We start from the raw sequence: 226,516 nt of genomic DNA on the forward strand, positions 1-226,516 counted from the left end.
GGTCCTGGTCCTGAGGCTGCGCGACGAGGGCCTGCTCGACCTCGACGACGCGCTGGAGACGCACCTGCCCGGCACGACGGTCGGCGACCGCACCGTGCTGCAGCTGCTCAGCCACACCGCCGGCATCGCCTCGGAGACCCCGACGCCGTGGTGGGAGCGCACCGACGGCGCGCTGCGGCCGCAGGTCGCCGACGTGCTCGGGCCCGAGCCGCGCATCCTGCGCCGAGGCCGGCACTTCCACTACTCCAACCCCGGCTTCGCGCTCCTCGGGGCGCTGGTCGCGCGGCGCCGTGGCCGGTCCTTCGGCGAGGTGCTCGCCGCGGAGGTCCTCGAGCCGCTCGGGCTGCGGCGGACCACGCTCATGCCGGCCGCGCCGCACGCGCAGGGCTTCGCCGTGCACCCGTGGGCGGACCTGCTGCTGCCCGAACCCGCCCACGACTCGGGCTGGATGGCCCCGGCGGGGCAGCTCTGGTCGACCGTCGAGGACCTCTCGCGCTTCGCCTCGTTCCTCCTCGACGGCGACGACCGCGTGCTGCCGCTCGACTCGCTGCGGGAGATGCGCGAGCCCGTCGCCGGCACGGAGGCGGAGTCCGGCGGTTACGGGCTCGGGATGCAGGCGTCGGGCGGGCCCCACCCGCTGGTGGGCCACGGCGGCTCGATGCCCGGCTTCCTCGCCGGGCTCGACCTCGCGGTCGACGACGGGCTCGCCTTCGTGGCGTTCGCGAACGTCACGGCGGGTCCCGACCTCGGCGGGCTCATCGAGGACCTGGCCGAGGTGGTGCGGACGGCCGAGCCGCGCTTCCCGCAGGCCTGGAAGCCGCTCCCCGAGGCGGATCCGGAGCTCCTCGCGCTGACCGGGCCCTGGTACTGGGGCGCGACGCCGTACGCCGTCAAGCTGCAGGCCGACCGGCACCTCGAGCTCGTGACCCTCGCCGCGCGCGGACGGGAGTCGCGCTTCGGGCCCGAGGGGGAGGGGACCTGGACCGGGCTGGACGGCTACTACCGCGGCGAGACGTTGACGGTGGTCCGCGACGCGGCGGGCGCCGTGACCCACCTCGACCTCGGCTCGTTCGTGCTCACCCGCGCGCCATATGCCCCGACCGGCGTGGTTCCGGGTGGGGTCGACCCCGCGGGCTGGACGGGCGACCCCGAGGGGACCCCCGATCCCCCCGCCGAGCGGTAGGTTGCCGCGCCCGAATCGCCCTCCGGAGCGCCGCAACCTACCGCTCGACCGGACGTCGGCGTGGTCGCTGAGCGCCGGGGGTCAGTCGTCGGCGGGCAGCTGCGGCTGGGTGGTCGAGGCAAGCACGCGGCGGGCGCGGCGCCCGAGGTCGCTGAGGTCGACGCGACCGGCGTCGGCGGCCGCGGCCAGCCGGGCGGCGAGGTCGAGGGCCTCGTCGAGCACCGGGACGTCGGCCGCCGCCTCCTCGCCCATGTCGCGCAGGATCGTCACCTCGGTGCGGGAGGCGACGATCGGCTCGGGGACGCCCTCGATCCACACCCGCGTACGCCGGCCCTCACCACGCTGGTCGCCGACCAGACGTTCCAGGGCGAACACCTTGTCCGAGCGCACGTACTTCCCGAACCCCAGGGCGATCATGCGCGCTTCCGGCATGCCGATCATGATCGCAGGCCTGAGCGCGCTCCGTCAGCAAGCAGGCGACCGAAGCCGGATCTCGCGCCTCCGCCTGGACGACCGAGCGGTGACGACACGCTTTTCGTCGTCACCGGGAGGGAGGAAGGCGGAGGGTCGGAGCGGGATCCGCGTCCGAGCGGAGCGAGGACAGAAAATGCGGAGCGAGGACAGAAGTCACGGGTGGCGGAACGTCACCGTGCAGCCTCCGTCCACCGGGACGATCGCGCCGGTCATGAACGACGACTCGTCGCTGGCCAGGAAGACGGCGACGGTCGCGATCTCCTCCGCGTGCGCCTGGCGCCCGATGGGTTGCAGCGCCGCGGCGGCGTCGCGCCGGGCGTTGGCGGCGGCGGCACCCTCGGGCCCGAGGCTGGCGCGGTAGCCGCCCATGTCGGTGTCGATGTAGCCGGGCAGGATCGCGTTCACGCGGACGCCCAGCGGGGAGTAGTCGACGGCGAGCTGGCGCGTCAGGTTCACGACGCCGCCCTTGGTCGCGCAGTAGGCGGGCGCCCCCGGCGCGCCGACGATGCCGTACGTCGAGGCGATGTTGATCACCCGGCCGCGACCGGAGGCGAGCAGGTGCGGCATCGCCGCCCGCACGCACAGGAACGGTCCGGTGAGGTTCACCGCGACGCAACGCAGCCAGGTCTCCACGTCGAGCTCGTGCGCCGGGCCGGAACCGCCCGAGATACCCGCGTCGTTGACGAGGACGTCGAGCGACCCGTACGCCTCGACCGTCGCCGCCACGGCGGCGTCGACCTGGGCGGGGTCGGCCACGTCGCAGGTGACGGCGAGCGCCTGCCCGCCCGCCGCCTCGATCTCGCCGACCGTCCGCGCGCCGTCCTGGACGTCGGCGACGACGACGCGCGCGCCCTCCGCGGCCATGCCCCGCGCGATGGCCGCGCCGATGCCGCCGGCCGCGCCGGTGACGAGCGCGACCCGCCCCTCGAGCCGGGTGCTGGTCCCGGTGGTCACGGCGCTCATTCGACGATCGCCCGGGTCAGCAGGACCGTGGTGATGAACGTCCGGAAGAGCCGGATCGGGTCGTCGTCGCTCATCGTCACCGTGCGGGCGTCCACGCGCTGGACGCCGTTGATCCACGTCGCCATCTCGGCCATGTCGCCGGTCAGGAACAGCACCTCGAGCGTCGCCGGCAGCGTGATCTGCGGCAGCGCCGCCGAACCCACCCCCTCCATCGCCCGGCGGGCCGCGTCCTCGATGAGGGCCTTGGCCTCCTCCGGGTGCAGCGACTCGGCGGCGAAGCGGCTCACCGAGTGCTTGACCACCGCGGGGACGATCGCGGGGCTGATCCGCGCGGCCTCCTCCGCCGTGGTGTCGTCGCCGGTCACGAGCACGACCGGCACGCCGTGGCCGAGCGCGACGAGCATGTTGATGCCCGACTCGCCGACCTCGATGCCGTTGAGCCGGACGCGGGCGATGGCGCGCGGGTTGTAGGTGTGCGACAGCGTCGACGCCTCGCTGGCCATCGAGCCGTGGTAGCTGACGAAGAACACGGCGTCGAACGAGGGGTCGAGGCCCTGCATCATGTACATCGGCTTGTGCCGGCCGGACAGGTAGCGCGCCCGCCCGTGCAGGGCGTCGGGCCGCAGGTTCTGCATCGTCGAGTGCGAGTCGTTGACGAGCACCTCGGTCGCACCGCCGGCCATCGCGCCGTCGATGGCGGCGTTGACCTCGTCCTGCAGCAGGCCCCGGTAGTACTGGTACTCCGGCTGGGGCGCCAGGCACTGGCTCCAGTCGACGACACCGGCGGTGCCCTCCATGTCGGAGGACAGGAAGACCTTCACAGCACGCTCCTCTTGCGGATCTCGGGTTGGTCGTGGTCGGGCGTCATCAGCGCGTAGGTGGCGTCGGCGGAACCCGCCGCCCCGCCGTGGCGCCCGTCGGGGGTGAGGGCCAGCACGCGCAGCTCGGAGCGGAACGTGTCCGGCAGGGTCGCGGCGTCGGCGAGCGCCTCGCGGCAGGCCTGCTCGACGTCCTCGCCGCGGCGCAGGGCCTCGACGACCGTACGGGCGGTGCCGGCCCGCATGCTCAGCTCGCCGCGGCCGGTGCAGGCCGCGCCGCCGCCGCGGACGTCGGCCCAGGTGCCGGCCCCGGGCAGCGGGGTGTCGCCGAGCCGACCCGGGTACTTCCAGGGGTAGCCGCTGGTGGAGACGCCGACGACGAGCTCGCCGGAGGCGTCGAGCGCGAGCACGTTGATCGTGCCCCAGGGCCCGTCGTGCGGGGCGAAGCGGCGCACCAGGTCGAGCGCGGCCTGCCGGTACGCCCGGTCGCCCTCGCTGCCCTCGGCCCGCTCGCCCTCGACGTTCGAGCCCGCCTCGGCCTCGCCGAGCGCCTCGGCGAACATCCGCCGCGACTCCTCGGTCGTCAGGTCGGCGGTGGCGAAGCCGCACTCGGCGGCGAACGTCGCCGCGCCCTCGCCCACGAGCAGGCAGTGCTGCGGGAGGCGCTCCATGACCGCGCGGGCCACGGAGATCGGGTTCGGGTAGCCCTGCAGCGCGCCGACCGCGCCGAAGGCCCGGCTCGAGCCGACCATGACCGACGCGTCGAGCTCGACGACGCCGCGGGCGTTCGGGAGGCCGGACGTGCCCACGTAGTGGTCGGCGAGGTTGTCCTCGCAGACCCGCAGCGCCGCCTCGACGGCGTCGAGGGCGGAGCCGCCGGAGCGCAGCACCGCTGCCGCCGCGGGCAGCCCGATCTCGCTGCGCTCCGAGCCGATGACGGTGGGGGTGACGCTCACCGCAGACCCCGCTCCGTCGCCGCCCCGGCGGTCGCCGGCGCCGGGGCGCCGCCGATCCGGGGGACCGACGCGAGCAGCAGCCGCGTGTAGTCGTCGTGGGGGTGCTCGAACACCTCGGACGTGTCTCCTTCTTCGACCACCACGCCGTCGTGCATGACGGCGATCCGGTCGCTGATCTGGCGGACGACCGCCATGTTGTGGGAGACGAAGAGCATCGAGAGCCCCAGCGTCTCCTTGAGGTCCAGCAGCAGGTTGATGATCGTGGCCTGCACCGACACGTCGAGCGCGGAGACCGGCTCGTCGGCGATGAGCACCTGCGGCTCGAGCGCGAGCGCCCGGGCGATGCCGATGCGCTGGCGCTGGCCGCCCGAGAACGAGCGCGGCAGCTGGTCCGCCGCGCGCGTCGGCAAGCCGACCAGGTCGATCAGCTCGCCGACCCGCGCCCGCACCTGCGCCCGCGGCACGAGGCGGTGGTAGGTCAGGATCTCCGACAGCGTCTGGCCCACGGTCATCCGCGGGTTCAGCGAGCTGTACGGGTCCTGGAACACCATCTGCACCAGCCGGCGCTGCGCCCGGTCCGGCGCCCCGTGCAGGGGCTGCCTGGCGTAGCGCACGACGCCGGCGGTCGGGGTGTAGAGCCCCGCCGCGCAGCGGCTGAGGGTGGACTTGCCGCAGCCGGACTCACCGACCAGGCCGAGCGTCTCGCCGCGGTGCAGGACGAGGTCGACGCCGTCGACCGCCTTGACCACCTTCGGCGGCCGGCCACGCAGCCGTCCCCAGGCGCTGCCGCGCCCACGGAAGTGCTGCACCAGGCCCTCGACCGCGAGCACCTCCTCACCGACGCTCCCCGAAGCCGTCGAGACGCTCCCCGAGCCGATGGAGACGCTCCCTGAGCCCGTCGAAGGGCTGGTGCCGCTCATCGGAGCACTCCTTCCAGGGCGGCTTCCCCGACCGCGCCCGGCCACCGCTCCGGTTCGTGCGCCCGCCAGCAGGCGCTGGCGTGGGGACCGCCCAGCGACGCCAGCGGCGGCCGCTCGGTGCGGCACCGGTCGACCACGGCCGGGCAGCGCGGCGCGAACGCGCAGCCCTCGATCGGCTGGAGCAGGTCAGGCGGCGCCCCGGGGATCGTCAGCAGCCGGTGGACCGGTGCGTCGGGGTCGGGCACGGAGCGCAGCAGGGCCGCCGTGTACGGGTGGCGCGGCGCCGACAGGAGCACCTCGGTCAGGCCCTCCTCGACGACGCGGCCGCCGTACATGACGTCGAGCTCGGAGCAGGTGCTGCTCACCACGGCGAGGTCGTGCGTCACGAGCACGAGGCCGACCCCGTCGTCGCGTCGCAGCCGCCCGAGCACGTCGAGCACCTGCTTCTGGATCGTCACGTCGAGCGCCGTGGTCGGCTCGTCGGCCAGGATCAGCCCGGGCTCCGCCGACAGCGCGATGGCGATGCAGACGCGCTGCCGCATCCCGCCCGACAGCTCGTGGGGGAAGGCGCGGTAGCGCTGCTCGGGGTCGCGGATCCCGACCTGCACGAGCAGGTCGAGCGCCCGCGCCCGGGCGGCCGACCGGCTCATGCCGAGCCGCTGCCGGGGCACCTCGGCGACCTGGTCGCCGATGCGCATCGTGGGGTTCAGCGCGGTGAGGGCGTCCTGGAAGATCATCGCCATCGCCGACGAGATGTGCTCGCGCCGCTGCGCCGGCCGCATGCCGGTCACGTCGGTGCCGGCGACCACGACGCTGCCGCCGGTGATCACGGCCGGCGACGGCAGCAGGTCCATCGCCGCGCGCAGGGTCAGGCTCTTGCCCGAGCCCGACTCGCCGACCAGGCCGAGCGCCTGGCCCGCGTACGCGGTCAGCGAGACCCCGCGCACGGCGTGCAGCCGGCCGTGCGGCAGCGGGATCTCCACGTCGACGTCGTGCAGCTCGAGCAGCGGCGTCCCCGTGACCGGGGTGCTGCGGGGCTGCCGCAGCGGACCGTCCACCAGGGTGCTCATCGGCGCCCGCTGCGCTGGACCACGCCGTCGGCGACGAGCGCGAGGGCCAGGCCGGTGACGACGACCGCGAGGCCGGGCACCGCGGTCAGGTACCACTTGGTGAACACGAAGTTCTGCCCCTCGGAGATCATCGAGCCCCAGTCGGGGGTGGGTGGCGGCACGCCGAGGCCGAGGTAGCCCAGCGTGACGATGGCGAGGATCGAGAGCACGACGTCGCTCATCGCGAAGACGAAGGCCTGCAGCAGCACGTTCGGCAGCAGGTGGCGCAGCAGGATCCGCCAGGTCGGCAGCCCGCTCGCCCGCGCCGCGAGCGCGTACTCCTGCTCCTTGGCGACGAGCACCTCGCCGCGCACGATGCGGGCGTACGCGACCCAGCCGACGAGCGTGATGGCGATGTAGATGCTCGCCGTGCCCTGACCGAGCGCGAAGACCAGGGCGATGATCAGCACGAACGACGGGAAGGCGACGACCATGTCGACCACGCGCATGAGCACGAGGTCGAACCAGCCGCCGAACCACCCGGCCAGCAGCCCCAGCGTCGTTCCGATGATGAAGGGGAACAGCACCGCCAGAGCGCCGACGCGCAGGTCGACGCGGGCGGCGTAGAGCAGCCGGGTGAAGACGTCGCGCCCGAGCTGGTCGGTGCCGAGCAGGTGCCCGTTGCCGGGCGGCTGCAGCGACGCGGTCAGGTCCTGCGCCACCGGGTCCCACGGGCTCAGCACGGGCGCGAGCACACCGGCCAGCACGATCACGACCAGCAGCGACAGCCCGATGACCAACGTCGGGTTGAGCCGCAGCACGCCCTCGCCGCCGCGTCCCCGCAGCCAGGGCAGCCGGGACGGCTGCAGCGGCTGGAGCGGCTCGACCGGACCGACCGGCACCGCGGGGGCGGTCATGCGAGCTCGATCCGCGGGTCGAGGGCCGCGTGCGCGAGGTCGGTCAGGAGGTTGACCGCGACGACCATGAGCGCGAAGACCAGCGTCACGCCCTGCACGACGGGGAAGTCGCGGTTGAAGATCGCGTCGAGCATCATCGTGCCCATCCCCGGCAGCGCGAAGACCCGCTCGACGACCAGCGTGCTGCCGACGAGGTAGGCGATGTTCACGCCGAGCACGGTGATCGAGGAGACGGCGGCGTTGCGGAGCGTGTGCGCCGTGATCACCCGGCGGTGCGAGAGCCCCTTGGCCCGGGCGGTGACGACGTAGTCGCTGTCGAGCACGCCGATCATGGAGGTCCGCAGGCTGCGGATCAGGATCGGCGTCAGGGCCAGCGCGATGGTCAGCCCCGGCAGGATGATCGAGCTGAGGTGCTGGGCGGGCGTCTTGCCGAAGCCCGACACCGGGAAGGCGTGCACCTTCAGCGCGAGCAGCAGCACGAGCATGATGCCGACCCAGAAGGTGGGCATGCCCAGCCCGACGAGGGGCACCGCGCGGACGACCTGGTCGGCGAGCTTGTCGCGGTGCGTGGCGGCGAGCACGGCCAGCGGGATGCTGATCAGCAGCGCCATCACGGTGGCCGCGACGAGCAGCCACAGCGTCGCCGGCAGCCGCAGCGCCAGCAGCGAGCTGACGTCGGTGTCGTAGAGGATCGAACGGCCGAGGTCGCCGTGCAGCAGCCGGCCCAGGAAGGACAGGTACTGCTCCCAGATCGGCCGGTCGAGCCCGAACTTCGCGTGCAGCGCGGCGACCGCCTCGTCCGTGGCCCGCACGCCGAGCAGCGTGCGGGCCGGGTCGCCCGGCACCAGGTGGATCATGAAGAACACGATCACCGAGATGCCGAGCAGGACCGGGATGGTCGAGACGAGCCGCCGCCCGACGTACGCCAGGTGCCTCACGAGCCGAGCGTCACGTCTTCGAGGTGGTAGTTCCCGGTCGGGTAGACCTGGAAGCCGCTCACCTTGGTGCTGTAGGCGTAGCTGAAGGGCGAGTAGTAGAGGAAGCCCATGAACGCGTCGTCCGCGGCCTGCTTCTGGATCGCGGAGTAGAGCTCCTGGCGACCGGCCGTGTCGAAGGTCTGCTGCGCCTTCTTGGTGTCCGCGATGACCTGCGGGTTGTCGTAGCTGGTGTAGAAGGAGTGGCTGCCGGCGCTCGGGTCGACCGCGAAGGTGACGAGCTCGTCGGGGTCGGCGATGTCCATCGTCCAGTAGGAATGGCTGATCTGGTACTTCTGCTCCTGCTGCAGGTCGTGCGCCGCGCTGGGGTCGACGTTCTGGATCTTCATGTCGATGCCCAGCTCCTTGAGCGAGGACTGCAGGACCTGGGCGAGCGCCTGGTCGGTGCTGTCGCCCGAGGACGCGAGGAAGGTCGTGCTGAAGCCGTTCGGCACCGACGACTTGGCCATCTCCTCCTTGGCCTTGGCCATGTCGTACGTGAGGCCGGGCGTCGCCGCGTCGTAGAAGGGGACGTTCGGCATCAGGAACGAGTTCGCCGGGGTGCCGTTGCCGAAGAGCAGCGTCTTGACCAGTGCCTCGCGGTCGATGGCGTACGAGATCGCGCGGCGCACGTGCACGTCGTCGTACGGCTTCTCGTTCTGGTTCATCATCACGTAGTCGGTCTTGGTGCTGGGGAACAGGTCGACCTTGACGTTCGGCTGGCCCTTGAGCTGCTCGAGCGTCGAGAACGGCGGGTTCTCGTTGATCTGCGCCTGGCCGCCCTGGATCTGCACGTTGCGCGAGTTGTCGTCGGGGACGACCTTCCACGTCACGCTGTCGAGGGCCGGCTTGCCCGCGTCCCAGTAGGTCGGGTTCTTCTTCAGCTCGATCTCGGTGCCCTTGTTCCAGTGGTCCCAGACGAACGGGCCGGTGCCGATCGGCGCCTTGTAGAAGTCGTCGTGGCTCTTGCCGGCGTAGTCCTTGGGCAGGACCGCGTTGTTGAAGTTCGCGAGGTCGGCCAGCAGCGGGGACCACGGGTACTTGGTCTTGATCACCACGGTCGCGTCGTCGGGCGCCTCGACCGACTTGATCGCGACGTCGAGGAACTCCCAGCCGCCCTTGGTCGCGCGGGCCTTGTCCAGGCTGAACTTCACGTCCGCCGAGGTCATCGGTGCTCCGTTGCTGAACTTCACGCCCTGCTTGAGCTTGAAGGTCCAGGTCAGCTTGTCCGCGCTCAGGGTGTGGCTCTCGGCCAGCAGCGGCTTGACGTCCTTGCCGTCGGGCGTGACCTCGTAGAGCGACTCGAACATCTGCTGGAAGACCCAGATCGAGGAGTTGCTGAACACCATCGTGTTGTCCATCGAGACGCTGTCCTGCGGCCGGACGATCACGAGGTCGCCACCGGCGGCGGCGCCGCCGGAGCTGCTGGTGCTGGGGGTGGAGCCGTTGTCGGCACAGGCCGCCGCGCCGCCGAGGCAGAGCACGGCGGTGACGAGGGCGGCAAGGGGCTTGCGCATGGGTCCTCCGAGGTGGGGCAGGGATGGCCGTCAGGCGGGTGGAGCGGGGGCAGACGCTGAACGAGTACTGAGATATCAGCAGTAAGTCACACGGATGTTAAGGCCCCGTGTCGGCTTGCGGTAGCCCCCGGGCGCCCCCATGCTTCATCGGGTGCGGACGGTGATCATCGGCTCCGGGGCCGTCGGCGGCGTGGTCGCCGGCCATCTCGTACGGGCCGGTGAGGACGTCCTGCTCTGCGACGCCGACCCGGAGCACGTCGACGCCCTCAACGCCTTCGGGCTGCGGGTCGTGGGCCCGGTCGAGGAGGTCGTCGTCCCGGTGACGGCGGTCCTGCCCGCCGCGCTGCCCGACCACGTCGAGCGCGTCCTGCTCGCGGTCAAGTCGCACCACACCCGCTCGGCCGTCGAACCGCTCTGGACGCGACTGGCCGCCGACGGCTACGTGGTGACCCTGCAGAACGGGATGACGGGAGGGGTCGTCGACGACGTGCTCGGTCCGGGACGCCGGGTCACCGCGTTCGTGAACTTCGGCGCCGACGTCGTCGCGCCCGGGGTCGTCGCCCAGGGCAACGTCGCCACCGTGCGCGTCGGCGAGCCCGGCGGCGGCGTGAGCGACCGCGTGCGCGCGGTGGCCGCGCTGCTGCCGTACGCCGAGGCCACCGCGAACATCGAGGGCTACCTGTGGAGCAAGGAGGCGTACGGGGCGATGCTCTTCGCCACCGCCGTCTCCGACCTCACGATCGCCGATGCGCTGGGCGCGTCGGCGTACCGGCCGCTGCTCCTGGCGCTCGCCCGCGAGGTCCTCGACCGCGCCCCGGCCTCGCCGGAACCGTTCGACGGCTTCGACCCGGCCGACCTGGAGGGTTCGCTCGGACGGCTCGTCGCCTTCAACGCCGCCAGCGGCAAGGCCCGCACCGGCGTGTGGCGCGACCTCGCGGTGCGGCACCGGCCCACCGAGGTCGACGACCTCGACGGCGTCGGCGGACCGCTCGTGCACCAGCTGGCCGCGCTGGTGCGCGCGATCGAGCGGGGCGAGCGGCGCTGCGAGACCGCGAACCTCGACCTGCTGGCCGCGTACGAGCGCCTCGAGCGCGTCGGCCGACCGCTGGCCGCGGTGGTCGAGGCGCTGCCCGCGCCCCGACGCGCGGCAGAGGGGCCGCTGCTCGGCGTGCAGGTCGCGGTCAAGGACATGGTCGACGTCGAGGGCGTGGTCCGGGGCAACGGCAACCCGCGCGCGATGGCCGAGGGTTCGCCGGCCGTACAGGACGCGCCGGTCGTGGCCCGGCTCCGCGCGGCGGGGGCCGACGTCTTCGCGACGGCGGCACTGCTCGAGTACGCGGCGGGCGCCCAGCACCCCGGCCTCGACGAGGCCCGCAACCCGGCCGACCCGACGCGCACGGCGGGCGGCTCGAGCGGCGGTTCGGCGGCGCTGGTCGCGGCCGGCGTCTGCGCGGCCGCGCTCGGCACCGACACCGGCGGGTCGATCCGCATCCCCGCCTCCTACTGCGGCTGCGTCGGGATCAAGCCGACCTACGACCTCGTGCCCGTCGGCGGCGTGACCGCGCTGTCGCCGTCGCTCGACCACGTCGGCGTGCTGGCGGCCGACGTGGCCACCGCCGCCCGCGTGCTCGGTGCGGTCGCCGAGCTCGGGCCGCTGCCCGAGGCACCGGCGCCCGGCGCGCTGCGCGTCGGCCTGCTGTCGGCGGAGCTGGCCGACCCGGCGGTCGAGCCGGGCACCCGGGCGTCCGTGCGGGCAGCGGTCGACCGGCTGGTCGGGGCCGGCGCCCAGGTCGTCGAGGTCGACGTCGCGCCGCTGCGGGCGCTGCACGCGGTGTTCGAGCCGATCCTGCTCTTCGAGGCGTGGCGCGAGCACGAGGCGCTGGCGGCCGACCCGGCCTGGTTCGGCCCGGACACCGACCGGCTGCTGCGGCTCGGCCGCGACGTCACCCCTGCCCAGCACCGCGCCGCGCTCGCCCGGCGGGCGGAGCTCCTGCCCGCGGCGGACGCCATGCTCGACTCCGTCGACGTGCTCCTCGGCCCGGCCGTCGCGTTCACGGCCCCAGGGACGACCCCGGTCATCGACTCCGACGCGGGTGCGGTCGAGGGGCTGTTCTCGATGGGCGCGAACCTGACCGGCTGGCCGGCGCTCGTGCTCCCGTGCGGCGCCGACGCCGGGCTCCCGGTGGGGCTGCAGCTGATGGGCCGCCGCGGCGAGGACGCCGCCCTGCTCGCGGCGGCGACGACGATCGAGCGGGTGCTCGCGGAGGAGACGGCATGAGCGGGTTGACGGGTCGTACGGCGCTGGTGACCGGCGCCGCGCACGGGATCGGGGCGGCGATCGTCGCCATGCTCGAGGCCGAGGGGGCGACCGTGCACGGCGTCGACCTCGAGGCGGACGGCGACCGGCGCGTGGACGTCAGCGACACCGCCGCGGTCGAGGCCTTCGTCGCCGCCGTCGGGCCGGTCGACGTCCTCGTGAACAACGCCGGCGGGGTCCGCGGCCAGACCGGCCGGCCGCTCGAGGAGGTCACCGACGACGACTGGCGCGCGGTGGTCGACGCGAACCTCACCAGCACGTTCGTCTGCACCCGCGCCGTCGTGCCCGGCATGAAGGCCGGCGGATGGGGGCGGATCGTCAACATCTCCTCCGGCGCCGGCCGCAGCGTCAGCCTCACCGGCATCCAGGCGTACGCGAGCGCGAAGGCCGGCCAGATCGGCCTGACCCGCCAGACCGCGCACGAGCTCGGCCGCTTCGGGATCACGGTCAACTGCGTCGCGCCCGGCTTCGTGCTGTCCAACCCGAGCACCCAGCGGCAGTGGGAGTCGTACGGACCCGAGGGCCAGGCCGCGCTCGTCGCCGGGATCGCCACGCGGCGTCTCGGCACGGGCGAGGACATCGCCAACGCCGTCCGGTTCTTCACCGCCGAGGCGTCGTCGTGGGTGACCGGGCAGACCATCGCGGTCGACGGCGGGCACGGGATCTTCTGAGCACGGTGAGCGGAAGGGCAGCAGCATGAGGGTGACGGTGAACGGGGCCGAGCTGGAGGTCGAGGTCCTCGGCGACGACGGCAGCCGGGAGGCGCAGCGCAAGCCGCTGCTGATCGCCCACCACGGTGGCGGCGGCATCGGGTCGATGGCGGAACCGCGCGCGACGTTCGGGCCGCTGGCCGACCGCTTCCGCGTGCTCGTCTTCGACGCCCGCGGCTGCGGGCGCAGCGAGGCCGTGCCGCCCTACAGCCACGCGCAGTGGGTCGCCGACGTCGACGCGCTGCGGGCGTGGGCGGGCGCGGAGACCTGCGTGGTCGCCGGTGGCTCCTACGGCGGCTTCATCGCGCTGGAGTACGCGCTCGCCCATCCGGACCGCACACGCGCCGTCGTGCTGCGCGACACCTCGCCCGACGCGTCCAACCTCGCCCTGGCGTACGAGAACGCGCGGCAGCAGGACCGCGTCGAGATCGACTGGGACCACTTCGACCGCTACTGGCAGGGTCGGGTCCGCAGCGACGCCGAGCTCAAGGCCCTGTGGGCCGAGCTGATCGGACTGTACGACCACGACCCCGACCCGGCGCGCGCGGCCGCATCGGTGGAGGCCGGGATCTACCGCCACGAGTCGCACAACTGGTGCTTCCAGCACAACATGCCGGCCTACGACCTCAAGCCGCGCCTGGGTGAGGTCCGCTGCCCGGTGCTCGTCACCGTCGGCCGGTACGACTGGGTCACCCCGGTCTCGATGTCGGAGACGATCGCGTCGCTGGTGCCGGACGGCCGGCTCGTCGTCTTCGAGGAGTCGGGCCACTCCCCGCAGGTCGAGGAGCGCGAGGCCTTCCTCGCCACGGTCCGCGCCTTCCTGGACGAGGCCGTCCCCGCCTGACGCCCGCCCCTCGCGCTGTGGTCTGTGGTCGCGGGCTGCCGGTTTCCCATGATCTCTTGGGGAACCGGCACTCCTCACGGCAGATCTGCCATGCGGAGCGACGGTTTCCCAAGACCTCATGGGAAACCAGCACCGCCGCACCCCCGCAGTTCACCCGGTGCGGGCAGACGCGTACGCGGGGTCAGTGGCGGAACGCGTCCTGGATGGTTCCGCGCGAGACGGCCAGGTGGGCGCGCATCGCGTGCTCGGCGGCCTCGGGGTCGTGGTCCTGCACCGCCGTGACGAGCTCGGCGTGCGAGAGCATCGCCGACGCGCGGGGCTCGTGGGTCGTCCAGTAGGAGCGCCAGAAGCGCAGGCTGTGCAGGAGGAGCCGTTCGACCGCCTCCACGAGCAGCTCGTTGCCGGTCATGCCGACCAGGTGCGTGTGGATGGCGTGGTCGGCGTGCAGGTGCTCCTCGATGGCGTCGTCGGCGCGCACCTCGTCGGCGAGCCCCGCGAGCTCGTGCAGCCGCTCGAGCTGCGGCACCGTCGCCCGGCGCGCGGCGAGGTGGGCCACGCCGCACTCGATCGCCTCGCGCGCCTCGAACATCGCCAGCACCTCGTCCAGCCCGAGCGGGTTGACGAACGTCCCGCGCCGGGGCAGCACCGAGACGAAGCGGTCGGCCGCGAGCCGGGCGATCGCCTCGCGCACGGGCATGCGCCCGAAGCCGGTGCTGGCGGCGAGCTGCTGCTCGTTGAGGACCGAGCCCGGCGGGAGCCGCAGGTCGACGACCATCTCCCGCAGCTGCAGGTAGGCCAGGTCGCTGGCGCGGGGCTCGGGGGAGGGGAGCAGCAGCGTCCCGGCCACCGTCGCGTGTCCCATCGCCGCCCGTCCCGCTCGTCCAGAGGTGTCTGGCTCGACCAGGCGGCTGCGGCTCGTGCGCGGACATCCGTGCCGGGCGGTCGATCTGTCGAGGCTCAGCATAGGGCGGGCACGGCTCCCGCCGTCGTCCCCACGTCGGTCCCACCGGGTGCGTCGGGCGTCCTCACGACACGGGTCGCGGAGGTGCTCGGAGCAGTGAGGTGGACGTTCCGGGAGCGGGTCGCCGGCGCACGTCAGCGCAGGTCGGCGCGCAGCAGGCCGTGGCGGACCCGACGGTCCCGGACGAGGGCGGGGCCGAGGACCAGCGCGGTGCCGATGGCGACGACGTGCCCCACCGCGGCGACCTCGAGGTGCGTCAGCCCGCCGAACAGGTGCGGCGCGAGCACGGCGAAGCCGAGGCCGGCGGCGACGCGACCGCGGGTGGAGCCGCACACGACCCCGAGCGCCAGGGCGGGGGCGACGACGTACGACGGGCCGACGTCGAGGATCCGCCGTGCGGCTTCCGGGGCCAGGCCGAGCCGGACCTGCGAGGCCAGGACGGACTCACTGACCAGGGTGCCGAGCACGTGCGCGCCCGCGAGCAGGCCGCCGAGCCGCAGGTCGCCGAGGACCTCCCCGGCCGCGGCGAGCCCGACGAGGGCGAGCGCGGTCCAGCCGAGCAGGTTCGGGTCGTCGGTGACGAAGGCCGACCCGACGAGGGCCCGCACGGGGTGGTCGGCGAGGTTGGCCAGGTTGGTGCTCAGGTACGCGAGCCACACGTCGCGCTGCTGCGCCGGACGCGACGCCACGCAGGTGGCGACGACGCCGAACGCCGACGCGTACGCGAGCGCCGCCCGCACCGCTCGCGTCTCGCGCCCGGGTCAGACGGGCAGGCGGCGGAACAGCGGCCGCGGCACGTGCCGCAGCCCCGACATGACGAAGCGCATGGGGACGGGCACCCAGATCAGCTCCTTCTTGGCCGCGACCGCGTCGACGGTGGCCTCGGCCACCTCCTCCGGCGTCGCGGCCAGCGGTGCGGCGTCCAGGCCCTCGGTCATCTTCGACTTCACGAAGCCCGGCCGGACGACGAGTACCCGCACCCCGGTGCCGCGCAGCGCCTCGCCGAGGCCGAGGTAGAAGCCGTCGAAGCCGGCCTTGGTCGAGCCGTAGACGAAGTTCGAGCGGCGTACGCGCTCGCCCGCGACGGACGAGAGCGCGACGATGACGCCGTGGGCCTGGGCCTTGAGCCGCTCGGCGAGGAGCACGCCCAGGTGCACCGGCGCGGTGTAGTTGACCTCGGCCAGCTCGAGCGCGTGCTCGGCGTCCTGCCAGGCCTGCTCCGCGTCGCCCAGCAGGCCGAAGGCGACGACCGCCACGTCGATGTCGCCCTCGCTGAAAGCGGCCTCGACCGTCGCGGCGTGCGACGCGTGGTCGCGGGCGTCGAGGTCGACCTCCTGGACGCGGCAGCCGAGGCCGGTCAGCTCCGCCGCGGCCGCCGTCCGCCGCTCGCCCGGACGGGCGGCGAGCACGACGCGCAGGCCGCCGCGCCCGGCGTACCTCCGCGCGATCGCCAGGGCGATGTCGGACGTGCCGCCGAGCAGCAGCAGGGAGCCGGGGTTGCCGGTCGCGTTGATCAAGGGGTGCCTTCCGGGAGGAACGGGACTAGAGCTCGAGCCGGCGCGCGAGGTCGGAGCTGAAGAGGTGCTGCGGGTCGACCCGGTTCCGGACGGACAGGAAGTCGTCGAGGCGCGGGTACATCTGCCGGAACCGTCCGGCCGTGAGCCGCGAGTCCTTCGCCAGGTAGACGCGCCCGCCGGCGCCGACGACCTCCTCGTCCAGCGCGTCGCAGAGCTTGTCGAGCCCGGCCTCGATGGGCAGGTCGACGGTGAGGGTCCAGCCCGGCATCGGGAACGACAGCGGCGACAGGTTGCCCGGGCCGAAGCGCTTGAGCACGTTCAGGCAGGACAGGTGGCCCGAGGTCACGATCATCTCGAAGCACCGCTTGAAGGTCTCGGGCGCGTCGAACGGCACGGCGAACTGGTACTGCAGGAAGCCGTTGGGGCCGTAGACCCGGTTCCACTCGGCCACGATGTCGAGCGGGTGGAAGAACTGGGTGATGTTCTGCAGCTCGCCGACGCGGTGCTGCGGCGCCTTGCGGTACCAGAACTCGCTGAACGCCTTGGCGGTCAGCTTGTTGACCATCCGGTTGGGGAAGACCTCGGGGATCGTGCCGAACGACGGCGCCACGAACTTGAGGGGGTCGCGGCGCTGCTTGGGCTCGAGCTGCGACAGCTTGGCCTTGTCGCCGCGGGTGAGCACCGCGCGGCCCATGTGCTTGCCGCGCGTCACCGCGTCGAACCAGGCGACGGAGTAGTTGTAGTCCTCGTCGCCCTCCGACATCCGCGCCATGAGGTCGTCGATGTCGCTGCAGCGGTCGGTGTCGACGGTGAAGTACGCCGTCTCGACGCGCTGCAGCTCGACCACGGCCTCGACGATCGCGCCGGTCAGGCCCATCCCGCCGATGGTCGCCCAGAAGAGCCGCCCGTCGTCGTCGAGGCCCTCCCAGCTGCCGCCGCCCGGTCGGTCGAGCGTCCGGACCGCGCCGTCCGCGGTCAGCAGGTCGAGCGAGCGCACGTGGTTGCCGAAGCTGCCCTGCGTGTGGTGGTTCTTGCCGTGCACGTCGGCCGCGATCGCGCCGCCGATCGTCACCTGGCGCGTACCGGGGAGGACGGGCACCCACAGCCCGAAGGGCAGCAGCGCCTTCATCAGCGTGTCGAGGCTGACGCCGGCCTGCACGGTGACCGTCGCCGGCTCGGCCGCCACGTCGACGGCGAGGATCTTGTTGAGGTGGGTCAGGTCGAGGGTGGTGCCGCCGGCGTTCTGGGCGGCGTCGCCGTAGCTGCGTCCCAGCCCGCGCGGGGTGACGCCACGACCGGAGCCCTGCCGCAGCGCCGAGACGGCGCCGGCGACCGAGTCGATGCTGGCGAGGTGGGACATCGAGCCGGCGGCGCGGCCCCACCCGTGCAGCTCGACGAGCTGCTGGGGGAGCGGGGGCTGCTCCTCGACGACGGCTGACGGGCGGATGTCCGGGACGTCGCTGCGGACGTCGTCACGGACGGCGGGGAAGTCGTTCATGCGCGGGTGAACACTCCGATCGAGATGATCACGAGCCAGAGGAGACCGACTCCTTGAAGGACCCGGTCGTGCAGCACGACCTCCTCGGGCTCGCCGGCGTTGCCGGCGTCGACCTCGAGCGCGTACTGCAGCAGCCCGAGGGTGAAGGGGGCGATGGAGATGGCCGTCCAGGGCACGGCGTACGCGCCGGTCCCGCCGTTGGTGAAGGCCCAGAGGCTGTAGGAGATCAGCACCATCGTCGCGGCGAGCATCCAGGCGAAGCGCAGGTACGACTCGGAGTAGCGCTCGAGCGAGCGGCGCGTGCCGGCGCCGCTGCCCAGCGACTTGATCTCGGAGTAGCGCTTGCCCGCCACCATGAAGAACGAGCCGAAGGCGGCCACGAGCAGGAACCACTGGCTGAGCACGATGTCGCTGGCCACGCCGCCGGCGATGGCGCGCAGCAGGAAGCCGGACGCGACCATCGCCAGGTCGACGACCGGCAGGTGCTTGAGGAAGGCCGAGTAGAGCATCTGCAGGCCGACGTAGATGAGGAGCGTCACGCCGAGCTCCACCGACGTCCAGAAGGCGATGGTCAGACCGATCACGCCGGTGATGACGGCCAGCACGACGGCTGCCTGCGGCCTGAGCTCGCCGGCCGCGATGGGGCGGAACCGCTTGCGCGGGTGCAGGCGGTCCTCCTCGACGTCGCGGACGTCGTTGACCAGGTAGACCGTGGCGCTCACGAGGCAGAAGGCGAGGAAGGCGAGCAGCGCGCCCACCAGGACGTCGCGCTCGAAGAGCCGTCCGGCCGCGAGCGGCGCGGTGAAGACGAGGACGTTCTTGACCCACTGGCGGGGTCGCATGGCCCTGATCGCCGCGGGGAGGCGCGAGCGGCGCGGCTCCTCGAGCAGGTGCTCCTCGGGGATCGCCGGGACGTCCGAGCCGCTGCCGGGTCCTGCGTCGGGCGCCGTGGGCGCGGGGACCGACGGCTCGAGCCCCGGCGGCGTGGCCGGGTCGAGGGGTGCCGGCCGGGACGAGGCGGGCCGGGGGGAGGTGTCGGTCATCAGACCTCCGATGGTATCGGCGTCGGCCGACAACCTCGGCAGCCCGCGCTGCCACCCACCCGCCGCTGCTCGACTACCCTCGCCCGGTGCGAGCGACCCCTGCCCTGCGTGGGGCCCTCGTGGCCGGCCTCGTCGGCCTCGTGGTGGTGCTCGCCGGGTGCGGCGCCGCTCGGCGGCCCGACATCCCGGTCCCGCCCCCGCCGGCCGCGACCGCGCCGGTCGAGGCCCCGTCCGACGGCGTGAGCCTGTCCGCCCTCGGCTTCACGTACGGACCGGTCGACCGCGTGTTCGTGCCGGTCGGGGCGCAGGTCAGCTCCCGCGTCGACCAGCCCGACAACGTGACCGTCGTGCTGACCGCGCCGCCGGCCGCCGACCTGCTCGCCTTCTACCGGCGTACGGCGGCGGCCAACGGGTTCGCGGTGACTGCCGACGCTCCGGCGGCGCGGACGCTGACGTTCGCCGGGTTCGGCTGGGCCGGGACCTTCACCGGCGACGACCGGGCGTCGGCGCTGCTCCTCCGCCCGGCCGCCTGAGCGTCACTTGGCGTCGTCGACCAGCCACTTCCCGCCGTCCTTGACGAGCTTGATCGTCACGCTGTCCTTGCCGAGCTTCTTGATCGTCTTCCAGTCGCCGCCCTGCTTGAGCTGGGCGCGGTTCTCGTAGCTGATCTTGGCCGTCGCGCTGTCGGCGGTCAGGTCGCTGACCTTGGTGTCCCCCTTGAGGTCGGGCGAGGAACGGCTGCGCTGGGAGTAGAGCTGCTTGAGGGCCTTGGTGCCCTCCTTCTCGGTCTCGGTGGTCTTCACCGAGGCGTAGCCGGACTTGGTCATCAGCGGCTCGAGCCGCGGCAGGTAGTCCTTCGTGTAGCTCTTGTCCGGGTAGCCGATCGTCAGGACGGCGGTCACGAACTTCTCGGACGCCTTCTGCACGTCCTTCTTGTCGGCGGCCGTGTCGGTCGAGGGGCTCGAGCTGGGGCTCGGCTCGGTCGTGCTCGCCGGCGTGCTGGGTGCCGCCGCGCTCGTGCTCGGGGCCGCGGCCTGGCTGGTGGCCGGTGCCGACGTCCCGGCCGGTGCACCGGAACCGCTGTCCGCCCCGCCGCCGCAGCCGGCCAGCAGGGGGAGCGACACGACCACGCCCGCCGCCAGCGCCCTCGAGATCCGCCTGTCCATCGTCGCGCTCCTCCATGATCACGTGCTCGGCGCGCCTTCCGTCCGGAAGATCAGGGTCGCCGCGCGGAAGACTGCCAGTCGAAAGGTCGAGCTGCAGACGAATGTCGGCTCGTGCCCGCGTCCTCAGCAACTTCTCGGGCGGCGGGCAGCAGGTGTCCACGAGGTGGAAGCCGCGGTGGGCCCGGAATGGCCGCCCCGAGGTCTCCGTTGGCGATCAGGAAGGACCCCCTGACGAAGGAGCGCACCATGACGACGTCCACCACCGAGAAGAAGCACACCTTCAAGCCGGCGTTCAAGGCCGACGAGCAGCTCGCCGCGAACCTGCAGAAGGTGGCGGTCGACCTGATCAACCTGCACATCGTCGGCAAGCAGGCCCACTGGAACGTGGTCGGCAAGAACTTCCGCGACCTGCACCTCCAGCTCGACGAGCTGGTCGAGGCCGCGCGCGAGTTCTCCGACGCGATCAGCGAGCGGATGCGCTCGATCTACGTCACGCCGGACGGCCGGGCGTCGACGATCGCCCGCACGTCGAGCATCGAGGAGTTCCCCGAGGGCGAGGTCGACACCGCCGAGACCGTCGACCTCATCGTGGCGGCGATCTACACGACCGCCGGCACGATCCGCGGCGTGCACGACGCGGTCGACGAGGCCGACCCGACGACGGCCGACCTCCTGCACGGCTTCCTCGAGCGTCTCGAGCAGCTGGCCTGGATGATCGAGGCCGAGAACCGCGTCGCCAACCGGACCACGCCGCGGCCGATCCACGAGTGACGACCCGCGCGGGACACCCGCGCGGCTCACCCGCGTCCGGACGGGCGAGACGCAGGACACGCGCCGCTCCGTCCCGACGGGCCGTCCAGGCCGGCCGCGGCTGGCAGCATGCACGGCATGACCTCGTACGAGGAGCGGCTGCGAGCCGAGGCGCCGCTGCTGGACGCCTACCTGCGCACCCTCGAGACGGACGGGGCGCCCTTCACCATCCCCGGACACAAGCGCAACCCGGCCTTCGGGCGGGTCGTCGCCGGCGACGTCCCGCTGCACGGCGGCCTGGACTCCGTCTCGCTCTCGGCCGGGACCCTGCTGGAGGCCGAGCGCCGCGCCGCCGACCTGTGGGGCGCCGACGTCGCCCGCTTCTCGGTCGGCGGCTCCACCCACGGCAACCAGGCGCTGGCGCTGGCCGTCGGGCGCCCGGGTGACGCGGTGGTCGTCCCGCGGACACTGCACCGCTCCCTGCTGCTCGGCCTGGTGCTGGCCGGGCTGCACCCGGTGTGGCTCCCGACCCGGGTCGACCCCGCGAGCGGGCTGCCCCTCGGCGTCCGGGTCGCCGACGTCGCGCAGTCCCTGGGCGAGCGCCCCGAGGTGGTCGCCGTGTTCGTGGGCGACCCGACCTACGTCGGCACCGTCGGCGACCTCGCCGGGGTCGCGGACGTGGTGCACGCCGCCGGCCTGCCCCTGCTGGTCGACGCCGCCTGGGGCGGCCACTTCGGCTTCCACCCGGCGCTGCCGCCGCACGCCCTGCAGGCCGGCGCCGACGCCTTCGTGACCAGCGCCCACAAGATGTTGACCGGCTACTCGCAGGCCGCGCTGGTCCTCGCCCGCACCGAGCGGCTGGATCCCGAGCGGCTCGCCCTCGCCTTCGAGGCGGGCAACACCACGAGCCCGGCCGGTGCCCTGCTGGCCAGCATGGACGCGGCGCGCGCCCTGCTCGAGCTCGACGGCAAGGCCCTGCTCGACGACGTCGTCGCCCTCGTCGCGTCCGTGCGCGACCGGCTGGGCGAGGTTCCGGGCCTGACGGTGCTCGACCAGGTCGAACCCACCAAGCTCGTCCTCGGCCTGGCCGGCACCGGCGCCGACGGGGTGGCCGTGGGCCGGGACCTGCGCAGCGCCGGCGTCGAGGTGGAGATGGCCGACCGCGACTGGCTCGTGCCGATCGTCAGCCTCGCCGACACCCCGGAGGCCGTCGACCGGCTGGTCGCCGCGCTGCTCGTGTCGCTGCGCCGCCACGCCGGACGCCCGCGCGACGTCGTGGTGTCGGCGAGCTGGGCGGTCCGGCCCGAGACCGTGCTGTCGCCGCGGGAGGCGTTCTTCGCCCCGGCGACGACCGTGCCGACCGCCGACGCCGTCGGCCGGGTGTCGGCCGAGCTCGTCGCGCCCTACCCGCCCGGCGTCCCCGTGCTCGCGCCGGGGGAGCGCGTCACCGCCGAGGCGCTCGCCGGCCTCCAGGCCGCCGCCGCGGCCGGCACCCGCATCGCCTACGCCGCCGACCCGACCATCGCCACCCTCCGCGTGGTCGCCTGAGTCGAGGAAGGCTCCCTGAGCCGAGGAACGCTCCCTGAGCCTGTCGAAGGGCCGGAGGAACGCTCCCTGAGCCTGTCGAAAGGCCACGAAGTGGTCAGCGTTCCGAGCTGCTGAGAACGCCAACCTCTTCGAGGCCCTTCGACAAGCTCAGGGAGCGTTCTCGCGTGAGCCAACGCGACAGGACGGGAGCTGGGGCACGTCGGTCGGAACGCTCGGTGAGCCTGTGGAGGAAGCCGCGGAACGCTCCCTGAGCCTGTCGAAGGGCCACGAAGTGGTCAGCGTTCCTGCTCGTTGCACAGGAGCAGCCGACCTCTTCGAGGCCCCCTTCGACAGGCTCAGGGCACCGCTTCGACGAGCTCAGGGGGCGTGAGGCGCGAGGCCGTCATGAAGGAACGCTCCCTGAGCCTGTCGAAGGGCCACGAAGTGGTCAGCGTTCCTGCTCGTCCTACAGGAGGAAGCAGCCAACCTCTTTGAGGCCCTTCGACAAGCTCAGGGAGCGTTCTGCGCTCGCTTCAGCACCGGAACCCGAACCTCACCCGGACCCTCCGGCAGCGTCTGGAGAACCTCGTCGCACCAGGCCACCAGGCCGGCGGCGTCGATGCCGTACGGCGGGGCGTCGGCGTAGAGGCCGATCCGGCGCCGGGCGCGCTGCAGGAGGGTGGTGGCGCCCTTCGGGTTGCCGCGGAGGAGGTGGGTCAGCCCGACGGCGAGCTGGGCCAGCCCCTGCCACAGCTCGCGCTCCTCGTCGGGTGCGGACTTCCAGCTCGCCTCGAGCACCTCGTGGGCGTGGAACGGCATGCCGGCGTCGAGCAGGCGCTGCGCCTCGACCAGCGCCGGCGCCGGGTCGAGCACGAGGTCCTCGGGGACCCGCTCGACCCCGACCGCGCCGCGGGGGAGCGGGCGTCCGAGCGCGTCCCGCGGCCGGGCGTTCTGCGCCCGGCCCCGGGCGTCACGCTCACGGTCCACCCGCTCGGGGCTCACGAGGCCGCCGCCCACCGCCGGAACGTCGCGACCGCGTCCGGCTCGCCCGTGACCTCGACGTGCGCGGCGGTGCGGCGGCCGCTGACCCACAGGGCCAGCTCGACGGGTTCACCGGTCAGCGTCACCGTGGGGCGCTTGCGGGCGAGCCGCACCGCCCCCTCCGGCCGCGCGAGCTGCACCCCCACGGGCGCCCGGCGCAGGCCGAGCGCGAGCATCCCGAGCTGGCGCCAGACCGCGTCCTGCTGCCCGGCGGGCAGCTCGCGCGGCGCGGCCGGGTCCGGCCCGCCGCGGCGGACGTCCTCGTGGTGGATGAGGTACTCGAGGTGGTTGGTCTGCTCCGCCGCCCAGCTGAACGGCGACCAGCGGGGCGCGCCCGCCGCGAAGCGGTCGACCAGCGCCGCGTACCCCTGCGGGCTCTGCGCCCGACCGGTCAGGCGGCTGAGGCCGGGCTCCTCGCCCGGCGGGCGCCGCGCCGCGGCGTCGGTGACCATCGCGACCGCCGAGTGCTCGCGCTGCACGAGGTGCGCGACGAGGCGGCGCACGTCCCAGCCCTCGTCGAGGGTGGGTGCGTCCGGGTCGGCGCTCCGCAGGGTCGCGACCAGCGCCTCCTGCTCCGTCGTCACCCAGCGAGAACGGTGCCCTGCGGGCTCGTCGACCATCCGATCAGCATAGGAACAGGCGGAGCAGGCCCACCGGGTCGGACCGTCGTCCGGGTTGTCACCAGATCGTCACGTGCACGCCGCACGAGCGCGCAGATCCGCTGCCACCATCGCTGCGTGCTCACGGTGGCGGCGTGCCAGGTCGGGATCGACATCGACGACCCCGAGAAGACGAGGCGCATGGTCGCGGAGTCGGTGGGGGAGGCCGCCCGCCTGGGCGCGCGGCTGGTCGTGCTCCCCGAGCTCGTGCTGTGCGGAGCGCTGTTCGTCGACGCCGCCGAGTCCACCGCGCGGGCCGAGCCCGTCGACGGGGAGTCGGTCCGGTTCCTCCAGGCCCTGTCGCACGCGCACGGCCTGGTCCTGGTGGCCGGCTTCTGCGAGGCGTCGGGGCTGGCGAAGCCGTACAACAGCGCGGTCGTCCTCGACGGCGGCGAGCTGCTCGCCGTCTACCGCAAGACGCACCTGTGGGACTTCGAGCGCGAGCTCTTCACGCCGGGCCCGGTCCTTCCCCCGGTGGTGCCGACCTCGGTCGGGCTCGTCGCCCCGCTGATCTGCTACGACCTGGCCTTCCCCGAGGTGCTGCGCAGCGTGGCCCTGCGCGGTGCGCAGCTGGTCGCCTCGCCCGCGAACTGGCCCGACTCGACCAGCCCCGCCACCCGTCCGCCCGAGGTCTCCAAGGCGATGGCCTCGGCCGCCACCAACCGGCTGGTCGTCGTGGTCGCCGACCGGGTCGGGCCCGAGCGCGGCTGCCGCTGGGTCGGCGGGAGCGTGGTCGTCGACCACGAGGGCTACCGGGTGGCCGGCCCGGACTTCGGCATCGAGACGGTCCTGGTGGCCCAGGTCGACCTCGAGGCGACGCTCGACAAGCGTCTCGGCGGTCGCAACCACGTCTTCGACGACCGACGTCTCGACCTGTACGCCTCCTGCTAGGCGCGGCGCTGCCGACGGGCGGGTCTCGCTCGTGTGACGATCCTCGAACGGGTCGCGCGCCCTGGTTGCGGTCCGGTGCACCTCGTCGTTAGGTTATACGTATGCACCTGACCCCGGCCGACGCCCGTCGGATCTCTGGCTCCTACTCCGTCGTCCGCCAGCCGGACCGTCCCGACGTGGCGGCGCAGTCCGACCCGAAGGTCATCGAGACCGTGTCGGCCATGCTCTCCGAGATCGAGCGCGACGGGCTGCCGGCCGTCCGCCGCTACGCCGAGCGCCTCGACGGCTGGACCGGCGGCGAGGACTTCGAGGTGCCGGAGTCGACCTGGGGCCCGCTCACCGACGACCTGCCGCAGGACCTGCGCGACGCCCTCGACGCGGGCGCCGAGCGCACCCGCCGCTTCGCCGAGATGCAGCGCTCCCACCTGGTCGACTTCGAGGACGAGGTCATCCCCGGCGTCGTCTGCGGCCAGCGCTACGTGCCCATCGGCAGCGTCGGCGCGTACCTGCCGGCCGGTCGCTTCCCGCTCCTCGCCAGCGCCTTCATGACGGTCGGCGTCGCCCGTGCGGCCGGCGTGCCCAACGTGGTCAGCTGCACCCCGCCCTCGTTGCACGGCCAGGTGCACCCGGCCGTCCTCTACTCCGCGCGGGCCTCCGGCGCCCAGCGCGTCTTCGCCGTCGGCGGGGTCCAGGCGCTCGCCGCCATGGCCTTCGGCCTGCTCGACGGGGTGCCCTCGGACATGATCGTGGGCGCCGGCAACGCCTTCGTCGCCGAGGCCAAGCGCCAGCTCTACGGCCAGTCGGGCATCGACGTGCTCGCCGGACCGTCGGAGGTCGCCGTCATCGCCGACGAGACCGCGACCGCGCAGATGGTCGCCGCCGACCTGCTCGCCCAGGCCGAGCACGGCCCGAGCTCCCCGGCCTGCCTGGTCACGACGTCGGCCGAGCTGGCCGCCGCGGTGGAGGTCGAGATCGAGCGCCAGCTCGAGGGCCTGGCCACCCGCGACATCGCCGGCGCCGCGTGGCGCGACTGGGGCTCGATCTACGTCGCCGACTCGCCCAAGACGGCGGTCGAGATCATGGACCTGCTCGCCCCGGAGCACCTCGAGATCCTGGCCGAGGACACCGACTTCTACCTCGAGAACATGCGCAACTACGGCTCGCTGTTCCTCGGTCCGTGGTCGACCGTCGCGTACGCCGACAAGGGCATGTCGGGCACCAACCACGTGCTCCCGACCGGTCGCGGCGCCCGCTACACCGCCGGGCTGTCGGTCGCCCGTTTCCTGAAGCAGCTCACCTACCAGAAGGCGACCCGGGCGTCGACGCAGGCGCAGGCCGGGCCCGTCGTCACGATCGCCGACTTCGAGGGCATGCCGGGCCACCGCGACAGCGCCCAGCTCCGGTTGGACATCCTCGCCCGCGACTGATCGACTGCTCGACCGGCCCTGGCCGGGGACCACCGTCCGAGCGGACAACTGAATACGTATGGCTGTGCACGTGCTCGACCTGCTGCGTCCAACGTTCCTCTTGATCGAGAAGAAGGTCCCATGCGCCTCAAAAGTCCCACCCGTCGCTCGGCCCGGCTCCTGGCCGTCGGTCTGCTCGCCACCTCGCTGGCCCTGACCGCCTGCGGCGCCGGCTCCCGCACGGGCGCGGCCACCGCCACCAAGGTCGCCTGCGACTTCACCAACCCGGCCCAGCCGACCACGGTCAACGTGCTCGCCTACAACTCCTCGGCCGTCGACCCGTACTCGAACACGATGGTGTCGAGCTGCACGCACGACAACGTCACCGTCAAGCACGACCCGATCGACTTCGCGGGTCAGGTGCAGAAGACGACGGCGACGCTCGGCGGCGACAGCGGCACCTACGACATCATCGAGACCTACTCGTTCGTCGTGCCCGACTACGCCTCGCGCAACAAGCTCGTCGCCCTCGACGACCTGTTCGCCAAGCACCAGGCGACCTACAAGCTCGACGCGATCGACAAGTCGCTGCGCGACGCGATGAGCTACAACGGCAAGCTCTACGGGCTGCCGATGCAGACCCAGGTCCTGACGATGGTCTACCGCAAGGACCTCTTCGCCAAGAACAACCTGACGCCGCCCACGACGTTCGCCGAGCTGCGCGACGACGCGAAGAAGCTGCAGGACTCGGGCGACATGAAGTACCCGATCGCCCTGCCGTGGTCGGCCAGCGCGGACATCTCGACCGCCTACAAGGCCACGCTGAACTCGCTCGGCAAGAACTTCGTCGCCGACGACGGCAAGACCCCGAACTTCACCACCCCGGAGTCCACCAAGGCCTTCGAGGAGATGAAGTCGCTGCTGCCCTACATGGACCCGCAGGTCACGACCTTCGACCAGCCCAAGGTCCAGCAGCAGCTCTACAACGGCTCCGCCGCGATCGGCATCATGTTCTCGGGCCGCATGAACGACCTGGTCCAGCAGAAGAACACCAAGCTCTACGACCAGTTCGCCTTCGCGGCGCCGCCGTCGGTGGAGAAGGGCGGCAAGCAGTACGGCGCCCTGTCGGTGGACGGCTGGTCCATCCCGTTCAACACCAAGGTCGACCAGGACCTGCTGTTCCAGGTGATCGCCGCGTCGGTCAGCGAGGACGCCTCCAAGGCCTCGATCCCCGCCGCCTTCCCGGCGCGCACCGGGCTCGACCAGAGCGCGTCGCCGTACGCCGCCGCCGCCGAGGCCGCCATCAAGGGCGCCCCGCCGGCCGAGGCCAAGCCGTGGGTCCCGCCGATCACCTCGGCGACGACCGACATCATCGGCTCGGTCATCCTCGGCAAGACCTCGGTCGCCGACGGCACGCAGCAGATGCAGGCGGCCGCGGAGAAGGTGCTGGCCGGCTCGTAGGGCCCCGACCCCGTAGGTTCACCGCACGCACGCCTGTAGGGAGAGAGGGGACCGGCATGAGAAGACGCGAGTTCTGGCTGCTCGTCACGCCCAGCGTCATCGTGATGTTCGGCTTCATGCTGGTCCCCCTCTACCGCACGGTGCGGTGGAGCTTTGAGAAGGTCGAGTACGGCACGCCCGGCACCAGCGTCGGGCTGGCGAACTACACGGGGGCGCTCACCGACCCCCGGCTCGGTCGCGCCGTGCTCTTCACGCTCGGGCTGACGGTGGTCGTGACCGCGTTCTGCCTGGTGTTCGGCTACATCCTGGCCAGCCTGGTCAACCAGCTGCGCCGGGCGCGGCCCCTCGTGCTGGGCCTGCTGCTCGTGCCGTACGTGCTGCCGCACGTGGTCGGCGGCGTGGCGTTCTCCTGGCTCTTCGACACCAACTTCGGCGGCATCTTCAACTACGTCGTCAACGGCATCACGGGCGGCGCGCTGGGTGATCCGCTGTGGTTCACCGACGCGTGGCCCAACCGGGTGATCGTCGCGCTGAACGTCGTCTGGTACATGCTCCCGTTCGCCATGCTGATGATCCTGGCCGGGTTGCAGGGCGTCTCCACCGAGACGCTCGAGGCGGCCGAGATCGACGGGGCCTCGCCGCTGCAGCGGCACCTCTACGTGATCGTCCCCAGCATCCGCGGGGTGCTCGGCTTCGTCCTGCTGATCTTCACCATGGACGTGCTGCGGGTCTTCGACTCCCTGATCCCGCTGTCGCCGCAGGCGGTGACGCTCGGCAACGAGTCGATCATGCTCTACATCTACAACGTCGCCTTCCGCGAGGGCGCGGTCAACCTGGGCCTCGGCAGCGCGATCAGCGTGCTCACCATCGTGCTGATCCTCGTGCTGCTCTACCCCTCCATCCGCAACCTGGTCCGGGAGGCCCGAGCCGCATGACCGTCGACCTGACCGCCGCCGAGGGCGTGGCGCCCCGCGGCACCCTGGCGCTGACCGAGGAGGTCGCGAGCGGCAAGCCCCAGCGCCACCGCAGCCGCCGCCGTACCGTCGCCGTCGTCTCGGCGCTCGTCCTCGCCGCGACCTGCATCCTCATGGTGGCGCCGTTCCTGTGGGCCGCGTTCTCCTCGGTCAAGCCGACCGACGTCGCGTTCTCCAACCCGCCGGTCTTCAGCTTCGCCCCGACGTTCCAGCCGTACGTCGACCTGTGGCAGACCACGAACTTCTACATCTACCTGATCAACACGATCGTGGTCGCGGTGATCAGCACGATCGTGGCGCTGCTCGTCGGCCTGCCGTGCGCGTACGCCCTGTCGCGCTACGGCGGCGCCGCCTCGCTCGTCCTGCTCGTGATGGCGCTCGTCTTCCGCGCGCTGCCGCGCTTCGCGGTCGTGCTGCCGATGTACGAGATCAGCAAGTCGATCGGGATCTACGACACCCGGGTCGCCCTCGCCGCGGCGTTGATCGCGATCAACCAGCCCTTCACGATCTGGCTGCTGCGCAACTTCTTCGCCGAGATCCCTCGCGAGCTGGACGAGGCGGCGATGGTCGACGGCTGCACCCGCATCGGCATGCTGCGCCGGATCATGATCCCGCTCATGGGCCCGGGCATCCTCACCGCAGGGATCTTCGTGTTCCTGTTCGCGTTCCAGGAGTACCTGACCGCCGCGGTCCTGACCGACATCAACGCCAAGACGGTCCCCGTCTTCATCGCCACCCAGATCGGGCAGAACCTCCCGCTGCTCCAGCAGGCCTCCGCGGCCACCGTGCTGCTGACCCTGCCCGTCGTCGCCATCGCCTTCATCGCGCAGAAGTACCTCGTCGCCGGCCTCGCCTCCGGCGCCGTCAAGGGGTGAGGCGGGGGTCGTGCATTTCACGCTGTCGTGAAACGCACCCGCTCAGCCACACCTGCAGGGTGGGACAAGCACGTGCACGTACGGCGGAGCGGTTGACCGAGACGTCGGACCGGCGCGTCCACCTGATCCCGGCATGACTCCCGAGGACGCGCCGGGCGTCGCCGCGCCGCTCGTCCTGCTGCCCGGGTCGGGCTGCACGCCGGCGCTGTGGTCGCGGCTCGACCTGCCAGACCGGACCGTCACGCCGGTCCTCGAGGCGGACACCCTGGACGCCGAGGTCGACCGTCTCCTCGCGGTCCTGCCGAAGCAGTTCGCGCTCGCCGGGCTCTCGCTGGGGGCCATCGTCGCCATGGCCCTCGTGCGCCGGGCACCCGAGCGCGTCAGCCGCCTCTGCCTGATGTCGACGAACCCGTACGCCCCCACCCCTGGCCAGCACGAGGCGTGGGCCGCGCAGCGCGAGATGCTCCGCACGGACGGCGCGCGGGCCCTGCAGACCTCGCTGCTCCCCGTGCTGCGCTCGCCCGGCCGGACCGATCTCGACGCCGAGATCCTGGCGATGGCGGACGAGCTCGGGGCGCCGACCTACGCGGCCCAGTGCCGGCTCCAGGACACCCGCATCGACGAGCGGCCGGAGCTGGCGAAAGTTCGGTGCCCGACGCTCGTCGTGGCCGCCCGCGACGACCGCCTGTGCCCGGTCGAGCGGCACGAGGAGATCGCCCGCCTGGTCCCCGGCGCGGAGCTCGTCGTCCTCCACGACTGCGCGCACCTGTCCCCGCTCGAGCAGCCCGGGGCGCTCTCAGCCCACCTGCGGCGATGGCTCGCCGACGCTCCCTGAGCATGGAGACGCTCCCTGAGCTTGTCGAAGGGCCGGGCAACGCTCCCCGAGCTTGTCGAAGGGCCGGGCAACGCTCCCTGAGCCTGTCGAAGGGCCCGGAACGGGTCGGCGTCTGCCCCCCTGAGGAACGCTGACCTCTTCGAGGCCCCCTTCGACAGGCTCAGGACACCGCTTCGACCAGCTCAGGAAGCGTTCGAGACGGCGTCGCCGTCGACCCTGGGGTCGGCGCCGGCGGTGTGCGCGATCAGGCTGTCGAGGACGTCGCGCAACGTCCGGAGCTCGGGAACGCTGAGCCCGATCCGGGCGAAGATCGCCGGCGGAACCTCAGCGGCCCGCTCGCGCAGCGCGTCGCCCTGCGGCGTGAGGCGGACGACCACGGAACGTTCGTCCGCCGGGTCGCGCTGGCGCTCGACGAAGCCGTTGTTCTCCAGGCGCTTGAGCAGCGGCGACAGGGTCGGCGCCTCGAGGGTGAGCAGACCGACGAGCTGCTTGAGCGTCAGTGGCCCGTCGGCCTCCCACAGCGCGACCATGACGAGGTACTGCGGGTGGGTCAGCCCGAGCGGTTCGAGCAGCGGGCGGTAGAGCGAGACGACCTCCCGCGAGGCGACGGCCAGCGTGAGGCACACCTGCCGTTCGAGTCGGAGGACGTCACCACCGACCTTGGCCGCCATGCCGCTCCCTTCCTCGCCGCACTGGACCCGGTGCCCCGCGACGACGCGCCCGACTGTAACCACGTCCGAGGAGCGATCCACAGGAAATTCTTCATGCGTGAACGTTTCACGTATAATGGTGCTCGCTCGGGGACGACCAGGTCGTCCCGTCGTTCGAGTCGGTCGGCCCGTCCTCCCGGGGGGCGAGAGTGCGTGGAGCATCAGTTCAGCGCCGTACGGGTACCGGCCGTCCTCGTGACCTTTCGTCCTCGCGTCCCGCTCGCAGAGCCGACGCCGACCCCGGTCTGACCCTCGACCGCAGGAGATCGATGACGGCACTGGCACCCGTGCGCGCTCGGCAGAGCTATCGCCACGAGGCGTTCCTGTGGCGCACCCGGGCGGAGTACGTCGGGCACCTGGTGCCGTTCCTCGTCGAGGGCCTCGACGCGGGCGAGACCGTCGTCGTCACCGCCAACGCCGAGCACGCGCGCTGGCTGCGTCACGACCTGGGCGCCCGGGCCGCCGAGGTGCGGTTCATCGACATCGACGGCATGGTGCGCAACCCGGCCCGGCTCATCCCCGCGCTCCTGGAGTTCCTCGAGGAGGCGTGCGGCCCGGGTCGTCCGGCTCGCGGGGTGGGGGAGCCGGTCTGGGCGGGGCGCAACCCCGAGGAGGTCGCCGAGGCGCAGCTCCACGAGGCGCTGCTGAACCTCGCCGTCGACCCGGACCTGCCCTTCTGGCTCATCTGCCCGTACGACGCCGCGAACCTGCCCGAGCCGCTCCTCGGCGACGCCGGACGCAGCCACCCGGTCATCTCGACGCCCGACTCCTACCTGGGCAGCGGCAGCTACCGCGGGCGCGACCACGCGCGCGAGCTGTTCAGCGCCGACCTGCCCGAGCTCGACGTCCCCGACGCCGACCTGTGGGTGGCCGAGCAGACCCTCGACCTGGCGGCCGAGCAGGTGACCCTGCGCGCCGCGGCGGGTGACCTGCGCTCCGACCAGGTCGTCACTCTCAACGGCGTCGTGCGCGACCTCGTCGTCGACAGCGTCCGCCGCGGAGCCGAGCGCGCCCGGCTGCGCCTGTGGGACGAGCCCGATGAGCTCGTCTGCGAGGTCTCCGACCGCGTCGTCGTCGGAGACCTCCTCGTCGGCCGGCGCCCGCCGACGCGCGGACGCACGGATGCGGTCTGGTCGGCCAACCAGGTGTGCGACCTCGTCCAGGTCCGCTCGAACCTCCGCGGCACCAGCGTCCGCCTGCACCTGCGCAAGTAGGCCGGCAGAGCGGGCAAACGCTCCCTGAGCTCGTCGAAGCGGTGTCCTGAGCCTGTCGAAGGGGGCCTCGAAGAGGTTGGCGTCCACCCCAAGGCTCAGGCCTCGGGGCCTCCTCGGGTCGCCGGCTCAGCGGATCGTGTAGCCGCCGTCCACCACGAGGTCGGCCCCGTTGACCATGTCGGCGGCGCCGCTGGCCAGGAACAGCGCCGCCCCGGCGACCTCGCGCGGCAGCGCGAACCGGCCCACCGGGATCTCCCGCTTGGCCGCCTCGCCCTTCTCACCCGCCCAGGCCTTGCGCCCGAGGTCGGTGAGCACGACGGTCGGCGAGATCGAGTTCGCGGTGACGCCGCGCCCGGCCCACTCCGTCGCCAGCACCCGGGTCAGCCCGAGGACGCCCGCCTTGGAGGCGCAGTACGCCGCGTGCTCCAGCAGCCCCACGGTCGCCGCCTGCGAGGCCAGGTTGATCACCTTGCCGCGGCCGGCCGCCAGCATGTGCCGCCCGACGGCCTGGCTCATGTAGAAGGTGCCGGAGAGGTTCACGGCGAGCGTCCGTTCCCAGGCCCGCGTGCTCAGGTCCTCGGCCGGCGCCAGGTCGACGATGCCGGCGCTGTTGACGAGCACGTCGACCCGGCCCGCGAGCTCGACGGCCCGGTCGGCCGCGGCCTGCGCCGACGCCTGGTCCGACACGTCGCAGCCGAGCCCGAGGGCGTCGCGGCCGAGCTGCTCGGCCCGCCGCTGCGAGACCTCGGCGTCCAGGTCCACGACGACGACCCGCGCGCCCGCGTCGGCGAACACGTCCGCGATCGCCGAGCCGATGCCCGAGGCGGCGCCGGTCACGAGCGCGACGCGGCCGTCGAGCCGGAACGTCAGGTCGACCTCGGGCTCGGCGTCACCCTGCGAGGTCGTGGTGGTCGTGCTCACGCGTGCTCCTGACCCGGGCCGTCGGTGTCGGCGGTCCCGTCGCGATGGATCATGCCATCGCCCGGACGGCGCAGCGCGCGGGCGAGCACCAGGGCCACCAGCATGAGCGCGAGCACGAGCCACAGCGCGTTCAGCAGGCCGACCGACTCCGACACGAAGCCGATGGCCGGCGGACCGCCGAGGTTGGCCAGGTAGCCGATGGAGGCGACGACGCTGACCCGGGCGGCGGGGTTCGGGCCGCTGTCGGCCGCGGCGGACATGCCGAGCGGAAAGCCCAGCGACACCCCGAACGCCCAGAGCACGATGCCGACCAGGACGAGCCACACGGGCCCGGCGAGGATGAACGCCAGCAGCCCGGCCACGCCCAGCGCGGTGGTGAGCTGCACGGCCCGCACCCGGCCGATCCGGTCGACCAGCGGGCCGCCGGCGACGCGGGCGACCGTCTCGCTCGCGGCGAAGGCGGCGAAGAACAGGGCGGCGACGGCGTCGGTCTGGCGATGGCCGTCGCGTACGGCCAGGGTCAGCCAGCTGTTCGCCGTCCCCTCGCCGAGCTCGACGCCCAGCATCACGACGCCGATCAGCAGGAGCCGCGCGTCGCTCCAGCCGCGCAGCCAGGTGCGGATCCGCACGGCGACCGGCTCCCGCTCGGACGCGGCGCCCGCGGGCTCGCGCACGGGGACGAACCGGGTAGCGACGACCCCGGCCGTCGCAATCAGGACGGCCTCGCCCAGGAACTGCCACTGCAGCGCGATCCCGAGGGCGGCGCAGCCCGCGCCGATGCCGGCCCCCACGATCGCCCCGGCCGACCAGGCGGCGTGCATGAGCGGCATCCAGGTGCGGCCGGCCGCCCGTTCGACCTCGGCGCCGTCGACGTTGATCATGACGTCGACCGACCCGATGGCGAACCCCACGAGGACGAAGCCGAGCGTGGTCACCACGACCGAGTGGGCCAGCCCGGCGCCGGTCCCGATGACCGCGACCGCGGCGGCGATGAGCCAGAGCATGGTGCCGATGCCGCGGCGCGAACCCAGCCGGGCGAGCAGCGGGGCCGCGACGCTCAGTCCGCCGACCGACCCAACGGTCACGCCGGCCAGGACCAGCCCGATGGCCGCGTTGTCGACGCCGAGGTCGGCGCGGAGCTGCGGGAGCCGTGGACCCCACGTCGACACCGCGATGCCGCCGATCGCGAAGGCCGTCATGATCGCGTTCCGCCAGCGGCGGATCGTCCGGGCGTCGAGGGGGACCGTCTGCACGAGCGCCACATCGGCAGCCTATGGGTCTTCCACCGCGGGGGCCGGGCTGTCCGGCAGCCCGCACGGCCGGCGGATCAGGAGCGGGCGCCCCGCAGCTCGGCGAGGTGGGCCATGACCGTAGCCGTGAGGTTGTAGACGACCAGCCGGGCGCCGTCGGCGAACGAACGCTCGGCCGCCTCGCGGCTGTTCACGATGTCCATCCGCAGCTTTGTCTGCGCCGCGAGCTCGTCGTGCACGCGCCGCACCTGCTCGGCGTGCGGCGGGTCGTCCGGCGTGCTCGACGCCGCCAGGTCGGCGACGCCGACCATGCTCCCGTCGAGCCGTTCGGTGCCCACGACGGCCTCGACCGCGCGCACGCCCTCGGGCGACTCGATCATCCCGAAGACCAGCGTCTCCGCCAGCGCCCGCTGCTTGTGCTCGTCCGCGCCCACCAGCCCGAAGCGCCCCGAGCGGCCGTACGTCGCGAAGCCGCGGTGCCCGTACGGCGGGTAGTGCGCCGAGTCGACCAGCGCCGCCGCCTGCTCGGGGGTGTCGACGTGCGGGGCCACGACGCCCTGGGCGCCGGCGTCGAGGGCGCGGAGGACCAGGGCGGGTTCGGCGGAACCGACGCGCACCAGCACCGGGACCCCGTGCACGGCCGCGAAGGCGATGTGGCGCCGCAGCTCGACGACGTCGGCCGGCCCGTGCTCGCCGTCGAGGAGCACGAAGTCGAAGCCCGCCACCGCGACCATCTCGACGAGCTCCTCGCCGGGCACGCGCAGCAGCGCGCCGAGGACGCGCTCGCCCGCGTCGAGGCGCGCCTTCAGGCTCGGCACCGCGCTCACGCGACCATCCCGCCCGACAGGTCGACGTCGGCGCCGGTCATGCCCGGCATGGCGAGCATCGCCACGACCGCGGCGCCGACCTCGTCCTCGGTGACCATGCGCTGCAGCGCCGAGCGCGACACGAAGGCCTGCTCGGCCTCGGCGTACGAGGAGCCGGTGCGCTCGGCCTCGAGGCGGAAGTTCCGGTCCATGCGCTCGCCCTGCACCGGGCCGGGGGAGAGGCTGTTGACGTTCACACCCGAGGGTCCCACCTCGAAGGCGAGCGTCGAGGTGAGCCCGATGACCGCCATCTTCGACGCCGTGTACGGGGTGCGGCGCGCGAGCGGGCGCTTGCCCGACACCGACGCCAGGTTGATCACGTCCCCCGCACCACGCGCCACCATCGCCGGCAGGAACGCCCGGCACATCAGGAACACCCCGCGCACGTTGACGTCGAACACCTCGTCCCACGCGTCCACGTCGATCTCCGTCAGCGGTGCGACCGGCCCGGCGATGCCGGCGTTGTTCACGAGGATCGACACCTCGACGTCGCTCAGCGCATCGGCGAGCGCGGCGACGGAGTCCGGGTCGGCGACGTCGCAGACGCGCCACGACACCCGCTCACCCAGCTCCTCGGACAGGGCGGCGAGCGGTTCGGCCCGCCGCCCGGCGACGACCACTGAAGCGCCGGCCCCGTGCAGCGCCCGCGCGATCGCCGCCCCGAGCCCGGTCCCGCCGCCCGTGACGAGCGCCATCCGCCCGTCGAGCGCGCTCATCGGGCGACCGAGGGGGAACGCAAGAACGCTCCCTGAGCCAGGAACGCTCCCTGAGCTTGTCGAAGGGCCTCGAAGAGGTCAGCGTTCTTGAACAAGCAGCTCACGCCTGCCCGGCACCCTCGAGCGGGCTCACGAACCTGGCCTTGGCCTCGTCGATCCACGGGTACGAGTCTCCGAGGAACTGGGCCGCGCGCACGTCACCGGAACGGGCGTGCCCCTCGAACAGCTCTACGCGCGCCGCGCGGCCGCAGACCCGGCCGAGCTCGCCGCTCGTCTCGGTGTTGCGGACCTCCTGGTAGGTGACGGTCCGCAGGTACTTCCCGACCCAGAGCCCGCCGGTGTAGCGGGCGGCGCCGAGCGTGGGGAGCACGTGGTTGGTGCCGATGACCTTGTCGCCGTAGGAGACGCAGGTGTTCTCCCCGAGGAAGAGCGCGCCGTAGTGGTGCATCTGCTCCAGCGCCAGCCGCGGCTCGGCGGTCAGGACCTGCACGTGTTCCGAGGCGAACTCGTCGGCCACCGCGTACGCCTCGTCGAGGTCGTCGACGACGATCACCTGGCCGTAGTCGTTCCACGCCGGACCGGCGTAGTCCGCGGTCGGCATCCCGGGCAGGATCGCGTCCACGTGGGCGATGGCCTCGCGCCCGACCCGCTCGCTCGTCGTGATGAGGATCGCGGGCGACTCCGGGCCGTGCTCGGCCTGCGACAGCAGGTCGACCGCGACCGTGAACGGGTCGGCCTCGTCGTCGGCGACGATGAGGATCTCGGTCGGGCCGGCGAACAGGTCGATGCCCACCTCGCCGAACAGCTGCCGCTTGGCCTCCGCGACGTACGCGTTGCCCGGGCCGGCGATGAGGTCGACGCGGCCCATCGTCTCGGTGCCGATCGCCATCGCCGCGACGGCCTGCACGCCGCCGAGGATCCAGATCTCGTCCGCGCCGGCCAGGTGCATCGCCGCCACCGTGGCCGCCGGGATCTCACCGCGGATCGGCGGGGTGCACGCCACGACACGGGGGACGCCGGCGACCTTGGCGGTCACGATCGTCATGTGGGCCGAGGCGGTCAGCGGGTACTTGCCGCCGGGCACGTACGCGCCCACCGCCTGGATCGGCAGGTGCTTCTGCCCGAGGAACACGCCGGGCAGGGTCTCGACCTCGACGTCGGCCATCGACGCGAGCTGGACCTTCGCGAAGCCGCGCACCTGCTCCTGCACGAACACGATGTCGGCGATGACCTGGTCGTCGAGCGTGCCCATGATCTCCTGCACACGCTCGGCGCTGAGCCGGAAGCTCTCGGGGCTCCAGCGGTCGAACTGCTCGGAGTACGCCCGCACCGCCTCGTCACCACGGTTGCGGAGGTCGCCGATGATCTGCTCGACGCGGACCCGCACGTCCTCCTGCGCGGTGTCGGCGAAGGACTTGGTCCGCCCGGTCTTCAGCGGTGTGCGCACGGTGCTCCTTGTTCGAGGTCCGCCGCAGTGTCGGGGGTGCTGCGGCATACGTATGTTGCGAGTAGACACGAGTTGTCGGCCAGGGTCAAGGCGACGGGGCCGCGCACAGGTTAGGCTGCCCACGCCCGGGTAGGGAGCTGCCGTCACGGACGGTGCCGGCGTGAGCCGGCGGACGAGAGAGACCGAGGGTGGTCACCAGCCACGACGTCGCGCGCCTGGCGGGAGTCAGCCAGCCGACGGTGTCGCGCGCCCTACGGGACAGCCCCAAGGTCTCCGCGCTCACCCGCAAGAAGGTCCGCGACGCCGCGAACGCGCTCGGCTACGTGCCCAGCGACACCGGCCGGGCGCTGTCGGTCGGCCGCACACATCGGGTCGGGCTGCTCGTCACCGACCTGACGAACCAGTTCTACACGCACACGATCGCGCCCATGCACCACGCGCTGGAGGCGCTCGGCTACCAGCTCGTGCTGCTCACCGAGGAGGGCGACTCCGACCGCGTCGCCGACCGGCTGCTCTCCACCTCGCTCGACGGCGCGCTGCTCGCGACCACCGCGACCGACTCGCTCCTCCCCGTACGGCTGCGCGACCGCGGGCTGCCCTTCGTCTACTTCAACCGCCGCGCGACGACGGTCGAGGCCGACTCGGTCGAGGTCGAGGCGCGGAGCGGCATGCGCGAGCTGACCGAGCGCGTGCTCGACCTCGGCCACCGCCGCATCGGCGCCGTGCTCGGCCCCGTCAACGCCAGCACCGCGTCCAACCGCGAGCTGGTCCTCCGTGAGCGCCTTGCCCTGCGCGGGCTCGAGCTGCCCGAGGAGCTCGCCCAGCGCGGCGGCTTCGACTTCGAGACCGGGTTCTCCGGCGCCAAGCACCTGCTCGAGCTCGACGAGCCGCCGACCGTGATCGTGTGCGCCAACGACGTCGTCGCGTACGGGGCCTTCAACGCCGCGCGCTCCCTGGGCCGCGACGTGCCCGGCGAGGTGTCGATCGTCGGCTTCGACGACCTGCCCGAGACCCGCTGGCCCCTGCTGCAGATCACCACGGTCGCCTTCGACCTCGAGGCCATGGCCCGCCGAGGCGCCGCCCTCCTGGTCGACCGCATGCGCGCCGGCGCCTCCGAGCCCTACCGCCACGAGTGGTTCCCCAGCCACCTCGTCGAGCGCGCGACCCTGGGCCCGGTCCCGGCCAACGCCCCCTGAGCCTGTCGAAGGGTAGGAACGCTCCCCGAGCGCGCCTGAGGGTGAGGAACGCTCCCTGAGCTTGTCGAAGGGCCAGGACGCTCCCTGAGCTTGTCGAAGGGCCAGGACGCTCCCTGAGCTTGTCGAAGGGCCAGGACGCTCCCTGAGCTTGTCGAAGGGCTAGGACGCTCCCTGAGCTTGTCGAAGGGCCTCGAAGAGGTTGGCGTCTCCCGACCCCGCCGCACCTCGGCAGCCACAACTCCGCCCGACGAACCCTTCACTTCCCCGAACCCCCTCGTGCCGGATGCGTCACATTCGCGAACACTCGGCGTCCAGCCCTCGACGCATCCAATGCATACGCATACACTCCTGCTCGAAGGCAACCCACAGGAGGATTTCTCATGCCGCTCGACCCGATCGCGTACAAGCCGTACGCAGATCCGGACGACTTCATCCGCGAGGTGACCGACCTGATCTGGGTCGACCGCGCGATCGGCCACATCTACGAGAACTACGAGCCCGACGCCATCGTGCACGGCTCGTACGGCACCTCGGTCGGGGTCGAGGAAGTGGTGCAGGGGAGCCTGATGCGCATCTCGGCGACCCCCGACCGTGTCGGGCAGGCCGAGGACGTGGTGTGGGAGGCGCGCGGCGACGACGCGTTCCTGAGTTCGCACCTGGTGCTCTCCGTCGACCACAGCACCGACTTCATCAGCCGCACGATCGCCAACTGCCTCTACCGCCGCGGCCGCATGGTCGAGGAGTGGGTGGTGCGCGACTTCCTCGCCATCTGCCTGCAGCTCGGCCAGGACCCGGACGAGGTCGCCCGCACCAAGCCGTTCATCGGCTACTCGGGGAGCATGCTGACCCCGCCGCCGGAGAACGTCCTCGCCGTGGGCGACTCCGGCGAGCGTCCTGACGAGTACCGCGCCGAGGCGCAGCTGGTGCTCGAGTTCATCGACCGGGTCTGGAACCGGCGCAACCTCAACGCGGTCGAGCAGTACTGGATCCGCGACCTCGTGCTCCACACGGTCGGTTACCGCACCTACACCCGGCCCGAGGGCTACCGCCGCGCCCTGCTCAAGATGCTGCAGCCCTTCCCCGGCGGGCACTTCGAGGTGCGTGACGTGCAGACGAACTACGCCGTCCGCTACGCCGGCCTCCGCGTGGCCGTCACCTGGGTCTTCAAGGGCAACTACGACGGTGCCGCCGACTTCGGCACCCTCACCGGCACGCCCGTCGAGGTCCTCGGCGTCTCGCAGTTCCTCGTGCAGGACGGCCGGCTCGTGCGTGAGGTCCGCGTCTACGACGAGGTCGCCATCCGCAGCCAGATCCACCACCGCCGCGGCGACAGCGACTTCGCCGTCACCAACATCTACTGACCCTCGCCCGACCCCAGCACCTCCGAAAGGAACCCACCCATGACCGACGTGGTCGTCCCCTCCACCGAGGTGGCCCGGCGGACCATCCGACGCACCGACTGGGTCGCCGAGAACGCCGCCTTCATCGACTGCCGCACCCCCGGCTCGGACCGCAAGTCCAACTACGCCTTCATCGGCCCGGGCGTCTCGCAGAACAGCAAGCAGTTCATCAATCTCTCCGAGCCGCACGGCTACAACGTCGGCGCTGCGGGCATGCCCAACGGCGTCAACAACAACCTGCACCTGCACTTCACCGCCGAGGTATTCATCAACTTCAGCGGCGAGTTCCGGATCCGCTGGGGCGTTGACGGCAAGGCGGGGGAGTACGTCTCCGGCGACGGCGACATCATCTCCGTGCCGTCGTGGATCTTCCGCGGCTTCACCAACGAGGGGCCCGACGACGGCCTGCTGCTCACCGTCCTCGGCCAGGACGTCACCGGCGGCATCATCTGGGGACCGTCGGTGCTCAAGGAGGCCGAGTCGTACGGCCTGCACCTCACCGCCGACAACCGCCTGATCGACACCGTCGCCGGCGACGAGCTGCCGCCGGACGTCCCGCTGATCAAGCCGATGAAGCAGCAGTACATCGACGAGCTGACGCCCTACAGCGTCGAGGAGATGCGCGGTCGCGTCACGGCTCCGTCTGACCGCACGTACTCGGCGCGCGGGCTGCTGTGCCAGGGCCTGCCCGGCGGCAACGGCCAGCTCGCCCTCGTCATCGGTTACGGCATGAGCGAGGACCGCCGGCAGGTCCCGCGGCTGCACGAGCCGCACTCGTTCAACATGGCCTGGCTCAAGGCCACCCCGGGCGAGGGGATGCTGCGGCACCGGCACAACGCGTCGTCCACGCTGCTCGTGAAGTCGGGCACGTGGCGCGTCTGGGTGAACGCCGGTGCTGAGGAAGAGGCCGTGGACCTCGGCCCGCAGGACATGCTGTCGGTCCTGCCCGGCTCCTGGCGCCGCATCGAGCTCCTCGAGGCAGGCGACGACGCCGCGGAGGAGGGGACCGGCGAGCTGCTGGTCGTCAACGCCGGCGACGGCCGCGTCCGCCTCGAGTGGGCCCCCGAGCTGGTCGAGGCCGCCTTCGACGCCGGCTGGATGCTCGACCCGAACGGCTACCTCGCCCCCGTCGCCGTCCTCGTCACCGCCACCGAGGACGACTGAAGTTCGTCGCGCCCGAGCCCGCCCGGTACGCGGGCTCGGGCGCGATGCTCCCTGTTGATCGAGGACTGAGAGGCTGGCTCCGTGCCCATGACCCGCGTCGCCGTCTGCCAGTACGCGATCGACATCGACGACCCTGCTGGCACGCTCGAGAACCTCCACGCCTCGGTCGCCGAGGCGGCCGAGAGCAACCCCGACGTCATCGTCTTTCCCGAGCTCTGTACGAGCGGCTACGTCTTCCACGACATCCCGGAGGCGCAGTCGCGCTCAGAGGCCGTTGACGGCCCCACCGTCCAGCTCTTCCGCGAGCTGTCGCTCCAGCACCACGCGATCGTCGTCGGCGGCTTCTGCGAACGTTCAGACGGCGAGCGCCCCTTCAACTCGGCAGCGGTCGTCGAGAACGGCGAGGTGCTCGTCGTCTACCGCAAGACCCACCTCTGGGACACCGAGAAGCTGATCTTCGCCGCCGGCGACGATCCGGCCCCCGTGGTCGACACCAGCGTCGGGAAGATCGCGGTGATGATCTGCTACGACGCCGAGTTCCCCGAGATGGTCGGCAGCGTTGCCCGGCGTGGAGCGCAGCTCGTCGTCGCCCCCTCGAACTGGCCTGCGAAGCACATCCCGCCGGGCGAGCGCTCCTCAGAGGTGATCAAGGCCCAGGCCTTCGCCGCGGTGAACCACGTTTTCACCCTCGTCTGCGATCGCGTCGGTCCCGAACGAGGCGTCGACTGGATCGGCGCCAGCGTCGTCTGCGACGTCGAAGGCTACCCAATCGCCGGGCCGGCGCAGGGCAAACCGGCGGTCTTGACCGTGGATCTCGATTTCGCTTGGGCTTCATCGAAGACGATCAGCGCGAATAATGAAGCGGTAGGTGATCGTCGCCCGGATTTGTACTAATCGTCGGAAAGCAATAGAAGCGACCACAGTGCGATCAGCTTGCCAGCGCTCCAGTGCGAAACGTGCGCGGCAAGCCCGGTAGCCCTATTTAGGGCCTTTCGGGCGAGTAATTGTATCGGCGTCAAGCACGCTGACGTTCTCGGAGCGGTCGCTTGGTGTAAGGGCGCAGAACTGCTTCCCCTTGGTGGTACTTATCGCTGCTGCTAGGAGCTTTCCGGGTAACAAGGCCGGATGCAAACTGCGTGTCAACATGAGGAATCAATCGGACTTTTTCCTTCGTCCGTTACTTCGGAATTCGACGCCCGCTTCGATGAGCAGCCCGCGCATCCGAGTGATGCTGTACCCGGTCTTCGAGCACAGCTGTCGTATGCTTGCGCCCGCTGCGTACTCCGCTGACAGTTCCGCGCCTAACTGCCTGCGGATGTCGGCGGGCAGCCTAGAGCCCTTAGGCATTGCGGGCGCTTTCACTTGGTGTCCCAGTCGTACCCACGGTGAGCGCGCCCCTGCGGTTCCGAGCCGTCTGCCTCAGCGCCCCAGACGGCCCAGCCCGGGCGAGGGTAGCGCGCAAACATCTCAAGGAACGGTCCGGGAGAGCACGATTCAATAAGGTCATACTGTTCGTCAGGCTTACGAGAATGCTCACGCTTTCGCGTCTCGAGCATATTCACCTGCGACCGCGCGGGTGGAAGTGTCCGGGCGTTCTTCCCGCGGATACCAAAGAGAATGAGTTCCGTAACATTTCGGAAGTAGAAGCCGACCCCTCGGCCGTCGGGACCGCCGTCCTTGCGTCGCTTTGCCCAGACGAGATTCGAGATATAGCGGAAACCCCACGCTTCCATGACCTGCAATCCCTCGGGAAGTAGCGCGTTCGGAACCCAGAGGTATAGATGTGCCGTGTCCGCAACTGAGGCCTCGACCGGCAGGGCGAGAATGTCTTTAAGCGTCATCGTCTGGTACCGGTCGAGTCGACGGTGCTCCGGTGCGACCTTGCCTGTCCGATTCGCGAACCTCCAAGGCGGGTCCGCTAGAACAGTCTTGAAGCCTCCTTCGACCAGGGGGATGGGGGCTACTTGAGGCATCTCTAGGTCGGCGCGTAAGGGCGTCACGCTAGCGATCCGTCGAGTACTCACATCCTCTAGGTCCTCGACTATCTCAACAGCCACTCTGACTCTCCCCTCTGCATGCAGGTGCGGGCACCTGCGCTACCAGACACTCTGACAGATGGCGCTGACATGTTCGATTCCGACACGGTGGCCGCGTTCGGCGCTTCGGAATATTCGATCCTGTGTTCTATCATGAGGTTCCGGGCTGAGCGTCGCTTCCTCGGTCATCCAGCCCTTCGCCGACTAGGTCCCAGTACTCCACGAGGCCCAACGGTGGCACCCTCGGAGCGCTCCTGACCACACCGTCCGGGTCGACGAACTCAAGCCCAGGACGGTATGTGCCGTAGCCGATGCCGATAGCAAGGACAGGACAGCCGCCGGCGTCGCCTCGGACGAGGCGCTTGTACGTGTTCTCCATGGTGGTGGTAGTCGTCGTCGAGAAGCGCTTTCGCTCATTACCTCTCGCGTCGAGGTGAGGCCAGCCCAGTTCGGCACCCAACCACTCAGCGAGGTAATGAACGTCGGCGTATGACCTAGTGATTAGTATTCCGGCATCGATGACGCCTGCGTCGTACAGCGCTCGGAAAGCGGAAATGTCTCGGTCAAGGTTTCCGTCCTTGGCGTGCCACTCGACGTCGATGGCAATCCTTCGCTGGACGTTGTCGAGTTTGTGAGTATCCCCAGTGACAGGGACCGTGGTTGTCTGGACCGCGGTTTCTCCGCCTGGCCTCCACGGCTGCTTGTCGAGTCGGGTGACCGTCTCAATACTCATATGGGTTTCGCGCCACCCGAGCCGTCTGAATGCCTGGTCGAGGTCGGCCGCAAGGGCGCTTTTCGCTCCTCCGGCAGTCATCAGATAGGAAACGCTCAGGTTGAACTCGGTGAGAACGCTGATAATATCTGCAACTGCTGCGGGGTCCGAGGCTGCGACCATCGCTGCTGCATTTCGGACCTCGAGCCAGTGATAGCGATCCAGGAGTTCCGTGGCGAAGGCCTGCTCGTACGACGACGTCAGCTGCATCTTAGTAGCGTACTGGCCCTAGGGCATGGTCCACTGGGTACCGACAGCAGGCTTGCCCTGCAAAGGCGTTGATGGCCCCGGTGAATGCTGGGTGGCGCAACTGCCGATGACGCTTGCCGAGCGCGAACCATCGAAGCGGTCAGGGGCCTTGGGCGGGTTGTCGGGCTCGCGCCCTTGCTCCCTCGACCCGGGGGTTCTTGACGTCGACCCGCCAGTGTCAGAAGCCTTGAACTGGGTCGATCACCCCGAGCAGGGTCTCGCCGCCGGCGAAGCGGCGGACGTTCTCGCGGACCCGCTCGGCCAGGGCGGCGTCGTGCGCCTCCTGCGGATTGGCGACGTGCGGGGTGACCAGAGCATTCGGCAGCGTCCAGAGCGGGTGGCCGTCGGGAAGCGGCTCGGGGTCGGTGACGTCGAGAGCGGCGCCGCCGATGCGGTTCTCGCGCAGCGCCTCGACGAGGGCGTCGGTGTCGACCAGGCCGCCGCGGCCGACGTTGATCAGCCAGGCGTCGTCGCGCATCGCGTCGAGCTCGGCGGCGCCGATCATCCCGCGGGTCTGCGGCGTGAGGGCGGCGAGCAGCACGACGTAGTCGGACTCGGGCAGGACGTCGCGGTAGGCGTCGCGGGGGACGGTCTGGTCGGCGCCCTCGACCGGACCGGAGTCGGTGACGGCCAGCACGCGGCAGCCGAGGGGTGCGAGCATCGGCAGGAGGCAGCGGCCGATGCCGCCGAACCCGACCAGGGCGACGGTGCTGCCAGCGACCACACGGCCCGGCTGCGGGTCCCACGTCTGTGCGCGGGCGGCGACCTGGAGCCGTCGGGCCCCAGCGAGCAGCAGGGCGAGGGCGTGCTCGGCGACCTGCGGACCGTACGCGCCGGCGGCGCTGGTCCAGACGGGCGCGTCCGTGATCACCCCGGCTTCGGCCCAGCGCTCGATGCCAGCGCTCGGGAGCTGCACCCAGCGCGTACGAGGGGTGACGAGCGCGGCGGTCTGGGCGGGGTCCCCGGAGTGCGAGTGGTAGACGATCCCGTCGGCCTCGTCGGCGCCCACCGCCCGTCCGCCGCCAGCGCGGACCGCGCCCTCGAGCCGCTCGTCGGGGTCGGGTCCGACGTAGATGCCCGGGAGGTCGGTGGGGGAGGCGCTGTCGACAGGGGTGCTCACGGAGGGACGCTAGTCGCGGTCCAGCCAAGGACGCTGCGGCGGGGCCGTACGGACTCTCGACAGCGGTCGTAGTATCAGGTAGGTACGTACCTACCAGGAGGTGGTCGTGGTCGACATCAGCGCACGCGACTTCAACCGCGACGTCAGCGCCGCCAAGCGCGCGGCGTCCACCGGGCCCGTCGTCATCACGGACCGGGGGCGGCCGTCCTACGTCCTGCTCTCCATCGAGGACTACCACCGGCTGCGGGGCGACGAGCGCTCGATCGTCGACTGGCTCAGCGCCGACGACGACATCGACCTCGAGGCGGCTCGGGTCGAGGTCGCTCTGCAGGTGCCGGAGCTGTGACCTACCTGCTGGACACGAACGTCGTCAGCGAGCTGCGGAAGCCCGAGGGCCGAGCCGACCCGGCCGTGCGGGGGTGGGCCCGGGTGCAGCGGACGAGCGAGCTGTTCCTGAGCGTCATCACCGTCATGGAGGTCGAGATCGGTGTCGGCCGCGTCTCGAGACGGGACGCCTCGCAAGGAGCGATCCTGCGTCGTTGGCTCGAGCAGGACCTGCTGCCGGCATTCGCAGGACGACTGCTCCCGGTCGACCTGGCGGTGGCCCGTCGGGCCGCCCGGCTCCACGTGCCCGACCCGAGGCCGGAGCGCGACGTGCTCATCGCGGCAACAGCACTCGGGGTGGGGCTCACCGTCGTCACGCGCAACGTGGCCGACTTCGCGGCCCTGGGCGTGGACCTCGTCGACCCCTGGGCCTCCTGAGATCGGGAGCATCACCACCGGACGGTGGCGTCGCGCAGCCCCCTAGTGTCGAGCCCGTGACCGAGCTGCAGCCGTCCACCGAGCGAACCCTCCGCCGCCTCGTCCTCGAACGTCAGCGTGACGGACGCGTGCCGGGCGTGTTCGCGGGCGTGGTCCGCCAGGGCGGGCTCGTCTGGTCGACGGGTGTCGGCGCGAAGGACCTCGACCAGCCGGACACGGCGCCCGGGCCGGATGACCAGTTCCTCATCGCGAGCAACACGAAGACCTTCACCGCCGTGCTGATCATGCGGCTGCGGGACGAGGGGAAGCTGTCGCTCGACGACACCCTGGCCCGTTTCTTCCCCGAGACGCAGCACGGGAGCATCGCCATCCGGCAGTGCCTCGCGCACGCGACGGGGATGCAGCGCGAACCCGTCGGCGACATCTGGGAGACCCTGCAGAACCCGGACGAGGAGACGCTGGTCCGCGAGTTCGAGCAGGCCGAGCGCGTGCACCCGCCGCACCGGCTGTGGCACTACTCCAACCTCGTCTACTCGATGCTCGGCCAGGTCGTGGCCCGCCTCGATGGGCGCAGCTGGGAGGAGTCGCTGCGCGCGCGCATCCTCGAGCCGCTGGAGATGCGGCGCACGACGGTCGGCTTCGACGGCGCGCACGCGCAGGGCTACTACGTGCCGCCGTTCAGCGACGTCCCGACGCCCGAACCCGTCCTCGACCTGAAGGGCATGAACCCGTGCGGCGGACTGGCCAGCACGGGGGAGGACCTGGCGCGCTGGTCGGCGTTCGTCGCCGATCCGGTCGCCGAGGTGCTGTCGCCGGACACGCTCGAGGAGATGTGCGCGCCGCAGATCATGATCGACGCGGAGCGCTGGACGGCGGCGATGGGTCTCGGCTTCTTCCTGCAGCGCTCGGGCGACCGGACGTACGTCGGCCACACCGGCGGGATGCCGGGTCATGTCACGGCGCTGTTCACCGACCGCGAGGTGAAGACCGGCGGGGTCGTGCTCACGAGCAGCAGCACCCCGCCCGACATCGCCGGGTGGGCGATCGCGCTGGCCGACAACGTCACCGAGAACGATCCGGTCGAGCTCGAGCCGTGGCGCCCGGGGACCTCGGTGCCCGAGGAGCTCGTCCCGCTGCTGGGTCGCTGGTACTCCGAGGGGTCGGCCTTCGACTTCTCCGTCCGCGCGGGCCGCCTGGAGGCGCGTACGCCGAAGCAGCCGGCCCACCAGCCGCCGTCGGTGTTCGAGCGCGTAGGTGACGACCTGTACCGGACGGTGTCGGGCCGCGAGGCCGGCGAGCTGCTGCGGGTCGCGCGCGACGCGGCGGGCGCGGTGCGCAAGCTCAACTGGGCGACATACCTCGTCACGCGGGCGCCGCTCGCGTTCGGCGAGCAGGTCTGAGCGGGCGCCTCGGTGGAGCCGACCGCCCAGCCCGCGAGGCGTACGAGGGTGGTGCGCGCGGTGCTGACCGTCCTGGCCGTGCTCCTGACGCTCGGGGCCTCCGGGATGGCGCTGCTCGTCACCGGCTTCCTGGCGTGCGGCGTCTCGAGCTGCACCGGGGGCGGGTTCGGGCCGGTCTACTCACCAGTCGAGGCGCAGGTCGGGCTGCTCGTCGCCGGCCTCGTCCCGCTGCCCCTCACGCTCTGGCTGCTCCGACGCCAGGCCGTCTCGACGCGCGTGCTCGCGGGCGCCGGTGCCGTCGTCCTCGGCGCCGGGCTCGCCATGGCCGTGCTCGGCCTCGGCCCGAACGGCTGCCCGAGCGGTCAATCGCGCGCGACGGCGGGTCCGGAGGCGGTCGACCCGGGTTCGGCGACCTGCTCGCGCGACCCCGACGCCCTTCCACGGCGCTAGCCGCCGGCGCCTGCCTAGCGAGCGCGGTAGGCCCGCGCCTGAGCCGCCGCGTGGCGCTGGTCCGCGGCGTCGATGCTGGCGCGGCTCGACAGGTCGACACCGGCGCGGCGCGCGGCCTGCTTCACGGCGGGCGACGTGAGGTCCGGGCGCCGGAACGTCTCCGGGCGGATCGCGCGGTCCTGCGCGGCGTAGCGGCGCTGCTGCGTCCCCAGCCGCTCGGCGGTGTCGAGCGTCACGGCGCTGCTCGCGGTGCGCAGGGTCAGGGGTGACGTGGTGCCACCGAGCTTGGCGCTGACGAGCGGGGCGTAGCCGGACGCGTGCCCGTTGCGGTTGGGGTGGTAGGAGTCCGAGGTCGGGCTGGACAGGCCGTTGATCCACTCGGGGGAGTCGCAGACGGCGTGCCCGACGAAGGCGCTCGTCGGGTTGGCGAAGGCGTACCCGGCGGCGGTCGCTGCGCTCGACAGCTTCCCGTTGAGCAGGTCGGCGGTCTGGTTGAGCCGCGACTCCTCGGTCGGGGAGAACCAGGTGAAGGCGTTGCAGTCGGAGCCGTTGAAGATCCGCGGGTAGCCGGCGACCACGACGCGGGCGTACGGGGCCCTGGTCTTCACCTGGGTGAGCAACGCGCTGAGCCGGCTGGGCAGGGTCTGGTTCACGACGCCCTGCGCGCGGTCGATCGCGCCGTTGCAGTTGCTGGCCCAGGCCGGCAGGGCGCAGGTGGTGAGCACGTCGGCGAAGCCGGCGTCGTTGCCGCCGACGGTGAGGGTGACGTACGCGGTCGACGTGCTGAGCGCGCCGAGCTGGAGGTTCGTGACGTCGGCGACGGTGGCGCCGGAGCAGGCGCGGAAGTTGAGGGCGTAGCCGCGGCTGGTCGCGATCAGCGCCGGGTAGGCGTAGACGCTGCGCTGGCAGGTGGTCCCGTCGTCGAGGTACGTGCGGGTGCCGTTCCCGGCCGAGTAGGAGTCGCCGAGCGCGACGTACGCCGGGCTCGCCGCCTGCGCGGGCAGGACGCCGAGGGCCGTCACGACCGCGGCGGAGGGGAGGCCCACGAGGGCTCGGACGATGGTGCGCACGGGGGCCTCCTCGCGCCGGCCCCTCGTCGGACCGACGAGCGGAACCTACCGCCGCAGAGGCGGCTGGGGCAGACGTTCAGGTCGGTGTCTCGTCGGCGTGGGCCTGCGCCCACGCCTGCAGGATCTCGGGCTTGAGCCGGCCCCGGTCGGACACGGGGAGGCCCTGGTCGAAAGCCCATCGGCGTACGTCGGCGGTGGTCGGCTGCGGCGACCCGGCGGACTCGTCGGCTCGCGCCGACACGACGGCTGGCTCCCGGTCGACCGCCGCGACGCGCCGGTCGGCCGCCTCCTGGTCGGCGAACCACCGGAGGGCGGCGGCGAGGTAGCGGTAGGTCCACTCCTCGGCGAGCTTGCGGGTCTCGCAGAACACGATGGGCACGCCCGGGTAGCGCACCTGGAGCTCGGCGAGACCGTCGGCGACGACGGCCGGCCGGACGTGCTCCTGGGCGAAGACCCGTGAGTAGCGCTCCTCGACCACGACGGCGGCCCGGGGGAGCGCGGCGAGCTCGGCGAGGGCGAAGCGGAGCCGCCCGCTGGTCAGGCTGCTGGTCAGGTCCTCCAGCGACTTGCGCTCGACCGCCGCGACGACCGTGCCTGCGTGCTCGACGGCGTAGTCACCGCTGCGGAGCGCACGGCGCTCGGTGCTCGCCTGCCGGCCGGCGAAGCGGTAGGGGTAGCGCTCGTGGGTGTCGACGACGATCACCAGGTCGGCGATGCCGGCGGCGCGAGCGCTCGGCAGGCTGACGTCGGGCCGGGCCTGCTTGCGCGTCCGGGGCGCCTGCCAGAACACGACCTCGCGCCCGCGCGCCTGGGTGTAGACGATCTGCGAGCGTGACTCGCGGCCGCGCTGGGCGACGAGGTCGATCGCGGCACCCCGGCGTACGCAGCTGCTGAGCGGGACCTGCTCGACCAGGTCCGGTTCGGCGGGCCAGTCGTGCCGGGAGACCGGGTGGCAGTAGAGCGCGGATGTGCGCGGCCAGGTGCCCTTGGTGCGGAAGACCAGTCCGTCGCCGAGCGGCACCCGGACCAGGAAGGGCAGGCTGCTGCCCTCGTCGGGGTTGCGCGCGACCAGCAGGTCCACGTCCCCAGTCTGCCGGGCGGGCGTGGGGTTCAGGGGATCAGCGCGAGCTTGCCGCCCGGGTGCTGGCTCTGCAGCAGGTCGAGCGCTTCGCGGCCCTGGTCGAGCGGAAACGTGCGGGCCATCGGCACCACCAGGTCGCCGCGCCCGGCCATGGCGATCAGGTCAGCCCGGACGCGGTCGCGGTAGGCCGCGCTCTCCGGCATGGCCCCGCCGATGGCGCGGAACCCGTCCTGCTTCGCGCGAGCGGGCGCCGCGACGGTGACGATGCGCGACCGGTCGGCGACGAGCTCGAGCGAGACGTCGACGGCCTCGTCGGTGCCGACGGTGTCGAGTGCCGCGGCCACCCCCTCGGGTGCGGCCTCGCGGACGCGGTCGGCGAGACCGGGGCCGTACGTGACGGCCTCGCCGCCGAAGCGCCGCACGACGTCCAGGTTGTGCTCGCCCGCGGTGCCGATGACGGTGACGCCGAGCTGCCGGGCCTGCTGCAGGACGCTCACCCCGACCGCGCCGGAGGCGCCGTGCACGAGGATCGTCTCGCCTGCGCGGGCTCCGGTGACGTGGAGCATCTCGGCCGCGGTGCAGCCGGCGAGGAGCAGGTTGGCGCCCTCGGGGAAGTCGAGGGCGTCCGGGAGCGCGAAGACGTCCTTCGCGGGCACGGTCACCGCGCTGGCGTAGCCGCCGCTGATGCGGAAGGCCAGCACGCGGTCGCCGATCGACCCGCGGCCGGAGGCGATCTCGGTGCCCTCGCCGAGCGCGGTGAGCTCGCCGGCGACCTCGAAGCCGACCGGGTGCGGCAGCGCGCTGGTGTCGGTGCCCTGGAGCACGCGCTTGTAGTCGGCCGGGTTCATGCCGGCGGCGCGGACCGAGATCGTGACCTCACCCGGACCCGGGGCCGGGAGCTCGACCTCCTGCAGCTCGAGGCCGTCGAGGTCGCCGTACCGGGTCGCCACCCATCGCTTCGCCACGGCCCCATTGAACGCTGCGGGCATCGGGGACGTGGGCGCGCCCTTCGACAGGCTCAGGGAGCGGAGCCGGCAGGCTCAGGTGAGGTCGTCCGGCTCCAGGGCCGCGTGCAGCGCGTCGAGGTGGCCGAGGGTCTTGACCACGGTCAGGAACGTCCCGAGCCCGACGCCCGGGTCGCCGCCCTCGACGCGCCGTACGGTCGCGCGGCTGAGGTTGGACCGTTCGGCGAGCTGGTCGACGCTCAGGTCCTGCTGCTCCCGCAGGGCGGCGAGCTGCGCACCGAGCTGGGCGGCGGCGCGGCCCGTACGGACGGCGCGAGGGCGGGAGGCCATGTCGACCGACGATACGACCGCGCCGGCGCCGCTCAGGAACGCCGCGGCGCCCGGCGGCTCACCCCAGCGCCTCCACCTGGGGCCGGAGCACCTCGGTCGCCCACGTGCGCAGGCTGGTCGGCGTGGTGTTCTCCCGCGTGCGGGTGACGGCGAGGTCGAGCCCCCGCTCCTTGGCGACGTCCATGTCGACGAGCGCCCGCGCGACGGCCGCGGACATCCCGTAGCGCTGGTACGTCTCCAGGTCGGCGGCCCGGTCGCCGCGCTCGTAGCGGACCGGCCGCTCGAGGACCTCGGAGAGGACCGCCGCGACATGGTCCAGCGAGAGGTCCTCGGGCCCCAGGAGGTCGACGGTGTCCTGCCCGGTCCAGGTGCCGTCGCGCAGCAGCCGGGCGGCGGCGTCCCCGATGTCGCGCGTCGCCACCATGGGCAGCTTCAGGTCGGCGGGCAGGGTGCCGGTCAGGACACCGTCGGCGAGCGAGCGCACCTGCCGCTCGAGGTTGTCGATGAACGTCGCGTTCGCGAGGACGCGCACGTGCGCCCCGGTGCTGCGGAACAGGTCGTCCATGGCCAGCGAGGCCGAGACGTGCCCGGCGTAGAGGCCCGTGCCGCGACCGAGGGCGGAGACGGTGACCACACGCGGCACGCCGTGGCGCACGACCGCCTCTGCCCCGGGGATGCTCGCGGTCAGGTAGGTCTCGTAGATGCTCGACGCGGTCGGGTCGGCGGGCATCAGCCAGAAGAGGGCGTCGGCGCCCCGGAGGGCCCGGTCGACGACGTCGGGGTCGCGGTGGGAGCCCTGGACCACCTCGAAGCGGCGCCGGACGGCGTCGTCCAGCTTGGCGGAGTCGCGAACGACGACGCGGACCTCAGCGTCGTGGGCGAGCAGGTCGGTGAGGACGCGGCCACCGATGTGGCCGGTGGCGGAGGTGAGGACGATCATGGGCACTCCTGGTCGAGGTACTAAGTAAACTCGACTGTACCGTTTACTTCAGGGAGTGTCGATGGCCCGCCGTGGTGACGTGCTGCACGAGCACATCCTCGACGTGGCCAAGCAGGTCTTCCTCGAGCTCGGCTACGAGCGCACGTCGATGGACGTCGTCGCGGCCCGCGCGGCGACCTCGAAGCGCTCGCTCTACGCGCACTTCCCGACCAAGGAGGCGCTGTTCGGCGCCTGCATCGAGCGGCTGCACACCCTGTTCGAGGGGCGCCTCTCGGTGCCGTCGCAGTACGCCGACGAGCCGCTCGAGGCGGTGGTGCGCTATTGCGCACGGTTCCGCCAGCTGCTCGCGTACGCGCCGATCGTCCGCATCAGCCGCATGGGCATCACCGAGGCCGACCGGCTCCCGGAGGCGTCGCGGGCGCTCTACGCGTCGTACGTGGGGGTCGCCCTGGGGGCGCTGGCCGCGCACCTCGCCGAACGGTGCACGGTGCCGGCCGACGACGCGCCGGTGCTGGCCGAACGGCTGGTGGGCGCGACGGTCTTCGGCTTCTGGAGCCGCGCGCTGTTCGGCCTGGAGGCCCTGCGCGACGACATGCCCGACGCGGCCGCGCTCGCCGAGGACGTCGACCTCGAGGCGGTCCGTGCCGTCGTCGGCGTCGAGCTCGGCCGAGGCTCGCTGACCTGAGGGTCAGCGCGGCAGGTCGTACGTGACGTCGGTGAGCTCCTCGCTGACGTCCCAGAGGCGCTCGCCGACCACGGCGTCGCGGGCGCGGGCGCTCATCCCGACGCGGGTCGGCGTGCCCCGGACCTCGCCGACGCCGGACGGGCCGAAGTAGTCGCCGGGCACCACGTCGGGCATGGTCGCCGCGTAGAGGCTGGGCAGCGCGCCCGCCGAGGCCGGCTGCCCGGTCAGCTGGCTGGCCAGCTTGGAGACCCGCGCGAACGGGCCCGAGCTGCCAGCGAACCCGGTGTAGAGCTCGGTGTCTGACCCGCCGGGGTGCGCGGCGGCTGCGGCCACCGTCGAACCGGCGCGGTTGAGCCGGCGGACGAGCTCGCGGGTGAAGAGCAGGTTCGCGAGCTTGCTCTGCCCGTACGCGAGCCAGCGCTGGTAGTGCCGCTCCGACTGCAGGTCGTCGAAGTCGATGCGGCCCATGCGGTGCCCCAGGCTCGACACGTTCACGACCCGCGCCGCGCGCGCCTGGCGCAGGGCGGGCAGCAGCAGGCCGGTGAGCGCGAAGTGGCCGAGGTGGTTCGTCCCCAGCTGGCGCTCGAAGCCGTCGACGGTGCGGTCGTACGGCACGGCCATGACGCCGGCGTTGTTCACGAGGACGTCCAGCGGGCCGTGCCAGTCCTCGGCGAACCGTCGCACCGACGACAGGTCGGCGAGGTCGAGGATCGCGAGATCGGCTGTGCCGGGGCCGTCGCCGAGCTGGCTGCGGACCTGCTCCACCGCCGCGCGGCCGCGCTCCTCGCTACGGCAGGCCAGCGTGGTCCAGGCACCGTGCCGGGCGAGCTGCAGCGCGGTCTGCAGGCCGAGCCCGCTGTTGGCGCCCGTGACCACGGCACGCAGGCCGGTGAGGTCGGGGATGTCGTTCTCGGTCCAGCCGCTCGCGGTGCTCACACGTCGAGCGTAGTGAGGCCACCGGAGCCGGGGAGCGGTCAGGCGGTGGTCGCAGCGGCGCGCCGACCGACGAGCCGGTCGCGTCCGGCCCAGGCCACGAGCGCGGCGAGGACCAGCAGGACCAGGGGCGACCAGGGCGGGCTGCCCAGGACGGTGAGGTTCGTGGCGGTGGCGCCGACCATGAGCAGCGCCAGGCCGGCGGCCGCGAGCGCGCTGATCCGCGGCACGAGCACACCGACGCCACCGGCGACCTCGAGCGCGCCGACGAGGAAGCGGAGCCACTGCCCGGCGCCGATGTCGGCGAACATCGTCACCATCGCCGGCTCGCCGACGAGCTTGCTCGCGCCGGCGCCGAGGAAGGTCAGGGCCAGCGCGGCCCGGGCCAGCCAGACGAGCACGGTGACGGCGACGCTGCGGCGGGGTTGGGTGGGCATGGCGGCTCCTCGGGTCCGGTGAGGAGGTGGACCGGCGGTGGGGCCCGTCCTCATCGGCCGCGCCGTCCCGATCTCGGCGAACCGCTGACTCCCGACGGGCCCTCGGGCCGGATCGCCGTCGTCCCTCAGCGGTTCGCGGGGATGAGGGCGGGGTGCGGCGTGCGGGGTGCGGGGTTCGGTGCGCTTAGGCGCCGGGGGCTCCGGCCCGGGCGTTGTAGACCACCGCCCCTGTCGCGGCGACGTGGTCGGCGTACGCCTGCCAGGTCGCGACGGCCTCGCGGCGCAGGACGTCGGTGGTGACGTCGATGCCGCGGGCGCGGAACTGGTCGCGCCAGTCGAGGACCATCGGACCCTCGTCGAAGCCGGTCAGCTGCTCTAGCTCCGGCCCGTCGCCGGCGACGACGAGCGACCGCACGCCCGACCAGAGCGTCGCGCCGTAGCACTGGACGCAGGGGCGCCAGTTGACGACGAGCTCGTGCGCGGGGAGGCCGTCGGCCCCGAGGTCCCACGAACCCAGGCGGGCCTGGGCGAGGCCGAGCGCGGTGACCTCGGCGTGGCCCGACGAGATGCCCGTGCCCAGGACGACGTTGACGCCGACGGAGACGAGCCGGCCGGAGTCGCGCTCGACGACGACCGCGGCGAAGGGGCCGCCGCCGCCCTCGAGGAAGTTCCGCCCGGCGAGGCGGTGCACCAGCCGCATCCGGTCCTCGAGGGTGTCGAGCACGTCGGGGACGTCGGCGACCTCGTCCGCCACCCATCCGGGCAGCTCGATCCGGTAGCTCGTCGTCAGCTCGCGCGCGTCCACGGGCGACAGGCTAGGGGTGGTCGGGCGACGCTCAGCCGCGGTCGTCCAGGTCGAACGCGCGCACCGACTCAGCTCCGAGCATGATCGAGATGGTTCCGTCGGCGATCGAGGTGAGCTGGTGCCACCCCTCGGCGTCGACGAGGAAGACGTGCGGGCTCAGCGGACCGGCCGAGGACGTGTACGCCGCGTGGGTCACCTTGGCGATCTCGGCGATGGCCGGCAGCGTCTCCGCCCCCTCGACCGCGCGCAGCACCACGCGCTTGCGGTCCGGGACCGCCACCAGCACGCCGCGTCCCACGTCGGACTGGCCGACGAGGGTCAGCAGGTCGGGCAGGCTCGCGGCGAGGCTGGCGGTGTAGACCGACTCGCCCTCCACGATGTCGAAACGGGGCATCGGGCTGTCCTCGCCCATGGCGTAGCGGTCGAAGTGCTCGGTCTCGAGCAGCCGGCGCAGGTTGCCCATGCCGATCACCCACCACTGGTCGAGCCCGCCGCGCTCCTCGTAGAAGGGCTGCGCGACGGTGGCGACCCGCTCGGGGTAGTCGATGCTGAGCACGAGGGCCAGCCCGGGGGCGAGGTGGCGCGCGTCGGGGAACATCTCGCGCAGCTCGGGTGAGTCCTGGGCGACGCGGGCGTACACCGCGTGACGCAGGTGCTCGTCGCTCATCTCGTCGGCGCCCGACGGCGCGAGCATCAGGTCGAGGTGGTGCGTGACCATCCGCGGCCAGGTGCCCTGCGGTTCCGTCGCGACGGTCTTGGCGAGGTTGTGCAGCCCGATCTGGTGGTCGGCCGTGACGACGTGCCCGTCGAACACCTCGCCCTCGATCCCGCGACGCGCGAGGTCTCCCTGCACGAGCCGGCGCAGCAGCGCCGCCTGCTCGACGTCCAGCGGGACCAGCTCGCTGTCGGAGGGCAGCGGCTCGGGCGGCTCCGGCTTCTTCCTCCAACGACCGAAGAGAGGCACCGCTTCACCCTACGAGCCCGCTCCGAAGCCCGCGGGTCGGCGGCCGACCCCACCGGCGCTGCCCGGGCTACTGGCGCCGAGGGTCGGCCGTGCCCGAGCCCCGAACGCGTCTGCTCGGCCTTCTGAAGTCTGCGCGCCCAGCAGAGCGAGCAGGCTCGAGAAGATCGAGCAGACGCGATCAGGGGCGAGTCGGCCGGGTCGGCGGGGAAGGGCGTCGACCCGACCCCGGGGTCAGCGGCCGCCGCGCAGCAGGACGTCCTTGGCGATCCGGGCGAGGGTGACGGCGCCGACCGCGCGGAACGGGTGCAGCGGGTCCGGGTCGGACGAGCCCGTCGGCCCGCCCAGCTCCGTGTGGCCCAGTGCGCTGAGCACGACGTACGCGTCCTCGCGGCTCCAGCCGTGCTCGCGCATGACCTCGAACAACGACTCGTACGCCATGACGATCGAGTCCTGCACGGGGTCGCCGAGCCCGACGCACACCCACTCCTCCCCGGTGTCGACCTGCGGCCCGCGCAGGGCCTTGCCCTTGACCAGGTCGACGCTCAGCGTGGCCGTTCCGGCGATCTCGATCGCGACGAACGTCGACTCGGCCCGGGCCATAACGGCGTGCAGGTCGCCCACGCTGAGCAGCGCCCCCGGCACCTGCACGGGCAGGTAGACGGTGCTGCCGACACGAGCGTCGGTGAGGTCCATGTTGCCGCCGGTGGGGTAGGTCGGCATGACCGTCGAGCCCTCGACGCCGGCGGGGGCCACACCCAGGCAGCCGATCATCGGCGCCGCCGCGCAGTCGAGCGTGTCGGTGAGCTGGACCCGCCCGTCCCGCACCGGGACCCGACGGACGAAGAACTCCGGCCCCATGACCTCCGACAGCGCGCCGGCGCCGGGGATGGAGACCGACCACCCCTGTTCGGCGACGTCGATGGCGTGAATCGTGACCGCGAGGACGTCGCCCGGCTCGGCGCCCTCGACGAACACGGGCCCGGTGACCGGGTTGATGGTCGCAGTGACCTTGCCGAGGTCGCCGAACTGCTCCATCTGCGCGTACGCCGCGTCGTCGGTCTCGAAGGTGATCCGGTCGCCGGCGCCGGGGGTGACGCGCAGGACGGGTTCACGGGTCGGGCTGAAGGCCGCGACACCGTGCTCCTTCCCGAGGAAGTGCTCGCTCATGCGCGGTCCGCCTCGAGGCTCGCGTCGGACTCGGCCGTCCGGAACGGGTCGGCCGCGTGCTCCTCGAGGACCCCGGTGCCCTTGCGGACGTAGTACAGGAGGACCAGGGCGCCGATGCCGAGCCAGATGACGCCCCCGATCTTGGCGGAGGCGTCGGCGTTCCAGAGCACGAAGCCGATGATCAGGAAGCCCAGCACCGGCGAGATCCAGTGCAGGAAGACGTTCTTGCTGCGGCGCTTGACCGCGTAGTAGCCGATCACCGACACGTGCAGCAGCAGGAAGCTGGTCAGGGCGCCGAAGTTGACGAGCGTCGAGATGATGTCGATCTGGCCGACGAAGACGAGCCCGAGGACCAGGGTCAGGCCGGCGACGACGAGGATCGCCCGCCGCGGCGCCTTGCTCTGCGGGTCGATGTGCGCCAGGAAACGCGGCAGGCGACCGTCGCGGCTCATGGAGAACAGCAGCCGCGAGGTGGCGCTCTGGGCGGCGACGGCGTTGGCGATGCCGACGGCGAGCGCGTTCATGGCCAGGAAGGCGACCATCCAGGCGCTCCCGCTGATCTTGCCGACGATGCCGAAGAAGGCATTGTTGACCTCGTCGTCGCCGAACTGCGTGGTGCCGGGGACGAGCATGGCGGCGAGCCAGGTCTGGGTGACGAAGAAGATCGCGACCAGGACGAGACCGCTGATCATGGCGATGCCGGCAGAGCGGCGCCCGCCCTTGGCCTCCTCGCTGAGCGTCGCGATCCCGTCGAAGCCGAGGAAGCTCAGCACCGCGATGGACAGTGCCGCGGCCGCGAGCTGCGGGGTGAAGAGGTCGGCGTTGAACAGCGGCGTGGTCGTGAACGTCGCGCCGTCGACCCCGCGGTTGATCGCGACGATCGCCATGATCACGAAGATCACGACGAAGAGGAGCTCCGCGGCGAGGAAGAGGCGGTTGACGATCGCGGTGAAGGAGATCCCGACGTAGTTGACCGCGGTGTTGATGATGAGGAAGACGATGATCCACAAGGGCTTGGGGACGCCGGGGAAGATGCCCGCCATCGACTCGGCGGCGAACACGTAGAGCAGCGTCGGCACCAGCAGGTAGTCGAGCAGGATCGTCCAGCCGGCGAAGAAGCCGAGCACGGGGTGCAGGGCGCGGCCGACGTAGGAGTAGACCGAGCCGGCGATGGGGAAGGCCTTGCTCATCTGCGCGTACGACAGCGCGGTGAAGATCATCGCGACCAGGCCGATGAGGTAGACGAGCGGCACCATGCCGGACGACGCGTTGTAGACGACGCCGAAGATCGCCCACGGGGCGATCGGCACCATGAAGACCAACCCGTAGACGATCAGGTCGGTGGTGGAGAGCGTGCGGTTGAGCTCCTGCTTGTAGCCGAACTCGGCGAGCTCGGAGGCGGGCGCCTCGGGCTGCATGGGCATGTGGGTCCTTCGGTGCGTGGGGTGTGTGCGCTTGGTGAGCTCCGGGCGCGTGCCCTTCGACGAGCTCGGGGAGCCTGCGTGGATCAGTCGTGCTCGCGGAGGAACGACCCGACGACCTCGGTGAAGGCGTCGGGCTCCTCGACGTGGGGCATGTGGCTCGACTCGCCGAACACGTGGCTGCGGACGTCGGGGATGCGGTCGACGAACGGTTGCCAGACGATCGGCTTGGCCTCGTCGTACGCGCCGGCGACGACGAGCGTCGGGACGCGGATGGCGTCGACGCGGTCGACCACGGACCACTCCTTGAGGGAGCCGACGACGTGGAACTCGCTCGGCCCGTTCATGGCGTGGTAGACGGTCGGGTCGTCGTCGATCTGGTCGAAGCTCGCGGTGACCTCGGGCGGGTTGGGCACGACCCGGCAGACGTGGCGGTCGTAGAACACCTTCTCGGCGTCGCGGTACGCCTGCGAGTCCGTCGTCCCGGCCTCCTCGTGGGCGAGCAGCGTCGCCTGAACGTCGGCCGGCAGCTCGTCGCGCAGCTCGTTCGCGGCCTGCAGCCACAGCGGCATGGACGCCGGGCTGTCGCAGATCGTGAGCGAGAGGATGCCGCTGTCGTCGGACAGGACGACCTCCGGGCCGAGCATGCCGCCCCACGACTGACCGAGCAGGTGGAACCGTCCGGCGATGCCGAGGTGCTCGACGACCGCGCGGAGCTCGGCGACGAAGAGCTCGACGGTCCAGAAGGACGGGTCCGCGTCGGGCAGGTGGGTGCTCCGGCCGCACCCGAGCTGGTCGTAGTGCACGACCGCCCGGCCGTCGCCCGCCAGCGAGGTCATCGCCAGCGTGTAGTTGTGCGCGGCCCCGGGTCCGCCGTGCAGCACCACCAGCGGGGCCTGCGCGGCGTCCGGGTCGAGCGTCCCGGTCACGCGGTACCAGGTCTCGTGCCCCCGGAAGGGCACGGTCCCCGTCGTCGACGGCTCCGCGACCGCCACAGGCGTCGCTCCTACACTGCTCACGTCCAGCTCCCCCGAGAGATCGATAGCGGGCGAAGGCAGTCAAACATCGAAAAGGTGTGGTCTCAATACCTTTGGACGACCCGTCTCGTGACGGTCTTGTGACAGCGGCCGGGAGCCTGCGCCCCGCGAGCGTGACCGAGGACGTCGCGAACCGGCTCGTGACCGCCATCGCGATCGGCACCTTCTCACCGGGCGAGCGGCTGCCGTCCGAGCGCGAGCTCGCCACGAGGCTCGAGGTCAGCCGCGTGACGGTCCGCCAGGCGCTGCAGCGGCTCGGCGACCTCGGGCTCGTGATCGCCAGGCGTGGTCGCCACGGCGGGACCTTCGTCACGAGCCAGGCGTGGGAGGACGTCGCGCCCGACGAGGCGCGCCGGACCCTGGAGACGGAGCTGCCGCGGCTGCGGGACCTCTTCGACTACCGCTGCCTGGTGGAGGGCCTCATCGCCCGGACCGCAGCAGAGCGGCGTACGCCCGAGCAGCGCACGGAGCTGACCGAGGCGCTGGCCGCTTTCGGCACCACGGGTGAGGACATGGAGCTCGCGCGGGCCTGGGACCGGCGGCTGCACGGCCTCGTCTGCGCGGCCGCGGCCAACCCGCACCTTACCGCGCTCAGCGCCCACCTCACGGCGGCGGCGACGCTCGGGTTCGGCGCGGAGCCGTACGAGCGCGAGTTCTTCGACCAGGCGCTGCACGAGCACGCCGAGCTGGTGGCGGCCGTGGTCGAGGGGGACGCCGAGCGGGCCCAGCGGATCGCGCAGGGCCACTTCGTCCTGACCTACCGCACGATGGAACGTTCGCTGGAGCGTGCCGCGGCCCGCTGACCTGGCTCTTGCTTTCGTAAGCCGCCTGACGAATAATCGAGAGGTAGCAGACGATTTGAGAGGAAGGACAGTCATGCCGCAGGACCGCATCGCTCTGATCACCGGAGCCAATCAGGGAGTCGGGCTCCAGGTCGCCAAGGAGCTCGTCGCCGCCGGCGTGAGCGTGTACGTCGGTGCGCGGGACCTCGCGCGCGGCGAGGCCGCTGCCGCCGGCATCGGTGAGGGGGCCACCGCGCTCCAGATCGACGTCACCGACCTGGCCTCGATCGCCGCGGCGGCCGACCGGATCCGCGCCGAGCACGGTCGGCTCGACCTGCTCGTCAGCAACGCCGGCATCTCCAACACGCGCTCGGGGACCCAGACGCCGGAGGAGATGGCGGCGTCCTCGACGGCCAGCACCGCGTCGCTCGACGAGGTCCGCGCCATCTGGGACGTCAACGTCTTCGGGGTGCTCGCCGTCTACCAGGCCATGCTGCCGCTGCTGCGCGAGTCGTCGGACGCGCGCATCGTGAACGTCTCGAGCGGCGTCGGCTCTCTCGCCTCGACCGCCGACCCCTCCTTCCCGTACCGGAAGATGTACGGCCCCGGCTACGCGGCCTCGAAGACCGCGGAGAACGCCATGACGATGGCGATGATGATCGAGCTCGAGGACACCGACATCAAGATCAACCTCGTCTCGCCGGGCTTCACCAGCACGGCGCTCAACAACTTCGCCGGCACGGAGTCGGTCGAGGACGGGTCCCGGGAGGTCGTCCGGGTGGCGCTGCTCGGTCCGGACGGGCCGAGCCACACCTTCACGCGGTGGGAGGCGTCGCCCATCCCGTGGTAGCCATGGCGGATGGCTGACGAGGAGCGCGACCAGCACGACTCGGTCGGGGCGTGGGCGAAGAGCTACCACAACGCCTCCCGCGCCCTGATCGAGTCGACGCTGCGCGAGCACGACCTGGGGCCGACGCAGTGGTACGTGCTGCACCGGCTCGTGAACGTCGGGCCCACGCTGCAGCGCGACCTGAGCCGGCTGCTACGGGTGGAACGCGCGACGCTGAGCGGTGTCGTCGCCACGCTCGTGCGCAAGGGCCTGGTCGACCAGCACGCCGACGCCGCCGACCAGCGCCAGCGACGGCTCAGCATCACCGACGCGGGCCGGGCCCTGTGGTCGCGCCTGCCCGACCCGGTGGCGCTGGCCCTGGACGTCTCCTTCGCCGGCGCCGACGAGGCCGACCTGGCCGTCGCCCGTCGGGTGCTGCAGGAGGCGACGGCGCGGATCGAGGCGTACCTGGCTGCGCGCGGACCGGCCCCGAGCAGCCGGACCGACGGCACGGACTAGCGGGGACGCCGAACCGCGGCGACGAGGACCGGCGTCGCCAGGGTCAGGAGGCCTCGGCCACGCCGTCGTCGGCGGACAGGCGGCGCAGGAGGTCACCGAGCCCGTGGGCGGCGCGGCCCGGCATGCGGGCCGAGGTCATGACGACCGGGGACAACGAGCCGACGACCAGGCCGCCGGCGGCGGCCACGTGCTCGGCGAGGACGCGTTCCTCGCCGTGGACGACGGACGGGAAGCCGCCGGCCGCCTCGAAGGCGGCGGCCGAGACGGCGAGGTTCGCCGCCCACACGTGCCGGTGGCCCTCGGCGGTCAGCCCGGCCTGCAGGATCTCGTCGTACGCCGCCGCCGCGTGCCGGTCGGGGCGCCAGCCGTCGAGCGCGACGAAGCCGGCGACGAGGTCGGCGCCGGTCCGCGCGGCCACGTCCAGCAGGCCGGTCACCCAGTCGGGCCCGACCACGGTGTCGGCGTCGGTGGACAGCAGCCAGGTGCGGTCCACCTCGAGCCCCGGCGCGGTCCGCAGGGCGGCCCGGACCAGCGCGCTGCGGACCTCCCCGACCGTCGACGAGCGCTCGTCGTCGACGACGACGTGCTCCAGGCCGCTCGCCCGCAGCAGCGTGCGGGCGCGCTCGGCGGTCGCGTCGCGGCAGCGGTGGGCGGCGACCGCGACCCGGACCCGGGCGACCCGTCCCGTCGTCCGGGCGACCTCCAGAGCGGCGACGACGGCGGCCAGGCAGGCCTCGATCGCGTCCTCCTCGTCGCGCGCCGGCACGGCCACGAGGACGTCGGGAGCATCGACGACAGGCACCGGAACCGTCACGGCAGCGCTCCGTCCGGCAGCACCAGGAGCTGCTGGTCGTGGTGCGCGAGCATCTCCGGCGGCACGACCGCGCCCCAGCCGTCGGCGAGCGGGGCGACCTGGCTCCGGAAGCACTGCACGGCGTCCTCCCACGCCCGGTCGTCGGCCTCCTCGACGCGGACGCGGACGAGGTGGCCGCCGAGGTCGGTGGCCGGGTCGCCCCAGTAGGTCAACCAGACGCCGAAGTACCAGACCGGCACTCCCGCCCGGGCCGCGGCGGCGCCGACCGCGCGGCCCACGGCGCGGTGGTCGGGGTGCGGGTCGAGGGGGTGGGGCGCGAGCAGCACGAGCGGCCAGGGCGGGCCCGGCTCCGTCCGGATCAGGGCCAGGGCCTGGTCCACGGTCCGGCCCACCGCGGCGTCCAGCGCGGCCTGGGCGCCTTCGAGGCCGCTGTCGGGGAGCCCGTACGTCTCCCCGGCCTCGACGTCGAGGACCGCCAGGGCGGCGTGCCACTCGGCGAGCCGCCGGGCGGCCAGACCGGGAGGTCGTGCCCCGACGTGGTCGACGCACGCCTCGCCCGCCGTCGCCAGGACGGCTCGCGCCCGGCCGCCCGAGCGCCTCCAGGCGGAGAGCAGACGCCCCGCGCCGATCGACTCGTCGTCGGGATGGGCCGAGAACGCGAGCAGGGCGGCTCCGTCGCCGGCGAGACCGCGGAGCGCGTCGACGTCCACCCGCGGGCTCGCGGAGGCGCGGCGCCGCCACACGTCGACGTGGTGCCCCGCCCCGGTCACCGCAGGCCCGTCCGTCCCCGCGTCGCGAACGACCTCGACCACCAGCGACCTCCTCGGCCAGCTCCGCCTACGAGCCCTGATCCTCGCCGAGCCTAGGTGCGTCCCGAGCACCGGCTGGGCGGTGGCTCACCGGCCTGCCGCACCGAGGGCGGCGAGCGCCGCGTCGAGGTTGTGCTGGAGCGTGTAGAGCTCGAGGTCGGGGACCGCGTGCGCGACCGCGTCGTCGAGGGCCAGCCCGGTGGGTCCGGTGAGGAGCCGCGCCTCCGCGAGCGCGCGGTGCACGGCTGCCGCGACGACGGTGCGGACCTCGAGGGCGACCGCGGTGGTGTCCGTCGCGGGATCGTCGAGCAGACGGCCGCCGGACCGGACGGCGCCGATCGCGGCGACCAGGTCGGCGTGGATCCGACCGAACCGCGCCTGCTGGGCCGGGTTCGGGCGGGGGTGGAAGGCACGCAGCACGTCCAGGACACGGGCGAGGCCGCCGGCCCAGCAGGCGGCGACGCCAGCCCCGCCGGCCTGGAACCCCGGGCGCGACAGGTAGAAGTCGACGTCGCCGCGCTGGGCGTCGCGCGGCACGAGGTGCCGGTCGAGCCGGATCTCGACCGTCCGGCTGGGCGCCATGGCCGACGTCCGCCAGAACGAGGCGTCGGTGGGCAGGCCCGTCACGTCCAGGTCGAGCAGCAGGTGGTGGTGCTCGTCGGGCCACACCGGCACCAGCGCCCGGTCGAGCAGGACGGCGCCCGACGCGAACCGCAGCGTGCCCGACACCTCGAGGTCGGAGCCCCGCTCGACGGCGGTGAGCCCGGTGCTCGCCGACCGCGACGCCCAGACGCCGTAGAGCGCGCCCGGCGCCGGCGCGACGCCGGCCTGCCCGAGGATGCGGACCGCGTCGACGTGCGACTCGGCGAGCTTGGCGAGCGGGACGTCGGTACGGCCGAGCGCGAGCAGCTCCTCGACCAGGTCCGGCCACGCCACGCCGGCCCACGGTCGGCGGTCGACGAGCGCGGCGAGCACCGCCCGCTGGTCGTCGCCCGGGGCGTACGGGTCGTACGTCGCGGGCAGCGGGAGGGCCGCCGGCAGCGGCTCGAGAGTCGTCAAGGGCCCGGTCACGGCCGCCATGATGACGTCCGTGACCGGGCCCTCGCCGGGGGGTCGGGTCAGGCGGTCGTGGTGTCGGTCTTCTCGATCGAGGCGATCTCGACCTCGGCGGTGGCCTGGATGAGCGCGAGCAGCTCCGGGTCGAGACCCGGCGCGAACTCCTCCTTGCGCTCCGGCGCGATGGTGATCGGCATGCCGCCCTCGGGGATTGTCTGCGTGCTCAGCTCGGTGCCGTCGTTGCTCGGCGAGGCGCCGCGGTAGAGCTTGGCCGCCTGGCTGGCGTCGTCGATGTCGAACGTGTACTGCACGCTCTGCAGGCCCTGGTCGACGAGCTTCTTGACCTCGGGGAACTGCTCGGCGTTCGTCTTCGGGATCGGCAGGGTCTTGCCCCAGTCGACGCCGAGCGACTCCAGCGCCTTGGCGAACGCGTTCTCGTGGGCCTGGTCACGCACGATCAGGTAGGCGATCGTCGAGCGGGCCGCCTTGTTGTCGGTCATCTCGTAGATGCGGCACTTCTGCAGCCGGCCGGTGCTCTCCAGCATGAGGTTGTAGAGCAGGTCGAGCACGAGGTTGCCGGAGTTGTAGACGTACGAGCCGCTCCACGGGTTGCCCACGGAGTCGACCGGCAGCGCGCCCTGGGCGCCCACCAGGAAGTGGTGGATGTTGCCGGTGTCCTTGGCGATCGACAGCGTGGTCGCACCCTTGGCGCCGGGCTCGTCGACCGGGTCGGACTTCTTGCCCTTGTAGCCGGGGGCCCCGTCGAGGAGGCGGGCGATCGTCGTGCCGATCAGCTCGACGTGGCTGATCTCCTCGGTGCCGACGCCCTGCAGCAGGTCCTTGTAGGGCTTGGAGGAGGGGTCGCCGCGGAAGTTCATCGACTGGAAGAGGTACTGCATCATCGTGCGCATCTCGCCGAACTGGCCGCCCAGACCCTCCTGGAGGGCGTTCGCGGCGGCGGGGTCCGGCTCGTCGATGGCGATCTCGTTGATCAGCTGCTGGCGGTGGAGGTACATCGTTGCTCCTTGGTGACGGGCACAAACGTGCTCGAGGAGCGGCTGATGTCGCTGCAGAACCGCGTGGTCAACGTACCGCGAGCAGCGCCCACCGCGGTGGGCGGCCGCGTCAGCGCCCGGCGACCGGCACGTCGCCGCGGCGGCTGAAGGGTGCCCGGGCATTCGACCCGGAGGCGTCGGCCGCGTCCTTCCCGTCGCCGTCGGGCGAGGTCACCGACAGCAGCCCGGCGGCCACCTCGCGGAGCTTGACGTTCGCGTTCTGCGACTCGCGGCGCAGCGCCTCGAAGGCCGCGTCGGCGCTCAGGCCGAGCCGGCCCATGAGGACGCCGGTGGCCAGGTCGATCGTGCGCCGGGCGTCCATCGCCTCGATGCGGTCCTGCAGCTCGGAGGAGGTCGCCATCAGCGCGCTCGCCAGGCCCAAGCTGCCCGCCATGGCCAGCGCCACGCGGCGGGCGGTGTCCCGCTGGGTGGCGTCGAGGCCGTCGACCGCGGCGGAGTAGACCTTGAGCACCCCGATCACCCGCTCGTCGCCGTCGGTCACGGGCACCGAGATGCAGGAGCGCGCGCCGAGCTCCGCGGCCGCCGGACCGTAGTCGCCCCAGCGCGGGTCGGAGGCGAGGTCGGGCACGTAGAGCTCGCCCGCCCCGGACAGCGCCAGGAGGCAGGGGCCGAGCCCGATCGCGTACTGCGTCTGGTCGATCTTGGCCGCCCGCTCGGTGCTGGACCCGGTCGTCATCGGGTCGCCGCCGGCCACGGCCGTGGTCAGGGCGACGCCGAGGACGTCGCCGAGGCGATGGTGCGCCCGGCCGGCCGTCTCGCTCAGGTAGTCCTCGACCAGGGTCAGCACCTCGGGGGAGGAGACGCCGTACGGCCCACGCGCAGGAGCCTGCCCTGAAGTCACCGCAACCACGCGCCCATTCTCGTACGCCGTGAGGACGCCCGCGGAACGGTCCCGGTGCGCGTGTCTCAGGCGGGACCGCGGGTGAGCGTGTCGAGCAGGAAGCCGTCGTCGTCGTGGTGGATGCGGTGGACCCAGCCGCGCTCGGCGAGCCGGCTGACGAGCTCCAGCTGGCCGGCGGGCCCGCTCAGCCAGGCGTCGTCGGGAGCGCCGTCCCAGTGGACGGCGACGACCTCGCACGCCCGGGCGGCCCGCTCGTCGACCAGCGCCACGGTCGCGGCCCGCTGGGCGTCGGACAGGTAGTAGAAGACCTCGCTCACCACGACCAGGTCGGGCCGCGACCCCGGGTCGGGTGCCGCGGGCAGCGCTCGGTGCCGGACGGTGACCGGCAGGTCGGCGCACCGCTCTGCGGTCAGGCGGACGGCCTCCGCCGAGGCGTCGGCGGCGTGCACCTGGTCGCAGCGGGAGGCCAGGTCGGCGGTGAGGTGGCCGGTCCCGCAGGCCGGGTCCCACGCGAGCGTGTACCGGTCGCGCCGGAGGCAGGCGAGGACGACCGCCCGCTTTCGCCGCTCGTACGCGCTCGTGCCGACCTCCCAGGGGTCGGGGTCCGCGCGGTACAGCGCGTCGAAGTCCGGTGGTCCGCCCGTCGGCCCTGAGGCCCGGTCCGGGTCTGCGATACGGATGATCCCTGCCCCCCGTCGTCGGCCGCCACGTCGGGCGGCCCAGGTGATCTTCTCCCGCGGGGAGACCCTGGTTGCGACGAGGTCTGCCACGGCCCGCGCGGGACCGGACGCGATGGCAGAGTGTGCGCGTGCTCTACGTGGTCGTCTACGCCGTCGCCGAGGGCGGGGCCGAGCAGATCGCCGAGGTCTACCCGCGCCACCGCGCCTATCTCGACGACTTCGCGCGGACCGGGCAGGTGGTGCTCATCGGCCCGATGCTGCCCGCGCCCGCCAGCGGGTCGATGGCCGTGTTCCGCAGCCCGGAGGCCGCCGAGGCCTTCCCGCAGGGCGACCCCTTCGTGCTCGAGGGCCTGGCCGTGCCGTCGGCCGTCCGCGAGTGGGACGCGCTGGAGTTCCCACCGCCCACGCTCGCCCAGGGCTGATCGCGGTCCGACCCCGGCCCCGACGCGCGCTCAGCGCGGCGCGGCCGCCCGGTGGCCGCGGGCGAGCACCTCGTACGCCTCCGCGTTGCGCACGATGTGCGCGCGCTCGTCGTCGGTGAGGGTGCGGCGGACCTTGCCGGGGACGCCGGCCACGAGCGACCGGGGCGGCACGACCGTCCCCTCGAGCACGACCGCGCCAGCCGCGACCAGCGACCCGGTGCCGATGACCGCGCCGTTGAGGACGGTGGCGTTCATGCCGATGAGGCAGTGGTTCTCGATCGTGCAGCCGTGCACGACGGCCGCGTGGCCGACGCTGACGCCGAGCCCGATCAGCGCCGGGAAGTCGGTGTCGGTGTGGACCACGACGTTGTCCTGGAGGTTGGTCCCGCGGCCCACGACGATCTCGGCCATGTCGCCGCGCAGCACCGCGCCGTAGAAGACGCTCGAGCGGGCGTGCAGGCGCACCTGCCCGACGACGGTCGCGTTCTCCGCGAGCCAGGTGGTCGCGTCGAGGACGGGCTCGTGGTCGGCGTACGGGAGCACCAGGGGCACGCGTTCACCCTAGTGGGCGCGACTTTTCACCGGCCCTTCACCCTCCGGTGGCCGGCGTCGACGCGCACCGTCCAGCCCCGGCGGTCGAGGTGCTCGAGCAGCGGGATCGCGACCCGGCGGGTCGTGCCGAGGGCGAGGCGGGCCTCGCTGGTCGTGAAGGGCTGGGGCAGCGCGGCGAGCTCGCGCATCGCCCGCGCCGGTCCGTCGGGGAGCAGGACCATGTCCGGCGCGAGCCGCACCACCCGCCCGACCCGTTCGGCGGCGGCGAGCTCGGGCACGCCGAGGCCCCAGGCGTCGAGATCCGGACGTTCCGGGGCGAGGAACGGGTGGGCTCCGAGGTGGGCCTCGAGCCTGGTCATCCCCACCTCGGCGGGACCCAGGTCGCGGTCGTCGCCCGGTCGCCCGACGCGACCGTCCGCGTACGCCAGGCCCGCGGCCTCGACGAGCGGGGCCAGCAGGGACCGGTCCGGCAGGCCGAGGCGGCGCCGGGCGGCGTCGGCGGTGAGCCGGGGGTCGAGCGGGGTCCGGGCCGCCTGCTCGTCGACCGCCGCAGCGAGGTCGGCGGCCCAGCGGTCCCAGGTGGCCGGGTCGACGAACCAGCCGGCGACCGTACGGACGCGGGAGGTGTCGGCGGTGGGCACGCCCGCGGCGACGAGGTCGGCGGCCCGGGCGGCGCCGGCCCGGCGGACCCGGTCGGCGAGCACCGCGGCGGGCTCGTCGGCGTGGGCGAGCTCGCGGGCGCGGGCCGCGGCGGCACCGCGACGGTTCAACGGCGGTGGGGCCACGTCGAGCACGACGGCCCCCGCGGCGACCGCGTGGCGCCCGGGGTCGCGCAGCACGAGGCGGTCGCCCGGCTCGACCGGGAGGGGGTGGTGCAGGGTCAGCCGGACCAGCTCGTCGTCCAGCGGGCGGAGCCGGACGGGCACGGCGGCGGTGCCGAGGTGCGCGACGAGCTCGGCGGGCAGGTCGGCGGCGCGCGCGTCCGGGTCGTGGGGCCGCACGCGGACGTCGAGCAGGTCGGTGGTGGGCCAGGCGCCGGGTGTGAGCAGCGCGTCACCCCGGCCGACGTGCTCGACGTCGACGCCGCGGAGGTTCACGGCGACGCGGGCGACGGCGGGCACCTGCGGCACGTCGGCCCCGAGGGACTGGAGCCCGCGGACGGTGACCTCGCGCTCTCCCAGGGCGAGCAGGTCACCCTCGCGCAGGGTGCCGGCGCCGAGGGTGCCGGTGACGACGGTTCCCGCGCCGCGGATCGTGAAGGCCCGGTCGACCCAGAGCCGCACCCGGCCGTCGGTGCGCGGGGCCGGCAACGTTCCGACGAGGTCGAGCAGCGCCGCCCGGAGGTCGTCGAGCCCGGCGCCAGTGGCGCCGGAGACGGCGACGGCGGGCACGGCGCCGAGGCTGGAGCGGGCGATGCGTTCCCGTGCCTCGGCCGTCGCGGGGCCTGCGCCGGCGAGGTCGCTGCGGGTGACGACGAGCAGCCCGGTGGTCAGCCCGAGCGCGTCGACGGCGGCCAGGTGCTCCTCGGACTGGCGCCGCCAGCCCTCGTCGGCCGCGACGACGAACATCACGGCGGGCGCCGGGCCGAGCCCGGCCAGCATCGAGGCGATGAACCGTTCGTGCCCCGGCACGTCGACGAAGGCGAGCTCGGTGCTGCTGGGACCCTCGCCCACGCGCGTCCACGCGTAGCCGAGGTCGATGGTCATGCCGCGGCGCTTCTCCTCGGCGAAGCGGTCGGGCTCCATGCCCGTCAGGGCGCGGACCAGGGTCGACTTGCCGTGGTCGACGTGGCCGGCGGTGGCGACGACGTGCACGTCAGGCCCCGTCGGCCCCGGGCAGCCGGACGGCGCGCACGGCGCCGGCCACGCGGGCGTCGTCGGCGGGGTCGACGCAGCGCAGGTCGACCAGGCAGCGGCCGCGCTCGACGCGGGTGACGACGGCGGCCCCGGTGCGCAGGGCGGCGGCGTACGCGGTCGGCAGGGCGACGGCCCAGCCGGGCAGCTCCAGGCCCGGGGCTCCGCCGCCGCCGACGGCGCCGGCGCTGGGGACGACCTCCGCACCGAGACCGTCGAGGGCGGCGGCGAGGGCGTCGCAGCGTCGCCGCAGGTCGTCGGGGTCGGCGTGCAGGCCCGCCCAGGTCGGCGTCCGCGGTCCGCGCAGCGTCGCCTCGAGCGCCGCGAGGGTGAGCTTGTCGACCCGGAGCGCCCGGGCGAGCGGGTGGCGTCGCAGGCGCTCGACCACGGCCGTACGCCCGAGGAGGAGCCCGGCCTGCGGTCCGCCGAGGAGCTTGTCGCCGCTGCCGGTGACGAGGTCGGCGCCCACGCGGAGGGCGGTGTCGGCGTCGGGCTCGTCGGGGAGCAGCGGCTCGGGGACCAGCAGCCCGCTGCCGAGGTCGGCCACGACGGGCACGCCCAGCCCGGCGAGCGCGCCGACGTCGACGCTGGAGGTGAAGCCGTCGACGCGGAAGTTGCTGGGGTGGACCTTGAGGATGCAGCCCGTCCCGGGGCCGACCGCGTCGGCGTAGTCGGCGAGGTGGGTGCGGTTGGTGGTGCCGACCTCGCGCAGCCGTGCGCCGGTGGAGGCGATCAGGTCGGGCAGGCGAAAGCCGTCGCCGATCTCGACGAGCTCTCCACGGCTGACCACGACCTCGCGGCCGGCGGCGAGGGCTGTAGTGGCGAGGACGAGCGCCGCGGCGCCGTTGTTGACCACGTGCACGGCCTCCGCCGCGGGGACGGCGTCGGCCAGGGCCGCGAGGGTTCCGCGGCCGCGGCGGGCCCGGGAACCGTCGGCGAGGTCGAACTCGACGTCGGTGTAGCCGGCCGCGGCGACGAGCGCCTCGACGGCGGCGGGGGAGAGCGGGGCGCGGCCCAGGTTCGTGTGCAGGACGACGCCCGTCGCGTTGATCACCGGGCGGGTGCTGGCGGCGGCGCGGGGCAGGGCGGCGACCGCGGCGTCGGCGACGGCGTCGGGCGCCAGCTCGCCGGAACGGGCCCGCTGCTGCGCGGCCACGACGGCGGCCTTGACGAGGTCTGGGCCGAGCCGGGCGGACGCGTCCTGCAGGCGGGGGTCGGCGAGCACGCGGTCGGTGCGCGGGACCAGGCGCCGGGGGTCTGCCGTGGTGCTCACGGCCCCGATCCTAGGAAGGCGACGCGAACGGGGCCGGTGACGGAGCCGTCCGGGCGGGCGGGACGAGCTCGACGCGCTGGCGGGGCAGCGACGCGGCGTCCGCGTCGTCGCGGGCCCAGGCCACCAGGCCCTCGCGCACCCGGCACCGCAGGTCGAACAGGGTCGAGGCGTCCGCGGCGGTGACGAGGACGCGGATCCGGACCAGCCCGCCGGTCGCGTCGGTCACCTGCAGCGACTTCGTCCGCCCGTCCCACAGCGTCGTGGTCTCGAGGATCTCGTCGAGCCGGGTCCGGAGCCCGTCGACGTCGGTGCGCCAGTCCAGGTCGAGCTCGACGGCGCCGAGGAGCTCGGAGGTCCGGCGGGTCCAGTTCTCGTACGGCTCCTTGGTGAAGTAGCCGCAGGGCAGCACCAGGCGGCGGTCGTCCCACAGGTGGACCACGACGTAGCTGAGCGTGAGCTCCTCGATGCGGCCCCACTGGTTGTCGACCACGACGACGTCGTCGATGCGGATGGCGTCGGAGAAGGCGAGCTGGATGCCGGCGAAGACGTTGGCCAGCGTGGACTGGGCCGCGACCGCGCCGACCACGCTGAGCAGGCCGGCCGACGCCAGCAGGCTCGCGCCGACGGCCCGTACGCCGGGGAAGCTCAGCAGGGCCGCGCCGAGCGCGATCAGCACGACGAGCGCGACGGTCAGGCGGCGGATGACGAGCACCTGCGTCCGCAGCCGGCGCGCGTTGCGGTTGTCGGTGACGTCGGTGCGGTAGCGCTGCAGCCCGAGGTCCTCGAGGAAGAGGAGCAGCGCGCCCACGAACCACGCCACGGCACCGATCGAGAGCAGGCGGAGCACGAGCTCGACGCCCTCCCAGATGTTCGGGGTGACGTCCTGCGGTCGCGACGTCCGGCAGACGACGGCGATCACCAGGACCACGGCCAGGAGCCGGAACGGCACGGCGGTGTAGCGGGACAGCTCGCCCGCGACCGGCCAGCGCCGCGAGAGCAGGTGCGCGACGACGTGGACGACCACGACGCCGACGAGGGTCACGAGCAGGGCGATCAGGAGGGTGAGCGCGAAGTCGGTGAACGGGACAGCCATGGCAGAAGGTTCCTCGCCCCGGCGCCGCACGGGAAGGGCGGTCCGCTGGGGGTGGTGGCGGAGGCGGACGGGAATCGAACCCGCCAAGCCGAGGTGCTCGGCTTCACCGGTTTTGAAGACCGGGAGGGCCACCAGGCGCCTGTACGCCTCCGTGGGCGAGCGTAGCCGTTAGGTGGAGGTCCGGTCCGGGAGCGGACCCTTCCGCGGGCGGGACCTCCGGACCGAGGATGGGCAGGAGCCGGACGACGGAGGAGGGCGCGATGGCGGTGGCGCGACGGGTGCTGCTGGTCGTCGCCCTGCTCGCCGTCGTCGTCGGCCTGCTGCTTCTGGTGCGGGCGGGCGCCGCGGCGCGCGAGCAGGCGTGGGTCGACGGCTGCGTCGCCGACGGCGGCTGGGTGGCGACGACGCCGGCCGACACCGCGAACCCGCTGGTCGTCCACACCGGTCACCCCGTGCTCAGCTGCGTGAGCGAGACCGGCGTGGTGGTGTCCGTCCGGGACTGACCCCGCCCCGCGGCGCTGCACGCCCGGCAGCGGGCCCCGGCTCGCACCGGGACCCGCTGCCCGCTCGGCGGGTGCTGCTCGCTCAGCGGTACTGGTCGTCCATCCAGCTGATGCGCTTCTTCAGCCAGCCGCGGAGGTAGCTGACCTCCTTCGACCACGAGCCCTTCACGACCTGGGCCTTGCTGAGGTGGCTCTTGACCGACCACTTGTCGAAGTTCGCGTCGGCCGACCTCGCGATCACCGTCCGCTGGGCGGCCAGGAAGGCGTCCTCGCCCTTCAGCTGGGGGTAGACCTCCTTCCACCGGGCCCGTACGGCCCTGCGGAAGTCGGGGTCGTCGTTCAGTCGGTTGAACCAGGTGCTGCTCGACTGCTTCGCCGAGGTCGCGACCGGGTTCTTGAGGTACCACCCGGTGGGGCTCACCGTGCCCCCGGCGCGCCTCGCGGAACCTTCGGCGAGGTCGTAGTCCCACATCGGCCCGAAGTGGAGCTTGCCGCCGCGCGGCTTGTACATGTAGACGCTGGCCCACATGTTGCCGTCGACGGGCTTGGTCAGCTCCTGGGCGAGGTAGTAGTCGACCGCCGACTTCTCGTCGATGTAGGCCTTCCACCCCTTCGTGTCGCTCTTCCAGCTCGACCCGTACAGCGCCTTGTCGGTCGCGTCGAGGTAGGAGTTGACGTAGCTGACCTGCTTCTTGGTGATGCCGGTCCCGTCGTCCTCGTCCTCCGGCTCCTTGATGCCCACCCAGCCGCGCCTGCCGGCGTGCACGTTGTGGTCCGCGTCGTGACGGAAGTCCCACTCGAGCAGGTAGCCGCCGGTGACGTTCGGCTCCCGGTCGTTCGCGCCCGTCGGGTCCTCGGAACCGTTCACGAGCTCGTCGATGGCCACGCGGTCGTCCGCGATCGTGATCCGCTCCACGAGGAGGTAGCTGCCGCGGTACGAGCCGTTGACGTAGAGGTCGACCGGTGCCGACCTCGGCGTCCAGCCCAGGTTCGTCAGCTTCGACCCCAGGTCGAAGGCGGCGCTCTCGCGCAGCAGCGAGCGGTCGTACGCGTTGGCGATCAGCGCCCACTTCTTGCTCTTGCCCATGCCGCACAGGTCGGTCTTGGCGTCGAGCTTGACCGTGAAGGACTTCTTCGCGAAGGTCCACGAGTAGTTGCCGCGACCCTTGGCGATGACGTGCGACTGCGTCGGCACCGCCGTGCACCTCGGCAGCGCGGAGCTGGCGGTCATCGTGAACTGGCCCTCGAAGTAGCGCTTGCGCGTGTTGATCGAGTGGCCCTCGTTGGTGTTCAGGTAGACGGTCGACAGTCCGGTGCGCTTGGTGGTCGCCGGCGCGGCGAACGTGACCTCGTTCGAGACGACCTGGTCGTCGGAACCCGTTACCGCCCGGTAGCGGTGCTCGACCTCGAGCGGGTCGTCGAGGGCGAAGGTGACCTCGCCCTGCGCGTCCTCCTTCGCGGTGTCGAGCGTCTTCCAGGTGGGCTTCGTGACCTCGTCGGTGTTGGTGGTGACGAGGGTCAGCGCCTGGAGCCGGACGGTCGCCCCCTTCTTCGCCGGCGTCACGTGCGCCGTCGCGCTCGCCTGCGTCCCCGAGCTGTTGCTCCTGATCGCGTCGAGCCCGATCGCGGGCCCGGCCGCCGCCGCCCCGTCGACCATCGCCCCGGCCCCCACCACCGCGCCGACGGCCACCGCGACCAGCAGCCCTCGTCCTCGTCCTCGTCCCATGTCCCGGCCCCCTCCGGTCACCACCGGTCAGCACCGACCGGTGTCGGTCGACGGTAAGGACGAGCGGCGCCGGCGCGGGCCGGTTCGCGAGCAGGTCAGGACCAAGGGCCATGACGCTCGGGACCAAGGTCCGCCCAGCACAGACGTCGGGCGTCCGGCCGGGCCCGGCTGGAGGCACCGGGACGGTGCCGGGCGCCTGACTACGGTTGGGCACGTGACGGCGACCCTCGATCTGAAGACCGGGCCGATCAGGCTCACCCAGTACGCGCACGGCGGCGGCTGCGCCTGCAAGATCCCGCCGGGCGAGCTCGAGGCCGTGGTCGCCGGGCTCACGCCGTGGTCCGACGCGAACCTGCTCGTCGGCCTCGAGAGCGGCGACGACGCCGCCGTCGTCCGCATCGAGGGCGACCGCGCGATCGTCGCCACCACCGACTTCTTCACCGCGGTCGTCGACGACGCGTACGACTTCGGCCGCATCGCCGCCGCGAACGCCCTCTCCGACGTCTACGCCATGGGGGCGACCCCGCTCGTCGCGCTGAACCTGGTCGGTTGGCCCCGCGACGTCCTGCCGCTCGAGCTGCTCGGAGAGGTGCTGCGCGGCGGGCTCGACGTCGCCCGCGAGGCCCACGTCCACGTCGCCGGCGGCCAGAGCATCGACGACCCCGAGCCCAAGTACGGCATGGCCGTGACCGGGATCGCCGACCCCGCGAGGCTGCTGCGCAACGACGCCGCCGAGCCCGGCCTGCCCGTCAGCCTGACCAAGCCGCTCGGCGTCGGGGTCCTCAACAACCGGCACAAGGCGACCGGCGAGGTGTTCCGCAACGCGATCGACTCGATGGTCCGGCTCAACGCCGACGCCTCCCGCGCCGCGCTCGCCGCGGGCGTCCGGGCGGTCACCGACGTGACCGGCTTCGGGTTGCTCGGGCACGGCTACAAGATGGCGCGCGCCTCGGGCGTGACCCTCGTGGTCGACCACACGAAGGTCCCGTACCTCGACGGGGCCCGGGAGGCGCTGCGCGACGGCTTCGTCAGCGGCGGCACGCGGCGCAACCTCGACTGGGTCCGCCCGCACCTCGCCGCGGACGGCGTCGACGAGGGCGAGCTCCTGCTCCTCGCCGACGCCCAGACCAGCGGCGGCCTGCTGGTCGTCGGTGAGGTCCCCGGCGCTCCGGTGGTCGGCGAGACCGTCGCCGCCGGCGAGCATGGGATCGTGGTCCGGTGATCAGGAACGTCGTCCTCGGCCGCATCGACCCCGACGCCACCGAGGAGGTGCGCTTCGGCCTCGACACCGGCCTGCTCGGCCTCGCCGGCATGCGGCCCGCCGGGCTCGTCGGGCCCATGCGGATCGGCTTCGACGCCGGCCTGCGCGAGGGCGGCTGGAGCTTCGCCATCACCAACGACTGGGTCGACGCGGCGGCGTACCAGGCCTACGACGTCGACCCCGAGCACGGCGAGTTCCGCGCGCTGGTCGGGCGGGCGTGCCTCGAGGTCGCCCGCGTGCAGTTCGAGACGCCGGACCTGCCGCCGGACGACCACGACCCGGCCCTGCCGACCGACCCCGAGCCCCTCGGTCTGTAGCGGGTGCAGACCTTCCTCCCGTACGCCGACTTCGAGGCCTCGGCGCGGGTCCTCGACCTCAAGCGGCTGGGCAAGCAGCGCGTCGAGGTCATCCAGATCGTGCGTGCGCTCACGGTGCCGGGCTACGCCTGGAAGTCGCACCCCGCCGTGCTCATGTGGCAGGGCCACGAGGAGGCGCTCGGGCGCTACGGCCTCGTGATGTGCGACGTGTGGGTCGAGCGCGGGTTCGACGACACGTGCGCGGGCACGATCGTCGACGACCTGGCCGCGTACGGGGTCACCGAGATCCGCACCGAGGAGGCGCTCCGCGAGGCGGGCGCGCTGCCGGCGTGGGTCGAGGACGAGCACGTGCTGGAGAGCCACCGTTCGGCGCTCGTCCGCAAGGACCCGGAACGCTACGGGCCGTTGTTCCCCGACGCCCCGGCCGACCTGCCGTACGTCTGGCCGGTCCGCTCGCCCGCCGTGGTCGAGGCCGAGCAGCGCAAGGCGGAGAACGCGGTCAAGCGCGAGCAGCGCCGCCGCGAGAAGCTGGCGCTCGAGATCGAGAAGCAGCGCCGCGCCCGGAGCGCCGCGGCGAAGCGGGGCGCGAAGACGCGGGCGGCGAACCGGCGCGCGGCCCAGCAGCAAGGCCTCTGACCCGGCGCGCCCGAGTACGCGGCCCGTGGGAACGGCCAGTCACGGGTTCGCGGACCTGCCCCGCACCTTCGCCCGAGGCTTACGGTCGCTGCCCACCGAGAGGGGAGCGAGATGAGCGTCGTCGCCGGAGACCTCGACCTGCTGGCCGACCCGCTGGCCGTCGAGCTGCTGGGCTCGCGGCTCCCGGCCCGGCTCGCCTACCTCTGGACCGACGAGACGCCGCGGGTCGTCCCGGTCTGGTTCCACTGGACGGGGAGCGCGCTGGTGATCGGCAGCCCCGCGCGGGCGCCCAAGCTCGACGCGCTCGAGCGGCACCCAGAGGTCGCCGTGACGATCGACTCCGACGCGTGGCCCTACCGGGTGCTGTCGGTGCGCGGGACGGCCGTGGTGACCCGGCTCGACGACGTCGTGCCGGAGTACGCGGCCGCCGCCGAGCGCTACCTGGGCCCCGACGCCGGGCAGGCCTGGGTCGCGTCGTTGCGCGGCCAGCCCATGGGGCGGGTCGAGATCACCCCGCGCTGGGCGAACCTCCTCGACTTCGAGCACCGTTTCCCCAGCGCGCTGTCGGCCTGACCCGCGCTCAGGCCGGCAGGCGGAGACGGAACCGCGCCCCGCGCTCGGACGGGAGCAGCGTCAGCGATCCGCCGTGCGCCTCGGCGATGCCGCGGGCGATGGAGAGGCCGAGGCCGGAGCCGCCGCCCGAGCGGGAGGGGTCCAGGCGGACGAGGCGCTCGAACACGCGCTCCGCGTCGGCGGGCGGGACGCCGGGCCCGTCGTCGGACACGTCGACGACGGCGGCGTCCTGCTGACGGCTCAGGTCGAGGACCACGTGCCCGCGGTGGCGGGTGGCGGCGAGGGCGTTGTCGACGAGGTTCGTGAGCACCTGGGTCAGCCGGTCGGGGTCGGCGGTGACGCCGCCGGCGTGGCCGACCACCTCCAGGCGGGCGTCCGGGTGGCCGAGCCGGGCGACCTCGACCACGCCCGCCGCCACGGCTCCGAGGTCCACCGGGACCCGGTGCAGCTCGAGGCCGGAGTCGATGCGGGCCATGGTCAGCAGGTCGTCGGCGAGGCGGCTGGCGCGCCGGGCCTCGCGGATGACCGTCACGCTCAGCTCCTCGCGCTGGCGGCGGTCGTCGGTGCTGCGCAGCAACCGTTCCGCGGCGGCCTGGACCCCGGCGAGCGGCGTGCGCAGCTCGTGGGCGGCGTCGGAGAGGAACGCCCGGAGCCGGTGCTCGGCCCGCTTGGCCTGACGTTCGGCGCCCTCGACCTCGTCGAGCATGGCGTCGAACGCCGACGCCGCCTGCCCGAGCTCGGTCCCGGGCCGGTCGGGCCGCAGCCTCGCGCCGCGATCGCCGGCGGTGATGGCGCGGGCGGTGGCGGTGACCTGGTCGAGCGGGCGGAGCGCGCGGTTGACGACCGGCCGCAGCGCGAGGGCGGCGAGGGCGAGCAGCACCAGTCCCGCGACCGCGAGCGTCGTCCGGACCTGGTCGAGGGTGCGCTGGACGTCGCCGGAGTCGGCGAGCAGGACGAGCGTGCTGCCGTCGGACAGACGTTCGGTGACCGACAGGATCTTGCCCTGCTCGCGGACCGGACCCTTGGGTCCGCCGCTCGGGCCCGGAGGTGGACCCGGCGCCGTCGAACCGGCGCCGCTCGGCGCCAGCGGACCCTTGCTCTCCACCTGGCCGGAGCTCGTGGTCAGCGTGACCGAGACGCCGTCGCCCTCGAGCCGGTCGACGAGGGTCTGGATGTCGACCTGCCCGACGAGGTAGGTGGCGTAGGTCGCGCGGTCCTGCAGCCGCTGCCTCAGCTCGCCCTGCAGCCGGGCCCCGAGCGCGAGGTCGGTGGCCACGGCGAGCACGACCAGCATCGCGGCGATGAAGAGCAGGACGGTGATCGTCACCCGGTTGCGCAGCGAGCGGGTCCGCAGGCCGCCCGTCGGCACCTCGACGCGGCTCACCGGGGCGCCCGCAGGACGTAGCCGAGCCCGCGGGACGTGTGGATCAGGCGCGGTCCGTGCGCCTCGATCTTGCGGCGCAGCGCGCTGATGTGCACCTGCACGAGGTTGTCGGCGTAGTCGTCGTAGCCCCACACCTGGGTCAGGATCTGCAGCGTCGACACCACCCGGTCGCGGTTCTCGGCGAGGAAGACCAGCAGGCGCAGCTCGGTCGCGGTGAGCTCGACCTCCACGCCGCCGCGGGTCACGCGAGCGGCGGCGGGGTCGACGAGGAGGTCGTCGACCTGGATGGTGCCCAGGGTGACGCCGGCGCGACGCAGGACGGCCCGCGTACGGGCGAGCAGCTCGGACGTGGCGAACGGCTTGACCACGTAGTCGTCGGCGCCCGCGTCGAAGCCCCGCAGCCGGTCGTCCACCTCGTCCCGCGCGGTCACGATGATCACGGCGGCCGGGGTGCGGGAGCGGACCACGCGGCTGAGCGTGGGTCCGTCGCGGCCCGGCAGCATCCAGTCCAGGACCACGAGGTCGGGGCGGAACCGGTCGAGCTCGGCCTCCAGGTCGCGCCCGTCGGGGAGGCCGCGCACCTCGTAGCCGGCGTCGCCCAGGGAGCCGACGAGCGCCTCCTGGATCGCCGCGTCGTCCTCGACGACGAGCACGCGTGCACTCCCTCCCGACCTGGTCACGGGAGCCAGTGTGGCGTCACCGGGCTGAAGAACACCTCAAGAAGCCAGGCCCGGCCGGTCGGCTTGAGGGCGGCTTCAGGTTCGCTCCGCAGATTCGACCTCGAGCCCGCCACCGCGGTGGGGAACGAGACGACGAGGAGAGTCCCATGGACCACCACGACGAGGACCCGGCCGAGCAGCTGCGCCGGGCGCAGGCCCGCCACGAGGCCGACCGGGCCGACGCGAGCCGCTACGAGTCCCTGGACAGCCACGACACGCAGGAGATCCCGGTCGTGCGCGGCCGTACGCACCGGGGTCGTCGCTGGGCGATCGGCGGCGCGGTGGCGGCCGTCCTCGCCGCCGGCATCGCGGTGCCGGCGCTCGCCGCCGGCGGCGGCCAGACCGAGGGCGGGGGCGCGCCCGCCCAGGTGCAACCCGCCGACGCCGGGACGCCGAGCCCTGACGCGAGCGACGCCCCGACCGGCGCGCCGACGGACGGCGCGACCCCGCCCGCACCGCCCTCCGGTGCGCCGACCGACCAGCCGTCGACCGCACCGGCCGACGGTCCGGCGGGTGGCCCGGCGGGACCCGGCGGCTGCCCGCCCGCGCCACCGGCTCCCGGGAAGGACGCGCCGAAGCCGCCGGCTCCGGGGAAGGACGCGCCGACGCCGCCGGCTCCGGGGAAGGACGCGCTGAAGCCGCCGGCTCCGGGGAAAGACGCGCCGACGCCGCCCGCTCCGGGCAAGGACGCGCCGAAGCCGCCCGCTCCGGGCCAGGACGCGCCCACGCCACCGGCTCCGGGCCAGGACGCACCGACCCCGCCCGCCCAGGGTGGGGCCCCGACCCCGCCGGCCCCGCCGTCGGACGCCCCCAGCGCCCCGGCGCCGACCACCGGCAGCTGAAGGACGCCGCTGAAGGACGGCCGTCGAACGACGGCCGCTGGACGACGGACGACCGGCCGCACCCCGAGGGTGCGGCCGGTCGCCGGTCTCCGGTGGTCCGCCGTGGCGGACCGGCTCAGCTCAGGGCAGGTCGACCGGGCGCAGCACGCGGTCGATGCCGTGCGCGATCTGGACGTTGCCCTTGTTGATGTTGATCTTCACGATCCGCGGGTTGCGGTCGTCGGTGTCGGCGTCCACGAGGTAGACGCGGTGGTGGCGGGTCACCTTGACCTTCAGCGTCGCGCCCGGAAGGGCGGTCTGGAGGACGGCGCCGTTCGAGCGGAGCGCCTGCTTGTAGGTGATCGTCGTGCCCGGGACGACGTGGTAGAGGAGCACGGACTCGATCGTGTCGACGCCGAGCGTGGTGGCCAGGTCGGTGAACACGGCCTTCTCGCTGCGGTAGTGCTTGCCGGTCAGGTCGTGGGCCAGTCGGCGGAACGCGCGGTCCGTCGGCAGGAACGCCGTCAGCGGGGTCTTGCCGTCGGCCAGCACGGCGACCGGGCTGTCGGGCTTGGCCGCGAGGACGGCGGCGACCGCGTTGTCCGCGATGTCGAAGTCGTTGGGGTTGTGGTCGAAGCCCGTGCCGTCCTTGGCGAGGACGGTGGCGAGGCTCCGGGTGCCCAGCGGGTGCGGCTTCGGGTGCGCGCTCGCCGGCATCCCGAGCCCGACGAGCATGGTCAGGGCCGCGACGACGATCGCGACCACCCTCCGTGGTGCACGCATGCGAATCTCCTTCGATCCGGTAGTGGTGCTCGGGGGTTCCTGAGCAAGATTCAGGGCGGATGCACCGTCATTTAAGGCATCGGTCGGTACAGGACGCGCACGAACGACGGTGCCTGCGGTGGCACGATCAGGTGTCTAGACGTCCCGACAGGTCGACCGCTGAGCTGTCCGCCCGCCGTGCACCGTCACGGTGCACGGCGGGCGAGAAGTTCTCAGCGGCGAGCGGCTCCGGCGCTCCCGGCGCCCAGCGAACCTTCGCTTGCGCTCTGCCGGGTCCGCGGGATGCGGGTGATGATCGGCAGGACGATCGCGACCAGCGCGATGATGCCGATGACCGTGTACGCGCTGGAGTAGTCCTTGTCGCCGCCGATCAGAGCCGCGGCGATCAGCGGGCCGACCACGCCGCCGAGGCTCCAGCCGATGAGCATCAGGCCGTAGATCCCGCCGGCGTGCTTGACGCCGAAGAAGTCGCCCGCCGTGGCGGGCATGGTGCCGAACGCGCCGCCGTAGCAGAGGTAGACCAGCGCGGCGAGCACGAAGAACAGCACCGCGTTGTGCACGTGCGGGATGAGCAGGATGCAGACGCCCTCGATCGCCAGGATCGCGATGAAGGTCGTCATCCGGCCGAGCTTGCCCGAGACTGCGGCCCAGAAGATCCGTCCGGCGCCGTTGAACAGCCCGAGGGCGCCGACCGCGGCTGCGGCGGCCGCGGCGGTGTAGCCCGAGATGTCGATGAAGCTCGTCGTCGCCTGCGAGATGAAGGCGATGCCGGCGAGCACGGCGAGGGTGAGGATCGCGGCGAGGGCGTACCACTGCCAGGTCCGCAGCGCCTCGCCCTGGGTGTAGTCGCGCCCGCTGTCGACGACCTTGCCGGAGGTGGCCGGGGTCCACCCCGGCACGGTGTAACCCTCGGGCGGGTTGCGGAAGAAGAACGCACCCACGACGGCAGCGATCAGGTAGGCGATGCCGAGCGGCAGGAACGCGGCCGTCGGGACGTCCGGGTTGTTCTTGATCAGGGCCTGCGCGATGGGCGCGGTGACGACGGCGCCGAAACCGAACCCACCCACCGCGAGCCCGGTGATGAGGCCGCGGCGGTCCGGGAACCACTTCTGCAGCATCGCGATCGGCACGATGTAGGCGAGCCCGAGGCCGAAGCCGGCGAGAACGCCGTAGCCGATCACCAGGATCGGCAGCTGGTCGCCGTTGCGGGCGAAGGACGCCACGATGACGCCGATGCCGTAGAGCACCGACCCGATCAGCGCGACGATCTTCGGGCCGCGGCGGTCCTGGATCCGGCCGCCGATGTAGGTGCCGATGAAGATCATCCCGATCGCCACCTCGAAGGGCAGCGTGGCCTCGGGCTTGCTCAGCTTGAAGGCCGCGGCCTTCTGCAGCGCGGAGCTGAAGACGCTCCAGGCGTAGACGGCGCCGAGGGACAGCTGCATGAGCAGCGCGGCGACGACGAGCCCCCAGCGTCCACGGGTCGGGTTGCCGGCGGCGGCGGTGCCGGAGCCCGCGGACGCGGGCGAAGCGGGAGGTGTGGTGGCCGAGCTCATCGAGCGGTCTCCTGGGTGTGGCTGGTGGGGTCGGTCCTCTGTGCGTCGTCCGCGGAGGGCCCGGGCCGGACGCTGGTGGGAGGAACCGTCGGCTCACGGCCCGCAGCCTGGGCGGCGCGCTTGGCGTCGAGCCGCTCCCGCTGCGGGACGACCGTGTACTTCGGGTCCCGCGCTGACTCCTGCCCCGCTTCGAACACGCCGAAACGGGTGCAGACCGAACCCGCGACCAGGGCGAGCCCGCTGACGACGGCGCCGGCCCGTGACCGGCGGCCGAGGAGCAGCGCTCCCGTCGCACCGGCGGCGGTGAGGATCTTGCTCGCGCGCATGAGCCGGCCGGGCGTCCCGTGGTGCAGGGCCTCCGCCGAGAGCCCCATCGAACCCTCCATGCGGTGCTCCACCACGAGCTCGGCCGTGGCACCGATCACGGCGAGCGCCCGGGCCGGGCCGGACTCGGCGAGAGGGGCGAGGACCATGGCCATCCCGCCCGAGGCGGCCGCGGCCGAGCCGACGAAGACGAAGGGCAGCTCGCGGTGCGCGTCGTGCCACGCCGGCGTCGAGGTGTCGGTGAGCAGGACCGCGGTGTACGAGGCGACGGCCGGGGCGAACGTGGCGGCGGCGAGCCCGGCCGGCCGGGCCGCGAGGTCGACGAGGTCGCTGAGCACGCCGAAGCGCCAAGGCAGGACCTTCAGCACCTCCGAGCCGGCGGCGAGGATCGCGAACGGTCCGTACGCCGAGAGGATCCAGGTGCCCACCGACATCGGCGAGGTCGGCTTGAAGACCCGCAGCATGTTGTAGAAGCGCTCCGGCCGGCCGAGGTCGTGCACCAGCGCGAGAAGGCTGGTGGTGATCCCCGCCGCCGCGACGATGCGGGCGTTGCGGCGCAGGTGCGGTCGCCCGCTCAGGTCCGCGCCGGCGGCGAGCAGCGACGAGCCGCCCGCCAGGCCCCCGGCGAACAGGTAGAAGGGGATGTCGGCCTCCCACGGGGTGGCCTTGACGACCGGGCGCCCGTAGTACGACGTGAACGTCGCGTCCGGGACCATCAGCTCCTCGGCGCGACCCTTGCGGCGCCGTCCGCTGGCCTTGCCGCCGCCCTTCTTCTCGCTGCTGCCGCTGTCCCGCCGGCCACGCCCCCCGCCGCCCGTACGCCGGGCGGTCGCGCTGGCGCTGCCCTGGCCCTCGGTGCCCGGGACGGCGCGGATGCCCACGTCGAAGGCGCGGTCGCCGTCCTCGCGCTCAGGGTTCGACGCCTTGCTTCCGGCGTCCTGCTGCCCGAGCTGGTAGTCGACGTCGCGGTCGTCGGAGCGCGTGCCGTCCGGGTCCGGGCTCATCGCCGGCCCGCCACGAAGGCCGTGGCCGCCGCCGCGACGAGGCCGAGCGCGGCGAAGCCCGCGTTCTTCCACATCCGCGGCAGGTCGGCCGTGGTCACGACCGGGTCGGGCGGGAAGCCGTACACCTCGGGCTCGTCGAGGAGCAGGAAGAACGCCCCCGCCCCGCCGACGCCGCCGTCGGGGTCCTCGGCGTAGAGCTGGGCGCCCATGACGCCGGCCGCCTGCAGGGTCTCGACCCGCTTCTGCGCCCGCTCGCGCAGCTCGTCGACGTCGCCGAACTGGATCGACTGCGTCGGGCACGCCTGGGCGCAGGCCGGGGTCAGGTTCTCGCTGAGCCGGTCGTAGCAGAGGGTGCACTTCTGCGCGACACCGTGGTTCTTGTTGGCCAGGTCGTCCTTGGGCTTGTTCTTGTCGCCGATGCGGCGGTCGATCACGCCGAAGGGGCACCCGGCGACGCAGTAGCCACAGCCGTTGCAGACGTCGTCCTGGACGACCACCGTGCCGAACTCCGTGCGGAACAGCGCGCCCGTCGGGCACACGTCGAGGCACCCCGCGTTGGTGCAGTGCTTGCAGACGTTCGAGGCCATCAGCCAGCGGAAGTCGGTGCGCTCGCCCGCATCCGGAGACGCGCTGGGCAGGTCGAAGGCCGGCATGCCCAGGTCGACCAGCGGCTTGTCCTGCGCAGGGGCCGGCTTCAGGGAGCCGAAGAGGTCCAGCCCGCTGTGGTCGGCGCCGGCGCTGCCGTCGAAGTCGCCGCCGATCTCGCCCAGCAGCACGGCGCGCCCGACGGACGGCTCGGCGTACGACGTCGTCTCGGGGACCCCGATCGTCACGCCCGTCGTCTGCCCGCCGAGCGGCTTGCGCTGCTCGATGAACTCGACGTGGCGCCAGGTGCTCGCGCCGAGCGCGCCGGTGTTGTCGTACGAGCTCCCGAGCAGCTCGTAGATGCCGTCCTGCGGCACCCCGTTCCACTCCTTGCACGCCACCTCGCAGGCCTTGCAGCCGATGCAGATCGAGGTGTCGGTGAAGAAGCCCTTGCGCGGCGGGTGCTCCTCCCAGCCGGCCCGGACGGCGGGGCCGCCCGGCTCGACCGAGGTGAAGGCCTGGTCCGGCCCGCGGTGGGCGTCCGGCTGACCGACGGGGGAGGTGGTCAAGGCCTGTCCTGAGCTCGTCGAAGGATCCACGTCAGCTGCGCTCCTGCTTGTTCATCGAGCCCTTGGCCCCGGTGGCCCCGTCGGGGCCGCCGATGACGTCGCCGTCGAGGTCGTCCCGTGTGACGCGCCGGTGCTTGCCCTCGGCGTCCTCGGGCGGGGTGCGGTGCTCGTTGCCGGTGGCGAGCGTGACGCCCGCCCGGGCGCGGTGCGCCGCCACGTACTCGAGCAGCGCCGGGCCGCGCGGGCGCCGTCCGGGCTGGATGTCGCAGGAGGCGACCTTCGTCTCCTGGATGTGCACGTTGGCGTCGAGCGTGACCCCGAAGAGGTCGTTGGCCGAGTCGCCGGAGACCAGCGCCTGGTCGCCCTGGCCCCAGTGGTAGGGCAGGCCGATCTGGTGCACCGTGCGCCCCGCGATCCGCAGCGGGGTGACCCGCTCGGTCACCAGCACCCGGGCCTCGATGGCCGTGCGGGCGCTGATGATCGTCGCCCAGCCCAGGTTCTCCAGACCGCGCTCGCGGGCCAGCTCGGGGCTGACCTCGCAGAAGAACTCGGGCTGCAGCTCCGACAGGTAGGGCTGGAAGCGGCTCATGCCGCCGGCCGTGTGGTGCTCGGTGAGCCGGTAGGTCGTGAACACGTACGGGTAGAGCTCGACGCCGGGCTCGTCGCCGGACGGGTTCTGGTAGTTGTCCTTGCGCGGGAAGACCTCGCGCGTCGGGTTGGCCTGCTGCCGGTACATCGGGTTGCTGACCGGCGACTCCTGCGGCTCGTAGTGCGTCGGCATCGGGCCGTCGAGCAGCCCGGCCGGCGCGTAGAGCCAGCCCTTTCCGTCCGCCTGCATGATGAACGGGTCGTCGCCCGCGAGGCCGTCAGGACCGGAGGCACCTTCCTCGGGCCGGTACGACGGGGCCTTGCCGACCTCGAAGTCCGGCACGTCGTGCCCGGTCCACTTCTTGGCCTCCTCGTCCCACCAGACGTACGCCTTCTTCTCGCTCCACGGCTTGCCCTCGGGGTCGGCCGAGGCGCGGTTGTAGAGCGTGCGGCGGTTCATCGGCCAGGCCCAGCCCCACTCCGGGGCGACCCACGACTGCTCGCGGCCCGGCTTGCGCCGCATGGCCTGGTTGACCCCGTCGGCGAAGACTCCGGTGTAGATCCAGCAGCCGCCCGAGGTGGAGCCGTCCGGCTTCATCTCGTTGAACGTGTTCAGCGGCTGGCCCGCCTTGTCCCCGGACAGGTGGAAGCCGTTGATCTCGGCCAGCACCGCCTCGGCGGAGATCTCCCCGTCCTCGTCCAGCGGGTAGTCCCAGGTCAGGTCGAGGATCGGCCGGTCACGGTCGTCGGTCGAGCCCGCCAGCCGCTGCCGGATCTTCTGGCCCAGCAGGTAGAAGAACTCCAGCTCGCTCTGGGCGTCACCGGGCGGGTCGACCGCCTTGTGGTGCCACTGCAGCATCCGCTGCGTCTGGGTGAAGGTGCCGCCCTTCTCCACGTGCGAGGCCGCGGGGAAGAAGAAGACCTCGGTGTCGATCTCGTCGGTCTTGAGCTCGCCGGTCTCGATCTCCGGCGCGTCGGACCAGAAGGTCGCCGACTCGATGAGGTTGAGGTCGCGGACCACGAGCCACTTGAGGTGGGACAGGCCCATCCGCTGCATCTTGCCGTGGGCGGAGCCGACGGCCGGGTTCTGCCCGAGCAGGAAGTAGCCGTCGATCTCGTCGCGCAGCATCGACATCACCGTCGCGTACGTGCCGTGGTCGCCGGTCAGGCGCGGCATGTAGCCGAAGGCGAAGTCGTTCTCCTCGGTCGCCGCGTCGCCCCACCACGCCTTGAGCAGGCTGACGGTGTAGCTCTTGGCGTTGACCCAGAAGCCCTTCTGGTCCGGGCTGGCGATCTCGGCGACGTACTCGTCGAGGGAGTCGTGCGGTCCGACCTTGGGCATCGGCAGGTAGCCCGGCAGCAGGTTGAACAGCGTCGGGATGTCGGTCGAGCCCTGGATGCTGGCGTGACCGCGCAGGGCCATGATCCCGCCGCCCGGACGTCCCATGTTCCCCAGCAGCAGCTGGATGATCGCCGAGGTCCTGATCATCTGCACGCCCACCGTGTGGTGCGTCCAGCCGACCGAGTAGACCCAGGCGGTGGTCTTGTCGCGGCCGCTGTTCGCGGTCACGGCCTCGCAGACCTCGAGCAGCTGCTCCGGGGAGATGCCGCAGGTCTCCTGCACCATCTCGGGGGTGTAGCGGGCGAAGTGCCGCTTGAGCACCTGGAACACCGTGCGCGGGTGCTGCAGGGTCTCGTCGCGCCTGACCTCGGAGTGGTCCAACGAGGCGCCGTGGCCGCCCATCTCGTACCCCGCGCTGCGGTCGCTCTCCGATTCCTCGGACTCGCTGCCTCCGGTCGCGCCGGAGCCGCCGCCCTTCTCCTCGCCACCCTCGTCGTCCTTGGCCGGGTCGGACGCGGGCCCGCCGCCGGCGGAGTGCTCGCCGACGCCCTCGTACGACCAGCTGGACGTGTCGTAGGTGCCGGTCTCCGGGTCGTAGCCCGAGAACACGCCGTCGAGGTCGTCGACGTCGACGAAGTCCTCACTGACCAGGGTCGCCGCGTTGGTGTAGGCGACGACGTAGTCGTGGAAGTACTTCTCGGTGCTGAGGATGTAGTTGATGATCGCGCCGAGGAAGGCGATGTCGCTGCCCGCCCGGATCGGGACGTGCGTGTCCGCCACGGCCGACGTCCGCGTGAAGCGCGGGTCGATGTGGATGACCTTCGCACCCCGCGCCTTGGCCTCCATCACCCACTGGAACCCGACGGGATGGCACTCGGCCATGTTCGAGCCCTCGATGACGATGCAGTCAGACTGCTGGAGGTCCTGCAGGAAGCCGGTGGCACCGCCACGGCCGAACGAGGCTCCCAGACTGGGAACCGTGGCGCTGTGTCAAATACGCGCCTGGTTCTCGATCTGTATGGCGCCCAGCGCGGTGAAGAGCTTCTTGATCAGGTAGTTCTCTTCGTTGTCGAGGGTGGCGCCGCCGAGCGCGGCGATGCCCATCGTCCGGCGCAGCGGCCGACCCTCGTCGTCGGTGTCCTGCCAGCGCTTGCGGCGCGACTCGACCATCCGGTCGGCGATCATGTCGGTCGCCTGCTCGACGCCGATGCGCTCCCACTGCCTGCTGCGCGGGCGGCGGTAGAGCATCGTCGTCGCGCGGCCGGGGGAGTTCACCAGCTGCTCGCTGGCCGAGCCCTTGGGGCACAGCCGGCCGCGGGAGACGGGGGAGTCCGGGTCGCCCTCGATCTGGGTGACGTGGCCGTCCTTCACGAACACGCGCTGGCCGCAGCCGACCGCGCAGTACGGGCAGACGCTCTGCACGACCTTGTCGGCCGTCGCCGTGCGCGGCGTGATCGCCCGCGTCCTCGGCGACTGCACCGCGTTGCCGCGGCCCAGCGGGTCGCCTCCCGTGAGCTGCCGCAGCACCGGCCACTCCAGGAACGTCTTCTTGATGTCCACGCTCGCCTCCTGCGGCGACCTTAACCCCGCTGCACGGGTGGCAAACGGGGGCCACGCGCCGCGTGGTGCACGAGCGGTACCGGCAGGACGCGAGCGGTACGCCTTCTCGGTCGTACGGCGGTCCTGAGCGGGAAGGCGTACCGCTCGGCGGAGGGCGCGCACGTGAGCCGCGGTAGGAGGGGTGCCGGCCGCGGGCCTCAGGGGACGACGGCGAAGTGCTCGGTGCCCAGGAGGGGGCCGAGGACCTGGACGGGCAGGAGCTCGGGGTCGAGCGCGTACTGGGTGCGGTGGGCGACGAGCGCGGCGATCTTGCGTCGGAGGGCGTCGGGGCCGACGTCGATCGAGAGCTCGGTCTGCGCACCGTCGGGCGCGGTGGAGGAGATCGGGGGCGGGTTCGGCGGGGTGCTGCGCTCGGCGGGCGCGACGACGGCGGTGGTGCCGCGGGCGGCCGACAGGTCGCGACCGCGCGGGGCGAGGACGAAGCACGTGACGTCGTCGTGGGCGATGACGTGGGCGTTGCGGGGACGGTTCGTGGCGAGGCCCTCCTCGCCGACGAACGACCCCGGCCCGACGGTCGCGACGGTGCGCAGCTCGCCGTCGGCCGACTCGCGCACGACGTCGACGCGGCCCGAGAGGATGCAGAACAGCTCGTTCGGCGGCTCGCCCTGCTCGATGACGTACGACCCGGCCGGGAACCACTGCACCTGCAGGTGGTCAGCGGCGAAGCCGAGCATCGACGAGCCGTCGGCGAAGAGCCGCAGCGCGTTGGCGAAGCCGGCGGTCCCGACGAAGCGCTGCTCGCCCGAGGTGAGCCACTCGACGAGCAGGTCGAGCAGCAGCCGTTCCTGCGGGGGGAACCGTGCCTGCAGCACCCGGGGCCGTACGGCGAGGTGCTCGCGTGCGGCGAGAACGGCCCGGGCCGACATGGTGTGGTCGGGGTGGCCGAAGGCTCCGTCGTCGCCGAACGTCACCACGACGTCCGGCGCGAGCCGCTCGAGGACCGGCAGCACCACCGCGGTGACCTCCTCGAGCGGCATCCGCCCGAGCACGCCGTCGCCCAGGTCGAAGGACTCGACGTGGCCCACCCCGAGCGCGGCGCCGGAGGCCGCGAGCTCGGTGGCCCGTACGGCGCCCAGGGTGCGTCGGGTGGCGGCGGCGGAGTCCCGGATCTGGCCGGCGTCGCCGCGCGTCAGCGACACGACGGCCGTCTGCGCACCGGCCGCGGCCGCGCGGGCGATGGTGCCGCCGACGCAGAAGACCTCGTCGTCGGGGTGGGCGAACAGCCCGAGGACCCGCAGCGGCCGGTCGCGCAGGACCGCCGAACCCCAGAGGCCGTCCAGGTCGTCGTCGGCGGCAAGTTCCGAGGTCATGGCCCGGACACCGTAGCCCGCCCGGACCGGCGCCGTTCCCGGTCCGGGACCGGTGGTCGGCGAACAGTGGAGCGGGATGCATCGACGCCGGCGCGGGCAGTTGCTACGTTCCGCCGATGGCGACCCGTCGCGAGCTCCTCCTCATCGCCGACATCGGCGGCTACACGGACTACATGCAGTTCCACCGCAGCGTCCTGGGCCACGCCGAGGCCGCCACCCGCCGCATGCTCGACAAGATCGTCGACGCGGTCCCCGGCTTCCGGCTGGTGGAGATCGAGGGCGACGCCGCGTTCCTGGCCCGCGACGTCGGGGGCCTCGACGGGCCGGCCGTCTTCGCCGCCGTCTCCAGCGCGGCCCGGGCCATGCACCGCGCGTTCCACGCCGAGCGGCGCCACATCGAGCTGAACCTCTGCCCGTGCGGGAGCTGCACCGCGACCAACGGCCTCAAGCTCAAGTTCGTCGCGCACGTCGGCGAGGTGGCCACGCAGACGATCCGTCGCCGGACCAAGCTGGTCGGGCTGGACGTCATCCACGTCCACCGCCTGCTCAAGAACCCGGTGACGCTCCCGGAGTACCTGCTGGTCACCGACGAGCTGCGCGCCGACGCCGGCGCGGCCGCCGACGGGCTGCCGCTGGAGCCGCTGGCCCTGGACCTGGAGGGCATCGGGGCGACGCGCGCCCACGTGGTGGCGCTGAGCGCCCTGCCGCCGCTGCCCGACCTGCCCGACCCGCGGTGGCCGCGCCGGGTCGCGAGCACGTTCGCAATGGTCGGCCGGGGCCTGCCCCACGTCCTGCCGCGGCGCACGGCCCGCGGGCTCGCGTCGACCGGCTGACCTCCGGCCTCAGGCGGGCGGGGCCGCGTCGCGCGCCCGTACGCGGCCCACGGCGTCGGCACCGGCCGAGGCGCTGACGGGGTAGCCGGTGACGGCGGTGAGGAAGTGGGCGCGCCCGAGGACCGCGACCTCCACGGCGGCGTCGGCGGGCGCCCGGACGGTCGCCGTGCGCGGCTCGTCGCCGAGCAGCGCCACCTCGCCGAAGCCGTCGCCGGGACCGAGGACGTTGACGACGCGCCCGTCGCGGACCACCTCGGGTCGGCCGGTCTCGACGACGTAGAAGGCGTCGCCCACCTCGCCCTGCTCGACCACGGCCTGTCCGGCCGGCACCCGCCGGTGGGCCAGGCCGGCGCCGAGCTGCTCGATGGTCGCCGCCGGCAGCACGGCGAGCATCGGGACCGCCTGCAGGGTGGCGATGTCGGCGTCGCGGACCCGCAGCTGCGTGTCGAGCCGGCGCAGCGCGGGCAGCGCGACGAGCACGGCGAGCGGGGCCAGCACGCCGACCACGACGAGCGCCGGCCGCAGGCCGAGCCCGTCCACGAGAGGCGGGGCCACCAGGCCGCCGAGCGCGACGCCGAGGGTGAGGACGGCCTCGAACCCGGCGAACATCCGCGCCAGCACCCGCTCGTCGGTGAGCCGGGCCAGCATGGTGAAGCCGGCGACGTCGATCAGGGCGTTGCCCACCCCGACCAGGCCGAGCAGCGCGATCACCGGCGCCTGCTCGGGCACGAGCGCCAGGAGCGCGACCGGCCCACCGAAGGTGGCCACGCCGACGCCGAACCAGCTGCCGAGGCCGCCCCGGCGCACGAGCCGGAACGCGCAGAGCGACCCGAGCACCCCGCCCGCGCCGACGGCCGCGCTCAGGACGCCGACGCCGGGTTCCCCGGTCCGGAGCAGGTCGATCGCGACGGCGACCGTGAACACGGTGAGAGCCCCGCGGGTGAAGGTCTGCACCACGCCCAGACCGGTGATGAGCGCGAGGCGCCGGTCCGCCCCGATGGTGGCGAAGCCCTCGACGACGTCGCGGGCGGGGGAGCGGCGAGCGGGACCGGCCGACCGGGGCGGTGCGTCGTACGGCAGCGCCACGACCACGAGGCCCGCGAGCAGCGACAGGCCCGCGCAGACGGCGAAGACGACCGCGGGCCCCGTGGTCGCGAGCAGCGCGGCGGCCACGACCGGCCCGCCGAGGGTGGCCGCGGAGTCGAGGAGCCCGCGCACCGCGTTCGCCGACGTCAGCTCGACGGGCGACCGGGCGAGGGCGGGGAGCAGCGCGGAGTGCGCCGGCCGGAACAGCGCGAGCGCGACCGTCGCCACGACCGCGCAGCCGTAGAGGGCGGCCCCGGGGGCGTCGAGCGCGGTGACGACCGCGGCCGTCCCGAGCGCCGCCGCCCGGACGAGCCCGATGGTCACGAGCACGCGCTCGCGGCGCACCCGGTCAGCGACGGTCGCGAGGAACGGCGTCAGTAGCGCCGCCGAGGCCATCCGGACGGCGGTGACGACCCCGACCGCCGCGACCCCGCCCTGCGCGAAGGCCACCACGGCCAGCGCGACCATGAACGCCGCCTCGCCCGCCCACATCGCGGCGAAGGACACGTGCGCCCGTCGCAGCACCGGGGTCACGTGACGGTCACCCGTACCGGGAGCACGGTCATCGCCACGCCGGCAGCGTCGGACTGCGTGGCGACCACGACGTAGCTCCCGGCCTGCGTCGCCCGTACCTGCGCGGCGTCGCCGGCGTCGACGAGGTCGAGCTCCTCGGGCAGCTCCAGGGACCAGCCCAGCGCCGGGTCGCCGGGCGGGACGAGCGGCAGCGTGACGGGCTCACCCACGGTGCCGTGGACCTCGACCTCCAGGCGGGGTTCCTGCGTCACCGCTGCCCTCCTCGTCACCAGCCGCACGGCTCTGCCACAGGGTGACGGCTGGCGCGCCCGGGCGCAACGATCTGGACACGAAGCCGCGCGTGCCGCGGTCCCGGTGCGCGGCGGCCGGGAGCATGGGGCGACCCACGAGGAGGACCCGTGTCGAACGACCACCCGTCGCCCTGGTCGCTCGCGGGGCACCAGCAGGGCTGGCCACCGGCTCCCGGACAGGCCCCGCCCTCACAGGGGTACGCGCCCGAGCCGCCTCCGGCGCCGCCGCAGCTCGCCCCCTTCGTGGCCCCGCACCCGATCGAGGTGCGGCTGCTGGGGCACGTCGGCGCGGGTCGCGGGCTCGCGGTGACCGGCGTCGTGCTCGGCGCGGCCGCGCTCCTGGCCGCCCTGCTCGCGCTCCTGGTCGCGCTCTTCGCATTCGGCGTCGGCGCCGATCCCGGCCCCGGGACGTACGGGCTGCGCGGCACCCTCGCACCGGTCAAGGGCGTGGTGGCGGGGACGGCCCTCGCCGACGAGGTGAGCCGCAAGATCACCGAGGACGGCGGGGTGCCCGAGGGCCTGGCCTGCCCCGTGGAGGTGAAGGTGGCGCAGGACGTGACGGCGGTCTGCCACGGCACCGACTACGGCGACCCGGCGACCTTCGTCGTGTTCTTCGAGGACGCCCGCGGCGCCTACACGCTGCTCGAGGTCTGAGCGGGCTCACGCACCGGGGACGGTGGCGACGCCGTTCTGGTAGGCCCAGACCACGGCCTGGAGGCGGGAGCGCACCCCGAGCTTGGGGAGCATCCGGGCGAGGTGCGACTTGACCGTCGACACCTCGACCACGAGGGCGGCCGCGATCTCCTCGTTCGACATGCCCTGCGCCAGCAGCAGCAGGATGTCGTGCTCGCGCGGGGTCAGCAGGTCCGACCCACGAGCGGCGGTGACCGGCTGCAGACGCCGGCGCTGGACGAGCTCGGCCACCACGCGCCGGGTCAGCGTCGCGTCGAGGGTGCCGTGGCCGGCCGCGACCTGGCGCACCGCCGCGGCGATGGTCGCCGGGTCGCTGTCCTTGAGCAGGAACCCCGACGCGCCCGCCTCGAGCGCCCCGAAGACGTAGTCGTCGAGGTCGAAGGTGGTCAGCACCAGGACGGGCACGAGCGGGTCGGCGTCGGGCCCGCACAGCGCGCGGGTGACCTCGATCCCGTCCAGGCCGGGCATCCGGATGTCGAGGCAGGCGACGTCCGGGACGAGCGCGCGGGCCTGAGCCAGCGCCTCGAGGCCGTCGGCCGCAGTCGCCACGACCTCGAGGTCGGGCTCGGCGTCGAGCAGGGCCGACAACCCCTCGCGCACCAGCGCCTGGTCGTCGGCCACCAGGACCCTGATCATCGGACGACCTCCTCGCGGGCCGGCGGCGGGTCGACCCGGCCCTCCTTGGCGAACCGCACCCGGACCTGCCAGCCGCCGGCGGCCGTCGGACCGTGGGCGAGGGTGGCCCCGACGAGGTCGGCACGCTCCCGCATCCCCACCAGCCCGAACCCGCGCCGCCCGGCGGGGGCGGGAACGTCCGGCGCGTCGTTGACCACCGTCACCACGGTCGCGTCGGGGGCCCGGTCGTCGACCTCCACCGTGACCGGCGCGCCGGGAGCGTGCCGCGTCGCGTTGGCCAGCGACTCCTGCACGATCCGGAAGGCCGCCAGCTGGGCGATCGGGCCGACGCGCTCGCCGAGCGCGACGCCGGGGGCGCTCAGGACACGGAGCTCGACGGGGGTCCCGGCCCTCCGGCTCGTCTCGACGAGCTCGGGGATCCCGGCCAGCGAGTGCACGCCCCGGCTCGCGTCGGTGTCGGTCCGCAGCAGCCCGACCAGGCGGCGCAGGTCCTCCAGGACCGCGCCGCTCTGCTCCCGCACGAGCCGTACGGACGCCTTGGCCCGGACCGGGTCCGTGTCGATCTGGCGCTCGATCGCCGCCGCCATCACCGAGATGCCGGAGAGGTGGTGCGCGGCGATGTCGTGGAGCTCGCGGGCCATGGCTGTCCGCTCGTCGGCGACCGCGGCCCGGACCAGCGCCTCCTGCTCCCGTTCCGCGGCCCGCGACCCCTGACGGCGGGCCTCGCGGGCGTCGCGCCGTGCTCCGAGGGCAGCGGCCACGAGCAGCGGCACGCCCACGGCGCCGACCGCCTGGAGCACGCCCGTCGTCAGCGCCGGCCCCAGGCGCGCGCCGAGCCCGACGAGCGCCGCGAGGGTCTCGTCCGCGACGACGAGCAGGGCGGTGGCGGACAGGGGAGCGACCAGCGCGCCGAGGGGGCGGGCCAGCACCGCGAGGAAGGTCGCCACGGTGACCGCACCGCTGGTCAGGCTGAAGAGGTCGCCGGTCCCCGCCAGCGTCAGGGGCAGCGCGAGCGCCGCGGCGGCCACGGGGGTGGCGCGCGGCCAGGGGCGCGAGCCCAGCAGGGCGACGCCCTGCAGCGTGATCGTGGCGAGGACGGCCCACCAAGGCGCCGAGCCCGGGGCCGGCAGCGCGCTCGGCGTGCTCGGGTCGACCCCGTCGAGCCACGGGAGCCCGACGAGCACGGCGACCAGGACCACCCAGGTGCCCAGCGCGACGCGCCAGGACGTACGGCGGAGCGCCCGCCCGGGCAGGAGCCCGGACGGACGCTCGGCGCTGCTCACGCCCGGCACCCTAGGTCAGCTCGTCGCGACGTGCCGCCGGGTAGCCGAGGCGTCCGCGGGTCGCGACGAGGAGCACCACGGCGGCGATCGCGGCCACGACGGCCTGGGCCTGGAGCGTGCGGGCCGGGTCGAGGGTCGGGAACATGTCGAACCAGACGACGGAGGCGAAGTTGTTCACGCCGACGTGCAGCAGCATGGTCAGCGGCAGGCTCTGGCCGGTGCGGTTGAAGAACCACGACACCACCACGTTGAACGAGACGCAGAAGGCCGTGAAGACCAGCGGCTCGGTCCACCGCACACCCGGCCAGCCGCCCCAGTCGGCGGTGAGGAACAGCGGCATGTGCCACAGCGCCCACAGCGGACCGAGCAGCATCGTCGCGCGCAGCGGGCCGAACCTGGCCTGCAGCCGGGGCAGGGCGAAGTCGCGCCAGCCGGGCTCCTCGGCGAGGCCGGTCGTGACCATCTGCAGCAGCAGCCCGGGGACGTAGAGGGCGAGCACGGTGAGGGACGGGGCGACGACCTGGCCGCCGGAGAACACGGTGCCGGCGACGACGAACGCGGCGGGCACCGCGAGCAGCGCGACTGCGTACCAGGTCCAGCGGACGCGCCAGCGCCACAGGCGGGCGGCCCAGCGCCGCAGCCCGGCCCGTCCGTCGGCCACCGCCGTGACGATGAGGGCGGACGTGATGGGGCCGAGGTAGGCGCCGGGGAGCACTCCGGTCAGCTGGGTGGACCCGAGGACGCGGGGGAAGTGGAAGCCCCACACCCCGAGGCCGTCGGCGGAGAGCACGAGCGGCGTCCAGGCCGTCCAGCTCAGGAGGTTCGCGAGGAGGAAGAAGCTCAGCAGCGGGTGGCGCTGCACGAGGCCGGCGAGGCCGGTCCGTGGTGGGGCGCTCCCGGGTCTCGTCGATGTCGTCGGGGCTGGTTCTGCGGTCGTGGTGATCATGCTTCGAACCTAGGAATCTGCGCGCTCCCGCACAGGAGCCGAACGGGCGAACCCCACGGGTGCCATCGAAAGGTGCAAGCGCTCCGGGAAGGTTCCCGCGCGCCGGGCAGGATCGTGCGCATGAGCGTCTCCGCCGGCCCGACCGACGACCAGCAGGTGTCGCGCCGCTCGGCCGTCCTCGCGGTGGCGATCGCCCTGGCCGTCGCGGCGACCGGGCTGCTGTGGGCGAAGTGGCTCCCGTACGCCGACCGCGCTGGTGCGGTGGCCGCGTCGCGCACGTGGAAGGGGTCGTCGCTCCTCGCGCTGGGGGCGGGGGAGAACCCGTTCGCCCGGGCGTGGGACTTCACGCTGGCCTACAGCGGCGCGGTCTGGAAGGCCCTGGTGGTCGCCCTGGTCGTCGCCGCCGCCGTGGACGCCCTGGTCCCGAGGCGGTGGCTGGTCGCGCTCCTCGGGCGGCGGACGCCGCTGGGCGGTTCGGTGGCCGGCGGGCTCGCCTCGCTGCCCGGGATGATGTGCACCTGCTGCACCGCGCCGATCGCCGTGACGCTGCGCCGCTCGGGCGTCCCGCTGCCGGCCGCGATCGCGTTCTGGCTCGGCAACCCCGTGCTCAACCCGGCCGTCCTGGTCTTCCTCGCGCTGCTCGCCCCGGGTTCCTGGGTCGCGGTCCGTGTCGGCGTCGGGGTGCTGCTGGTCGTCGGCTTCTCCGCCCTCGTCGGCGTCTGGGTGTCGCGGCGCCGCGGCGCGGACGTGCCGGCCGCGGAGGAGGCGGTGGCGCGGGCGGCCGACGAGCCCTTCGCCTGGCGCGACGTACCGCGACGGTTCCTGGGCCGCCTCGCGCGGCTGGCCGTGGTCCTGGTGCCCGAGTACCTGCTCGTCGTGTTCCTGGTCGGGCTCGTCGGGCCCCCGCTCGCCGGGGTGTTCGGCCAGGGCGGGGCGCTGGCGGTCCTGCTCGCCGCCCTGGTGGGGACGCTGCTCGTGCTGCCGACCGGCGGCGAGATCCCGATCCTGCTCGGCCTCTCCGCCGCCGGGGCGAGCGCCGGCCTGCTCGGTGCGCTGCTCATCGCGCTGCCCGCCGTCAGCCTGCCGTCGGCGGTCATGGTCGGCCGCGCCCTCGGCTGGCGGGCGACCGCCGCCACGGCCGGGGCGACCGTGGTCGCCGGTCTGGTCGCGGGTGGGCTGCTCACCGCCTTCGCCTGAGCGTTCCGCCGGTTCTCTCCCGCTCGACGGCGCTGAGGGGCCTCAGGAAGGGTCCCGACCCGACGAGCGGGAGAAAACCCGGGCGCCGCTGTAACGCCGGCCGGCCGGGGGACGATGAAGAGGTCGAGAGTCAGCGGCTACCTGAACCCCCGAGCAGGCATCCGCTGACTCTCGTCATGTCTCCAGGCGGAACGCTTCGCGAGGCTTCGCGTCAGCCGACGACCGAGCGGACCGCACCGACGAGCGCCGCCCAGCGCGGGTCGCCCTGCGGTCCGATGTCCCGCATCAGGCTGCAGACGTAGCCGAACCCCACGCCCAGCTCCGGGTCGGCCAGCCCGAGCCGTGCGCCTGCACCCGTGTGCCCGTACGACGACGGCGTGAAGCCCGGCATGCTCGGCGACGACAGCTGGTAGCCGAGCCCGAAGCGGATGTCCGGACCCGCCGTCCCGCTCTCCACCAGCGTCTCGACGTCGTCGGTGCGGGGCGTCGTGACCAGGGCCCGCGTGGCGTCGCCGTAGAGGCGCACCCCGTCGACGGGGGCGAGCGTCGCCGCGTACATCGTGGCCAGGGCGCGGGCGTCCGTGACCGCTCCGATCGCCGGTCGCTCGGCCGCGAGGTCCGCGCGGACGGCGTCGAGGTCGTCGGGGTCGGGGGCCATCGGCGGGTTCTCGCGCAGGGCCTGGAGGCGGAGGTCGGCGTACGAGCCGGGCTCGGGCGTGCCGGCCTGGTCGGCGTCCATGGGGCTCGAACGCTCCCACCGGCCCGGCACGACGCGGTCGACGAGCTCGGGCGGCAGACCCATCCAGAGGTCGACGCCGAGCGGTCCGGCGATGCGCCGGCGCACGTGGGCGCTGATCGGCTCGCCGGTCGCCCGGGTGACGATCGCGTCCAGCAGGGTGCCGTACGTGACCGGGTGGTAGGCCATCGCCGTGCCCGGCTCCCACCAGGGCGTTCCCCCGGCGAGCAGGGCCGTGACGGCAGGGCCGCGGTGCAGGTCGAGGCCGTGCAGTCCGCTGCCCAGCGGCGGGTAGGGCTGGCCGGCCGTGTGCGAGGCGACCATGCCGACGGTCGTGCGCTCCTTGCCCGAGGTGCCGTACTCGGGCCAGTACGCCGACACCAGCGCGTCGGGATCGAGCGCGCCCTCCTCGACGAGCATCGCGAGAACCGTCGCGGTGACGCCCTTGCTGCACGACGCGACGACCGTCAGGGCGTCGGCGCTCATCGGCCGGTCGCGGACGCAGTCCGTGCCGGCGACGAGGTCGACGACGAGCCGGCCGCCGTGGTGCACGGCGACGGCGGCGCCGTCCTCGCCCGGGTCGTCGAAGTTCCGCCGGAACGCGTCCGCCACGGCGCCCCAGCCCTCGGCGACGCCGCCGGTCACGTCCAGGTCCGTCCGTACGGTGCTCATGACCGCGACGCTAGCGCCACGGTCTGCCACGCTCGGGTCCGTCGGCCCGCCCCCACGACCCCACGAGGACCACCGTGACCCTCCCGAACCTCGTCGGCCTGCTCGGCGTCGCGGCGTACCTGACGGCGTACGCGCTGCTCCAGCTCAACCGCCTCGGCAGCCACGACCGGCGTTACCTGACGCTCAACGCGGCCGGGTCGGCGCTGATCCTGGTCTCGCTGGTCTACGACTTCAACCTGCCCTCGTTCGTCACGCAGGCGGCCTGGCTGGTCTTCACCGCCGTCGGGTTCGTGCGGAGCCGGGGTGAGCTTCGCGCGACGGCGACCGGTACGGACAACCCGCCTCCGCCGTCGGTGCGCGGGTAGGGTCGGGCGTCGTGCCGACCACCCCCGCAGCGAGCCCTCGCGACCGGATCGCGGTCCGGCTGGAGACGGTGCCGGTCGACGTGTCCGACCCGCTGGCGGCGTACGTCGCGCTGCGTGACCTCGTGGGCGTCGAGCAGGTGTTCCTGCTGGAGTCGCTCGCCGGTCCGGTCGCCGACACCCGCGCCTCGCTCGCCGGTGTGACCGGGCTGCTCGAGGTGCAGGTCCACCGGGCGCGAGTGACGTTCACCGGCGTGCCCACCCTCGTCGAGCACGCGCGCGAGGCGCTGCGGGCCGGCGGGGTCACCGACGCCGACGACCGGCTGACGAGCGACGCCGGCCTCTTCGACCTGCCGCGGGTCCTGGACGCGACGTTCGACGTCGAGCGCGACCCGGGACGCTTCGGCTTCGGGCTCATGGTCTTCCACGGCTACGACGCCGTGCGCTACATCGAGCGGCTGCCGCGCCTCATCGCCGACCCCCCGGAGCCCGCACCCGACGCGGTCTTCGCCCTGGTCCGCGCCCTGGTCGAGATCGACCCGACCGAGCAGACCGGCCGGCTCACGCTCGCCTCGGGCCCGGGCTGGCCCGAGCTCGACCTCGCCGCCGTCGTCGGCGCCCTCGAGGTGCTCCCCGAACCGTTGCCCGCGCCGGTCGTCCCCGCCCCGGACGGCGTCAGCGACGACACGACGCGCGAGGAGTTCGTCTCCCACGCCGAGCAGGCGCTCGAGCACATCCGCGTCGGCGACATCTACCAGGTGCAGGTCGGTCACGCGATCACCGTGCGCACGCAGGCCGACGAGCTCACGGTCTACCGCCGCATGCGCGAGCGCAACCCCAGCCCCTACATGAGCCTGCTGCCCATCGCCGGCCGTGTCGTCATCGGCGCCAGCCCGGAGCTGTTCCTGCGGCTCGAGGGGCGCACGGCCACCATGCGCCCGATCGCCGGGACCGCCCGCCGCAGCGGTGACGCCGCGCGCGACGAGCTCGCGGTCGAACGTCTGCTGTCCGACCCCAAGGAACGCGCCGAGCACGTGATGCTCGTCGACCTGTGCCGCAACGACATGGGCCGCGTCTCGGTCGCCGGGTCGGTCTCGGTCGACGACTTCATGGTCATCGAGGCCTACAGCCACCTGTTCCACATCGTCTCCAGCGTCAGCTCCGAGCTGCGCGCGGAGCACGACGTCTACGACCTCATCCGCGCGAGCTTCCCGGCGGGGACGATGACCGGCGCGCCCAAGGTCCGGGCGATGGAGATCATCGAGGCCCTGGAGACGAGCCGGCGCGGCCTCTACGCCGGATCATTCGGCTTGATCGGGTTCGGTGGCTGGACGATCCTGGGCCTGGCGATCCGCATGACGGTCCGCACCGGGGACTCGTACGTGCTGCGGGCCTCGGCCGGAGTCGTGGCCGACTCGACGCCGGACGGCGAGTGGGCGGAGACGCTGACCAAGATGGGGGCCGCCTACTGGGCGGTCACGGGAGAGGAGCTGGTCTCGTGAAGGCCGTCCTGATCGACGCGTACGACAGCTTCGTCTACATCATCGAGCAGTACCTGGCCGAGCTCGGCGCCGAGCCGGTCGTGATCCGCTCCGACCCCGGCAACACCGACCGCGTCCGCGACCTCGCGCCCGACGTGCTGGTCCTGGGCCCGGGTCCCGGGCACCCGCTGGACTCCGGCCACGTCGAGCTCGTGCGCGAGTTCGCCGGCCAGGTGCCGCTGCTCGGCGTCTGCCTCGGCCACCAGGCGATCGGGTGCGCGTACGGCGCGACCGTCAGCCCGGCCGCGCACATCATGCACGGCAAGACCAGCACGCTCGACCACGACGGCCGCGGCATGTTCCGCGCGGCCGACCGCGACCAGGTCGTCACGCGCTACCACTCGCTGGTCGTCGAGGACGCGACGCTGCCCGCCGAGCTCGAGGTCAGCGCCCGCAGCCGGGACGACGGCTACATCATGGCCATGCGGCACCGCGAGCTGCCGGTCGAGTCGGTGCAGTTCCACCCGGAGTCGATCACCACGCAGGCCGGGATCGGGCTGTTCCGCTCCTTCCTCGAGACCTACGTGGCCGAGCGGACGGGCGAGGAGCCGCTCGCCCCGCGCGACCCCTCGCGAGCGCCCTGACCGCCCCGGCCGCCGGGCGGTCCCTGGCCGACCTGATCCCCGCCGAACCCGGTCCGGACGCCACGTACGAGGCCTTCACCGGTTGGCTGGAGAGCCGCGGGCTGACCCCGTACACGCACCAGACCGACGCGCTCATCGAGCTCGTCAGCGGTGCGAACGTGATCCTCTCCACCCCCACCGGCTCGGGGAAGTCGCTCGTCGCCACCGGGGCGGAGTTCGCGACGCTGGCCAAGGGCGGCCGCACCTTCTACACCGCGCCGATCAAGGCCCTGGTCAGCGAGAAGTTCTTCGACGCCGTGGCCACCTTCGGCCACGAGCGGGTCGGGATGATGACCGGCGACGCCAGCGTCAACCCGACGGCGCCGATCATCTGCTGCACCGCCGAGATCCTCGCCAACCTGGCCCTGCGCCAGGGCGCGGACGCCGACGTGGCGTGCGTGGTGATGGACGAGTTCCACTACTACGGCGACGTCGACCGCGGCTGGGCCTGGCAGGTGCCGCTCATCGAGCTGCCGCGCGCGCAGTTCCTGCTGATGTCGGCGACGCTGGGTGACGTCAGCCGCTTCGAGAGCGAGCTGACCCGCCGCACCGGCCGGCCGACCTCGACGATCAGCTCGGTGGAACGTCCGGTGCCGCTCCACCACCGCTACGTCACGACCACGCTGCACGAGACGGTCGAGGAGCTGCTCGAGACCCACCAGGCGCCCGTGTACGTCGTCCACTCCAGCCGGGCCGCCGCCGTCGAGCAGGCGCAGGCGCTGACCAGCCTCAAGATCAGCAGCCGCGAGGAGAAGGACCAGATCGCGGCGCTGATCGCGGACTTCCGCTTCAGCGCCGGCTTCGGCAAGGTCGTGTCGCGCCTGGTCCGGCAGGGGATCGGGGTGCACCACGCCGGGATGCTGCCCAAGTACCGCCGCCTCGTCGAGCGCCTCGCGCAAGCGGGGCTGCTCAAGGTCATCTGCGGCACCGACACCCTCGGCGTCGGGATCAACGTGCCGATCCGCACCGTCCTGATCGCCTCGCTGAGCAAGTACGACGGGACGCGGGCGAGGCTGATGACGGCGCGCGAGTTCCACCAGGTCGCGGGCCGGGCCGGCCGGGCGGGCTTCGACACCAGCGGCCAGGTCGTCGTGCAGGCGCCCGACCACGTCGTCGCCAACGAGAAGGCGCTGGCCAAGGCGGGCGACGACCCCAAGAAGCGGCGCAAGGTGGTGCGCAAGAAGCCCCCGGAGGGGACCGTCGGCTACGGCCTGCCGACCTTCGAGCGCCTCGTCGACGCGCCGCCCGAACCGCTCTCCTCCCACTTCAAGGTCACCCACGCGATGGTGCTCGACGTCGTCGCGCGGCCGGGGGACTGCTGGGCGGGCATGCGGCACCTGCTGCTCGACAACGACGACCAGCCCTCCGCCCGCCGCGGGCACGTGTCTCGCGCGCTGGCCATCTACCGCGGCCTGCGCGAGTCCGGTGTCGTCGAGCAGCTGCCCGAGCCGGACGCCGAGGGCCGCACGGCCCGGCTCACCGTCGACCTGCAGCGCGACTTCGCGCTCAACCAGCCGCTGTCGCCCTTCGCGCTGGCCGCGCTGGACCTGCTCGACCCGGACGCCGAGACGTACGCCCTCGACGTGGTGTCGGTGATCGAGGCGACGCTCGACGACCCGCGCCCGATCCTCATGGCCCAGCGCGACCGGGCGCGGCGCGAGGCGATCGACGCCATGAAGGCCGAGGGCGTCGAGTACGAGGAGCGCGTCGTCCTCATCGAGGACGTCACCTGGCCCCGGCCACTGGCCGAGGTGCTCGAGGTGGCGTTCGCCGCGTACGCGAAGAGCAACCCGTGGGTGCTGGACGAGCGGCTCTCGCCCAAGTCGGTCGTCCGCGAGCTGTTCAGCGAGGCGATGACGTTCAGCGAGTTCGTGGCGCGCTACGGGCTGGCCCGCTCCGAGGGCCTGGTCCTGCGCTACCTGTCGGACGCGTACAAGGCGCTGCGCCAGACGGTTCCGGAGGACCGGCGGACCGAGGCGTTGACCGACCTCGTGGTGTGGCTGGGCGAGCTGGTCCGGCAGGTCGACTCCAGCCTGCTCGAGGAGTGGGAGCGGCTGTCCCACCCGGAGAACGCGGACGAGGGCGTGCTCGTCGACACGGCGCTGGAGCCGCCGCCCCCGGTCACCGCCAACACCCGCGCGTTCCGGGTGCTCGTCCGCAACGCGCTGTTCCGCCGGGTCGAGCTGGCGGCGCGGCGGCAGTGGTGGCCGCTCGGCGAGCTCGACGGCGCCGACGGCTGGGACGCCGACCGCTGGGCGGCGGCGTTCGAGCCCTACTACGCCGAGCACGCGGCGATCCTCACCGGTGCGGACGCGCGCGGCCCGGCGCTGTTCGAGGTCGCCGAGGAGCCCGGGCTGTGGCGGGTGCGCCAGGTCGTCGACGACCCCGAGGGCGACCACGACTGGGCGGTCAGCGCGACGGTCGACCTGGCCGCGAGCGACGAGGCGGGAGAGGCGGTCGTGCACGTGACCTCCGCCGCGCGCCTCGAGGGCTTCACCCGGGGCTGAGTCGTCGGAGCCTGATCCGTCCGACCCCGAGCCGTCGGGCAGGGTGTCGGGATGGAGCGGGAGTTCGAGGGCGTGCTCGTCGAGTGGCGCGGGCCGGCGCCCTTCCACTTCGTGCGGGTGCCCGACGAGATCTGCGACGACCTCCGCCAGGTCGCACCGCTCGTCAGCTACGGCTGGGGCATGGTGCCGGCCCGGGTGGTCGTCGGCGCCAGCACCTGGGAGACGTCGCTGTACCCCAAGGACGGCGGCTACCTCGTCGGGGTGCGCGACCGCTACCGCCGGGCCGAGGGCCTGGCGGTCGGCGACCGCGTGGTGGTGCGGCTCGAGGTGGATACGCCGTAGGCCGTCCGGCCCCGCGCTGCTGGCGCCGGGAGGCGCGGTCGCCGGTGCCAGACTGACGCGAGACCCAGCGAGGAGGACGCATGCCGGAGAAGGGCAGCGAGGCCGAGGACATCGAGGAGAACCGCCTCCCGAGCACGCTCGAGCGCTCGGACCAGAAGGCCAAGGACACCTACGCCGAGACGCTGGCGTCCGCCGAGGACCAGTACGGCGACGGATCGCGGGCGCACCGCACCGCGTGGGCGGCGGTCAAGCACACGCACGAGAAGGTCGGCGACCACTGGGAGCCGAAGGAGGAGAACGGTCCGTCCGACGCGAAGGCCGCGGGCGGCCTCGACACCGACGCCGAGACCCGTGGCGGGGTGGACGCGAACGCCACGAAGGAGCACCTCTACGAGCTCGCCAAGAAGGCCGGCGTCGAGGGCCGCTCGTCGATGACCAAGGACGAGCTCGTCGACGCTCTGCGGAAGGCGAACGACCGCGCCACGGCGAGGGCTCGGAAGCGCTGACCTTCCTGTGACGCAGGTCACCTGGTCAACGACCTCACGTTCCGGCCGCGCTACGCGACTACCTCGTGACTGGCCCCGGGAGCCGACCCGGGCCGCAGGCTGAGGGAGCGCAGGATGACGGCGACAGTGGAGCGCGGGACGACGGGCACGGCACCGGGGACGACGCGGCGGCAGGCGACGGTGGCGACGGGCCTGGGTGAGGTGACGCTCGTCGCGCAGGAGGACACCCTCGTCGGGATCTACTTCGCCGAGCACGCGCCGGCCCCGGACCGCACGGCGTTCGGGGTGGAGGTCGACGCCGACGAGGACCGGGTGCTGCGCGTCGCGGCCGAGCAGCTGTCGGAGTACGTCGAGGGCAGCCGCGAGCGGTTCGACCTGCCGCTCGAGCCCCTGGGCAGCGACCGAGCACGGGAGGTGTGGCGCCTGGTGGCCGCGGTGCCGCGCGGAGAGACGACGACTTACGCCGCCCTCGGCCGTGCGGTCGGCGTCGGGCCTCGCGCGGCGGGCCAGTTCGTGGCGCGCAACCCGCTCTGCGTCGTCGTTCCCTGCCATCGCGTGGTGGCCTCCGATGGGCGCCTCACGGGTTACGCCGGCGGCGTGGACCGCAAGCGGCAGCTGCTCGAGCTGGAGGGGGCGCTGCCGGAGGGGGCCGTGACGGTTCCGCGACCGGCGACCGCCGACGCGTCGCCGGGCAACGGGCCTGAGGCGAGCGGCGAGGCGTCTGCCATCCCCGGGGCCGCAGGATGACGGAGCAGCCGGACGAGCGACCGGGCCAGCAGCCGGACGGGTCAGACGGGCCAGACGGGTTCGTGGACGAGCGGTTGGCGGAGGCCCACGGTGCGCCCGCAAGCCACCTCGAGCGGCTCCTCGGGCGCCTGGTCGCCGCGGCCGACGGGCGCGACGAGGTCGACGTCGGCTACCGGAGCGTCGACGGGCCGGTCGGGCCGCTGCTGCTGGCGGCGACGCCGGCGGGGCTGGTGCGGGTGGCGTTCGCGAGCGAGGGCGAGGACGCCGTCCTGCAGGAGCTCGCCGACCGGGTGAGCCCGCGCGTTCTGCCCCTGGCCGGGCGGCTGGACGAGACGGCCCGCGAGCTGGAGGAGTACTTCGCGGGGCGGCGAAGGCGCTTCGACGTCGCGCTGGACTGGCAGCTGGCGGGTGGGTTCCGCCGGACGGTGCTCGGGCACCTCGCGGTGGACGTCGAGTACGGGCGGACGACCTCGTACGCCGGCCTCGCCGCCCTGGCCGGGAGCCCGCGGGCGGTGCGGGCGGTGGGCACCGCCTGCGCGACGAATCCCCTGCCCGTGGTGGTGCCGTGCCACCGGGTCGTGCGTTCCGACGGATCGATGGGTCGCTACCGCGGGGGCGAGGAGGCCAAGCACGCCCTGCTCGAGCTGGAGGGCGTGCGCTGAGGCCGCCCGCTCACGCGGGCGACCTCAGCACAGGTGCCGTCGAGACCTCGGACCTCAGACTCCGACCGCCGGTCTCAGGCGTCGGCCGACCGTGACCAGCTGACCGCCGCCGGCGCCAGGGCCGGCGGGAGGGGGTGGGTAAGAAGTGGGCGGAGGGTTCGAGCGAGAGGCCGGGCTCAGCCCTGTGCCTCGAGGGCGACGGGCTGCCACTCGTTCCACTGGGCGAGGCGCGACTCGTAGTCCTTGGTCGCGATGCCGAGCGGGGCTTCGCCGAAGAAGACGCGCAGCGGCGGCTGCTCGGCGTCGACGACCTTGAGCAGGGCGCGGCTCGAGGCCTCGGGGTCCCCCGGCGTCTGCCCACCGCGGCGGGCGCGGCCGGCCTCGCGGGCGGGCTCGTAGGCGGGGTTCTCCTCGCTGCGCTTGGCCGACGGGCCGGACCAGTCGGTCGAGAACCCGCCGGGCTCGACGAGCGTCACGTGGACGCCGAAGGGCGCGACCTCCTGGGCGAGGGCCTGGCTGATGCCCTCGAGCGCCCACTTGGAGGCGTGGTAGGCGCCGATGCCCGGGAAGGCACTGATCCCACCGATGGAGGAGACCTGGATGATGTGGCCGGAACCCTGCTCGCGGAGGTACGGCAGCGCGGCCTGGGTGACCCAGACGGCGCCGAAGAGGTTCGTCTCGAGCTGGGCGCGGAGCTCGTCCTCGCTCAGCTCCTCGACCATGCCGAAGTGGCCGTAGCCGGCGTTGTTGATGACGACGTCGAGCCGCCCGAAGTGGTCGTGCGCCTGCGTGACCGCCGCCCGGTCGGCGTCACGGTCGGTGACGTCGAGCTGGAGGGGGAGAAGCGCGTCGCCGTACTTCTCGACCAGGTCGTCGAGCGTGGAGGTGTCGCGCGCGGTCGCGGCGACCCGGTCGCCGCGCTCGAGGGCGGCGATCGACCACTCGCGGCCGAAGCCGCGGGAGGCGCCGGTGATGAACCAGACCTTGTCAGACACGAGGTGTCCTTCCGTCGTGGCGAAGGACTTCCTGCCCTGCGCCGTACGACAGGCGACAACCCGGTCCCGGCAGGCTTTATGCCCGTCGGAACCGGGTCGGCAGGCCGACCCCGGCCCGTCGTGCTCCCCGCACGTCTGGTCCAGCGGCCCTCGGGCTCGTCGGTCGAGGACCGCGTGGCCGTCGCCGGGAGCCCCGGCGACGCGGGAAGGGCTACTTGGTGCGGTCGGCGATCCGCGTCGCGGTCAGCGTCGAGCCGTCCTTGGTGGCGACGACCCGCACCTTGTCGCCGGTCTTCACGTCGCCGATCGCCGCCTTCTCCTTGGCCTGACGGACCTTGGTCTTGGCGTCGACCACGTAGGTGGCGCTGAAGCCGTCCTTGCTCTTCACCGTGATCGAGGTGCTGCTGGCGGCGGTGACGGTCCCGCGCTGGAAGTCGACCACCTTGTGCTTCTTGCCGCCGAGGGTGACCTCGCCGTGGAGCGCGCGGCGGGTGAGGTCGCCCTTGCGCTTGTGGTCGCCCTTGCCCGGCTTGGTGGCCGGCTTCGCCGGGCTGGCGCCGGTGGTCGGCGCGGCGGTCGCGCTGCTCGTCGGGCTCGCCGTCGGGCTCGTGGACGGGTCCGCCGAGGCCACACCGACGCCGACCGCGCCCGCGAGGGCGATCGTCGACAGGGCGGTGGCCAGGATGACCGTGGGCTTCTTCATCGATGTCCTCCAGCTCGTGCGGCACCACACCGGTCCCGCGACCTCGCCAGTCTCGGGTCGTCGTGCGCCGGACCGGAGCGGGCGTAGGGGTTGCTTCAGCAACCCTTCAGCCACGGCGGTCACGACCTTGCGAGCGGCGGGAGCGTCTGCGTGCCGACGCGTCGGACGCGGTGGGAGGGCCGGTCTCAGGCGGGCGCCTGGGGCGGCTCGAGGGAGTCCGGCTCGACGAGGCGGCTGCGGTGCAGGGCGGGGACGGCCACGCCGAAGAACATGGCCGCGGCCACGACGCTGCAGGAGAGCGCCACGATCCCGAGCGGTACGGCGGTGTCCTCGCCGGCCAGCCCCACGAGCGGGGCCACGACCGCGCCCATGACGTACTGGCCGAGGCCGAGCAGCGAGGACGCCGCGCCCGCGCGGTCGGGGTAGTCGGCCAGGGCCAGCGCCGTCGAGGTCGGGAAGACCAGCCCGAGCGCGCTGACCATGACGAACAGCGACGCCAGCAGCGGCCACAGGCCGAGGCCGACGAGGACGGCGACGGCGAGGCCGGCGGAGCCGAGGAGGTTCATGAGCAGCCCCGTCGCCATCACCCGGTGCGGGCTCCAGCGGTGCGCGAGCCGGGCACCGAGCTGCCCGAAGACCATGATGCCGAGCGCGTTGGCGCCGAAGGCGAAGGAGAACTGCTGTGCGGAGAGCCCGTAGAGGCGCTGCAGGACGAAGGTCGCACCGGCGATGTAGGCGAACATCGACGCCCCGGCGAAGCCCGCGGCGAGCACGACCGCCACGAAGAGCCGGTCGCCCAGCAGGGTGCGGAAGCTCCGCAGCGTGTCGCGCACCCCACCGGCGCGCCGGCGCTCGGGGGGCAGCGACTCGGGCACGCCGAACACCCCGGCCGCGAGGAGCACCACGCCGAAGCCGGCGAGCACCAGGAAGATCCCGCGCCAGCTCGTCACCAGCGCGAGCTGCCCGCCGATGACGGGGGCGAGGATCGGCGCCAGCCCGTTGACGAGGATCAGGCGGGAGAAGATGATCACCAGGCGGCGACCCGAGTAGAGGTCGCGCGCGACGGCGCGGGCGATGACGATGCCGGCCGCGCCGGCCAGGCCCTGGACGAGCCGCAGCACGACCAGCACCTCGATCGTGGGGGCGAAGGCGCACGCGGCCGAGGTGAGCAGGTAGACGACCAGCCCGACGACGAGCGGGCGCCGCCGCCCGAACTGGTCGGACAGCGGGCCCGCGACCAGCTGGCCGAGGGCCAGCCCGAGCAGGCAGGCCGTGATCGACAGCTGGGCGGCCGAGGTCGAGGACCGCAGGTCGGTGGCCAGCGCGGGGAGCGCCGGCAGGTAGAGGTCGAGCGAGATCGGCCCGAACATCGACAGCATCCCCAGCACGACCACCAGCCGGACGGTGGAAGCCGAACCACCGGTCGGCTCCGAAGACGAGGACGGACGCGACAGGTCCGGCCCGGCGGGTGCGGGGCCGGAAGGAGCGGGCTCGGAGGGCACGGATCACCGTAACCGCGTGCCCGGGCCGTGGCGGGTCCGTCTCTTGGTGCCCCGCGCGCAGGCCGCGGCGGCTGGTTACCCTCTCGTCCGCGAGCGGGCGGCGGGTGAGAAGGGTGGGGGAGCAGCGGGTGCTGGTGCAGCGGGAGCGGATCGAGCGCCTGCGCGCAGGCTCACGCCTGCTCGGGCCGGCCTTCGTGGCGGCCGTCGCCTACGTCGACCCCGGCAACGTCGCCACGAACACAGCCGCGGGGGCGGCGTACGGGTACCTGCTGCTGTGGGTGCTCGTCGCGGCCACGCTGATGGCGGGGCTGGTCCAGTACCTGTCGGCGAAGGTCGGCTGGCTCACGGGCCGCTCGCTGCCCGCCCTCGTCGGCGAGCGCAACGGCACCTGGGCGCGCCGCGCCTACTGGGCCCAGGCGGAGGTGGTGGCCGTCGCCACCGACCTCGCCGAGATCGTGGGCGGGTCGCTGGCCCTGAACCTGCTCTTCGGGCTGCCGGTCGTCGTGGGCGCGGTGATCACGACGGTCGTCAGCACCGCGCTGCTGCTCCTGCAGAGCCGTCGGCGCCAGAAGCTCTTCGAACGGGTCGTCACCGGGATGCTCGGGGTCGTCGCCGTCGGGTTCCTCGCCGGGCTCGTGCTCGACCCGCCTGACCCCGTGGCCGCGGTCGGCGGCCTGCTGCCGCGCCTCGACGGCGCCGACAGCGCGCTGCTGGCCGTGGGCATGCTCGGGGCGACGGTCATGCCGCACGCCGTCTACCTGCACTCCGCCCTGGTCGGCGACCGGCACGGCCGGGCCAGCGCCGACGACGCCCGCAGCGTGCTGCGCGGCGTCCGGCTCGACGTCACCCTCGCCATGGTCCTGGCGGGCGCCGTCAACATCGGGATGCTCCTGGTGGCGGCGACGACGCTCTTCGGGCTCACCGTCACCGACCTGCCCGACGCCGTCGCGGGCATCAGCGACCGGCTCGGGTCGGGTGTGGCGACGCTCTTCGCGCTCGGGCTGCTGGCCTCGGGCCTCGCGTCGACGTCGGTCGGCGGCTACGCGGGCGCCGTGATCACCGAGGGTCTGCTGCGCCGCCGCATCCCGCTGCTCGTGCGCCGCCTCATGACGGCCGGCCCGGCGCTGGTGCTGCTCGCGTTCGGGCTCGACCCGACCCAGCTCCTGATCGGGTCACAGGTGGTGCTGTCGTTCGGCATCCCCTTCGCCCTCGTCCCGCTGGTGCGCATCGCCGCCGACGCCCGGCTCATGCACCTCGCGCCCACCGGCCGACGGGTGATCGCCGTGGCCTGGCTGGTGGTGGGGGTCGTCGTCGCGCTCAACGCGACGCTCGTGGTCCTCATCCTCCTCGGCTGACCCGCGGTCCCGACCGCACCCGAGCCCCCGGGGAACTGCTGAGGAACGACCGTTGTCCAGCCGTCCCAGGTGTCGCCGGTCAGCGGTTCGTCGGGAGTGGGGGGCCCAGGGGGGAGGGCGGGAGGGCGCGCCTCAGCCCCGGGGGGACCACAGCGACGGCCAGCTCACGCCGAGGTCGAGCAGCAGCCGTCGCAGCAGGGGCAGGCTGATGCCGACGACGTTGTGGTGGTCGCCCTCGATGGACTCGACGAAGGGCCCGCCGAGCCCGTCGACGGTGAAGGACCCGGCCACCTCGAGGGGCTCCCCGGTCGCGACGTAGGCCGCGACCTCGTCGTCGGTCAGGTCGGCGAACCGCACCACGGTCGACCCCACGCCCGCCCGGACGCGACGACCGTCCGCGTCGTGCACGACCACGTGGTGCCCGGTGTGCAGGACGCCGCTGCGGCCCCGCATGAGCCGCCAGCGCGCTGCAGCCGCCTCGGGGTCGTGCGGCTTGCCGTACGCCTCGCCGTCGAGCTCGAGCATCGAGTCGCACCCGACCAGGACGGTCGTCCGGTCGTCGTGCCCGAGGGTCGCGTCGACCGCCTCGGCCTTGAGCCGCGCCAGCTCCGCGACCAGGGCGGCGGGGTTCGCCGCGACCACGCCGGACTCGTCCACCCCGGAGACGACGACCTCGGGGTCGAGGCCCGCGGAACGCAGCGTCGCCAGCCGCGCCGGGGAGGCGGAGGCGAGGACGAGCCGTACGCCGCCGGGGCGGTCCGCCTGGACGCTCAGCGCCGGCCACCGCCGAGCAGCCCACCGAGCACGTCGCCGAGACCGCCCTGGGAGCCGCCGCCCTGCCCGCCGAGGAGACCGCCCAGCAGGCCGCCGAGGCCGCCCGAGCCCGCCGCCTGGCCCTGACCCTGACCGCCCAGCAGGCCGCCGAGGACGTCGGCGAGCCCGCCGCCCTGGCCCTGCTGGGCCTGGCCGCCGAGGCGCTGGGCCAGGTAGGAGAGCACGATCGGGGCGAGGATGGGCAGGAGCTTCTGCACCAGGCCCGTCTGCCCGCCGAGCGAGCCGCCGAGGGTCTGCGCGACCTCGTCGGTCTGGCCGCCGAAGATGTTGCTCACGATCTTGCTGCCGTCGCCCGGGTCGACCTGGGCGAGGTCGACCCCGCCGTCGACGAGGTCGGGCGAGTGCTGCCCGAGGGCGCCCGCGAGCGAGCTCGCGCCGGCCGGGTCCTGGGCGTTCGCGTGCAGCCCACCGAGCAGGGCGGGCAGGACCTGGCGGACCGCGGCCTCGGTGCTCTGCGGGTCGCTGCCGACGCGGCCGGCGAGGTCGGACATCGGCAGCGAAGCGACGATGTCGTCGATGGCGCTCATGCACGCTCCTTGTCGAGACGGGTGGTGAGGCGCCTCACGCTAGACCGCCGGTCCGCGAGGCGAGTGGGACGTCAGGCGCGGGCGGACCGACGCCAGGCGTCCGGCCCGGGGCGGCCGATGGTCTGCCAGCGGCGGGCCGACGCGGCCCACGCCGAGGGTCCCGCCGGCGGCGCCGGCCGGTCCTCGGTCGGGCGCATCCGGGCGGCGAGCACCACGCTCAGCGCCGCGAGCTCGACGTCGGTCGGCGTCCCGCGCACCACCCGGAACAGCGGCTCCGGCGTCGCGCCCGCCTCCTGCTCCTCGCTCACAGCGGGATGTTCCCGTGCTTCTTGGGCGGCAGGGTCTCGCGCTTGTTGCGCAGCAGCCGCAGCACCCGGGTGATCTCGGCGCGCGTCTCGTGCGGTGCGATGACCGCGTCGACGTAGCCGCGCTCGGCGGCGACGTAGGGGTTGGCGAGCTCGTCGTCGTACGCGGTGACCAGCTCCTGGCGACGCGACTCCGGGTCCGGGTGGTCCTTCAGCTCGCGGCGGTAGAGGATGTTCACCGCACCCTGCGCGCCCATCACCGCGATCTGCGCGGTCGGCCAGGCCAGGTTGAAGTCCGCACCGAGGTGCTTGGAGCCCATGACGTCGTACGCGCCCCCGTACGCCTTGCGGGTGATGACGGTGACCAGCGGAACGGTCGCCTCGGCGTACGCGTAGATCAGCTTGGCGCCGCGGCGGATGATGCCGTTCCACTCCTGGTCGGTGCCGGGCAGGAAGCCGGGCACGTCGACGAAGGTGACGACCGGGACGTTGAAGGCGTCGCAGGTGCGGACGAAGCGGGCCGCCTTCTCCGAGGCGTCGATGTCGAGGCAGCCGGCGAAGTGCTGCGGCTGGTTGGCCACGACGCCGACGGAACGGCCGTCGATCCGCCCGAACCCGACGAGGATGTTCGGCGCGAAGAGCTCCTGCACCTCGAGGAAGTCGCCGTCGTCGAGCACGTGGCTGATCACCTCGTGCATGTCGTACGGCTGGTTGGGCGAGTCCGGCACCAGGGTGTCGAGCTCGCGGTCCTCGTCGTGCACCTCGAGGGGGTTCTCGACGTCGTAGGAGGGCGGGTCCTCCAGGTTGTTCTGGGGGAGGAAGGACAGCAGCCCCTTGACGTAGCCGATCGCGTCCTCCTCGTCGGCGGCGAGGTAGTGCGCGTTGCCCGACTTCGTGTTGTGCGTCCGGCCGCCGCCGAGCTCCTCCATCGTGACGTCCTCGCCGGTGACGGTCTTGATCACGTCGGGGCCGGTGATGAACATCTGCGAGGTCTGGTCGACCATCACCACGAAGTCGGTGAGCGCGGGAGAGTAGACGTGGCCGCCGGCCGCGGCGCCCATGATCAGCGAGATCTGCGGGATGACGCCGGACGCGTGGGTGTTGCGGCGGAAGATCTCGCCGTAGAGCCCGAGGCTGACCACGCCCTCCTGGATGCGCGCGCCGCCGCCCTCGTTGATGCCGATCAGCGGGACCCCGGTCTTGATCGCGAAGTCGATGATCTTGACGATCTTCTCGCCGTAGACCTCGCCGAGGCTGCCCCCGAAGACGGTGACGTCCTGGCTGAACACCGCGACCGGACGCCCGTCCACCTCGCCGAAGCCGGTGACGACGCCGTCGCCGTACGGGCGGCGCTTCTCCATGCCGAACGCCGTCGAGCGGTGCCGCGCGAACTCGTCGAGCTCGGTGAACGAGCCCGGATCGAGCAGCAGCATCACCCGCTCGCGCGCGGTGAGCTTGCCCTTGGCGTGCTGCTTCTCCACCGCGGCGGCCGAGCCGGAGTGGACCGCCTCGTCGATGCGGGCGTCGAGGTCGGCGAGCTTGCCGGCCGTGGTGTGGATGTCGGGCGTGGCTGGTGCTGCGCCGCTGGTCGAGGCGTCGACGTCGGAACTCACAGCCGGTCACCCTAGCCCTCGGGCGCGGGCCACTAGGGTGCCGACGTGCCTGACGCCGATCCCCTCGTCCGCGCCACCCTGGCCGACGACCTCCTGCGGAGCGCCGGTCTGTGGCAGCGCATCGACGTCGTCGCCTCCACCGGCTCGACGAACGCCGACCTCGCCGCCGCCGCCCGTGACGGCGCGCCGAGCGGAACGGTCCTGGTCGCCGACCACCAGTCGGCCGGTCGCGGCCGGCTCGGCCGCACCTGGACCGCACCCCCCGGCAGCGGGGCGGCGATCTCGGTCCTGCTGCGGCCCGAGGTCCCCCTCGACCGCTGGACGTGGTTGCCGCTGCTGGCCGGCCTGGCCGTGAGCGACGCCCTGCGTCAGAGCACGGGTCTGCCCGCCGACGTGAAGTGGCCCAACGACGTCCTGGTGCTCGACCGCAAGCTCTGCGGCGTCCTGGCCGAGCGGGTCGACACCGCCGACGGGGCCGCCGTCGTGCTCGGCATGGGCGTCAACGTCCACCTCCGCGCGGACGAGCTGCCCGTCCCCACGGCCACGTCGGTCGACCTCGCCCGGGCCGAGCTCGGCGTGGCGGGCGTCCCGGTGTCGCGCACGGCGGTCGTCTCCAGCGTGCTGCGCTGCCTGGAGCGCGACGTGCGGCGCTGGGAGGAGGTGAGCGCGGTGGCCGAGGGCGACCCCGACGCCGTGGCGGTGGCCTACCGCGAGCGCTGCTCCACGCTGGGCCGCGAGGTCCGCGTCACGCTCTCCGACGGCTCCGTCCTCGAGGGCACCGCGCGCGACGTCGACGCATACGGGCGGCTGCTCCTCGAGACCGAGGCCGGCACGCAGGTCCTGGGCGCCGGGGACGTGGTGCACCTGCGCTGAACGTGCCAGGCTGGGCCTCGTGGTCGCGCCCGACGTGAGCGTGTACGAGGCGGCCGGCGGCGAGGCCGGCATGCTGGCGCTGGCGCACGCCTGGCACGAGCGCGTGCTGGCCGACGAGGTCGTGGCGCACGCCTTCAGCCACGGCTACGACCCGCACCACACGCAGCGGCTGGCCGCCTACTGGGGCGAGGCCCTCGGCGGTCCGCCGACCTTCACCGACGCGTACGGCACCGAGTCCGACGTCGTGCGGATGCACAGCGGCAACGGGGTCCACGAGGAGATGGACGACCGGGCGGCCGCGTGCTTCGACGCCGCGCTGGATGACGTCGGCCTCGACGGTGAGCTGCGGACGACGCTGCACGCCTACTTCGCCTGGGCGACGCGGACGACGATGGCCGCCCACCCCGACTCGCCGGAGGACGTGCCCGACGGGCTGAGCGTGCCCCGCTGGTCCTGGAACGGCCTCGTCGCGGCCTGACCCCGGTCCGACCGCCACCCCGAACCGTCCCTGAGGCTGGCGTCGGCCCGCTCGCGCGACCGGCTCCCGGCACGGCTCGCTGTGCCACCATGGCTGGCGTGGGCCTGCCGTCGCGGATGCTGGGCGCCGACGAGCACGAGGTCCTGCACACCCGGACCCACGCCAAGGCGCTGGTCGGCCCTGCCCTCGCGCTGATCGGCACCGGCGCGCTGGTCGGCGCCGGCACCGCGGTGATCCCGTCCGACTACCGCCCCTTCGGCCAGGTCGTCGTCCTCGTGCTCGGTGCGGCGCTCGCCGGCTGGGCGTGCGTCCGGCCCTTCCTGCGCTGGCGGGCGACGACGTACTCGCTGACGAACCGCCGGCTCGTCATGCGCACGGGCGTGCTCACCCGGGTGAGCGTCGACCTGCCCCTGTGGCGCGTGACCGACGTGTCCGTCGAGCGCAGCCTCGGCGACCGGGTGCTGGGCTGCGGGACGCTGGTCGCCCGGACCGCGGGGGAGGGCGTCGTCGCCCTGCGCGACGTGCCCGAGGTGCAGCAGGTCCAGCGGGCGGTGACCGAGCAGCTGTTCGGCGAGCTGCAGGCGGCCCCGGCGCCCGGGGGTGCACGGTGAGCCACCTGCCGCAGCCCCCTTCGACGGGCTCAGGACAGCGGGTGGAGCTGCCCGTCGACGAGCGCGTGTCGGCGCTGCCGCTGCGCACCCAGCTGGTGCGGTTCGTGCTGACCGGCGGGCTCTCGGCGCTCGTCGACTTCGGCCTGCTCGTCCTGCTCATGCACGGGTTCTTGGGCGTGCCGGGGCTCGGCCACACGAGCGCCAAGGCCCTGTCCTTCGTCGCCGGCACGACCACGGCGTACCTGATCAACCGGCGCTGGACGTTCCGCGCGGAACCCTCCCGCAAGCGGTTCCTCGCCGTCGTCGTCCTCTACGCGCTGACCTTCGGCCTGCAGGTGGGCCTCTTCTCCCTGCTCTTCACCGCGCTCGCCCGGCAGGGCCTGGCGCTGGGCGTCGTGCAGCTCGTCGGCTTCGTCGTCGCGCAGGGCGTGGCGACCACCGTGAACTTCGTCGTCCAGCGTGCCGTGATCTTCCGCATCCGCTGATCGCGCGGGGCTTGACCTGGAGCGCGCTCCAGGGTCGACGCTGAGGTCATGACCACCACGACGGCACCCGGCCTGCTCATCGGCGAGGCCGCGCAGCTGGCCGGCCTGAGCGTCGACACGCTGCGCTACTACGACCGCGCCGGGCTCCTCGGTCCGCTGCACCGTGACACCGGCGGGCGCCGGGTCTTCGACCCCGGGGCGCTCGGGGTGCTCGACGTGGTGCTCCGGCTGCGCCGCAGCGGGATGCCCGTCGAGGACGTCCGCCGCTTCGCCGAGCTCCTGCGCGAGGGCGACGCCCGCCGCGAGGGCCGACTCCGGCTGCTGAGGGAGCACCGCGACCGGGTGCGCGACCACCTCGACGCCCTGCGCTCCGACCTCGCCGTCGTGGAGTGGAAGATCGCGGCGTACGAGGCCGCCGAGGCGGGTCGGCCCGAGCCCGAGCCCCCGGCCGGCTGGCCCGACCGGCGGGCCGAGCTCGGCGCCCTGCTCGACGGGCAGGAGCGGGCGTGACCACGCCGGTCGCGGGCACCCGCCGCCTCGGGGAGCGCGGGCCGGAGGTGTCGGCCCTCGGGGTGGGCACCTGGGCCCTCGGCGGACCGTTCACCGTGGACGGCCGCGACGCCGGCTGGGGCGAGGTCGACGACGACGTCAGCATCGCCGCCCTGCACGCCGCGTTCGACGCCGGCGTGACCCTCGTCGACAGCGCCGCGCTGTACGGCTGCGGCCACAGCGAGCGGGTCGTCGGCCGGGCGCTGACGGCGCTCCCGCCGGCCCGGCGCGACCAGGTCGTCGTGGCCACCAAGTTCGGCAACACGATGGACGAGGAGACGCGGACGGGGACGGGCCAGGACGTCTCGCGCGCCTCGGTACGGGCGGAGTGCGCGGGCAGCCTGCGCCGACTCGGCGTGGAGGCGATCGGGCTGTTCCAGCTGCACGGCGGCGCCGGGTCGCCGGCGCAGGCCGAGGACGTGGTCGCCACGCTGACCGAGCTCATCGACGAGGGCAGCGTCCTCGCCTTCGGCACCGCGCAGGACGAGCCGTACGTGGTGGAGGCGTTCGCGGCCTCGCCGCACTGCCGCAGCATCCAGAGCCAGGCGAACGTCTTCGGCTGGGACCCGGCCGTCCTCGACGCCGCCCACCGCCACGGCCTGGCCGTGCTCGCCCGCTCGCCGCTGGCCATGGGCCTGCTCAGCGGCAAGTACACCGCCGAGCGCCGCCCCGCTCCCGGCGACGTCCGGCTCGACACGCCCTGGTGGGACTACTTCGACGAGGGCGCCATGCAGGACTGGCTGGCGCGCCTCGACCGGGTCCGCGAGCTCCTGACCGTCGGCGGGCGCAGCCTGGTCCAGGGGTCGCTGGCCTACCTGTGGGCGCTCGACCCGGTGGTCGTGCCGCTGCCCGGCATCCGCACCCCCGCGCAGGCGGTGGAGAACGCCGGCGCGCTGGCGCAGGGGCCGCTGCCCGCCGACGTCGCCGACGAGGTGACCCGGCTGCTCGCCGACTCCCCGGGGCGTCGCGCCGCCTGACCGGGGAGGGCTCCGACCGCGGGTTCCGGAGGGTTCGGCAGGCTGGTCCGGTGGAGGTCGTGGCGCTCGGTCCGGACGACTGGCGGCGGTGGCGGGCCCTGCGGCTCGCGGCGCTGGCCGACGCGCCGCACGCCTTCGGGTCCACGCTGGCCGGAGCGCTCGCGGCGGACGCCGAGGCGTGGTGGCGGGCGCGCCTCACCACGGTCGCGCACAACCTGGTCGTCGTGCGCGACGGGGTGGACGTCGCGATGGCCAGTCTCGCCGTGACCGACGACGAGGCCGAGCTGATCTCGATGTGGGTGGCGCCGGGTGCGCGCGGCCGGGGCGCCGCCGACCGTGCCGTCGAGGCCGTCCTGGGGCTGGCCCGGGAGGTTCGTCCGGGACGTCCGGTCGTGCTGTCGGTCTACGCCGACAACGCCGCCGCCCTGCGGCTCTACGCCCGCCACGGCTTCGTCGACGTCGGCGTCTCGCCCGACGACGAGCGGGAGCGGCGGATGGTCCGGCATGCCACCCCGCGCGCCGGATAGCCTTGCGCCGCGTGACGACCTCCTCGCCCGTACGTCCCTTCGTCGTCGGGATCGTCGGCGGCGGGCAGCTGGCCCGGATGATGTACGAGGCCTCGATCGGGCTGGGCATCCGCGTCGCGCTGCTCGCCGAGGGCCCCGACGTCTCCGCCGCCCAGGTGGTGCACGACGTCACCGTCGGCGACTACACCGACCACGACACGCTGCGGGCCTTCGCCGAGCGCTGCGACGTGATCACCTTCGACCACGAGCACGTGCCGACCGGGCTGCTGCGCGACCTCGAGGCCGCCGGGATCGCGGTGCGCCCGGGCCCCGACGCGCTCGTGCACGCCCAGGACAAGGTCGTCATGCGCGACCGGCTCAGCGCCGCCGGCATCCCGTGCCCGGCCTACCGCGTCGTCGCGGACGCCGACGCGCTGCGCGCCTTCGCCGACGAGGTCGGCTGGCCGATCATCGCCAAGACCTCGCGCGGCGGCTACGACGGCAAGGGCGTGTGGAAGATCGACGCACCCGATCAGGCCGACGAACCGTTCGCCGCGCTCGGCGGGCTGAGCGCCGGGGCGGAGATCCTCGCCGAGGAGTTCGTCGACTTCGCCCGCGAGCTCAGCGCCCTCGTCGTGCGGGCGCCGTCGGGGCAGGCGGTCGCGTACCCCGTCTCGGAGTCGGTGCAGCGCGACGGCATCTGCGTGGAGACCACGACCCCGGCTCCCGGGCTCACCGAGGAGCAGGCCGTCGCCGCGCAGGCGCTCGCGCTGCAGGTCGCCGGCGAGCTCGGCACGGTCGGCGTCCTGGCCGTCGAGCTGATGGAGCGCCGCGACGGCACCGTCGTGGTCAACGAGCTGGCGATGCGGCCGCACAACACCGGGCACTGGAGCATCGACGGGGCGCACACCTCGCAGTTCGAGAACCACCTGCGCGCCGTCCTCGACCTGCCGCTCGGCGACCCCGGCACACGGGACGACTGGACGGTCATGGCGAACGTCCTCGGCGGCAGCGAGCCCGACCTGCCCTCGACCCTGCTGCACTGCTTCGCGCGCGACCGCCGGCTGCGCGTCCAGCTCTACGGCAAGGAGGTCAAGCCCGGGCGCAAGGTCGGGCACGTGACCACCTACGGCGACGACCTGGTCGAGGTCCGCCGCCGCGCCCGGCACGCCGCCGGCTACCTGATGGGGGACCCGAATGCCTGAGTCGACGACGTCCGAGGCCCGCGACGACCCGACCAGCTCAGGGCGCGTCCGGGTCGGGATCGTCATGGGCTCGGACTCCGACTGGCCGACCATGCAGGCCGCGGGCCAGGCGCTGGAGGAGTTCGGGATCGCGTACGAGGCCGACGTCGTCTCCGCGCACCGGATGCCCGACGCGATGCTCGCCTGGGGCCACGGCGCGCACGCGCGCGGGCTCGAGGTCGTGATCGCCGGGGCCGGGGGAGCGGCGCACCTGCCCGGCATGCTCGCCGCGGTCACGCCGCTGCCGGTGATCGGCGTGCCCGTGCCGCTCAAGCACCTGGACGGGCTCGACTCGCTGCTGTCGATCGTGCAGATGCCCGCCGGCGTCCCCGTCGCGACCGTCTCCGTCGGCGGGGCCCGCAACGCGGGCCTGCTCGCCGTCCGCATCCTCGCCGCCGGCGACCCGGACCTCACCGCGAAGGTGCTGGCGTTCCAGGACGACCTGCGCGCCGCGGCGCAGGCCAAGGGCGAGGTGGTCCGCCGTGCCGTCCGCCCCGGCTGAGGCGCTCGGCGGGGCCGCGCTGCTCGGGCGTGGGGCGTCGTTCCTGCTGCGCCGGCCGCGGCTGTTCTGGCTGGGTGCGCTGCCGCCGCTGGTCACCTCGGTCGTCTTCGTCGTCGCGCTCGTGCTGCTGGTCGCCGAGCTGCCGGCGCTGACCGGCTGGCTGACGCCGTTCGCGCAGGGCTGGTCGGAGGGGATGGCGCTCACGGCCCGGATCGTCGTCGGGACCCTCCTGGTCGGCGGGGTCGTGCTGCTCATGGTGCTCGTCTTCAGCACCCTGACCCTGGCGATCGGCTCGCCGGTCTACGACAAGATCAGCGAGGCGGTCGACCGCGCGCACCCCCGGGCCCCGGAGCCGCTCGACGAACCGCTGCGGACCGGCGTCGCCCGCGCCGTGCGCCAGAGCGTCGCCCTCGTGCTCGTCTCGGCGGCCGGGGCGCTCGTGCTCTTCGGCGTCGGCTTCGTGCCGGTGGCCGGCCAGGTGGTCGCCGCCGTCGGCGGGGCCTTGTTCGGCGGCTGGATGCTGGCGATCGAGCTCGTCGGCAGCCCGCTCGAACGGCGCGGCGTGCTCACCCTCGCCGAGCGTCGGCGCACCCTGCGCCGGCGCCGCTGGCGCAGCCTCGGGCTCGGGGTGCCGTCCTTCCTGCTGCTGTCGATCCCCTTCGTCGCGGTCGTCGTCTTCCCCGTCGCGACGGCGGCCGGGACCCTCCTCGCCCGCCAGCTCCGCAGCGAGGCGACCGACCTGCCCGAACGCTCGTCAGAGAGCCGGCTCCGACAAGTTACCGACCAGTAACTTCGGGGGTACGCTGCCCGTATGGTCTCCACCGTCGAGGACCGTGTGGAGCTGTTCAGCCCCACCGAGGAGCACGAAGCGATCCGCGCCGCCGTGCGCGAGCTGTGCGACGACAAGGTCGCACCCCTGGCCGCCGAGGTCGACGAGCGCGCCGAGTTCGGCTGGGCGTCCTACGAGGCCCTGCGCGCCGGTGAGTTCCACGCGCCGCACGTCCCCGAGGTGTACGGAGGGGTCGGCGCCGACGCGCTGGCCACCGCCATCGTCATCGAGGAGGTGGCCCGCGCCTGCGCCTCGACCTCGCTGGTCCCGGCGGTCAACAAGCTCGGCAGCCTGCCCTGGGTGCTCGCGGGCAGCGAGGAGCTCAAGCGGGCCTTCCTGCCGCGGGTGGCCAGCGGCGAGGCGATGGTCAGCTACTGCCTCTCGGAGTCCGAGGCCGGCTCCGACGCGGCGGCGATGCGGACCCGGGCCGTCCGCGACGGCGACGGCTGGGTGCTCGACGGGGCCAAGCGTTGGATCAGCAACGCCGGGGTCTCGGAGCTCTACACCGTCTTCGCCGTCACCGACCCGGACGCCCCGCGCGGCAAGGGCATCAGCGCATTCGTCGTCGAGAAGTCCGACGCCGGCGTCTCCTTCGGCGCCCCGGAGAAGAAGCTCGGCATCAAGGGCTCACCGACGTGCGAGGTCTACCTCGACCGGGTGCGGGTCCCCGCCGACCGCCTCGTCGGGGAGGAGGGTGGCGGCTTCGCCCTGGCCATGCGGACCCTCGACCACACCCGCGTGACCATCGCCGCGCAGGCCGTCGGCATCGCCCAGGGCGCGCTCGACGCGACGCTGGCCTACGTCGCGGAACGTCAGCAGTTCGGCCGCGCGGTCGCCGACTTCCAGGGCGTGCAGTTCATGCTCGCCGACATGGGCATGCGCATCGAGGCCGCGCGCCAGCTCACGTACGCCGCCGCCGGGCGCTCCGAGCGCGACGAGGACGACCTCACGTGGTTCGGGGCGAGCGCCAAGTGCTTCGCCTCCGACGTGGCGATGCAGGTGACGACGGACGCCGTGCAGCTGTTCGGCGGGTACGGCTACACGCACGACTACCCGGTCGAGCGGATGATGCGCGACGCCAAGATCACCCAGATCTACGAGGGCACCAACCAGGTGCAGCGCGTCGTCATGGCGCGCCAGCTGCTGCGGCGGTAGTCCTCGCAGGCGCCCCGTGCGCTGCGCTCACCGGCCGGTCAGTACCGGTGGAAGTAGGTGGCCAGCTGCTCGGCCGAGCGGAAGCCGGGGCAGACCACGTCGAAGTCCGAGCGGCTGTTCCACCACCGGGCGAGGACGACGTCGCCGCCCTGCACCGACGTGGTGCGGCACTTGGCCAGCGCGGTCGACCGCTTGGCGGGGCCGACGGTGCGCCACTCCGGTGCGTGGTAGCGCGCGCTGCCGACGAGGTGCTGCCACGGGTCGATGCTGGCGTAGAAGCCGTACGACAGGCCCGCGTCCCGGTACGCACGCAGGGCGCCGTCGAGCGCCGCCTTGTCGTGCTTCTTGCTCTTCGACCACGGCGCCGGAGCGCGGGAGTACTCGACGTCGACCCAGATGAACGACGCCTCCAGCCCGACCTCCTTCATGCTGGCGACGTCGACCATGGCCTGGGCGTAGCCGGTGTTGCGCAGCCGGCTGCTCTTGGTCGTGCCCGCGTAGGGCCCGTGGTGCCGTACTTCTTGAGCAGCTTGGCGGTCGGGTAGGTCATGAACGCGTACGGAGCGGTCCACACGTGGTGCTTCTTGGCCCAGTCGACGTGCTTCTGCAGGCACGGGTTGGGGTAGAAGCCCGGACCGTTCGTGAGCCCGATGACGACGAAGTCGCTCTTCTTCGAGGGCATCGGGTTGCCGAGGGTGGGCCGCGACGGGATGCCCATGCCCTTGGGGCAGCTGGGCCAGGAGATGTCGTACCCCTGGGGCACGTGCGCCTTCGACGACGAGGACGACGCCGAGCTGGTCGCGACGGCAGCCGGCTGGGAGACCCCCTGGATGGGGGCCGGGTCGGCGAGGGCGGGAACGGTCGCGGACGCGGCGCTCGCGACGACGAGCGTGAGCGTGGTGGCGGCCACCCGCAGGCGGCGGAGCAGGGAGTGCGCGGGCACAGGTGGGGGGTCCTGACGTGGGAGGGGCGGTCCCCCCCGGACCGTCCGTCGGCCGCGCGCGGCGCGGCGGGTCGGCGACGCGCCGACCGAGGTCACCGTAGCGACCGCGGGCTGCCCCCGCGGTTGTTCCGCTGGTTCCGACGACTACCGCACGGATGCGGGTCGGGTGTGCCGTCTCAGACGGTCGGGGTGAGCCCGCCGTCGATGACGACGTCGGCGCCGGTGACGTTCCCGAGCCGGTCGCTGGCCAGCACCGCGACGAGGTCGGCCACCTCCTCCGGCCGGGTGAACCGTCCGGTGACGCCCTGCGCCGCCGCCTGCGCGGCGACGTCGCCCGCGCTCGCGCCGTGGGACCGGCCGACGGTCTCGGCGACCCCGCCGGCCCCCAGCCAGAGGTCCGTGGCCACCGGTCCCGGACTGACCGTGTTGACGCGGATGCCCTCCGCCCCGAGCTCCTTGGACAACGACTTGCCGAGGTTCGTCAGGGCCGCCTTCGCCGCGGAGTAGTCGACGACGAGCGGGTCGGCGAGGAAGGCGTTGACCGAGCTGATCGTGACGACCGACCCGCCGCCCCGGCGCCGCAGCTGCGGCACGGCCGCACGGACCATGCGCACCGCGGCCATCAGCGTCAGCGTCAGGGTCGCCTGCCAGTCGTCGTCGCCGACGGAGCCGAAGCCGCCTGGCCGCGGGGACACTGCGCCGGCGTTGTTCACGAGCACGTCGATCCCGCCGAGCGCGGCCGCCGCCTCCGCGAGCGCCGTCGGGCCCTCCGGGGTGCTGAGGTCGACCGGGACGAAGTGCACCCGGCCGCCGGCCACGAGACCGGGGAGGTCGGCACCCTGGTGCCGGGCGCCCGCGACGACGGTCGCGCCCTCCTCGACGAGCCGGCGGGTGACGGCCAGCCCGATCCCCTTGCTGGCCCCGGTGACGACCGCGATCCGGCCGTCCAGGTGGAGGTCCATCAGGCCTGCTCGGCCGGGGTGCTGCGCGGCGCGAGGCCCTGCGTGGCCAGCCACGACACCACGAGGTCGGCGACCTCGGGCCAGCCGTGGTCGATCGTCAGCGAGTGCCCGCGGTCGGGCAGCTCACGCAGCTCGGTGAGCGCAGAGGAGCGGTCGTAGAGCCGAAAGGTCGCGCGCGCCGACACCGCGGGGACGGTGTGGTCCCGACCGCCGGCGATCACCAGCAGCGGTCCGCGGGGGCTCCGCGCGGTGTCGACGGCCGCCTCGCTCGTCCGGCTCAGGTTGGCGGTGGCGGCCTGGAAGAGCGGCCGGCCGGGCGAGGGGATCGTCCACCGCTCGTGCAGCGCGTCGGACTCGGCCGCGCTGAGCGCGTTGCCGAACGCGTACCGGAACTGCTCGCGCGTGAGCGAGACGGCCCGGTTGCGGTTCGCTGGGTTGCGCAGCACCGGCCACGAGCTGCGCAGCGAGGAGAGCGGGACCGGCTTGACGCCCTTGATCGGGGCCGGGTCGATGGCGACCCCCGCGGCCCCGACGCCGAGCCCGAGCAGCTTCTGCACGACGAGCCCGCCGAAGGAGTGCCCGACCAGGATCGGGGGCTCGGGCAGCGCGGCGACGAGCCGTCGGTGGTGCTCGACGACGTCGTCGATGCCGTGGCCGGCGACGGCCCGGGGGTCGGCCCGGGTGGCCTCCACCGTGGGGCTGTCGCCGGGCCAGCCGGCGGCCGAGGCGGCGTACCCCTCGCGCTCGAGGCGTTCGACCCACGGCTGCCAGGAGCTGGCGTGCAGCCAGAGCCCGTGGACGAGGAGGACGGGCGGTGCGGTGCTGGTCATGGGCGCTCCCGAGCTGCACGGAACCGGAGTAGACCGACTGGTCTCTCCACGTGTACGGAGTATGGCGTGGCCGGGCCGCGGCCCGCAAGGGTCCGAGCGGGGCAGACTGGGCGCGTGAGTGCCCCCGCCGTGCAGGAGCGAGGAGGACCCGCGTCGCCCGCGCGCGAGCGGATCCTCGTCACCGCGGACCGGCTCTTCTACGGCACCGGCATCCGGGCCGTCGGGGTGGAGCGCGTCATCACCGAGGCCGGCGTCGCCCGGATGACCTTCTTCCGCCACTTCCCGAGCAAGGACGACCTGGTCGTGGCATTCCTCGCGCGCCGGGTGGGTACGGCGCAGGAGGCGCTGGCGCGGGTGCGGGCGGAGCACCCGGGGGAGCCCCGCAGGGTGCTCGAGCACTTCGCCGCGCAGGTGTCGGACGAGGCCGGTGTGGCGGAGTTCCGCGGGTGCGAGTTCGTCAACACCGCCGCCGAGTTCTACGACTCCACGCACCCGGTGCGCCGCGTGGTCGCCGACCACCGCGCCTGGATCACCGAGCGGCTGGCCGAAGCGCTGACGGGGCTCGGGCACCCGGCGCCGCGGCGGACCGCCGAGCTCCTGCTCATGCTGCGGACGGGTTTCATCGTCGCCAGCTCGCTCGAGGGCCTGACCAGCGGCGACGCCGAGTTCGAGCGGGCCTGGTGGCTCCTCGTCGGCGACCCACCTGATGGAGACGCTGGGACATCCTGTGAACCTGCTCAGGCTGGGGAGAACTCCGCCGGCGGGTGACCGGGACCGGGTGAGAATGCCGGTCATGACGACCGGGCAGGACCCCGCCCAGCTCTTCGGGCCCCCTCCGACGAGCGCCACGCAGCAGCAGCTCTTCACCGGCGGCTCGGTCCTGCAGACCCGGACCGGCGTCGCCGCCGCGGCCGACGCGTGGTCGGTCGGCGCCATGAACCTCGACCTCGACGACCTCGCCGTCGACCTGCTCGAGGCGTCCATGCGGCGTCCGGGTCCGCAGCCCGACCACGCGCCCGGACGGCACGCCTCCGCGCTGATGATGGCCGGCCGCTACGCCGACGCGCTCGCCGTGCTGCCGGCGGGGCTCGTGCTGCCCGACCCGGGCAGCGACGACCTGCAGCGCGACCACCTCGTGCAGGCGACGTGCCGCGCCGCCCTCGGCGACGACGGTGCGCTGCTCTGGCTGCGTCAGGCCGCTCCGCTGATCTCGGCGACCGACTGGGCCGGCTACATCGCGCACTGCCTGCTGCGGGTGGGTGACGCCCGGGGCGACCTGGAGCTCGCGGGGGCGTCGCTCGCCCAGCTGCAGCGGCTGGGCGACCGGGGGCGTCGGGTCGTGCCGCGGATGGCGGCCGACGTGGTCGCCTCCCGGCCCCGGTCGGCTCCCGCGGGTCGCGCCGGCCGCGGCCGCCTGTGGGGCTCGAACCGGGACCACCCGGCGGCCGTGGCTGTCCGGGAGGCCGCCGACCGGCTGCGCCTGGCGACGGACCTGCTGCACGGGCCCTCGGAGTCCTTCGTCTCCGACCCGGGCCTGGTGCTCGAGACCGCCGAGCGGCTGCGCCAGGGCGGCGACCCCCAGGGCGCCGCGCTGCTGCTGCACGCCGTCGATCGCACCAACCCGCACGTGCGCCGCGTCGAGGAGGCGCTGGCCACGTACGTCCCGCCCGGGGCGTACGGGCGCCGTCGGCTCCGCCGAGCGCTCCTGCTGACCCTGGCCGGGATCGCGTTCCTGGTCAGCGGGCTCACGGGCCACCCGATGGTCGCGGTCGTGGCGGCGCTGGTCGTCGGCGGCGTCGAGATCTTCGCCCGCGAGCCGGGCCTCGACCGCTTCGGCACGAACGTGCTGGCCGAGTACGCCGAGAAGGCGGGGATCCGCCCGTTCTGGCTGCTCCCGCGCTCGGTGGCGGACGAGACGCCGGTCGCCGGGACCCGCCGACGGTCACCGCTCGTGCTGGGCGTCGTCGCGCTGGCTCTCGGCGCGGTGGTCTTCCCCGGCGCGTGGGACGCGGCCGCGGAGCACGGCACGGGGACCTCCTGGCTCACCTCGCCGGGGCTGACCAGCTTCCTCGTGTGGGTCGTGCTGTTCCCGGTCCTGGTCACCTGGGCGGTCAGCCTGCTGCCCGGCCGGCGCCTCGGCTACGTCGTGCCGCGCCTCAGCGCCGCGCAGACCGACTGCCAGTGCCGCCGCTTCACGGGCCTGTCCGGCCCCTTCGCCTTCGCGTACGCCGCCGGCCACCTGACGCCGCTCGCGACGCCGCCGGAGCTCGAGCCGGCCCTGCGCCGGTTCTCACCGCTACCGCCGTCGGTCAGCGGCTGCCCGATGACGGGCGCCGCCTGGCTCGTGCTCATCCTCGGACCCGAGAACGGCAGGCTCCTGCTCCGCAGCCCCATCGGGACGTTCCCGGACCCGGAGGAGCGGCCCGACGACTCCCTGCCGACGGGGCAGTACCTCTAGTCCTGCGGCGCCGGCACCACCCGGACCAGGCCTGGGCCCGGTCCGGGTGGTCGAGCCGCTAGCGCCGCCCGGACGCCACCGCGGCCACGTCCGGTGCCGCCGAGCCGCTGCCGTAGACCACGAGCTCGGCCAGGGACATGTAGACGCAGCCGTCGTACGCCCCGTCGGGGCAGTTCGTGGCGAGGTCGGGGACCTGGGGAGAGAGCGCTGTGAAGCGGACGAACCGGGTCCCGGTCGAGCCCTTGACCGCGATCTCGTTGAGCCGGCCGCGGTCCTCGGCGGTGAACGTGCCCTCCGAGACCGTCGTCCAGGCCTTCAGGTCGGGCGACGTCTCGATGCGGTAGTCGCCGGTCGACGCGGACCCGGCCACGCCGCAGGTCGCGGCGGGGTCGACGGCCACCGCCTGGACGTCGACGGCGGCCGGAAGGGCCACCACGAGGGCCTTGGGGGTCGGCTTGTTCGTCGGGACCTCCTCGTCCCCGCTGGTGGTCACCCAGCCCGTGCCGAGGCTGGTGTCGAGCGCGGCGAGCGGGCCGCAGCCGTACGGGGTGAAGTCCGGACCTCCCGCCGAGACGACCTGAGCACCCCCGTTCGCGGCCGCCCAGTCGCGTCGCAGCGCGTAGTCGACCTCGGCCCCGTCCGTCGTCACCGTGGCGGTCCTGGAGGCCGGCAGGTAGCCGGCGGGAGAGGTCAGCACCACGGGGTAGGTGCCGGCCGCCACGTGGTCGATCCGGTAGCGGCCGTCGGCGTCGGTGCGCGCGGTGTAGTCGCCGCCGAACCCGGAGTCGTGTCCGCCGACCGCCACCCGCACGTCGGCGAGGCCGAGCCCGGTGACGCTGTCCGTCACGCGGCCCGTGATGGCCGCCCGCGGCGTGCTCTTGCCCGGCGGGCGGGAGAAGTCCTCGACCGGTCGGGCGTCGGCCGCGTCCGTGGTGCCGGCGAAGAAGCCCATGCCGCGGTGCGCGAAGACCTTCCAGACGGTCTTGGTGTGCTTGCCCTTGTAGACCGCGAGGTCGGCCTGGACGATCGCGTTGCGCATGTCGAGGAAGCTCGGGTCGGCGGGGGAGAGCTCCATGGCCCGGGTGACGAGCGCCCCGGTGACCTTGTGGCCGAGCGTGCGCCGCAGGTCCCACAGCGTCTGGCCCCAGATCTCCCCGGACGCGTGCACCTCCGCCTCGCCGATCACGGCGGAGAGCTCGCCGTAGGTGTAGCCACCACGGCTCCCGTCCAGCCGGGTGCAGGCCTCGGACGTGGTGCCGACCGGGCAGTCGATCGGCATGGTCCGGATCAGCGACTGTCCGGCTGCGACGTAGCGGCCGGTGAGGATCTCCCCGGCGGCCGAGGTGTCCCGCTCGAACCCGGAGTGCACGAGGTAGTCCTGGGCGTAGTAGTCGCTCCAGGCCTCACCCATGGACCCGGCCTGGACGCTGTTCAGGGTGCTGGTGCCGGTCGCGTCGACCACCAGGCGGTTCGACAGGCCGTGGGTGTACTCGTGCAGGATCACGTCCGCGTCGAACGCGCTCGAGGCCGGCACGAAGGGGTCCTCGTCGTCGGTGGCGCCCGGCGCGTGGAAGAGGTACATCTGCATCGTCGGCGGCGTGCCGTCCGGCGGCGTCGACATGTTGGCGTTGTCCACGTGGTTGGCGTCGGGCATGTCGCCGTCGGTGGCCGCGCCGTCGAGGGCGTTGAGCTGCACCGCGTCGCCGCCGCGGGCCTCGAAGTTCCCGGCCGACCGGGTGAAGCCGAACGGCTTGGCCTTCAGGTAGTCGTGGTAGCGGCTCGTGAAGTAGAAGCCCTGGGTCACGTCGGCCTCGCGGTTGACCTTCCAGGAGCCCTTCTCGGTCGGGTCCCAGGTGCACACCGTGGTCGCGCAGAAGGCGGAGCCGGTGGTGAAGGGCGTCAGCCGGTACTGGGCCCCGTCGCCCGAGCGGCCGGGCACCGGCACCGCCTCGCCCGGGTTCTGCAGGTCGTCGTCGTTGATGTCGGACCAGGCCGCCACGTAGGTGCCCCCGGCGAGGGTCTCGGCGTCCTTGCCCAGGTAGCCGGCCTTGACCAGGTTGCGGCGGTGCTGCTCGCCCCCACGTGGGGCGCCGGGGTAGTTGTCGTACACGAGGGCGTCGCCGTTGGCGAAGTCGACGAGGTCGTGGCGCAGCAGGACCGCCCCCGAGGAGGCGTCGATCACGTGCTGGTAGTCCAGCGTCCCCCCGGCCTGCACCCGCGTGGACCAGCCGCGGCGCAGCCCGCCCGGCGTGAGGAACCAGACGAGCGAGGCCGAGTCCCGGTTGGCCCAGACCGACCGCGCGCCCTTCCGGGTCTGGCGCACGTCGGCCACGCGGCCGCCCACGTCGGTCGCGGCGGCGCGCCGTGACTGGTCGGCGGAGACGGTGGCGGGCCCGGCGGCCGCGGCCTGGTTGGCCAGGTCCTCGATCGGGGCGCCCTCGAGGGAGATGATCTCGCCGCGCTTGGTCACGTTGGCCTTCAGCCCGTTGCCGAAGACGGGGACGCCGCCGACGACCTGCACCCAGGACAGGTGGCGGATCCCGGCGACGTCCTTGTAGTTCTTGCGCAGGACCAGCGTGTCCAGGTCACCCGGCTGGAGCCCCAGCTCCGTCGCGTGCTTGCGCAGGTAGCGGAGCACGACCTTCTCGGCGCTGGAGCCGGACCGGCCGGTGAGGAAGCCGTCGAGGCGCGCCAGCATGCGGGGCGTGCCCGTGAGCGGGTCCAGCTGGACGACGGCCTGGTCGCCGAGCACCGCGCGCCAGCGCTCCTCGGCGGCGGCGGTTCCGGGGCGCGAGCGCTGCTGGGCGCCCGGCTGGGCCGCGCCGCCGGCGGAGCGAACGTCGAGGTCGCCCTTGCGCTCGGGCTTCGACGGGGCGGACGGGGACGGCTTGCCCGGCCCGAGCGGCGTCGCCCCGGCCGGGACGGGTCCCGCGGCCAGGAGCGAGGAGGCGCAGAGCGCCCCGGCGAGCAGGGGGATCAAGCGGCGACGACGGTGCACGGTGCTCCTCGGGGTGGGGCGTCGCTCGCACCGTACGGCTGAGGATCTGCTGTGGGAAGGCTTTGAGTCCGCTGTCTTGCGGGAGCCGCCCGTGCGCCCCTTCGCCCGAGCGCCTGCTACGCCCGTGCGCCTACTTCGCGAACCGCCCGAGCTTCGAGGTGTCGCCCCGGGCGATCTGGGAGAACAGGTCGTCGGCCGCGGAGGCGTCCCACAGCACCGCGGAGCCGACCGGCGAGGCGAAGCCCGGGTCCGACACCGGAACGGTCAGCGTGAACCCGTCGCCGGCCGAGACCGTCCGCAGGGCGAGCCCGGCCCGTGCGGTGTCGACCACGGTGGTGTCGTCGCCGACCTTGATGGCCGACGCGGTGGCCGTGGAGAGCTGCCAATAACGGACGGGGTTCAGCTGCGTCGCCGGCGAGGCGGCCTTCGCGGCCACGGCGGAGAGCATGGCGCGTTGCCGCTCGACCCGGCCGAGGTCGCCGCGGGGGTCGGCCTTGCGCATCCGCACGTAGCCGAGCGCCGTCGTCCCGTCCAGGGTCTGGCAGCCCTTCTCGAGGTCGAGGTGGGAGTCGCGGTCCTTGATCGCGGACGGGATGCACATCCGGATCCCGTCGAGGGCGTCGATGACGCCGACGAACCCGCCGAACCCGACCTCGGCGTAGCCGTCGACCCGCAGCCCGGTGGCCTGCTCGACGGTCTGGACGAGGAGCTCCGGCCCGCCGATCGCGAAGGCGGCGTTGATCTTGTTCTTCCCGTGTCCGGGGATGGTGACGTAGGAGTCGCGCGGCAGCGAGACGAGCACGGGCTTCCCGGTCGGCGGGGCGTAGACCAGCATGATCGTGTCGGTGCGCTGGCCGCCGACGTCGCCGGTACCCAGCTTCTTCTGCTGGGCCTTGGACAAGCCCTCGCGGGAGTCCGACCCGACGAGCAGGAACGTCTCACCCGGCTGCTCACCGGGCCGCCGACCGCTGGGGGTGTCGTCCACGCGTCCGACCTGGCTCCACGCGTACGCGGGCACGCCCACCAGCCAGACGACGAGGAGCAGGACCAGCACGAGCAGGGTGCGCAGCGCCGTACGGACCGGTCGCCGACGTCGCGGTGGGCGCGAGCCCCCGTCCCCGCCCGGCCGCACGGGCCCGGCAGGCCCTTGCGGCGGGAAGCCCGGGTCGCGGCGCGGCACGCCCTCGCCGTACGCAGGGACCGGCGGGTAACCCGGAGGTGTCTGCGGGGGTGCCGACGGAGCCGGGGGAGCGCCCAGCGACGCGCGCGGCGTCTCGGGCGCGCGCTGCGGACCCCGGTCCTGCGGCGCGGGCATGACCCGCGTCGGCTCGGGCTCCGGCCGCTCGCGCTCGCGCCCGTAGAGCCAGTCGAGGTCGGCCTCGTGGCGGCTCGGCATGACGTCGAGGCTACCGGCGCGGGCGGCCCCGGGCATCAGACCGCGGGCCCTCCGCGCCCGGTCCACGTCGGCCCGGCGTGGCACACGGACCTGACCCGCGTCGCTGCCCATACTGGCGAACGGCCTGCAGCCCGCGGGCCCGTGCGAGCAGCCGGCAGAGAGGCCCCACCTGGTGTCCAGCACCCTGACGCCCGAGCGCGAGGCTGCGCACGACGACGGCGACGACGGCGGTCGCGCCGAGCGCGACCGGCTGATCGTGGAGTCGTTGCAGACCTCCCAGCGCCGCAGCGAGGGCGTCAAGCTCCGTCGCGGGCTGACGTTCCTGCTCATGACGCTCGTGCTGCCCGGCTCGGCGCAGGTCGCCGCCGGACACCGGCGCCTCGGCCGCTTCGCGCTGCGCGTCTGGGCGACGCTGTGGGTGCTGGCGCTCCTCACCGGGCTGTTCGTGCTGCTGTGGCACTCGGCCGCCATCACCGTGCTCACCGCCCCCCTCACGCTGCGGGTCGTGCAGGTCCTGCTCGTCGTCCTGGGCGTGGCCTGGGCGCTGCTGTTCCTCGACGCCTGGCGCCTCAGCAGCCCGCCCGAGATGGCGCGGCGCCACCGCCTCGGGTTCGCGCTCCTCAGCCTCGGGCTGGCCTTCGCCGTGGCCGCCGGCCTGGTCGCCTCGGCCAACGTCGTCTCGGCCCAGCGCGAGCTGGTCAGCTCCGTCTTCGCGGGCGGCGGCGACAAGGCCGCCAAGGCCGGCCGGATCAACATCCTGCTCATGGGCGGCGACGCCGGCCCCGACCGCACCGGTCTGCGGCCCGACAGCATGACCGTCGCGAGCGTCGACCAGGAGACCGGCCGCACGGTCCTGATCAGCCTGCCGCGCAACATGGAGAAGGCGCCGTTCCCCGCGTCGTCGCCGATGCACAAGAAGTTCCCCAAGGGCTTCGACTGCCCCAACGACGTCTGCATGCTCAACGCGGTCTACACGTACGCGATGAGCCACAAGGAGCTCTACCCCAAGGTCAAGAACCCGGGGGCGCAGGCGACGAAGGAGGCGATCGAGGGCGTCACCGGCCTGACGATCAACTACTGGTCGCTCATCGACCTCAAGGGCTTCGAGGACCTCGTCGACGCGCTCGGCGGCATCACCATGGACGTCTACCGCAAGGTGCCGATCGGCGGTGGGCCGACCCACCCGATCTACGGCTACGTCGAGGCGGGCAAGAACCGGCACCTCGACGGCAAGGAGGCGCTGTGGTTCGCCCGGTCGCGCTCCGACTCGAGCGACTGGGACCGCATCGTCCGTCAGAAGTGCGTGATGAACGCGATGCTCAACCAGCTCGACCCGGTGACGGTGCTGACGAAGTTCAACGGCATCGCCAGCGCGAGCAAGGAGATCGTCGCCACCGACATCCCCAGCTCGCAGGTCTCGACCATGCTCGACCTGGCGCAGAAGGCGAAGACCAAGCCGGTCGGCAGCCTCGCCATCGTCCCGCCGCTGCTCAAGAAGCCGGCCGACCCGGACTTCGGAAAGATCCGGGCGGCCATCGCCGACCAGATCGCCAAGTCCGAGGCCATGGACGCGCCGAAGCCGTCGGCCAGCGCGGCGCCCTCGGGCAACGCCTCGGCGAGCAGCAAGCCGAAGACGTCCTCGAACGGCTCGGGCTCGTCCGACCCGGCCAAGAAGGGCGTCGACACCAGCAACCTGTCGAAGGTCTGCTCCGCCTGAGCTGTTCCGGGCCGGTTCGCGTGACCCGGCCGGTGGCGGCGCCGGGGGAGCGGCAGGGGAAGCAGCACAGGTGCGTACGACAGGATGATCGCGTGAGCGTGTGGCCGGGCGTCAGCGTCGTGATGCCCGTCCTCAACGAGGAGCGGCACCTCGCGGCGGCCGTCGACGGCGTCCTCGCCCAGGAGTACCCGGGCGAGCTCGAGGTCGTGCTGGCGGTCGGCCCGAGCCGGGACCGCACCCGCGCCATCGCCGACGCGATCGCGGCCGAGGACCCGCGGGTCCGGGTCGTCGACAACCCGGCCGCCCGGACGCCCCACGCCCTGAACGTGGCCATCGCGGCCGCGACGCACGACGTGATCGTGCGGGTGGACGGGCACGGCATGCTCGCCGACGGCTACGTCCGCCGTGCCGTCGAGCTGTTGCAGGAGACCGGCGCCGCGAACGTCGGCGGCGTGATGGACGCGCAGGGGTCCACGCCGTTCGAGGAGGCCGTCGCGGCGGCGTACACGACCAAGCTCGGTCTCGGGGGCAGCGCCTTCCACCTCGCCGAGTCGGCGGCGGGGCCGGCCGAGACGGTCTTCCTCGGGGTGTTCCGGCGCGAGGCGCTGGAGGCCGTGGGCGGGTTCGACGAGACGCTGCACCGGGCGCAGGACTGGGAGCTGAACCACCGCCTCCTGGCCAGCGGCCGGCTGATCTGGTTCTCCCCCGAGCTGCGCGTGACCTACCGGCCCCGCAGCACGGTGCGGGCACTGGCCAAGCAGATGTACGACACCGGCAAGTGGCGCCGCGAGGTCATCCGCCGCTACCCCGACACCGCCAACGTCCGCTACCTCGCCCCGCCCGTCGCCACCCTGGCGATCGCGGTCGGCGTGGCCGCCGGGGTGCTCGGCAGCCTCACCGGCTCCCGCCTCCTGCGGCTGGGCTGGGCCGCGCCGCTGGGTTACGCGGGCGTCGTGGTCGGCGGCTCGGTCGTCACGTCGCGCTCGATGTCGGAGGCCGCCCGTCTCCGGCTGCCCCTGGTCCTCGCCGTCACCCACCTCTCGTGGGGGTCGGGCTTCCTCGTCGGCCTGCGCCGCCGCCGCTGAGGGCGCAAGGGCTCAGGGCACCAGCACGATCCGCCCGAACACCGAGCCCGCGTCCATCCGGCGGTGCGCCTCCGCCGCCGCCTCCAGCTGCAGCACGTCCTGCACCACGGCGTGGAGCTCGCCGCGCACGGCCGCCTGCAGGGCCTCGGCCCGGGCCGCGTGCAGCGCCGCCCGCGGCACGGTGTCCAGGCTGAACGTCGAGAACGAGCGCGACCGCTGGAACGCGGCGAGCAGCCGGGTGCCGAAGTCGGCCGGCGGCATCCCGGCCACCACGCCGACGAGGACGTGGCGCCCGTTCGGCGCGAGCCGGTCGAGGAACGCGGGGAGGTCGGGGCCGCCGACGACGTCGACCACGACGTCGTACGCCGCGGGCCCGTCACCCTCCCCCCGCCGGTCGAGCACGTGCGTGGCGCCGAGCTCGCGCAGCCGGTCGCCCCGCTCGGCGGAGGAGGTGGTGACCGCCACCGCCGCCGCGCCGGCCCTCGCGGCGAGCTCGACGGCGGCGATGCCGAGGCTGCCCGCGGCGCCGCGGACGAGGACGGACTCGCCCGGCGCGAGGTGGCCGTGCGCCAGGGCGAAGCGCGCCACGGGGACGGCACTGCCGAGCGTGACGGCCTCGACCGCGCCGAGCCCGTCGGGGAGCACGACCGCGTCCTCGACGGCGGCCAGGGCGAGCTCGAGGTAGCCACCCGCGTCGCCGGTGAAGGCCCAGACCCGCCGCCCGATCCAGGCGCGGTCCACGCCGGGCCCGACCTCGCGCACCGTGCCGGCCACCTCGCGCCCGGGGACGAAGCCGGGCGCAAAGCCGCCGCCGCCGATGGTCCGGCGCCGGATCACGGCGTCCACCCCGGCGACGCCGATCGCCTCGACGTGGACCAGCAGCTGCCCCTCCTGCGGCTCGGGCTCGGGCACCTCGACGACCTCCATGCCGCTCGGGTCACCGAACCGCTGCACCTGCACCGCCCGCACCGTCGTCTCCGTCCTGCCGTCCCCGGCGTCCCTGTCGTGCCTGCCGCTCGCACGGCTACGCTGCGACGCTAACGGACGCCCGCGTCCGTTTCGACGAACCGAGAGCGAGCGGCAGGCCGATGCCTCAGATGACCCAGGTGCTGCGGGCGGACGCCCGCGACAACCGGGACCGCGTGCTGGCGGCGGCGCGCTCGCTGTTCGCCGAGCGCGGTCTCGACGTCACGATGCGCCAGGTCGCCCGCGCCGCGGCGGTGGGACCGGCCACCCTCTACCGCCGGTTCCCGACCAAGCAGGACCTCGTGGACGCCGCCTTCGCCGACGAGGTGCGGGCCTGCCGCGCCATCGTGGAGCAGGGGTGCGCCGACCCGGACCCCTGGCGCGGCTTCTGCTCCGTCGTCGAGCGCGTCAGCGTGCTCAACGTCCGCAACCAGGGCTTCGTCGACGCGTTCGCCTCCGCGCACCCGGACGTCGGGCCGTTCACCGCGCACCGGGCGGCGGCGGTCCGCCTCCTGGCCGGGCTGGCCGACCGCGCCAAGGCGGCGGGCCGGCTGCGCGCCGACTTCGTCGTCGACGACCTCGTGCTGGTGCTGCTCGCCAACCGGGGCCTGGCCTCCGCGCCGCCCGACGTGCGCGAGGCCGCGGCGCGACGGTTCGCGGCGCTGGCGCTGGACGGGTTCAGCGCCCCCGGCGTGAGCCCGCTGCCCCGGGCCCCGCGGCTCGTCGGGCGCGACGCTCGTACACCCACAGGACTGGGCCCAGGACCGCGAACGTGATCAGGAAGGCGACGATGCCGACGTAGACGCTGTCGGTGCGCCACACGACGAAGGCCCCGACGGAGGCGCAGACCAGCGACAGCAACCAGAGGCGGCCCTGCTGGGCCAGCTCGCGTCGTCGTCCGGGGTCGAGCTCCATGCGGCTCCTCGTCGGCCTCGTCCCCGGCACGCGCCGGGAGCACCGATCGTACGAGGCGGCCGGCGAGCCCCGCCCGTCCGCGGCGGGGGGTGTGGACGCGCTGGGGCCCGCACTGGTACTTTGTCCTGACAAAGTTTCGGGAGGAGCTCGCCGTGCCGCTGGTCAGGATCGACGTGGTGGAGGGCCGCGACCCCGTCGCGCTGCGCCGGCTCGCCGACGTGGTGCAGGAGGTCCTCGAGGAGGTCTTCGCCGCCCCGCCACGCGACCGCTACCAGGTGATCGACGAGCACCCGGCGCGCAACGTGATCCTCCAGGACACGGGCCTCGGCTTCGAGCGCACCGACGACCGGGTGCTCGTGCAGGTCTTCCAGCAGGGCCGCACCGCGGAGCAGAAGAAGGCGCTGTACGCCCGGCTCGCGGACCGGCTCGAGGCCGACTGCGGCGTCGCGCCGACCGACCTCGTCGTCTCCGTGGCCGCGAACAGCCGGGAGGACTGGTCCTTCGGGCTCGGCCGCGCGCAGTTCCTGGAGGGTGACCTCTAGGCTCGGAAATGGCGCGCGCCATTTGTCAGGACAAACTGTTGACAGGGTCAGCCGGTCCCCGTAGCGTCTGGACCGACCGGCGGCCCGTCGGACACTCGAAGGAGAGCGATGACCAGCCAGCCAGCCGTGCCCGCTGAGCACCACGGGGAGGACGGCGCGCAGGACGGACAGGGCCGCGAGGGCCTCGAGGTGCTGACCTTCGGGCGGGCCGGGGTCGACGTCTACCCGCTGCAGGTCGGCGTGGGGCTGGAGGACGTCGAGACCTTCGGCAAGTACCTCGGCGGCACCTGCGCGAACGTCGCGGTCGCGGCCGCCCGGTTCGGCCACCGCACCGGGATCGTCACCGGCGTCGGCGACGACCCCTTCGGCCGCTTCGTGCGCCGCGCGTTCCGCGAGCTGGGCGTGACCGACGAGCACGTGGTCACCAACCACGAGTACGCGACCCCGGTCACCTTCTGCGAGATCTTCCCGCCGGACGACTTCCCGCTGTACTTCTACCGCAAGCCGACCGCGCCCGACCTGCAGGTCGCGCCCTCCGAGATCGACTTCGACGCCGTCCGCGGGACCCGGCTGATGTGGCTGTCGGTCACGGGCCTGAGCGAGGAGCCGAGCCGGGAGAGCCACTTCGCCGTCCTCGACGCGCGGGCGCCCCTCCGACAGGCCCAGGGCAGGTGGACGGTGCTCGACCTCGACTACCGGCCGATGTTCTGGGAGACGCCGGGCCACGCCACCGAGCAGATCCAGCGGGCGCTGCCGTCCGTGACCGTCGCGGTGGGCAACCGCGAGGAGTGCGAGGTCGCGGTGGGCGAGACCGAGCCGGAGCGCGCGGCCGACGCGCTGCTGGCCGCCGGCGTCGAGCTCGCGGTCGTCAAGCAGGGTCCCAAGGGCGTCCTGGCCAAGACGCGCTCGGGGGAGCGCGTCGAGGCGCCGCCGATCCCCGTCCGTCCCCTGAACGGGCTCGGCGCCGGGGACTCCTTCGGCGGCTCGCTGATCCACGGGCTGCTCGAGGGCTGGCCGCTGGAGAAAGTGCTGCGCTACGCCAACGCCGCGGGCGCCATCGTCGCCTCGCGCCTCGAGTGCTCGACGGCGATGCCGACGCAGGCGGAGATCGAGACGCTGCTCGCCGGCGGCGACCCGAACGAGCGCCTCGCCGACTCCCTGGCCGTCCACTTCGCCGGGGCCCAGCGGTGACCCTCGCCGTGGACGGACGCGGGGCCGGGGACGCGCCGGGCGGTCGCCGGGGCCGCTTCGTCTCCTCGGTGAGCGAGATCAACGAGGTCCGGGCCCGGGAGCCGCAGCGCATCGGCGAGCTGCTGGGCGCCCGCCGGCGCCGCGACCTCTTCGCCGCCGAGGGCCAGCTGATGATCGTCGCGTGCGACCACCCGGCCCGTGGTGCGCTCGGGGTGTCCGGGCGCCGCAACGCCATGGCCGACCGGGTCGAGCTGCTGGGCCGCCTCGCGACGGCGCTCGCCCGCCCCGGGGTCGACGGCCTGCTGGCCACGGCGGACATCGCCGAGGACCTGCTGCTCATGGGGGCGCTGGAGGACAAGCTGGTCTTCTCCTCCCTCAACCGCGGCGGCCTGCAGGGCTCCGCGTTCGAGATCGACGACCGCAACACGGGCTACGACGTCCGCGGCACCCTCGACGCCCGCTTCGACGGGCTCAAGATGCTCACCCGCATCGACCTCGACGACCCGGCCACGGTGGCCACGCTCGAGCGGCAGGGCCGGGTCGTCACCGAGTGCAACCGCGCCGGGCTGGTCGCCATGGTCGAGCCCTTCATGTCGCGCCGCGCCGGGGGCAAGGTCGTCAACGACCTCAGCCCGGACGCCGTGATCAAGTCCGTGGCGATCGCCTCGGGCCTGGGCTCCTCGAGCGCCTACACCTGGATGAAGCTGCCCGTCGTCGATGAGATGGAGCGCGTGATGAACGCGACCACGCTCCCGACGCTCCTGCTCGGCGGCGACCCGGAGGGCTCGCCCGACGAGACGTACGCCTCGTGGTCCGCGGCGCTCGCCCTGCCGTCGGTGCGGGGGCTCGTCGTCGGGCGCACGATGCTCTACCCGGCCGACGACGACGTCGCCAAGGCCGTCGACACCGCCGTGGGGCTGCTGCGATGAGGCTCCCGCAGCACGAGCTGCGTGTGAACGACGGTCGGCGCTACCTCCTGCCGGCGGGCACGGCGAGCGCCGGCGCGTACGAGCTCGAGGTCACGCCGGAGTCGGCGGGCTGGGGCTACTCCGGTCTCCGGGTCGTGGCCCTGGCCGCGGCCGAGGAGCACCGCTTCGACACCGGCGTGGACGAGGTCGTCGTCGTGCCGCTGAGCGGCGGGCTCACGGTGGAGGCCGACGGCAGCCACGTGGAGCTCGACGGCCGGCGCGACGTGTTCGCCGGACCGACGGACTTCGCCTACCTCCCGCCGGGGACCGCGGCGACGCTGCACAGCGAGCGGGGCGGTCGCTTCGCGCTCTGCTCGGCGCGGACCGAACGCCGGCTGCCGGTGCGCCGGGTCGCGGCGGCGGACGTGGCCGTCGAGCTGCGCGGGGCCGGCCGGTCGAGCCGCCAGGTGCGCAACTTCGGCACCCCGGACCACCTCGACGCGGGCGCGATCATCGCCTGCGAGGTCATCACGCCGGACGGCAACTGGTCCTCCTACCCCGCGCACAAGCACGACGAGGCGGGCGAGCACGAGAGCGAGCTCGAGGAGATCTACTACTTCGAGATCGCCGCGGGCCCGCAGGGCCAGCCCGGCCTCGGCTTCTTCCGCACGTCGTCCTCGCCCGGCCACGCCATCGAGATCACCGAGGAGGTGCACGACCGCGACGTCGTGCTCGTCCCCTTCGGGTGGCACGGCCCGGCGGTGGCGGCCCCGGGCCACGCGATGTACTACCTGAACGTGATGGCCGGCCCGCCGCACCCGGGCTCCTCGGGCGGCCGGGCCTGGCTGATCAGCGACCACCCCGACCAGACCTGGGTCCGCGCCACGTGGGCCGACCAGGAGGTCGACCCGAGACTGACGAAGGAGACTCCCTGATGGGGGACACGGTGCGCATGACCGTCGCGCAGGCCACGATCAACTTCCTCGGGGCCCAGTACAGCGAGTCCGACGGCGTCGAGCAGAAGCTCTTCGCCGGCTGCCTCGGCATCTTCGGCCACGGCAACGTCGCCGGGATCGGGCAGGCGCTGCTGCAGGCCGAGCTGGAGCAGCCGGACCTGCTGCCGTACGTCCTCGGGCGCAACGAGCAGGCCATGGTGCACACCGCCGTCGCGTACGCGCGCATGCGTGAGCGCCGCCAGACCTGGGTCGTGTCGACCAGCGTCGGCCCGGGCGCGACGAACATGCTCACCGGCGCGGCGCTCGCGACGATCAACCGGCTGCCCGTGCTGCTGCTGCCGGCGGACACCTTCGCCGACCGCTCGGCCTCGCCGCTGCTGCAGGAGCTCGAGCAGCCGTACGCGGGTGACGTCACGGTCAACGACGCCTTCCGCCCGGTCTCGGTCTACTTCGACCGCGTGTGGCGCCCCGAGCAGCTGCCGGCCGCGCTGCTGAGCGCCATGCGGGTGCTCACGGACCCGGCGGCGACCGGGGCGGTGACGGTCTGCTTCCCGCAGGACGTGCAGGCTGCCGCCCACGACTGGCCGGTCGAGCTCTTCGCGAAGCGCGTGTGGCACATCGCCCGCCCGCTCCCCGAGCGCGCCGTCCTCGAGCAGGCGGCCGCGCTGATCAAGGCCGCGAAGCGCCCGCTGGTGGTCGCCGGCGGCGGCGTGCACTACTCCGGCGCGAGCGAGGCGCTCGCCGCCTTCTGCGACGCCACGGGCATCCCCGTCGGGCAGTCGCAGGCGGGCAAGGGCACGCTCGTCTTCGACCACCCGCAGTGCCTGGGCGCGATCGGTTCCACCGGCACCACGGCGTCCAACGCCGTCGCCGCCGAGGCCGACCTGGTGATCGGCATCGGCACCCGCTACTCCGACTTCACGACGGCGAGCCGCACGGCCTTCGCCGATCCGGGCGTCGGCTTCGTCAACATCAACGTCGCCGGCCTCGACGCGGTCAAGCACGCCGGGCTGTCGGTCGTCGCCGACGCTCGCGAGGCGCTCGAGGGGCTCACGGCGCTGCTCGACGGCCACCGCGTCGACCAGGCGTACGTCGAGCGCTACACCGCGCTCGACGCCGAGTGGGAGCGCACCGTCGAGACCGTCTACGCCGAGACCGAGACGCCCGAGGGCCTGCTCACCCAGAACGCGGTGATCGGCACGGTCAACGAGGTCTCCGACCCCCGCGACGTCGTCGTCTGCGCCGCCGGCTCGATGCCCGGCGACCTGCACAAGCTGTGGCGCACGCGGGACCCGAAGGGCTACCACGTCGAGTACGGCTACTCCTGCATGGGCTACGAGGTCGCCGGCGGCCTGGGCGTGGCGATGGCCTGCCCGGACCGTGACGTCTTCGTGATGGTGGGCGACGGCTCGTACCTGATGATGGCGACCGAGCTCGCGACGGCCGTGCAGGAGCACGTGAAGATCATCACGGTGCTCGTCGAGAACCACGGCTACGCCTCGATCGGCGCGCTGTCGGAGTCGCTCGGCTCGCAGCGTTTCGGCACCCGCTACCGCGAGCGCAGCGGCAGCGGCCGCCTCGACGGCGACTTCCTGCCCGTCGACCTCGCCGCCAACGCGGCGAGCTTCGGCCTCGAGGTCATCCGGGCGACGACCAAGGCCGAGCTGGCCGACGCGATCAAGGTCGCCAAGGCCGGCAGCGACCCCGTCGTGATCTACGTCGAGACCGACCCCTTCGTCGACGCCCCCAGCTCGGAGTCGTGGTGGGACGTCCCGGTCAGCGCGACCTCGACGCTCGCCTCGACCCAGCAGGCCCGCACGACCTACGAGGAGCACAAGGCCCGCCAGCGGCTGTTCCTCACCCCGCCCAGCACCTCCTGAACCACCCGACGGCCCTTCGACAGGCTCAGGGAACGTCCCCGCACCTCCACCGCAGAAGGAGCACCACCGCCGTGCCTGGCAAGCTCACCATCGGAACCGCCCCCGACTCCTGGGGCGTCTGGTTCCCCAGCGACCCCGAGCAGGTCTCGGCCGACGTCTTCCTCCGCGAGGTGGTGGAGGCGGGCTACGAGGCCATCGAGCTCGGCCCGTACGGCTACCTCCCGAAGGACCCGCGGGAGCTGTCCGACGCGCTGGAGGCGCACGGCCTGACGGTGCTGGCCGGCACCGTCTTCTCGGGGCTGCACCGCCCGGACTCGTGGGACGCGGTCTGGAAGCAGGTGACCGACGTCGCGGCGCTGACGAAGGCGGTCGGCGGCGAGCACATCGTCGTCATCCCCGCGATGTACCGCGACGAGAAGACCGGCGCCGACCTCGAGCCGTCCACGCTGACCGACGAGCAGTGGACGCTGCTCACCAGCCAGACCGACGAGCTGGGCCGCCGGATCCTCGAGGAGTACGGCCTCAAGGTGCAGTTCCACAGCCACGCGGAGAGCCACGTCGGCTACCAGCCCGAGATCGAGCGGTTCCTCGAGGCCACCAACCCCGACTACGTGAACCTCTGCCTCGACACCGGCCACGTCGCCTACTACGGCGGCGACCCCGTCGAGCTGATCACCAAGTACCCCGAGCGCATCGGCTACGTCCACCTCAAGCAGGTCAGCCCCGAGGTCATGGAGCAGGTCCGCGACAAGAACATCGTCTGGCCCGAGGCCGTGCGCATGGGCGCGATGACCGAGCCGCCGCTGGGCGTGCCGGACATGCCGCCCGTGCTCGACGCGCTGGCCGCGCTGGACCGGCCGATCATGGGCATCGTGGAGCACGACCTCTACCCGTGCCCGCCCGACCTGCCGCTGCCGATCGCCAAGCGGACCCGCACCTACCTGCAGTCGTGCAGCAACGCCGACATCGACCTGGGCAGCCGGATCATCGAGGTGAACGATGCCTGACGCGCTGCGTGAGCAGCCGAGCGGCGACCTGCGGGTCGCCGTCCTCGGCGTCGGGATGATGGGCGCGTTCCACGCCGACGCGCTCGCCACCCGCACCAAGGGCGCACGCGTCGTGGTGGTCAACGACTTCGCGCCCGACAAGGCGGCCGAGGTCGCCGCCCGCGTCGGGGCCCGGGTCGTCGACGACCCGATCGCGGCGATCGACGACCCCGAGGTCGACGCGGTGCTGATCGCGACGCCGGGCAGGGCGCACGCCGAGCAGGTCCAGGCCTGCCTCGACGCCGGCAAGCCCGTGCTCTGCGAGAAGCCCCTCACCACCGACGAGGCGTCGTCGTACGCGCTGGTCGAGGCGGAGGCGCGCCTCGGCCGACCGCTGGTCCAGCTCGGCTTCATGCGGCGCTTCGACGCCGAGTACGCCGCGCTCAAGCAGCTGATCACCTCCGGCGGGCTCGGCAACCCGCTGCTCGTGCACTGCACGCACCGCAACCCGACCGTGCCGGACTTCTTCACTGAAGAGTTCATGATCAGGGACTCGGTCGTCCACGAGGTCGACGTCGCGCGGTTCCTGCTCGACGAGGAGATCACCGCGGTGCAGGTGCTGCGCGGGGTCGCGACGTCGGCGGCGCCCGAAGGCACGTCGGACCCGATGATCGTGGTCTTCGAGACCGCCTCGGGTCGGCTGGTGACGGACGAGATCTACGTCCGCAGCGGGGTCGCGTACGAGGTCCGCACCGAGGTCGTCGGCGAGTCCGGCAGCGCCATGATCGGCCTCGACCAGAACCTCGTGCGGACCAGCACGGACGGCCGCTGGGGCGGGACGATCACGCCCGGCTTCGTCGAACGGTTCGGGCAGGCCTACGACACCGAGCTGCAGCGCTGGGTCGCCGCCGCCCGGCGGGGGACCATCGACGGCCCCGGTGTCTGGGACGGCTACGCGGCGGTCGCGGTCTGCGAGGCCGGGGTCCAGGCCGTGCGGACGGGTGAGAAGGTCCCGGTGGTCCTCAAGCCGCGGCCGCGCCCTTCGACGAGCTCGGACGGCGGTTCAGGGAACGACCACGAGCCCGGGATCACCGAGCCCGACCTGATCGCGAGCCGGCCGTGAAGCTGGCCCTCGACGCGCAGATGTTCTTCGGCGAGGCGAGCGTCCACGAGCTCCCGGACCTCGCGGCGTCGCTGGGCTACTCCTGGATCGAGCTGTCGCCCAAGGACGACTTCATCCCGTTCTTCCGCCACCCGCGCATCGACGACGCGGGCGTGCGGAAGCTCAAGAAGACCGCCGCCGACGCCGGGGTCGGGTTCGCCTCGATCATCCCGCTGCACCGCTGGGCCGGGCCCGACGAGGACCAGCGCCAGGCCGCCGTGCGGTCGTGGAAGCGGGCCATCCAGATCGCGGTCGACCTCGAGGTCGACGTCCTCAACTCCGAGTTCAACGGCCGTCCGGAGGACCCGGAGACCGCGGAGGCGATGTTCCTGCGGTCGATGGACGAGCTCCTGCCGATCCTGGAGCGCGAGGGCGTGCAGCTGGTCCTCGAGCCGCACCCGGACGACTTCATCGAGGACGGCCTCGACGCGGTCGGGATGGTCCGCGGGCTGAACCGGGACTGGCTCGGCTTCCTCTACTGCACCCCGCACGCCTTCCACCAGCGCCACAGCGCCACCTCGATCATCGAGGCCGCGGGTGAGAAGGTGCGCTACGTGCACCTGGCCGACGCCTTCGACCACACGGCGTCGCACGGCCTGCGCTACATCACCAACCCGCCCGGCAACGCGGTCCGCGTCCACCAGCACATGGAGGTCGGGCGCGGGGAGGTCGACTACGACGAGGTGTTCGCCGCGCTGGCCGCGGTCGGCTTCGACGGCGTCGTCAGCAGCTGCGTCTTCGGCTTCGAGGAGGACGCCCGCGCGATCTCCGAGCGCCAGCGCGACGCCGCGGTCGATCTGGTCGAGAAGCACTTCGGCGCGGACACCGCCGCCACCCTCACCCGCACCTAGAACAATCACCTCATCCCGGGGTCCGACGACCCCACGAGACAGGCAAGGAACTGCGATGGCCACCACCCTCCACCACTGGCTGAACGGCGCCGCGTACGAAGGCACCGGCGGCCGGTTCAGCGACGTCACCAACCCGGCGACCGGTGAGGTCAGCGCCCAGCTGGCGCTCGCGTCCGAGGAGGACGTGAACCTCGTCGTCGAGGCCGCCTCGAAGGCCTTCCCGGCCTGGCGCGACACCTCGCTGGCGCGGCGTACGCAGATCCTCTTCGCCTTCCGCGAGCTGCTGAACGCCCGCACCGACGAGCTGGCCGCGATCATCACCAGCGAGCACGGCAAGGTCCTCTCCGACGCGCGTGGCGAGGTGGCCCGCGGCCAGGAGGTCGTGGAGTTCGCCTGCGGCATCCCGCACCTGATCAAGGGCATGTTCACCGAGAACGCCTCGACCCGCGTCGACGTGCACTCCGTGCGCCAGCCGCTGGGCGTGGTCGGGATCATCTCGCCCTTCAACTTCCCGGCCATGGTGCCCATGTGGTTCTTCCCGCTGGCCATCGCCGCGGGCAACACCGTCGTGCTCAAGCCGAGCGAGAAGGTTCCGACGGCGGCGCTGTTCATGGCGCAGCTGTGGAAGGAGGCCGGGCTGCCCGACGGCGTCTTCAACGTGCTGAACGGCGACAAGGTCGCGGTCGACGGCCTGCTGACCCACCCCGACGTGCAGTCGATCTCGTTCGTGGGCTCGACGCCGATCGCGCGCTACGTCTACGAGACGGGCACGCAGCACGGCAAGCGCGTGCAGGCCCTCGGCGGCGCCAAGAACCACATGCTCGTCCTGCCCGACGCCGACCTCGACCTCGCGGCCGACCAGGCCGTCAACGCCGGCTACGGCTCGGCGGGGGAGCGGTGCATGGCGATCTCGGCCGTGCTGGCGGTCGGCGACATCGGCGACACCCTGGTCGAGAAGATCAAGGAGCGCACCGTCAAGCTGCGCACCGGCGACGGGACCCGTGGCTGCGACATGGGCCCGCTGGTCACCTCCGCCGCGCAGGAGCGCGTGGCCGGCTACATCGACGCCGGCGAGGCCGCGGGCGCCACGGTCGTCGTCGACGGCCGCAACCCGCAGGTGGACGCGGAGGGCAGCGGCTTCTTCGTCGGCCCGACGCTGTTCGACCACGTGAAGACCGACATGAGCATCTACACCGACGAGATCTTCGGCCCGGTGCTCTCCGTCGTGCGCGTCGACTCCTTCGACGAGGGCGTGCAGCTGATCAACGACAACCCGTACGGCAACGGCACCGCGATCTTCACCAACGACGGCGGCGCCGCCCGGCAGTTCCAGAACGAGGTCAAGGTCGGCATGATCGGCATCAACGTGCCGGTGCCCGTGCCGATGGCGTACTACTCGTTCGGCGGGTGGAAGAACTCGCTGTTCGGCGACACCCACGCCCACGGCGTCGAGGGCGTGCACTTCTTCACCCGTGGCAAGGTCGTCACCAGCCGCTGGCTCGACCCGAGCCACGGCGGGATCAACCTGGGGTTCCCGCAGAACTCCTGATTCTGGTCCTCGCTCCGCTCGGACGCGGATCGGGCTCTGGTCCGACGTCTTCCTCCCTCGGTCGGAAGCCCGCGGCACCCGCTCATCTCGAGAGGGTGCCGCGGGGCTTCCTCCCTCGGTCGTCCAGACGTCGGCGCCCGATCCGGCGGTGGTCGGGCAACAGGTGGCCGAGCTGATCTGATGCGGGCGAGACGCTCCCTGAGCCTGTCGAAGGGCCCGGAACGGGTTGGCGTTCTCTCGACCGGGGGAACGCTCACCTCTTCGAGGCCCTTCGACGAGCTCAGGGAGCGTCCCCTACCTCCGCGGCGCTATGCGCGCGGCGGCGACGCCGCGCTGAACCCAGGTCGTGAGGACCTCGTCGTCCGCCAGCGCGTCGGGGGAGACCTCGACCCAGCTGCGCGAGGGGCGGCCGGCCATGCGCATCGGCTCGACGCCGTCGGCGGCGACCAGGGCGTCCTGGTCGGACGGGTCGACGCGGACGAGCAGACCGCCGTGCGAGCTCGCGCAGACGGCCAGGTGCCCGGCGACCATGAAGCCCAGCCCGCCGAACATCGGCTTCTCGTCGACGATGCCCAGGTCCTCGGCCTCGTCGGCCCCGTCGTGACGCTCGTCCCAGCCGCCCAGGACGGCGCGGAGGCGGTCGGCGAGCTCGCGGTCGTACGGCACGGCGCCAGTGTGGCCCGGGGCGGGCCCCGACGTCGTGGGCGGGGTCGGCTACGTTCGAGCTCTCAGCCGCAGACGCGAGGAGGACACGTGCCCGAGCCGTTCGACGAGGTCATGGAACCCGAGGAGGACCGCGGTCTGCACCACGACCGCCGCCAGCACGGCGGGATGCCGCTGCGTGAGGACGACGACGCGCTGGAACGCGCCGTCGAGGAGGACCGCGTCGCCGCGGGACTGAGCGACTACGCCGAGGCGGACGTGCCGCCGGCGACCGACCTGCCCCCGGAAGGCACGTCGGAGCGCGTCGTCAGCGCCCAGGAGGGCCTGCTCGGCGACACGAGCGTCGGCGACGACCGGAGCTGATCCTCCGACGCCGTCCTGCTTCAGGGCAGGACGGCGTCCACCCGCTCGTCGTCCACCATCCTGGCGAGCCGCGGGCCGTCGGCCGCGCCGCTGACCACCACCGATGAACCGCCGTCGCGCAGCGGGACGACGAGCGCCTCGCGCACCGTCGCCCACGGCTCCGACGCGGGCACGACCACGCGCCGGGCCACAGAGGGGCCGCCGTCGAGCAGGTCCTGCTGGCTCAGCGAACGTTCCCCGTCGTGCCAGGCGGGGGCATCGGGTGCGACCGGCGCGCCGACCCAGACGTCCGGCTGGCCGCGGACCTCGGTGGCGAAGTCCACGACCCCGGGCGGCGGGGACGCCAGGCCGAGGCCGAGCGGGTGCAGCGAGCAGGCGACCACCTCGACGTCGGCGCCGAGCCGGGACCGCAGGTCGCCCACGTCGGGACCCGTCACGACGACCTGCGCGTCGCCGGGTCGCCCGACGGTGGCCACCGCGCCGGTCTGCCAGCAGGCCAGGGCCCACACCAGGGCCATCCAGTGCCCCGGGTGCTCGACGGCGACCTGCAGCTCCACCGCGGCGCCCGGCTCGAGCAGCAGCTCGTCGGTCAGGAAGCCGCTGGTCTTCGCCACCCAGTTCGCCGTCGTGGTCGCCGACAGCTCCACCCGGGAACCGTCGGCGAGGTCGTAGCAGGTCACCAGCGGCGCCGGACCGTCCGTACGGACGCGGCGGGCGAGGAGCTCGGCGATCAGCGGCACGGGCGGAGCGTACCCAGCCGCCACGCCCCGCCCGGCGCCGTCGCGGTGCCGAGGTCGCGGGCACCGGTTCCCCTAGCCTTGCGCCCATGCGCTTCGTCCTGATCGTGGCCGGCGGCTCCGGCAAGCGGCTGTGGCCGCTGTCCCGCCAGGACATGCCCAAGCAGCTGCTCAAGGTCGTCGGCGGCAAGAGCCTGCTGCGGCTGGCGTACGAGCGCGTCCAGGGCCTCGTCCCCGACCAGAACATCCTGGTCTGCACCGGCCGCGACTACGCCTCGACCGTCGCCGACGACCTGCCGGAGGTCCCGGTCGCCAACATCCTCGGCGAGCCCGAGGGACGCGACTCGCTCAACGCCGTCGCCTGGCCCGCCGCCGTGCTCGCGGCCCGCGACCCGGAGGCGGTCATCGCGGTGGTCACCGCCGACCAGATCATGAGCCCGCTCGAGGCGTTCCAGGACGCCCTGCGCGAAGGGTTCGCGGTGGCGGAGGGTTCGCCGGACACCCTCGTGACGTTCGGCGTCGTGCCGACCGCGCCGCACACCGGCTACGGCTACCTGCAGCGGGGCGAGCCGCTGCCCGGGCACCCGGACGTGTGCGCGGTCCGCGCGTTCAAGGAGAAGCCTGACCGCGCCACGGCCGAGCACTACCTGGCCAGCGGCGAGTACTGGTGGAACTCGGGCATGTTCGTGTGGCGGGCGCAGACGCTGCTGCGCCAGCTGGAGCTGCTCCAGCCCGACACGTACGCCGGCGTCCGCCAGATCGCCGCCGACCCCGGACGGCTCGCCGAGATCTACCCCCGGCTGCTCAAGATCAGCGTCGACTACGCGGTCATGGAGCCCGTCTCGCAGGGGCAGGGGAGCGCGGACGTGGTCGCCGTCCGGCTGCCGATCACCTGGTACGACGTCGGCGGCTTCACCGCCCTCGCCGAGCACCTGCCGCGCGACGAGCGCGGCAACGCGACGCAGGGCGTCAGCGTCCTGGTCGACGCCCACGACAACCTCGTCATCAACCAGTCCGAGGACGGCCGCCTCGTCGCCGTCGTCGGCCTGTCCGGCATGGTCATCGTGCAGACGCCGCAGATCACCCTCGTCTGCCCCTCCAGCGAGGCCGAGCGCATCAAGGAGCTCGTGGCGACGGTGACCGACCAGCTCGGCACGTCCTACGCGTGAGGAGGGACTGAGCCGCAGCTCCCTGGACGTCGGGAAGCCGCGCCATGGCAGTTGCTCGGAATCGAGGACCTGACCTCAGCCGACCGCTGCGCCGACGCCTGGACGACCGGAGCGTGGCGTCGCCCTGACGCGTCAGCCGCAGGTCGAGCGGGGCTGGGGCGGCGTCACGCGGAGGGAGGAAGGCGTCGGATCAGAGCAGCGGGCGCGTCCGAGCGGAGCGAGGACAGAAGTCACGCCCCGTTGGGCTCGGGGCTGTTCGCGACCGGGTACTTGGCCATGAAGTCGGTGATGGCCGCCCCGCTGACCTTGGTGCAGGACTGGCGGACGCCCTTCTGCTGCGTCTGGTCGCTCGGGTTCTGCGGGTTGGCGGTCCAGCGGGCGAGGACGACGTCCTTGCCGTCGGGGAAGGCGCCGTCGGTCGAGGAGTAGGGCGCGGCGATGAACTTCTGCGACGGGTCGTAGGTCTCGCTGCCGAAGGTCCCGGCGGCCTGCCGGAGCGCGTTGACGTCCTCGGCGGGCGCGTCCGCGCGGTACCAGGCGATCGTGTACCCGTGCTCGAGGTTGTGCACGAGGGTCTCGAGCTGGGGGCGGTCGTCGGTCGAGTAGAAGTGCTTCGTGAACGCCGCCGGCGACGGGTAGTGCTTGCCGGAGTCCGGCGGGGACTGGTCGTAGGTGACCTTCGTGCCCTCGGCGACGTGCTCCTGGTTGCCGGTGGCCTGGTTCTCCTGCACGGGGTCGCACCCGGCGTCGGCCAGGGTCGCGCCGATGGCGCTCAGTCCGGCGGCCGTGACCTTCGAGTCCTTGGCCACGAGGTAGACGGGGTAGGCCAGCAGAGCCGCGGCGACCACGACGCAGATGCCCAGCAGCAGGATCGTGCGCCGGCGCTGCTCGGCCTTGCGGGCCTTCTCGAACGAGGCGAGCCGGTCGCGGCGGCTCCCGCCGTCCTTGCCGCCGCCCTTGCCGGACCCGCCGGTACGCGGCGGGGCGCCGCTACCGTCGTTGCGGCCGGCCGAGGGCTTCGGCATGGGTGCGTGGGTCATGGGGGCTCCTCGGGTCGCGGCGGGCGAGCGGGGGCTCGCGGGTCGGGCCAGGGGCCCAGCAGACGCTCGACCGGTCGTGCCGCCGTCGGACGGCCCGGTCGAAGCAGGATCTTAGTCGGCGAGGCTGTGCCCGAGAGCCGTCGCGGACCCGGCGCCCGCGCTCAGCCGTCGCTGCGGGCGAGACCGGCGTCCAGCACCCGCGTGAGCAGAGCGGCCGCCGCCGGGTCGAGGGCCGGCGCGCCGGGACCCGACAGCAGCGCCGCGGCGCGCTCGGCGCGCGGCAGGTCCAGCAGCTCGTCGTAGCGGTCCGAGCGGTCGACGGCCTCGAGGACGGCAGCGAGGACGGCTTCCTGGCTGCCGAACCCGAACATGTCCTGCGCCGGCGGACGGGTCAGGTCGTGGGCCGTGCCACCGTCGTCGCGGACGAGGTGCGCGAGGCCCCGGACGAGGGCCACGGGGCGCCCCGCCAGCTTGGTCTTGGCCAGGTCGGCCGCCGAGGCCAGCTCGTCGGCCAGCGCGACCGCCGTCACGTGCAGGTCGTTGCCGTACGGGTCGCGCCGGCCCGCGTAGTCCTCGACCACCCGCACCCCGGCGGAGCCGATGGCGACGTCGGTCTGGCCCACGCGCCAGGCGCGGCCGAGGGTGTCGGAGACCACGACGCCGACGTCGGCACCGGTGCGCTCGCGCAGCGCCTGCCGCAGCCGGGCCGCGCTCGCGTCAGGGTCGACGGGCAGCAGCAGCACGTGCCCCGGGTCGACGTTGGAGTTGTCGACCCCCGCGGCGGCGAGGACCAGCCCGTGGCGGTCCCGCACGATGCGGGTGGGTCCGCGCCGCGCGAGGGTGTGCACCGCGGCCTCGCGGATCGCGGCCTCGCGCCGGTCGGCGGGGACCGCACGACCCTCGCTCTTGCTGACCACCTTCGACGTCACGACCAGCACGTCGCCGTCGCGCAGGGGACCGGCCGGGTCCGCGGCGAGGGCGTCGAGCACCAGCGCCGCGAGGTCGTCGCCCGCCTGCACCTCGCCGATGCCGCCGAGGGCGAGCACAATCACCTCGGCCCGGCCGATCGGGGCGTCGCTCACGCAGCCACCTGCTCGACCGCCCGGCGCACGAACCCCGCCGTGGCCTCCGGGCTGCTCATCACGAGGTCGTCGACGAGCGGGCGCAGCCCCGCCTCCTCGACCGACGCGGCCGCGGCGGCGTCGCCCGCGTCCAGCACCCACGCGTCGAGGACGCCGTCGCCCGAGCGGGCGCCGTAGTGGCGCCCGACCGCCGCCGCGTCGACGGCGACGCCGATCGCCGGCAGCAGGCGGTGGGCCATGCCCAGCACGGGGGCGCCGTGCAGGATGCCGGAGAAGCCGACCACCGGCGCCGGGGTCGCCCGCACGGCGTCGTGGAGCCCGGGCACGGCGAGGATCGGGCCGATCGAGACCACCGGGTTGCTGGGCCCGACGAGCACGAGGTCGGCGGTGGCCAGAGCGTCCTCGACACCCGGGGCGGGGCGGGCGTCCTCGATGCCGACGCGCGTGACGGCGAGGGCCTCGGGCTCGGCGTGCAGCCGCACCCAGTACTCCTGGAAGTGCACCGAGCGCCGGCCCCCGGGGGCTCCGGGGTCGGGGATGTCGACGTGGGTCTCGACCCGGTCGTCGCTCATGGGCAGCAGCCGCAGCGCGGGGTCGTGCGCCCACCAGCGGGCGCAGAGGCGGGCCGTGACCTCCGACAGCGGGAGGCCGGCGGCGAGCAGCGAGGTGCGGAACAGGTGGGTGCCCAGGTCACGGTCGCCCAGCCCGAACCAGGTGGCGTCCGCGCCGTACGCGCGCAGCTCCTCGACCGCACGCCAGCTCTCGTCGAGCCGGCCCCAGCCGCGCTCGGCGTCGCCGCCGCCGCCGAGGGTGTACATGAGGGTGTCGAGGTCCGGGCAGATCCGCAGCCCGTGCAGCGTCACGTCGTCGGCCGTGTTGCCGACCACCGTGATCTGCGCCTCCGGGTAGGCCGAGCGCACCCCCGAGGTGAACCGTGATCCTCCGACACCACCCGCGAGCACCACGATCCGCACCCGGGCAGTGTTCCACCGCGGTGCGAGGCGACAGCCGTACGCTGCTGGGCGTGGACCGGCTGACGACCCTGCGGGCCCCGCTGGCCGTCGTCGCGCTGGCGGCGCTGACGCTGACCGCGCTGGCCCGGGTCCTGCTCGGGCTCTCGCAGCTCGTCGGCTCGGCCGGGTCGACCGCGGTCGGAGCCGCCCGGCTCGCGCCCAACGCGAGCGACGCCGCCCTGACCGTGCTGGCGGGCGTGCTCGTGGCCGCCTGCGCGCTCGGCCCCGCGGTCCCCGCGCTGCGCCGGCTCGCGACCTGGGGGGCGGTGCTCGCCGCGGTGTCGGTGGTCGCGACGGTCGCCGCCCTGGCCCTGACCGACCTCGAGGTCGCCGGCTGGAGCCTGGTCTGGCTGGTCCCCGACGTGGCCGTCCCGGTCGTCGTGGGGGTCGGGCTGCTCGCCCTCGCCCGCGCGCCCCGGAGCGCGCTCGACGCCGGTGCCGCCGCACCCGCCGCGCTCGAGGCGCCGCCGGCGTCGGAGACCGAGGCGCCGCCCGGCGCGGAGCCCGACCCCGAGCTCCAGCCGGCCTGGACGCCGGACGCCGCGGCCGGCGCGGTCTGGCGCACCGCGGGCGAGGCCGCCAGCGGCGCCCCGGCCGCGGGCTGGGGCTCGAGCCCGGCTTGGTCGACGGGGGAGGACGAGGCAGGCTGGTCCTTCCGTCGCCCCGGGACGCCCGCGGCGACACCCCTGGAGACGTCCCCGGAGACGCCGTCCGCCGGTCTCTCCGAGGACCGTCCGCACGACGGTCCCCCCGCCCGGACCTGAGACCGGGCTGGGCCGTCCGGCCCTTGTGCCGGCCAGGTCCCGAACGGGTCTGCTGCCCTCGCGTCCCGCGCTGCGGGCGACCCATCAGTATCTTTCGTCACAGTGGTAACAGGGGCCCGCCACGCCGTCCTGATGCATTCTTGCCGTCCTCACAGGTATTGACAGGCATGTAATTTCACGTATGTTGTTCCGCAAGCGATCGCCGGTCCGGAGGATCCCTCCGGTGCACAGGCAGCGGGCGGACCCCGTGGGCCGACGACGTGCCAGGCAGCCGGGTGACCCGCGAAGTCGCCCGCCCTGGTCCACACGCTCGGGGTCGAGGAGGCGGGGTCGTGAACGAGTTGCTGATGCTGGTGGAGGGCGAGGAGACCGACGAGGGTCTGCTCGGTTGGCAGGAGCGCGCCCTGTGCGCGCAGACCGATCCCGAGGCCTTCTTCCCGGAGAAGGGCGGGTCGACCCGCGAGGCCAAGAAGGTCTGCCTGTCCTGCGACGTGCGGGGGGAGTGCCTGGAGTACGCGCTCGCCAACGACGAGCGGTTCGGCATCTGGGGCGGCCTGAGCGAGCGCGAGCGGCGCAAGCTCAAGAAGCGCGCCGTCTGACCCCAGCCCGTCCGGGCGCCGCGCACGCGTCGGTCCCGGGCGTCCGTCGCCGGCGCGTGAGCGCTCCTCGACCCCACCGGACGCCCGCGCCGCGGAACGTGCTGCTGGCCGCCCGACGCACTGCGGGCCACGTCCGCACCGGCTCCGCCCGGCCCCGGCAGGGGCGTGGACTTGGGTCCGGAGCAGGGCTTGCACGTAGAGTGACGTGTCGCCCGACCGGGTGACCCTCGCGTGAGACCTGCCCCGCAGGACCGGTGAGCCGCCCGCCCGCGGCACCCGCGCGGGGCAGCAGAGAACAGCGGGAGTGTCGTCGGTGTCGTGGTCCGTGGGCGCTGAGCGCCCCCGCCTCGCGGCGACGCCCTCCCCCCGCCTCGCGGACCTGAGGTCCGCCGCCCGACGTCCGGCCGGGTCCCACCACCGAAGCGGTGCCCGTCGTGGCTGACCGCGTACGCCGTGCGCCGTCGGGCCTGCGCGGCCGCCGTCCCGGCGACCTCGACTGGCCCGAGCTGCCGCCCGCCGCCGGGGACGCCCTCGACGAGAACCCCTGGGCCTGGGCAGCGCACGAGCCGGCGGAGGGCGAACGGCTCGACGTCTCCCGCTTCGACGTCACCGCGGTCCTCGTCTGCTTCGACGCCGCGCGCTGGCTGCCCGCCACCCTGGAGGGGCTGGCCGCGCTCGACGTCCGCCCGCGCCGCGTCGTCGCCATCGACAACGGGAGCGCCGACACCACGCGGGCGCTGCTGGAGCAGGCGCGTGCCGACGGCGTGATCGACGCCGTGTACGCGGGCAAGCGCCGCCACGGCTTCGGTCAGGCCGTCACCTCCGCCCTGCGCCAGGACCGCATGGCCCGTACGGGCTCGACCGACACCGGCACCTCCACGCAGACCGTGCTCCGGGCGCTGCGCGACGCCCCCGGCGCCGACGGGCGCGACGGCCACGACGGCCGTACCGGCCAGGACCGCGACGGCCGCGACGGCCACGACGGGGAAGTCCCGGACGACCGTTCCGGGGACTGGGCGCGCGACCGGCGCTGGCTCTGGCTGCTGCACGACGACGCCGTGCCCGCCCCGGACACGCTCTACCGCCTGCTCGCGCACGTCGCCACCGACCGCGCGATCGACGTGACCGGGCCCAAGCTCCTGCTCCCGCGCCGACGCCAGAGCAGCCACCAGCTGAGCGAGGTCGGGGTCACCATCTCCGGCACGGGTCGGCGCGAGCTGCTGATCGACCGCGGCGAGATCGACCAGGGCCAGCGCGACGTGCCCGCCGAGCGGCTCGGCGTGTCCACCTGCGGGATGCTCGTCCGCACGTCGGTCTGGCGCGACCTCGACGGCTTCGACCCGGCGGTGCCGGTGTTCCGCGACGGGGTCGAGTTCGGCTGGCGCGCCCACCTGAACGGCTACCGCGTCGTCACCACGCCCGACGCGGAGATGACCCACCGCCAGGTCGGCCGGGCCGGTCTGCGCCCGCGCGGGCTCGGCGGGCGCCACCCCGGCGCCCTCGACCGGCTGCTCGGCATGACCGTCGTCGCCGGCCACGCCCCCGGACGCGCCCTGCCGCTCGTCTGGGTGCGCCTCGTCCTCAGCTGCCTGCTGCTGGCCGTGGGCTACCTCCTCGGCAAGGCGCCCGGACGTTCCCGCGACGAGCTGGCTGCGCTCTGGACGTTCGTCGTGCACCCCGGCCGGCTGCGCGCGCTGCGCCGGCGCACCGCCTCCATCGACCCCGCCCCGGGCACGGCCGAGGTCGTGCGCACGCTGCGGCCGCCGTGGTGGTCGAGCCTGCGGATCGCCGCGGAGACCCTCGGCGGCGCGCTGTCCGAGCGCTACGCCTCCGTGGCGGGCGAGGTCGACGCGGCCTCCATCGACGAGCTGACCACCGACGAGTTCAGCTCGGTGGCCGACGAGGGCACCCGCCACCCGTGGCTGCGTCCCGGCGTCGTGCTCTTCGCCGTCGCGGTCGTCGCCGCGCTGGTCGCGGCCCGTGGGCTCGTCGGGCTCGGCTCGCTCGTGGCGCCGGCCCTGCTGCCCGCGTACGGCTCCGTCGGCGCCCTCTGGTCGGCGGTCTGGCACCCCATCGCCGGGGCGCCCGGCGAGGTCTCGCCCCCGTGGCTGGCCGTCACGGCCGTGGGCTCGACGATCACCCTCGGTCAGCCCGAGTGGTTCACGACGCTGCTGCTGTGCGGCGTCGTCCCGCTCGCGCTGCTCGCCGTCTACCCCGTCACCCTGCGGCTCGTCGTCGACAAGCGCCTGCGGCTCTGGTGCGCCGGCACGTACGCGCTGCTGCCCGTGCTGCTCGGCGGCACCAACCAGGGCCGGCTCACGCTCAGCGTGTTCAGCGTCGGGCTGCCGCTGCTCGTCATGGCGGTCCGTGCCCTGGTGCTGCGCCGCGTGCGTTCCTTCGAGGCCTGGCGCGGCGGCTGGGGCGCCGGCGTCGTGCTGGTCGTGCTGTCGGCCTTCCAGCCCGCGGTCATGCTGCTCGCCCTCGTGCTCGGCGCTGCCGGCGCGGTCGCGCTGCGCCGGACGCCGCGCAAGATCGGCCGCATCGGCATCGCCCTCGGGCTCCCGCTGGTCGTCTGGCTGCCCTGGTGGCCCACGCTGATCCTGGCCCCGGGCCGCCTGCTCGTCGGGCCGGACGCGGCCCTCGACGGCGCCGGCGCGGCGCCCGGCGTCCTCGGGCTCCTGCTCGGCCGCGGCCTCGGTGCGGGCCTGCCGCCGCTGTGGCTCGGCGCCACCGTGCTCGGCATGGTCTGGGCGACGGCGGTCTTCGGCCTCCTGCGCCGGCCGACGAGCCGTGTCGTGCTGTCAGCCTGGGCCACCGCCGTCGCGAGCCTGGCGCTGGCCGTGCTCGCCTCCCGGCTGGTCGTCGACGTGCCCCCGCTGGGGACCGAGGTGCGTCCCTGGGTCGGCGCGCTGCTCCTCGTGACCTTCGCCGCGCTCCTGCTCGCCGGCGCCGTGGGCTCCGACGGGCTGTCCGGCGACGTCGCCGGCCGCAGCTTCAGCTGGGTGCAGCCGGCGGCCGTCCTCGCGGGCGTCGCCGTCACGGTGGTGGCCCTCGGCGGTGCTGTCTGGTGGGTCTGGGCCGGCGCACGCGGGCCCGTCGACCGCGAACGGCTCGACCTGCTGCCCACGTACGTCAGCGTCGCGATGGCCTCCGACGCCGCGCCGCGCGTCTTGGCGCTCGACCTCGACGGCGGCCGGGTCGGCTTCAGCGTGCTGTCCGGCCGGCAGGGCGCGCCGCGCCAGGGCGACGCCGACCGCGGCTTCGCGTTCGGCGGCTCGCAGGCGGCCCAGGCCGACGTCACCGACGCGGTCTCGCGCCTCGTCGCGGGCTCCGCCGACGCCGACGTCGCCCAGCGGCTGCGCCGCCTCGGGGTCGGCTACGTCGTCGCCCGCGGCGTCGACGACGAGGAACGTGCGCGCATCGGCAACACCCCCGGGCTGGGCACCGCGAGCGGCACCGGCGGCACCGTCGTCTGGCAGCTCGACCCCGCCGTCAGCCGCGCGACGGTCGTGCCGGCCGACCCGGCGTCGACCGAGCCCGACGTCCCCGTGACCCGCGCGCCCGCCGCCGTGCCGCCCGGGACGGGGGAGCGGCACCTGCTGGTCGGCGAGGCCGCCGACCCCCGCTGGCGGGCCGAGCTCGGGGGCAGCACGTTGCCGCGCGTCGTCGACGGGTGGCAGGAGGGCTTCGTGGTGCCGGCGAGCGGCGGCACCGTCGACTGGCGCCTGACGAGCCCGGCGTCGTGGCTGCTGCCGTTCCAGGGCGCCGCCCTGCTCATCGCCCTCGTGCTCGCCGCCCCCGGCATCCGCCGCCCCGACGTCCGCGACCCCGCCCTGTCCGCGCGGCGTGCCGCGACCCTCAGCGAGGTGAGCACCTGATGGCCCGCCCCACCCGTACGGCCGGACCGCTGCGCCGCGGCCTCACCCTCGTCGTGGTGCTCGTCGTGCTCGCCCTCGTCGTCGTCGCGGGCACGCTCCTGCGCTCCCAGCAGCCGGACGCCCGCGAGCTGGTGACCGTCGCTCCCGGGCAGGCCGACGCCGTCTGCACCGTCGGCAGCGTCCCCGACGCGGTCGCCGGCGCGAGCCCGTCGGCCACGGCCGTCGCACCGCCGCCGACGCCCGCACCGCCGCCGACGCCCGCGCCGGCGCCGACCGCCGTGGTGACGCCGACCACCGCCGGGACCGAGGGTGCGCCCACCGCGACGCCGTCCTCGTCCGCGCCGTCGTCTTCGCCCGCGTCGCCCACGTCGCCCGGGACGGGCGCCACGACCCCGGCCGTCACGCCCCCGGCCCCCGCGGCGCCCGGAGGTTCCGCGAGCCCGTCGCCCGGGGCGACCGCGGTCCCGACCCTGCGACCGGGGCAGGACCCGAGCTCGCCGTCCCCGGGCACGGCCTCGCCGTCGGGCTCGCCCGCCCCGGGCAGCACCGCCGGCGCGACCCCCTCGTCGGTCCCGAGCGGCGCCCCGAGCGTCGCGCCGCTGCCGAGCTCGACCGCCGAGGCCGCGTCCGGCACGGTCGTCGTCGTCGCCTCCGGCCCGACCGACACCGGGTCGGGGGCCTCCGACGGCCGGGTGACCCTCGCCCCGCTCGGTGGCGGCGGCCAGGACGGGGTGACCGTCGACCGTCAGGGCCGCGGCGCGACGCTGCAGCGCGCCGGCTCACCGGTGCTGCTGCAGGCCGAGGGCAGCATCGCCCCGACCGCCGTCGGTGGCGTGCTCAACTCCTCCTCCGACGGACCGGAGGCCGGCCTCGAGGCGGCCCCGTGCCTCGTCGCCTCGACCTCGGCCTGGCTGCCCGGCATCGCCTCCGGGGCGTCCGACCGCACCGAGCTCGTCCTGAGCAACCCCGACGACGCGACCGCGACCGTCGACCTCACCTTCTACGGCCGCAACGGCCGCGTCGCCGTCCCCGGCAGCCCGGGCGTCGACGTGTCCGCCCGGTCCAGCCGTTCGGTCTCCCTGTCGACGCTGGTCGACGCCGAGGGGCCCCTGACCGTCGCCGTGCAGGCCACCGAGGGCCGGGTGGCGGTGGTCGCGCGTCGCATCCGCACCGACGGCGACAAGCCCGCGGGGGCCGACTGGGTCGTGCCCGCGGCCGCGCCCGCCCGCCAGGTCGTGGTCCCGGCCGTCCCCGGCGACGACGGGTCCCGCGAGCTCGTCGTGACCAACCCGACCGAGCTCCGGACGACCGTGACCGTCTCCGTCCTCGGCCTCCAGGGACCGTTCGCGCCCGCCGGCGCCGAGACCCTCGACCTCGCCCCGCAGAGCTCGGGGACCGTCCAGCTCGCCGACGGCCTCGCCGGGACCGGGTCGGGGGTGTCGCTCACCAGCGAGCAGCCCGTCACCGCCGCCGTGGTCTCGACGAGCGCCCGCGACGAGGCCCAGGCCGACATCGCCGTGCAGCCGGCGACGCCCGCCCTCGTACGGACGGGCGTGAGCGCGGTCGCCACCGCCCGCGACACCGACGCCGAGCTGGTGCTGTCCAACGCGGCGGCGACCGACGTGAGCGTGCGCTTCTCGCTGCGCAGCCTCGACGGCGTCGAGATCCGGGGCGGCGACATCCTCCTGGCCGCCGGCGGCAGCGCCACCCGACGGCTGGCGGCGCCCGGCTCCTCCTACGTCACGGTGACGGTGCCGGACGGCTCGTCGGTCACCGGCGGGGTCGACCTGGTCGAGCCGGACGGTTCCGTGGCCGGCCTCGCCTCGGTGCCGCTCGTGTCGCCCGACACCTCCGGCCCCCCGCCCGTCGTGGAGCAGGACCCGGGCGCGAGCCGCTAGTCGTCGTCCTCGTCGCCGAGGCCGTCGGGGTCGATCTCGTCGACGCTGCGCCCGGTCAGCGCGCTCAGCTGCTCGACGACGGTGCGGTAGACGAGGATCCGCAGGCCGCGGCGGCTCGCGGCCCGGTGCTCGAGCGGGCGTCGGTACAGCACGACGCGCGGCCCCTGCGTCCCGGTCGCCCCGACCGCCGAGGCCAGCGGGACCCGGCCCTGCGCCCAGGACGGGTCGAAGCCCGGCACGTCCTCGACGCCGATGCTCGTGCCGGTCAGGGCGTCAGGGCACTGGCGCGCCACCCGGTCCACGGCGGCGTCGACGGCGTCGTCGAAGAACGCCACCCGCGTCGCCGGCCGCGGCGGACGCGCGCTGGGCACGCCCAGCTGGTTGGGCAGCGCGAGTGGTCCGCGCAGGCCGCGTCCGTGGCGGTCCCGGCGCTTCGACATGGCGGCCACTCTAGGCAACCGCGTCCGACCGCCGCCGTGCCCGGGCGCCACCGGGCGGGACCTCGAAACGCGGGCGCGGCTCCCGTCGCCCCCGGCGGCGGGGTTGTAGCGTCGCGGGGTGGGGATGCGCCGGTGCTCGCGAGCGGGGTGCCCCCACCGGGCGGTGGCGACCCTGACGTACGTCTACTCCGACTCGACCGCGGTGCTCGGCCCGCTGGCCACCCGCGCGGAACCGCACGGCTACGACCTGTGCGAGGCGCACGCCCACTCGCTCTCGGTCCCGCGCGGCTGGGAGGTCATCCGGCTGGCCAACGACGACGCGGCCGCCCACACCGAGGACGACCTGCTGGCGCTGGCCGACGCCGTGCGCGAGGTCGGGCTGTCCTACGACGCCCCGCCGTCGGTCGAGGCGCAGCCCAGCCGGCCGAACATCGTCGAGCTGCGGCGCCGCGGCCACCTCACGGTGCTCGCCGACCCCGACGCCTGATCCAGGCCCTGGCCGGAGCACGACGCGCCGGACCCTAGGATCACCCGCGTGCTGAAGCCGGTCATCTTCAAGGCCAACGACGTCCGCGGGATCACCGAGGGCGACGCGCCCGAGTGGGACGAGGCCGGCGCGTACGCGCTCGGCGGCGCCCTCGTCGAGGTGTTCGGCCTGGTCGGGCGGACGCTGGTGCTCGGGCGCGACATGCGCCTGTCCGGCCCGCGGCTGTCCGCGGCCTTCGTCGAGGCCGTCCTGGACGCGGGCACCGACGTCGTCGACGTGGGGATGGCCAGCACCGACGAGCTGTGGTTCGCCTCCGGGTCGCTCGGGCTGCCGGGCGCGATGTTCACCGCCAGCCACAACCCGGGCGTCTACAACGGCGTCAAGTTCTGCCACCCGGGCGCGCGCCCCATCGATTCGGCCGAGCTGGTCGCCATCGCCCGCCGCGCCTCCGCCGGACCGGTCCCGCCGGCCCCGCTGCGCGGCACCCGCACCGAGCGCGACGTGCTGGGCGCGTACGCCGCCCACCTCCACTCGCTGGTCGACCTGAAGGGCATCCGGCCGCTGAAGGTCGTGGCCGACGCCGGCAACGGCATGGCCGGGCACACGCTCCCGGCCGTCTTCCCGACCGGACCTGGCGCGGCACCCATCGAGGTGGTCGGCCTCTACACGACGCCGGACGGCAGCTTCCCGAACCACCCCGCGAACCCGCTCGTCCCCGAGAACCTCCTCGACGCGCGCGCAGCGGTGCGCGAGCACGGTGCCGACCTCGCGCTGGTCTTCGACGGCGACGCGGACCGCTGCTTCATCATCGACGAGCGCGGCGAGGTGGTGAGCCCGTCGGCCGTGACCGCGCTGATCGCCGCGCAGGAGCTCGACCGGCACCCCGGCTCGACCGTGGTGGTCAACAAGATCACCTCGCGCTCGGTCGCCGAGGTCGTCGCCGAGCACGGCGGCACGACCGTGGTGACGAAGGTCGGGCACACGTTCGTCAAGGCGGCGATGGCCGAGCACGACGCCGTCTTCGGAGGCGAGCACTCGGCGCACTACTACTTCCGCGAGTTCTGGGGCGCCGACACCGGTCTGCTCGCGGCGCTGCACGTGCTGGCGCTGGTCGGCCACGGCGACGCGCCGCTGTCCGAGCTCGCCGCCGGCTACACCCGCTACGCGGCCTCCGGCGAGATCAACTCCGAGGTCGCCGACCAGGCGGCGACGGTCGACGCGGTGGCCGCGGCGTTCGCGGGGCGCGGCGAGGCCGACCGGGTCGACGGCCTCACCGTCAGCGGCCCGGACTGGTGGGTCAACGTCCGGCCGTCGGGCACCGAACCGTTCCTGCGCCTCAACGTGGAGGCGCGGACCGAGGAGGCCATGGCCGCGCTGCGCGACGACGCGCTCGCCGTCATCCGTGCCTGAGGCGGGGTACGGTCCGGCGGTGCCGAGCCCCCTCGTCGTCCTGCTGCGCAACCACCAGGCCGGCGGCCGCGCCGCGGTCGACCTCTTCGGCCGCGCGGCGTCCGCGCAGGGCGCCCGCCCCTGGGCCGACGGGCTGCGGCGGCTGCGCGAGGAGGCCCGCGAGGACCTCGACTTCAACGAGGCCGTGATGCGCCGCCTCGGCGTCTCCTCCTCGCCCGTGCAGGTCGCCGGCACCCGCCTCACCGAACGGCTCGGGCGGCTCAAGCCCAACGGGCGCCTCGTCCGCCGCTCGCCGCTCAGCGACGTCGTCGAGCTGGAGGGCCTCATCGCCACGGTGCACGTCAAGATCGCCGGCTGGCAGGCCGCACGGACGGGCGACTTCCTGACCGCGGAGGAGCGCGGGCGTCTCGACGTGCTCGAGGCCCGGGCCCGTACGCAGGCCGAGCGCCTGGTGGAGATGCACCGCGAGGCCGCGGCCGACGTCCTCGGCGGGGTGCGCGGGCCTGGTTAGACTCCGCAGCGACGCCCGGCCAGAGCCCGGGCGACGACGAGTGGAGGAGTCACCGTGGCGGTCGACCTGGCCCCGGAGCTGCTGAAGATCCTGGCGTGCCCGAACTGCCACGGGCCGCTGGCCGTCGACCACGAGCGCGACGAGCTGGTGTGCCAGACGCCCGACTGCGGGCTGGCGTACCCGGTCCGCGACGGCATCCCGGTGCTGCTGGTCGACGAGGCCCGACGCCCGGGGTCCGACCCCGCCGGCGCCGGGCGCTGACCCGGGTGACCGTCTTCGACGACAGCGCCCTCGACGACGCGCAGGCCCTCGCCGGCGCGGACGCGATCGTGCGCCGGCTGGCGGAGGCCGGTTCACGCGTGCGGCGCGAGACCGCCGACGCGGGCGAGCCGATCGACCGGCTCCGCAGCCTGCCGCGACCCCGCGCGCTGGTGGCCGCGGGCAGCGAGGCCCGCTTCATCCGCGCCATCCTCGAGCCCGTCTGCCCCGTGCCCCTCGTGGCCTGGCCGCACCACGGCCTCCCCGGCTGGGTGGGTGCGCTCGACCTCGTCGTCGTCATGGCCAGCGACGTGGCGCCGGCCTCGCTGATGGCCACCGTGCACGAGGCCGTGCGCCGCGGGGCGATGCTGCTGATCGCCTGCCCCGCCTCGTCGCTCGTCGCCGAGCACGCCGCCGGCTCGTCGACGGTCCTGCTGCCCACCGCGACCGCCGACCCGTTCGCGGCGGCGGTGGTCGCCCTCGACGCGCTGCACACCATGGACCTCGGCCCGGCCGTCGACCCGGAGGCCGTCGCCGCGACGATGGACGAGGTCGCCCGCGACTGCTCGCCGTACGCCGACGTGTCGGAGAACCCGGCCAAGGACCTCGCCCTGTGCATGGCCGACGCCCAGCCCCTGGTCTGGGGCGGGTCGACGCTGGCCGCGCGCGCCAGCCGGCGGGTGGCCGAGGCGCTGCGGGCCGCGAGCGGTCGGGCCGCCCTGGCCGCCGACGCCGACGCGCTGCTGCCGATCGTCGAGGCGACGACCGCCCGGGACCCGTTCGCCGACCCCTTCACCGACGGCCTGTCGGCCGACCGGCGCCCGTGCCTGGTCCTCCTCGACGACGGCAACTCCTCCCCGGTGGTCCGCGCCGATCACGGTCGCCTCGTCGCCGCGGCCGAACGGGCCGACGTGCGGGCGAGCGTGGTGCAGCACCGGCACGGTTCCGACGTCGAGCGCTACGCCGCCCTGCTGCAGACGGGCATGTTCGCGGCGGTCTACCTCTCCGTCGGCCTCGGGCGCACCTCGGAGGACTGACCGGGGTCGTCGGCGCCGTCGGGGTCCACGAACTCCCCGCCGACGCTGGTCGCCAGGTCGGGGCCGAACAGCGCTGCCGGGGTGAACGCGCCGGGACGACCCTCGCCCCGCGCGAGGCGCCGGCACACCTCGGCGGCGAAGGCGACGGTGGCGACCTGCGCGTCCGGCAGGCGCAGCCAGCCCTCGCTGCGCGTGCCGTCCTCCCACGTCACCGTCGCGTGACCCCACGAGTGGGACCGGGGCGCCGGTCGGGCCGGCAGCCGCACCGCCGCGAGCCGCCGGGTCGCGAACCGCCGCAGCGGCCCGACGTGCAGCAGGCCGGACCCGAGCCGCAGGGCCGTGCGGGCCGCGGCCGACGGTGCTGCGCCGGAAGCGCAGTCGACCGAGGGGGCCCCGCTGGCGCGCTGGGCGGCGACGAGCTCGCCGAGCGGCATCAGCCCGGCCCGCACCCGATCGCCGCCCGGGGTGACCAGCTCGCGCACCTCGCCACCGATCGGTGCGGCGGAGAGGCGTCCGTGGCGGTAGCGCCGGCCCGTGAACCGACCGCCGCCCGGGACGCCGGGGAGGCCCTCCAGCACGGTGCCGGCGAGGGCCTCGCCCACGAGGCCGCCGTCGGAGGCCATCGAGGGCAGCATGTCGGTCCGGACGTGGACGGCCCGGCGAGAGCCGTCGCACAGCCGCACCACCACGCTCTCGGTCGCGGCGACGCCGAAGCCGGCGCCGGTGACCAGCGTGCGTCCGGCCCGCTCGGCCTCGGCGTGGCGGGCCAGCACGGCCGGGACGGCGGCGAGGTCGTTGGCGACGTCGACGTAGTCGCTGCCGGCCGCGAGGCACGCGTCGACCAGGCGCGGGGCCGAGGTGGTGAAGGGCCCGACCGTGCTCAGGACGATCGCGGGGTGCTCCCGGGCGACCGCCCCGGCCATCGCCCGCACGTCCGGCAGCGCGAGGGTGCGGTGCCCGCCCTCCGCAGCGGCCGCCCGCAGCCGGTCGGGGTCGCGCCCCACCAGCACGGGCTCTGCACCGCTGCCCGCGAGGGCCGACGCGACCGCCCGTCCCGTACGCCCGGTGCCTCCCAGGATCCAGACCTCGTCCATCCCACTCACTCCCTCGCTGATGACACGTCGTGTCGTCGTCCTCGAGCAGTATGACACGCAGTGTCGTCGGTAGGGTCGAGGTGTGGGCAGGTGGGAGCCGGACGCGCGCGGGCGCCTGGAGCGGGCGGCGCTCGAGCTGTTCGTCGAGCAGGGCTTCTCCGCGACGACGGTTCCGCAGATCACCGCCCGGGCCGGCCTGACCACCCGAACCTTCTTCCGGCACTTCGCCGACAAGCGCGAGGTGCTGTACGCCGGGGACGAGGTCGCGGCCCGCGCGCGGCGGCTCCTGGAGGAGGCCCCGCCCGGCCTGGACGCGGTCGCAGTGGTCGAGCAGGGGCTCCAGCGCGTGGCCGCCGAACGCTTCGACGGTCGCCGCGACGAGGTCCGGCAGCGCCGGGACCTGGTCCGGGCCGAGGCGACCCTGCGCGAGCGCGACGCCCAGAAGCGCGCCGACCTCGTCGGGGTGATCCGACCGGCGCTGGAGGCGCGGGGGACCGATGCGGTCGAGGCGGCGCTCGTCGCCGAGCTCGCCGTCGTCGTCCTCCACGTGGCCCTCGACGCGTGGCTCGACGCGCCCGACGAACGGCCGCTGGGCGCGTACATGACGGACTGCTTCCGCCGCCTGCGCGGGGTGCTCGACGACCCCGCGGACGGCTCGGCCGGACCGCGCGTGCAGGAGCAGGCTGCGCGGTTCTGACAAGATCGCCCCTGTGAGTGCAGAGGGCGGGACCAAGGCCGTCGTGGCGGCGCTGACCGCCAACCTGGCGATCGCGCTGGTGAAGTTCGGCGCCTGGGCGCTCACGGGCGCCTCGTCGATGCTGGCCGAGGCGATCCACTCGGTGGCGGACTCGGGCAACCAGGTGCTGCTGCTCGTCGGCGGCAAGCGGGCCAAGAAGGGCGTGACCCCGGAGCACCCGTTCGGCTACGGCCGCGAGCGCTACGTCTTCGGCTTCATCGTGGCCGTCGTGCTCTTCAGCGTCGGCGGGCTCTTCGCGCTCTACGAGGCGTACCACAAGTGGCACGAGATCCACCTCGGTCACCCCGACTCCCTGCTCGACGGGCGCTGGTGGTGGGTCCCGCTGCTGGTGCTGGGCGCCGCCATCGTCGCCGAGGGGCTGTCGTTCCGCACCGCGGTGCGCGAGTCGAACCGCACGCGGGGCAAGCAGACCTGGCCGAAGTTCATCCGCGCCGCCAAGGCGCCCGAGCTGCCCGTCATCCTGCTCGAGGACTTCGCGGCGCTGATCGGCCTGGTCTTCGCGTTCCTCGGGATCGGGCTGACGCTGCTCACCCGCAACGGGATCTTCGACGTCATCGGCACCGCGCTGATCGGCCTGCTGCTGGTCGCCGTCGCCATCACCCTGGCCGTGGAGACCAAGAGCCTGCTGCTCGGCGAGGCCGCCGGGCCCGAGGTGCAGCGCCACATCGAGCGCGCCCTCGCCGGCACCGAGGGGGTGGAGCGGATCATCCACATGAAGACGATGCACATGGGCCCCGAGGAGATCCTCGTGGCGGCCAAGATCGCGGTCAGCCCGGCCGACCGCGCCGTCGAGGTCGCCGACATCATCGACCGGGCCGAGGGGGCCATCCGCGAGGCGGAGCCGATGGTCACCTCGCTCTACCTCGAGCCCGACATCTACCGCGCCGACTACACCCCCGCGCCGCGTCCCGAGCGGCCGTCGGCGCCGGCCCACTGACCCTCGAGCCACGGCTCGCCGGCGGGCCCGGTACGGGTCCGGCCGCGCCTCGTCCGCGCGTACGGAGGGGTGCCGGCGGTCGGTAGCCTGGGGAGCATGGACTTCCGCGTCGCCGACCTCTCGCTCGCCCCGCTCGGCCGCAAGGAGATCACCCTCGCCGAGCACGAGATGCCCGGCCTCATGGCCATGCGCGCCCGCTACGGCGACGAGCAGCCGCTGGCCGGCGCCCGCATCGCGGGTTCGCTGCACATGACGGTCCAGACCGCCGTGCTCATCGAGACCCTCGTCGCCCTGGGCGCCGAGGTGCGCTGGGCCAGCTGCAACATCTTCTCCACCCAGGACCCGGCGGCCGCGGCGATCGTGGTCGGCGACGGCACCCCCGACGCCCCGAACGGCGTCCCGGTCTTCGCCTGGAAGGGCGAGACGCTCGAGGAGTACTGGGACTGCACGCGCGAGGTGCTCGACTGGCCCGGCGACGAGCAGCCGAACATGATCCTCGACGACGGCGGCGACGCCACCCTGCTCGTGCACCTCGCGGTCGAGGCGATGAAGACCGGCGTGCGGCCCGAGGCCACCGACGACGACTCCGACGAGGTCAAGGTCCTCAAGGCGCTGATCAACAAGACCCTCGACGAGGGCGTCGACTGGATCGCGATCGCGAACAGCATCCAGGGCGTCACCGAGGAGACGACGACGGGCGTCCACCGGCTGTACGAGATGCTGCGCAACGAGAGCCTGCTGTTCCCGGCGATCAACGTCAACGACTCGGTGACCAAGAGCAAGTTCGACAACCGCTACGGCACGCGTCACTCGCTGATCGACGGGCTCAACCGGGCGACCGACGTCCTCATCGGCGGCAAGGTGGCCGTCGTCTGCGGCTACGGCGACGTCGGCAAGGGCTGCGCGGAGGCGCTGCGCGGCCAGGGCGCGCGGGTCATCGTCACCGAGGTCGACCCCATCTGCGCGCTGCAGGCGGCGATGGACGGGTTCCAGGTCACGACCCTGGAGGACGCGCTGGCCGAGGGCGACATCTACGTCACCGCGACCGGTTGCAAGGACGTCATCACCGCCGACCAGATGAGCCGGATGCGCCCGCAGGCCGTCGTGTCGAACATCGGTCACTTCGACAACGAGATCGACGTCACCGGCCTGGTCCGCCGCCCCGACGTGACGCGCGTGAACATCAAGCCGCAGGTCGACCAGTGGGTCTTCGACGCCGGCACGGACGACGAGCGTTCCATCATCCTGCTCAGCGAGGGCCGGCTGATGAACCTCGGCAACGCCACCGGGCACCCGAGCTTCGTCATGAGCAACTCGTTCACCAACCAGGTGCTCGCGCAGATCGAGCTCTACACGAAGCACGAGGACTACCCGCTGGGCGTCTACACGCTGCCCAAGCACCTCGACGAGCTCGTCGCTCGCCTGCACCTCGAGGCGCTCGGCGTCCGGCTCAGCGAACTCACCGAGAGCCAGGCCGCCTACCTCGGCGTCCAGGTCGAGGGCCCGTTCAAGACCGACGAGTACCGCTACTGAATCGATCGTCTCCGCTGCGCTCCGACGCGGCTTGCGCTCGGGTCCGCTGCCTTCCGACCTCCCGGGAACGACGAAGAGCGTGTCGTTCCCGGGAGGTCGTCCAGGCAGCGGCGCGCCCCGCCGGCTGTCGTCCCGTACGCCCCAGGGTTGCCCTTCGACAGGCTCAGGGAGCGTCTCCGGGCCCTTCGACAGCTCAGGACCGTGGCACTCAGGTCAGGAGACGGCCCACTCCTCGGCGGGGAGCCAGGCGCTTAGGTTGTCCATGCGCCGCTGGACGGCGGCGACCTCGCGGACCGCGGAGGCGATGACGCTGCGGTCGAGGGGGGAGAGGTGCTCCAGGCGGAGCACGTCGGAGGGCCGCTCCCCGCGCTCGACCTGGTCGAGCTGGGCCTGCAGCCGGACGCCCTGCAGCACCTCGAACACCTCGGCCAGCGTGCGGGCCTGGGCCGCGGGCAGCATCTCGCTGCTGCCCGACTCGCGCAGCCGCTCCGGGGTGGGCAGCACGGTCGTGCCCGCGCTGAGCGCGGCCCAGCGGGCGATGTTCGTGATGGGCAGCAGCGCGTGCGCCTTGATGTCGAACGTCTCCGGACGGCGGGCGAGCAGGTCGCGCACGGACCGCAGCCGGGCCCGGTAGGCGAGCGACTCCAGCAGCAGCAGCCGCATGGTCAGGGGGTGCGCGCGCAGGTCGCCGAACACGCGGGCGACGGCGGGCAGGCCCGGGTCGCCCCACACGGGCCGGGCGTCGACGAGCAGCGACGTCATCATCGCCCCCTGGGCCTTGATCGGGTTGTCGAGCCAGTCCTGCGCGGCCGCGCGCCAGTCGGCGTTGGTCCGCGAGAACTCGCGCCGGTACGCGGCCGCGCCGTGGCGGTCGTGGCCGAGACCGGCGCGCCCGAGCAGCGCGTGCACCTCGCCGAACGCGCGCCGGTACGCCTCCACCGTCTCCGGCGGCAGGTCGTCGGCGAACGACACCGCCGAGTCGACGTCGGAGGACAGGACGGCCTCCCGCCGGCCGTTGCTGCCGATGCTGAGCCACGTGAAGCCGTCGGCCGGCAGGTCGGGGTGCTCGGCCAGCACGAGCTCGATCGCCCGGCGCACGCAGGCGTCGACGAGGGTGGAGTGCACCGCCAGGACGCGCGCTGAGCCGAGGCCGCGCCGGACCAGGTCGGCCAGCAGCGCCGGGAGCCGCTGCCCGGTGGCCGCGAGCGTGCCGGCGTCGGGCGCGCGGCGCAGCTGCTCCTGCAGCCCGGCCCCTGCGTTGCCCGGCGCGACGACGACGTCGCGGGGGGACACGACCCCGCGCAGGTCGCCGTCGCGGTCGGTCACCAGGACGTAGTCGGCCTCCCGGTCGAGCAGGGCGACCACGGCCTCGAGGACGGAGTCGTCGGGGGCGACGTGGACGGGGTCGCGGTCGACCACCTCCGAGACCGGCGCGTCGAGCGGGTAGGCCCCGGCGACCACGCGCTCGCGGACGAGGCGGTCGGTGAGCAGCCCCAGCCGTCCGCCGCGGAGCCGGACCACGCAGTAGCCGTGGCCGTGCTCGGTCATCGCCCGGACGGCCTCGGCGACGGGTCGGCGCCCCTCGACCACCAGCGGCTCGGTGCGCACCAGGTCGGACACGACCGAGTACGTCGGCGTCTCGTGGCCGTGCAGCGCGGAGGAGACCTCGCTGGCCAGGAAGCGGCTGCCGCCGGGGGAGGTGAAGGCGGGCAGGACGGCGGCCTCGGGCAGGCGCGCCACCGTCGAGGGGCGCAGCGCCACCGCCCGCGGTCCGACGGGCTGGCCGGTGAGCATGGCCGAGAAGCCGAAGAGCCCGCCGCTCCCGACCCGCTCCTGCGCCGGCCCGGCCAGCTGGTCGGCGTCGTTCCAGAGCCCGACCCGGCCCTCGACGACGACGAAGACCTCGACCGTGGGGGAGGCGAAGGCGTCGAGGACGGTCTCGCCGGCAAAGAACCGCTCGAGCGTGGCCGCCTCGGCCAGCGTCGTGAGCGCGTAGCGGTCGAGGGAGTCGAACGGCGGGTGCCCGGCGAGGAAGGTCTCCAGGGGCTGCGCGCCCTCCTCGTCCGCCGGCGTCCGCACCGCCTCATCGTGGCACACACCAGTTGGCTGAGAACCGCCCCAAGAACGCTCAGCATGCCTATGCTTCACCTCGCCACGGGGGACGTGGCCCGCGCGTCGGGGAGCGGCGCACGACCGTGCTTGGAGCTCTTGTGCGCCTCACCCGTCCTGCCCTGCGTACGGCCGTCGTCGCCGTCGCGGGTTCGCTCGCCGCCGCCGCCCTGGCCATGCCTTCCGGCGCCGTGGGGGCGACGACCGTCCTGCCGACGCACGCCCTGGGCGTCCACCAACCGCGGTCGATGGTCTTCGCCCACGACCACCTGTTCCTCAGCGGCGACGACGAGGTCCTGGTCCTCGACGGCGACGGCACCGTGCGGGGCACGCTCGACGGCCTCGCCGGGGCCGCCGGCGAGGTCGTCTCCGCCGACGCCGGCACGGTCTACGTGGCCCTCCGCGGCGCCGCGCAGGTCGCGGCCGTGGACACGACGACGCTCGCGGTCCGCCGCTTCGCGACCGACCCCTGCCCGACCGACGTCGCGCTCGTGGGGGACCGGCTCTTCTACTCCGCGGGCTGCGACGCGGGTGCCGGCCACATCGCCTCGGTCGACGCCGTCACCGGCGGCGCCCCGGCGGCGAGCGGCGTCAGCACCTTCTTCTACGGCCCGCCCGTCCTGGCGGCCGGCGGCAGCACCCTGGTCGCAGGCGTCCCCGCGCAGAGCCCCGCCGTCACCTACGCCTACGACGTCTCCGGGGCGACGCTGACGAAGGTCGGGGAGTCCGACATCAGCGGCAGCAACCTCCAGGACCTGGCGGTCAGCCCGGACGGCGAGACGGTCTACGTGTCGTCTGGCTACCCGTACGTCCTGCGCAGCTTCGCGCGTGACCTGCAGACCGCGCGCACCACCTACGAGACCGGCGCATACTCCAGCGGCGTCGCCCTGAGCCCCGACGGCTCCCGTGTGGCGGTGGGCCGGAACAACGAGGAGTCGAACCTGCTCGTTTTCGCGCACGGCACCGCCGACCTGCTCGTGTCGGGTTCTGCGAACCCCACGCCGGCGTCCACCGAGCCGGCCGCCGTGCCCGGCACCCTGGCGTTCTCGGCCGACGGCCGCCGCGTCTACGCGCTCGTCGGCGACGCGTGGGACGGCCCCGTCTGGCTCACCTCCGCCTCGGTGCAGGAGCCCACCACCCTGACGCTCGGCAAGGTCACCTCGCCCTCGGGTCGTACGGGCACCCTGCGCGCGAGCGCCGCCCTGGCCGAGCCGCGCGCGGGCGTGCCGGTCACCTTCACCCTGGAGCGGCAGGGGGAGAGGGACGTCACGGTCGTCGTGAAGACCGACGCGAAGGGCGTGGCGAGCCTGAGCCGCAAGGTGACCTCCGGCGGGCGGCTCTCCGCCGCGTACGCGGGCGACGACACGCACCAGCCGTCGTCGACGGCCAAGGCCTCCTGGACGGTGTCGTCGAAGACCACGGCGACGCTGCACGGCAAGCACACGACCAAGCACCACAAGCTGCGCTACACGAAGGCCTCGCGCGTCGTCCTCGACGTCGCGGTGGACCCGTCCACGGCGGAGGTCGTGCACGTGCAGCTGCAGCGCCGGTCCGGCGGGCACTGGAAGACCGAGGACCAGAGCGACGAGCAGCTGGACCAGGGCCGGCTCACCCTGCAGCTCGACACGGCGCGCAAGCACAAGGACCTGCGCTTCGTCGTCGCCTTCGCGGGCGACGACACCACGCGGGCGTCGAAGGCGACCTCGAAGACCTTCGTCGTCGGCTGAGGCCGGACCGGGACGCGCTCCGCCCCGTCGCGGGCGGGGCGCGCTCAGCCGATCGTCGGCGGGCTGGGGAGGCGGTAGCCGGACGGACCGACGGTCTTGTTGAGCGCCGCCTTCCAGGACCCGTCAGAGACGTACTCCTTGAGCGCGGCGTTCACCTGCTCCACCCGCTGGCTGTCGCCCTTCTTGACCCCGATCCCGTAGCGCTCGGTCGAGAAGCCCTTGCCGAGGACGCGGAGCTTGCCCTTGTACTGCGGCTCCGCGGCGAAGCCGGCGAGGATGACGTCGTCGGTGGTGACCGCGTCGACGTCGCTCGAGGCGAGCGCGGACACGCACTCGGAGTAGCGCGGCTTCTCCAGCAGCGTGATGCGGCCGCGGTAGCGCTTGAGGACGTTGTCGGCCGACGTCGTGCCCGGCACGGTGCACAGCGTCCGGCCGCCCAGGGTGGACGGGCCGGTGATGTCCTCCTCGTTGCGCCGGACCAGGAGGTCCTGCTCGGCGTCGAAGTAGGGCCCGGCGAAGTCGACGACCTGCTTGCGCTCGTCGGTGATCGAGAAGGTGGAGACGATCAGGTCCGCCCCGCCCGACTGCAGCAGCTGCTGGCGCTGGTCGCCCTCGGCCTCGACCCAGGTGATGTTCGCCGCCGGGACGCCGAGGGCCGCCGCGACGTACTTCGCCGTCTCGACGTCGAAGCCGCTGTAGGAGTCCCCGTCCTTGACGCCGATGCCCGGCTCGTCGAAGGGGATCCCGATGGTGAGCTTGCCGCCGCTCGAGGCCCCCGGTACGAGCGACGGGGAGGCGTTCGGCTCCGCCGATCCTCCGCACCCGGCGAGGGCGGCGAGGAGGGCGGCGGACGCAGCCGCGAGCGCGACCCGTCCAGGTCGGGGGTCTCGCGCTGCGTCCACCGTGGTGCTCCTTCGCTCCGTGGGGGGCCGCCGGCTGGCTAGCCGGCGGTGGTGGTGTCGTCCTGCTTGTCGCGGTCGAGGGCGTCCGGGGTGACGTCGTTGCCGTAGCGCGGGCCGTCCAGCGTCCAGACGGACTCGATGCGCCCGCCCGTGTTGGCCATGACCCGCGGCTTGACCACGCGCCAGCCGATGGCCAGCGCGAGGGCGAGGAGCGGGATGCCGAAGACGACGCACAGGAAGCTCGTCTTGTGCAGGAACTCGTCGCTGGCCTGCCAGCCCGAGACGGCCAGGCCGATCAGCACGAGCGCGAGGAAGGCGAGGCCGATGTAGCTCGTGTACGGCGACCCCGGCGCCTGGAAGGGGCTCGCCGGCACGACGCCGGCGTCGCTGAGCTTCCTCAGCCGGATCTGGCAGAGGAAGATCGTGGCCCAGGTCCACAGGATCATGATCGACGTCGCCTCGACCGCGATCTCGAACGCGTCCGGGGTGAGGGCGTTGAGCACCGAGCCGAGCACGAAGACGATCGAGGTCATGAGGATGCCGGCGAAGGGCACGCCCGACTTGCTCATCTTGAGCGTGAACTTCGGGGCCTGCTTGCTCATGCCGAGGCTGCGCAGCACGCGGCCGGTGGTGTAGAGCCCGGAGTTGAGGCTCGACATGGCGGCGACGATGAGGATGGCCTGGATGACCGCGCTCATCCAGCCGAAGCCGAGCCGCTCGAAGACGGTGACGAACGGGCTGGTGCCGGCCTTGTAGTCCTGGGTCGGCAGCATGCAGACGAGCAGCAGGATCGAGCCGATGTAGAAGACGGCGATGCGGAAGATCACCGCGTGGACGGCCTTCGGCACCTCCTTCTCCGCGTCGGCCATCTCGCCGGCCGCGACGCCGACCATCTCGATGGCGGCGTACGCGAACACGACGCCGGACATGACGAGGATCGGGCCGTACCAGTTGTAGTCGCCGCTGCTCGGCCAGAAGCCGCCCGGGTTGCTCCACAGGTTCTGGAAGCCGGCCTTGTGCCCGCCGATGGACAGCCCGCCGATGACGACGACGAGGCCGACGACGAGGAAGATCACGATCGCGCCGACCTTGAGGATGGCGGCCCAGAACTCGAACTCGCCGAACGCCCGGGCCGAGAGCAGGTTGACCGACAGCACCACGACCAGGGAGACGAGCACCGTGATCCAGGTCGGCAGCGTCGGGAACCAGTACTGCATGTAGAGGCCGACGGCCGAGAGCTCGGCGATGCCGGTCAGGGCCCAGTTCAGCCAGTAGACCCAGCCGGTGACGAAGGCCCACTTCTCGCCGAAGAACTCGCGCATGTACGACACGAAGGCGCCGGAGGTGGCGCGGTGCAGCACGAGCTCGCCGAGCGCGCGCATGAGGAAGTAGGCGATGACGCCGACGACGGCGTAGCTGATGATGAGGGCCGGGCCGGTGCTGTGGAGGCGGGAGGCCGAGCCCAGGAACAGTCCGGTGCCGATGGCGCCGCCGATGGCGATCATCTGCACGTGCCGGCTGCCCAGCGTCTGCTGGTAGCCGGCCTGCTCGGCGTCGAGGCTGTTGCCCGGTGCGTCGCCGGAGGCCTCGGTGGGGTCCTGCGTCTGCGTCATGCGGTCGTCCTCGTGACTCGTGACCGTGCGGTCGGGTGGGGAAGCGGGACGTTCCTTCGAGCGTGCGTGTTTTCCGGCAGCCTCTCGGAGGACTGCATCGCTTGGCAAGGTTTCGCGCGTAACGGTCCGTCACGCGGTCGTTCACACGCCGTTCACACAACCTCCCACCCCTCGCCACGACGGTCCGGGGGTGGCCGCACCCCGTTAGGGTCGCCCCGTGAGCATCAAGGTCGCGCTGGAGCACCGCACGACGTACCGCTTCGGCGGGCCCACGCAGCTGTTCCCGCACGTGGTCCGGCTGCGACCGGCGCCGCACACGCGGACCCCGGTCGAGGCGTACTCGCTGAGCGTCACGCCGGCGGACCACTTCCTCAACTGGCAGCAGGACCCGTTCGGCAACTGGGTCGGGCGGCTGGTGTTCCCCTCCCCGGCGCGCGAGCTCGAGATCACCGTCGGCCTCGTCGCCGACCTCGGCGTGATCAACCCCTTCGACTTCTTCGTCGAGGAGTACGCGGAGACCTACCCCTTCACCTACACCGAGGACCTGGCCGCCGACCTCCGCCCGTACCTGGCCGACCCCGCGCAGGAGACGGGGGACACGTTCTCCCGCTGGCTCGACGCGCTGCCCATCGACACGACGACGCCGCAGCGCACCATCACGTTCCTGGGTGCGCTCAACCGGGCGGTCAACACCGACGTCGCCTACTCCGTGCGCATGGAGGTCGGCGTCCAGACGCCGGACCAGACGCTCGAGCGCGGCATCGGCTCCTGCCGGGACTCCGCGTGGCTGCTCGTCGAGGCGCTGCGCCACTTCGGCCTGGCCGCGCGCTTCGTCTCCGGCTACCTCGTCCAGCTCGCCTCCGACGACCCGGCGCAGGGCGGGCCCGCCGAGGACTTCACCGACCTGCACGCCTGGGCCGAGGTCTACGTGCCCGGAGCGGGTTGGATCGGGCTGGACGCGACCTCGGCGCTGTTCGCCGGCGAGGGCCACATCCCGCTCTCCGCGACCCCGACCCCCGCGTCCTCCGCGCCCATCACCGGCGCGACCGGCCCGGCGCAGGTCGAGTTCTCCTTCTCCAACACCGTGCGGCGCATCCACGAGGACCCGCGGGTCACCAAGCCCTACTCGCCCGGGCAGGTCGAGGCGCTGCAGCGCTCCGGCGCCGCGGTCGACGAGCGCCTGCGGGCGGCCGGGCTGGAGCTGACGATGGGCGGCGAGCCCACGTTCGTCAGCCGCGACGACATGGTGAGCCCGCAGTGGACGGTGGCGGCCGACGGTCCCGAGAAGCGCGTCGCCGCGAACCGGCTCGCCGAGGCCCTCGCCGAGCGGTACGCCGCCGGCGGGCTGGTCCAGCGCAGCCAGGGCAAGTGGTACCCGGGGGAGCCGCTGCCGCGCTGGCAGATCGGGCTGGTGTGGCGCCCCGACGGCGAGCGCGTCTGGAGCGACCCGGCCCGGCTCGCCGACCCGTACGACGAGTCGACGGCCAGCCCGGAGGCGGCGCAGCAGGCGCAGGCCCTGATGGACGCCGTGGTGCGCGACCTGGGCCTGCCCGACGGCACCGCCCTGCCCTGCTACGAGGACCCGCTCGCCGCGCTCGCCGTGGAGGTGCGCCAGCCGGAGGGCCCGAGGCCCGACGTCGACCCCGTGGTGGCGGACCCGGCGGTGGTGGCCGAGCTGGACGCCGCGACCCCGGACCCGGTGGCCTGGGCGCTGCCGATCGTGCCGGCGTGGTTCGGCGACGTGTGGGCCAGCCCGGCGTGGCGGACCCGTCGCGGCCGGCTCGTGCTGGTGCCCGGTGACTCGCCGGCCGGCGCGCGGCTGCCGCTGTCGTCGGTCGCCTGGCGCGACCCCGACTACACCGGTGAACCGTCGTACGTGGAGCCCGACCCCGACCTGTCCGCCCAGGTCGGGCGCCCGCAGGCCGTCGTGGTCGACCCCGTCGAGGTGCCGACCCGAACGGCGGTCGTCGTGCAGGCGCGCGACGGCTTCGTGCACGTGTTCCTGCCGCCCGCCGAGCAGCTCGAGCGCTGGCTCGAGGTCGTCGCGCTCGTCGACCGGGCGGCGCAGGCCACCGGTACGCCGGTCGTGCTGGAGGGCTACGGCCCGCCGCCGGACCCGCGCATCACGACGCTCCTCGTCACCCCGGACCCCGGCGTCATCGAGGTCAACCTGCACCCCACCGCGAGCTGGGCGGAGCTCAGCGAGCTCACCCACACCCTGTACGCCCTCGCCGCCGAGCAGCGCCTCGGCACCGAGACCTTCGCGATCGACGGGCGACACTCGGGCACCGGCGGCGGCAACCACCTCACCCTCGGCGGTCCCACGCCCGGGCGCTCGCCGATGCTGCGCCGGCCCGACCTGCTGGTCAGCATGCTCAGCTGGTGGCAGCGCCACCCGTCGCTGTCCTACGTCTTCTCCGGCCGCTTCGTCGGTCCCACGAGCCAGGCGCCCCGTTTCGACGAGGGCCGTCCGGAGAACCTCTACGAGATGGAGATCGCGTTCGCCGAGATCGAGTCGTTCGCCCCCGAGGAGGGCGCGGACGGTCCCGACGTGCCCGAGCACCGGCGCCGCGGGCTGCCGTGGGTGACCGATCGGGCGCTGCGGCACCTGCTCACCGACATCACCGGCAACACCCACCGCGCCGAGTTCTGCATCGACAAGCTCTACAGCCCCGACTCCGCCCGCGGCAGGCTCGGGCTGCTCGAGCTGCGCGGCTTCGAGATGCCGCCGCACCCCGACATGGCGCTGGTGCAGGCGCTGCTGGTGCGCGCCCTCGTCGCCCGCTTCGCCGAGGAACCCTTCTCGGCGCCCCTGGTCCGCTGGGGCACGACGCTGCACGAGCGCTTCCTGCTGCCGCACTTCGCCATGGCCGACCTCGCCGAGGTCGTCGCCGACCTGCGGGCGCACGGCTTCGAGGTCGAGGAGTCGTGGTTCGCGCCGTACCTCGAGTTCCGCTTCCCGCGGATCGGCGTCGCGCGGGCGGGCTCGGTGGAGATCGAGCTGCGGCAGGCCATCGAGCCCTGGAACGTGCTGGGCGAGGAGGCGACCTCGGGCGGCACCGCGCGCTACGTCGACTCCTCGACCGAGCGGGTCCAGGTCAAGGTCATCGGCTTCAACCCCGAGCTGCACCTCGTCACCTGCAACGGCGTCGCGGTGCCCATGACCGCGACGGGCACGCCCGGCGAGGCCGTCGCGGGGATCCGCTACCGCGCCTGGAAGCCCTGGTCCTCGCTGCACCCGACGCTCGAGATCGACGCGCCCCTGCACGTCGAGGTCGTCGACCGGGCCAACCGCGTCTCCCTCGGCGGGGCGACGTACCACGTGGTCCACCCGGGCGGGCGCTCGTACGACACCCCGCCGGTCAACGCCCACGAGGCCGAGGCGCGCCGCGCCCGGCGCTTCGAGGCGATGGGCCACACGGCGGGCGAGATCGACGTCGACGCGCTGGAGGAGCAGCTGGTCGCGCGCGTCGTCGAGGGCAGCGACTCCCCGCTCACGCTCGACCTGCGCCGCCGGGTCCCGGCCGCGTGGGGCCGCCAGCGGGCGCGGCGGTGACCCGGTGACCGTGGTCGACTCCCCCCTGAACCGCTACCTCGACGCCGCCCGGCAGCCCGACGCCGAGCAGGCGGGCGCCCCCGTCGACGCGGAGCGGGGCGCCGCCTTCGACGAGCTGGCCGCCCCGGACGGCACCCCGCGTCCCGCCTGGGCCGCCCTGGTCGACGACCTCGCCCGGGCGACCGACGACCTCGCCTCCGCCCGGCGCGAGGTGGCCCGCCTGCTCGAGGACGACAACGTCACCTACACCCCGAGCCCGACCTCGGCGCACTCGGTCGCCGACCTGCGGGAGGAGAGCGGCGCCGCGCAGCCGGCGCTCGAGCAGCCGCGGCCCTGGCGCCTCGACCCGATCCCGCTGGTGCTGCACGACCGGGAGTGGGCGACCCTCGAGGCGGGCGTCGTCCAGCGCGCCGAGCTGCTCGACGCGGTGCTCGCCGACCTGTACGGGGCCCGGCGCCTGCTTGCCCGCGGCCAGCTGCCTCCGGCCGTGGTGCTCGACCACGAGGAGTACCTGCGCCCGGTCGTCGGCGCGGAGCACGTGGTCGACCAGCGCCTGTTCATGACCGCGGCCGACCTCGGCCGCGACGCGACCGGCGCGTGGAAGGTCATCTCCGACCGCACCCAGGCGCCGTCGGGCGCCGGCTACGCGATGCAGAACCGCCGCGTCGTGTCCCGCGTGCTGCCCGAGATCTACCACGCGGCCCACCTGCACCGGCTCACCCCGTTCTTCCAGGCGATGCGGGTGGCGCTGGTCGAGTCGGCGCCGAGCACCGTCGAGGACCCCCGCGTGGTCGTCCTCAGCCCCGGCACGCACTCCGAGACCGCCTTCGACCAGGCCTTCGTCGCCTCGCTGCTCGGCTTCCCGCTCCTCGAGGGCAGCGATCTGCTGGTCCGCGACGGCCGGGTGTGGATGCGGGTGCTCGGCCGCCTCGAGCAGGTCGACGTGATCCTGCGCCGCGTGGACTCGACATGGATGGACGCCCTCGAGCTGCGCGGCGGCTCGCGGCTCGGCGTGACCGGGCTGCTGGAGTGCGTCCGGCAGGGCACCGTCAGCGTGGTCAACACGATCGGCTCCGGCGTGCTGGAGAACCCGGCCCTGCTGCCCTTCCTGCCCGACCTGTGCGAGCGCCTGCTCGGCGAGCCGCTGCGGCTGCCGTCGGTGGACACCTGGTGGTGCGGCGACCGCGAGGGGCTGGCGTACGTCCGCGGGCACCTCGACGAGCTCGTCGTCCGGGCGGTGAACCGCGGGGCGGGCCGCAGCGTCGTCGGGTCGGCCCTCAGCCGGGACCAGCGCGAGCGGCTCCTGGCCCGCATCGACGCCGCACCGCACCGCTTCGTCGGGCAGGAGGTGCTGCCGCTCAGCTCGGCGCCGACCGTTCCCGACGACACCGACGCCGGCGGAGCGCTGGTGCGCCGCAGCGTCGTGCTGCGCTCCTTCGCCGTGCGCAGCGGCAGCTCGTACACGGCCATGCTCGGCGGGCTCGCCCGCACCAACGACGAGCACGCGACCGACCGCGGCGCGCTGGTCACCGCGCCCGACGGCGGGGTGGCCAAGGACGTGTGGGTCGTCAGCAGCGAGCCCGTGCCGGCCTCGCGCAGCGCCTCGACCCGCAGCCGCGCCGACGAGGGGAGCGCCATCGCCCCCGGGGCCGCGGCCGCGGCGATGGTGCCGCGCGTGCTCAGCGACCTCTACTGGTTCGGCCGCTACGCCGAGCGCGCGGAGGACCTGCTCCGGATCGTCCTCGTCAGCCGCACGGTGATGCTGGAGACCGACGCCGACGTACGCCCCGGGCACGCGCTGGACGTGCTGCTGCGCGCGGTCACGCACGTGAGCACGACCTACCCGGGATTCGTCGGCGCCCTGGGCCCGGACGGCTCGCTCGCCGAGCGGCGGGCCGCCGTGATGCCCGAGCTGCGCTCGCTGCTGCTCGACCGGCGTCGCGCGGGTTCGGTGGCGCAGTCGGTGGCGGCGCTCGGAGCCACGGCGCAGGGCGTGCGCGACCAGCTGTCGGAGGACGTCTGGATGGTCCTCGCCGACGTCGAGCGGGCGCTGGGCACGCTCGCCGGGCAGCCGCGCGACCAGGGGCTGCACCTGGTCGAGGCGGGGGAGCGGGTGCTCTCCGGGCTCCTCGCGCTGACCGGCATCGCCGGAGAGAACATGGTCCGCGACCCCGGCTGGCTGCTCCTCGACACCGGTCGCGGGCTGGAGCGGGCGCTGCAGGTCCTGAGCCTGCTGCGGGCGACCCTGGTCGACTCCTACGGGCCCGACGTCGACCGGGTCGTCGTCGAGGCGGCCCTGACGAGCTCGGAGTCGATCGTCACGTTCCGGCGCCGCTACCGCGGGCGGTCGGGGGTGTCGGCGGTGCTCGAGCTGATGGTGCTCGACCCGTCGAACCCACGCTCGGTGGCCTACCAGCTGCAGCGGATGCAGGCCGACCTGCGGGCGGTGCCCAGCACCTCTCCGACCGCGCGGCCCCTGCGGCTGCTCGACAACCTCGCCGAGCAGGTGCGCACGGCCGACCCGGTGGCGCTGGCCACCGTCACGCGTCCCGACGACGGCGCGGACGCCGACCTCCCGGCGCGCCGCGACGCCCTGGAGGCGTTCTGCGCCGAGCTGCACGCGGGGCTCCGCGACCTCTCGACGGCCATCCGCGACCAGTACCACGAGCCGCCGCCGACGCAGCAGTCGCTGCCCCGGCAGCAGGCCCTCCGTCGCGGACCCGGGGCCCCCCGCGAAACGCTGACGGACGACAGCCAGATCGGGCTCGGCGCTGTCGTCCCTCAGCGGTTCGCGGGGGCGGCGAGCGAGCGTCGGGCGGGAGGGGCACGATGACCCGCTACCGGATCGAGCACGTGACGACGTACGAGTACGACGCCGACGTCACCGGGAGCTTCGGGCAGTTCCACCTGACGCCCCGGGACCTGCCGTGGCAGACGGTGCTGGAGCACCGGGTCGGCGTGGAGCCGGGGCCGGCGACCCTGCTGTCGCACACCGACCTCTACGGCAACACCAAGTCCTCGTTCCACGTGACCGACCCGCACACCCGGCTGGTCGTGCGGGCGGTGACGCAGCTCGACGTCGTGCCGCCTGTGCTGCCGCCCGAGGCGCTCGCGGTGGCGTGGGAGGACGCCCGTCCCGCCGTGCGCACGGAGGAGCCGGACGCCTGGGAGGCCGCCGACTTCACCTTCGCCTCGCCCTACGTCGACGTGCCCGCCGCCGTCGAGGCGTACGCGCGGGAGTCCTTCACGCCCAGACGTGCGCTCGGGGAGGCGGCTACCGAGCTGATGCACCGGGTGCACGACGACTTCACCTACAAGCCGCGCTCGACGATCATCGGCGAGAAGGTCGTCGACCTGCTCGTGAAGCGCCACGGCGTGTGCCAGGACTTCTCGCACGTGATGGTCGCGGGGCTCCGCTCCCTCGGGCTGGCCGGCCGCTACGTCTCGGGCTACCTCGCCACCCGGCCGCCGCCCGGGCGCCCGCGCCTGGTCGGCGCCGACGCCAGCCACGCCTGGGTGGGCGTGTGGGTGCCGGGGGCCGGCTGGCTGCACCTCGACCCGACGAACGACCGCCTCACCGACGCCTCCCACGCCACCGTGGCGTGGGGGCGCGACTACGGCGACGTGCCGCCCGTGCGCGGCGTGATCTTCACCGAGGCCAAGCACTCCTCGATGAAGGTCTCCGTCGACATGGCCCCCGCCGCCTGAGGTCCCGCCGCCTGGCCCCCGGCGGCCCGGCCGCCCGCGCGGGGGCTGGCTAGCCTGACGCGGTGATCCGCCACACCGTCGCGTTCCGTCTCGTCCACCCCGAGGGCTCGCCCGAGGAGCAGGCGTTCCTCACCGAGGGTCCGGCGCTGCTGCGGGCGATCCCCGGCGTCGAGGACTTCGTCGTGTCGCGCCAGGTCGGAGCCAAGAGCACCCTGCGGTTCCAGTTCGCCATGACCTTCGCCGACCAGGCGGCGTACGACGCGTACGACGCGCACCCCGACCACCGGCGGTTCGTGGAGACGCGGTGGGCGGGCGAGGTCGCGGAGTTCGCCGAGCTCGACCTGGTGCCGTACCCCTGACCGTCACCTCGGCTCGCCGCTGAGCCGCTGACGCGCGAGAGCCGCCGCCGACCCGCGGGTGCGGGTCGACGACGGCTCGTCGTCAGGCGGGAGGGCCAGGCGGGAGGGGTCAGCGGTCCCCGTCGACCCCCGGGATGTCCGCGCCGGGCACGTCGGCCGGGGCGTAGAGCTTGTCGTCACCCGGGTAGGGCTTCACCCAGCCGTGCGTCTGGTACCAGGTGTAGCGGTTCAGCTGCTCCGGGTGGGCGTAGTCCGGGATCGCCCCGTTGCCCGTCAGGTGCTGCGACTGGCTCCACTGCTCCCAGGCCTTGGCCAGCGGCTGCTGGGCCGCCGGCACGGCCGCCGCCTTCTCGGACTCCGCGCGGACCTTCTTCGCCGCGGCGCCCTTCTTGCCGAGCGTGTCGGTCCCGCAGCTCGGCTGCGTCACCAGGCCCTCGGTGAGCGGGACCCGGTTGGGCACCGCGGTGAACGGCGTGAGGTCCGGCTTGTCGGTGAAGGCGCCGTACATCGGCGTGGCCGCCGCGACCTTCTGGTTGAGCGGCGCCGCGCCGAGGATCTGCTCGATCGTGCGCACCATCGTGATCTGGGAGTAGTAGGTGCTGTCGACCTTGCCGTGCTGCGCGTACGGGCTGATGATCTGCACCGGCGCACGGTGGCCGTCGACGTGGTCCACGCCGTCCTGGCTGTCGTCCTCGACGACGAAGATCGCCGAGTCCTTCCAGTAGCGGCTGTGCGAGATCGCCGAGACGATCTTGCCCACCGCCAGGTCGCCGTCGGCCACCTGCGCACGCGGGTCGGCCGGGCCGCCGGTGTGGTCGCTGGAGAGCCACATCATGTTCAGGCTCGCCGGACCCCGCTTGGCGAACTCCTTCTTCCAGATCTGGAACCGGTACTGGTCGGGGATCGCCGTGTCGAACTGCGGCGCGTCGTGGTTGGACACCGCGTTCAGCGAGGGGATCGGCGACTGGTCGTCCACCCGGATCGCCGGGTCGGTGAGCTGGGCGGGGTCGCCGCCCTTGTCGACGTTCTGCGACGCGCAGTAGTACTGCTGCCAGGTCGCCGCCTCCGGCTTGTTCTCGAACGCCATGAACTCGCCGAAGTTGCGCACGCTGCCGCCCGCGGCCTGCACCGCGGTCCACAGGAAGCCGGAGCGCTGGTGGCCGAGCACGTCGTTCTCGGTGTCGTAGCTGCGCAGGTACTCCCCGGCGCTCGACTCGGTGTACTCCGGGTTGTCGCCCTGCATCACCCAGTTGTGGCCCTCGGCGGAGTTGGTGCCGACGTCGTAGAAGTTGTCGTACAGGCCGAACTGGCGCGCGAGCGCGTGCTGGTTGGGCGTGACCTTCTCCCCGAACTGCGCCAGCGTCGGGTCGCCGTTGCCGCGCGTGTCGTCGCCGTAGACCTGGTCGTAGGTCCGGTTCTCCTTGACGAGCAGGAACACGTGCTTGATCTTGGACGGGTCGCCGATCTTCTTCGGCACCGCCACCGGGGCGGCCTTGGTGGCGCCCGCCTTGGCCACGTCGCTGCCGGTCCACCCGTTCTGGGCGAAGACCGTCTTCGTGTACGCCGCGATCTGGGCGTCGGTGGGCAGCGTGAAGCGGGTCAGCGAGCCGGTCGTGCTGTGGGTGTTGTGGTCGGTGGCCGAGACCGTCCCGAAGCCCTTGCTGATCGTCTGCTCCGGGCCGCGCGCGTCGATCCCGCGCGTGTTGGTGACGACGACCTGGCCGCCCGCCTCGGCGATGTCGGCGGGGAAGTAGTCGGTCGGCAGCAGGCCGAGGTAGCTCACCGGCTCCTGCGGCGTGCCGCCGTAGCGGTAGACGGCGACCGCGTTGGCGCGGGCGAGCGTGACCAGCAGGTGCCCGTCGCGGGTCAGCACGACGCTGGTCGGTGAGTAGCCGACGTTCGACGACTCCCACGGCCGGGTGGCGATCGTCTGCACGACCTTGCCGAGGGTGGTGTCGACCACGGAGACCGTGTCGTTGAACGTGTTCGTCACGAACAGCGCGTTCCCGGCCGCGTACATCGCGGTGGGGTGCAGCCCGACCCGGATGGCGGCGACCGGCGACCCGGCGGCGGCGGTGTCGATCACGCTGAGCGTGCCGGAGGTCGAGGTGCCCTTGAAGGCGTTCGCCGGCACCTGGGTGCCGTACGACTCGATCGTCGTGTCGCCGGCCACGGCCTGCCGGCCGCCCTCGTTGCTCACGTAGAGCTTCGTGCCGACCAGGACGACGGCCCGCGGGGCGATGCCGACCTGCCAGGTCCGCTTCACCGCGCCGGTCGCCGCGTCGATCGCCACGACGGTGTTCTGCCCGTTGAGCGGCGCGAAGACGGTGGTGCCGTCGGGGGAGAACGTCGCCTTGCCGGGCAGCGCCTGGAGCGCGCTCAGCTGGGTGTTCGGGTCCGGGGTGATCGGCTTGGTGGGCAGGGCGATGGTCGTCGGCCGGGTGAGCGAGCCGTCGACCTGCACGTCGAAGCGGGTGAAGCCGTTCGCCTGCGGCAGCCAGAGCTGCTTGCCGTCGGGGGAGAACGACGGGCCCTCCTGGCCGACGGTGCGGTCGTCCAGCTTGGTGTTCACGCCGGGCTGGCTACCGACCAGCCACACGGGCTTCTGCGCGGCGAGGTCGAAGACCTGCAGGACCACGCCGCTGTCGGCGCTGGACGCGGCGAGGAACCGCCCGTCCGGGCTGACCGCCGAACCCATGAACTTGCCGTACTTGGTGACCAGCCGCTGCCCGAGGGGCTTGAGGGACTGGTCGGAGGAGATCTGCAGCCCGGTGGCGTACGTGCTGCCGACCTGCTGCTGGCCGAGCGAGACCGTGCTGGCGTCGGCGGCGCCGCTGCCGGCGACCGCGAGCGCGGCGACGCCGACGAGCACGAGGCGCCCGGGTCGACGGCGGAGGAACGCGGAACCGCTGGAGGTCCTGCGTCGACGGGTGACCTGCATGGTCAGTCCTTCCGAGGGGGTGGGAGCAGGTCGACGAGGCCGTCGAACTGCCAGAGGGGGTTGGGCGCCGTGCCGTAGCGCGCCCGGAGGAGGAAGAAGCCGTTCACGTCCTGGGGTCCGTCGCCGTCGGCCACGTAGCGGCCGTCCGCGGCGACGTCGAGCTGGTAGACCGCGGAGCCGACGGCCCGCGCGCCCGGCAGGTGCCACGAGACGACGCAGCGCCAGTCGTTGCCGGGGCCCTCGTCCTCGACCAGCGAGCCGCCCTTGTCGCACGCGGCGCTGCTCTGCAGCTGCGCCTCGGTGACGTCGGGCCGGCCCAGCTCCTGCGACTGCAGCCGGTAGAGGTGCCCGTAGGTCGTGGCGAGGGAGGTCTCGAGGCGCGCCCGGTCGACGCCGGAACCGGTGGCGGGGGTGGCGACGGACACGACCAGCACGGAGACCGCGGCCAGCGCGGCGAGCGGGAGCAGCCCGGTCAGCACCAGCCGGCGGCCCGAGCCGTCGTCGGCCGGGTTGGTGAAGTCGCGCCGCAGGAACAGCCGGTACGCCACGGCCGTGGCGACCACGGCCCAGGCCAGGGCGACGAGGACGCCCACGACCAGCGGACCCGGCGCCACGTGCTCGACGAACAGGCCGCGCCAGGCCGTGAAGCCCTGGCTGGGCAGCGCCAGCCGCACCGCGAGCGGGAGGGGCAGGAGCTGGACGACGGCCAGCGCCACGGCCAGTACCGCGGGCGTCACCAGCCCCATCGGGGAGCGGCCCAGGGCGACGGAGCCGAGCAGGCCGACCGCGGCGAACGCGGCGGTCGGGGCCAGCACGCACAGCCACGCCAGGACGTAGCGGCCGGCGAGACCGGCCCCAGCGAGCGGGTAGCCGTCGAGCCCGGCGAGCGGACGGTTCCCCGCCGCCAGCAGGCCGCCGACGAGACCGGAGGCGGCGAGACCGAGGACGAGCAGGCCGATGACGGTCGCGCTGGCGAGCGCCTTGCCCGCGAAGACCCGCCGCGGGGAGCGCACCGCGACCAGCAGGTGGCGCCAGGTGCCCAGGCGGTCCTCGACGGCGAAGACGTCGCCGGCGACGAGGGCCGTCAGCAGCGGCAGCGCCCACAGGCAGGCGAAGGCGAGCACGACCAGCGCGCCCGACCAGCCGGTCGCGTGCATCAGGCGTCCGAAGACGGTGTCGGCCGGCAGCGCGCTCTGGCGGCTCACGATCCCCACGAACGCTCCCGGGGCGAGCCAGCAGGCCAGCAGCAGGAGGCGTACCCGCCACTGCGTGACCAGCTTGAGCAGCTCGAAGCGGTACGTCCGGACCAGGGGCGCGGGCCGGACGGCCGACGCGGCGCGGACCGCCGGGGCCGTCGCGACGGCGCTCACCGGAGCGGCCCCACGACGTCGTCCGGCCGGTCCTCGGGCTCGTCACCGGTGAGGGCCAGGAAGGCCGCCTCCAGCGGGGCGACGACCGGGCCCAGCTCGCGCAGCTGCACGCCGGCGCAGACGAGGCGGACGACCAGCTCGTCGACGGCGGTCAGCGAGCCGCGGACGACGAGCGCGTCGTCCCCGGGGCGCCGGCCGGTGCCCGGCTCGACGACGCGGACCCCGGGCACCTGCTCGGCGACGGAGCGGGCCGCGGCCGGGTCGGTGGTGCGGACGAGGTGGTCGATCTCGCCGCTCTCGGCGACGAGCTTCTCCACCGGGCCCGCGAAGACCACCCGGCCGGTCGTGAGGAGGGTGACCTCGGAGCACAGCTCGGCGAGGTCGTCCATCCGGTGGCTCGAGAGCACGACCGCCGTGCCGGCCGCCGCGAGACCGGCGACGACCGCGTGCACCTGGCGGCGGGCGCCGGGGTCGAGACCGTTCGTGGGCTCGTCGAGCACCAGCAGGCGGGGCCGGGTGAGCATCGCCGACGCGAGCCCGAGGCGCTGCCGCATGCCGAGGGAGAAACCGCGGACGCGGTCGTCGGCGACCTCGGTCAGGCCGACCTGGTCGAGCGCCCACGCCACGTCGTCGGCGTGGGCGTCGCGCAGCGAGGCGAGGGCGGCGAGGTTCTGGCGCGGGGTGAGGGAGGGGTAGAGCCCGGGCTCGTCGACGAAGCCGGCGACGTCGGCCGGCGCCGCCCCGGTCCGGCCGACGACCGTCCCGAGGACCTCGAGGCGGCCGCGGTCGGCCGCGGTCAGGCCGAGGAGCAGGCCCAGCAGGGTCGACTTGCCGGCACCGTTCGGCCCGACGAGGCCGTGGACCTGGCCCTCCTCCACGTCGAGGTCGACGTGGTCCAGCGCGACCACGTCGCCGAACGTCTTGACGACGCCGCGCGCACGGACCGCTGACGCTCCACCCACCTGTGCTCCCCCCGAGGACTACTGAGGGAACCTAAGAACTCCGAGGTGAACGCAGGAGGGTCGATCAGGAGAACGGCAGCCGAACGAATCGTGGTCGGCCGGGGTCGGGCCGGCGCGAGCGACGCGCCTGGGTGCTAGAAGCCGCTGCCGGCGTAGTCCTCGCCGGCGGGTTCGGGGCGCTCGGCGCCGTCGGGGGCGTTCGTGCTGCCCTCGGCGTAGTCGTCCTCGACGACCGGACCCTGGCCGGGGTCCGGGTCGGACGGCTGGGGCGGGTCCGGCACCTCCGCGAGCTGCGCGTCGTCCATCTGGCGGGGGTCGTCCTGCGTGGGATCGGTCATGGACCCTGCTTACCCGGGCTCGGGCCGAGCACCAGCCGCGGGCCCGCCGGAGCAGGCAGCGGCTCCCGCACCAGGTGCGGGAGCCGCTGCTGTCGTGTCCTCGCGGAACCTGTCAGGTGAGCTGCAGGATCACGATCACGAGGATGATGATCACCAGGATACCGATGATCGTGCCGATGAGGCCTCGGTTCATGGTCGTCCTTCCTCTCGTCCACGTCGGGCGCGTAGTCGCGCCGAGACCATGACACCAGCGGTGGTGCCGACGCTGGTACATCTTCAGGGGTGTACGAAGGGTGGCGCCGCTCCGTTCGCTGAAAAGGGGTCGCTCGATCGCGTCGGGCGGGCCGGCCGAGCGTGGGTCCGGCGGCTCCCGGCGATCGAGGGACCCGGATCCAGCGGCGCTCCTCGTGCTGCCCTCCGGCCCGGGCCAGGGGAGGGTCAGCCGCGCGGGACCGCGTACGCCAGCAGGGACGCGCTGCCCGGGCCGAGCCCGGTCCACGGTCCGTCGACCGCGAGCACCGCGACGGCGCTGGTCGGGAACTCCCCGACCGGGCCCGTGCCGGTGGCGCGGTTGAGCCGTTCTGCGAGGTCGGGGACGCCCGGGGAGTGCCCGACGAGGACGGCGGTGCGGACGTCGGGCGCCAGCGCGCGGACCAGGTCGAGGAGGGTGTCCGACCACGCCTCGTAGACGGCTGCCTCGTACCGGACCGGGACGTCGGCCAGCAGCGGGGCCGCGGAGGTGGCGCCCGACCACGTCTGCCGCGTGCGGAGCGCCGTCGAGCACAGGACGAGATCAGGGCGGCCGACCTCCGCCGCGAGCCAGCGACCGGCTGCGGCGGCGTCGCGCCGGCCGCGGTCGTTCAGCGGACGGTCCGCGTCGGCGAGCCCGGCCTCGGCCCACGACGACTTCGCGTGGCGCAGCAGCACCAGCCGCCGGGCCGTGGTGCCCGCGCCCCCTCCGTCCGTCGTCATGACCCGCAGGTCACTCCTTGTCGCCGCCGGAGCGCAGGCTCTCCCAGATCTCCTTGCACTCCGGGCACACCGGGAAGCGCTCGGGGTCGCGGCTGGGGATCCAGACCTTGCCGCACAGGGCCACCACCGGGGTGCCCATGACCATCGCCTCGGTCAGCTTCTCCTTGGGCACGTAGTGGGCGAACCGCTCGTGGTCGCCCTCCTCCACGCGGAACTCGCGGGTCTCGGTCCGCTCGTCGACGATCGTCTCGGCGCCAGGTGCTGTCTGCTGACTCACGACGGTCAGTGTAGAGAGGTCGGACCACGGGGGCACCCCTTCCACGGCGTCGCGTACGCGCGCCCGCGTGCGCAGGGCGTCTGGAACCGGTTTCGTCTTCGGCCCGTCAGGTGGTGGACTGAGGGCGATGAGCAAGCAGGACGCACTCCCGGGGGAGCAGGACCAGGGGAGCTCGCCACTGCCGCTCTCGCAGCGGGCGCTGACGGTCGGGATCTGCACGATCACGGTGTCGATCGCCTTCGAGTCGATCGCCGTCGCGACCGCCATGCCGGTCGCGGCCCGCGACCTCGACGGGATCGCCTACTACGCCTGGGCCTTCTCGCTCTTCGTCATCGGGATGCTCCTCGCCACGGTCATCGCCGGCCGGGTCTGCGACCGCGTGGGTCCATCCCGGCCGCTGCTCGTCGGCCTCGGGATCTTCGTCGTCGGCCTCGTCGTCGCCGGCACCGCGGAGTCGATGGTCCAGCTGATCGCGGGTCGCTTCGTGCAGGGCCTGGGCGGTGGCGCGCTGAACACGGCCATGTTCGTCACGGTCGCCAAGGCCTTCCGCCCGGTGCAGCGGCCGAAGGTCTTCACCTACATCTCGACCGCCTGGGTGCTGCCGTCCTTCGTCGGGCCGCCCGTGTCGGCGTGGCTGACCTCGCACCTGTCCTGGCACTGGGTCTTCTTCACCGTCATCCCGCTCGCGGTGATCGGCGGCGCCATGGTCCTGCCCACGGTCCGCGCGATGATGCGAATCCCCATGCCCGAGGTCTCGGCCGAGGACGCCTCCGGCCTCCCGCCGGCCCCGGTCTGGGCGGCCTTCGCCACCGCGCTCGCCGCCGCCCTCCTGCAGGCCGCGGGGACGAGGCTGGACTGGTCGGGCCTCGTGCTGCTCGTCGTCGCCCTCGTCCTCCTGGGGCTCGGGCTGCCGCGCCTCATGCCGCGGGGGTTCCTCCGCCTGGGCCGGGGGCTGTCGAGCGTGATCCTCACCCGCGCGCTGCTGCCGGGCGCGTACTTCGGTGGCGAGGCGTTCCTGCCGCTGATGCTCGTCGAGCAGCGCCACGTGCCGCTGCTGCTGGCCGGCGGCACCCTGACCGTGGGCGCGGTCGGCTGGACGACCGGGTCGTTCCTGCAGGCGCAGCGCCGGCTCCCGCTGCGGCGAGACCAGCTGATCACGCTCGGCTGCGCGAACGTCGCCGTCGGGCTCGCCCTCGCCGGCGTCCTCGCGCTCGTCCCGTCGCTGCCGTACGGGCTGATCGCGCTCGCGTGGGTCTTCTCCGGCCTCGGCATGGGCTTCGCCACCGCGAGCACCTCGCTGGCCACGATCACGCTGTCGAGCGAGGACGCGCAGGGCCGCAACGGTTCCTCGCTCAACCTCGGCGACGCCCTCGGGTCCAGCGTGTTCGTCGGAATCGCCGGCACGATCTTCGGGGCGCTGCACCCCGGCGGCAACCTCGCCCTGACCTTCGGGCTGGTGCTGCTCAGCATGGCCGTCGTCGCCGTCCTGGCCCTGCTCGCCTCCCTGCGTGTCGGGTCGCTCACCGACCCGGCCCACTGACCCGGCCGACCTAGACTCCTGCGGATGTCCCAGCCCCTCCCGAGCGCCGAGCTCAGCCCCACCGGGCTGCCCCCGGCCTTCCCCGACCGCGCGGCCTGGGGCACCGCCGGCGCGCTGCGCGCCTGGCAGACCGCGGCCCTCGAGCAGTACTTCGCCGACGAGCCGCGCGACTTCCTCGCCGTCGCGACGCCGGGCGCGGGCAAGACGTCGTTCGCCCTCACCGTCGCGTCGAACCTCCTCGCCCGCCGCCGCGTCGACCGGGTCGTGGTGGTCGCGCCGACCGAGCACCTCAAGGTGCAGTGGGCCGCCGCGGCCGCCCGCATCAACCTCAACATCGACCCCGAGTACGGCGTCCGCCAGGGCAAGGCGTCGCGCGACTTCGTCGGCATCGCCCTCACCTACGCCGCCGTGGCGGCCAACCCGCTCGCCCTGCGCGTCCGCGTCGAGGGCTTCAAGACTCTGGTCATCCTCGACGAGGTGCACCACGCCGGCGACGCGCTCAGCTGGGGTGACGCGGTCCGCGAGGCCTTCGAGCCGGCGACGCGGCGGCTGATGCTCACCGGCACGCCGTTCCGCTCCGACACCAACCCCATCCCGTTCGTCCGCTACGAGTCGAGCGGGGACGGCGGGCTGCGCTCGCGGGCCGACTACGCGTACGGCTACGCGGCCGCCCTCGCCGACGGCATCGTCCGGCCCGTGCTCTTCATGGCCTACTCCGGCGACCTGCACTGGCGCACCAGCGCCGGCGACGAGGTCAGCGCCCGGCTCGGCGGGCCGATGACGAAGGACCTGGCCGGGCAGGCGCTGCGGACCGCGCTCGACCCGCACGGTTCCTGGATCCCGGCCGTCCTCCAGGCGGCGGACACGCGGCTCTCGGAGGTCCGCGCCCACATCCCCGACGCCGGCGGTCTCGTCATCGCCACCGACCAGACCGCGGCGCGGGCGTACGCGGAGCTGCTGCACGCCATCAGCGGGACCAAGCCCGTGGTCGTGCTGTCCGACGAGCCGGGCTCGAGCAAGCGGATCCAGGCCTTCGCCGACTCCGACGAGCGGTGGATGGTCGCCGTGCGGATGGTCTCGGAGGGTGTCGACGTGCCGCGGCTCTCGGTCGGCGTCTACGCGACGTCGATCTCGACGCCGCTGTTCTTCGCGCAGGCCGTCGGGCGCTTCGTCCGGGCGCGCAAGCGCGGCGAGACGGCGTCGGTCTTCGTGCCGAGCGTGCCGCACCTGCTGCTGCACGCCGCGGAGATGGAGCGCGAGCGCGACCACGTGCTGCGGGCCCCCGGCGGCCAGGACGACGGGCTCGACGACGCCGCCCTCGACGACTCCCTGCTCGCCGAGGCCGAGCGCGAGCAGTCGGAGGAGGACCGGCTCGAGGGCGGCGGGTTCGCGGCGCTGGCCAGCGAGGCCGACTTCGACCGCGTGGTCTTCGACGGCGGCGAGTTCGGCATGACCGCGGCCAGCGGCAGCGCGGAGGAGCAGGACTACCTGGGCCTGCCCGGCCTGCTGGAGCCCGACCAGGTCAAGGACCTGCTGCGGCGCCATCAGGACACCCAGTCACGCTCGACCGGCCAGGCCCCGCGGCCCACGGTGGACGCGACGGCGGGGGAGCGGCTCAAGGAGCTGCGCCGCGAGCTGAACGGACTCGTCGCCGCCTGGCACCACCGCACCAGCAGCCCGCACGGCGTCATCCACGCCGACCTCCGTACGGCCTGCGGCGGCCCGCCCACCGCGGTCGCCTCCGCCGACGACCTCGAGCGGCGCATCGCCACGATCCGCAGCTGGGCGGTCCACCGCCGCTCGTAGCTCGACGACCCGGGCGTACGGCGGACACCTTGCCACCGGGCGCCGCTTGCCTCAGGTTCCTCGTGCTCTTCCCGCCCTGCAGAGTGCGCAGAGCCCGTGCATTTCACGATGTCGTGAAATGCACGGGCCCGCGCCACGCCAGGAACCCTCAGCGGGCGTTCGCGACCAGGTTCTCCAGCGTCGCCCGGGAACCGTGCTCGTGCAGCGAGGCGAGGGTCGCCAGGTACGGCTTCGTGAACGTCTCCTGCTCGGCGAGGTCGCCGAAGAGGTCGGTGTTCTTGACGAAGGCGAGCGGGTCGTCCTGCTGCTGCTGGGCGAGGGCCTTGAGGCTGTCGGCCAGCTGGTCGACGATCTCGATCGGCTCGCCCTGCTCGTCGACCGCCTCGTCGTAGCGGGCCCAGCTGGCCACGATCGCCGCCGAGAGGCTGACGTCGCGCCCGGAGGCCACGTTCTCCTTGATGACGGGCACGAGCCACTTCGGGATGCGGTCCGAGCTCTCGGCGCACAGGCGCGCGACGGTGTCGCGCACGCCCGCGTTGCTGAACCGCTCGATCAGCTGCGGCTTGTAGACGTCGAGGTCCACGCCGGGCACCGGCTGGAGGGTGGGCGTGGCCTCCCGGTTCATGTAGTCGAGCAGGAACGTCGCGAACAGCGGGTCCTGGCACACCTCGTGCACCAGCCGGTAGCCGGCGAGGTAGCCGAAGTAGCACAGCGCCTGGTGGCTCGCGTTGAGCAGCCGCAGCTTCATCAGCTCGTACGGCTCGACGTCGGGCACGACCTCGACGCCGACCTCCTCGTACGGCGGGCGCCCGTCGGTGAAGCGCTCCTCCAGCACCCACTGCGTGAAGGGCTCGCACACCACCGGCCACGCGTCGTCGATGCCGAAGCGCTCCGCCACCTGCGCGCGGTCCTCGTCGGTGGTGACCGGGGTGATGCGGTCGACCATCGAGTTGGGGAACGCCACGTGCTCGGCGACCCAGTCGCCCAGGCCCGCGTCCCCGGACGCCTCGCCCTTCAGCCGCGCGTACGCGGTGAAGACCTCGGCGGCGATGTGGCCGTTGCCCTGGATGTTGTCGCAGGACATGATCGTGAACGGCACGACGCCGCGATCGCGGCGCCGCACCAGGGCCTCGGTGACGAGGCCGAAGACCGTCTGCGGGGCGGCGCCGGCCTGGAGGTCCGCGACGACCTTGGGGTTGGTGGCGTCGAACTTCCCGGTGACGGGGGAGAAGTTGTAGCCGCCCTCGGTGACGGTCAGCGAGACGATCTTGGTGGCCGGGTCGGCCATCTTCTCGATCACCGCCTCGGGGTCGTCGGGGGCGTACAGGTACTCCACGATCGAGCCGATGACCCGCGGCTCCCAGCTGCCGTCCGCGTCCTTGAGGACGAGGGTGTAGAGGCAGTCCTGGGAGACCAGCGCGTCGCGCATGCGCAGGTCGAACGGCATGACGCCCACGCCGCAGATGCCGAGGTCGAGGGCCTTGCCCTCGTTCATCAGCCGGTCCAGGTACATCGCCTGGTGCGCGCGGTGGAAGCCGCCCACCCCGAAGTGCACGATCCCGGTCGTGACCTGGCTGCGGTCGTACGACGGCCCGGGGACGTCGAGCGAGCCGACCGTGCCCGCGGACAGCTTGACCGCCGTGCTGGTCGCCGTCACTTGACCGCTCCGAGCGACAGGCCCTGCACGAGCTTGTCCTGGGCCGCGAAGCCCGCGATCAGCACGGGCAGCGAGACCGCGGTGGCGGCCGCGCACACCTTGGCCAGGAACAGGCCCTGCGAGGTGACGAAGCTGGTCAGGAAGACCGGGGCGGTCTGCGCCACGATGCTGGTCAGGGTGTTGGCCAGCAGCAGCTCGTTCCAGCTGAAGATGAAGCAGATCAGCGCGGTGGCCGCGATCCCGGGGGAGATGATCGGCACGATGACGCTGCGCAGCGTGCGGATCAGGCCGGCCCCGTCGAGCGCGGCGGCCTCGAACAGCTCGACCGGGATGTCGGCGAGGAAGCTGCGCAGCATCCACACCGCGATCGGCAGGTTCATGGCCGCGTACAGGATGACCATGAAGTTGATGTTGTCGAGCACGCCCAGCGTGCGGGCGATCAGGTAGAGCGGCAGCAGGCCCGCGACCGCCGGCAGGAACTTGGTCGACAGGAAGAAGAACATGACGTCGGTCCACTTCTGGACCGGCTTGACGCTGAGCGCGTACGCCGCGGGGATCGCCAGCAGGATGACGACGATCGTCGAGACGATCGAGGCCGTCGCGGAGTTGATCAGCGGCGGCCACGGGCTCGCGCCCGAGGAGGCGCCGAAGAACTCGCGGTAGCCGTCGAGGGTGAGCGGGGCGAAGAAGCTCGGCGGGTTGGTGGCCGCGTCGATCTCGGAGTGCAGGCTGGTCAGGACCATCCACACGACCGGGAACACGAAGATGATCCCGATCACCCAGGCCAGCAGCCCGAGGGCGACGTTGGCGCGTCGCGAGCCGAGGTGACGCGCGCGGGCGTTGGACGCCCGCCGGGTGGCAGCGGTCTTGGACGGGTTGGCGGCGAGCGCGGTCGTCATCAGTTGCCTTCCTCGAACAGGCTGGACACGGTGCGCAGGGCGAAGGTCGCGATGATGATCGTGCCGATCACGACGATCACGCCCTGGGCGGAGGCGAGCCCGTAGTCCTGGGCGTTGTAGAGCGTCTGGTAGACGGTGTACGGCAGGTTGGCCGTGCCGTACGCGCCTCCGGTCAGGGTGAAGACCGAGTCGAACTGCTGGATGATGTAGATCGTCCCGAGCAGCCCGGCGAGCTCCAGGTAGCGGCGCATGTGCGGCATCGTGATGTTGGCGAAGGTCTGCCACGCGTTCGCGCCGTCGACCGACGCGGCCTCGAGCACGTCACCGGGGCGCGACTGCAGGCCGGCCAGCAGGATCAGCGTCATGAACGGCGTCCACTGCCAGATCAGCTCGGCCATGATCGCCAGCCGCGGGACGTCGGTGATCCAGTCCGGCTGCGGCGCGTTCGCCCCGAAGACCTGGGTGAGCAGGCCGTTGAAGAGCCCGTACTCCGGGTTGTAGAGCGCGTGCTTCCACAGCAGCGCGGCGGCGACCGGCACCACGAGGAACGGCGCGATCATCATCGTGCGGACGGCGCCGCGGCCGATGAAGTTGCGGTTCAGCAGCAGCGAGATGCCGAGGCCGAAGGCGAGCGAGACCAGCACCACGGTGACGGTCAGCAGGATGGTGAAGAAGACGCTCGAGCGCAGGCTCGCGTCGGTGAAGACCGTCTTGAAGTTCTGCAGCGTCCCGAAGGCGATCTCGTCGGGGTAGTTCGCGTTCCAGTTGGTGAACGAGATGATGATCGTCGCCAGGAACGGCAGCTGGGTCATGATCACGACGAACACCAGGGCAGGCAGCAGCGGCACGCGCCGCGCCCAGCCCTTCTTGTCGCCCCAGCGCTCCGCGAAGCTCGGCTGGGGCTGCTTGCTCTTCTTCGGCTGACCGGCGCGGGGCGGCGCCGACGGCGTGGCGGTGGCGGTGGCCATGCGTGCTCCTCGGTGGCTCGGGTGGGGCGCCGGATCGGCAGGCGCCGGACGAGGGCGAGGCCGGGTCGTGCTGCGCCTGAGTTGGACGCGGCACGACCCGACCTCGTGCGAGCTACTTGCCCTTGTACTTGTCGCCCGCGGCCTGCGCGAGCTTCTGACCGTTGTTCAGCGCGTCGTCGACGCTCGTCTTGCCCGCGATCACGCCGGAGACGTCCTGGCTGATCTTGGTGGCGAAGTCGGTGAACTCCGGGATGTCGACGAACTGGATGCCGACGGTCGGGCGCGGCTGCACGCCCGGGTTGGTCGGGTCGGCCGACTCGATCGCCTTGCGGGTCGGCTCGGCGAAGGCGGAGGCCGCCTTCACGTAGTCGGCGTTCTTGTACGTCGACTCACGCTTGCCGGCGGGCACGGTCGCCCAGCCGTCCTGCGCACCGACGAGCTCCTCGTACTTCTGCGAGGACGCCCAGGAGATGAACTTCCAGGCGTTGTCGGCCTTCTGGCTCTTCTTCTCGATCGCCCACGACCAGGCGTACAGCCAGCCGGACGACTTGGTCTCCTTCACCGGGGCCTGGACGTAGGCCATCTTGCCCTTGACGGGGGAGTCCGGCGCCTCGAGCGAGCCCGCGGCGGAGGTGGCGTCGTACCACATGGCGACCTTGCTCTGGGTGGTCGCCGTCAGGCACTCGGCGAAACCGGCCTGCGCCGCGCCCGCCTCGCCGTGCTCCTTGACCAGGTTGGTGTAGAAGGTCGTGGCGTCCTTGAACGGCTGCGCGTTGACCTGGGCGTTCCAGTCCTTGTCGAACCAGGTGCCCCCGTAGGTGTTGACCACGGTGGTCAGCGGCGCGAAGACCTCGCCCCAGCCGGGGAGGCCGCGCAGGCAGATGCCCTTCATGCCCGACTCCGCGCCGTCCATCTTGGCGGCGGCCGCGGCGACCTCGTCCCAGGTCGGGGTCTCGTTGAACTTCACGCCGACCTTGTCGGCGATGTCCTTGCGGTACATGAGGAAGGACGACTCGCCGTAGAACGGCTCGCCGTAGAGCTTGCCGTCCGGACCCTTGAGCGAGTTGGTCATCGACGGGAAGATGTCGGCCTGGTTGAAGGCCGTGTCGCTCTTGTAGGCGCCGATGTCGTCCATCGAGGTGAGCCAGCCGTTCTTGGAGTAGAACGGGATCTCGAAGTTCGACAGGGTCGCCACGTCGAACTGGCCCGACTGGTTGGCGAACTCCTGCTGCGCCTGGTTGCGCATGTCGTTCTCCGGCTTGACGGTGAAGTTCACCGTGATGCCGGACTCCTTGGTGAACTCGCCGATGTGCTTCTGCAGAGCGAGCATCTGCGGGTTGTTGACCATGAGGACGTTGATGGAGTTGTCGGCGCCTCCACCACCACCACCACCGCCGCCTCCGACACCTCCGGCACCGCCGGCGCCGCTGCACGCGGCGGTCGCGGCGAGCACGGTGGACAGGCCGACGGCGGCGAGCACCTTGGACGTCACGCGCATCTGGGAAAACCTCTCTGACTCCGGACGGGGACCCCGCACGGCGTCAGCAGGGCTGCTCCGGTGCGGGACGGCAGCCCTCGAGACCCGGGGGAGCGCGGCGCCTCGTCGGCATCCTCGTTCCCGCAGACCCCACCGGCTGCCCTTGCGAGGACAGGTATATCTGAACAGACCCTCAGGTGACCAGACGTCTGCGCGTGTTGCCCGAATGTTCGTTATCGGATCGGTATCCGCGGCCTCCAGGCGGGAGATCGTGCCCGCCTGGTTGGAATCGGTCCCACAGGTGGCGCAACTTAGGATGGCGCCCATGTCTGACATCCCGGTGGGCTCACCTCCGGCCCCGCCGGGCCGCCACGCCGCTCCCGGCGGCTGGTACCCGGACCCGCTCGACCGGTCGCGCGAACGCTACTGGGACGGCTGGCAGTGGTCGCGGAACACGCGCGCGGCCGAGCGACCTCCCCAGGCTCCTGCACCGCAGCCCGTCGGCGCGCCCGGCGCGTACGCGGCCCTGCCCGCGACGGGCTACGGGGTGCGGTCGACCGGCGTCTCGCGCCAGGCGGCGACGACCGCCGACGGCGTGCCCCTGGCCGGCTGGTGGTGGCGGGCGCTCGCCGGGCTCGTCGACGCGGTCCTGGTGGGCGTCGTGACCGGGCTGCTGTCGCTGCCCTTCTACACCGAGCTCGTCCGGGCGGTGGGCGCCTACTGGGGCGAGACGTTCCGCGCGGCGCAGGCCGGCTCGACCACGCCGCCCCCCACCCCGAACTTCGCCGCGATGCTCAGCGGGACCGACCAGCTCCTCCTGGTGCTCATCGGCCTCGCCGTGGGCCTGGCCTACCACCTGCCGCTGCTGCGCCTGCGTGGCGCGACCGTGGGGATGCTGGCCTGCGGCCTGCGGGTCGTCCGCCTCGACGAGGGGCGCGCCCCCGGCCCGCTCGAGTGGCCGCGGGTGCTCACCCGCACCCTGATCTGGGTGCTGCCCGGCGCGCTCGGCGTGTTCCCCTTCACGCTGCTCACCGTCGCCGACGTGCTGCTGCCCCTGTGGCACCCGAAGCGCCAGACCCTGCACGACCTCGCTGCGCGCACGCAGGTCGTCCGCCTGCGCTGACGAGTGGCGCTCCCTGAGGCCCGTCGACGCTCCCTGAGCTTGTGGAAGGGCCTCTCCGCGACGCTCCCGGAGCTTGTGGAAGGGCCTCGCCGCGAACGCTCCCTGAGCCTGTCGAAGGGCCCGGAGTGGTCGGCGGGAGCGGACCGTGCCCGCGCTACAGGAGCCCGGCCCGGCCCAGCGTGTCGAGGGTCGGGCCCGGGTCGACGACGTCCGCACCGCGGAGCCGGCGCCGGACGCGGGCCTGGGTGGCGGCGTCCCAGCCGCCGAGGCCGGCGGTCGCCCGGGCGGGCTCGACGTGGGCGAGGAGCGCCTCCGCGTCCTCGGGGTCGGCGCCGTCGACGAGGGCCTCGACCGCCATCAGCAGGCCGACGAGCCCGTACGGCCCGTAGGCGTCAGCGCCCAGGCCGGTCGCCTTGAAGGCCAGGTCGGCCTCGACCAGCACGGACAGCCGGGTGGCGGCGCCGGGTGGCGCGAGGTCGACGCGTCCGAGGAGACCCGCGGCCTCGACCACCTCGACCGCCTCGACGAACCCGCGCCCGTCGGGCAGGCCCACGTGCACGTCGACCCCGTCCGGCAGGTCCGCCGCGGCGGCGACCACGCGGCCGGCGTTGCCGGGCAGGTCGTCGAGGTCGCGCAGCACGCTCTCGACCGCCACGAGCCGGAGCGACCCCGCGCGACGCGCGAGCGCGGTGAGCGACCCGGCGCCGCCGGCGACGACCACGCTCAGGTCGACGTCGTCGTCCTGGGTCGACAGCCGGTCGTCGGGCACGACGAGCGGCCCGAGCGCCCAGCCGGTGGGACCGTCGCGCAGCGCGCGGTGGGTGGCCGCCCCGGCCCCTGAGGCGTCGTGCAGCAGTCCGCGGAAGACCTCCATGGCGGAGAGTCTGCCCGGCGGGCTCAGAGCAGCGGCAGGCGCTCCGCGCCGGCGCCCAGCGTCCGCAGCTCGTCCGCCGTCGCGGCCCGCCGTCCGGTGGCGAGCAGCACCGCGCCGGCGTCGTCGTCGCCCGGCAGCCGGTCGCCGAGGAGCGCCTCGACGGTCTGCCGCGCCAGGGCCAGGGCGCGCGCCGGTGGCGACGGCACCGCGAGGTCGCGGGCGAGGTCGAGCTGGTGGACGGCGAGCTCGACCGCCCAGGTGGCCAGGAAGTCGCCCGTGGTGAGCACGCGGCCCTGGAACCCGAGCGTCGCGTCCTCGACGCGGTCGACGCCGGTGCGGAGCGCGGCGGCCACCGCCACCAGCTGCGCGACCGCGCCGACCGGCCGTCGGCTGGCCGACCCGAGGCGGCGGATGGCGACGATGCGCGCGACCGGGTCGTCGGAACCGCCCGGCGGCGGTTCGGACCAGTACGTGGCCGCGTCCCGGTCCGGCCTGCGGGGCGCCGACCCGACGCCGAGCAGCGCCGCCGCCACCTCGTCGAGCCCGGACCGCACGTGGGTGACTACGTCGACGACCGCCCAGCCCCAGCAGCGCGACGCCGCGAGCAGGGCGTGGTCGTCGAGCGGCTCGACCGCCGCGACGAAGCCGTCGAGCGCCTCGAGGAAGGCCCTGCGGCCCTCGTCGTGCGTGACCTGCAGGGTCGGCTCGCCGCCGTTCGCCGGGCTCGTGGCTCAGCCCTCGCGGACCGTGACGCCGCCCGAGCGCCAGGCGTCGAGGGTGTCGCCGACCCGCTCGGGCGCGACGGCTGCGGTCAGGCCGACGAGGACGACGGGGGACAGCCCGGCGGCCGCGGCGTCCAGGGCGGTGGCCCGTACGCAGTAGTCGGTGGCGATGCCGCACAGGTCGACCTGCCCGACGCCGTGCGCGCCCAGCCACGCGCCCAGACCTGTCCCCTCGGCGTCGTGGCCCTCGAAGCCGGAGTAGGCGGCGGCGTACTCGCCCTTGTCGAACACGGCGTCGAAGTCGTCGACGGCCAGCGGCGGGGCCAGCTCGGCGCCCTCGGTCCCGGCCACGCAGTGCGGGGGCCAGGAGTCGACGTAGTCGGGGTGGGAGGAGAAGTGCGAGCCCGGGTCGATGTGGTGGTCCCGGGTGGCGACCACGAGGTCGTAGCCGTGATCGGTGCCGAGCAGCTCCTTGACGCGTGCCGCCACCGCGAGCCCGCCCGCGACGGCCAGCGAGCCGCCCTCGCAGAAGTCGTTCTGGGTGTCGACGACGACCAGCGCGCGCCGGCTGCGGTCCTGCTCTCCGGACTCGGGACAGGTGCTCATCGCGGGCCTCCCTGGCGGGCGTACGGGTTGGCGGTCGGAGCGGCGGCGCCCACGAACCGGGTCGGGATCACCGGCTCGCCCTTGGACAGCTTGCGGGCCTCGAGCGGGAGCTCGGCGCGGGCGGCGGCGTGCCGCGCGCGGGCCGCCTCCAGCGGTTCCTCGCCGATGATCTCCCCGCCGCGGACGAGCGGCACGAGCAGCGCGCGGTCGTTGCCGTCGTCCTGCGGAGGAGCGCCGACCCCGATCTCCTCGGCCTCGGCCACGCCACGGGGGTCGACGCGCCGCAGCGCGTACTTGCGCCCGCCGACTGACACCTTGTCCTGGCTCTTCTTGGCCACCGGGACCAGCGGGGCGCCGGGGTCGTCGGAGTCGGCGCGGGCCACGAGCTTGTAGACGAAGCCCGAGGTCGGGGCGCCGCTGCCGGTGACCAGCGCGGTGCCCACGCCGTAGCTGTCGACCGGTGCACCCGAGAGCGACGCGATCGCGTGCTCGTCGAGGTCGCTCGTCACGACGATGCGGGTGTGCTCGGCGCCGAGCGAGTCGAGCAGCGCGCGCACCCGGACCGCGAGCGCGGACAGGTCGCCGGAGTCGAGGCGGACCGCGCCGAGGCGGCCCTGGGTCAGCTCCACGCCGAGGCGGACGGCGTCCTCGACGTCGTAGGTGTCGACGAGCAGCGTCGTGGCCTCGCCGAGGGCGGCCAGCTGCGCGGTGAACGCCTCGCGCTCGTCGTGGTGCAGGAGCGTGAAGGAGTGCGCGGCCGTTCCGGTGGTCGGGACGCCGTAGCGCCGTCCCGCCTCGAGGTTCGACGTCGCGTCGAAGCCGGCGACGTACGCGGCGCGCGCGGCGGCGACCGCGGCCAGCTCGTGGGTGCGGCGCGAGCCCATCTCCACGCACGGCCTCCCGTCCGCGGCGAGCGTCATGCGGGAGGCGGCGGAGGCGATGGCGGAGTCGTGGTTGTAGATGCTGAGCAGCAGCGTCTCCAGCACGCAGCACTCGGCGAACGTCCCCTCGACGACCAGCAGCGGCGAGCCGGGGAAGTAGATCTCGCCCTCCGGGTAGCCCCAGACCTGCCCGCGGAACGCGAAGCCCGCGAGCCAGGCGGCGATGGCGTCGTCGACGACGCCGGCCTCGGTGAGGAAGGTCAGCGACTCGTCGTCGAAGCGGAACTGCCGCAGCGCCCGCAGCGCCCGGCCGACGCCGGCCACCACGCCGTAGCGGCGCCCGTCGGGCAGCCGGCGGCCGAAGAGCTCGAACACCGAGTGGCGCTCCGCCGTGCCGGCCTGCAGGGCCGAGCGGAGCATCGTCAGCTCGTACTGGTCGGTCAGCAGGGCCGTCGTCGGCGCCTCACGGGGCCCGAAGCGCGCGCGACGCGCCTCCCCCTGCAGGTCACCCGGCAGCCCGGACGTCGTTCCACCCTCGCTCACGCGCGTCAGCGTACGAGGCGGCGGGAGCGCGGGTGCGGGGGCGGGGACCGGCGTGAGGGCCTCCACCCTGCGATGATGGAGAGCGTGTCGGAGACCGGAGCGCCCAGCGTGACGCCCGCCGGAGGGACCGCGGTCGCCGAGCGGCCCCTCGAGCAGGTCGTCCCCGACGTCCCCTGGGTGACGATCGTGTGGGACGACCCGGTCAACCTCATGTCCTACGTCGCGCACGTCTTCTCGACCTACTTCCACTACCCGAAGGCGAAGTCCGAGCGGCTGATGATGCAGGTGCACAACGAGGGCAAGGCGATCGTCTCCAGCGGCAGCCGCGAGGCGATGGAGCGCGACGTCACCGCGATGCACGAGTACGGCCTGTGGGCGACGCTCGACAAGGCGGAGGAGTGAAGAAGTTCAGCCGCCGGCGCGGGGTGCTCACGACGGCGCTCAGCGCGTACGAGGTGGAGCTGCTGACCTCGCTGGTGCGCCAGGTCGTGGAGCTGGTCTCCGACGGCGAGCCGGAGGGCTTCGCCCCGCCCGGGGAGGACGCCGACCCGTTCGAGGCCCTGGCCAAGGACCTCGCGGTCGACCCCGACGACCCCGAGGTGCCGGACGACCCGGTCCTGCGGCGGATGTTCCCGAACGCCTACCCGCACGACGCCGACGCGTCGTCGGACTTCCGCCGCTTCACCGAGCGGGGCCTGCGGACGAAGAAGGTCGCCGACGCCACCGTCGTGCTGGACGACCTGGCCGCGACCGACCACGGCTCGAGCGACCTGAAGGTCGTCCCCGAGCACGTCGACGCCTGGCTGCGTACGCTCACCGGCGTCCGGCTGGCCGTCGCGACCCGGCTCGGGATCACCGACGCCGAGTCCGCCGACCACCTCTCCCAGCTGGACGAGCAGGACCCGCGCAGCTACATGGTCAGCGTCTACGACTGGCTCGGCTTCGCGCAGGAGACGATGGTCGGGGCCCTGTGACGCCGCGCCGGGTCCGCTGATGCTGCACGACGGGAACGGTTGGACGGTCGACGACCAGGGCCACCGTCACTGGGGACGCTACGGCGCGGCCGGCCTGCTGGTGCTCGACCGCCGGGGCCCCGGCCGGCCGGCGGTGCTGCTGCAGCACCGGGCGCAGTGGACCGCCGACGGCGGCACCTGGGGCATCCCCGGGGGCGCGCGCGACAGCCACGAGGACGCGGTGGCCGCGGCGCTGCGCGAGGCGCACGAGGAGACCGAGGTCCCCGCCACGGCGGTCCGCGTCACCGGCGACCCGTACGTCGACGACCACGGCGGCTGGAGCTACACCACCGTGCTCGCCGAGCTGGTCCACGACGTCGAGCTCGTCGTCGAGGCCGAGTCCGAGGCGCTGGCCTGGGTGGTGGTCGACGAGGTCGACCGGCTCCACCTCCACCCGGGCTTCGCGCTCACCTGGCCGCTGCTGCGGGCCAGGCTCTAGGAGCTCGTCAGCGCGAGCCCGCGCCCACCTCGGTGCCGTGCGCACCGGGCTGGTGCGCGGAGGGCGAGTCCCCGGAACCGCCGCCGCGACGGTGCAGCGCGACCAGGACGCGGTCGGTCACCGCGGCCAGCGGACCCGGCTCGGCGGGGCGCCAGGCGGTGCCCTCCTCGCGGTCGAGCGCCAGCGGGGTGAACGAGTGCGGCGGCACGATGGTCCGCGGCTCCGAGTCGCCGGAGGAGATCGCCAGCGTCACCTCGCTCACGTGCAGGAGGAACTCCGGCGTGATGAGCGGGTCGCGACCCTCGCGCCGGGCCTGCTCCATGTCGGAGATCCCGAGCAGGAAGTCGAGCGAGGTCATCTGGCGGCGGCGCAGCGCGCCCTTGAGGCGCGTCGTGAAGGACAGTCCGCGCCCGCGGGGGGCCTGGCTCTCGGGCTCCGACGCCTGCACCGGGGCGGGGACGTCGTAGCGGACGTTCCGTCCGCCGACGCCGACCAGGCGCCCGAGCAGCGGGTTGTGCCGCACGGCCCGCAGCTTGCGCGCGTTGAGGCTCATCTGGCCGAAGCGCTCGAGGCTGACCGGCGAACGGTTGTGCCAGACCTCGTCGAGCACGACCTCGCCCTCGTCACCGATGAGGCGGACCTTGTGGTCGTACGTGGCGACGATGCTGCAGGTCAGGCGGGCGACCACGCCGTTGTCGAAGGTGAGGCAGGCGACCGAGAAGTCGGGGGTGGTCGGCGGGTCGAGCGGGACCGGCGACTTGTCGGGGACCAGGCAGGAGGCGAAGCTCGTCATCTCCCGGACCGGCCCGAACAGGGCCGCGAGCGCGGCGACGTGGTACGCCGCGTGCTCGAGGGTGCAGCCGACCTCGTACTCGTTCTTGAACGGCCAGGGCGTGCCCGACTCGCTGCGCCACTCCTCGGGGTGCATGAGGTAGATCGGGTTGTCGTCGAGCTCGGCGTAGATCACCCGCGTACGCCCGATGGCCCCGTCGCGGACGAGGCGGCGCACCGCCGCCCAGCTCGCGCCGAGCAGGTTGCAGGGTGCGCCGGAGAGCATGAGCCCCCGTTCGCGGGCGAGGGCGGCGAGGTCCTGCGCGTCCTCGGCGGCCAGGCTGAGCGGCTTCTCGCTGTAGACGTGCTTGCCCGCCAGCAGCGCCGCGCGGCTGATCTCGTGGTGGGTCTGCGGGTGGGTCAGGTTGACGACCAGCTCGACCGAGGGGTCGGCCAGGAGCTCCTCGGTGGTGGCGAAGCAGCGGACGCCGTAGCGCGCGGCGACGCGCCGCGAGCGGCTCTCGTCGAGGTCGGTCACCCCGACGAGGGTGATCTCGGGGTGCTCGGGGAGGGTGCGCAGGTAGTCGTCGACGACATAACCGCAACCCACGACGGCGATTCTCATGTGGCTCCTGCTCAGGGGTTCTCGGTGGATCAGGCGGGACGGTCAGGGCGGTGGCCGGCGGCAGCCCTGATCTGGTCGACGGTCTCCATGACCGCGAGCGACTCGTCGACGGGCATCACCGGGCTCTCGAGGAGGCCCAGCCGTACGCAGCGGGCGACCTCCTCCGCCTGGTAGTGGTAGCCGTTGCCGGCGTAGCGCCGCACCAGCGGGACCGTGCGGGCACGGACGGCGGGGGGCAGGAGGCCGACGACTTGGCGCAGGCCGTGCGCCCAGCGCGAGTCCAGCGGACCCGCTCCGGCGACGCCGTCCGCGGCGGGCGCCCCGGCGGGCTCGACCGCGGTCCGCTCGCCGCCGCGCACGAGGACCGCCGAGGCGGGGCGGTAGGCCGGGCCGCGGACCCAGAGGCTGCCCCTGGTGCCGGTGTAGCGCAGGTCGTTGCCGAGCTCGCCGCGCAGGCTGGCGTGCACGGTCGAGAGGCCGCCACCGGGGTGGCGCAGGACCGCGGCGGTCTCCTCGTCGACGCCGGTGGGGCCGAGGACGGCCTGGGCGGAGACCGACTCGGGGCGCCCGAGCGCACGGACGACGAAGGAGAGCGGGTAGACGCCGCGGTCGAGCAGCGCGCCGCCGCCGAGCGCCGGGTCGAGCAGGTGCGGGGCGACCACGTCGGCGTTGCCGAAGCTGCCCGTGACGCCGGTGACGTCGCCGATGGCGCCCTGCGCGAGCAGCGCGTCCACCTCGCGCACGAGGGGCAGGAAACGCGTCCAGAGCGCCTCCATGCAGAACAGCCCGGCGGACCGGGCCGCCTCGACGACCTCGCGGGCCAGCGCGGCGTCCGTCGCGAAGGGCTTCTCCACCAGGACCGGCTTGCCCGCGGCCAGGGCGGCGAGGGCGAGGTCGCGGTGGGTGCTCGGCGGGGTGGCGATGTAGACCGCGTCCACGTCGGAGCCCAGAACGCCGGCGTGGTCGGTGGCGAGGCAGCCGAGGCCGAGCGCGTCGACGAACTCCTGCGCCCGGGCCGGGGTGCGCGAGCCGACGGCGCCGACCTCGACGTGGTCGCTGGCGCGCAGCCCGAGGGCGAACGCGCGGGCGACGGAACCCGTCCCCAGCACGGCGAAGCGGAACGCGGTCACGTGAAGAAGGCCTCCGGGCAGAGCGGCCCGGTGCTCCGGGCGAAGGGCGGGACGCTAGCACGAGCGTGTGACAAAACAGTGACTTCTGCAACCGCGCAGCCCCTCCACGAGGAATGACGTCGGTTGACCCCCGACGGCACCCGCCGTCCACGGGCCACCCGCCGGTCGACTCCTCCCGGGCAGGAGCACCTCCCCATGGACCTCACCCGACGCCGCTTCCTCGCCGGCTCGGCCGCGCTCGCCGCACCGCTCGGGCTGGCGGCCTGCGGCGGGTTCGCCCCCGCGGGCTCGCAGGCCTCGCAGGCCGCCGGCACGCTCAGCTTCACCACCTGGGGCACCGACGCCGAGCTCGCCGGCTTCCGCTCGGTGATCGCCGCCTTCCAGCAGGCCAACCCGGGCACGACCGTCGACCTGAACGCCGTCCCGTACGAGCAGATGTTCAGCAACATCGACGCGCAGATCCAGGCGGGCAACCCGCCGGACGTCTTCCGCGTGCCGTACTACACGTTCGGCAGCTACGCGGGCGCCGGCCAGCTGCTCGACCTGACGCCGCACCTCGCGCAGGACTTCTCCGGCCGGTTCACCGACCAGGCGTGGGCGGCGGTGCAGAACGGCGGCAAGCCGTACGGCGTCCCGCACCACACCGACACCTCGGTGATCCTCTACAACAAGACGCTGCTCGACGCCGCCGGCGTCACCTCGGTGCCGACCACCCCCGAGGGCGCCTGGACCTGGGACCAGCTGCTCCAGGTGGCCGGCAGGCTGCGCTCCTCGCTGCCCGGCGCGAAGTACCCGATGGCCTACAACTGGCAGGGCAACGGCGTCACGCGCTGGCTGAGCCTGCTCTTCCAGGCCGACGGCCGCTTCCTGGCGGAGGACCTCAAGAGCCCCGCGATCGACTCCGCCGCCGGCCGCGCCGCGGTCGACCTCAGCAAGCGCTTCTTCACCGAGAAGCTCGTGCCCGCGAACGACTCGGTCAAGTCGACGACGTACGCCGCCGACACCTGGTACTCCCAGACCTCGGCGATGGTCTGGGGCGGGGCGTTCATGCTGCCCGACGCCGACAAGACCGCGACCTTCGAGTGGGGCGCCACGTACGCGCCGCGCAAGGTCCGCGGCGGCGGCGACTTCGGCGGCAACGCCCTGGTGGCGACGGCGAAGGCCAAGGACCCGGGCCTGGCCGCGAGGTTCCTCGCCTTCGCCACCGAGGCCGAGCAGCAGAAGACCTTCTGCGTCGGCGCGTCGCTGCTGCCGACCCGGGCCGACCTCGTGCAGGACGGGATCACCTTCGACGTCCGCGGCGAGCTGACCAAGGTCTTCCTGGGCCAGGCCCGGCAGGTGCGCGCGAGCGACTCCGGCCAGGTCGCGTCGCCCTCGATGTCGAAGATCATCACCGTGCTCAAGGACCAGCTCGAGCAGGCCTTCGTCGGCGGCCGGTCGACCGAGGACACGATCGCCGGCCTGAGCCAGGGCATCGCCGGGGCGACGGGCGCGTGAGCTCGCGCCAGGCGCGCGGGGAGGCGCGGGCGGCGTACCTGCTGCTCAGCCCCAACCTGCTGCTGCTCGGGCTGTTCGTCTTCGTGCCCCTCGTCGGCGCGGCGGTGATCAGCCTGCAGCGAACCGACGGGTTCGGCGGCGGGACCTTCGCCGGCCTCGCCAACTACGCCACGCTGGTCGGCGACCCGCTGTTCTGGCGCTCGCTGGTCAACACGACGGCGTTCACCGTGCTGGTCACGCCGCTGTCGATGGCCCTCGGCCTCGGGGCCTCCGTGCTGCTGAACACGGTCCTGCCGGCCCGGCCCGTGTTCCGCTCGGTGCTGATCCTGCCCATGGCGATCTCGGGCGTCGCGACGGCACTGCTCGGCGTGCTCGTGTTCGACGAGAACACCGGCCTGCTCGACCTGCTGCTGCGCGCGGTCGGCCTGCCGGCCGTGCCCTGGCAGTCCGGGAGCGCGGCCGCGTTCGCGTCGGTCGTGCTCGTGACGCTGTGGTGGCGGGTCGGCTTCAACATGCTGATCTACCTCGCCGGGCTGCAGGGGATCGGGCCCGACCTGTACGAGGCGGCGACGCTCGACGGCGCCAACCGCTGGCAGCAGTTCCGGCACCTGACCTTCCCGCTGCTCGGGGCGTCGACCTTCTTCCTGCTGATCATCAACGTGATCTTCAGCTTCCAGGTCTTCGACATCGTCTTCGTCCTCACCGGCGGCGGCCCGCGCAACGCGACGTCGGTGCTCGTGACGTACGCGTACGACACCGGCTTCGAGGTCCGCGACCAGGGCTACGCGGCCGCGATCGGGATGGTGCTGCTCGTGCTCACCATGGCGTTCACGCTGCTGCAGTGGCGGGGCAACCGGAGCCGGGACGTGGTCGAGTGAGGAGCGTGGGATGAGCATCTCCGTCGAACCGCCCGGTGCCGCCGACGCCGTCGCCGAGACCCGCAGCGACCGGCCCGGCCGGCGACCGGGCCGCCACCGTTCCCGGAGCCGTCGCGGCCTCCTCGTGCTGCGCCTGCTCGCGGCGGTCGTGGTCTGCGTCGTGGTCGTCGCGCCGCTGTACTGGATGGTCGTCGTCGCGCTGTCGTCGCGCAGCGAGCTGCTCGGCGGGGAGCTCCGGCTGTGGCCGCGGGCCCTCACGACGGAGAACTTCGACCGGGTCCTCTCGTCGTTCCCGGTGCTGACGTGGCTCGGCAACTCGGTGTCGATCGCGCTCACGACCGCGGTCATCACGGTGGTGGTCAACCTGCTCGGCGGCTACGCCTTCGCGCACCTGCGCTTCCGCGGGTCGTCGGCGCTGTTCCTGACCGCGCTGGCGACGCTCACGCTGCCGGTGCAGGTGATCATGGTCGCCCTGTTCCGGCTGGTGACGGCCCTCGGCCTCTACGGCAGCTACTGGGCCGTCATCCTGCCGACGGCGGCGTCGGCGTTCGGGCTGTTCCTGGCGCGCCAGTCGATGCTGTCGATCCCGCGCGACCTCGTCGAGGCCGCCCGGATCGACGGGGCCGGGCACTGGCGGGTGCTCACCCGGATCGTGCTGCCGCTGTCGAAGCCGCTCGTCGCCGTGCTGTTCTTCATGAGCCTGCTCGGCAGCTGGAACGACTTCGCCTGGCCCCTGATCGCGCTGCAGGACAACCGGCTCTTCACGCTACCGATCGGGCTGCTCTACCTGCAGGGGCAGTTCGGGCCGGACTACGGCGCCACCATGGCCTTCGCGCTGATCAACGTCACGCCGATGGTCGTGCTGTTCCTGGTCTTCCAGCGCTACTTCGTGCAGGGGTTCGCCCGCAGCGGCATCCGCTGAACGGTCGCCGGTGCGCTCGGCGCCGACGCCGGCGACCACGACGAGCACGATGCCGACCACCGCCGGCGGCCCGGGCACCTGGGCCAGGAGCGCCAGCCCGACCAGGGTCGCGAAGGCCGGCTCGAGGGCCATCAGCGTGCCGAAGGCCGCCGTGCTCAGCCGCCGCAGCGCCAGCAGCTCGAGGCTGAACGGCACGACCGGCAGCAGCAGGGCCAGGCCCAGGCCGTAGAGCAGGAGCTCCGGCGTCATCCGGCCGACCACCGACGGACCGACGGTGAGCGTGGCCACCAGCGCCGCGACCGGCATCGAGACGCCGAGCCCGGTGAGGCCCTGCACCTGGTCGCCGACGCGCTGCGTGAGCAGGATGTACGCCGCCCAGCCGCACGCGGCGGCGAGCGCGAAGGCCACCCCGACGGGGTCGGCCGTGCCCGCCCAGGGCTCGGTCAGCAGGAGCACGCCGGCGGCGGCGAGGACGGGCCACACGAACCGTCCGGTCCCGCGTCCCCGGGCCACGGCGACGCCGAGCGGGCCCAGGAACTCGATCGCGCTCGCGGTGCCCAGCGGCAGCCGGGCCACCGCGGCCATGAAGAGCAGCGTGATCGCCGCCGTCGCGACGCCGAGGCCGACGGCCGCGCCCCAGGCGGCCCGGCTGAGCCGGGCGCGCCACGGACGCGCGACGAGCAGCAGCACGACGCCCGCCCAGACCAGGCGCAGCCAGGCCGCGCCCTCGGCCCCCACCCGGTCGATGAGGGTCACCGAGACGGCGAGGCCGAGCTGCACGCAGAGCATCGAGGCGGTGGCCATCAGCGCGCCCCGGCGTGCCTGGCCCGGGATCGCGTACGAGGCGGCGGTGGTCATGCCGACCAGTGAAGACCGACGAGACCCTTCGCGTCCACGTCGGATCGCTGGACGTACCGTTCACGTAGCGTGAACGGTCGTGGACACTGGCGTCATGGACCTGCGCCGGCTGCACCTGCTGCTCGAGCTGTCCCGCCTGGGCTCGATGCGAGCGGTCGCGGAGACGCACGCGCTGACCACGTCGACGGTGTCGCAGCAGGTCGCCGCGCTGGCCCGCGAGGTCGGGACACCGCTGCTCGAGCCGGACGGGCGACGCGTCCGGCTCACCCCGGCCGGCCGCCGGCTCGCCGACCACGCCGTGACGATCCTGGCCGCCGTCGACGCGGCGCGGGTCGACCTCGACCCCGCGGCGGAACCGTCGGGGACCGTGCGGGTCGGGGGCTTCGCGACCGGGATCCGCGCGTCGCTGCTCCCGGTGATGGCGGACCTGGCCCGGACCCACCCGGCCGTCCGGGTCTCCGTGGGCGAGTACGAGCCGGCCGAGGCCCTCGCGCTGCTCGCCGCCGACGACCTCGACCTCGTGCTGACCTACGACTACAACCTCGCGCCGGTGGCCGTGCCGGCCACCATGGCCGCGGTCGCGCTGTGGACGACGTCCTGGGCGCTCGCCGTCCCCGCCGGAACCAGTCCGCCGGGGCACGACCTGGCCGCCTGGGCGTCGCACGCGTGGATCGTGAACTCGCGCAACACGGCCGACGAGGACGTGGTGCGGACGCTCGGGTCCCTCGCCGGCTTCGTGCCGCGGGTCCGGCACCGCATCGACAGCCTCGACCTCGTCGAGGACCTCGTCCTGGCCGGGCAGGGGGTCGCCCTGCTCCCCGCCGGGCGCCGCGTGCGCGAGGGCATCAGCCTCGTCGAGCTGCGCGACCCGGCGGTCCGGCTCCGGGCGTACGCGGTCACCCGGCTCGGGCGGGAGCGCTGGGCCCCGCTGCGCCTGCTCCTGGACCGCCTGGCCGCTCGGGGCCCGGACGGCGAACCGTTCTGAGACCGGTCCGGGACCGCTCAGTCGTCTTACCACTGCCCGTGGAAGCCGAGGGGCAGCACGTCGGGCACCTCGGCGCGGGCCACCTCGCGGAACGTCCCCGCGTCGAGCGCGAGCAGGAACGACCGGCGGCGCCGCGAGTCCAGCACGACGGAGAGCACCACCCCGGCGTCCTCGGCGGCGCTCGTCGGGTCGCGCACCAGCACCGGCTCGCCCGGCCAGCACCCCGGCTGCGCCCAGGTCCGGCTCCGGCCGTCCTCGACGTCGACCTTGACGAGCCGGTCGGAGAACGTCGTCGTCAGGCTCTCCGGGGTGCCGACGCCGTAGACGAAGCGGTACGGCCGGCCGAGGCGCTCGTCGTAGGCGAGGGCGGGGAACTCCAGCGGGGTGGCGCTCAGCAGCCGGTAGGTGACGGGTCCGCCGTCGAGCGGGACGCGGTAGCGCCGCAGCTCGCCGGCCGGGTTGCGGGGACCGGGTCCGCGCAGCGCGGCGAGGTCGAACTGGTGCAGCGCCTGCTCGCCGCCGGTCGACGGGAGGTCGACGAGCAGGGCGCCGTCGCCGTCGTCGAACGCGTTCACCTGGTGGTAGCAGAAGAAGGCGGGGGCGGTCGTGCGGCAGACGACCGCCCCGCTCGCGCGCTCGACCACCGTGAAGCGGGTCCCGCGGTCCGGGCGCCAGACGTGGCTGTCGACGATGGAGCGTCCGGCGAGCAGCGACGGCGTGCTGGCGACGAGCGGGTACTCGACGAGCACGACGTGGTCGGTGGTCAGGGCGAAGGAGTGCATGTACGACGGGCGGTCGGTCGGCACGGTCGCGACGAGGCGACGCTCGAGGCTGTCGTCGGCGAGCTCGTACACGTGGTAACGGGTGCGGCGCCCGTACTCGACGGTGAAGCCGGTGAGCAGCCCGCGGTCGCGCTCGTGGTGGGGGTGCGCGCAGCACCAGTCGCCGGGCAGGTCGTCGGTGTAGCGGAGGACATCGCCGGTCTCGAGCGTGAGCGGGTCGTACGGGATCGCGTCCGGCGTCTCCGTGACCGCGATGTGGCGCCCGCCGAGGCGGAGGACGTTCACCACGGCGTTGGTGCCGGTCTGCGGTGGACGTCCCAACCGCGCCACGCGGGCGGGCCAGGAGCGCGGGGGCGTCGTGCCGACCTCGGCGAAGCCGAACGCGCCGGTCGCGGTCGCCTCCCGCCAGGCGGGGCTGCGGACGTAGCGGCGGGCGTAGGAGACGCGCCCGTCACCGACCGTGAAGCGCTGCAGCAGCGCGGGCCCGTCGAACCAGTGCTCCGCGGCCTGCCCCCGACCGCCGGGCTGCGCGGTGAAGCGGCCCGGGCCGTTGCGGACGAGCGTCCCGCTCAGCCAGGCCGGCCAGGTGCCGCTGGTGGCGAGCTCGGTGCCGGTGACCTCGCTGTCGAGCCCCTCGAGACCGACCCGGAACCCGTCGTCCACCGCTGCCTCCCCGTCGTCGTCGCGCCCGGCCACCGTAGGCGTGGCCGGGCGCGCGAGCCGGGGGTCAGTGCCGGTCGATGACCAGGAGCTGCCCGTCGTCGACCGTGCCGTCGGGGCGGGTCTTGGCCACCAGGCCGAAGGGCGCCGCGTCGCCGGAGCTCTCGGCGATGCCGAAGTCGCTGTCGTTCGAGACGATGATCGTGCGGCCGCCGTCGAGCACCGCGACGCCCTCGATCTTGTCGTGGTCGAAGAAGGTCCCGCCCGGGGCCGCGGCGTCGGTGAGGGCGCCGAGGTCCAGGTAGAGCTTCTTGCTCACCGACGTGACGCCGGCCGCGGTCAGCGCGCTGGTCGCCGAGGCCGCGTCACCGGTGCCGGCGACGGCCTCGAGCGTCTTGCCGCCGAGCGACACCCCGGTCGCGGAGCTGTAGGGGCCCGCCTTCGTGCGCGGACCGACGTCGGTGGCGCCTTCGAGGTCGACCTCGTAGAGCTTCTTCACCGCGCCCGGGCCGAACTCGCCGTCGCGCTCGTCGACGACGAACCGGGTGGACGACAGCGCAGCGATCTCGCTGACCGCCGTTCCGAGCTCCTTGGGGTTGTCGAGCACGTACGCGTACTCGCGCGTGAGCTTGGTCTTCAGGTCGACCGTGACGATGCGCGTGACCGCGACCGACTTGGGCTTGCCCGCGTCGGCCTGGGTCAGCGCCGACTGCATGATCCCGACCAGCGTCGTGCCGTCGGGGGTGATCGTCAGGCCCTCCATGCCGCGGTTCGGCGTGCGCAGCGCGAGCTCGCGCGGCAGCGAGCCGTCGAAGGGGGAGAGGCGGCTGATCGCCCTGCCCTTCTTGCTGAAGTGCGTGATGAACGGCCCGTACTCGTCCGACACCCAGAAGGTGCCGTCCTTCAGCGCGACCAGGCCCTCGGAGTCGTAGCCGTAGGGCGACGCGGGCAGCACCTTCCCGTCGAGGTCGGTGATGGTCTCCCCGGTGCTGGCCTGGGAGTTGACCTGGCCGTTGTACGGGGTGCCGTCGGCCGCGCGGAGCTTGATGCGCTTGACCAGCTTGGCGCTGCCGTCCTTCTTCAGCGTGAACTTGCCGATCGACGGGACGAATCCGGGAAAGGGTTCGATCTTGCTGTCGTCGGGGCCGTCGACGTTCGGCCCGCGGTCGGTCAGCCCGTACACCTGGTTCTTGTGGCCCGGGACCGGCACGACCGCCGACCCGTAGCCGTCGCCGCGGACCTGCACGCCGCCGGCGGTGCCGATGGGGGAGACCTTCTCGGTGTAGACGCGGAGCGACAGCGAGGTCGCCCTGTCGGGGTCGAAGGTCGGCTTGGCGGAGGCGGAGGGGACGGCGGTCGCGGCGGCGGTCAGGGCCAGGCCGGCGGCGAGCGTTCCGAGGAGGACAGGGCGGCGGGTCACGAGCGGCGAACCTAGGGGCACCGGGTGAACGCCGGGTGGCAGCGAGGTGACACCTCGGCGCAGGATGGGGGCATGCGTGGCCGGGTGCTGATGGTGCTGTTCCTGGTGCTGATGGTCGTCGTCGTCGTGGCGTCGACGGTGTCGTACGTGCGGCACCGTTCCGACCCGGTCGTCGTCGACGCCGCGTGCCCGCCGCTGCTGCCGCACACCAGCAACGCGACCGACGACTACGGCGACACCGTCCACTGGGACGGGCGGACCTGGTGGCGCACCGAGGGGAGGACGAAGGCGGACGGGAACGTGGTCGGCGTCGTGACGTGCACGGTCGCGGAGATCCCGAACGAGAACGGCTGGCGGGTGTCGCCGCGGGGCTGGGCGGACGGGACCGCCACCGTCCTGCCGAAGGGGACCCGGCTCACGACCGCGTCGGAGGAGCGGATCCACGAGGCGCTCGTCGCCAGCACGGCGGGCGGCGACGTCCTCTACTGCCCGGGCGCGCCCGGCACCTGCTGAGTCAGGTCCCGGTGAGGTGGTCGAAGTCGCCGCTCACCCAGCCGACGTAGCGCTCGGCCGAGCGCGCGACCCAGGTCGAGGCGTCGGCGAGCACGCAACCGCCGAAGTTGTCGTAGAGCCGCTCGGGCTCCAGCGCCAGGACGCGGTCGGCGACGGTGCGCACGACGGCGGCCGAGAGCGGCACCTTGTTCGGGAAGCTGCGCATGAACGACACCCAGTGCTGGTCGGGCGTCCCGGCGACCGTGTCGCCGGTGAGCAGCACGACCGCGCCGTCCGCGCCCCGGAACCGCGCCACGGCGCTGCCCGGGAAGTGCCCGCCGACCCGGTGCAGCGTCACCCCCGGCAGCACCTCGTGCGTCTCCTCCCAGCTCCGCACCCGCGGGTCGTCGCGCTGCACCCACTCCCGGTCGCGTTCCTGCGCCCAGACGGGCGCGTCGAACCGTTCGCCCCAGGCGACCTGCGCGCCGAACATGTGCGGGTGGCTGGACGCGACCGCGGCCACCCCGCCGGCCTCGCGGACCGCGGCCTCGAGCGCGTCGTCGACGTAGCCCACGGGGTCCCAGAGCAGGTTGCCGGCGTCGGTCCGCACGAGGAGCGCCCGCTGCCCGATCCCCAGGCCCGGCGCCACCGTGAGGCCGAGGAGCCCCGGCTCGACCTCGTCCAGCGTCCCGTCGTGGCCCTCCGCCTCCAGCTCGGCCATCGTCGTCCAGCGCTGGCCGGTGGGGCGCACGTACTGCCGGTCGTCGCTGCAGATCGCGCACGTCGCCGGCGGCTCGGGCGTGTCGGGTTGCTCGACGGCGCAGGTCCTGCAGATCCAGACGGGCACAGGTGTCTTCCTCGGGTCGCGGGTGGTCAGGTCGCCAGCGAGTGGGGGAGCTGCGCGGACAGCTCGGCGTACGCCGCGTCCAGCGCGACGGCCGCCGCGCCGAGCCCCTCGATCCTCCCGACGACGTCGGCGAGGCGCTGCGAGCGCCACTCGTGGGCGAGCAGGTCCATCGACATCGAGACCACCAGCGCGTGGCTGTGGAGCGCGACGTCGATGACGTGGCGCAGCCGCTCGTCGTCGGGGTCCGCGCACCCCCGGGGCAGCTCGTCGCGCAGGCTGAAGAAGCGGCGGACCAGCGGCCCCCCGCGGGGCGCGATCAGGCCGAGGTGGCCGTGCGCCCGCACGTCGGCGAGGACGGCCTCGGCCCGGTCCTGCAGGATCACCGCCTCCGCGGCCGCGCGGCGCAGGACGGCCCGGTCGTCGACGCGCGGCGTCGACGGCGCGAGGGTGTCGGCCAGCACGGCCTCGGGCCCCCGCAGCCATCCCGCCATCCAGCTCCGGAGCCCGGCCACGTGGTCACCCTAGGCCGGTCGTGGTCCACCGGCCAGGGCCTGCGGATACCGTTCCCGCATGGCTGGAGATGAGGCGGTGGACCGGCCGCTGCGACGCCTGGGCTTCCTGACGATCGGGCTGTTCGACCCGGCCGACCCCGGGCCCGGGCACGCCTTCACGCTCGAGATGATCGAGCTCGGCGAGCGGCTCGGCTTCGACAGCGCGTGGCTGCGCGACCGGCACCTGCAGCACGGCATCTCCTCGCCGGTCGCGGTGCTGGCCGCCGCTTCGCAGCGCACCTCGCGGATCGACCTCGGCACGGCGGTCATCCCGCTCGGCTGGGAGAACCCGCTCCGCCTCGCCGAGGACCTCGCCACCGTCGACGTGCTGACCGGTGGCCGGCTCAACCCCGGCGTGAGCGTCGGGCCGCCGATGGCCTGGGACGACGTGAAGGCGTCGCTCTACCCCGACACGGCCGACGTCGAGGAGTTCGGCTACCCGCGCGTCGAGCGGCTCCTCGGCTTCCTCGCCGGCGAGCGGGCGAGCACCTTCACCGGGACCCGGGGCATCGAGGTCTTCTCCGACCGGGTGCAGCCGCAGTCGCCCGGCCTGCGCGAGCGCACGTGGTACGGCGGCGCGAGCCTGCGCTCGGCGACCTGGGCCGGCGAGCACGCCATGAACTTCCTCACCTCGAGCGTCCTCAAGGTCGAGCACGAGCAGCCGGCGGGGGAGCCGTACGACTTCGGCGTCCTGCAGGCCGAGCAGATCCGGGCCTACCGCGCCGCCCACCCGGCCGGAGAGGCCGCCCGCGTCTCGCAGGGCCTCGTCGTGCTGCCCACTGACACGGCGACGCGTGAGCAGCGCGAGCGCTACCAGGCGTACGCGGACTCGCGGCTCGCGCGGACGCGCGAGCCCCAGGGACCGGCGCGGATGCTCTTCGCCCCCGACCTGGTCGGGACGTCGGAGGAGCTGGCCGAGCAGCTGTCCGCCCACCCGGCGTTCCGCGCGGTGGACGAGGTCGCGTTCGCGCTGCCGTTCACCTTCGAGCCCGAGGACTACGTGCAGATCCTCACCGACATGGCGACCCGGCTCGCCCCGCTCCTCGGCTGGGAGCCGTCGGCCTGAGGGCGTTCGACCCGGACGCTCAGGGGGCGCTCCCGGGGACGCTCCCTGAGCCTGTCGAAGGGCCACGGAGTGGTCGGCGACCCGCGCTCAGAGGTCTCAGCCGCCGGAAGCGGGCGGGCCGGGAGCGGGTGCCGCCTAGGCTCGCCGCATGCTGCGGATCCGCCAGGACCTCGTCGACGGGATGGTCGCCCACGCGCGCGCCGACCACCCCGACGAGGCGTGCGGGATCGTCGCGGGCCCCGAAGGTTCCGACACCCCGGTGCGTCTGGTCCCCATGATCAACGCCGACCGGTCGCCGACGTTCTTCCGGTTCGACCCGGCCGAGCAGCTCGAGATCAGCAAGCAGATGTGGGCCGCCGACGAGGAGATCGTCGTCGTCTACCACTCCCACACCGCGACCGAGGCCTACCCGTCGCGGACCGACGTCTCCTACGCCGCCGAGCCGCAGGCGCACTACGTGCTGGTGTCGACGGCGGAGTCCGGACGCGAGCCCGGGCCGGTGTCCGTACGGTCCTTCCGCATCCTCGACGGCGTGGTCACGGAAGAGGACATCGAGGTCCTCCCGGCACCCGACCCGCAGGGCGAGACGGACTAGGACCGGAATAGCCCCTCCCGCAGGGGCGTTCGAACCGGGGCAGTCCCGGACTGCTGACGCGGAACGATCGATCGGAAGAGAGAGCAAGTCATGGCGGTAGAGGTGCGGATCCCGACGATCCTGCGGACCTACACGGGCGGCGAGAAGGCCGTCTCCGGGCAGGGGTCCACCCTCGCCGAGCTGTTCGACGACGTCGAGGGCCGGCACCCCGGTCTGCGCGCGCGCATCGTCGACGAGAAGGACAGCACCGCCGCGCTGCGCCGCTTCGTGAACGTCTACGTCAACGACGAGGACGTCCGCTTCTCCGGCGGGCTCTCGTCGCCGGTCGCCGACGGCGACGTCGTGGTCGTGCTCCCGGCCGTGGCGGGCGGCGCGCTCTGACGCGCTTCGCCTCCCTGGAGGACTCGGTCGGCGGCACCCCGCTGGTCGGGCTCCCGTCGCTCTCGCCGAGCGAGGACGTACGCCTCTGGGCCAAGCTCGAGGACCGCAACCCGACCGGTTCCATCAAGGACCGCGCGGCGCTGGCGATGATCAGGGCCGCCGAGGCGGACGGCCGGCTGCGGCCCGGCTCGACCATCCTCGAGCCGACGAGCGGCAACACCGGCATCTCGCTGGCCATGGCCGCCAAGGTCCGCGGCTACCGGCTGGTGTGCGTGATGCCGGAGAACACCTCGATCGAGCGTCGCCAGATCCTCGCCATGTGGGGCGCCGAGATCGTCTCCTCGCCCGCGGCGGGCGGCTCGAACGAGGCCGTCCGCGTGGCCAAGGAGATCGCCGCCGACCACCCGGACTGGGTGATGCTCTACCAGTACGGCAACCCGGCGAACGCCGAGGCGCACTACCGCACCACCGGGCCCGAGATCCTGGCTGACCTGCCGACGGTGACCCACGTCGTGGCGGGCCTCGGCACCACCGGCACCCTGATGGGCATCGGCCGCTTCTTCCGCGAGCACAAGCCGGAGGTGCAGATCATCGCCGCCGAGCCCCGCTACGGCGAGCTCGTCTACGGCCTGCGCAACCTCGACGAGGGCTTCGTGCCCGAGCTGTACGACCCGAGCCTGGTCGACCGCCGCTTCTCCGTCGGGGCCCGCGACTCCGTACGTCGGGTCCGCGAGCTCCTCGAGCGCGAGGGCATCTTCGCGGGCCTGTCGACCGGCGCGATCGTGCACGCGGCGATGGCGCAGGCGCAGCGCTCGCTGAAGGCCGGCGAGCCCGCCGATATCGCCTTCATCATCTGCGACGCCGGCTGGAAGTACCTCTCCACCGGTGCGTACAACACCGACCTCGACACCACCGAGGACTTCCTCGACACGCAGGTCTGGGCGTAGCCGCCACACTGGGCGGATGAGCGAGCAGCCCACCGACGCGGTCACCCCGAGCGGCATCCACCACCTCCGCCTGACCGTCACCGACATCGAGCGGTCGAAGGCCTTCTACACGACCCTGCTGGGCCGCGACCCGGTGATCGACCACTCCGCGGCCGTCGACGAGCCCGGGGTGCGTCAGGACCAGAGCCGCTTCTTCGGCGGGGTCGTCTACTCCTTCGGCGACCAGGTGCTCGGCCTACGGCCGGTCGCCGAGCCCGGTGACACCTTCTCCTCGACCCGGGTCGGGCTGGACCACGTGAGCCTCCTCGTCGGCTCGCGCGACGACCTCGACCGTGCCGCGTCCCGGCTGAGCCGCGACGGCGTCCCGCACGGCGACGTCACCGACCTCGGTTCGATGCTGATCCTGTCGCTGCAGGACCCTGACGACATCAACCTGGAGCTCTGCTTCCGGGAAGCCTGAGCCTCCCCCTCGTCCGCCCGCACACCACTGCCGAGCGGTAGGTTGCCGCGCGTCTCCTCGAGTAGACAGCGCCGCAACCTACCGCTCGGCGGGCGGTGGGAGAGGGGTGCGAGAAGGGTCAGGGGCGCGAGGGCGTCGGTGGGCTTCAGGCCGGGGGCGACCAGAGCGGGTCGCGACCCGCGCCGCCGAGGACGCGGTCGAGCAGCGGTGCGTCGGCGGGCACCGGGACCACCGGGCCGAACAGGCCCTGACGCGCCGCCGGGTCGTCCGGGGTCCCCGAGACCATCTGCCACGACGCCCCGAGGCTCGCCGGGTCGGGCTCGTAGCGCTGCCCGGTGGCGGCGGCGAGGTCCCACCCGTGCAGCACGAGCTCGTTCGTGGCCACGACGCCGGCGACCTGCGCCGGGAGGTCCAGCCCACCCGCGCGGGTCATGCCCTCCCACGCACCGGGCTCGCGCCACGCCCGCGCGAGCTCGTCCAGCACGACGGGCAGCTGGGCGCGCCAGTCCGGGGGCAGCACGCCGTCGGCGAGGCTCGGCGCGGCGTCCGTGGACGGGCCGCTGACCTTGCGTGCGGCCTCGCGGAACGCCACCGACAGCCCGAGCACGTGGGCGAGCAGCTTCTCGACGCTGACGTCGCACGGCGTCGTGGCCCCGAGCCGCTCGTCGGCGATCCCGTCGGCGGTGCGCTGGAGGATCCTGGTGGCGGGTTCGAGGTCGAGCACGGTCGTCTCCTCTCGGCGCCGCCGCGCACGGCACTAGGATCAGCGCTCGTGGCAGCGGGTCTCGTCGGAACTCTAGGCACCTCGCCCGGCGAGGTCGAGACCCGCGGGACCGAGGCCCCCATCGGCATCTTCGACTCCGGCTTCGGCGGGCTCACGGTGGCCCGCGCGGTGACCGACCTGCTGCCCTACGAGGACCTCGTCTACCTCGGCGACACCGCCCGGTGCCCCTACGGCGACAAGCCGATCGCGGAGGTCCGCGAGTACGCGCTGGAGTGCCTGGACCACCTCGTCGAGCAGGGCGTGAAGGCCCTGGTCATCGCCTGCAACGCGGCGAGCGCCGCCGTCCTGCGCGACGCGCGCGAGCGTTACGCGGTCCCGGTCGTCGAGGTCATCTCCCCGGCCGCGCGGCGGGCGGCGGCCGCCACCCGGAACGGTCGGGTCGGGGTGATCTGCACCGAGGCGACGGCGACCTCGCAGGCGTACGACGACGCGTTCGCCGCCGCGCCGAGCATCGACCTGGCGACGGTCGCCTGCCCGCGCTTCGTGCCCTTCGTGGAGGCTGGGATCACCGGCGGCCCCGACCTGCTGGCCGCGGCCGAGGAGTACCTGGCGCCGCTGCGGGGCGGCGAGGGCGGCGAGGGTGTCGACACGCTCATCCTGGGCTGCACGCACTACCCGCTGCTGACCGGCGTGATCTCGATGGTGCTCGGCGAGCAGGTGACGCTGGTGTCCAGCGCCGACGAGGGGGCCAAGGCGGTCTACGCCGAGCTGACCCGCCGCGGCCTGACGCACGGGGAACCACGGCCGAGCAGCCACCGGTTCCTGACCACGGGCAACCCGGAGGCGTTCGAGCGGCTGGGCGCCCGCCTCCTGAACGGTCTCGTCAGCGACGTCGAGCAGCTCTTCTGATGGGGGTCCGTCGATGAGGCTGACCGTCGTCGGCTGCAGCGGCTCGGTCTCCGGGCCGGCGTCGCCAGCCTCCAGCTACCTCGTGCAGGCGCCGTACGAGGGGCGCGCCTTCAGCCTCGTCCTCGACCTCGGGCCGGGCGCGTTCGGCGCGCTGCACCGCCACCTGGACCCGAGCGCCGTCGACGCGTACGGGTTCAGCCACCTGCATCCCGACCACTGCCTCGACCTCTGCGGGGCCTACGTCGCGGCCCGCTACTCCCCGACGGCGCCCTGGCCGCGGGTGCCCGTCCACGCCCCGGCCGACGCGGGCGCCCGGTTCGCCCGCGCGTATGACGTGGCCCCGAGGGCGGACCGGGACGGCGAGGGCGGCGTCTCGATCGCCGACTGGTTCGGCTACCGCACGTGGCGGCCCGAGCAGGAGGTCGGACCGTTCCGCGTGGCGACGGCCCCCGTCGACCACCCGGTCGAGGCGTACGCCGTCCGGGTGACCGAAGCGGCGACCGGCGCCTCGCTGGTCTACTCCGGCGACACCGGCCCCTGCGACACGCTCGTCGACCTGGCCCGCGGCGAGGACGGCGGCGGTGTCGACCTGCTGCTGGCGGAGGCGGCGTTCCTCGACGGGCCCGGGCTCCCGTCCGGGGTGCACCTGACCGGGTCGCAGGCGGCCATCGCCGCGACGCGGGCGGGCGCCCGCTCGCTGCTGCTCACCCACATCCCGCCCTGGCACGACCCGCAGCGCGTCCTGGCCGAGGCCAGGCCGCACTTCGCCGGCCCGGTGTCGCTGGCGGTGACCGACGCGGTGCGGGAGGTCCGGCCGCGGTGAGGGCCGGCGGCTGCCATGCTGCCGTCGTGCGTGCGCCCCTCGAGGTCCGCTGGAGCCGCTCGAAGCAGGTCGGGCCGCTGGTCCTGCTGGGCGTCTTCTTCCTGGCCGTCCTCCTGGCCTGGGTCTTCCACGTCGTGCCCGGTTGGCTCGGGGCGCTGGACACGGTGCTCTTCGGCGGCGTGGTCGTCTACGGCCTCGTCTCGCTCCGCCGGATCCGGCCCGACGTGGCCGTCGCCCGGCTCGACGAGGAGGGGGTCACGGTCCCCGGCGCCCGGACCGTCCCCTGGTCCGACCTGCGGCAGGTGGTGGTCGGGCCGATGCGGCCGGCGTGGTTCCTCGGCAGCCGGCGCCTCCAGGTCGTGTCCTTCCTGCCTCACGCCGGGGCCGACCTCCCGGGACCTCCGGGGCCCGTGAACCCGCAGCGGTGGGGTCGCGGGTTCCGTGAACGGCTGTACGGCACCAACCTCCTGCTGCTGTCCTCGGCCACGAGCGTCGACGGGCGCGAGATCGCGCAGGCGGCGCACGAGCTCGGCGGGCTGCCCGTGCGCCACGTGCCCTTCCACCCTGTGCGGCGCTGGCTCGTCGTGCTGGGCGGCGCCGTGGTGCTGGGGGTGGCGATCGCCGTCGTGCGCCGTCTCGTCGGCTGACCGCCGCCGGCGGGACGCCTAGGCTCGCCCCCATGACGACCCGCGCCGACGGCCGCAGTCCCGACGACCTGCGCGAGGTGAAGATCACCCGCGGCTGGCTCGAGCAGGCCGAGGGCTCGGTCCTCGTGGAGTTCGGCAGCACGCGCGTGCTCGTCGCCGCCAGCGTCACCCAGGGCGTGCCCCGCTGGCGCAAGGGCTCCGGGCTGGGCTGGGTGACCAGCGAGTACGCGATGCTCCCGCGGGCGACGAACACCCGCAACGACCGCGAGTCGGTCAAGGGCCGCATCGGCGGGCGCACGCACGAGATCAGCCGCCTCATCGGCCGCAGCCTGCGGGCCGTCATCGACTACGCCGCGCTGGGCGAGAACACGATCGTCCTCGACTGCGACGTCCTCCAGGCCGACGGCGGCACCCGCACCGCGTCGATCACCGGCGCGTACGTCGCACTGGCTGACGCCGTCAGCTGGCTGCGCGACCGCAACGCCCTCAACGGCGAGCCGCTGACCGGGTCGGTGGCCGCCGTGTCGGTCGGCATCGTCGCGGAGACCCCGATGCTCGACCTCGCCTACTCCGAGGACTCGGTGGCCGAGGTCGACCTCAACGTGGTCACCGACGGCACCGGACGGTTCATCGAGGTGCAGGGCACCGCGGAGGGCGCGCCCTTCGACCGGGCCATGATGGACACGCTGCTCGACCTCGGCGTCGCCGGCACCGCCCGGCTGACCGAGCTGCAGCGCGCCGCCCTGGCCTCGTGACCTCGTCTCCGGCAGCGGCGCAGGGCGGCCCGACCGTCGTCCTCGCGACGAACAACGCCAAGAAGCTCGTCGAGCTGCGCCGCCTCGTGGCGGAGGCGGGTGCGGGTGTGACGGTCCTCGGGCTCGGCGACCTCGAGCCGTACCCGGAGCCGGCGGAGACCGAGCGCACCTTCGTCGGCAACGCCCTGCTCAAGGCGCGCGCGTGCGTCGCGGCCACCGGCCTGCCCGCGCTCGCCGACGACTCCGGGATCGCCGTCGACGTGCTCAACGGCATGCCCGGCGTCCGGTCTGCGCGCTGGTCGGGGCCGGAGGCGACGGACGCGACGAACAACGCGCTGCTGCTCGCCCAGCTCGACGACGTGGCCGACGCCGATCGGACCGCGCACTTCGAGGCGGCCGTGGCGCTCGTGCTGCCCGACGGGACCGAGCGGACGACGACCGGCCGGATGGATGGGCTCCTCCTGCGGGCGCCGGTCGGTGACAATGGGTTCGGCTACGACCCGCTGTTCGTCGCGGACGGTCAGCAGGTCAGCAACGGCGTGCTCGACCCGGCCGCGAAGGACCGGATCAGCCACCGTGGCCAGGCCGTGCGGGCGATGGTCCCGGTGCTCGTGGAGGTGCTGACCGGTGACCCGGCGGCGGGTGTCAAGGAGGCGTAGCGGTGCAGACCTATCTCGACCTCGTCCGGCACGTGCTCGACCACGGCGTCGAGAAGTCCGACCGGACCGGTACGGGCACGCTCAGCACCTTCGGCCACCAGATGCGCTTCGACCTGCGCGAGGGCTTCCCGCTCGTGACGACGAAGAAGGTGCACACGCGCTCGGTGTTCGCCGAGCTGCTGTGGTTCCTGCGCGGCGAGACGAACGTCAAGTGGCTGCACGAGAACGGCGTCACCATCTGGGACGAGTGGGCCGACGCCGACGGCGAGCTCGGTCCCGTCTACGGCTACCAGTGGCGCTCCTGGCCGACGCCGGACGGCCGCCATGTCGACCAGGTCGCGGAGGTCATCCGCTCGATCAAGGCCAGCCCCGACTCGCGCCGCCATCTCGTCAACGCCTGGAACGTCGGCCAGCTCGACGAGATGGCCCTGCCGCCCTGCCACACGCTCTTCCAGTTCTACGTGGCCGAGGGCCGGCTGTCCTGCCAGCTCTACCAGCGCTCCGGCGACGTGTTCCTCGGCGTGCCCTTCAACATCGCCTCGTACGCGCTGCTCACGCACCTGGTCGCGCAGGTGTGCGGCCTCGAGGTCGGTGACTTCGTGCACGTCCTCGGCGACGCGCACCTCTACCTCAACCACCTCGACCAGGCGCGGCTCCAGCTGACGCGCGAGCCGCGGCCGCTGCCCCGGCTCGTGCTCAACCCCGACGTGCACGACATCGATCGCTTCACCCTGGACGACATCAGCCTCGTCGGCTACGACCCGCACCCGGGTATCAAGGCGCCGATCGCCGTATGAGCCCGCGGCTGGTCGGCGTCGCGGCGGTCGCCCGGAACGGCGTCATCGGCGCCGACGGCGACATCCCCTGGCGCATCCCCGCCGACTGGCGGCGGTTCAAGGCCCTGACGACCGGCCACACCCTCGTGATGGGGCGCAAGACCTTCGACTCCATCGGGCGCCCGCTGCCCGGACGGACGACGGTCGTGGTGACCCGCGACCGGAGGTGGCGGGGCGACGGCGTGCTGGTGGCGCCCACGATCGACGAGGCGCTCGACCTCGCGCGGCAGCGTGAGCCCGAGGTGGTCTGGGTCGCCGGTGGGGGAGAGGTGTACGCCGCGACGTGGGACCGGCTCGACGGGCTCGAGCTCACCGAGGTCGAGCTGGAGCCCGAGGGAGCAGTGCGGCTGCCGGCGGTCGACCCGCAGGTGTGGCGGGAGTCCGCCCGCGAGAGCGTCGGCGCGACGGGCGACGTGCCCGCGTACGCCTTCGTCAGCTACGTGCGCCGCGCCTGAGCAGAACCCTGCCGTCGGGGTCGTGCGCTGGTGCCGGAGAAGGGACTCGAACCCTCACGCCCAGGGGCACAGGAACCTAAATCCTGCGTGTCTGCCAGTTCCACCACTCCGGCCGCACCGATCGTCGCGCTCGCGCGTCGAACCCTCAGGCTAGACGCCGAGCTCGCGCTTCAGCTTGTCCACGTGGCCCGCGGCGCGGACGTTGTACTGCGCCACGGCCACGGTGCCCTCGCCCTTCTTGTCCACGTCGACGACGAAGGTCGAGCGGATGACGCCCTCGACGAGCTTGCCGTAGAGGAGCTTCTCCCCGAACGCCCCGTACGCCGTCAGCACCGACTTGTCCGGGTCGGACAGCAGCGGGAAGGCGACGGACTGCCGCTCCCGGAACTGGGCCAGCTTGGGCTGCTCGTCGGGCGAGATGCCCAGCACGTGGTAGCCGGCGTTGCCGAGGTCGTTGACCGCCGCGGTGAAGTCGACCGCCTGCGTGGTGCAGCCCGGCGTGAGCGCGGCCGGGTAGAAGTAGACGATCACGCGCTGCCCGGCGTAGTCGGACAGCGAGACCTCGCGCCCGTCGGCGTCGGGCAGGGTGAAGGCGGGGGCGGTCGAGCCGGCGTCGAGGCGGGTCATGGTCGGAACCCTAGTAGGCCCCTCGGACGGTCGCGGCGTCTCGTGCACCCGGCGGTCGCCGCCACCGACCCCGCGTGAACCACTAGGCTGCGACGGATCGCCCCCGGCCCCGCCGGAGGCCCGTGCCAGCAGCAGGAGGACAGGTGTCGACCCAGGCCAACGAGCCCAGCCTCACCGGTCGGACCAAGTCCCAGATCGAGGCCGACCTCGGCGCGACCCGCGACCGCCTCGCGGCGTCGGTGTCGGGCCTGATCGACGAGGTCCACCCGACGCGCATCAAGCAGCGCACCGTCGGCCGGCTCCGCGCGGAGCTGCAGGCGCGGCTCGACGACGTGCGGGCGTACTTCTTCAACGCGCGCGGCGACGTCCGCACCGACCACGTGCTGAGCGCCGGTGGGGTCGCCGCCGGGACCCTGACGCTGATCCTCGGCGTCCGCGCGCTGCTGCGTCGTCGCCGCTGACGCGAGCGGCTGACGGCCGCCCGGAAAGCCTTTCTCAGGCCCGACGACCGCGTTCCTGCTTCTTAATGGATTCAGCCGGGCCTCGGCCTTCGAGGCCGAGAAACTTCGCCGTCGGACAGAGGTGAATCCCCTTCCCAGGCAGGGGTTCGGCGTGTTACACGCTTCATAACGATCTTGACGGAATCGTTGTGCG

Annotated in this window: 224 protein-coding genes, 2 tRNA genes and 1 pseudogene (1 of these 227 only partly in view); 113 read left to right on the forward strand and 114 right to left on the reverse strand. The window is 73.6% G+C overall.

Going from position 1 to position 226,516, the window contains the following annotated elements; all coding sequences use genetic code 11:
- Nucleotides 1-1,183: the 3' portion of a serine hydrolase domain-containing protein gene (locus BMY04_RS04620; protein ID WP_091177998.1), read on the forward strand. The gene continues 215 nt to the left of window position 1, outside the view; 1,183 of the gene's 1,398 nt are visible here — the last part of the coding sequence; its start codon lies off the left edge, out of view; its stop codon occupies nt 1,181-1,183.
- Between the two features lie 81 nt (nt 1,184-1,264).
- Here BMY04_RS04620 and BMY04_RS04625 read toward each other — a convergent pair whose 3' ends face one another.
- The 9 genes from BMY04_RS04625 to BMY04_RS04665 form a co-directional block, all read right to left on the reverse strand.
- The gene (locus tag BMY04_RS04625) at nt 1,265-1,615 is read right to left on the reverse strand and encodes a hypothetical protein (RefSeq protein WP_091178500.1); all 351 of its coding nucleotides are present in this window, start codon (nt 1,613-1,615) and stop codon (nt 1,265-1,267) included.
- 195 nt (nt 1,616-1,810) lie between these two features.
- Entirely contained in the window at nt 1,811-2,611 is an 801-nt protein-coding gene (locus BMY04_RS04630) for an SDR family NAD(P)-dependent oxidoreductase (protein ID WP_198409943.1), read from the reverse strand.
- 5 nt (nt 2,612-2,616) lie between these two features.
- A complete protein-coding gene (locus BMY04_RS04635) occupies nt 2,617-3,441 on the reverse strand; it encodes a M55 family metallopeptidase (RefSeq protein WP_091178000.1) in 825 nt (274 codons plus the stop codon).
- The gene (locus BMY04_RS04640; RefSeq protein WP_091178001.1) at nt 3,438-4,394 is read right to left on the reverse strand and encodes a glycosylasparaginase; all 957 of its coding nucleotides are present in this window, start codon (nt 4,392-4,394) and stop codon (nt 3,438-3,440) included. The genes BMY04_RS04635 and BMY04_RS04640 overlap by 4 nt, the downstream gene beginning before the upstream one ends.
- Nucleotides 4,391-5,314, reverse strand: a complete 924-nt coding sequence (locus BMY04_RS04645) for an ATP-binding cassette domain-containing protein (RefSeq protein WP_091178002.1) — start codon at nt 5,312-5,314, stop codon at nt 4,391-4,393. The genes BMY04_RS04640 and BMY04_RS04645 overlap by 4 nt, the downstream gene beginning before the upstream one ends.
- Nucleotides 5,311-6,384, reverse strand: a complete 1,074-nt coding sequence (locus BMY04_RS04650) for an ABC transporter ATP-binding protein (RefSeq protein ID WP_091178003.1) — start codon at nt 6,382-6,384, stop codon at nt 5,311-5,313. Before BMY04_RS04650 ends, BMY04_RS04645 begins: the two co-directional genes overlap by 4 nt.
- Entirely contained in the window at nt 6,381-7,280 is a 900-nt protein-coding gene (locus BMY04_RS04655) for an ABC transporter permease (protein WP_091178004.1), read from the reverse strand. The genes BMY04_RS04650 and BMY04_RS04655 overlap by 4 nt, the downstream gene beginning before the upstream one ends.
- Nucleotides 7,277-8,218, reverse strand: coding sequence for an ABC transporter permease (locus BMY04_RS04660; RefSeq protein WP_198409944.1), 942 nt, complete (start codon nt 8,216-8,218; stop codon nt 7,277-7,279). Before BMY04_RS04660 ends, BMY04_RS04655 begins: the two co-directional genes overlap by 4 nt.
- On the reverse strand, nt 8,215-9,771 hold the full coding sequence (locus BMY04_RS04665) for an ABC transporter substrate-binding protein (RefSeq protein WP_091178005.1): 1,557 nt from the start codon (nt 9,769-9,771) through the stop codon (nt 8,215-8,217). Before BMY04_RS04665 ends, BMY04_RS04660 begins: the two co-directional genes overlap by 4 nt.
- 151 nt (nt 9,772-9,922) lie before the next feature.
- Here BMY04_RS04665 and BMY04_RS04670 point away from each other — a divergent pair, with 151 nt between their 5' ends.
- From BMY04_RS04670 to BMY04_RS04680, 3 genes are read left to right on the forward strand one after another with little or no spacing between them, the layout of a single operon-like run.
- Entirely contained in the window at nt 9,923-12,049 is a 2,127-nt protein-coding gene (locus BMY04_RS04670) for an amidase family protein (RefSeq protein WP_170853997.1), read from the forward strand.
- Nucleotides 12,046-12,759: an SDR family NAD(P)-dependent oxidoreductase gene (locus tag BMY04_RS04675; protein WP_091178007.1), complete on the forward strand. Its 714-nt coding sequence runs from the start codon at nt 12,046-12,048 to the stop codon at nt 12,757-12,759. The genes BMY04_RS04670 and BMY04_RS04675 overlap by 4 nt, the downstream gene beginning before the upstream one ends.
- A gap of 25 nt (nt 12,760-12,784) precedes the next feature.
- A complete protein-coding gene (locus BMY04_RS04680; protein WP_091178008.1) occupies nt 12,785-13,642 on the forward strand; it encodes an alpha/beta fold hydrolase in 858 nt (285 codons plus the stop codon).
- A 181-nt stretch (nt 13,643-13,823) separates the two neighbouring features.
- Here BMY04_RS04680 and BMY04_RS04685 read toward each other — a convergent pair whose 3' ends face one another.
- The 5 genes from BMY04_RS04685 to BMY04_RS04705 form a co-directional block, all read right to left on the reverse strand.
- Nucleotides 13,824-14,504: a GntR family transcriptional regulator gene (locus BMY04_RS04685; RefSeq protein WP_170853998.1), complete on the reverse strand. Its 681-nt coding sequence runs from the start codon at nt 14,502-14,504 to the stop codon at nt 13,824-13,826.
- A gap of 233 nt (nt 14,505-14,737) precedes the next feature.
- Complete coding sequence (locus BMY04_RS04690) at nt 14,738-15,343, reverse strand: rhomboid-like protein (RefSeq protein ID WP_091178010.1); 606 nt, start codon at nt 15,341-15,343, stop codon at nt 14,738-14,740.
- A 21-nt stretch (nt 15,344-15,364) separates the two neighbouring features.
- Complete coding sequence (locus tag BMY04_RS04695) at nt 15,365-16,120, reverse strand: decaprenylphospho-beta-D-erythro-pentofuranosid-2-ulose 2-reductase (protein WP_091178011.1); 756 nt, start codon at nt 16,118-16,120, stop codon at nt 15,365-15,367.
- A gap of 25 nt (nt 16,121-16,145) precedes the next feature.
- On the reverse strand, nt 16,146-17,618 hold the full coding sequence (locus tag BMY04_RS04700) for a decaprenylphosphoryl-beta-D-ribose oxidase (RefSeq protein ID WP_091178012.1): 1,473 nt from the start codon (nt 17,616-17,618) through the stop codon (nt 16,146-16,148).
- Nucleotides 17,615-18,661 carry a decaprenyl-phosphate phosphoribosyltransferase gene (locus tag BMY04_RS04705; RefSeq protein ID WP_091178013.1) on the reverse strand — a complete coding sequence of 349 codons (1,047 nt, stop codon included), beginning with the start codon at nt 18,659-18,661 and terminating at the stop codon, nt 17,615-17,617. Before BMY04_RS04705 ends, BMY04_RS04700 begins: the two co-directional genes overlap by 4 nt.
- Nucleotides 18,662-18,747: 86 nt before the next feature.
- On the opposite strand from BMY04_RS04705, the gene BMY04_RS04710 reads away from it, so the two are divergent.
- Nucleotides 18,748-19,194 carry a hypothetical protein gene (locus BMY04_RS04710; RefSeq protein ID WP_139209748.1) on the forward strand — a complete coding sequence of 149 codons (447 nt, stop codon included), beginning with the start codon at nt 18,748-18,750 and terminating at the stop codon, nt 19,192-19,194.
- A gap of 3 nt (nt 19,195-19,197) precedes the next feature.
- Here the strand turns inward: BMY04_RS04710 and BMY04_RS04715 are convergent, their stop codons facing one another.
- Entirely contained in the window at nt 19,198-19,827 is a 630-nt protein-coding gene (locus BMY04_RS04715) for a hypothetical protein (RefSeq protein ID WP_091178015.1), read from the reverse strand.
- A gap of 246 nt (nt 19,828-20,073) precedes the next feature.
- Here BMY04_RS04715 and BMY04_RS04720 point away from each other — a divergent pair, with 246 nt between their 5' ends.
- A complete protein-coding gene (locus BMY04_RS04720; protein ID WP_091178016.1) occupies nt 20,074-20,598 on the forward strand; it encodes a Dps family protein in 525 nt (174 codons plus the stop codon).
- A 117-nt stretch (nt 20,599-20,715) separates the two neighbouring features.
- Entirely contained in the window at nt 20,716-22,125 is a 1,410-nt protein-coding gene (locus BMY04_RS04725) for an aminotransferase class I/II-fold pyridoxal phosphate-dependent enzyme (RefSeq protein ID WP_091178502.1), read from the forward strand.
- Between the two features lie 489 nt (nt 22,126-22,614).
- Here the strand turns inward: BMY04_RS04725 and BMY04_RS04730 are convergent, their stop codons facing one another.
- Both BMY04_RS04730 and BMY04_RS04735 read right to left on the reverse strand, forming a co-directional pair.
- The gene (locus BMY04_RS04730) at nt 22,615-23,121 is read right to left on the reverse strand and encodes a DUF309 domain-containing protein (RefSeq protein ID WP_232506112.1); all 507 of its coding nucleotides are present in this window, start codon (nt 23,119-23,121) and stop codon (nt 22,615-22,617) included.
- Nucleotides 23,103-23,765, reverse strand: a complete 663-nt coding sequence (locus BMY04_RS04735) for a TIGR03085 family metal-binding protein (RefSeq protein ID WP_091178017.1) — start codon at nt 23,763-23,765, stop codon at nt 23,103-23,105. Before BMY04_RS04735 ends, BMY04_RS04730 begins: the two co-directional genes overlap by 19 nt.
- Before the next feature lie 117 nt (nt 23,766-23,882).
- Here BMY04_RS04735 and BMY04_RS04740 point away from each other — a divergent pair, with 117 nt between their 5' ends.
- The 6 genes from BMY04_RS04740 (at nt 23,883) to BMY04_RS04765 (ending at nt 30,246) form a co-directional block, all read left to right on the forward strand.
- A complete protein-coding gene (locus BMY04_RS04740) occupies nt 23,883-24,695 on the forward strand; it encodes a nitrilase-related carbon-nitrogen hydrolase (protein ID WP_170853999.1) in 813 nt (270 codons plus the stop codon).
- 101 nt (nt 24,696-24,796) lie between these two features.
- Nucleotides 24,797-26,122, forward strand: a complete 1,326-nt coding sequence (gene hisD / locus BMY04_RS04745; protein ID WP_091178019.1) for a histidinol dehydrogenase — start codon at nt 24,797-24,799, stop codon at nt 26,120-26,122.
- Between the two features lie 120 nt (nt 26,123-26,242).
- Complete coding sequence (locus tag BMY04_RS04750) at nt 26,243-27,562, forward strand: ABC transporter substrate-binding protein (RefSeq protein WP_091178020.1); 1,320 nt, start codon at nt 26,243-26,245, stop codon at nt 27,560-27,562.
- 56 nt (nt 27,563-27,618) lie between these two features.
- Complete coding sequence (locus BMY04_RS04755; protein ID WP_091178021.1) at nt 27,619-28,497, forward strand: carbohydrate ABC transporter permease; 879 nt, start codon at nt 27,619-27,621, stop codon at nt 28,495-28,497.
- The gene (locus BMY04_RS04760) at nt 28,494-29,411 is read left to right on the forward strand and encodes a carbohydrate ABC transporter permease (protein WP_091178022.1); all 918 of its coding nucleotides are present in this window, start codon (nt 28,494-28,496) and stop codon (nt 29,409-29,411) included. The genes BMY04_RS04755 and BMY04_RS04760 overlap by 4 nt, the downstream gene beginning before the upstream one ends.
- 133 nt (nt 29,412-29,544) lie before the next feature.
- Nucleotides 29,545-30,246 (forward strand): alpha/beta fold hydrolase, encoded by a 702-nt coding sequence (locus tag BMY04_RS04765; RefSeq protein WP_091178023.1) that lies wholly within the window; start codon nt 29,545-29,547, stop codon nt 30,244-30,246.
- 182 nt (nt 30,247-30,428) lie between these two features.
- On the opposite strand, the gene BMY04_RS04770 is transcribed toward BMY04_RS04765, so the two are convergent.
- Nucleotides 30,429-30,917 (reverse strand): MarR family winged helix-turn-helix transcriptional regulator, encoded by a 489-nt coding sequence (locus tag BMY04_RS04770; protein WP_091178024.1) that lies wholly within the window; start codon nt 30,915-30,917, stop codon nt 30,429-30,431.
- Between the two features lie 308 nt (nt 30,918-31,225).
- Between BMY04_RS04770 and BMY04_RS04775 the strand changes: the two genes are divergently transcribed.
- Complete coding sequence (locus tag BMY04_RS04775) at nt 31,226-32,170, forward strand: MEDS domain-containing protein (RefSeq protein ID WP_091178025.1); 945 nt, start codon at nt 31,226-31,228, stop codon at nt 32,168-32,170.
- Nucleotides 32,171-32,296: 126 nt separating this feature from the next.
- On the opposite strand, the gene BMY04_RS04780 is transcribed toward BMY04_RS04775, so the two are convergent.
- The 5 genes from BMY04_RS04780 to hisD (BMY04_RS04800) form a co-directional block, all read right to left on the reverse strand.
- Entirely contained in the window at nt 32,297-33,091 is a 795-nt protein-coding gene (locus BMY04_RS04780; protein ID WP_091178026.1) for a GolD/DthD family dehydrogenase, read from the reverse strand.
- A complete protein-coding gene (locus BMY04_RS04785) occupies nt 33,088-34,353 on the reverse strand; it encodes an MFS transporter (RefSeq protein ID WP_198409945.1) in 1,266 nt (421 codons plus the stop codon). Before BMY04_RS04785 ends, BMY04_RS04780 begins: the two co-directional genes overlap by 4 nt.
- 65 nt (nt 34,354-34,418) lie before the next feature.
- The gene (locus BMY04_RS04790; protein WP_198409946.1) at nt 34,419-35,168 is read right to left on the reverse strand and encodes an HpcH/HpaI aldolase family protein; all 750 of its coding nucleotides are present in this window, start codon (nt 35,166-35,168) and stop codon (nt 34,419-34,421) included.
- Nucleotides 35,165-35,923: an SDR family NAD(P)-dependent oxidoreductase gene (locus tag BMY04_RS04795; protein WP_091178027.1), complete on the reverse strand. Its 759-nt coding sequence runs from the start codon at nt 35,921-35,923 to the stop codon at nt 35,165-35,167. Before BMY04_RS04795 ends, BMY04_RS04790 begins: the two co-directional genes overlap by 4 nt.
- Before the next feature lie 100 nt (nt 35,924-36,023).
- The gene (gene hisD, locus BMY04_RS04800; RefSeq protein ID WP_232506113.1) at nt 36,024-37,370 is read right to left on the reverse strand and encodes a histidinol dehydrogenase; all 1,347 of its coding nucleotides are present in this window, start codon (nt 37,368-37,370) and stop codon (nt 36,024-36,026) included.
- Between the two features lie 188 nt (nt 37,371-37,558).
- Here hisD (BMY04_RS04800) and BMY04_RS04805 point away from each other — a divergent pair, with 188 nt between their 5' ends.
- The 4 genes from BMY04_RS04805 (at nt 37,559) to BMY04_RS04820 (ending at nt 42,024) form a co-directional block, all read left to right on the forward strand.
- A complete protein-coding gene (locus BMY04_RS04805; protein ID WP_091178029.1) occupies nt 37,559-38,566 on the forward strand; it encodes a LacI family DNA-binding transcriptional regulator in 1,008 nt (335 codons plus the stop codon).
- Between the two features lie 380 nt (nt 38,567-38,946).
- The gene (locus BMY04_RS04810) at nt 38,947-39,927 is read left to right on the forward strand and encodes a nuclear transport factor 2 family protein (RefSeq protein ID WP_091178030.1); all 981 of its coding nucleotides are present in this window, start codon (nt 38,947-38,949) and stop codon (nt 39,925-39,927) included.
- Nucleotides 39,928-39,966: 39 nt separating this feature from the next.
- Nucleotides 39,967-41,130 (forward strand): cupin domain-containing protein, encoded by a 1,164-nt coding sequence (locus BMY04_RS04815; RefSeq protein ID WP_091178031.1) that lies wholly within the window; start codon nt 39,967-39,969, stop codon nt 41,128-41,130.
- Nucleotides 41,131-41,217: 87 nt separating this feature from the next.
- Complete coding sequence (locus BMY04_RS04820; RefSeq protein WP_091178032.1) at nt 41,218-42,024, forward strand: nitrilase-related carbon-nitrogen hydrolase; 807 nt, start codon at nt 41,218-41,220, stop codon at nt 42,022-42,024.
- A gap of 258 nt (nt 42,025-42,282) precedes the next feature.
- Here the strand turns inward: BMY04_RS04820 and BMY04_RS23665 are convergent, their stop codons facing one another.
- The 4 genes from BMY04_RS23665 to BMY04_RS04840 all read right to left on the reverse strand — a co-directional run bounded on the left by BMY04_RS23665 (nt 42,283) and on the right by BMY04_RS04840 (nt 45,307).
- The gene (locus BMY04_RS23665) at nt 42,283-42,477 is read right to left on the reverse strand and encodes a helix-turn-helix domain-containing protein (protein ID WP_091178033.1); all 195 of its coding nucleotides are present in this window, start codon (nt 42,475-42,477) and stop codon (nt 42,283-42,285) included.
- Between the two features lie 11 nt (nt 42,478-42,488).
- Nucleotides 42,489-43,187 (reverse strand): MT-A70 family methyltransferase, encoded by a 699-nt coding sequence (locus BMY04_RS04830; protein WP_198409948.1) that lies wholly within the window; start codon nt 43,185-43,187, stop codon nt 42,489-42,491.
- Nucleotides 43,188-43,317: 130 nt separating this feature from the next.
- Nucleotides 43,318-44,148, reverse strand: coding sequence for a BglII/BstYI family type II restriction endonuclease (locus tag BMY04_RS04835; protein WP_091178034.1), 831 nt, complete (start codon nt 44,146-44,148; stop codon nt 43,318-43,320).
- 217 nt (nt 44,149-44,365) lie between these two features.
- On the reverse strand, nt 44,366-45,307 hold the full coding sequence (locus tag BMY04_RS04840; RefSeq protein WP_091178035.1) for a D-isomer specific 2-hydroxyacid dehydrogenase family protein: 942 nt from the start codon (nt 45,305-45,307) through the stop codon (nt 44,366-44,368).
- 106 nt (nt 45,308-45,413) lie between these two features.
- Here BMY04_RS04840 and BMY04_RS04845 point away from each other — a divergent pair, with 106 nt between their 5' ends.
- From BMY04_RS04845 to BMY04_RS04860, 4 genes are read left to right on the forward strand one after another with little or no spacing between them, the layout of a single operon-like run.
- Nucleotides 45,414-45,653, forward strand: a complete 240-nt coding sequence (locus BMY04_RS04845) for a type II toxin-antitoxin system Phd/YefM family antitoxin (RefSeq protein ID WP_091178036.1) — start codon at nt 45,414-45,416, stop codon at nt 45,651-45,653.
- A complete protein-coding gene (locus tag BMY04_RS04850; protein WP_091178037.1) occupies nt 45,650-46,069 on the forward strand; it encodes a type II toxin-antitoxin system VapC family toxin in 420 nt (139 codons plus the stop codon). The genes BMY04_RS04845 and BMY04_RS04850 overlap by 4 nt, the downstream gene beginning before the upstream one ends.
- 56 nt (nt 46,070-46,125) lie before the next feature.
- Nucleotides 46,126-47,469: a serine hydrolase domain-containing protein gene (locus tag BMY04_RS04855; protein ID WP_091178038.1), complete on the forward strand. Its 1,344-nt coding sequence runs from the start codon at nt 46,126-46,128 to the stop codon at nt 47,467-47,469.
- A gap of 48 nt (nt 47,470-47,517) precedes the next feature.
- A complete protein-coding gene (locus BMY04_RS04860) occupies nt 47,518-47,919 on the forward strand; it encodes a hypothetical protein (RefSeq protein ID WP_139209749.1) in 402 nt (133 codons plus the stop codon).
- A gap of 14 nt (nt 47,920-47,933) precedes the next feature.
- Here the strand turns inward: BMY04_RS04860 and BMY04_RS04865 are convergent, their stop codons facing one another.
- From BMY04_RS04865 to BMY04_RS04885, 5 genes are all read right to left on the reverse strand, one after another.
- The gene (locus tag BMY04_RS04865) at nt 47,934-48,989 is read right to left on the reverse strand and encodes an SGNH/GDSL hydrolase family protein (RefSeq protein WP_091178040.1); all 1,056 of its coding nucleotides are present in this window, start codon (nt 48,987-48,989) and stop codon (nt 47,934-47,936) included.
- 76 nt (nt 48,990-49,065) lie between these two features.
- A complete protein-coding gene (locus BMY04_RS04870; RefSeq protein WP_091178041.1) occupies nt 49,066-50,070 on the reverse strand; it encodes an ERCC4 domain-containing protein in 1,005 nt (334 codons plus the stop codon).
- Nucleotides 50,071-50,099: 29 nt separating this feature from the next.
- Nucleotides 50,100-51,035, reverse strand: a complete 936-nt coding sequence (locus tag BMY04_RS04875) for a quinone oxidoreductase family protein (protein ID WP_232506114.1) — start codon at nt 51,033-51,035, stop codon at nt 50,100-50,102.
- Between the two features lie 75 nt (nt 51,036-51,110).
- Nucleotides 51,111-51,365: a helix-turn-helix domain-containing protein gene (locus BMY04_RS04880; RefSeq protein WP_091178043.1), complete on the reverse strand. Its 255-nt coding sequence runs from the start codon at nt 51,363-51,365 to the stop codon at nt 51,111-51,113.
- 58 nt (nt 51,366-51,423) lie between these two features.
- Nucleotides 51,424-52,305 (reverse strand): NAD(P)H-binding protein, encoded by an 882-nt coding sequence (locus BMY04_RS04885; protein WP_091178044.1) that lies wholly within the window; start codon nt 52,303-52,305, stop codon nt 51,424-51,426.
- 61 nt (nt 52,306-52,366) lie between these two features.
- Between BMY04_RS04885 and BMY04_RS04890 the strand changes: the two genes are divergently transcribed.
- Complete coding sequence (locus tag BMY04_RS04890; RefSeq protein ID WP_091178507.1) at nt 52,367-52,990, forward strand: TetR/AcrR family transcriptional regulator; 624 nt, start codon at nt 52,367-52,369, stop codon at nt 52,988-52,990.
- 3 nt (nt 52,991-52,993) lie between these two features.
- On the opposite strand, the gene BMY04_RS04895 is transcribed toward BMY04_RS04890, so the two are convergent.
- The 7 genes from BMY04_RS04895 to BMY04_RS04925 form a co-directional block, all read right to left on the reverse strand.
- Entirely contained in the window at nt 52,994-53,926 is a 933-nt protein-coding gene (locus BMY04_RS04895; protein ID WP_091178045.1) for an oxidoreductase, read from the reverse strand.
- 38 nt (nt 53,927-53,964) lie between these two features.
- Entirely contained in the window at nt 53,965-54,360 is a 396-nt protein-coding gene (locus BMY04_RS04900) for a DoxX family protein (protein ID WP_091178046.1), read from the reverse strand.
- Between the two features lie 184 nt (nt 54,361-54,544).
- Entirely contained in the window at nt 54,545-55,165 is a 621-nt protein-coding gene (locus tag BMY04_RS04905) for a nucleoside deaminase (RefSeq protein ID WP_198409949.1), read from the reverse strand.
- Nucleotides 55,166-55,196: 31 nt separating this feature from the next.
- Complete coding sequence (locus BMY04_RS04910) at nt 55,197-56,129, reverse strand: DUF1444 domain-containing protein (protein WP_091178047.1); 933 nt, start codon at nt 56,127-56,129, stop codon at nt 55,197-55,199.
- A 231-nt stretch (nt 56,130-56,360) separates the two neighbouring features.
- On the reverse strand, nt 56,361-57,296 hold the full coding sequence (locus BMY04_RS04915; RefSeq protein WP_091178048.1) for an acetamidase/formamidase family protein: 936 nt from the start codon (nt 57,294-57,296) through the stop codon (nt 56,361-56,363).
- Nucleotides 57,293-58,720, reverse strand: coding sequence for an APC family permease (locus tag BMY04_RS04920; RefSeq protein ID WP_198409950.1), 1,428 nt, complete (start codon nt 58,718-58,720; stop codon nt 57,293-57,295). Before BMY04_RS04920 ends, BMY04_RS04915 begins: the two co-directional genes overlap by 4 nt.
- Nucleotides 58,721-58,803: 83 nt before the next feature.
- Entirely contained in the window at nt 58,804-59,712 is a 909-nt protein-coding gene (locus BMY04_RS04925) for a proline iminopeptidase-family hydrolase (RefSeq protein WP_091178050.1), read from the reverse strand.
- Between the two features lie 155 nt (nt 59,713-59,867).
- Here BMY04_RS04925 and BMY04_RS04930 point away from each other — a divergent pair, with 155 nt between their 5' ends.
- The 3 genes from BMY04_RS04930 (at nt 59,868) to BMY04_RS04940 (ending at nt 61,884) form a co-directional block, all read left to right on the forward strand.
- Nucleotides 59,868-60,557, forward strand: coding sequence for a FadR/GntR family transcriptional regulator (locus tag BMY04_RS04930; protein ID WP_170854000.1), 690 nt, complete (start codon nt 59,868-59,870; stop codon nt 60,555-60,557).
- Nucleotides 60,558-60,630: 73 nt separating this feature from the next.
- On the forward strand, nt 60,631-61,386 hold the full coding sequence (locus tag BMY04_RS04935) for an SDR family NAD(P)-dependent oxidoreductase (protein ID WP_091178052.1): 756 nt from the start codon (nt 60,631-60,633) through the stop codon (nt 61,384-61,386).
- A gap of 9 nt (nt 61,387-61,395) precedes the next feature.
- Nucleotides 61,396-61,884, forward strand: a complete 489-nt coding sequence (locus BMY04_RS04940) for a MarR family winged helix-turn-helix transcriptional regulator (RefSeq protein ID WP_091178053.1) — start codon at nt 61,396-61,398, stop codon at nt 61,882-61,884.
- Between the two features lie 43 nt (nt 61,885-61,927).
- Here BMY04_RS04940 and BMY04_RS22640 read toward each other — a convergent pair whose 3' ends face one another.
- From BMY04_RS22640 to BMY04_RS04970, 6 genes are all read right to left on the reverse strand, one after another.
- Complete coding sequence (locus BMY04_RS22640) at nt 61,928-62,698, reverse strand: glycosyltransferase (RefSeq protein ID WP_170854001.1); 771 nt, start codon at nt 62,696-62,698, stop codon at nt 61,928-61,930.
- A complete protein-coding gene (locus BMY04_RS04950) occupies nt 62,695-63,510 on the reverse strand; it encodes a PIG-L deacetylase family protein (protein WP_170854002.1) in 816 nt (271 codons plus the stop codon). The genes BMY04_RS22640 and BMY04_RS04950 overlap by 4 nt, the downstream gene beginning before the upstream one ends.
- Before the next feature lie 84 nt (nt 63,511-63,594).
- On the reverse strand, nt 63,595-64,578 hold the full coding sequence (locus tag BMY04_RS04955; RefSeq protein ID WP_139209750.1) for a hypothetical protein: 984 nt from the start codon (nt 64,576-64,578) through the stop codon (nt 63,595-63,597).
- Between the two features lie 47 nt (nt 64,579-64,625).
- On the reverse strand, nt 64,626-65,579 hold the full coding sequence (locus BMY04_RS04960) for a manganese catalase family protein (protein ID WP_091178056.1): 954 nt from the start codon (nt 65,577-65,579) through the stop codon (nt 64,626-64,628).
- A 109-nt stretch (nt 65,580-65,688) separates the two neighbouring features.
- Nucleotides 65,689-66,489, reverse strand: a complete 801-nt coding sequence (locus tag BMY04_RS04965) for a GAF and ANTAR domain-containing protein (protein ID WP_139209751.1) — start codon at nt 66,487-66,489, stop codon at nt 65,689-65,691.
- Nucleotides 66,490-66,545: 56 nt separating this feature from the next.
- Nucleotides 66,546-67,250, reverse strand: coding sequence for a class I SAM-dependent methyltransferase (locus tag BMY04_RS04970; RefSeq protein WP_198409951.1), 705 nt, complete (start codon nt 67,248-67,250; stop codon nt 66,546-66,548).
- Nucleotides 67,251-67,288: 38 nt separating this feature from the next.
- Here BMY04_RS04970 and BMY04_RS04975 point away from each other — a divergent pair, with 38 nt between their 5' ends.
- Complete coding sequence (locus BMY04_RS04975; RefSeq protein ID WP_091178511.1) at nt 67,289-67,582, forward strand: YciI family protein; 294 nt, start codon at nt 67,289-67,291, stop codon at nt 67,580-67,582.
- 30 nt (nt 67,583-67,612) lie between these two features.
- Here the strand turns inward: BMY04_RS04975 and BMY04_RS04980 are convergent, their stop codons facing one another.
- The 5 genes from BMY04_RS04980 to BMY04_RS05000 form a co-directional block, all read right to left on the reverse strand.
- Nucleotides 67,613-68,134, reverse strand: coding sequence for a gamma carbonic anhydrase family protein (locus BMY04_RS04980; protein WP_091178058.1), 522 nt, complete (start codon nt 68,132-68,134; stop codon nt 67,613-67,615).
- 26 nt (nt 68,135-68,160) lie between these two features.
- The gene (selB, locus tag BMY04_RS04985; RefSeq protein ID WP_091178059.1) at nt 68,161-69,948 is read right to left on the reverse strand and encodes a selenocysteine-specific translation elongation factor; all 1,788 of its coding nucleotides are present in this window, start codon (nt 69,946-69,948) and stop codon (nt 68,161-68,163) included.
- A 1-nt stretch (nt 69,949) separates the two neighbouring features.
- Complete coding sequence (gene selA / locus BMY04_RS04990) at nt 69,950-71,260, reverse strand: L-seryl-tRNA(Sec) selenium transferase (protein WP_091178060.1); 1,311 nt, start codon at nt 71,258-71,260, stop codon at nt 69,950-69,952.
- Nucleotides 71,261-71,270: 10 nt separating this feature from the next.
- Nucleotides 71,271-72,353, reverse strand: coding sequence for a mechanosensitive ion channel family protein (locus tag BMY04_RS04995; RefSeq protein WP_091178061.1), 1,083 nt, complete (start codon nt 72,351-72,353; stop codon nt 71,271-71,273).
- A 55-nt stretch (nt 72,354-72,408) separates the two neighbouring features.
- Nucleotides 72,409-72,504 (reverse strand) — tRNA-Sec (locus tag BMY04_RS05000).
- 109 nt (nt 72,505-72,613) lie between these two features.
- On the opposite strand from BMY04_RS05000, the gene BMY04_RS05005 reads away from it, so the two are divergent.
- On the forward strand, nt 72,614-72,856 hold the full coding sequence (locus BMY04_RS05005) for a hypothetical protein (RefSeq protein ID WP_091178062.1): 243 nt from the start codon (nt 72,614-72,616) through the stop codon (nt 72,854-72,856).
- 82 nt (nt 72,857-72,938) lie between these two features.
- Here BMY04_RS05005 and BMY04_RS05010 read toward each other — a convergent pair whose 3' ends face one another.
- Entirely contained in the window at nt 72,939-74,582 is a 1,644-nt protein-coding gene (locus tag BMY04_RS05010) for a CotH kinase family protein (protein ID WP_091178063.1), read from the reverse strand.
- A gap of 232 nt (nt 74,583-74,814) precedes the next feature.
- Between BMY04_RS05010 and selD the strand changes: the two genes are divergently transcribed.
- The 4 genes from selD (at nt 74,815) to BMY04_RS05030 (ending at nt 77,369) form a co-directional block, all read left to right on the forward strand.
- The gene (gene selD / locus BMY04_RS05015) at nt 74,815-75,804 is read left to right on the forward strand and encodes a selenide, water dikinase SelD (RefSeq protein WP_408630443.1); all 990 of its coding nucleotides are present in this window, start codon (nt 74,815-74,817) and stop codon (nt 75,802-75,804) included.
- Nucleotides 75,801-76,160, forward strand: a complete 360-nt coding sequence (locus tag BMY04_RS05020; protein WP_198409952.1) for an antibiotic biosynthesis monooxygenase family protein — start codon at nt 75,801-75,803, stop codon at nt 76,158-76,160. The genes selD and BMY04_RS05020 overlap by 4 nt, the downstream gene beginning before the upstream one ends.
- Nucleotides 76,161-76,163: 3 nt before the next feature.
- Nucleotides 76,164-76,796 carry an MSMEG_6728 family protein gene (locus BMY04_RS05025; protein WP_170854003.1) on the forward strand — a complete coding sequence of 211 codons (633 nt, stop codon included), beginning with the start codon at nt 76,164-76,166 and terminating at the stop codon, nt 76,794-76,796.
- Nucleotides 76,797-76,907: 111 nt separating this feature from the next.
- Nucleotides 76,908-77,369 carry a pyridoxamine 5'-phosphate oxidase family protein gene (locus tag BMY04_RS05030; RefSeq protein ID WP_091178064.1) on the forward strand — a complete coding sequence of 154 codons (462 nt, stop codon included), beginning with the start codon at nt 76,908-76,910 and terminating at the stop codon, nt 77,367-77,369.
- A 7-nt stretch (nt 77,370-77,376) separates the two neighbouring features.
- Here BMY04_RS05030 and BMY04_RS05035 read toward each other — a convergent pair whose 3' ends face one another.
- Both BMY04_RS05035 and BMY04_RS05040 read right to left on the reverse strand, forming a co-directional pair.
- Nucleotides 77,377-78,753: a HAMP domain-containing sensor histidine kinase gene (locus BMY04_RS05035; RefSeq protein ID WP_198409953.1), complete on the reverse strand. Its 1,377-nt coding sequence runs from the start codon at nt 78,751-78,753 to the stop codon at nt 77,377-77,379.
- Nucleotides 78,750-79,433, reverse strand: a complete 684-nt coding sequence (locus tag BMY04_RS05040; RefSeq protein WP_091178065.1) for a response regulator transcription factor — start codon at nt 79,431-79,433, stop codon at nt 78,750-78,752. Before BMY04_RS05040 ends, BMY04_RS05035 begins: the two co-directional genes overlap by 4 nt.
- A 146-nt stretch (nt 79,434-79,579) precedes the next feature.
- Here BMY04_RS05040 and BMY04_RS05045 point away from each other — a divergent pair, with 146 nt between their 5' ends.
- Complete coding sequence (locus BMY04_RS05045) at nt 79,580-80,314, forward strand: hypothetical protein (protein ID WP_091178066.1); 735 nt, start codon at nt 79,580-79,582, stop codon at nt 80,312-80,314.
- A gap of 120 nt (nt 80,315-80,434) precedes the next feature.
- On the opposite strand, the gene BMY04_RS05050 is transcribed toward BMY04_RS05045, so the two are convergent.
- The 6 genes from BMY04_RS05050 to BMY04_RS05080 form a co-directional block, all read right to left on the reverse strand.
- Nucleotides 80,435-81,076 carry a fasciclin domain-containing protein gene (locus tag BMY04_RS05050; protein WP_091178067.1) on the reverse strand — a complete coding sequence of 214 codons (642 nt, stop codon included), beginning with the start codon at nt 81,074-81,076 and terminating at the stop codon, nt 80,435-80,437.
- 212 nt (nt 81,077-81,288) lie between these two features.
- Nucleotides 81,289-82,632: an L-lactate MFS transporter gene (locus BMY04_RS05055; protein WP_091178068.1), complete on the reverse strand. Its 1,344-nt coding sequence runs from the start codon at nt 82,630-82,632 to the stop codon at nt 81,289-81,291.
- A complete protein-coding gene (nrfD, locus tag BMY04_RS05060) occupies nt 82,629-83,960 on the reverse strand; it encodes an NrfD/PsrC family molybdoenzyme membrane anchor subunit (RefSeq protein WP_232506116.1) in 1,332 nt (443 codons plus the stop codon). The genes BMY04_RS05055 and nrfD overlap by 4 nt, the downstream gene beginning before the upstream one ends.
- Nucleotides 83,957-85,114 (reverse strand): 4Fe-4S dicluster domain-containing protein, encoded by a 1,158-nt coding sequence (locus tag BMY04_RS05065; protein WP_091178069.1) that lies wholly within the window; start codon nt 85,112-85,114, stop codon nt 83,957-83,959. The genes nrfD and BMY04_RS05065 overlap by 4 nt, the downstream gene beginning before the upstream one ends.
- A 31-nt stretch (nt 85,115-85,145) precedes the next feature.
- Nucleotides 85,146-88,604, reverse strand: a complete 3,459-nt coding sequence (fdh, locus tag BMY04_RS05070; protein WP_170854004.1) for a formate dehydrogenase — start codon at nt 88,602-88,604, stop codon at nt 85,146-85,148.
- A 197-nt stretch (nt 88,605-88,801) separates the two neighbouring features.
- Nucleotides 88,802-89,974 carry a PIG-L family deacetylase gene (locus tag BMY04_RS05080; protein WP_091178072.1) on the reverse strand — a complete coding sequence of 391 codons (1,173 nt, stop codon included), beginning with the start codon at nt 89,972-89,974 and terminating at the stop codon, nt 88,802-88,804.
- A gap of 116 nt (nt 89,975-90,090) precedes the next feature.
- Between BMY04_RS05080 and BMY04_RS05085 the strand changes: the two genes are divergently transcribed.
- Nucleotides 90,091-90,807 (forward strand): DUF2652 domain-containing protein, encoded by a 717-nt coding sequence (locus tag BMY04_RS05085; RefSeq protein ID WP_091178073.1) that lies wholly within the window; start codon nt 90,091-90,093, stop codon nt 90,805-90,807.
- A gap of 9 nt (nt 90,808-90,816) precedes the next feature.
- Here the strand turns inward: BMY04_RS05085 and BMY04_RS05090 are convergent, their stop codons facing one another.
- Both BMY04_RS05090 and BMY04_RS05095 read right to left on the reverse strand, forming a co-directional pair.
- Complete coding sequence (locus tag BMY04_RS05090) at nt 90,817-92,427, reverse strand: MFS transporter (RefSeq protein WP_091178074.1); 1,611 nt, start codon at nt 92,425-92,427, stop codon at nt 90,817-90,819.
- On the reverse strand, nt 92,424-92,678 hold the full coding sequence (locus BMY04_RS05095; RefSeq protein ID WP_091178075.1) for a hypothetical protein: 255 nt from the start codon (nt 92,676-92,678) through the stop codon (nt 92,424-92,426). Before BMY04_RS05095 ends, BMY04_RS05090 begins: the two co-directional genes overlap by 4 nt.
- Nucleotides 92,679-92,825: 147 nt before the next feature.
- On the opposite strand from BMY04_RS05095, the gene BMY04_RS05100 reads away from it, so the two are divergent.
- Nucleotides 92,826-93,371: a hypothetical protein gene (locus BMY04_RS05100; protein ID WP_091178076.1), complete on the forward strand. Its 546-nt coding sequence runs from the start codon at nt 92,826-92,828 to the stop codon at nt 93,369-93,371.
- Nucleotides 93,372-93,377: 6 nt separating this feature from the next.
- On the opposite strand, the gene BMY04_RS05105 is transcribed toward BMY04_RS05100, so the two are convergent.
- Genes BMY04_RS05105 through BMY04_RS05115 form a run of 3 tightly spaced genes read right to left on the reverse strand, consistent with a single transcriptional unit; the run spans nt 93,378 to nt 96,275 of the window.
- A complete protein-coding gene (locus BMY04_RS05105; protein ID WP_091178077.1) occupies nt 93,378-94,046 on the reverse strand; it encodes a response regulator in 669 nt (222 codons plus the stop codon).
- Nucleotides 94,043-95,329: a sensor histidine kinase gene (locus BMY04_RS05110; RefSeq protein WP_139209752.1), complete on the reverse strand. Its 1,287-nt coding sequence runs from the start codon at nt 95,327-95,329 to the stop codon at nt 94,043-94,045. The genes BMY04_RS05105 and BMY04_RS05110 overlap by 4 nt, the downstream gene beginning before the upstream one ends.
- A gap of 10 nt (nt 95,330-95,339) precedes the next feature.
- Entirely contained in the window at nt 95,340-96,275 is a 936-nt protein-coding gene (locus BMY04_RS05115) for a CPBP family intramembrane glutamic endopeptidase (RefSeq protein WP_091178079.1), read from the reverse strand.
- A gap of 120 nt (nt 96,276-96,395) precedes the next feature.
- Between BMY04_RS05115 and BMY04_RS05120 the strand changes: the two genes are divergently transcribed.
- On the forward strand, nt 96,396-97,472 hold the full coding sequence (locus BMY04_RS05120; RefSeq protein WP_091178080.1) for a permease: 1,077 nt from the start codon (nt 96,396-96,398) through the stop codon (nt 97,470-97,472).
- 211 nt (nt 97,473-97,683) lie between these two features.
- Here BMY04_RS05120 and BMY04_RS05125 read toward each other — a convergent pair whose 3' ends face one another.
- Complete coding sequence (locus BMY04_RS05125) at nt 97,684-98,880, reverse strand: serine hydrolase domain-containing protein (RefSeq protein WP_091178081.1); 1,197 nt, start codon at nt 98,878-98,880, stop codon at nt 97,684-97,686.
- A gap of 74 nt (nt 98,881-98,954) precedes the next feature.
- Here BMY04_RS05125 and BMY04_RS05130 point away from each other — a divergent pair, with 74 nt between their 5' ends.
- The 8 genes from BMY04_RS05130 to BMY04_RS05165 all read left to right on the forward strand — a co-directional run bounded on the left by BMY04_RS05130 (nt 98,955) and on the right by BMY04_RS05165 (nt 106,170).
- Nucleotides 98,955-99,245: a CBU_0592 family membrane protein gene (locus BMY04_RS05130; RefSeq protein ID WP_198409955.1), complete on the forward strand. Its 291-nt coding sequence runs from the start codon at nt 98,955-98,957 to the stop codon at nt 99,243-99,245.
- Nucleotides 99,246-99,256: 11 nt separating this feature from the next.
- On the forward strand, nt 99,257-100,744 hold the full coding sequence (locus BMY04_RS05135; protein ID WP_091178082.1) for an anthranilate synthase component I family protein: 1,488 nt from the start codon (nt 99,257-99,259) through the stop codon (nt 100,742-100,744).
- Nucleotides 100,741-101,367, forward strand: a complete 627-nt coding sequence (locus BMY04_RS05140) for an anthranilate synthase component II (RefSeq protein WP_091178083.1) — start codon at nt 100,741-100,743, stop codon at nt 101,365-101,367. The genes BMY04_RS05135 and BMY04_RS05140 overlap by 4 nt, the downstream gene beginning before the upstream one ends.
- Entirely contained in the window at nt 101,364-103,913 is a 2,550-nt protein-coding gene (locus BMY04_RS05145) for a DEAD/DEAH box helicase (protein WP_408630444.1), read from the forward strand. Before BMY04_RS05140 ends, BMY04_RS05145 begins: the two co-directional genes overlap by 4 nt.
- A 51-nt stretch (nt 103,914-103,964) precedes the next feature.
- Nucleotides 103,965-104,255 carry a DUF1905 domain-containing protein gene (locus BMY04_RS05150; protein WP_091178084.1) on the forward strand — a complete coding sequence of 97 codons (291 nt, stop codon included), beginning with the start codon at nt 103,965-103,967 and terminating at the stop codon, nt 104,253-104,255.
- Nucleotides 104,256-104,335: 80 nt separating this feature from the next.
- The gene (locus tag BMY04_RS05155) at nt 104,336-104,761 is read left to right on the forward strand and encodes a ChaB family protein (protein ID WP_091178085.1); all 426 of its coding nucleotides are present in this window, start codon (nt 104,336-104,338) and stop codon (nt 104,759-104,761) included.
- A gap of 114 nt (nt 104,762-104,875) precedes the next feature.
- On the forward strand, nt 104,876-105,508 hold the full coding sequence (locus BMY04_RS05160; RefSeq protein WP_091178086.1) for a methylated-DNA--[protein]-cysteine S-methyltransferase: 633 nt from the start codon (nt 104,876-104,878) through the stop codon (nt 105,506-105,508).
- Between the two features lie 62 nt (nt 105,509-105,570).
- Complete coding sequence (locus tag BMY04_RS05165) at nt 105,571-106,170, forward strand: methylated-DNA--[protein]-cysteine S-methyltransferase (protein WP_232506118.1); 600 nt, start codon at nt 105,571-105,573, stop codon at nt 106,168-106,170.
- A 176-nt stretch (nt 106,171-106,346) separates the two neighbouring features.
- Here BMY04_RS05165 and BMY04_RS05170 read toward each other — a convergent pair whose 3' ends face one another.
- The 3 genes from BMY04_RS05170 to BMY04_RS05180 form a co-directional block, all read right to left on the reverse strand.
- Nucleotides 106,347-107,165 carry an SDR family oxidoreductase gene (locus tag BMY04_RS05170; protein ID WP_091178088.1) on the reverse strand — a complete coding sequence of 273 codons (819 nt, stop codon included), beginning with the start codon at nt 107,163-107,165 and terminating at the stop codon, nt 106,347-106,349.
- 211 nt (nt 107,166-107,376) lie between these two features.
- Entirely contained in the window at nt 107,377-107,868 is a 492-nt protein-coding gene (locus BMY04_RS22645; protein ID WP_091178089.1) for a DUF5666 domain-containing protein, read from the reverse strand.
- Nucleotides 107,869-108,053: 185 nt separating this feature from the next.
- Nucleotides 108,054-109,322: a multidrug effflux MFS transporter gene (locus tag BMY04_RS05180; RefSeq protein WP_408630445.1), complete on the reverse strand. Its 1,269-nt coding sequence runs from the start codon at nt 109,320-109,322 to the stop codon at nt 108,054-108,056.
- 224 nt (nt 109,323-109,546) lie between these two features.
- Between BMY04_RS05180 and BMY04_RS05185 the strand changes: the two genes are divergently transcribed.
- Complete coding sequence (locus tag BMY04_RS05185) at nt 109,547-110,725, forward strand: Nramp family divalent metal transporter (protein ID WP_198409989.1); 1,179 nt, start codon at nt 109,547-109,549, stop codon at nt 110,723-110,725.
- A 132-nt stretch (nt 110,726-110,857) separates the two neighbouring features.
- On the opposite strand, the gene BMY04_RS05190 is transcribed toward BMY04_RS05185, so the two are convergent.
- The 4 genes from BMY04_RS05190 to BMY04_RS05205 all read right to left on the reverse strand — a co-directional run bounded on the left by BMY04_RS05190 (nt 110,858) and on the right by BMY04_RS05205 (nt 114,004).
- Nucleotides 110,858-111,499: a Maf family protein gene (locus tag BMY04_RS05190; protein WP_091178518.1), complete on the reverse strand. Its 642-nt coding sequence runs from the start codon at nt 111,497-111,499 to the stop codon at nt 110,858-110,860.
- Complete coding sequence (locus BMY04_RS05195) at nt 111,496-112,086, reverse strand: DUF937 domain-containing protein (protein ID WP_091178090.1); 591 nt, start codon at nt 112,084-112,086, stop codon at nt 111,496-111,498. The genes BMY04_RS05190 and BMY04_RS05195 overlap by 4 nt, the downstream gene beginning before the upstream one ends.
- Nucleotides 112,087-112,157: 71 nt before the next feature.
- Nucleotides 112,158-112,394, reverse strand: coding sequence for an acyl-CoA carboxylase subunit epsilon (locus BMY04_RS05200; protein ID WP_091178091.1), 237 nt, complete (start codon nt 112,392-112,394; stop codon nt 112,158-112,160).
- Complete coding sequence (locus BMY04_RS05205) at nt 112,391-114,004, reverse strand: acyl-CoA carboxylase subunit beta (RefSeq protein WP_091178092.1); 1,614 nt, start codon at nt 114,002-114,004, stop codon at nt 112,391-112,393. Before BMY04_RS05205 ends, BMY04_RS05200 begins: the two co-directional genes overlap by 4 nt.
- A gap of 45 nt (nt 114,005-114,049) precedes the next feature.
- Between BMY04_RS05205 and BMY04_RS05210 the strand changes: the two genes are divergently transcribed.
- The 11 genes from BMY04_RS05210 (at nt 114,050) to BMY04_RS05260 (ending at nt 122,213) form a co-directional block, all read left to right on the forward strand.
- Nucleotides 114,050-114,877: a biotin--[acetyl-CoA-carboxylase] ligase gene (locus tag BMY04_RS05210; RefSeq protein WP_091178093.1), complete on the forward strand. Its 828-nt coding sequence runs from the start codon at nt 114,050-114,052 to the stop codon at nt 114,875-114,877.
- Between the two features lie 19 nt (nt 114,878-114,896).
- The gene (locus tag BMY04_RS05215; RefSeq protein ID WP_232506121.1) at nt 114,897-115,355 is read left to right on the forward strand and encodes a group II truncated hemoglobin; all 459 of its coding nucleotides are present in this window, start codon (nt 114,897-114,899) and stop codon (nt 115,353-115,355) included.
- Between the two features lie 98 nt (nt 115,356-115,453).
- Nucleotides 115,454-115,966: a PH domain-containing protein gene (locus tag BMY04_RS05220; protein WP_170854005.1), complete on the forward strand. Its 513-nt coding sequence runs from the start codon at nt 115,454-115,456 to the stop codon at nt 115,964-115,966.
- Nucleotides 115,967-116,007: 41 nt separating this feature from the next.
- Nucleotides 116,008-116,451, forward strand: a complete 444-nt coding sequence (locus tag BMY04_RS05225) for a GtrA family protein (protein ID WP_091178095.1) — start codon at nt 116,008-116,010, stop codon at nt 116,449-116,451.
- Nucleotides 116,452-116,499: 48 nt separating this feature from the next.
- On the forward strand, nt 116,500-116,961 hold the full coding sequence (locus BMY04_RS05230; protein WP_091178096.1) for a MerR family transcriptional regulator: 462 nt from the start codon (nt 116,500-116,502) through the stop codon (nt 116,959-116,961).
- The gene (locus BMY04_RS05235; protein WP_091178097.1) at nt 116,958-117,977 is read left to right on the forward strand and encodes an aldo/keto reductase; all 1,020 of its coding nucleotides are present in this window, start codon (nt 116,958-116,960) and stop codon (nt 117,975-117,977) included. The genes BMY04_RS05230 and BMY04_RS05235 overlap by 4 nt, the downstream gene beginning before the upstream one ends.
- Before the next feature lie 50 nt (nt 117,978-118,027).
- Nucleotides 118,028-118,504: a GNAT family N-acetyltransferase gene (locus tag BMY04_RS05240; RefSeq protein ID WP_091178098.1), complete on the forward strand. Its 477-nt coding sequence runs from the start codon at nt 118,028-118,030 to the stop codon at nt 118,502-118,504.
- Between the two features lie 11 nt (nt 118,505-118,515).
- Entirely contained in the window at nt 118,516-119,688 is a 1,173-nt protein-coding gene (locus tag BMY04_RS05245) for a 5-(carboxyamino)imidazole ribonucleotide synthase (protein ID WP_091178099.1), read from the forward strand.
- Nucleotides 119,681-120,229 carry a 5-(carboxyamino)imidazole ribonucleotide mutase gene (purE, locus tag BMY04_RS05250; protein WP_091178100.1) on the forward strand — a complete coding sequence of 183 codons (549 nt, stop codon included), beginning with the start codon at nt 119,681-119,683 and terminating at the stop codon, nt 120,227-120,229. The genes BMY04_RS05245 and purE overlap by 8 nt, the downstream gene beginning before the upstream one ends.
- The gene (locus BMY04_RS05255) at nt 120,210-121,019 is read left to right on the forward strand and encodes an EI24 domain-containing protein (RefSeq protein ID WP_091178101.1); all 810 of its coding nucleotides are present in this window, start codon (nt 120,210-120,212) and stop codon (nt 121,017-121,019) included. Before purE ends, BMY04_RS05255 begins: the two co-directional genes overlap by 20 nt.
- Before the next feature lie 21 nt (nt 121,020-121,040).
- The gene (locus BMY04_RS05260) at nt 121,041-122,213 is read left to right on the forward strand and encodes an acyl-CoA dehydrogenase family protein (protein ID WP_091178102.1); all 1,173 of its coding nucleotides are present in this window, start codon (nt 121,041-121,043) and stop codon (nt 122,211-122,213) included.
- A 38-nt stretch (nt 122,214-122,251) separates the two neighbouring features.
- On the opposite strand, the gene BMY04_RS05265 is transcribed toward BMY04_RS05260, so the two are convergent.
- From BMY04_RS05265 to BMY04_RS05280, 4 genes are all read right to left on the reverse strand, one after another.
- Nucleotides 122,252-122,659, reverse strand: coding sequence for a glycoside hydrolase family 25 domain-containing protein (locus BMY04_RS05265; protein ID WP_091178103.1), 408 nt, complete (start codon nt 122,657-122,659; stop codon nt 122,252-122,254).
- On the reverse strand, nt 122,638-123,156 hold the full coding sequence (locus BMY04_RS22255) for a hypothetical protein (protein ID WP_139209755.1): 519 nt from the start codon (nt 123,154-123,156) through the stop codon (nt 122,638-122,640). The genes BMY04_RS05265 and BMY04_RS22255 overlap by 22 nt, the downstream gene beginning before the upstream one ends.
- A 176-nt stretch (nt 123,157-123,332) precedes the next feature.
- Nucleotides 123,333-124,118, reverse strand: coding sequence for an SDR family oxidoreductase (locus tag BMY04_RS05275; RefSeq protein WP_091178105.1), 786 nt, complete (start codon nt 124,116-124,118; stop codon nt 123,333-123,335).
- Nucleotides 124,118-124,948, reverse strand: coding sequence for an alpha/beta hydrolase (locus BMY04_RS05280; protein ID WP_091178106.1), 831 nt, complete (start codon nt 124,946-124,948; stop codon nt 124,118-124,120). The genes BMY04_RS05275 and BMY04_RS05280 overlap by 1 nt, the downstream gene beginning before the upstream one ends.
- Nucleotides 124,949-125,062: 114 nt before the next feature.
- On the opposite strand from BMY04_RS05280, the gene BMY04_RS05285 reads away from it, so the two are divergent.
- Together BMY04_RS05285 and BMY04_RS05290 are read left to right on the forward strand one after the other, a co-directional pair.
- Nucleotides 125,063-125,716: a TetR/AcrR family transcriptional regulator gene (locus tag BMY04_RS05285; RefSeq protein WP_170854006.1), complete on the forward strand. Its 654-nt coding sequence runs from the start codon at nt 125,063-125,065 to the stop codon at nt 125,714-125,716.
- A gap of 25 nt (nt 125,717-125,741) precedes the next feature.
- Nucleotides 125,742-127,406 (forward strand): hypothetical protein, encoded by a 1,665-nt coding sequence (locus BMY04_RS05290; protein WP_139209757.1) that lies wholly within the window; start codon nt 125,742-125,744, stop codon nt 127,404-127,406.
- Between the two features lie 58 nt (nt 127,407-127,464).
- Here BMY04_RS05290 and BMY04_RS05295 read toward each other — a convergent pair whose 3' ends face one another.
- Both BMY04_RS05295 and BMY04_RS05300 read right to left on the reverse strand, forming a co-directional pair.
- On the reverse strand, nt 127,465-130,404 hold the full coding sequence (locus BMY04_RS05295; RefSeq protein ID WP_091178108.1) for a M36 family metallopeptidase: 2,940 nt from the start codon (nt 130,402-130,404) through the stop codon (nt 127,465-127,467).
- A gap of 130 nt (nt 130,405-130,534) precedes the next feature.
- Nucleotides 130,535-131,800, reverse strand: a complete 1,266-nt coding sequence (locus tag BMY04_RS05300; RefSeq protein WP_091178521.1) for an LCP family protein — start codon at nt 131,798-131,800, stop codon at nt 130,535-130,537.
- Nucleotides 131,801-131,972: 172 nt separating this feature from the next.
- Here BMY04_RS05300 and BMY04_RS05305 point away from each other — a divergent pair, with 172 nt between their 5' ends.
- Nucleotides 131,973-133,517 (forward strand): LCP family protein, encoded by a 1,545-nt coding sequence (locus tag BMY04_RS05305; protein ID WP_232506122.1) that lies wholly within the window; start codon nt 131,973-131,975, stop codon nt 133,515-133,517.
- A gap of 122 nt (nt 133,518-133,639) precedes the next feature.
- Nucleotides 133,640-134,602 carry a glycosyltransferase family 2 protein gene (locus BMY04_RS05310; protein ID WP_408630446.1) on the forward strand — a complete coding sequence of 321 codons (963 nt, stop codon included), beginning with the start codon at nt 133,640-133,642 and terminating at the stop codon, nt 134,600-134,602.
- A 12-nt stretch (nt 134,603-134,614) separates the two neighbouring features.
- On the opposite strand, the gene BMY04_RS05315 is transcribed toward BMY04_RS05310, so the two are convergent.
- Entirely contained in the window at nt 134,615-135,571 is a 957-nt protein-coding gene (locus BMY04_RS05315; protein WP_091178110.1) for a zinc-binding dehydrogenase, read from the reverse strand.
- 119 nt (nt 135,572-135,690) lie between these two features.
- On the opposite strand from BMY04_RS05315, the gene BMY04_RS05320 reads away from it, so the two are divergent.
- The 10 genes from BMY04_RS05320 to BMY04_RS05365 all read left to right on the forward strand — a co-directional run bounded on the left by BMY04_RS05320 (nt 135,691) and on the right by BMY04_RS05365 (nt 146,508).
- Complete coding sequence (locus tag BMY04_RS05320) at nt 135,691-136,344, forward strand: TetR/AcrR family transcriptional regulator (RefSeq protein ID WP_232506123.1); 654 nt, start codon at nt 135,691-135,693, stop codon at nt 136,342-136,344.
- A gap of 291 nt (nt 136,345-136,635) precedes the next feature.
- Nucleotides 136,636-137,025 carry a tautomerase family protein gene (locus BMY04_RS05325; RefSeq protein WP_091178112.1) on the forward strand — a complete coding sequence of 130 codons (390 nt, stop codon included), beginning with the start codon at nt 136,636-136,638 and terminating at the stop codon, nt 137,023-137,025.
- Nucleotides 137,026-137,133: 108 nt separating this feature from the next.
- Nucleotides 137,134-138,216 (forward strand): 5-dehydro-2-deoxygluconokinase, encoded by a 1,083-nt coding sequence (gene iolC, locus BMY04_RS05330; RefSeq protein ID WP_091178113.1) that lies wholly within the window; start codon nt 137,134-137,136, stop codon nt 138,214-138,216.
- 68 nt (nt 138,217-138,284) lie between these two features.
- The gene (locus tag BMY04_RS05335; protein ID WP_198409990.1) at nt 138,285-139,145 is read left to right on the forward strand and encodes a Cgl0159 family (beta/alpha)8-fold protein; all 861 of its coding nucleotides are present in this window, start codon (nt 138,285-138,287) and stop codon (nt 139,143-139,145) included.
- Nucleotides 139,142-140,059 carry a 5-deoxy-glucuronate isomerase gene (gene iolB, locus BMY04_RS05340; protein WP_091178114.1) on the forward strand — a complete coding sequence of 306 codons (918 nt, stop codon included), beginning with the start codon at nt 139,142-139,144 and terminating at the stop codon, nt 140,057-140,059. The genes BMY04_RS05335 and iolB overlap by 4 nt, the downstream gene beginning before the upstream one ends.
- Nucleotides 140,059-141,960, forward strand: coding sequence for a 3D-(3,5/4)-trihydroxycyclohexane-1,2-dione acylhydrolase (decyclizing) (iolD, locus tag BMY04_RS05345; protein ID WP_091178115.1), 1,902 nt, complete (start codon nt 140,059-140,061; stop codon nt 141,958-141,960). Before iolB ends, iolD begins: the two co-directional genes overlap by 1 nt.
- 71 nt (nt 141,961-142,031) lie before the next feature.
- Nucleotides 142,032-142,967 (forward strand): TIM barrel protein, encoded by a 936-nt coding sequence (locus tag BMY04_RS05350; RefSeq protein WP_091178116.1) that lies wholly within the window; start codon nt 142,032-142,034, stop codon nt 142,965-142,967.
- Entirely contained in the window at nt 142,960-144,069 is a 1,110-nt protein-coding gene (locus BMY04_RS05355; protein ID WP_091178117.1) for a Gfo/Idh/MocA family protein, read from the forward strand. Before BMY04_RS05350 ends, BMY04_RS05355 begins: the two co-directional genes overlap by 8 nt.
- Nucleotides 144,066-144,959 (forward strand): sugar phosphate isomerase/epimerase family protein, encoded by an 894-nt coding sequence (locus BMY04_RS05360; protein WP_091178118.1) that lies wholly within the window; start codon nt 144,066-144,068, stop codon nt 144,957-144,959. The genes BMY04_RS05355 and BMY04_RS05360 overlap by 4 nt, the downstream gene beginning before the upstream one ends.
- Before the next feature lie 55 nt (nt 144,960-145,014).
- Nucleotides 145,015-146,508, forward strand: a complete 1,494-nt coding sequence (locus BMY04_RS05365) for a CoA-acylating methylmalonate-semialdehyde dehydrogenase (protein WP_091178119.1) — start codon at nt 145,015-145,017, stop codon at nt 146,506-146,508.
- A gap of 294 nt (nt 146,509-146,802) precedes the next feature.
- On the opposite strand, the gene BMY04_RS05370 is transcribed toward BMY04_RS05365, so the two are convergent.
- Entirely contained in the window at nt 146,803-147,174 is a 372-nt protein-coding gene (locus BMY04_RS05370; protein WP_091178120.1) for a TfoX/Sxy family protein, read from the reverse strand.
- An 87-nt stretch (nt 147,175-147,261) separates the two neighbouring features.
- On the opposite strand from BMY04_RS05370, the gene BMY04_RS05375 reads away from it, so the two are divergent.
- The gene (locus tag BMY04_RS05375; protein WP_198409956.1) at nt 147,262-147,534 is read left to right on the forward strand and encodes a hypothetical protein; all 273 of its coding nucleotides are present in this window, start codon (nt 147,262-147,264) and stop codon (nt 147,532-147,534) included.
- 20 nt (nt 147,535-147,554) lie between these two features.
- On the opposite strand, the gene BMY04_RS05380 is transcribed toward BMY04_RS05375, so the two are convergent.
- Nucleotides 147,555-148,274, reverse strand: a complete 720-nt coding sequence (locus BMY04_RS05380; protein WP_170854007.1) for a TIGR03089 family protein — start codon at nt 148,272-148,274, stop codon at nt 147,555-147,557.
- 86 nt (nt 148,275-148,360) lie between these two features.
- Here BMY04_RS05380 and BMY04_RS05385 point away from each other — a divergent pair, with 86 nt between their 5' ends.
- Nucleotides 148,361-149,440 (forward strand): mannose-1-phosphate guanylyltransferase, encoded by a 1,080-nt coding sequence (locus tag BMY04_RS05385; RefSeq protein WP_091178122.1) that lies wholly within the window; start codon nt 148,361-148,363, stop codon nt 149,438-149,440.
- Nucleotides 149,441-149,670: 230 nt separating this feature from the next.
- On the opposite strand, the gene BMY04_RS05390 is transcribed toward BMY04_RS05385, so the two are convergent.
- The 3 genes from BMY04_RS05390 to cofD all read right to left on the reverse strand — a co-directional run bounded on the left by BMY04_RS05390 (nt 149,671) and on the right by cofD (nt 152,536).
- Nucleotides 149,671-150,480, reverse strand: coding sequence for a thioredoxin-like domain-containing protein (locus BMY04_RS05390; protein WP_091178123.1), 810 nt, complete (start codon nt 150,478-150,480; stop codon nt 149,671-149,673).
- Nucleotides 150,481-150,641: 161 nt separating this feature from the next.
- Nucleotides 150,642-151,562, reverse strand: a complete 921-nt coding sequence (locus BMY04_RS05395) for a coenzyme F420-0:L-glutamate ligase (protein WP_170854008.1) — start codon at nt 151,560-151,562, stop codon at nt 150,642-150,644.
- Nucleotides 151,559-152,536: a 2-phospho-L-lactate transferase gene (cofD, locus tag BMY04_RS05400; RefSeq protein WP_091178124.1), complete on the reverse strand. Its 978-nt coding sequence runs from the start codon at nt 152,534-152,536 to the stop codon at nt 151,559-151,561. The genes BMY04_RS05395 and cofD overlap by 4 nt, the downstream gene beginning before the upstream one ends.
- A gap of 50 nt (nt 152,537-152,586) precedes the next feature.
- On the opposite strand from cofD, the gene BMY04_RS05405 reads away from it, so the two are divergent.
- The 4 genes from BMY04_RS05405 (at nt 152,587) to BMY04_RS05420 (ending at nt 159,714) form a co-directional block, all read left to right on the forward strand.
- Nucleotides 152,587-153,339 (forward strand): hypothetical protein, encoded by a 753-nt coding sequence (locus tag BMY04_RS05405; protein WP_139209758.1) that lies wholly within the window; start codon nt 152,587-152,589, stop codon nt 153,337-153,339.
- Between the two features lie 332 nt (nt 153,340-153,671).
- Nucleotides 153,672-153,938, forward strand: coding sequence for a WhiB family transcriptional regulator (locus tag BMY04_RS05410; protein ID WP_091178126.1), 267 nt, complete (start codon nt 153,672-153,674; stop codon nt 153,936-153,938).
- A gap of 425 nt (nt 153,939-154,363) precedes the next feature.
- Nucleotides 154,364-157,816, forward strand: coding sequence for a glycosyltransferase (locus tag BMY04_RS05415; RefSeq protein ID WP_091178127.1), 3,453 nt, complete (start codon nt 154,364-154,366; stop codon nt 157,814-157,816).
- Nucleotides 157,816-159,714, forward strand: coding sequence for a DUF5719 family protein (locus BMY04_RS05420; protein WP_091178128.1), 1,899 nt, complete (start codon nt 157,816-157,818; stop codon nt 159,712-159,714). Before BMY04_RS05415 ends, BMY04_RS05420 begins: the two co-directional genes overlap by 1 nt.
- Here BMY04_RS05420 and BMY04_RS05425 read toward each other — a convergent pair.
- Entirely contained in the window at nt 159,711-160,154 is a 444-nt protein-coding gene (locus BMY04_RS05425; RefSeq protein ID WP_091178526.1) for a metallopeptidase family protein, read from the reverse strand. The two genes, BMY04_RS05420 and BMY04_RS05425, sit on opposite strands and share 4 nt — an antisense overlap.
- 163 nt (nt 160,155-160,317) lie before the next feature.
- Between BMY04_RS05425 and BMY04_RS05430 the strand changes: the two genes are divergently transcribed.
- The 5 genes from BMY04_RS05430 to BMY04_RS05450 are packed head-to-tail and all read left to right on the forward strand — an operon-like array spanning nt 160,318 to nt 163,857.
- Nucleotides 160,318-160,641 carry a DUF3499 domain-containing protein gene (locus tag BMY04_RS05430; RefSeq protein WP_456299022.1) on the forward strand — a complete coding sequence of 108 codons (324 nt, stop codon included), beginning with the start codon at nt 160,318-160,320 and terminating at the stop codon, nt 160,639-160,641.
- Between the two features lie 48 nt (nt 160,642-160,689).
- Nucleotides 160,690-162,051 carry a phosphohexomutase domain-containing protein gene (gene manB, locus BMY04_RS05435; RefSeq protein ID WP_091178129.1) on the forward strand — a complete coding sequence of 454 codons (1,362 nt, stop codon included), beginning with the start codon at nt 160,690-160,692 and terminating at the stop codon, nt 162,049-162,051.
- A 19-nt stretch (nt 162,052-162,070) separates the two neighbouring features.
- Nucleotides 162,071-162,562 carry a hypothetical protein gene (locus BMY04_RS05440; protein ID WP_139209759.1) on the forward strand — a complete coding sequence of 164 codons (492 nt, stop codon included), beginning with the start codon at nt 162,071-162,073 and terminating at the stop codon, nt 162,560-162,562.
- Between the two features lie 54 nt (nt 162,563-162,616).
- Nucleotides 162,617-162,823: a Trm112 family protein gene (locus BMY04_RS05445; RefSeq protein WP_170854009.1), complete on the forward strand. Its 207-nt coding sequence runs from the start codon at nt 162,617-162,619 to the stop codon at nt 162,821-162,823.
- Nucleotides 162,824-162,828: 5 nt separating this feature from the next.
- Complete coding sequence (locus BMY04_RS05450) at nt 162,829-163,857, forward strand: SIS domain-containing protein (protein WP_091178131.1); 1,029 nt, start codon at nt 162,829-162,831, stop codon at nt 163,855-163,857.
- On the opposite strand, the gene BMY04_RS05455 is transcribed toward BMY04_RS05450, so the two are convergent.
- Nucleotides 163,818-164,951 carry a saccharopine dehydrogenase NADP-binding domain-containing protein gene (locus tag BMY04_RS05455; protein WP_091178132.1) on the reverse strand — a complete coding sequence of 378 codons (1,134 nt, stop codon included), beginning with the start codon at nt 164,949-164,951 and terminating at the stop codon, nt 163,818-163,820. The genes BMY04_RS05450 and BMY04_RS05455 overlap by 40 nt on opposite strands.
- An 82-nt stretch (nt 164,952-165,033) precedes the next feature.
- Between BMY04_RS05455 and BMY04_RS05460 the strand changes: the two genes are divergently transcribed.
- From BMY04_RS05460 to ahcY, 3 genes are all read left to right on the forward strand, one after another.
- On the forward strand, nt 165,034-165,648 hold the full coding sequence (locus BMY04_RS05460; RefSeq protein WP_091178133.1) for a TetR/AcrR family transcriptional regulator: 615 nt from the start codon (nt 165,034-165,036) through the stop codon (nt 165,646-165,648).
- Between the two features lie 13 nt (nt 165,649-165,661).
- Nucleotides 165,662-166,645, forward strand: coding sequence for a cation diffusion facilitator family transporter (locus BMY04_RS05465; RefSeq protein ID WP_091178134.1), 984 nt, complete (start codon nt 165,662-165,664; stop codon nt 166,643-166,645).
- A gap of 96 nt (nt 166,646-166,741) precedes the next feature.
- Nucleotides 166,742-168,178, forward strand: a complete 1,437-nt coding sequence (ahcY, locus tag BMY04_RS05470) for an adenosylhomocysteinase (RefSeq protein ID WP_091178135.1) — start codon at nt 166,742-166,744, stop codon at nt 168,176-168,178.
- 213 nt (nt 168,179-168,391) lie between these two features.
- On the opposite strand, the gene BMY04_RS05475 is transcribed toward ahcY, so the two are convergent.
- Nucleotides 168,392-170,257, reverse strand: coding sequence for a putative nucleotidyltransferase substrate binding domain-containing protein (locus BMY04_RS05475; RefSeq protein WP_091178136.1), 1,866 nt, complete (start codon nt 170,255-170,257; stop codon nt 168,392-168,394).
- 131 nt (nt 170,258-170,388) lie between these two features.
- On the opposite strand from BMY04_RS05475, the gene BMY04_RS05480 reads away from it, so the two are divergent.
- On the forward strand, nt 170,389-172,014 hold the full coding sequence (locus BMY04_RS05480; protein ID WP_091178137.1) for a YncE family protein: 1,626 nt from the start codon (nt 170,389-170,391) through the stop codon (nt 172,012-172,014).
- Nucleotides 172,015-172,058: 44 nt separating this feature from the next.
- Here the strand turns inward: BMY04_RS05480 and BMY04_RS05485 are convergent, their stop codons facing one another.
- A complete protein-coding gene (locus tag BMY04_RS05485; RefSeq protein WP_091178138.1) occupies nt 172,059-172,916 on the reverse strand; it encodes a glutamate ABC transporter substrate-binding protein in 858 nt (285 codons plus the stop codon).
- 38 nt (nt 172,917-172,954) lie between these two features.
- Nucleotides 172,955-174,529 (reverse strand): amino acid permease, encoded by a 1,575-nt coding sequence (locus tag BMY04_RS05490; protein WP_091178139.1) that lies wholly within the window; start codon nt 174,527-174,529, stop codon nt 172,955-172,957.
- A 217-nt stretch (nt 174,530-174,746) separates the two neighbouring features.
- On the opposite strand from BMY04_RS05490, the gene BMY04_RS05495 reads away from it, so the two are divergent.
- The 4 genes from BMY04_RS05495 (at nt 174,747) to BMY04_RS05510 (ending at nt 182,152) form a co-directional block, all read left to right on the forward strand.
- Nucleotides 174,747-178,085, forward strand: coding sequence for a transglutaminase family protein (locus BMY04_RS05495; RefSeq protein WP_091178140.1), 3,339 nt, complete (start codon nt 174,747-174,749; stop codon nt 178,083-178,085).
- Between the two features lie 10 nt (nt 178,086-178,095).
- Entirely contained in the window at nt 178,096-180,918 is a 2,823-nt protein-coding gene (locus BMY04_RS05500; RefSeq protein ID WP_232506125.1) for a circularly permuted type 2 ATP-grasp protein, read from the forward strand.
- Complete coding sequence (locus BMY04_RS05505; protein ID WP_091178141.1) at nt 180,915-181,793, forward strand: transglutaminase family protein; 879 nt, start codon at nt 180,915-180,917, stop codon at nt 181,791-181,793. Before BMY04_RS05500 ends, BMY04_RS05505 begins: the two co-directional genes overlap by 4 nt.
- 62 nt (nt 181,794-181,855) lie before the next feature.
- Entirely contained in the window at nt 181,856-182,152 is a 297-nt protein-coding gene (locus tag BMY04_RS05510; RefSeq protein WP_091178142.1) for a Dabb family protein, read from the forward strand.
- A gap of 109 nt (nt 182,153-182,261) precedes the next feature.
- Here the strand turns inward: BMY04_RS05510 and BMY04_RS05515 are convergent, their stop codons facing one another.
- From BMY04_RS05515 to BMY04_RS05535, 7 genes are all read right to left on the reverse strand, one after another.
- On the reverse strand, nt 182,262-185,093 hold the full coding sequence (locus BMY04_RS05515) for an alkaline phosphatase family protein (protein WP_091178143.1): 2,832 nt from the start codon (nt 185,091-185,093) through the stop codon (nt 182,262-182,264).
- Between the two features lie 2 nt (nt 185,094-185,095).
- A complete protein-coding gene (locus tag BMY04_RS05520; RefSeq protein WP_091178144.1) occupies nt 185,096-186,463 on the reverse strand; it encodes an ABC transporter permease in 1,368 nt (455 codons plus the stop codon).
- Nucleotides 186,460-187,425 (reverse strand): ABC transporter ATP-binding protein, encoded by a 966-nt coding sequence (locus tag BMY04_RS05525; RefSeq protein WP_232506126.1) that lies wholly within the window; start codon nt 187,423-187,425, stop codon nt 186,460-186,462. Before BMY04_RS05525 ends, BMY04_RS05520 begins: the two co-directional genes overlap by 4 nt.
- Before the next feature lie 134 nt (nt 187,426-187,559).
- On the reverse strand, nt 187,560-187,763 hold the full coding sequence (locus tag BMY04_RS22260; RefSeq protein ID WP_139209761.1) for a hypothetical protein: 204 nt from the start codon (nt 187,761-187,763) through the stop codon (nt 187,560-187,562).
- A gap of 112 nt (nt 187,764-187,875) precedes the next feature.
- Nucleotides 187,876-188,037 (reverse strand): hypothetical protein, encoded by a 162-nt coding sequence (locus tag BMY04_RS22650; protein WP_170854010.1) that lies wholly within the window; start codon nt 188,035-188,037, stop codon nt 187,876-187,878.
- Nucleotides 188,038-188,201: 164 nt separating this feature from the next.
- On the reverse strand, nt 188,202-188,735 hold the full coding sequence (locus BMY04_RS05530; protein WP_091178145.1) for a SixA phosphatase family protein: 534 nt from the start codon (nt 188,733-188,735) through the stop codon (nt 188,202-188,204).
- Nucleotides 188,736-188,745: 10 nt separating this feature from the next.
- Nucleotides 188,746-189,012: a DUF3039 domain-containing protein gene (locus BMY04_RS05535; RefSeq protein ID WP_091178146.1), complete on the reverse strand. Its 267-nt coding sequence runs from the start codon at nt 189,010-189,012 to the stop codon at nt 188,746-188,748.
- Nucleotides 189,013-189,139: 127 nt separating this feature from the next.
- On the opposite strand from BMY04_RS05535, the gene BMY04_RS05540 reads away from it, so the two are divergent.
- Nucleotides 189,140-190,552 carry an MFS transporter gene (locus tag BMY04_RS05540; protein ID WP_091178147.1) on the forward strand — a complete coding sequence of 471 codons (1,413 nt, stop codon included), beginning with the start codon at nt 189,140-189,142 and terminating at the stop codon, nt 190,550-190,552.
- Nucleotides 190,553-190,576: 24 nt separating this feature from the next.
- On the forward strand, nt 190,577-192,358 hold the full coding sequence (locus BMY04_RS05545) for a DEAD/DEAH box helicase (RefSeq protein ID WP_091178148.1): 1,782 nt from the start codon (nt 190,577-190,579) through the stop codon (nt 192,356-192,358).
- Between the two features lie 148 nt (nt 192,359-192,506).
- On the opposite strand, the gene BMY04_RS05550 is transcribed toward BMY04_RS05545, so the two are convergent.
- The 4 genes from BMY04_RS05550 to BMY04_RS05565 form a co-directional block, all read right to left on the reverse strand.
- On the reverse strand, nt 192,507-194,015 hold the full coding sequence (locus BMY04_RS05550) for a mannitol dehydrogenase family protein (RefSeq protein WP_091178149.1): 1,509 nt from the start codon (nt 194,013-194,015) through the stop codon (nt 192,507-192,509).
- Nucleotides 194,012-194,914, reverse strand: coding sequence for a carbohydrate ABC transporter permease (locus tag BMY04_RS05555; protein ID WP_091178150.1), 903 nt, complete (start codon nt 194,912-194,914; stop codon nt 194,012-194,014). The genes BMY04_RS05550 and BMY04_RS05555 overlap by 4 nt, the downstream gene beginning before the upstream one ends.
- Nucleotides 194,914-195,882 (reverse strand): carbohydrate ABC transporter permease, encoded by a 969-nt coding sequence (locus tag BMY04_RS05560; protein ID WP_091178151.1) that lies wholly within the window; start codon nt 195,880-195,882, stop codon nt 194,914-194,916. The genes BMY04_RS05555 and BMY04_RS05560 overlap by 1 nt, the downstream gene beginning before the upstream one ends.
- A 112-nt stretch (nt 195,883-195,994) precedes the next feature.
- Nucleotides 195,995-197,380: an extracellular solute-binding protein gene (locus BMY04_RS05565; protein WP_091178152.1), complete on the reverse strand. Its 1,386-nt coding sequence runs from the start codon at nt 197,378-197,380 to the stop codon at nt 195,995-195,997.
- Between the two features lie 304 nt (nt 197,381-197,684).
- On the opposite strand from BMY04_RS05565, the gene BMY04_RS05570 reads away from it, so the two are divergent.
- Nucleotides 197,685-198,482 carry an RDD family protein gene (locus BMY04_RS05570; RefSeq protein ID WP_170854011.1) on the forward strand — a complete coding sequence of 266 codons (798 nt, stop codon included), beginning with the start codon at nt 197,685-197,687 and terminating at the stop codon, nt 198,480-198,482.
- Nucleotides 198,483-198,636: 154 nt separating this feature from the next.
- Here the strand turns inward: BMY04_RS05570 and BMY04_RS05575 are convergent, their stop codons facing one another.
- From BMY04_RS05575 to BMY04_RS05590, 4 genes are read right to left on the reverse strand one after another with little or no spacing between them, the layout of a single operon-like run.
- A complete protein-coding gene (locus tag BMY04_RS05575) occupies nt 198,637-199,356 on the reverse strand; it encodes a hypothetical protein (RefSeq protein WP_091178154.1) in 720 nt (239 codons plus the stop codon).
- Between the two features lie 23 nt (nt 199,357-199,379).
- Nucleotides 199,380-200,054 (reverse strand): maleylpyruvate isomerase N-terminal domain-containing protein, encoded by a 675-nt coding sequence (locus BMY04_RS05580; protein WP_091178155.1) that lies wholly within the window; start codon nt 200,052-200,054, stop codon nt 199,380-199,382.
- Between the two features lie 33 nt (nt 200,055-200,087).
- Nucleotides 200,088-200,684 (reverse strand): isochorismatase family protein, encoded by a 597-nt coding sequence (locus BMY04_RS05585; RefSeq protein ID WP_091178156.1) that lies wholly within the window; start codon nt 200,682-200,684, stop codon nt 200,088-200,090.
- Nucleotides 200,681-202,069 carry a nicotinate phosphoribosyltransferase gene (locus BMY04_RS05590; protein WP_269766203.1) on the reverse strand — a complete coding sequence of 463 codons (1,389 nt, stop codon included), beginning with the start codon at nt 202,067-202,069 and terminating at the stop codon, nt 200,681-200,683. The genes BMY04_RS05585 and BMY04_RS05590 overlap by 4 nt, the downstream gene beginning before the upstream one ends.
- A 114-nt stretch (nt 202,070-202,183) precedes the next feature.
- On the opposite strand from BMY04_RS05590, the gene clpS reads away from it, so the two are divergent.
- Genes clpS through BMY04_RS05600 form a run of 3 tightly spaced genes read left to right on the forward strand, consistent with a single transcriptional unit; the run spans nt 202,184 to nt 203,560 of the window.
- Complete coding sequence (clpS, locus tag BMY04_RS23030) at nt 202,184-202,510, forward strand: ATP-dependent Clp protease adapter ClpS (RefSeq protein WP_198409957.1); 327 nt, start codon at nt 202,184-202,186, stop codon at nt 202,508-202,510.
- The gene (locus BMY04_RS05595; protein ID WP_170854012.1) at nt 202,507-203,082 is read left to right on the forward strand and encodes a DUF2017 domain-containing protein; all 576 of its coding nucleotides are present in this window, start codon (nt 202,507-202,509) and stop codon (nt 203,080-203,082) included. Before clpS ends, BMY04_RS05595 begins: the two co-directional genes overlap by 4 nt.
- A 19-nt stretch (nt 203,083-203,101) precedes the next feature.
- Nucleotides 203,102-203,560, forward strand: coding sequence for an NUDIX hydrolase (locus tag BMY04_RS05600; protein ID WP_091178159.1), 459 nt, complete (start codon nt 203,102-203,104; stop codon nt 203,558-203,560).
- Nucleotides 203,561-203,567: 7 nt separating this feature from the next.
- Here the strand turns inward: BMY04_RS05600 and BMY04_RS05605 are convergent, their stop codons facing one another.
- Nucleotides 203,568-204,956, reverse strand: a complete 1,389-nt coding sequence (locus BMY04_RS05605; protein ID WP_091178160.1) for a Gfo/Idh/MocA family protein — start codon at nt 204,954-204,956, stop codon at nt 203,568-203,570.
- Nucleotides 204,957-204,985: 29 nt separating this feature from the next.
- Nucleotides 204,986-206,086, reverse strand: a complete 1,101-nt coding sequence (locus BMY04_RS05610) for a Gfo/Idh/MocA family protein (protein ID WP_091178161.1) — start codon at nt 206,084-206,086, stop codon at nt 204,986-204,988.
- A 195-nt stretch (nt 206,087-206,281) separates the two neighbouring features.
- Here BMY04_RS05610 and BMY04_RS05615 point away from each other — a divergent pair, with 195 nt between their 5' ends.
- The 3 genes and pseudogenes from BMY04_RS05615 to BMY04_RS23225 form a co-directional block, all read left to right on the forward strand.
- Entirely contained in the window at nt 206,282-207,583 is a 1,302-nt protein-coding gene (locus BMY04_RS05615) for an ABC transporter substrate-binding protein (RefSeq protein ID WP_091178162.1), read from the forward strand.
- Nucleotides 207,580-208,461, forward strand: a complete 882-nt coding sequence (locus BMY04_RS05620) for a carbohydrate ABC transporter permease (RefSeq protein WP_091178163.1) — start codon at nt 207,580-207,582, stop codon at nt 208,459-208,461. Before BMY04_RS05615 ends, BMY04_RS05620 begins: the two co-directional genes overlap by 4 nt.
- Nucleotides 208,462-208,645: 184 nt before the next feature.
- Nucleotides 208,646-209,299, forward strand: a pseudogene (locus BMY04_RS23225) (carbohydrate ABC transporter permease); the annotation flags it as partial.
- Here the strand turns inward: BMY04_RS23225 and BMY04_RS05630 are convergent.
- Nucleotides 209,228-210,241 (reverse strand): EamA family transporter, encoded by a 1,014-nt coding sequence (locus tag BMY04_RS05630; protein ID WP_198409958.1) that lies wholly within the window; start codon nt 210,239-210,241, stop codon nt 209,228-209,230. The pseudogene BMY04_RS23225 and the gene BMY04_RS05630 overlap by 72 nt on opposite strands.
- A gap of 79 nt (nt 210,242-210,320) precedes the next feature.
- On the opposite strand from BMY04_RS05630, the gene BMY04_RS05635 reads away from it, so the two are divergent.
- Nucleotides 210,321-211,226, forward strand: coding sequence for a LysR family transcriptional regulator (locus BMY04_RS05635; protein ID WP_232506127.1), 906 nt, complete (start codon nt 210,321-210,323; stop codon nt 211,224-211,226).
- 26 nt (nt 211,227-211,252) lie between these two features.
- Here the strand turns inward: BMY04_RS05635 and BMY04_RS05640 are convergent, their stop codons facing one another.
- Nucleotides 211,253-212,671, reverse strand: coding sequence for a carotenoid oxygenase family protein (locus BMY04_RS05640; protein WP_170854013.1), 1,419 nt, complete (start codon nt 212,669-212,671; stop codon nt 211,253-211,255).
- 64 nt (nt 212,672-212,735) lie between these two features.
- Nucleotides 212,736-214,088 carry an esterase-like activity of phytase family protein gene (locus tag BMY04_RS05645; protein ID WP_198409959.1) on the reverse strand — a complete coding sequence of 451 codons (1,353 nt, stop codon included), beginning with the start codon at nt 214,086-214,088 and terminating at the stop codon, nt 212,736-212,738.
- 72 nt (nt 214,089-214,160) lie between these two features.
- Here BMY04_RS05645 and BMY04_RS05650 point away from each other — a divergent pair, with 72 nt between their 5' ends.
- Nucleotides 214,161-214,601 (forward strand): hypothetical protein, encoded by a 441-nt coding sequence (locus tag BMY04_RS05650; protein ID WP_139209762.1) that lies wholly within the window; start codon nt 214,161-214,163, stop codon nt 214,599-214,601.
- 1 nt (nt 214,602) lies between these two features.
- Here BMY04_RS05650 and BMY04_RS22655 read toward each other — a convergent pair whose 3' ends face one another.
- Complete coding sequence (locus BMY04_RS22655) at nt 214,603-215,427, reverse strand: MBL fold metallo-hydrolase (protein ID WP_170854014.1); 825 nt, start codon at nt 215,425-215,427, stop codon at nt 214,603-214,605.
- A 26-nt stretch (nt 215,428-215,453) separates the two neighbouring features.
- Nucleotides 215,454-215,939 carry a hypothetical protein gene (locus BMY04_RS22660; RefSeq protein WP_091178168.1) on the reverse strand — a complete coding sequence of 162 codons (486 nt, stop codon included), beginning with the start codon at nt 215,937-215,939 and terminating at the stop codon, nt 215,454-215,456.
- Between the two features lie 58 nt (nt 215,940-215,997).
- On the opposite strand from BMY04_RS22660, the gene BMY04_RS05665 reads away from it, so the two are divergent.
- From BMY04_RS05665 to BMY04_RS05685, 5 genes are all read left to right on the forward strand, one after another.
- A complete protein-coding gene (locus BMY04_RS05665) occupies nt 215,998-217,044 on the forward strand; it encodes an LLM class flavin-dependent oxidoreductase (RefSeq protein WP_091178169.1) in 1,047 nt (348 codons plus the stop codon).
- A gap of 148 nt (nt 217,045-217,192) precedes the next feature.
- Nucleotides 217,193-217,639: a M67 family metallopeptidase gene (locus tag BMY04_RS05670; protein WP_091178170.1), complete on the forward strand. Its 447-nt coding sequence runs from the start codon at nt 217,193-217,195 to the stop codon at nt 217,637-217,639.
- A 90-nt stretch (nt 217,640-217,729) separates the two neighbouring features.
- Nucleotides 217,730-218,020 carry a MoaD/ThiS family protein gene (locus BMY04_RS05675; protein ID WP_091178171.1) on the forward strand — a complete coding sequence of 97 codons (291 nt, stop codon included), beginning with the start codon at nt 217,730-217,732 and terminating at the stop codon, nt 218,018-218,020.
- The gene (locus BMY04_RS05680) at nt 218,017-218,967 is read left to right on the forward strand and encodes a PLP-dependent cysteine synthase family protein (RefSeq protein ID WP_091178172.1); all 951 of its coding nucleotides are present in this window, start codon (nt 218,017-218,019) and stop codon (nt 218,965-218,967) included. The genes BMY04_RS05675 and BMY04_RS05680 overlap by 4 nt, the downstream gene beginning before the upstream one ends.
- 16 nt (nt 218,968-218,983) lie before the next feature.
- The gene (locus tag BMY04_RS05685; RefSeq protein WP_091178173.1) at nt 218,984-219,427 is read left to right on the forward strand and encodes a VOC family protein; all 444 of its coding nucleotides are present in this window, start codon (nt 218,984-218,986) and stop codon (nt 219,425-219,427) included.
- Nucleotides 219,428-219,572: 145 nt separating this feature from the next.
- Here BMY04_RS05685 and BMY04_RS05690 read toward each other — a convergent pair whose 3' ends face one another.
- Nucleotides 219,573-220,151 carry a TIGR03086 family metal-binding protein gene (locus BMY04_RS05690; RefSeq protein ID WP_091178174.1) on the reverse strand — a complete coding sequence of 193 codons (579 nt, stop codon included), beginning with the start codon at nt 220,149-220,151 and terminating at the stop codon, nt 219,573-219,575.
- A 48-nt stretch (nt 220,152-220,199) separates the two neighbouring features.
- On the opposite strand from BMY04_RS05690, the gene murI reads away from it, so the two are divergent.
- From murI to BMY04_RS05725, 7 genes are read left to right on the forward strand one after another with little or no spacing between them, the layout of a single operon-like run.
- The gene (murI, locus tag BMY04_RS05695; RefSeq protein ID WP_198409960.1) at nt 220,200-221,060 is read left to right on the forward strand and encodes a glutamate racemase; all 861 of its coding nucleotides are present in this window, start codon (nt 220,200-220,202) and stop codon (nt 221,058-221,060) included.
- A gap of 13 nt (nt 221,061-221,073) precedes the next feature.
- On the forward strand, nt 221,074-221,883 hold the full coding sequence (locus BMY04_RS05700) for an MBL fold metallo-hydrolase (RefSeq protein WP_091178175.1): 810 nt from the start codon (nt 221,074-221,076) through the stop codon (nt 221,881-221,883).
- A 26-nt stretch (nt 221,884-221,909) separates the two neighbouring features.
- Nucleotides 221,910-222,530: a hypothetical protein gene (locus BMY04_RS05705; RefSeq protein ID WP_091178176.1), complete on the forward strand. Its 621-nt coding sequence runs from the start codon at nt 221,910-221,912 to the stop codon at nt 222,528-222,530.
- Nucleotides 222,531-222,562: 32 nt separating this feature from the next.
- Nucleotides 222,563-223,285, forward strand: coding sequence for a ribonuclease PH (rph, locus tag BMY04_RS05710; RefSeq protein WP_091178177.1), 723 nt, complete (start codon nt 222,563-222,565; stop codon nt 223,283-223,285).
- Entirely contained in the window at nt 223,282-223,944 is a 663-nt protein-coding gene (locus BMY04_RS05715; RefSeq protein ID WP_091178178.1) for a non-canonical purine NTP pyrophosphatase, read from the forward strand. Before rph ends, BMY04_RS05715 begins: the two co-directional genes overlap by 4 nt.
- A 2-nt stretch (nt 223,945-223,946) precedes the next feature.
- Nucleotides 223,947-224,741 carry a thymidylate synthase gene (locus tag BMY04_RS05720; RefSeq protein ID WP_091178179.1) on the forward strand — a complete coding sequence of 265 codons (795 nt, stop codon included), beginning with the start codon at nt 223,947-223,949 and terminating at the stop codon, nt 224,739-224,741.
- Entirely contained in the window at nt 224,738-225,235 is a 498-nt protein-coding gene (locus BMY04_RS05725; protein ID WP_091178180.1) for a dihydrofolate reductase, read from the forward strand. The genes BMY04_RS05720 and BMY04_RS05725 overlap by 4 nt, the downstream gene beginning before the upstream one ends.
- A 28-nt stretch (nt 225,236-225,263) precedes the next feature.
- Here BMY04_RS05725 and BMY04_RS05730 read toward each other — a convergent pair.
- Nucleotides 225,264-225,348, reverse strand: a tRNA-Leu gene (locus tag BMY04_RS05730).
- Nucleotides 225,349-225,385: 37 nt separating this feature from the next.
- A complete protein-coding gene (bcp, locus tag BMY04_RS05735; RefSeq protein ID WP_091178181.1) occupies nt 225,386-225,862 on the reverse strand; it encodes a thioredoxin-dependent thiol peroxidase in 477 nt (158 codons plus the stop codon).
- 143 nt (nt 225,863-226,005) lie between these two features.
- Between bcp and BMY04_RS05740 the strand changes: the two genes are divergently transcribed.
- Entirely contained in the window at nt 226,006-226,323 is a 318-nt protein-coding gene (locus BMY04_RS05740) for a DUF3618 domain-containing protein (RefSeq protein ID WP_170854015.1), read from the forward strand.
- The last annotated feature ends 193 nt before the right edge of the window (nt 226,324-226,516 follow it).

The sequence above is a fragment of the Microlunatus flavus genome, assembly GCF_900110855.1.
GTDB classification, from domain to species: domain Bacteria; phylum Actinomycetota; class Actinomycetes; order Propionibacteriales; family Propionibacteriaceae; genus Microlunatus; species Microlunatus flavus.

Coding starts and splice junctions, on each gene's coding strand:
- BMY04_RS04625 (WP_091178500.1), bottom strand. CDS start 1,615: ATGCCGGAAGCGCGCATGATCGCCCTGGGGTTCGGGAAGTACGTGCGC.
- BMY04_RS04645 (WP_091178002.1), bottom strand. CDS start 5,314: ATGAGCGGCACCAGCCCTTCGACGGGCTCAGGGAGCGTCTCCATCGGC.
- BMY04_RS04650 (WP_091178003.1), bottom strand. CDS start 6,384: ATGAGCACCCTGGTGGACGGTCCGCTGCGGCAGCCCCGCAGCACCCCG.
- BMY04_RS04655 (WP_091178004.1), bottom strand. CDS start 7,280: ATGACCGCCCCCGCGGTGCCGGTCGGTCCGGTCGAGCCGCTCCAGCCG.
- BMY04_RS04665 (WP_091178005.1), bottom strand. CDS start 9,771: ATGCGCAAGCCCCTTGCCGCCCTCGTCACCGCCGTGCTCTGCCTCGGC.
- BMY04_RS04675 (WP_091178007.1), top strand. CDS start 12,046: ATGAGCGGGTTGACGGGTCGTACGGCGCTGGTGACCGGCGCCGCGCAC.
- BMY04_RS04680 (WP_091178008.1), top strand. CDS start 12,785: ATGAGGGTGACGGTGAACGGGGCCGAGCTGGAGGTCGAGGTCCTCGGC.
- BMY04_RS04685 (WP_170853998.1), bottom strand. CDS start 14,504: ATGGGACACGCGACGGTGGCCGGGACGCTGCTGCTCCCCTCCCCCGAG.
- BMY04_RS04700 (WP_091178012.1), bottom strand. CDS start 17,618: ATGAACGACTTCCCCGCCGTCCGTGACGACGTCCGCAGCGACGTCCCG.
- BMY04_RS04705 (WP_091178013.1), bottom strand. CDS start 18,661: ATGACCGACACCTCCCCCCGGCCCGCCTCGTCCCGGCCGGCACCCCTC.
- BMY04_RS04715 (WP_091178015.1), bottom strand. CDS start 19,827: ATGGACAGGCGGATCTCGAGGGCGCTGGCGGCGGGCGTGGTCGTGTCG.
- BMY04_RS04720 (WP_091178016.1), top strand. CDS start 20,074: ATGACGACGTCCACCACCGAGAAGAAGCACACCTTCAAGCCGGCGTTC.
- BMY04_RS04725 (WP_091178502.1), top strand. CDS start 20,716: ATGACCTCGTACGAGGAGCGGCTGCGAGCCGAGGCGCCGCTGCTGGAC.
- BMY04_RS04735 (WP_091178017.1), bottom strand. CDS start 23,765: ATGGTCGACGAGCCCGCAGGGCACCGTTCTCGCTGGGTGACGACGGAG.
- hisD (WP_091178019.1), top strand. CDS start 24,797: ATGCACCTGACCCCGGCCGACGCCCGTCGGATCTCTGGCTCCTACTCC.
- BMY04_RS04750 (WP_091178020.1), top strand. CDS start 26,243: ATGCGCCTCAAAAGTCCCACCCGTCGCTCGGCCCGGCTCCTGGCCGTC.
- BMY04_RS04755 (WP_091178021.1), top strand. CDS start 27,619: ATGAGAAGACGCGAGTTCTGGCTGCTCGTCACGCCCAGCGTCATCGTG.
- BMY04_RS04760 (WP_091178022.1), top strand. CDS start 28,494: ATGACCGTCGACCTGACCGCCGCCGAGGGCGTGGCGCCCCGCGGCACC.
- BMY04_RS04765 (WP_091178023.1), top strand. CDS start 29,545: ATGACTCCCGAGGACGCGCCGGGCGTCGCCGCGCCGCTCGTCCTGCTG.
- BMY04_RS04770 (WP_091178024.1), bottom strand. CDS start 30,917: ATGGCGGCCAAGGTCGGTGGTGACGTCCTCCGACTCGAACGGCAGGTG.
- BMY04_RS04775 (WP_091178025.1), top strand. CDS start 31,226: ATGACGGCACTGGCACCCGTGCGCGCTCGGCAGAGCTATCGCCACGAG.
- BMY04_RS04795 (WP_091178027.1), bottom strand. CDS start 35,923: ATGAGCGCGCTCGACGGGCGGATGGCGCTCGTCACGGGCGGCGGGACC.
- BMY04_RS04810 (WP_091178030.1), top strand. CDS start 38,947: ATGCCGCTCGACCCGATCGCGTACAAGCCGTACGCAGATCCGGACGAC.
- BMY04_RS04815 (WP_091178031.1), top strand. CDS start 39,967: ATGACCGACGTGGTCGTCCCCTCCACCGAGGTGGCCCGGCGGACCATC.
- BMY04_RS04820 (WP_091178032.1), top strand. CDS start 41,218: ATGACCCGCGTCGCCGTCTGCCAGTACGCGATCGACATCGACGACCCT.
- BMY04_RS23665 (WP_091178033.1), bottom strand. CDS start 42,477: ATGCCTAAGGGCTCTAGGCTGCCCGCCGACATCCGCAGGCAGTTAGGC.
- BMY04_RS04835 (WP_091178034.1), bottom strand. CDS start 44,148: ATGCAGCTGACGTCGTCGTACGAGCAGGCCTTCGCCACGGAACTCCTG.
- BMY04_RS04880 (WP_091178043.1), bottom strand. CDS start 51,365: ATGGCCTCCCGCCCTCGCGCCGTCCGTACGGGCCGCGCCGCCGCCCAG.
- BMY04_RS04885 (WP_091178044.1), bottom strand. CDS start 52,305: ATGATCGTCCTCACCTCCGCCACCGGCCACATCGGTGGCCGCGTCCTC.
- BMY04_RS04890 (WP_091178507.1), top strand. CDS start 52,367: ATGGCCCGCCGTGGTGACGTGCTGCACGAGCACATCCTCGACGTGGCC.
- BMY04_RS04900 (WP_091178046.1), bottom strand. CDS start 54,360: ATGCCCACCCAACCCCGCCGCAGCGTCGCCGTCACCGTGCTCGTCTGG.
- BMY04_RS04915 (WP_091178048.1), bottom strand. CDS start 57,296: ATGAGCGAGCACTTCCTCGGGAAGGAGCACGGTGTCGCGGCCTTCAGC.
- BMY04_RS04920 (WP_198409950.1), bottom strand. CDS start 58,720: ATGCCCATGCAGCCCGAGGCGCCCGCCTCCGAGCTCGCCGAGTTCGGC.
- BMY04_RS04935 (WP_091178052.1), top strand. CDS start 60,631: ATGCCGCAGGACCGCATCGCTCTGATCACCGGAGCCAATCAGGGAGTC.
- BMY04_RS04940 (WP_091178053.1), top strand. CDS start 61,396: ATGGCTGACGAGGAGCGCGACCAGCACGACTCGGTCGGGGCGTGGGCG.
- BMY04_RS04960 (WP_091178056.1), bottom strand. CDS start 65,579: ATGTACCTCCACCGCCAGCAGCTGATCAACGAGATCGCCATCGACGAG.
- BMY04_RS04995 (WP_091178061.1), bottom strand. CDS start 72,353: ATGGCTGTCCCGTTCACCGACTTCGCGCTCACCCTCCTGATCGCCCTG.
- BMY04_RS05005 (WP_091178062.1), top strand. CDS start 72,614: ATGGCGGTGGCGCGACGGGTGCTGCTGGTCGTCGCCCTGCTCGCCGTC.
- BMY04_RS05010 (WP_091178063.1), bottom strand. CDS start 74,582: ATGGGACGAGGACGAGGACGAGGGCTGCTGGTCGCGGTGGCCGTCGGC.
- BMY04_RS05030 (WP_091178064.1), top strand. CDS start 76,908: ATGAGCGTCGTCGCCGGAGACCTCGACCTGCTGGCCGACCCGCTGGCC.
- BMY04_RS05045 (WP_091178066.1), top strand. CDS start 79,580: ATGGACCACCACGACGAGGACCCGGCCGAGCAGCTGCGCCGGGCGCAG.
- BMY04_RS05050 (WP_091178067.1), bottom strand. CDS start 81,076: ATGCGTGCACCACGGAGGGTGGTCGCGATCGTCGTCGCGGCCCTGACC.
- BMY04_RS05055 (WP_091178068.1), bottom strand. CDS start 82,632: ATGAGCTCGGCCACCACACCTCCCGCTTCGCCCGCGTCCGCGGGCTCC.
- nrfD (WP_232506116.1), bottom strand. CDS start 83,960: ATGAGCCCGGACCCGGACGGCACGCGCTCCGACGACCGCGACGTCGAC.
- BMY04_RS05080 (WP_091178072.1), bottom strand. CDS start 89,974: ATGACCTCGGAACTTGCCGCCGACGACGACCTGGACGGCCTCTGGGGT.
- BMY04_RS05085 (WP_091178073.1), top strand. CDS start 90,091: ATGGCGACCCGTCGCGAGCTCCTCCTCATCGCCGACATCGGCGGCTAC.
- BMY04_RS05105 (WP_091178077.1), bottom strand. CDS start 94,046: ATGATCAGGGTCCTGGTGGCCGACGACCAGGCGCTGGTGCGCGAGGGG.
- BMY04_RS05115 (WP_091178079.1), bottom strand. CDS start 96,275: ATGATCACCACGACCGCAGAACCAGCCCCGACGACATCGACGAGACCC.
- BMY04_RS05120 (WP_091178080.1), top strand. CDS start 96,396: ATGAGCGTCTCCGCCGGCCCGACCGACGACCAGCAGGTGTCGCGCCGC.
- BMY04_RS05125 (WP_091178081.1), bottom strand. CDS start 98,880: ATGAGCACCGTACGGACGGACCTGGACGTGACCGGCGGCGTCGCCGAG.
- BMY04_RS05150 (WP_091178084.1), top strand. CDS start 103,965: ATGGAGCGGGAGTTCGAGGGCGTGCTCGTCGAGTGGCGCGGGCCGGCG.
- BMY04_RS05155 (WP_091178085.1), top strand. CDS start 104,336: ATGCCGGAGAAGGGCAGCGAGGCCGAGGACATCGAGGAGAACCGCCTC.
- BMY04_RS05160 (WP_091178086.1), top strand. CDS start 104,876: ATGACGGCGACAGTGGAGCGCGGGACGACGGGCACGGCACCGGGGACG.
- BMY04_RS22645 (WP_091178089.1), bottom strand. CDS start 107,868: ATGAAGAAGCCCACGGTCATCCTGGCCACCGCCCTGTCGACGATCGCC.
- BMY04_RS05195 (WP_091178090.1), bottom strand. CDS start 112,086: ATGAGCGCCATCGACGACATCGTCGCTTCGCTGCCGATGTCCGACCTC.
- BMY04_RS05230 (WP_091178096.1), top strand. CDS start 116,500: ATGACCACCACGACGGCACCCGGCCTGCTCATCGGCGAGGCCGCGCAG.
- purE (WP_091178100.1), top strand. CDS start 119,681: ATGCCTGAGTCGACGACGTCCGAGGCCCGCGACGACCCGACCAGCTCA.
- BMY04_RS05260 (WP_091178102.1), top strand. CDS start 121,041: ATGGTCTCCACCGTCGAGGACCGTGTGGAGCTGTTCAGCCCCACCGAG.
- BMY04_RS05265 (WP_091178103.1), bottom strand. CDS start 122,659: ATGGTCGACGTCGCCAGCATGAAGGAGGTCGGGCTGGAGGCGTCGTTC.
- BMY04_RS05275 (WP_091178105.1), bottom strand. CDS start 124,118: ATGGACCTCCACCTGGACGGCCGGATCGCGGTCGTCACCGGGGCCAGC.
- BMY04_RS05280 (WP_091178106.1), bottom strand. CDS start 124,948: ATGACCAGCACCGCACCGCCCGTCCTCCTCGTCCACGGGCTCTGGCTG.
- BMY04_RS05290 (WP_139209757.1), top strand. CDS start 125,742: ATGACGACCGGGCAGGACCCCGCCCAGCTCTTCGGGCCCCCTCCGACG.
- BMY04_RS05300 (WP_091178521.1), bottom strand. CDS start 131,800: ATGCCGAGCCGCCACGAGGCCGACCTCGACTGGCTCTACGGGCGCGAG.
- BMY04_RS05310 (WP_408630446.1), top strand. CDS start 133,640: ATGCCCGTCCTCAACGAGGAGCGGCACCTCGCGGCGGCCGTCGACGGC.
- BMY04_RS05320 (WP_232506123.1), top strand. CDS start 135,691: ATGCCTCAGATGACCCAGGTGCTGCGGGCGGACGCCCGCGACAACCGG.
- iolC (WP_091178113.1), top strand. CDS start 137,134: ATGACCAGCCAGCCAGCCGTGCCCGCTGAGCACCACGGGGAGGACGGC.
- iolB (WP_091178114.1), top strand. CDS start 139,142: ATGAGGCTCCCGCAGCACGAGCTGCGTGTGAACGACGGTCGGCGCTAC.
- iolD (WP_091178115.1), top strand. CDS start 140,059: ATGGGGGACACGGTGCGCATGACCGTCGCGCAGGCCACGATCAACTTC.
- BMY04_RS05355 (WP_091178117.1), top strand. CDS start 142,960: ATGCCTGACGCGCTGCGTGAGCAGCCGAGCGGCGACCTGCGGGTCGCC.
- BMY04_RS05365 (WP_091178119.1), top strand. CDS start 145,015: ATGGCCACCACCCTCCACCACTGGCTGAACGGCGCCGCGTACGAAGGC.
- BMY04_RS05385 (WP_091178122.1), top strand. CDS start 148,361: ATGCGCTTCGTCCTGATCGTGGCCGGCGGCTCCGGCAAGCGGCTGTGG.
- BMY04_RS05390 (WP_091178123.1), bottom strand. CDS start 150,480: ATGACCCACGCACCCATGCCGAAGCCCTCGGCCGGCCGCAACGACGGT.
- BMY04_RS05420 (WP_091178128.1), top strand. CDS start 157,816: ATGGCCCGCCCCACCCGTACGGCCGGACCGCTGCGCCGCGGCCTCACC.
- BMY04_RS05425 (WP_091178526.1), bottom strand. CDS start 160,154: ATGTCGAAGCGCCGGGACCGCCACGGACGCGGCCTGCGCGGACCACTC.
- BMY04_RS05455 (WP_091178132.1), bottom strand. CDS start 164,951: ATGGACGAGGTCTGGATCCTGGGAGGCACCGGGCGTACGGGACGGGCG.
- ahcY (WP_091178135.1), top strand. CDS start 166,742: ATGGACTTCCGCGTCGCCGACCTCTCGCTCGCCCCGCTCGGCCGCAAG.
- BMY04_RS05490 (WP_091178139.1), bottom strand. CDS start 174,529: ATGACGCAGACGCAGGACCCCACCGAGGCCTCCGGCGACGCACCGGGC.
- BMY04_RS05505 (WP_091178141.1), top strand. CDS start 180,915: ATGACCCGCTACCGGATCGAGCACGTGACGACGTACGAGTACGACGCC.
- BMY04_RS05515 (WP_091178143.1), bottom strand. CDS start 185,093: ATGCAGGTCACCCGTCGACGCAGGACCTCCAGCGGTTCCGCGTTCCTC.
- BMY04_RS22260 (WP_139209761.1), bottom strand. CDS start 187,763: ATGACCGATCCCACGCAGGACGACCCCCGCCAGATGGACGACGCGCAG.
- BMY04_RS22650 (WP_170854010.1), bottom strand. CDS start 188,037: ATGTACCAGCGTCGGCACCACCGCTGGTGTCATGGTCTCGGCGCGACT.
- BMY04_RS05530 (WP_091178145.1), bottom strand. CDS start 188,735: ATGACGACGGACGGAGGGGGCGCGGGCACCACGGCCCGGCGGCTGGTG.
- BMY04_RS05540 (WP_091178147.1), top strand. CDS start 189,140: ATGAGCAAGCAGGACGCACTCCCGGGGGAGCAGGACCAGGGGAGCTCG.
- BMY04_RS05545 (WP_091178148.1), top strand. CDS start 190,577: ATGTCCCAGCCCCTCCCGAGCGCCGAGCTCAGCCCCACCGGGCTGCCC.
- BMY04_RS05555 (WP_091178150.1), bottom strand. CDS start 194,914: ATGACGACCGCGCTCGCCGCCAACCCGTCCAAGACCGCTGCCACCCGG.
- BMY04_RS05560 (WP_091178151.1), bottom strand. CDS start 195,882: ATGGCCACCGCCACCGCCACGCCGTCGGCGCCGCCCCGCGCCGGTCAG.
- BMY04_RS05565 (WP_091178152.1), bottom strand. CDS start 197,380: ATGCGCGTGACGTCCAAGGTGCTCGCCGCCGTCGGCCTGTCCACCGTG.
- BMY04_RS05570 (WP_170854011.1), top strand. CDS start 197,685: ATGTCTGACATCCCGGTGGGCTCACCTCCGGCCCCGCCGGGCCGCCAC.
- BMY04_RS05575 (WP_091178154.1), bottom strand. CDS start 199,356: ATGGAGGTCTTCCGCGGACTGCTGCACGACGCCTCAGGGGCCGGGGCG.
- BMY04_RS05585 (WP_091178156.1), bottom strand. CDS start 200,684: ATGAGCACCTGTCCCGAGTCCGGAGAGCAGGACCGCAGCCGGCGCGCG.
- clpS (WP_198409957.1), top strand. CDS start 202,184: ATGGAGAGCGTGTCGGAGACCGGAGCGCCCAGCGTGACGCCCGCCGGA.
- BMY04_RS05600 (WP_091178159.1), top strand. CDS start 203,102: ATGCTGCACGACGGGAACGGTTGGACGGTCGACGACCAGGGCCACCGT.
- BMY04_RS05605 (WP_091178160.1), bottom strand. CDS start 204,956: ATGAGAATCGCCGTCGTGGGTTGCGGTTATGTCGTCGACGACTACCTG.
- BMY04_RS05615 (WP_091178162.1), top strand. CDS start 206,282: ATGGACCTCACCCGACGCCGCTTCCTCGCCGGCTCGGCCGCGCTCGCC.
- BMY04_RS05630 (WP_198409958.1), bottom strand. CDS start 210,241: ATGACCACCGCCGCCTCGTACGCGATCCCGGGCCAGGCACGCCGGGGC.
- BMY04_RS05650 (WP_139209762.1), top strand. CDS start 214,161: ATGCGTGGCCGGGTGCTGATGGTGCTGTTCCTGGTGCTGATGGTCGTC.
- BMY04_RS05665 (WP_091178169.1), top strand. CDS start 215,998: ATGGCTGGAGATGAGGCGGTGGACCGGCCGCTGCGACGCCTGGGCTTC.
- BMY04_RS05670 (WP_091178170.1), top strand. CDS start 217,193: ATGCTGCGGATCCGCCAGGACCTCGTCGACGGGATGGTCGCCCACGCG.
- BMY04_RS05675 (WP_091178171.1), top strand. CDS start 217,730: ATGGCGGTAGAGGTGCGGATCCCGACGATCCTGCGGACCTACACGGGC.
- BMY04_RS05685 (WP_091178173.1), top strand. CDS start 218,984: ATGAGCGAGCAGCCCACCGACGCGGTCACCCCGAGCGGCATCCACCAC.
- BMY04_RS05700 (WP_091178175.1), top strand. CDS start 221,074: ATGAGGCTGACCGTCGTCGGCTGCAGCGGCTCGGTCTCCGGGCCGGCG.
- rph (WP_091178177.1), top strand. CDS start 222,563: ATGACGACCCGCGCCGACGGCCGCAGTCCCGACGACCTGCGCGAGGTG.
- BMY04_RS05725 (WP_091178180.1), top strand. CDS start 224,738: ATGAGCCCGCGGCTGGTCGGCGTCGCGGCGGTCGCCCGGAACGGCGTC.
- bcp (WP_091178181.1), bottom strand. CDS start 225,862: ATGACCCGCCTCGACGCCGGCTCGACCGCCCCCGCCTTCACCCTGCCC.